Consider the following 230,686-nt stretch of genomic DNA (forward strand, 5'->3'; position numbering starts at 1 on the left):
CACGATGATGCGGGCCCGTGGATCAAGCGCGCGGATCCGCACGATCGCTTCCACGCCGTCCATGCGCGGCATCTGCAGGTCCATCAGCACTACATCCGGTTGCAGCTGTTGGTAGCGGGCGAGTGCCTCTTCGCCGTCGGCGGCCTCACCCAGCAGGCGCAGGTCTGCGTGTGTGCCCAGCAATGCCGCCAGGCCATCGCGCAGCAGGGGGTGGTCATCAACCACCAGCACGCCGATGGGAGGAAGGGGTTCAGTCATGGGTGGGTCTGCTCCAGGGCCACCGCCAGCGCGATGGAGGGCGGTGATACAGGCGACGGGCCGGTACGGACAGCGCAACTTCGGTGCCCAGGCCCGGGCGGGTCCACAACTGCAGTTCCGCGCCGAGCCGCTGTGCGCGCTCGCGCATGCCCTGCATGCCCCAATGACCGCGGCCGGCATCCTCGTCTGCAATGCCGACGCCATCATCTCGTACATGCAGCAGGAAGCAGCGGGTGCCGTAGGACAGCTCCACTTCGATGGCGCTGGCCTGGGCGTGCCGCAGCGCGTTGCGGATGGCCTCGCGTCCGATCAGGAACACTTCTTCAGCGGCATCGGTCCGCAGCGTCGGGGGGCTGCCTTCCATGGTCAGGCGCAGGGGGTTGGTGCCTTGGCCGGCGTATTCGGCGTGCACATCGGCCAGCGCCGAGGCAAGGTCGCGACCGGCAAACGATCCGTCGCGTAGTGCGTTGACCCGTTCCCGGCCTTCGGCAAGATTCCGCTCGGCCAGCTGCATCGCCGCCTCCAGCTGGGTACGCACCGGCTCAGGTGTCTGTATGGACTGGCTGATGGCGTGCAGCCGCAGGATGAGCCCCTGGCTGCCCTGCAGCAGGGTGTCGTGCAGGTCGCGGGCGATGCGTTCGCGTTCGCCGTTGCGCTCCTGCAGGCGCGCGCGGAACAGCATCGCGAGCTGGCTGCTGCGGATGCGGATGGCCAACATCAGCACGGTGAGCACCAGCACTACGCACAACAGCTTGAACCAGACGCTCTGCAGGAACGTGGGCGCGATGCGGAAGGTGCGGCTGGCTGGCGCGCGGCTCCAGATACCGTCTTCATTGGCGGCCTCCACCTCGAAACGGTAATGACCTGGGGCCAGATTGGTGTAGTACGCACGCGTACTGCCACCGGCGTCCTGCCAGCCTTCGTCCACGCCGGACAGGCGGTAGCGGTAGCGGTTGCGCTCAGGCCGCGCCAGCGACAGCGCGACATAGTCGATCTGCAACTGGGAAGTTCCGGCTGGCAAGCGCATTCCCTCCCGCAACGGGACCTGGGTGGTGCCATACAGCACGTCGCCGATGCGCACCCCCGGGGCCATGGTGTCGATGTGCGGCTGCAGAGTGTCCAGCCACGCCAGGCCCTGGTTGGTGGCCAGCCACAGCAGGCCGTCGGCGGCCAGCACGGCGGTCGGGATGGGGCCGCTCTGCAGGGCAATGCCAGGCATGCCATCGACGGCATCGAACAGGCGCGGAGCGATCGGCTGACCGTCGCGCAGCGCACTGCGAAGGGTGGCGATCTCGAGCCGCACCAAGCCGCGGCTGCCGTTGAGCCAGAGCCGCCCCTGGGCATCGGCGACCATGCCGGTAATGCCTTCGAGGATGCCGGTGGTGTTGGTGCGCACGGGCAGGAAGCGGCCGTTGCCGATGCGCGCGGCCAGCCCCGCCTCACCGGCAACAAGCAGTAGATCATCATGCTGCAGCAGCGCGGTTATCGGGCCGACCGACAGGCCCTGTGCCGCGCCGAAGGTGGTGATCGATGCACTATCCAGGCGGCGCAGCGTGCCGTCGGAATAGCCCAGCAGCAGCGCTCCATTGCCGTCGCGCGCCAGCGATGAACAGGCCTGTTCGGGCAGCCGAGTCTCGCGTCGCCAGCGGTCATGCGCATACTGCAGCACCGCCTGCTCACCGGCGCATACCCAGGCCTGGTCGTCACCGGCAAGCAGCAGGGCATGCAGGGGCTGGCCGGTGAAGGGTGCGGGCAGGGGAATGCGCGTGGTGTGGCCGCCGACCGTGCGCGCCAGGTTGATCCAGTCGAACTGCCAGACGGGAGTGGGTGCTCGTTGGGCGGCCGCCTGCAACTGCGCCGCGCTTTCGGCAAGCAGCGGGCGCTGCAGGTCGAACAGCTTCAAGTCTTCGCCATAGCCGTACACGCGGCCGTCGCTGCCGCGTACCAGGGAGCGGTAAGGATCGCTGGGGCCGACGGCAAGTGTCTGCACGCTGCGCGCGCGGAAACGGTTGAGGCCGAGATTGGTGCCGACCCACAGATTGCCTTCGCGGTCGGCGATGACCGGCACCGCCGAGGTCGCGGTGAGGCCCTGTGGGGTGTCGAAGCGTTCGATGCGCACGGCCTGCTGGCTATCGAAGGTGACGCGGGTGACGCCACCGTTAGGGCTCATCGTGGCCCACAGTGCGCCATCGGCGGTGAACTGCAGCCGCGAGGCCACCAGGTCTGGCAAGCGGCGGGCTTCACGGTCGCTGGGGGGCAGCAGCCCCTTCGCGTTGGCCAATGGCGAGGTGCCGCGGATGCGGTCGGCCAGCCATATCTCGCCCTGTGGGCTTTCCGCCAGGGTCGCCATCTGCGAGACCATGATGCCGGTGTTTTCAAAGGCGGTCTTTCCCGCTGGGCGTTTCCAGATATGCAGGTCGGCCAGCACCCAGAAGGTGCCGTGGCTGTCCTGCAGTACCCATTGCACACGACGTTGTGGCACGCCTGCATCGGCCGCCGGAACCTGCCAGCGCTGCCCGTCGAACCAGCGCAGGCCGCCATTGACGGCCGCCCACAGGCGTCCGTTGCGGTCATGCGCAAAGCGTGGGACCACGCCCACCGGTACGCCCTGCGCACGCCCGAAGCTGCGCAGTCGCTGCTCGGAGAACTGGCTGATGCCTGCCTGGAAATAGCCGATCCACAGGTCGTCGTTGTCGCTGTCGAGGCCGAGCGTGACCATGTTGGTGGAGGGGAATCGGGTGCCAGCCGGTGCCGCCTGGCGTTCGAAACGGCGACCGTCGAAGCGGTACAGGCCCGAGCCGGTTGCCAGCCACAGCATGCCCTCACGATCCTGGGCGATGTCCCAGATATCGCCGGGTGCCCCTTGACCCACCCGCCATGCAGTGTGCTGGTAACCGGGCATGCCCTCGCTGATCACCGGGTGCTGCGCAGCTCGCACGGGCAGGGCGATCAGCAACAGCAGGCACGACAGCAGCGCCGGCAGGCGACGCGGGAGAGGGAGGATGTGGCCACGCATGGCGCTCATTCTGGCAGGTGCGGGGCAGGCGCAGGTGACCCGAATGGGGTAGGCGTGATGCAGCCCGGTCGGCTATCACGCCGACATGGAAGATGGAGACCGGCGATGCAGCGCTTGTATGTGATGTTTCCCGATCGCGGCCCGGGCCTGGGATTGTTGTGGCTGAGAGTGTGCGTGGCCAGCGCGCTGTTGCTGCCAACCACTGCGCTAGGTGGGTCGTGGTGGCTGTGCCTGGCGGCAACGGGCTTGCTGCTGCCCGGCCTGTTGACACCGTTGGCGGTCGCGCTGGCGGTGCTGGGACTCTATTGGGATGGCGCGGCACTGCCATGGTCGCTGCTGCCGTTGGCGCTGTTGCTGCTGGGGCCGGGCGCCTATTCGTTGGACGCGCGACTGTTCGGCCGACGACGGTTGCGGCGGCCGCCTCCCCCGATCGGGTGAGTGTTGACCTCGACCGTTGGGGGTAGGGCGTCGGGGATTGGCGCTGCACCATGGGCCACCCCCGCTGCGGCGCCCGAACATGGCTACTGTCCTTTCGCCCGCTCAGCCGATGCCCATGCTGGCGCCCCAGCAGTCGGCCGCCCTGCAGCGTGCGCTGCGCTACATCGATGAGCACCTGTCGCAGCCGCTGCGCGTCACTGAACTGGCCGGGGTCGCCTGCGTGAGCCGTTTCCATCTGGTGCGCCTGTTCCGCAGCGGCACCGGTGCCAGCCCGCTGCGCTACGTACGTCGACGGCGCATTGAACGTGCACGACAGCTGCTGGCGACTCACGGGCAGTCGATGACCTGCCTGGCCCAGCATCTGGGCTTCTTCGACCAGAGCCATTTCGTCCGCAGTTTCCGCGCCGAGACCGGCTGCAGCCCCGGCCAGTATCTGGCCGGCGATGCGGCGCTCGCACGTCCCCTTGTTGTTTCTTCTACTGGAGTCCGCCCATGAGCCTCGCCACCGCCACCCCCGCCAAAGCACTGCTGTCACCCACCGACCACGCGCTGATCCTGATCGACTACCAGTCGCAGATGGCGTTCGCCACCCACACCATCGACATCTCCGCGCTGCGCAACAACGTGTCGCTGATCAGCAAGGGCGCGAAGGGCTTCAACGTACCGGTGCTGTTGACCACGGTGGCCGAGAAGTCGTTCTCCGGCCCGATGTTTCCGGAGCTGCCGGCGATCTTCCCGGGCCAAGCGGTGTTCGATCGCACCTCGATGAACACCTGGGAGGACCAGCCGGTGATCGAAGAGGTGAACCGTATCGGCAAGCGGCGGCTGGTGTTGGCCGGCCTGTGGACCAGCGTCTGCATCGTCGGCCCGGCGCTGTCGGCACTGGAGCAGGGGTTCGAGGTCTACGTGATCACCGATGCCTGCGGCGATGTGAGCGAAGAGGCGCATGAACGCGCGATCACCCGCATGCTGCAGGCCGGTGCAGTGCCGATCACCAGCGTGCAGTACCTGCTGGAACTGCAACGCGACTGGGCGCGTGGTGAAACCTACGACCTGACCACCGGCATCGCCCGCGACCATGCCGGCGGCTATGGCGTCGGCATCCAGTACGCCAAGACCATGTTCGGCGCGCAGGAAGGCGGGCACTGAGCGTGCGCGACGGCCATGGCCTCGACCTGGCCTTGCTGATCCTGCGGGTGGCGACGGGAGGATTCCTGCTGCCGCACGCGCTGGGAAAACTGTTCGGCTGGTTCAACGGGCCGGGCCTGGCGGGTTTTGCTGGCGAACTGCGTGGCTTCGGCCTGCCTGCGGCGGCCCCCCTGCCACTGCTGCTGGCCTTGTTGCAGGTGGCGTCCGGCACCGCGGTGATGCTGGGCTGGCAGACCCGGATCGCCGCGCTTGTCGCTGCGGCGTTCATCGCCTTCACCGCACTGCTGGCGCTCCCCAAAGGGTGGTTCTGGATGCGCGGTGGTGCCGAATATCCGCTGTTGTGGACGCTGGCCTTGCTGGCCATCGCCCTGGCCGGCCCCGGTGCATGGGCGGTGGATGGCCTGGTTCTTTCTGGAGACATCGCATGAGCAACGAACCTCAAGATGCTGGCCGCCGCAACGTGGTGCTGGCCACCGGTGCCGCGCTGGCGCTGGGCCTGGCTGGCGGCTCCGCCGCAGCCATCGAATTCCCTTCCAAGGAGCGTCGCATGAGCACGCTGGTCATCCGCAACGCACGTATCACCACCCTCGACCCGCAGCAGCCGCACGCGCAGGCACTGGCCGTGCAGGAGGGTCGCATCGTCGCCGTCGGCAGCGATGAACAGATCATGCGCGACTGGGGTAACGAAGCCACCCTGATCGATGCGCAGGGACGGCGGCTGGTGCCGGGCCTCAATGACAGTCATACGCACCTGATCCGCGGTGGCTTGAACTACAACCTGGAACTGCGCTGGGACGGTCTGCGATCACTGTCCGATGCGATGGCCATGCTGAAGGCGCAGGTGGACCGCACGCCCGCACCGCAGTGGGTGCGGGTAGTCGGTGGATTCACCGCCACCCAGTTCACCGAGAAGCGCCTGCCGAGCCTGCAGGAGCTCAACGACATCGCCCCGGACACGCCGGTGTTCCTGCTGCACCTGTACGACCGCGCGCTGCTGAACCGCGCCGCCCTGCGTGCCTGCGGCTATACCAAGGAGACGCCGGACCCGCCCGGCGGGCAGATCGTGCGCGATTCGCTGGGCAATCCCACCGGCCTGCTGCTGGCCAAGCCGAACGCACTGATCCTGTATGCGACCCTGGCCAAGGGACCGAAGTTGCCGGTCGAATACCAGGCCAATTCCACCCGCCATTTCATGCGCGAGCTGAACCGCTTGGGCATCACCTCGGTGATCGACGCCGGCGGTGGTTTCCAGAACTACCCCGAGGACTACCAGGTCATCGAGCAGCTGCACCGCGACCAGCAGTTGACCGTGCGCATCGCCTACAACCTGTTCACCCAGAACAAGGGCAGCGAGGTCAGCGATTTCCGCGGCTGGAGCGAGATGCTGCAGCCACGACAAGGTGATGACCTGCTTCGCCACAACGGTGCCGGCGAGATGTTGGTGTTCTCCGCAGCTGACTTCGAACTGTTCAACGAGCCGCGACCGGAGCTGCCGCCCGAGCTGGAGCCGGAACTGCACGATGTGGTGAAGCTGCTGGTGGAGAAGCGCTGGCCGTTCCGCATCCATGCGACCTACGACGAGAGCATCAGCCGCATCCTCGATGTCTACGAGCAGGTCAACCGTGAGGTGCCGTTCGACGGCCTGCACTGGTTCATCGACCACGCCGAGACCATCACCCCGCGCAACATCGAGCGTATCCGCGCACTGAACGGCGGCATCGCCGTGCAGCACCGCATGGCCTACCAGGGCGAGGCGTTCGTGCAGCGCTATGGCGTACAGGCTGCGCGACACACGCCACCGGTGAAGCGGATGCTGGCCGAAGGCGTACCGGTCGGCGCCGGTACCGACGCCACCCGCGTGGCCAGCTACAACCCCTGGGTGGCGCTGTCGTGGCTGGTGACTGGACGCACGGTCGGTGGCCTGGCCCTGTACGGCGATGAGAACCTGCTGGAACGCGAGCAGGCCCTGCGCCTGTGGACCCAGGGCAGCGCCTGGTTCTCCGGCGACGAAGCGGTGAAGGGCACGCTGAAGGCAGGCCAGTTGGCCGACTTCATCCTGTTGTCGGCCGACTTCTTCCGCATTGATGAGGCGCAGATCGCCGACATCACCAGCCTGTTGACCGTGGTCGGCGGGCGCATCGTGCATGGCGACGGCGACTACGCCGGGTTGGCGCCGCAGCTGCCGCCAGCGATGCCGGACTGGTCGCCGGTGAACCGGTTCGGCGGCTACCACGTCGGCGGCGCCGCCACCGGCCTGGCGGCGGCCCATCATCACCATCACGGTGCCGCCTGCAGCACCCATGGGGCGCACGGACATGCGGCCCGCCATGCCGCGCCATCCGATGACCTGACCGCGTTCTGGGGCGCGATGGGGTGTTCGTGCTTCGCGTTCTGACCCTGGCATCGCTGGCATTGCCCTCGTTGGCACTGGCCTGCGATGGCGGCGCCTGTACCACGGTTGGCGATGGCCAGTTGCAGTGGGACGCATCCCTGCGCCTGCGGGGCATGTACTACGACCCGACCCGGTTCGGCGTCGGTGGCGGCGAGGATGGCTTCGGCCTGCTGCGCGCGCTGGCCTCGGCCACCTTCGCCCGCGATGACTGGCAGGCGAAGCTGCAGCTGGGTGCGCATGCCGAGCGCGGCAAGGCTGGTGGTCCAGGTCGTACCGATCGCGGTGCGTTGGACGTACAACAGGCGTACTGGCGCTGGAATGGCGATGGGATGCACGTGCAGCTGGGTCGGCAGGAGGCGGGCTATGGCAGCTCGCGCCTGCTGTCGGTGCGCGATGGGCCGAACATCCGCCTGGCCTTCGATGGTGCACGTGTAGGTTGGCAGGGACGGCTGGGCGCGCTCGATCTGTTGGCGTTGCGTCCGGTCGAGAACCGCCCGGGTGCGTTCGATGACCGCGGTGAGCGCGGTGCCCACCTGATCGGCGTGTATGCCACGACGGCGAAGGGCGCAGGCAGCAGCCAGTGGGATCTCTATCTGCTGGACTATCGTCGCGAGGGCGCGCGCTTCGCCGCGGGCAACGGTACCGAGCGGCGGCAGACCCTGGGCGCGCGCTGGTTCGGCCAGTCCGGTGCGCTGGACTGGAATACCGAACTGGTGATGCAGGGCGGTGAACTGAGGGCCGTGACCGGCGATCTGGATATCCGCGCATGGACCCTCGCCACTGATACCGGCTGGCGCTGGGCCGGGCTGCCGCTGCAACCGCGCCTGGGCCTGAAGGCCGATATCGCCAGCGGCGATGGCGATCTGCGTGATGGTCGGCTCGGTACGTTCAACGCGTTGTTTCCCAAGTCCGCCTATTTCAGCGAGGCCAGCCTGTTGGCACCGGCCAACCTGATGGATCTGCAACCGACACTGGCGCTGCGCCTGCATGACGCGGTGACCACCGAGCTGGGTGTACAGCTGGCCTGGAAGCAGCGGCGCGCCGATGCGGTCTACACCACGCCGGCACCGTTGGCAGCGTTGCCCGGCAGTGCCGGTGGCGCACGCCGCATCGGTACCCAATACAAATCCGAAACCCGCTGGCAGGTCAGTGACCGCTGGCAATGGCAGCTTCAGCTGGCCTGGGTCGACGCGGGCCCTGCACTGAAGCAGGCCGGTGGCCAGGACACGCTGTTCGCCTCAATCGTTGGAGCATGGCAATGGTGAACGCATCCGCGTCACAACACTCCCCACAGGCCGATGGCGCCTGGTCGCCGCTGAAGATCCGCATGTTCCGTTCGATCTGGCTGGCGATCCTGGCCAGCAACATCGGCACCTGGGTCAACGACGTTGCCGCCGCATGGGTGATGGCCGAACGTACCGGCTCGGCATTGATGGTGGCGCTGGTGCAGTCGGCTACCACCGTGCCGATCGTGCTGCTGGCGCTGGCTGCGGGCACGTTGGCCGACATTGTGGACCGCCGGAAATACCTGCTGTTCACCCAGGGCTGGATGCTGCTGGTGGCAGCAGTGATGGCGGTGCTTACGGCGATGGACCTGCTGACGCCACAACTGCTGGTGCTGCTGACCTTCTGCATGGGCTGCGGCGCGGCGATGGCGATGCCGGCACAGGCCGCGATCGTCTCCGAGCTGGTGCCGCAACCGATGCTGGCGTCAGCGGTGGCACTCAATTCCATCGGCATCAACATCGCCCGTTCCATCGGCCCAGCCATCGGCGGCGTGATCGTGGCCCAGCTGGGTGCGGTATGGGCATTCGGGTTCAACGCCATCACCTTTGCGGCAATGCTGTGGGTGGTGTGGGGCTGGAAGCGTGATCCGAAGGCCTCCAGCCTGCCTCCGGAAGAGTTCGGTGCTGGCCTGAAAGCAGGCCTGCGCTACGCCAGCCGTGCCGGACGCCTGCAGGCGGTACTGATCAAGTCGGCCGGCTTCTTCTTCTTTGCCGCAGCGATGAACGCGATGCTGCCGGTGGTGGTGCGCGGACAGATGCAGGGTGGGGCAGGGCAGTACGGCGTATTGCTGGGCTGCATCGGCATCGGTGCGGTGGGCGGTGCACTGCTGCTGCCGAAGCTGCGGGCGAGGCTCGATCGTGACCTGCTGGTGCTGTTGGCTACCTTGTCGCTGGCTGCAAGCCTGGCCGGCCTGGCGCTGACCCGCAACTGGTACGTGTTGCCGCTGGTGATGCTGGTCAACGGCTTTGCCTGGATCACCGTGCTGTCTTCGTTGCAGATCGCAGCACAGACGGCGGTGCCGGCGTGGGTAAGGGCACGTGCGCTGGCCCTGTACATCATGGTGTTTTCTGCCGGCATGGCGGCGGGCGGCCTGAGCTGGGGCGCGCTGGCGCAGCGCACATCGCCGGAGTTGGCATTGCTGGTGGCCGCAGCAGGCGCGGTCATCGGCGGCCTGCTGGTGTGGCGCGTGCGCATTGCTGGCGCCGAGGATCTGAATCTGAGCCCGGCCGGCCACTGGCCAGCGCCGGAGCTGTCGGTGCCGGTCTCGAATGATCGTGGACCGGTGCTGGTAACCATCGAATATCGCATCGACGCCGCCGACCGTGCCGCATTCCAGGCGCAGATGCGAACGCTGGGGACGATCCGCCGGCGCGATGGCGCCGTGGTCTGGGGTGTGGTCGAGGATGTGGCGACCCCGGGCATCCATCTGGAGTACTTCGTCGCGGCGTCGTGGTTGGAACACCTGCGCCAGCACGAGCGCGTCACCGCCGACGACAAGGCGATCCAGGAGGCGCTGCGCGCGCTGCATCGCGGTGAGCGCGCACCGGTGGTTCGTCATTTCGTCGGTGGCCATGATCCGTTGCCGGCGGCGGCGCCGCATCACCACAGCGACATCTGAGGGTGCCGCGGGAGAGCCGGCCGCTGGCCGGCTGATTGCGGTTTCGATCGGGGTTGATCGGGTGGCCGGCCAGCGGCCGGCACTACCGCAGGAGCGGCGGCGCCGGGGCGCCGCCGCGCTACATCACTTACGTGCGAACGCCAGCAGGTCGGCGTTGAACTGATCGGCATGGGTAAGGGTGAGGCCGTGCGGTGCCCCGGCATACACCCTCAATTCGGCGTCCTTGATGATCTGCGAGGACAGCTTGGCCGAGGCGTCGAACGGCACGATCTGGTCGTCATCGCCGTGGACCACCAGGGCCGGTACGTCGATCTTCTTGAGGTCTTCGGTGTAGTCCACTTCCGAGAACTCATGGATGCAGTCGTACTGGCCCTTCACGCCGCCCAGCATGCCCTGCAGCCAGAACGAATCACGCATGCCTTCGCTGACGCTGTTGCCATCACGATTGGCGCCGAAGAACGGCATGGCCAGGTCCTTGAAGAACTGCGAACGATCGCCACCGGTGCCTTTGCGGATGCCGTCGAAGACCTCCAGCGGCGTGCCGGCCGGATTGCTGGCGGTCTTCAGCATCAACGGTGGCACCGCGCCGACCAGCACCACCTTGGCCACGCGCGCGCTGCCATGGCGGCCGATGTAGTGGGCCACTTCGCCGCCGCCGGTGGAATGGCCGACCAGGATCGCGTCCCTCACATCCAGCGCATCCAGAACTGCAGCGAGGTCGTCGGCGTAGGTGTCCATGTTGTTGCCGTCCCAGGTCTGGCTGGAGCGGCCATGGCTGCGGCGATCATGGGCGATCACCCGGTAGCCGTTCTGGCCCATGAACAGCATCTGCGGGTCCCAGGCATCGGACGACAGCGGCCAGCCATGGGCGAATACGACAGGCTGGCCGGTGCCCCAGTCCTTGTAGAAGATGCGGGCGCCATCGTTGACGGTCACGAAATTGCTCATTGCAGGTTCCTTGGCGGAAGGGAGGGAAGACGCCCGCAGGTTGGCGGGCGCCTGTGGCAGTACAGCGCACGATGCGCTGTGTGCATTGCACGGCTGTGGCGGATTGACCGGTTCGTTGCGTTGACGCGACTCGCTCTGGCGGCAGGGCCGTGCTTATGGCAACCATGGCCATCGGACGCGCAAGGGCCAACCATGAAGATGCCGAGGTGGGGAATGCTGCCTGGACTGCTGTGGGCCGCTGCCGCAGCGGCGCAGACCAACGTCTACAAGTGCACCGATGGCGAGCATCCGGTCTACCAGCAGACGCCCTGCCAGGGGCAGGCAGCGTGGCGCTGGGAAGTGCCTGCCGTGGAGTCGAAGGCACGCGGGCCGCTACCCGCAGCCCCATCACCCGCCCGCAGCGGCACCCCGCGGACGTCATGGCGTGGGCGTGCGCAAGGCGCACTGATACCGATCATCGCCGACCCACAAGGTTGCGAGCGGGCGCGCCAGCGGCAGGTGACGGCGCTGGCGAAGCCGCGCAGGCTGGACTACCTGCAGCGCAGACAGTTGGATGATGCGGTACGCGAGGCCTGCCGTTGAACACAACGAAGAACGGCACCCGAAGGTGCCGTTCTGGTCTACAGCCGGGTAAGCCTCAGCGGCCGTCGCTGGCGGCAGCCGGCGCAGCTGCTGCATCCGGCTTGGGCAGGCTCAGCTCCGGGTTGCCCTGTTCGGCCTGCAGGATCTGGATCCGGCGCTGCAATGCATCCAGCTGGCTGTTGGTGCTCTGCACGTCGGTGCTCAGGCTGACCGCTTGCTGCTGGGCCTGCTGCAGCGCTGCGCTGACCTGCGCCGACTGTGCCTGCTGCTGCTCCATTTCCTGCTGCAGGGTGCGCAGGCGTTCTTCGTTGTAGGCCACCAGGCGCTCGGTGTAGCGCTTGCCGGCTTCCAGCCGGGTGGTGTCGATGTAGACCTGCGCCAGCTGTTCGGACTGCTGCGCGAAGGTGCGGTAGACACGCTCGGCGTTGTCGACGGCATCGGTCTTGATCACCCGCCAGAAGTTCTTCTCCTGGAACAGGGCTACGTAGTAGGTCAGGGTGTTGGCGTTGAACAGCAGGCTGGCGCCGTAGTTGCCGTTGTAGGTGGTACGCAGTTCGGTGAGCTGCTGCGCATCCATCAACTGCTTGAGTTCGTCGACGGTGTTGCGTACCACCGGTGCGGCCTTGGCCGGCTCGACGGTGGCAGTGCGATCGCCACGTGCGGCCAGCGCCGACGGCGCCACCACGATCATGGCCACGGCCAGCAGTGCTGCGCCGCGCGGATACCGGGCGAAGACGGTGCCCCCTGAAGTTTCTCGCATGTCTAGACCATCCACGGATGTAGTGTGGGTTGAGTTGAAAGTGGTTCCCCGCCGCGAGTCTAGCATGGGCACGGACGCCGCCAACCCGCGCCCGCGCGGGTCAGAAGACCAGCTGCGCCGAGCTGCACTGGATCGACTGCATGCTGACATCGGTGCGGCCCAGTTCCAGCCCGAGCAGGCTGGCCAGGGTATTGGTCAGCAGGGTGCCGACGCTGTTGAGCACCGGCTTGAGCGCGGCCAGCACCGGCTTCAGCAGCGCACACAGCAGGCCGCTGCAGGTCACGTTGTTGCCCGGGGTAGTTACGCCACCGCCGTTCTGGCCATCGAGGAATCCGGCGGGTGCGGTCTGGATGTATGCCGCCAGGTTGTTGCGGATGCAGCCGTTGTAATTGGCCAGGTTGCCGATGAGGCTGTCGCAGCGGTTGATCAGCAGGCCGCCCAGCAGCGCCCCCAGCGCGCCATCCAGCACCCCCAGCCCCTGCCCGGTGACGGTCACCTTCAGTCCATCCCAGACCGAGCCGTCGCGGTGGCAGGTAACCAGGTTCAACAGGCCGCAGGCATAGGGCACGCCGTTGGTCACCGTCCAGTCGTTCAAGGGGGTGAGCTGTTGGGCAGGGTCGCCGTCACGCAGAAATGGAATGATCTTGTTGATGTCATAGCGTCCACCCGTGGGATAGGCGGCCGCCAGGTAGCGATCGGCAAGTGCCTTGGCCGTGTCGCCCGCGCTCATGCCCTTGGAGGATGGGGTCAGCATGTTCGACAGTACGCGCAGCAGTTCGTTGACCAGATCCGACACGGCGGTGCCGACGGCCAGCGGGTTGATCCAGGTTGAGCCGGTCTGGCCGGCGGCCAGGGTCAGGTTCTGCGTGCTGGTCAGCGCTGGCAGGGTGATCTTGTCGTTGATCAAGGGCTGCCCCAGCAGCTTCAACAATTGCTCGTTCTGCAGGGTCGCGTCACAGACGTTGCTCTTGGAGAAACGATCGGCCGCGTTGACCTTGCCGACACAGGCACGCAGGACCGAGGAATCGACCTGGACGGTGGCCGTAGGCGGGGCCGCGCCGCACTGGATGCTGGTCAAGGTCCCCATCGCATTGGCCACATCCACGTGTAGTGGCAGATGCAGGCGCGTACCGAGCAGGTTCAGCAACGGGCCAATCGCGAACAGGCGGTCGCTGTCGACGTCTACCATCAGCCGCACCTGCGCGTTGTACGCACGTGCACCGACACCGCCGATGGCGATCGACGGCGGTTCCACCACGCCGGCTTTGACGTCGATGCCCAGCAGGTTCAAGCCCTGTACCTGCACGCCATTGCCATCGTTGGCGATGGAGATCGCGGCGGTGACAAGATCCAGCACGTTGACCTTCGATTCCAGCGCGCTGCCGATGGTGCCGTCCGGTGCGATCACCTGCGCGAACAGGCCGCCGCCGCCGCTCTGGCTGCCCAGAAGAATGTTGAGCTGGTTGATGTCCAGCCGCGTGCCGACAAGGTTGGACAGCGCCTGCAGTTGCACGCCGACAGCGGTCTCGCGGCCAACCACCGTGGCTGTGGCATTGACCAGCTGCGCCAGCGAGACGCGGTTGATCGACAGCAGCCGGTTGAAGTCGGCCACGCTGAGGTCAGCGGTGACCGGGATGCCCAGTGCAGCCAGCAACCCCGACGGGGTGATGGTGGCCTGCGCCAGGCCATCGTAGGACAAGACGGTGGCATTGGTGACGTCCAGACCGACCAGGCGGAGGGTCGCCATCAACGGGGAATTGCCATTGGTGCGCAGCAGTTGCGAGCCCACCGCGAACACCGCAGTGGGTTCCGAGCGTTTGGCCACTGCCTGCACGCGCAGGGTGGGCAGGGTGCGGTTCTGGCCGAAGAACGGCAGAACGCCGCGTTCGGCAACGACCCGGACGGCGTTGCGAGGATTGCTGGCGTCCACGCTCGGGCTGAAGTGGTCAGCCGTTCCGCGGCTGGCATTCCAGTTGCCACACTGGATCTGCACCTGTCCGCGGAAGCGGTTCTGCGCGAGTGCGCTCTGCCGGGCAGCACTGTTGTCGGCATTGCTGGCGTTGCACAGGTCCAGCCGTTGTGCGCCTGCCAGCGCGGCCAGGTCGGCCACCTTCTGTGCATCGCGCTGGGCCCAGAACAGGAAGCCGATCTCGACCAGGCCGAGCATGGCCAGCAGCGCGATCATCACCAGCATCATGGTGACCGACATACCGCCGCGCGGGCGATTGAAGCTGATGTGGCGTGCTCGGTTCATGGCAGACCTCAGCGTCCGGATCGGGAGGATCCTGCGGACTTGGCGACGTCGGTTTCAAAGAACTGCGGTATGTCGTACTGGAAGCTCTTCAGGTAACGCGCGTAGCTGGACGTGGCCTGGTCGCCCAGGATCGGCAGGCGGGCGCCGGCCAGCTCGCCGGACGCCTGCAGGCGGAACAGGCTGCGTGTGGTATCGCCGATCTGCGAGGTGTTGGGCCGCAGTTGCTTGCCGCCGAAATCAGGCTTGGCTGCAGGGACTGGCGGAGGTGGTGGAGCCTGTTCCGGCGATACGTCCACGGTGGCCAACGGCTCGTTGTGCAGGGGGGCGGCTGTCGGCGCGGGCGCAGCACCGCCCAGCATCTGTCCGGTCAACGGCTGCTGCGGCGTCTGTGCCTGCGCAACCGCGGCGAAAGACAGGCCGGCAAGCATCGGCAGCAGGCAGCGGATCAGCGGCGTCGAGGTCATGGTGTGTTCCCGGTGGGATGGTCGGTGGTGCCGAAGCGTTCCAGCATCGAGGGCGGCAGTCGTGCTGGCTCGCGCTCGTCACGCCCCTCATGGCGAGGTTCGGACGCCAGGCGCGGGCCTGCGACGGCCGGGCAGGTGGCTACGGAAGCAATCGGTCGCGTCGCTGCCGCCGCTGCAGCACTGGCCGCTGCCTGGCGCTGCTGCAGTCGCGTGCGGATCTGCTGTGCCTGCTGTTCGACGCTGCGGCGCGTTTCCACGCTGAAGCTCGCCTGCTGGGCCAATCGTTCGACAGTGGCCGTGTCGCCACGCAGCAGCGCCCACAGGGCGAGATTGGCGGTGGCCTTGGCGTTGCCCGGCGACAGTTCCAGTGCCTTGGCCAGCGGCTCGCGTGCCTGTTCGAAGCGCCCGGCGCGCAGTCGTGCATAGCCGAGGTCGCCCAGGTAATCGGTGTTCAGGGGGTTCAGCTGGGTGGCACGTGCCAGTGCCTGCTCGCCGCCGTCGTCATCATCGCGCAGGGCAGCAATCAGACCCATGCCATGCGCGGCGGCGGCCGCCTGCGGGCCATTGCCGAGGTCGCGATACAGCGCCAGCGCCGCATCGATCTGGCCGGTCTGGCGTAGTGCATCGGCCTGCAGCAGGCGCAATGCCGGGGTGTCGCCGTAGCGCTGGCGGAAGGCATCCACGTGCGCCAGCGAGGCGTACCAGGCACCCTGCTGCTGCATGCGCTGGATCAGTTCCAGGTAAGCATTGCGGCTGTCCTGCGGGGCCGGCGTCGGCTCTGCGAGGCTCGGCGCACGCAGGTACTTCGGCGTGGTGGAGCTGCAGCCGGCGGCGGTGGCAACCAGGGCGAGCAGCAGGCAGGCAGGGCGCAGGACAGGCATGAAGGTCATCCCATTTTCGACAAGGTGGTGGCCAGCGCGACCAGCGCCGGTCCGGCCAGCACCAGCATCAGTGCAGGCAGCAGGGTCAGCATCATCACCACGGTCATCTTCACCGAGAGTTTGCCGACCTTTTCCTTCAGCGCGTTGCGACGCTGCTCGCGCAGGCGGATGCTGAACTGGCGAAGGGGTTCCTGCACGGCGCCGCCATGGGCATGCACCTGCAGGATCAACTGCACGAGGCTGGACAGGTCGTCGTCACCGTATACATCGCTCAACCGCCGCAGCGACTGCGCGCGGGTGCGTCCGTGGGTGTAGGACACGTTCGCTTCCTGGATTTCCCCGCCCAGCACCGGCAGCGCGTCGCGCAGCTTGTCGCCCAGTGTCTGCAGGCTCTGGTCCATGCTGAAGCCCACGCCCTGCAGCAGGCGCAGCAGGTCGATCAGCAACGGCAGTTCATTGTTCACCGCCCGGCGCCGCCGCTTGACCCAGGCACTGAGCCCGAACTTCGGCAGCAGCAGGCCGGCAGCGAGCGCGCCGATCACCACCATGATCCTGGACAGGCCCGTGGCATCGCTGATCGTCAGCGCAATACCCAGTACCAGCAGCGCCAGCAGCAGGCGCAGGCCGAGGTAGATGGCGGTGCCGCGGCGGGTGTTCCAACCGGCCAGGTCCAGCAGCAGTCGATCTTCACCGGCCAGCAGCGCCGCTTCCAGGCGTCCGCCGCTCAATCCACGACCGAACCGTTCCAGCCACCCCAGTGAATCCTTTCGTGCGTCGACAGCGGCGTCTTCGCTGTCGCGTGGCCGCAACGCCGTTTTCAATGTGGCCGCACTGCGCTCCTCGCGATGGCCGCGCACCCAGTTGCCGAGCCCCAGCAGGGCTACCCCTGCAGCCAGCACCAGCAGCGCTGCCACGAACCAGATGCTCGCGCTCATTGGAGGCCTCCTGCGTGGACGGCAACGTTCATAGCGATTTGGCCAGGCGGTACAGCAGGAAGGCGCCGGTCAGCTCCATGCCCAGCGCGATCAGCAGGATCTTGTGGCCGAGGGGGTCGTGCAGCACGGGCTGGAAGAACTCGGGACTGGAGATGGCCATCAACACGGCGCTGGCCGGTGGCAGCAGGCCCAGCACCCAGGCCGACATGCGGGTTTCAGAGGTGGTTGCAGCCAGCTCCTGCTGCGCCTGTTCCAGGTCACGCATGAAGTCGCCCATGCGCTGCAGGATCTGATCGGCACGTCCGCCAATGCGTATGCTTACGCCCATCACCACGGCCAGCACTTTCAGCACGTCCATGCGGTAGGGCTGTGCGGCCAGGTTGAGTGCGCGGTCCAGGTCCATGCCACCACGTGCATAGCGCACGGTAGTGTCCAGCAGGCCGCGCAGCGGCGCGTTGGTCTGCATCGAGGCGACCTGGAAGGCGGCCTGCAGGCTGTTGCCGAGTGCGGTCAGGCGCACCAGATTGTCGAGGAAGTCCGGAAGCTGGTGCAGCAGTTGCGCCTGCAGCTTGCCGGTGCGGCGCATCAGCCACAGCCAGCAGCCCAGCAGGTACAGCAGCAGGGTCAGCGGGAACATCCAGAAGGTGCCCAGGCGCAGCACCGCGAAAACGGACAGGCCGATGCCCGGCAGCAGCATCAGCAGTGGCAGCTTCCAGCCCTGTGCCAGGCCGGCCCGTTGCAGCAGCCCGTCCCAGGGCAGGGTGCGGCGACCCGGCGCAGGCAGCGGTGCCTGCCGTGCCGCATCGGCAGGTGCGCTGGCAGGGCCGGTGCCACGTGCCAGCTGCTGTTCGGCATGCTGCACGGACGCTTGACGCTGTTCGCGGTTGCTGGCCGTCCCCCACAGCCACACGGCCAGCGCCAACAGCACCGACACGATGCTCAGCACACCCAGCAGCAGGCCGGTACTCATGCTCAGAAGTCTCCGTAAAGGGATTCGCGCAACTGCTGCCGGAACGGTTCCAGCTTGTGCGAATGCGGCTGGAAGCCCAGCCCGATCCAGCGGTCGATCTCCTTGCCGCTGCCATCGATCTGCACTTCGTGGCGGAACATCTCCTGGGTGGTGATCAGGTTGTCGCTGACGCCGGTGATCTCGGTGATCGACACCAGCACGCGACGGCCGCTGCCCAGTCGCGAGATCTGCACGATGAAATCGATCGCGCTGGCGATCTGCCGGCGCAGGCTGTCTTCGCTGCCCTGGAAGCCGGCGAAGCCCGCCAGCATCTCGATGCGGTAGAGGCAGTCGCGCGGCGAATTGGCGTGGATGGTGGCCATCGATCCGTCATGGCCTGTATTCATCGCCTGCAGCATTTCCAGCACCTCGGCGCCACGCACTTCGCCGACCACGATACGATCCGGGCGCATGCGCAGGCTGTTGCGTACCAGGTCGCGGATGCTGACCGCGCCCTGGCCCTCGGCACCGCCGATGCGGCTCTCCAGGCGTACTACGTGCGGGTGGTTGAGCGAGAGCTCGGCAGTGTCTTCCACGGTGATGACGCGTTCGTTGGCCGGTACATAGCTGGCGAGCGCATTGAGCAGCGAGGTCTTGCCGGAACTTGTTCCACCAGACACAAGGATGTTGCAGCGGCCCAGCACCATCGCCTTCAGCAGCGCCTGCATCGGTGCGTCGAAGGTACCCTTGGCCAGCAGTTCGTCGGGGGTGAAGGGATCCTTGCGGAATTTGCGGATGGACACCATCGGTCCATCCACCGCCAACGGCGAAATGATCGCATTGAGGCGGCCACCGTTGGGCAGGCGTGCGTCGACCATCGGATTGGAATCATCCAGGCGGCGGCCGAGCGGGGCGATGATGCGGCGCAGGATGCGCAGCAGGTGGGTGTCGTCGGTGAACCGCTGTGGCGCGCGCTTGAGCTGCCCGCCCTGGGAGACATGCACATCCTTGAAGCCGTTGATCAGGATGTCTTCGATGCTGGGGTCATGCAGCAGGTCATCAAGCGGGCCGAACCCGGTGAGCTCCTTGACCAGGCCCTCGGCCACCACCTGCATTTCTTCCTCGTTGATGGGAATGCGCCATTCCTGGATGAAACTGACCGTCTGCACCTCCACCCAGCGGGCGATGGTGTCGGGGGCCCAGGAATCGATGTCGATGCGCTCGTCTTCGATGCTGTTGAGCAGGTGCTCGTGTGCGGCCGACAGCACCTTCTGGTACTGCTCGGTCTGCGCGAAGGGCAAGCTGCCCGGTGCATGTTCCGGCACCGAGTTGCGGGCGACAACGTGCGGGAACGGGGTCACTTTGTCTTCCATTGCGATCCACCCAGGGCAAGGGCAAGTCTTTCCCGCAGGCCGTGTGCCTGGACCGGGCAGGCGGCCGGATCCAGGCGCTGCACCAGCGGGGCGAGGGCACGCAGGTAGGGGTCGCGCGGCGCATCCTGCAGCAGCAGATGACCGTGGCTGGCGGCCGTGCGTACACGCGGGCGCTCGGGCAGTGTGGCCAGCAGCGGCAGCTCGAAGCGGCGCGCGATCTGTTCGGGGCTCATGCCACTGTTGTCATCGTGGCGGTTGATCAGCAGCTGCAGCCGCTTTTCGCGGTCACGCTGGCCGGAAAGGTGCTTCAGGGCGTGGTCCAGCGACACCAGGGTGGCGATGGAGGCGTCGGCGACCAGCCAGATTTCATCGGCCTGGTCCAGCAGCAACGGCGGCAACTGCCGCAGCGGGCAGCCGCCGGCGTCGCAGAGTACGCTGGCGAACACGCCGCGCAGGCGTTGCAGCAGCGCGCCAGGGTCCGAGGGCGGCAACGCGTCGCTGCCGCTGGCGCGGTCGAGCAGGACCAGGCCGCTGGGATGGCGTGCCATCGCCGTGCGCGCCAGCGTGGCGTCGATGCGGCTGGCGTTGCGCAATGCATCTTCGTAATGGAAGCGGCTGTCCAGGTTGAGGTACAGCGCCAGATCACCGGCTGGCTGCGCCAACTCCATCAGCAGCCCGTCCTGCACGGCCGCATCGCCCTGGGCAAGCGTGTGGGTCTGTTGTGCCAGCACCGACAGATGGGCGGCCAGGGTGCTGGTACCAACACCGGCACGCACGCCCAGCAGCACGATCAGTCGTGCCTTGTGCGCCTGCTGGGCGCTTGCGGCAGGGCGCGGTGACAGTGCGCGGCGCAGGGCGGCCTCGATGCCGGTGTTGTCACTGTCCAGGTCCAGGACATCGCGCAGTCCGGCGCGCAGTGCCATCACCACGCCTTCAACCTGGCCGGGGCTGGTGGCGCCCACCGCCACCAGGGTCAAGTCGGGCTGGGTCTGCTGCAACTGCTGCGCCAACACCGTCGATGCCGATGCGTGCTCGGGCCGGAAGTCGAGCAGTACCAGGCTCTGTGGGCCGCGCTGCAGATCCTGTGCCGAGGTCGGCTCGCCGCTGTCCTGCCAATGCAATGCCGTGGCCGGCGGCAGCTTGGCAGCCAGTCGCGGCAGCAGTTCACGGTCGATCCCGTACAGGACCAGATTCATCGGTGGTCCTTGCGGGTACAGCGGCAGGGCAGTGGCGTAGGGCATGGGCGTGGTACCGGAGACGTCATGTGGGTCAGCGCGAGAAACCGGGCACCGGATCGCGGCTGATCGGGCCAAGCAGCCATGCACCCCATTCGGGCATGTTCGGCTTGGCTTCGCGATCGCCGGGCAGCGGCAGTTCGGTATTGCGGGCAATCGGCTGTACCAACCGCGGCGTGACGATGATCACCAGTTCCTTGTCCTGGCGCTTGTAGTCGAAGTTGCGGAAGAACGTGCCGATGATCGGCAGGTCGCCGAGCAGCGGAATCTTGTTGACCGTGGAAGCCACGGTGGAACTGACCAGACCACCGATGACGAAGCTCTCGCCATCACCAAGCTCGACGGTGGTGTCGGCGCGGCGGGTGGTGATCGAAGGAATCTGCACGCCGTTCAGTGCAATCGAGTTGGTGTAGTCGAGGTCGCTGGCTTCCGGCGCAACCTTCAACGCAATGCGGTTCGGTGAGAGCACGGTGGGCGTGACGGTCAGGCCGATGCCGAAGGGCTTGTAGGTGACCGTGGTCGTGCCAAGTCCCTGTGGCTCCAGGATCGGCAGTTCGCCACCGGCCAGGAAGCTGGCGCTCTGCCCGGAAAGCGCAACGAGGGTGGGCTCGGCCAGCACGCGCGCCATGCCATTGGCCTGCAGCAGGTCGACGTCGGCATTCCACAGGCCCTTGGTCGAGCCAAACACAAGCCGGAACGCCGAAGAGATCGGTGACTCGCTTTCGTTGCTGGACTCGCCTTCCTTCATGCCCGGGAGGATGCCGGTGTTGCCTGGCAGCTGCCCGCCCGGCCGGGCGAAGCCATAGGCGAAGCCACCGTTGCGGTTCTGGAAGTTGATGCCGATCTGCTTCAGTGCGGTCTTGTTGAATTCGACCACCTTGACCTCGACCTGCACTACGCCGCCGCTGCTGATGGTGGAGGCATCGGCCAGGCTGCCGTCCTTGCCCAGTGCCATCACTGCGGTCTTCTGTTCCTGCATGTGCGCCAGCACACTGTCGCTGCTTCCCTGCAGCAGCCCCTGATGGTCCTGCTGGGTGAACACCAGTCCGCTGGCGCCGGCATCGGCAGCGCCCTGCACGGCACTCTGCACGCGTACCTGCACGCGTTGTGGTTCGCTTTGCTTGCGATGCCACAGCAGCAGGGTGGTGGTGCCCGGTGCCTTGCCGACCAGCAGCGCTTGGCGCGCGCCGCGCAGCATTACGATGTCAGCCACGCCGGGATCGGCAATGGCAACCCGCTCCAGATCGGCTGGCAGTGTCCATGGCCGCTGCTCGCGGGTCTGCAGCAGCAGATCGTCGGCAGCCACGCTCGCACCCGGCGCCAGCAGCACCAGCAGCAGGGCCAGCCAGCGCTGGCGGACAGTGGAGCGTAGGCGGTGGCGACGTTCAGTCATGTGCGCTCTCGGCAAGGGTCAAAGGGAGCCACGGGGGGCGGCAGTGTCGCCGCGGATGATCTCGATGCCCGGCGGTCGCGGTGTCGAGCGACGCTGCACCGCTGCGCGCGTGGGTGTTTCGTGTGCGCTGCGCTGCACACTGCTGCCGCGGCCGGCCAATGCGTCGCCATCCAGGCCGGCATAAGCATTGTTCTCCGGTCGCTGCAGGGCCTGTTGCTGTTCGTTGTCCAGGCCGCGCACCGGGTCCAGTACACCGCGCGCCTGCGGGAACAGCGCCAGATCCGGCAGGCCGGTATCGGCCGGATTACGCAGGGCGAGGAACAGCTTGCCCTGCTGCGCACCGAGCAACAGGCGATTGGCGTCGGCCACCGGCACCGCCAGCACTGCAGTGCGTGCCGGTTGCGTGGCATCGCTGCCGTTTCCGCTGCTGTGGGTGCTGCTGGAACCACGGGTGATATCCGCAGCGCGTGAGTCGTTGGGGGCCGGGGCCGGTGCCTCGCCCTGGCCAGTGCTGGGCGTCGCCGCGATGTCCTGCTGGCCATAGCTGAGCACGCGCAGGCGCGACAGCAGCAAGCGGGTCTGTGCGATGTCCTGCTGGCCGTTGTAGGCAGTCGCGGCGCTGCGCAGGTTGAGGAAGACGTCGACGAAATCGCCGGGCAGGATGCGGTTTCCTGCGGCGACAAGCTCATCGACCGGCACTGCCAGTGCCCGTTCACCCGGCCGCAGCTGCAGCGAGAAGCCCTGCGCGAGCAGGCCTGCGCCCACTGCGCTGCCTTCGCTGATGTCCTGCACCGGCACCTTGCCAACCACCGCTGCCAGGTCGGTCAGCGCGCCCGGCACGTCTGTGGTGCGTTGTGTCAGCCGCACGCCATTGGCGCTGATCGGCTCGCCGGCGGGTAGCCGCGCGGTGGCTTCAACGACACTGAAAGTCTGCGCATCGGCCTTCACGATCGTGCTCGGATTGTCCGCCGAAGCCGCCGGCTTGCGACCGATCACGAAGGCGACCACGGCGAGCAGCACGGCAAGCGCGATCAAGGCGATGGCGGCGATACGGGTCAACTTGAGCATGGAAAACGTCTCCTGTACCGATCGTCAGTTGCTGCCAAGGTCCAGCTGGGCAACCGCGACGCTGCGTATGGGGGCCCGCATCACCCAGCCATAGAGCGTGGCGGTGCCTGGCAGGAAGGGATGGGCGGCATAGTCGTAGCTCACGGTTACCGTCATGCATTGCACCGTTGCCAGGCCGGCGCAGGGCGCCTGCGGTGAGACCACGATGGCGCCGGCGCCGCCAGCGCTGCAGTCCGGGTTCTGCCCGGAAAACTGCAACAGCCACTGCATGGAGCGGCGGGCCGCCACGCAGGCTGCGGTGCGCCGTTCGCCGGCGCTGCCAAAGCGCAGCGATGCGCGCGCGCCCTCGGCCGAGGCCGTGGCCAGGGTCTGCTGCGCGGCCATGATCAGCACGCCGGAAAAGGTGAGCAGCAACAGCGGCAGCAGGCCGAGCAGCAGCATCAGCGCGAATTCAATGCTGGCCACGCCGCGCTGGCGGTGACGTGCGAACGCTTTCATGCGACGCCTCCATAGGTGGTTGCCAGTACCCAGCCAATCGCCGCGAAGGCCAGGTAGGCCGCATAGGGGATTCCCTGGCGCCCCTCGCGCGCGGCGTGCAGTTCGCGCAGGGCAGGGTGGCCATTCCAGTGCGTGCTGGCGCGATTGACCTGCATCTGCAGCCGCAGCGGCAGGTGACTGGCCAACTGCCTTCCGACGATCACCACCACGGCATGGGCGCCTGCGGCCAGGCTGGCCAGCACCCATACCGGCAGCAGTGCCTTCCAGCCCAGCAGCAGGCCGAGCACGGCGAAGAACTTCACATCGCCGGCGCCCATCCAGCGCACCGCATAGAACGGCAGCAGCGCCAACAGGCCAAGCGCCGCGCCCAGCAGATGTGGCGCCCATGCCATCCGCGGTGCATTGAACTGGCTGGCGACGATCAGTGAAGCGGCGATCGCGCACGCGGCCAGCAGCCAGGTGTTGGGCACGCGGCGGGCATACAGATCGCTGATCGCGACCCGCAGGCACACTCCCATGGCCAGCAATCCCAGCAGTGTCATCGCACACCCTCGTCGTCCGTCATTGGACAGCTGCATACCCCCTTCATCGGCCACCGCGGTCGCCATCGAAGCGACCGCTGGTGCTGCACCCCGCGCGACGGCTAGGTGGTGGTGGCGTCGGTGGCGATGGCCTGCAGGCGGGTGAACAGCGTGGTGAAGAACGCGGTGATCTGGGTTCTGCCCACCACGATCAGGATGCCGGCGATCACGGCGGCCAGCAGCCCGTATTCGAGCGCGGTCACGCCATCTTCTTCTTTCAGGAACTTGCGGATCGATGCGTTCATGACGGTTGTCTCCCTCTACCTGTCAGTTTCTGCAGGACACCTGCATGGTCGGTGGCCCGGCTCCGCCGGGACCGTCCGTAGGCCCCCACCATCCTGGCGGAGGAGGCACGGCGGGTAATCCCGCTGTGCTCAAGCAGGGTGATCACTCCCAGGTTGGGCAGCGGCCGCGCAACCGCAACCACTCGGCACCAGGCCGGTGGTCGAGTCGGTATGCCGTATGCGCATGGTCATGCTGCTCCCCTGGGTGTGGCCGCTTTTCTGCGTGCCCGATCACCGTGTAATCGACTTTGCCTGAATGGCAGTTCCCTGCAACCGGAACCTATATGCAAATTCGGCAGATTCGCTGAATTCCTGAATATTCCGAGCCGGATCTGTGACGTATATCCGTTCCTGCGCAAAACGATTCATGGTCGTGCAGATAATGTGAGGTCGATCTGTGCGCATGCGAAAACCGTGCCATTCGCGCATACATTTTCTTCACGCGACCGATAATGCAGCGGCGTTGCGCCATGCTGTTTACGGCTGCGGATTATCGGGCATACTCCCATTCAAGGTTTTGCATTTTCAGGGATGGGCGCGCGTGATTCGCAGCGGCCATCACGGCAACGGACGATGCTCTTGGAAACGGCGTGTGCCCTGTCAGGCAGTGGGGGCGGGGCCGTGCAGCAGACCAAACGGGGGGACGACACTGTCATGGTCGGTGGTGGGGTGGAAGACAACGACGAAGGCGATCTCAGGTCGATCGATCTGGCCACGCTGAGCGGCGTGCTCCGCGTGTGCGATGTGGAACTGTTGCTGCTGGATGGCAATGGCCCACGCGCGGCGTTCGCTTCGCGTGTCCATGAGGAAGCGCTGTTCTGCAGCATCAGCTGCGGTTTCCATTGTCGCGGGCGATTCATGCTGCCCCCCGACTGGGCAATGCTCGGTTACCTGCACACCACCGATGATGCATTGAGCTGGTGCCATGGCGTGCCGCTGACGCCGGGAATGGCGCTGGCTGTGATGCCCGAGGGCATCAGTGAATTTACTCTCAGCCCCGGCACGCAGATGACGCTGATGCTGGTGCCGGTCGCACGCGTGCAGCGCAAGCTGACCGAACTGAGCCTGCGCAGTACGCCGCCGGCGGGGCAGGCACTTTCGCTGTTCAATCTTGGCGATGATGCAATGCCCCTGGCTCGCCATTACCAGCAACTGCATGCGCAGCTGGGGCAGGGCGGTGGATTGCAGCCGGAAGAAACCGAGCGCCTGCTGCACGAGCATATCCAGGCACTGCTGGGTGCCGGCCCAGCAGACCGGCCCAACTGCAGCCGTGCCCGTCGCACGCACTACCTGATCGCGCAGCGGGCGGAGAATTTCATGCGCCTCAACCTGCGCCGCAATATCTACATGAATGAAATCTGCGACGCCGCCGGTGTCAGCGAACGTGGCCTGCGCTATGCGTTCGAGGATCTGTTCGGTACGTCGCCCAATCGCTACTTGTCGATGCTGCGGCTGTGTGCGGCCTGCCGCAGCCTGTCGATGGCCGATTCCAACCGGCGCTCGGTCAAGGCCATCGCCCTCAGCTGCGGGCTGTGGGATCTGTCGCGCTTTGCCGACAACTACCGCAAGGTATTTGGCGAACTGCCACGCGACACTCTCATGCGCGCGCCCGCGCAGCTCGGCCAGCCTGCCTGAGGGTGTCGGCCGGGCTGCCGCCCGGCTCCCGCAGAGGCCAAAGCCAAAGCCAAAGCCAAAGCCAAAGCAACAGCCAAAGCCAAAGCCAAAGCAACAGCCGGCTCTGGGTTTTCTGTGGGTTGGCGGGGCGGTGTGGGCTTGCAGGACACGCCGTAAACCCATCCATGGGGGCTCGATGGCGCCATCCATGGCGCCAACGGTCCTGCAAGCCCACACCGCCCCGCCGTTGACAGTTTCCCGGTGACGGTTGGATCTACCGTCGTGCAATCACTGTCTGCATGATCGATCTTTGATTTTCAGTGATTATTTCGATCTAAATGAAAAGCTGATGATCCGACTTTCCCTCAGCCGGGCATGGCCCGGCTCTACAAGAAAGCGTGCAGGAAACTGTAGAAGGCGGGGTGGGTCCGGTTGCGGGGGCGTGAGCGCCATGGATGGCGCGACCGAGCTTACAGGGACGTACTTGCAGCGTCCCCCGCAGCCGGACCCACCCCGCCATCCCTCAGAAACCAAGCTTTTGCAGTTGCTGTTGCCTTTGACCTGGCCTCTGCGGGTGCCGGGCGGCAGCCCGGCCAGCCCTCCCTGCCGGTTTTGCATATGCGGCTGCCGAATCCGGCCGTGGATTTGCCGGAATGCGCGATTGCCCTGCCGGAATGAAGTGCTCAGCCCTCGTTGAAAGGCGCGAAATGTCAGTCACCTGCCTAACGGCAAGTCCACTGACTTTCAAGTTGTCCGCCTACGGGGGAAATGCTCATGAACCGCATCTACCGGCGTGTATGGAACCGCCAGCTCAATGCTCTGGTTGTGGCCTCGGAACTGGCCACCGGCGATAGCGGTGGCACCGCACCGCGTGACCGTCGTGCCAGCCTTCTGGTGCCCAGCACTCTGGCCCTGGCACTGCTGTGTGTGCTGGCCAGCGGACCTGCGGCGGCAACAGAGTCCAACCAGTCACTGCGCGACCTGCAGGCGCTGGCAGCCAAGTACACCCAGCCGATGCCGGTGAAGGTCGATGCCGAGGTGGCGCTGGCGGCGGCCGCGCGACAGGCACAGGCGAACCCGGCGATCAGTGCGAATGCGCGCGTCGGCCTGCAGCTGAGCACGACGTCGCTGCCGATTGTGCGCGATGTGCTGCCGGCGACCGTGCAGGTCAAGCTGGCGGCCGGCGCCACGCCAAATCAGGTACCGGCACCGACCCTTGCTGCCGACGTGCGCGCCAGCGTCGGCGCCGGCAATGCAGCCGCTACCCATGTCGATGCCTCGCTTGCCGCCAACGTCACACCGGCTGCGCAGGCACCGTTGGGCCTGTCTGCCAAGGCGGCAGCGAAGGCCGACGTCGGCATCGCCGGTACACCGGTGACCAGCGTGGATGCCGGTACCCACGTTGGCGCAGCAGTGAGTGCAACCCCGTCCGGGCTGAAAGCGGCCGTTGACGGCAAGGTTGATTCGCAGCTGGCCGTGGCCGGCAAGCACATCGAAGGGCAGGGCCAGGTCGGTGCTACCGCCGGGGTCACGCTGCCCGCCAAGGAAGAGCTGCCGGGCGACACTGATGACCGTGCGGTCACCGCTGCGTTCGATGCCGGTGTCGCGGGCAAGGTGCGCGTGCAGGGCAAGGACGGCGAGGAACTGGTCGCTGATCGCAACCTCAAGCTGGCTGGCACCGCAACGGTCGGCGCGCAGAACAGCGCGCTGGGCCTGGGTGGCCTGCTCAATGGTGTTGGCACTGCACTGAATGGTGTTGGCACTGCGGTGGGCAGCCTGCTCAACGGGGATCTGTCCGGCACCGTCAACAATCTCGGCGGGGCCGTGGGCGGCCTGGTCGGCAATACCCTGGGCAGCCTCGGCCTGACCTCGCCGTCGGCCATTCCGCCGACCAGCCCGAAGGCGCCGGCCGCTTCCGATCCGAATGCAGGCCTGGTGATCGGCACCGGTGGCCTGGTGGGCGGTGTCACCGAACTGCTTGGCCCGACCACCGCCAGCCTGTTCGGCGGTACCGGCTACCTGTCCAACGGCAACCTCAAGCTCAGCACCGCCAACGTCATGCAGACCTATTCCACGGTCAACGTGCTTGGTCTGCCGGTGGTCAACGCCACGCCGGTGGGTACCACGCTCAATGGCCTGGGGGGCGCGGTCACCGGCGGCAGCTCGCACCTGACCCTGATCGGCGGTGTCACCTCCGACAGCTACATCTACAACATCAACAACGGCAATCCCGGTGGCCTGCTGGGCCTGCTGCTGCCCAAGGACTCGCCGGCGTGGGCGGCCAAGTGCCTGGACATCGCGCTGGCCGACATCTCCTGCTGGGCAGTCAACGCCGCACAGGACTACCAGGTGCTGATGGGCGATGGCGCTTATGCCAACGGTTCCAAGGAAGTGGTGATCGGCGCCAATGCCCGCCATGAGCTGCCGAAGGTCGATGCCAATGTGGCCTTCCCTGGCGCAGGCGCCAACGATCCGAGCGATCCGACCGGTGTTCCCACTGCCGACTACGCGGCACGCATGGGGCACTCGGTGGTGGTCGGTGACAGCGCCAGTGGCACCGCCAACGGACAGACCCTGCTCGGTGCGGAGAGCACCTCCAACCAGGCCAATTCGGTGGCGCTGGGCTACCGCTCGGCCGCGCTGCGCGGCGCCCAGGCCAGCTACAGCGCCTATGGCCTGACCACTGCACAGGTGTCGGCGGGTGAAGTGTCGGTAGGCACCGCCGGTGGCGGCGAGCGGCAGATCACCAATCTCGCGGCCGGCAGCGCCAACACCGACGCGGTCAACGTCGCCCAGCTGAAGGGCGCAATCAGCCAGATCGATGCGGTCAGCGCGGCGGCGGTCACCTACGACCTGGACGGTGCAGGCGACCCCAACTATCGCCGTGTCACGCTCGGCGGTGGCACCGGCACCACCACCATCGGCAATCTGGCCGCCGGCGCGGTCAATGCCACCAGCAGCGAAGCGGTCAACGGCGCACAGCTGTTCGCCAGCAACGACACCATGGCGAAGTTCTTTGGCGGACGCGCAGCGTTCGATCCGCTCACCAGCACCTTCACCGCACCGCTGTTCGAGATCAGCACCATCTCCACCGGTGGCGCGGTGGCCTCGGGGCTGTATGACAACGTCACCGACGCCTTCGATGCGGTGGACGGCTCGCTGGTCAACCTCAACACGCAGATCAACGACATCCGCAACACCGGCACCAAGTACCTGCGGGTGAATTCGACCGGTGCCGAAGCCGTAGCCAGCGGCGCCGAATCGATTGCCGTCGGCGCCGGTGCCAGCGCAACCGCCGCCAACAGCATCGCTGTCGGTGCCGGCAGCCTGGCTGATCGGGCCAACAGCGTGTCGATCGGTGCGGCGGGCGCCGAGCGTCAGGTCACCAACGTCGCTGCCGGTACCGCCACCACTGACGCGGTCAACCTGGGTCAGTTGCAGGCCTCGGAAGAAGGCGCATTGCGCTACGACGTCAACGGCGATGGCAGCGTCAACTACGGCAGCGCCACGCTCGGCCAGGCCGGCACGGCCACCACGCTGCGCAACCTCGGCCCGGGCCAGATCAGTGCGGCCAGCAGCGAAGCGATCAACGGCGCGCAGTTGTTCGCGGCCAACCAGACCGTAGCGACCCACCTCGGGGGTGGCGCTGCAGTGGATGCAAATGGCGTGGTCACCGCGCCGACCTACACACTCAACAACGTTGCCGCCAACGGAACGGTCAGCCAGGGCAGCTACAACGACGTCGGCACCGCCTTCGACGCAGTCAGCAATTCGCTGGCCAACGTTGCCGACCAGACCGATGACCTGGACAAGCGCGCCGTGAAGTACGACGTGGATGGGAGTGGCAACGTGGTCGATACCGTGACCCTCAGCGGTACCGGTGGTGCACCGGTGAAAGTCACCAATGTCGCCGCTGGCAGCATCCTGGCGGGCAGCAGTGACGCCATCACCGGCGACCAGCTCTTCAGCACGCATCAGACGGTGGCCAGTTACTTCGGTGGCAGCACCGTGTACAACGGCAGCACCGGGCTGTGGACCGCGCCGACCTTCAACATCTCCACCATCGCCACCGATGGCACAATCACCGGCAACGACTACAGCAATGTCACCGCTGCGTTCTCCGCGGTGGATGGCTCGCTGCGGGTGCTCAACCAGCGCATCACCAATGGCGGCGGCAGCCCCTACCTGGCGGTGAACTCCACTGCTGCGGCGGCCACGGCCACCGGTGCTGAAGCACTGGCGGTCGGCCCTCAGGCAAGCGCAGCGGGTGCGGGCAGCGTGGCAGTCGGCAACGGTGCGAATGCCAGCGCCGGCAACAGTGTTGCGCTGGGCGCGGGTTCGGTGGCCAGCGTTGGCGCGCAGACCGGCTATACCGGTGCCTACGGTGCGGCTGGCGGCAGCAACTCGGCCGGCGAAGTGTCGGTCGGCAGCAGCGGCAGTGAGCGCAAGATCACCCATGTTGCCGATGGTTCCGACGACCACGACGCCACCAACGTCGGCCAGCTGAAGAATGGCGTGAATTACGCCATCGATCAGTCCAAGTCCTACACCGACCAGAAGATCCAGAACATCACCAACGTGGCCGGAAGCTTCCGCGCCAACAACAGCAACAACCTGGCCGATCCGTCCGCCAGTGGCGCCAACTCCGCCGCGGGCGGTGCCGGCTCCACCGCTGCCGGGGCAAACTCGACTGCACTGGGCAATGGATCGAAGGCGCAGGCCGACAACTCGGTGGCGCTGGGTGCAGGCTCGGTCGCCAACCGCGCCAATACGGTGTCGGTGGGAGCCGCTGGTGCCGAGCGCCAGGTGGTCAACGTCGCCGATGGCTCGCAGGCAACCGATGCGGTCAACGTGCGTCAGTTGCAGGCGTCGCAGCAGGGCACGATCCGCTATGACACCACCACCAACGGCACCACCAACTACAACAGCGTGACACTGGGCAGCACCAACAGTGGCCCGACCACGGTGCGCAACGTCGCCGCCGGCACCGCCGGTACTGACGCAGTCAATGTCGACCAGCTGAAGTCGGGCATGGCGCAGACCCTGGACTGGTCCAAGGCCTACACCGATGAGCGCATGGGCGGCTTCGAACGCGACCTGCGCAAGACCGACAACCGTGCCTCGGCCGGTATCGCCTCGGCGATGGCAACGGCCTCGCTGCCGCAGCCCAGTGAAGCCGGTCGCAACATGGCCTCGATCGCCGCCGGCAGCTACAACGGCGAGTCCGGCGTGGCCCTGGGCATCTCCGGTGTGTCCGAGGGCGGGCGCTGGATCTACAAGTTCAGTGGTTCCACCAACAGCCGTGGCGAGGCCGGTGTGGCCGTCGGTGCCGGCATCCAGTGGTGATCGCCCGCGCCGGGTCGCAACGGCGACCCGGCGCAAAGGGCAACGTCTACAGGGGGAATGACATGAAATCGCATTGCATCGCTCGCACCGGCCGCGTCGTCGCCACGCTCGGGCTGATCCTGGCGGCGGGGCTGCTGGTCGCCTGCCGCAGCCACGCACCGGCCGCAGACGGTCCCGCCGGCAGCACTGCCGTCACCTTCCCGGAGGCCAGCAAGGCATCGCTGAAGGAAGGCATCTATCCGGATATCGCCGACCTGCGCCGGTTCGCGCCGGGCATGAGCAAGCGACAGCTCTATACGCTGCTCGGTACCCCGCATTTCAATGAAGGCATGTGGGGCGTGCGCGAGTGGAACTACCTGTTCAACTTCCGCACTGCGCAGGGCGCCGAATACTTCACCTGCCAGTTCCAGGTGCGCTTCGACAACAAGGGCATCGCCCAGGGCGGCTATTGGAAGCCTGAATCCTGCGCAGCAGTCCTCGACCCACCACGTCCGCCACCGCCGCCACCGTCACCGGCGCCGCTGCCGGAGCAGCCGCTGCGACTCGCTGCCGATGCGCTGTTCGGGTTCGACAGTGCTGTGCTCAGTGCCAGCGGCCAGCAGGCAGTGCAGGGCGTGCTGGCGCAGGTGCGCGAGGCCAGCCAGGTGCAGTCGATCCAGGTGGTCGGCTACACCGACCGCATCGGCAGCGCGGCCTACAACCAGACACTGTCGCAGCGGCGCGCCGAGGCCGTGCGCATGGCCCTGGTACAGGGCGGTGTATCAGCGGCGAGCATCAGCGCTGAGGGGCGGGGCGCGGCGGAACCGCTGGTGCAGTGCGACCAGCGCAACCGGCGCGAACTGATCGCCTGCCTGGCGCCCAACCGCCGGGTGCAGATCGCTGGCGTGGCCCGAGCGCACTGAATCCCCGCGCCGGGGCGTGCTCCGGCATCCCGTGTCCCCCCTGTTCTGCCGGCAGGACGTGGAAACGTCTCCCCCGTTTTCCACGCCTGCCGGTGGGCAGGTTTCTCCCCTGGTGCACCTGATGAATGCCCAATTCCTGCCCTTGTCCATGAAGACGGAAGCCACTCTCAGCGTGTACGGCCAGCTTGGCAACCATGCGGTGGTGCGCATTCCCGGGCGCCGACTGCCGGGCCTGATCCTGCAGGCCGATACCGTCGCCGGCTTCCTCACTCAATTGCAGGAAGCGCAGGCTTGTCTGCGTAGCGGCCGCGCACAGCGCGCCGATGCCGAGCTGGACATGCTGGTCGACATGCTCGAGCAGTGGTACGCGTTGATCGAATCGCGCCTGGCCGATGCCGGCGAGGCCTTGTAGAGAAGAGGGGACGGCGGGGATCAAGTCGTTTCCCGCACAGTCGGAGCATGAACGACTTGATCCCCTACGTCCCCATTTCTGGTGCTAGGCGCGGGCGCGGATCATCCAGCAGGCGGTCTCTACCCGCACGCGATCACCTTCGATGAACGGTGCGAACGCGGTCAGTGCCTGTTGCAGCAGCGCATCTGCGCGTTCGGCGGGCAGCGCACGCAGGGCCAGACCCACGGGCCCAAGCTGGCCGACATAGCGGGCCAGTCCGTCACGGGTGAGGAAACAGGTCAGGTCCAGCGGCGATACGTCCACGTCCTGCCATCCGGCACGCTGCAGCAGCTGGCGCACCCGCTCGCCGTCGGCAAAGGCGAACTGTCCTGGTGCACCGGGCGCTCGCACTGGCAGCGTCAGCTGGTCTGCAAGGGCGCGCTCGGCAGTCGTCATGAATGGATTTTCCTGCGCGCTGCGCCAGGCGATGAAGCGCAGGCCTGCGCCCGCTTGGGCGGCACGGTGCAGGTTGGCGAAGGCGGCCGGCGTGTCCTCGAAGAACATTACCCCGAAGCGTGACTGGAGCCAGTTGTAGTGCGCCGTTGCGAAGGCATGGCGCTGCGCGTCGGCAACGATGAAGTCGATGTCGCGCCCGAGGGTGGCGGCACGTTGGCGGGCGAGGGCCAGCATCGGTGCCGAGATGTCCACGCCTGTGCAATGTGCGTCAGGACGCGCCGTGGCGGCGGTCAGGGTGCTGGCGCCGGTGCCACAGCCGATGTCCAGTAGTTCTGTGACAGTAGCCGGCAGTTCGTCGCGCAGGGCATCGGCCATCGGGTGGAACAGGCTGTCCAGCAGCGCCTGCTGCGCGACCCAGTTCTCGCCAGCGGGCCCGTTCCAGAGCGCGTTCTGATCAAGCGGGAGGGAATCGGTCATGGGCTTGCCTTGCGCGGAGAGTGCGACCATGGTGGCGCCTGAAGCCCACTTGAGGTCAAGCACGATGCAGGAACTGGATATCGGTGAGGTGGTGCGCCGCAGTGGCGTGCCGGCCTCGACCCTGCGCTACTACGAGCAGCTCGGCCTGCTGCAGGTGCTGGGGCGGCGCGGCCTGCGCCGGCAGTATCACGAACAGGTGCTGGAACGGCTGGCGCTGATCGGCCTGGGGCAGTCTGCGGGTCTGTCGCTGCAGCAGATCGGCGCCGCGATGCCGCAGGGGGCAGGGCTCGCATTGGACCGCACGGCATTGCTGGCCCAGGCCGATGCGCTGCAGCGGCAGATACGCGGACTGCAGCGGGTGCAGGATCGGCTGCGGCGGGCTGCAGCCTGTCCACACGCAGACGATGCACGGCGCTGCGCCTCTTTCCGCAGATTGCTACGTGCGCAGCAGCGCGTGGCGCGTGCATGAGCAGTAGATCCACGCCCTGCGTGGATGAACCGCCACCCCCCGCTCAATCGCGGGTGCTGACTTCCCAGGTAGCGTGCAGCACGCCCGGCACCTGCTCCATCCGAGCCAGCACCACGTCCAGTTCGTCGGCGCTGACCGCGGTGCTGACCAGCACTGCGATCACATCGGTAGGCGCATCGGCGTGCTCGACCAGCTGTACGTCGCCGACCGGGTACTGCGCTGCTTCCAGCACATCGACCAGACGCTCGCGCACGCGCGGCACCGCGTCAGCGTCCACGCTCAGGCGCACTTCGTAGGTCGCCTCGCTGGTGGCTTCGTTGATCGGAATGCGGTTGATCGCGTTCACCAGCGGGCGCAGCAGGGTATTGCCGGCGATGATCAGTACGGTCAGCAGCACGCCTTCGGCCAGCATGTCGGCGCCGGTGCAGCTGCCCACGGCAGCTGAGCACCACAGCGTCGCCGCAGTGTTCAGGCCGCGCACGTTCATGCCTTCCTTCATGATCACACCAGCGCCGAGGAAGCCGACGCCAGAGACCACATACGAGATCACCCGCACCGCTTCGGCGCTGCCAGCGATACGCATGCCCAGGTCGACGAAGGCGGCGGCGCCCACGGCCACCAGCACGTTGGTGCGCAGGCCGGCGGTGCGCTGCCGATATTGGCGCTCGGCGCCGATCAGGGTACCCAATACGAACGCTGCCAGCAGGCTGACCACGGTGTCGGCGAAGGGGCCAGCCTGGAAGGTTTCAATGAAGCGCATGGCCGCAGTCTACCCGCACAACGTGACAGTAGATCCACGCCATGCGTGGATGGGTGGGGGCGTCGGGAGATCATCCACGCATGGCGTGGATCTACCAGTCGACGCGCGGTCGGGGGCCCGGCTGTGCAGTAGAGCCACGCCATGCGTGGATGGGTGGGGGCGCCGGGACATCATCGACGCATGGCGTAGATCTACCAGTCGACGCGCGGCCGGGGGCCTGGCTGTACAGTAGATCCACGCCATGCGTGGATGGGCGGGGGCGTCGGGAGATCATCCACGCATGGCGTGGATCTACCAGTCGACGCGCGGTCGGGGGGCTGGCTGTACAGTAGATCCACGCCATGCGTGAACGGGCGGAGGCGTCGGGAGATCATCCACGCATGGCGTGGATCTACCAGTCGACGCGCGGTCGGGGGCCTGGCTGTACAGTAGATCCACGCCATGCGTGGATGGGCGCGGGCGCCGGGACATCATCCACGCATGGCGTGGATCTACCAGTCGACGCACGGTCGGGGGCTGGCTGTACAGTAGATCCACGCCATGCGTGGATGGGTGGGGGGCGTCGGGACATCATCCACGCATGGCGTGGATCTACTCGTCGACGCGCTCGCCCATCATTTCGCGCTGGCGCTTGTCCAGCTCCTCCGCATAGCGCTTGCGCACGAATGCTTCAGACACCACGCCCAGTACCTGGCCATCGCCAGCTACCACCGCCAGTTCATCGGCCTGGGTCTGGTCGAACCGCTGCATCACGCTCACCACGTCCGCGCTTGCGGCCAGCGCCACATCGCGGTTCTCGGCGAACGTACCCACCACGTCCTCGGGCTTCACGCCGTCACCGAACAGGCGCGGAATCTGCACGATGCCGGCGTAGTGGCCTTCACTGTCGATCAGGATCACCCGGCTGCCCGAGCCCAGCGGGAAGCGCTGACGGAACGTGGCGGCATCGAGGTCGGCCGGCGCAGTAGCGATACCCTTGCGCATCATCCGCCCGGCGTTGAGGTTGTGTACCCAGCCGATGTCACGCGCGCTCTTGATGGTTTCGCCGCGCAGATGCATGCGCCAGGTCGAGAAGGAATAGCCGAACCATTGCCGTACCAGGGTGCTGGACACCAGTACCGCGCTCATCACCACGCTGGTCAGCAGGAAGTCGTGGGTGCCTTCCAGCACCAGCATGGCCATGGTCATCGGCGCGCCGACCACGGCCGCGGCCAGTGCGGCCATGCCCGCCAGCGCCGCCGAGGTGGCGTCGATCACCGGTACGCCGGTGGCCATCGCCAGAAGTCCGGCAAACAGGGCGCCGACCAGGGTGCCCATGAACAGCGAGGCGAAGAACAGGCCGCCGCGGAAGCCAAAACCGAGCGAGATGCCCGACGCGAGGCATTTGAGGGTCAGCAGTCCGCCGATCCAGATCAACGGCAGGTGCGTGGTCAGGTCCAGGTGCAGCGCTCCGTGGCCGGACGACAGTACCTGCGGACTGGCCAGTGCCAGTGGAATCAGCAGCAGGCCGCCCACCACCGGGCGCCCCCACAGCGGCAACGGACTGCGCTTGACGGTGCCCTCGATGGAGGCGATCAGGCGCATCACCGCGATGCCGACCATCGCACAGCAGCAGCCAAGCAGGCCGTAGATCGCATAATCGGCTGCGCGCACGTCGATGGTGGATGCCGCCGGCAGCAGATAGGCTTCCACGCCGGCCTGGTCGGCAACGAAGGCGCCGGCCAGCGCGGCCACCGCCACCGGTGCCAGTGCGGCCGGCGTATAGGCACCGATGACGATCTCGAAGGCATAGAACGCCCCGGCCAGCGGAGCGCCGAAGGCCGCGGCGATCGCACCGGCCGCACCTGCACCGACCAGGATGCGCACATCGTTGCGGCGCAGGCGCATCACGCGCCCCAGCTGCGAGCCGCTACCCGCGCCCATCTGTGTGTACGACGCTTCCAGTCCGACCGACGCGCCGCAGCCGTTGGAGACAAGGGTCTGGGTCAACACGATCAGGTTGTCGCGCATGGACATGCGACCGCCGTGCAGCGCATTGGCTTCCACGGCATCCAGCAAGGGGCGCTTGAGGCGCGTCGCAGCAAGGCTGACCAGGCCCACCACCAGGCCACCCAGCGGCAGCACCAGCAGCGCGGTCCAGGTCAATGCGGGCAACGAGCTCAGGCGCATGCCCTCGTCCAGGCCATACAGCGCGGCCTGCAGGGTGCGTGCCAGCCCAGCCTGCAACAGGGTCAGGCCACCGGCGATCAGCCCGACCAGCAGGGCCAGGGCTATGAACCACAGGTCGCTGCCGCGCAGGCGCAACTGCAGGCCCTGGAAGGCCAGATGCAGGCGCGATGGCGAAGCGGCGGACGACATGGTGGCGGCATGATACGCCGCCCCCGTGAGCGCCACCGTCACCGCATCAGGCGGTTACTGCACTCAGAAGCGGTAGCGGCCCTGCACGTAGAACGTGCGCGGTGCGGCCACCATGCGCCCGGCGTTGCCATCCACGTTGCGGGTGTACCAGCGCTTGTCGGCCAGGTTGTTCACGCCCACCGCAACTTCGCTGTCGGCCAGCCACGGCAGCTGCCAGGCGGCCTGCGCGTTCCACAGGCGTACGCCCGGCACACGTCCCACGCGCGCATCGGCGGTTTCGTTCCAGGTGTTGGCGGCATCGGAGAACTGGCCGCTCTGGTGGGTGCTGGACACGTTGAAGGTCCAGCCGGCAAGCGCATAACGGGCGCCGATGCTGTCGGTGTCGCGCGAATAGAACGGTACATCCAGGCCGCGGTTGTCGCCGGACTGCTGGATGGCCTTGGTCCAGGTGTAGTTCGCGTACAGCTCCAGCCCGGCCAGCGCGCTGCTCTCGGCGAAGCGGTATTCGATCGCGCTTTCCACGCCCTTGTGGTCCGTGGCGCCGATGTTCTGGAAGGTGGGTGGGGTGATGCCCGGGACCTGCAGGATCTGGTTGTCGAAGCGCATCTTGAACACGGTCACTTCCGCGCGCAGCGCGCCATCCTGCCAGCGCGCGCCCAGTTCGGTGGTCTTGGCGATTTCCGGGTTCAGCGGATTGGTTGCGGTCTGCGAATTCAGCTGGATGTTCTGCACCGGCCCGAACGAGGTGGTGTAGTTGCCGAACACGGTCAGCTGCGGGGTCAGCAGGTAGGCGACGTTGAGCGAGGGCAGGGCCTTGTCGCTGCGGCTGCTGAAGTTGGCGCCGCCACCGGCCTGCTGGCGGTCCATGTCGATCCATTCCATGCGCACGCCGGGCGTGATCCGCCACTTGCCGATGGCGATACGGTCATCCACGTAGAACGCGTGCGCATCGGTGGCGTTGTCGAAGCGGGTGGTCACGCCGGCCGCACCGGTACGGCGGGTCACGGTGTAGCTGCGGTCATTGCCGCGCTCGCGCAGGAAGCGGTAGCCGGCAGTGATGTCGTGCACGCTGCTGCCCCAGTGCAGGCGCTGGGTGTAGCGCGGTTCGATGCCGAGCACTCGGTAATCGCGCGGCTGCACCGTGATCTGCGTGTTGGCGGCGTTGATCAGCGAGCTGGCGCGGTTGCTTTCGTTGTAATAGGCCAGCACCTCGAACTCGCTGTTTTCCGACAGCGTGTTGGTGTAGCCCAGGTCGATGCCGGTGCGATGGCCCTTCCAGAAGTCGGTGGGCCGGGTGTTCTGGAACGGGTCGGTCTCGTATTGCGCGCGGGTCAGGCCGCCCGGCGTCAGCGAGCGAACGTCGTAGTAGGAGAGCTTGGCGCGCAGCGCCTGCTGTTCGTCGATGGCATAGGCGAACTTCAGCGCGAGATCGTTGAAGCGATCATCGCTTCCCTGGCGCCAGCCGCGGCCGTCCTGGCCGGAGTAGAGCAGGGCTGCGCCCAGACCGTTGTCAGCGGTGCCACCGAGGAAGGCGTTGTACTGGGTGCTGTCGCCGCCGCCATGGTCGTAGGCGGTGTAGCGCACGCCGGCTTCGCCGTGCAGGCCGGCTTCGGTGGGAATGGCGCGGGTGCTGAAATTGATGATGCCGCCCACGTTCTGCGGCCCGTAGCGCACCGCGCCGCCACCACGCACCACGTCGATCGACTCGATGTTGGCCAGGCTGGCCGGGGCGAAGGACAGTTGCGGCTGCCCGTACGGTGCAACCGCCAGCGGCACGCCGTCCAGCAGCACGGTCGAGCGCGGCGAGTAGCGACCGGTCAGGCCACGCACGCCGATGTTGAGCGACACTGAGCTGCCAGCAGTGCCGGAGTTGTCGGTGACCTGTACGCCGGGAATGCGGCGCATGGCATCGCCCAGGCTGGCGGCGCCGCTGGCCTCGATGCGCTGGCGGTCAACCACGGTACGCGCGCCGGCAAAGCTTTTGACGCTGTCGTGCAGGCCGGTGCCCAGCCAGCTGCCCGATACCTGGATGCTGTCGAGGGTGGTGGCGCTGTCCTGTGCGAAAGCGTTGGCGGCCGGGATCAGGCACAGGGCGAGGGTGGCGGCCAGGGGCAGGCGGGCCGGTTGCAGGGCAGGGATGGGCATCGGTGCAGGCTGTGGAAGGTTGTAAATGAGAATTATTGCTGATTCCATTCGCCATTGGAATCGGCGCGCGGTTCAGCGCGTTGGCCCGGTGGTAAAGTGGTTGATTGCTCCCTGACCCGCTGAGATCTGCCATGTCCACTGCTGCTTTCTACCCCGTCGGAACCCCTGGCCAGCCGTGGGGCGTGGCGGAACGGGAGCAGTGGCGTGCGCGCCAGCAGCGCCTGCGCCGCTATGACGAGGAGGTGCTGCCGCGCATCGATGCGCTGGCCGAGCGCTTCGACAAGGTGGCCTACGGCCAGCTCGACTATGCAGGCGAGACCTACACCCTGTTCGCCCTGCGCAGCCGCGACTGGAATCCGGCTTTGCCGGCCGCGCTGGTAACCGGCGGTGTGCATGGCTACGAGACCAGTGGCGTGCTGGGCGCGCTGGAGTTCCTCGAAAAGCATGCCGCCCGCTATGCCGGCAAGGCCAACGTTCTGGTCGCGCCGTGCGTGAATCCGTGGGGCTTCGAGCGCATCAACCGTTGGAACTTCGATGCGATCGACCCGAACCGCAATTTCCGCGCCGAAGGTCCGGCACGAGAATCGACCGCCGTCATCGAACTGATCGCGCCGTACAAGGGCCAGTTCGTGCTGCATATCGACCTGCACGAAACCACCGACAGCGACGAGAGCGAGTTCCGTCCCGCACTGGCCGCGCGCGATGGCAAGCCGTTTGAACCGGGCCTTATTCCCGATGGCTTCTACCTGGTGGACGACAGCGAGAATCCGCAGCCGGCGTTCCAGCAGGCCGTGGTCGCCGAAGTGGAGAAGGTGACCCATATCGCACCGGCCGACGACAAGGGCGAGATCATCGGTTCGCCGGTGGTTGCGCATGGCGTGATCGAGTACGCGCTGGTGCCGCTGGGCCTGTGCGCCGGCATCACTGGAGCGAAGTACACCACCACCACCGAGGTCTACCCGGACAGCCCGCGGGCGACGCCGCAGCAGTGCAACGACGCGCAGGTGGCGGCGGTGTGTTCGGCGCTGGATTACGCGCTGGCCAACCCGTGATCTGCTGACGTCCTGTGCATCCACGCATGGCGTGGATCTACTTCAGCGTGCAGTAGATCCACGCCATGCGTGGATTTCAGAGGGCAGTAGATCCACGCCATGCGTGGATGGGGTGCCGCTGAAACTTCACCCCAACGCTTCGGCCCACCACAACGCCGCCGGCCCCGGCGGCGTATCGCGGCGCCATACCAGGTCACTGTGGATGCGGCGCGGCCAGCCGGGCACGCGCAGTTCCTGCAGGCGGCCACGGTCATAGCGCTGCACCAGCGCACGCGGCAGCTCGGCCCAGCCGATGCCGTCCTCGGCCATCTCCATCACCATCAGATAATCCGACGCGGTCCATGCCGGCCCGCTGATCGGCGGTGCGTGGTCGACCTGCGCGCTCAGCCGCACCTGACGGTGCCGGGCCAGTTGTGCCGCTGCGCGCACGCCAGCCTGCGCCAGCGGATGATCGTTGGCCACATACACCGCCAGTTCGCTGTGATGGGCCAGGGGCTGGGCCACCAGCGCATCGGGGTACTGCGCCTGCCGCGGCAGCAGTCCCAGCCCGGCGCGCCCGACATCCACCAGTTCCAGCACGTCCCGCCCTTCGGCATCCAGCCATTCCAGCTCGATCTCGGGAAACGCCTCGGCAAACCGCTGCAGCACGCGTTGCGCCGGATCCAACTGGTACACATCGGAGAACACCACGGTCAGGCGTGGCTCTACCGGCGCTGCGAGGCGTACGCTGAGCTGCTGCAGGCGCGCGTCGGCGGCGAGGATTTCCTGCGCGTGGCCCAACACCTGCCGCCCGGCGTCAGTCAACTGCGGGTAACGGCCGCCGCGGTCGAACAGGACCATGCCCAGGTCCGCCTCCAGATGGGCGATGGCGGTACTGACCGTGGACTGCGTCTTGCGCAGCCGGCGCGCGGCCGCCGAGAACGAGCCCAGCGCCGCGGCTTCCACGAAGGCCTGCAGGGATTCGGGAGAATAGGGCATTAATCCATCGCTCCTGTCGATGGATTCCATTTTGATACCACCGTAAAAGGCGATGATACTGGCCGCCGTCGCCCCTGTCTGCGGGGGTGTTCCGGATTGTCCACGCATGGCGTGGACCTACTGATGGGGGCTGTCCCCATCCCGCAAGGAGTTTCACATGTCCCGTACTGTTCCCGCCCGTGGCGCGCTGGTCGCCTGGGCCTGCCTGACCGTGGCCATCGTTGCCGAAGTGGTCGGCACCTCGTTCATGGCCCAGGCCGCCCGCGATGGCGGCTGGACCGGTTACCTGATCATGGCCGGCGCGCTGGCGTTGTCCTATTACTTCCTGGCGCTGTCGGTGCGCCGTATCGCCGTCGGCGTGGCCTATGCGGTGTGGGAAGGCCTCGGCCTGACCCTGTTGACCGTGGTCGGCCTCACCGTCTTCGGCGAGAGCCTGTCGCTGCAGCAGCTGGCCGGTCTGGTGCTGGCGGTGGTCGGCATCGTCTGTGTCACCCTCGGGGAGGCGCACTGATGAACATGATGGCCCTGTTTTTCGTGATCTGTTCCGCCTTGATCGACGTCGCCGCCAACATGATGGTGGCCAAGTCGGAGGGCTTCCGCCGCTGGCGCTGGGGTGTCGGCGCCATCGTGCTGGTCTGGATCGCCTTCGCCCTGCTGGGCCAGGCCGTGCGCTACATGGACCTGGCCACCGCCTATGCGATGTGGGGTGCGATTGGCGTGATCGGTACCGCCACCTGTGGGCGCCTGCTGTTCGGCAACCGCCTGCGCCCGGTCGGCTGGGTCGGCATCGGTCTGGTCACTGTTGCAGTGCTGCTGCTGAGTACTGCGAAGTAACGCGTTGCTGTGCCAACCAGGGTTTGCACCTGCCAGAGCGTGAGCCGCCGCAAGCAAGCGCCCCGGGGATGATTTCTCCGGGGCGCTGTCACATCCGCGGGGCTTAGAAACGTGCGGTGAAGCTCAGCCGGGTGGTTCGGCCCGGGCCGGGCATCAGGCTCATCGCCAGCGTGTCCATGTAGTAGGTGTTGCGCAGGTTGTTGACCACTAGCTCCACCTCGGCCTTCGGGGTGAACTGCCAGCGCGCATAGAAGTCGTAGATCGCAGTTGGCAGGTAGATGTTCTGCAGGCCGGTCGAACCGGTGGTGTTCCAGGGCTTGTCCAGCTCATGGGTGGGGCCGCTGTTGTAGGTGCGGCGGATGCCGGTATCCAGTCGCTTGTCGAACAGGCGGAATCCGAGCGTGCTGTGGATCGAGTACTTCGGCGGGTTCTGCGCATTGACGAAGGACGTACCGAAGCCGCCGTCCACGCAGTCCTGCGTGGTGTCCAGCTTGCTCCACTTCGCATACGGGTCGTCGCGCAGGCGCTTGGCGGTGGCCGCATCGCAGGTGCGTGCGCGCTGGTAGTAGCTGGCTGACAGGTCCAGGTACACAATGCCGGCGTCATAGCCGGACTGCAGCTCGTAACCGGAGATCGTGTAGTTGTCGACGTTGTCGACATAGAAGGCCCAGTTGCTGGAATCGAAGCGGCGGGTGATTGCGTTGTCGATATCGTTCTTGAACCAGGCCACCTTGAACGCCAGGCGGTCACCGTCGCGCCACAGGTCCTGCTTGAGCAGGCTGAAGCCGATGTCCCAGGAGCGGTTCTTCTCCGGCTTCAGGTCGGCCACCGGTGCCGAGGTGCTGTTGCCCAGTGTCGATTCGAACAGGCTGGGCATCTTCCAGCCCTGTGCGTACTTCACGTAGAAGAACATGTCCTGGTCGAGGTTGAAGCGGGCCTCGGCATACGGCGCGAAGCCATGGCCGGAACGGCGGATCGCCGGCTTGTAGCCCCACGCGGTGGGAATCTGCTTGGTATAGAAGCCGTTGGCGCCGCGCGGGTCGGGAATGAAGCCATCGAAGTCGTAGCTCTGGCCCAGCGTGCTGTCGCCGTACGGCGTGGCCCGCAGCGAGTCGTAGGTGTAGTTGCCCTGTGCGTCCGGATACCACTCCTTGTACCAGCCCGGCAGCAGCTGGCCGCCCTTGCTAAGGCGTGCGAAGGTGTAGCGCAGGTCGCGTGATTCACTGACGAAGGCGACGCGGTTGCGGTCGCGGGTGCGGTAGTCGATGAAACGACCGCCGGCGGTCAGTGACAGCCAGTCCCACGGCTGCCATTGCAGCGACGCGACAGCGCTGGCCTCGCGCCGCGTGCCCGAGCGCAGGTAGCGGTTGTTGTTGTAGTCCACCGGCAGCACCGGCGAGTTCGGCGCCGTGTCCTCGTGCTGGAAGGCGGCACCATAGCGCAGGGTCCAGTCACCCAGGCCGTTGCTGAAGCGGGTGGTATTGCTGCTGTCCACGCCCCAGCGCCGGGTCTTCACGTCCGACTGCAGGCCAGGCCCGTAGGTCTCGCCCAGCGTGTCCGGCATCTGGTCGTTGGGCACGTCCTTGAACAGCGGCGTGTTGGCGATGTTGCTGTTGAACATGCGGCTGGTGGCGGTGGTGAACCACAGCGTGCTGCTCAGGTCCAGCCACGGGTGCGCCTCAGGCCGGTAGCGGTGGCGCAGCGAGGTGGCATTGAGCCGCATCTGCCCGGGCTCGAACTGGAACATGGTGTTGGCCTTGTCCACATAGGTCACCCATTCGTTGGACTCGCCGACACGGCCAATCGCCGACGGCATGATCTCGCCGAAGCTTGAGTTGAAGTAACGGTGGCTCAGCTCAAGCCGCTGGTCGGGGTTGGGTGTCCAAGTGAACTTCAGCAGCGCCGATTCGTTGTCGGTATGCGTGTTCAGTACCTCATCGCCCGGGTGGTACATGTCCGAGACCGCCTGGCTGGACATGCCGGTGCCGCCGCTGGACAGATGCTGGTCGTCGTAGCGGTCTGCGCCGTTGCGGCCTGCGAAGTAGTTGCCCTGGCGTCGCCGTGCGTAGGCCGCCACGAACTGCCAGTCCTCGCCGCGCTGGGCGAAGGCCACGCTGCCATTCCAGTCACGTGGATCGCGCAGGCTGTTGCGGTTGTCGTTGCCGCGCGCCACCTGCTTGAACGAGCGGGTGCGGTCGATGCTGTTGTCGGCCACGCCACCGCGCACGCGCAGGCCCCAGCTCTGGCCATCGTCGAGGATGTCATCGACGTTCAGCGTTTCCATGTAGACCACGCCGCCGATCGCGCTGGCGGCGTTGGCGGCCAGGCTCGGTCCCTTTTCGATGCTGACTGAACTGATCAGGTCAGGGTCGAGGTAGCTGCGCTGCTGCAGGCCAGCATAGCCACGATAGACATCGATGGCCTGCTGACCACCGTCGATGATCACCGGCACCCGGTTCTGGCCCTGCAGGCCGCGGATGTTCACGTCCAGTGCGCCGCCGTTGCGCACATCGCCGGTGTGCACGCCGACCGCGCCGGCCAGCACATCGCCGATGGACTGCCCGCGGAAGCGCTCCAGCTGCTGGTGGTCCAGATGCACGCGCGAGCCGCTGTCACGGTAGACCGCGTCGGCATCGGCCAAGCCCCACGGTGAAGCGCCTTCGCTGGCCTCACCGCCAACACGCAGGGTGCCAATCTGGCGAACGCCGTCATTGTCGCGCGCAGGTGCGGGGTGCAGCACGACACCCTCGGCATCGCGCTGGAAGGTGAGCCCGGTGTCGGCCAGCAGCTGCGACAGTGCCGCGTCCACCGACTCCGGGCGCTGCACGCCCGGGCTGCGCAGGCCACGGGTCAGGCGCGCATCGACGGCCACGTTGAGTCCAGAGTGCTGGCCGAAGGCAGTCAGGGCCTGGTCGAGCGGACCGGCAGCGATGTGCCACTGGTCGGCCGTCGCGGCGGCGTTCTGTGCGTGTGCACTGACGGGCAGGAGGGCTGGCCCGATGATGGCCAGGCAAAGTGCGAGTGCCAGCGGGCGAGGGCAGGGGAGGGGGTGGGGGGACGTCATGGGGCGGTGTTCCGCAAGGGGTTCTTCTGTACTGCCCGGTGAGCGACAGAAAAGGGAACCGTGCGATCAGGCGGGGCGCAGCACGGTCCACCAGGGCCACGGTTGTTCAATGCGGATCGGCAGGGCGCGCGCCAGCAACGGCAGTGCCTGCAGGCTGTCCAGCCGTGGCAGCACCGCCGTCACCTTCAATGCTGCCACGCGTGGATCACAGCCCAGATAGCCGCGATGGTGGCGTGCCAGTTCATCGATCACGCGGACCAAGGGTGTGTCGGTCACCTGCAGGCGGCCGTCGGTCCAATCACCGCGCAACGGATCCAAAGCCACCGGCTGCAGTGCACCCAATGCGCCAATGCGCGCCCCGGTACCCGCAACCACGTCCAGCGCAGCGCCCAGCAGGGGCAGGCAACGTACGGTGCCTTCGAATACATCCAGCCGACTGTCCTGTCCGCAGCGGCCGACCGCAAAGCGTGTACCGATCGGCTGCAGACGGGCGCCAGCAGTGTGTACGGTCAATGGCAGCTGGGCGTAAGCAGGCGCGTGCCCGGTCTGCAGCAGCAGTTCGCCCTGCAGCAGGTACAGCGCACGACGGCCTTCGGCGAAATCGACGACGACTTCGCTGTCGGCGTTGAGCCACAGCTGGCTGCCGTCGCGCAGGGTCCACGCGCCGGTATTTCCTGCCGTCGTGCGCAGCGGCAGTCGTTGTCGCTGCGAGTGCAGGCCCTGCAGGCCGAGCAGCGAGATGGCCCCCAGCCCCAGTACGCCACCGATGCCGCGCAGGGCGCGACGACGACGGCGACCCGCTGCATCCAGGGCCTGTGCGGCAGCATGCGGCGCCAGCGGAGCAAACGAGGTCCAGATGGATTCGACCCGCTGCCACGCCCGGGCGTGCTCGGCATGCTCGCGCAGCCATGCTTCCCAGCGGCACTGATCGTCGCCACTCCAGGTGCCCTGCTGGCGCATTGCGAACCATTCGGCGGCCTGTTCCAGCGCCGGCGAGGCGATGCCGTGGCTCATGCCGGGAGGTCGCCGCAAAGCTGCAGGCAATGCAGCATCGCCTGCGCCATGTACTTCTTGACCATCCGTTCGGAAACGCCCAGCTGCTGGCCGATCTGCGCATAGCCCATGCCGGAGAGGCGTGCCATCAGGAAAGCGCGCCGCGGGCGCTCGGGCAGGCCCTGCAGCATCTCTGCGATGGCATGCAGCAGCTGCAGCGCCTGGGTGCGTTCTTCGGCGGAGGGATGCACCGGCTCCGGTTGTGCCGCCAGCGCCGCCAGATAGGCCCGTTCCAGATCGGCGCGCTGCCAGTGGTTGACCAGCAGCGCGTGGGCGATGGTGGTCAGGTAGGCGCGCGGCAGGCGCAGCTCGGCAGGGTCCACCCGGCGGCTGAGCAGGCGTACGAAGGTGTCCTGGGTCAGGTCGGCTGCGCACTCGGCGTTGTGGGTGCGCCGCCGCAGCCAGCCCAGCAGCCAGCCGTGGTGTTCGCGGTAGAACCCCGCCAGCACGGAGCTGGAGGTGGCGGGCACGGCCATCAGCGTCGGTCGTCAATGAGAATGATTCCCATTATAGTCGCGTGAAGGCGCCCACCACAAACCTGCTGCGGCCGGTGCCGTTGCCGTCGTCGATGCAGTGGCCGACACTTGGGCTTTCCCGCAACGGAGTGCCCGCATGTTCAGTCACGTCACCGTCGGAACCAACGACATGGAGATCTCCCGTCGCTTCTACGATGCCTTGTTCACCGCCGTCGGCGGCCGCGCAGGTGTGTTCGATGACGAGGGCAAGCTGGTCTACATCAAGGATGGACGGATGTTCATGGTCATTCCGCCCATCGATGGCCAGGCGGCGTGCCATGCCAACGGCGGCACCATCGGATTTGCGCTGGCAGACCCGCAGGCGGTGCATGCCTGGCAGGAAGCAGGGGTCGCCCATGGCGGTACTGCAGTGGAAGATCCGGCTGGCGTGCGGCAGAAGGCAGGGCGCCAGTTGTACCTGGCCTACCTGCGTGATCCGGACGGCAACAAGCTGTGCGCCGTGCATGTGATGCAGTAAGGCCGGAGCCTCGCGCGCGCCGTGCAGGCGCGCGAATAACACGGGCGGATGCAGGATCGTGGCTGCGCGATGCCACGACTTCATGCTGTGTCCACTGCGATTCAGCCAGAATCCGCCGGCTTGTTCTTTGATCGATCCGGAGATGGCTGCCCATGGAAGCACTGGAGCCTCAACATCAGCCGGTGCGAACCCTGCGGCCTGTCTTCGCCTTCGCGGCGATCGTCGTCGTTGCCTTCGCACTGTTCGTCAGCCTGTTTCCGCTCGGCGCCGGTCGCCTGCTGGTCAAGGCGCAGGACTGGGCTGCGCTCAACGTCGGCTGGTATTACCTGCTGGCGATGACCCTGTACCTGGTGTTCGTGGTCGGCGTGGCGCTGTCCAAGTACGGCGGCATCAAGCTCGGTGCCGACCATGACGAACCGGAGTTCAGTTACCTCTCCTGGGCCGGCATGCTGTTCGCTGCAGGCATCAGCATCACCCTGTTCTTCTTCTGCGTTTCCGAGCCGCTGACGCATTATCTGCAGCCACCGCAGGGCGATCCTGCCGCGGGTGAGGCGGGCGCGCGCCAGGCCATGCAGCTGCTGTTCCTGCACTGGGGCCTGCATGGCTGGGGCGTGTTCGCGCTGGCGGCGATGGCGATGGCCTATTTCGCCTACCGGCACAATCTGCCATTGGCCTTGCGCTCGGCGCTGTATCCCCTGATCGGCAAGCGCATCAACGGCCCCATTGGTTACACCGTCGATGCCTTGGGCATCGTCGCCACCGTGTTCGGCATCGGTGCGGACATGGGCTTCGGCGTGCTGCACCTCAACGCCGGCTTGGCCCACCTGTTCAACATCCCGCATTCCAACCTGGTGCAGATCCTGCTGGTGGTGGCGATGATGGGCGCGGCCGTCGCGGTGGCCGTGTCCGGGGTGGAGAAGGGCGTGCGCTGGATGGCCAACATCAACATGCTGCTGGCGATCGCGCTGGTGCTGTTCATGCTGTGCGCCGGCCCCACCCAGTACCTGCTCAGCACGCTGATGCAGAACCTCGGCGACTACCTGGGCAGCGTGGTCGGCAAGAGTTTCGACGTGTATGCCTATGGTGGCCGTCCGGAATGGCTGGGCGGCTGGACGGTGTTCTACTGGGCCTGGTGGATCGGCTGGGCGCCGTTCGTCGGTCTGTTCATCGCGCGCATCTCGCGCGGCCGCACCATCCGCGAATTCGTGTTCGGCGTGCTGCTGATCCCGCTGGGTTTCACCCTGGCGTGGCTGTCGATCTTCGGCAACAGCGCGCTGGACCAGGTGCTGCACCATGGCCAGCAGCAGTTGGCACAGCTGGCGGTGGATGATCCACCGACGGTGCTGTATGCGTTGCTGGATGGCTACCCGTGGAGCAAGGCGGTGATCGGCGTGACCGTGCTGGTCAGCTTCATCTTCTTCGTGACGTCCGCCGATTCCGGGGCGGTGGTGCTGTCCACGCTGTCCTCGCATGGTGGTGCGCCGGAGGACGATGGCCCGCGCTGGCTGCGTGTGTTCTGGGGCACGGTGATCGCGGTGCTGACCGCCGGCCTGCTGCTGGCGGGCAGCGTCGATGCGCTGAAATCGGCGGTGGTGCTGGCCTCGTTGCCGTTCTCGGCGGTGCTGCTGTTGATGATGTGGGGCCTGACGCGCGCCTTCAGTGACGAGTCGCACCGCAAGCGCGCGCAGCAGTTCAGGCCATCGCCGCTGATCGGCGATGATCGCCACCACCAGGGCTGGCGCCAGCGCCTGACCCAGGCCATGCACTTCCCGGTACGCGACCAGGTGTACCGCTTCATGGATGACACGGTGAAGCCGGCGATGGAAGCGGTGGCCGAGCAGTTGCGTGAGCAGGGCTGGGACGTGCAGACGCGGTTCGAAGCGGGCGACATGGAACTGTCGGTCAACCACGGCGAGCAGCAGGACTTCCTGTACCGGGTGATCCTCAGTGGCTACCTGACCCCGTCCTTCGCCGCGCAGCAGCTGCGCAACCAGCGCTACTACCGCGCCGAAGTGCATCTGTACGAAGGCAGCCAGGACTACGATCTGGTCGGCTACAGCCGCAAGCAGATCATCAACGACATCATCAGCCAGTACGAGCGGCACCTGCAGTTCCTGCACCTGAGCCGTTGATGCGGTGGGTGCGGACCGTTGGTCCGCACACTCCTGTAGAGCCGAGCCCACGCTCGGCTCCGACGGAAGAGCAGCCGAGCGTGGGCTCGGCTCTACAGCGGTAGTCAGAACCGGTAACGTGCCCCCAGCGAAACGAACTGACCGCGCAGGTTGTACTGGCTGATGTCGAAGCCGCTGGAGCCGCCGGCTGGATCGAACGGCGGATCCTTGTCGGTCAGGTTCAGCACCGACAGCGACAGCGTGGTCTTCGCGATGCCCTCGTAGGCCACGTACAGGTCCAGCTGCTGGTAGGGCTTGACCTTGTCGCGCAGGCCCGGATTGCTGGTGGCCGTCGCCACGCGCTGGTCATAGCCGCTCACGTACTGCAGGCTCAGCGTGCTGCTCCAGTCACCCACTGCCCAGTTCAACGAGGTGGTGCCTCGGGTCCGTGGCAACGCGCCATGGCGATTGTTGCCGGCGCCGTCATACGGGGCCTGGCCGGCCACCAGCGGTTGCTTGAAGCTGAGCAGGTGCGTCCAGCTGCCGGCCACGGTGAAGTTGCCCCAGCCATCGGTGCGGAAGGTGCGGTTGGCTTCCAGGTCGATGCCCGAGGTGGTCAGCTCGCCCTGGTTGGCGTACTGGTTGGTGATGATCTGGATGCGACCCTGTGCATCGCGCTGCACGCGGCCGGGGAACAGGTCCGGGTTGTTGACGATGAACTGCGCGCTGTCCGGCTTGACCAGGTTGTCCTGTTCGATGCGGTACCAGTCCAGGCCGATGCTGGAATCGGCATCCGGCGACCACACTGCGCCGACATTGAGATTGCGCGAGCGTTCGGCCTTCAGGTCCGGATTGCCGGTGCGCAGGTTGGTCACGCCACGGTTGCCGCCGGGCTGCAGCGGATCGAACGGATCGACCACCGAGCCGTAGCTGATGGTCTGCCCCGGTGCGATCTCCGGCAGCGACGGTGCACGGAAGCCGCGCGAGAACGAACCGCGCAGCAGCAGGCTGTCCAGCGGCTGCCAGCGCAGCGCGAACTTCGGCGAGAACGCCTTGCCGAAGTCATCGTAGTGATCACCACGGCCGGCCACCTGCAGTTCCAGGGTGCGATGCAGCGGCACGCTGAACTCGGCATAGGCGGCGCTGACCTGGCGTTCGCCGTTGACCACATTGATGGCCGGGCGCAGTTCGGTGCCCGACAACACCTGCGCGCTGGTGCGCGCGTCCAGCGATTCCTTGCGGAACTCCGCGCCCCAGGCGAAACCGATCGCACCGGCCGGCAGTTCCCACAACGAGGTGGATGCCTTGATGTTGAGCGAGTGCAGCTTGTACCAGCCCGGACGCTTGGTCTGCAGGCGTAGATCGTCCAATGCGCCCGGTGTGCTGGCGGGATTCAGGAAGTTGTAGCTGCCATCGCGCAGGACCTGCTGGAAAGCGTAGCGGTCCACGAAGTTGTCCACGTACTCGCGCTGCGCGCTCTGCGAGGTCAGCGCGGCCACTTCCCAGTCCCAGCGCTCGCCGGTACCGCGCACGCCGGCCAAGGCGCGGTAGAACACCTGGGTGTTGTCCTTCAGGCGCGGGCCGAGATCGAAGAAGGTGTATTCGAACGGCAGCGGCGCGTTGCCCGGATTGTTCGGGTGGCCGACCGGCAGCACGGCGGCGATATCGGTCAACGTGCCGGTGGCGGGATTGTAGGCACGCAGGCCGGGACCGACCGTCAGCGGTGCGCTGAAGATCTGGTCGGCCTTGTTGTGGCTGTACAGCACATCAGCGAAGGCTTCGACGCTGTCATTGAAGCGGTAGGTCGCGCTCAACGACGCCTGCAGGCGCTCGGCGCCGGGCTGCAGGGTCTTGAACGGCTGCGCGTTGAAGGCGCAGGCCTGGCCGGGCAGGGTGCTGCCGAAGTCACTGTAGGGACGCAGCTCGCTGCCATCGGGGCAGGGCGAGAACGGTTGCGGCGCGCGCGGGTTGGTCAGCCAGTTGCCACCGGCCGTGGACCAGCCGGCCAGGCGGCCACCGGGCTTGTCGCGGAAATCGCCGTCGCGGGTGTACGCGCGCTGGTCGGCGTCGAGGCGGTCGCGCTTGAGCAGATCCAGCCCGAACAGCACGTTCCAGCCCTGCTGTTCAAGATCACCGAAACCGGCCAGCAGGTTGGCCTTGCGCTCGTTCAGGCCGCCCTGGGTAGCGGTGCCGAAGCCACCGCCGACCTCCACGCCCTGGAAATCACGGCGCAGGATGATGTTGATGACGCCGGCAATGGCGTCAGAGCCGTACACCGCGGAGGCGCCATCCTTCAGCACTTCGATGCGCTCGACCGCGCTGATCGGCAGCGCGTTGAGATCGACGAAGGTGTCCTGGGTGTTGAGCGCGAAGCCGAAGTTGGCCACGCGGTAGCCGTTGACCAGCACCAGCGTGTTTTTCGGCGACAGGCCGCGCAGGCCGATCGAGGCCGAGCCTGCAGCGAAGCTGCCGGTGTACTGCTCGTCGAAACTGTTGCCGGCGTTGGCCGACAGGTTGCGCAGCACGTCGGTGAGGGTGGAGCGGCCGGTCTGCAGGATCTGCTCGCGGGTGACGATCTGCACCGGGTTGGGGCCGGCGGTGTCGCTGCGCTTGATGTTCGAGCCGGTCACCAGCACGGTGCCGAGGGTGGTGCTGTCCTTGCCGGTGTCGGCGGTTTCAGCGGCGCCGGCAGTGCCGGCGACGAGGGCCAGCGCGACCGCGCTGGAAAGCAGGGTGGTGCGATACATGGAAGCGACTGCGCCAAACGGGGGAGGAGCCGTCAGTACCGCACGCGGGCCAGTGCGCCTTCCAATGACGAAAGCGCATTCAGTTATACATCACAGGTTCTTAACGAAAGTCAGCGCCCTTGGTGGATTCGCCTGTGCTCCGGTAGGTGCGGACCGATCTTTGGTGGGTGTGGACCGTTGGTCCGCACGCCCCTGTAGAGCCGAGCCTACGCTCGGCTCTACACACTGGCCGGAAAGCAGCCGAGCATGGCTCGGCTCTACAGAACGCAATGTCAGACGATCACGGCCGCAGCAGCACCTTGCCATTGCGGCCCGAGCCCGCACCGGCCGTTGCGGCCTGGGCGATGTCGTCCAGGGCGAAGATCCGCTCCACCGGCAAGGTCAGTTCGCCGCCGGCCGCACGCGTCAGCAGCTCGCCAACAAGCCGGCGCTTGTCCTCCACCGCCATCGCCTGGCTGACCTTGCTGCCCCAGAAGCCCTTCACCGTGGCTTCCTTGTAGATCAGGCCACCGGCGGGTATGCGCATCGGCTCGCCGCTCATCACGCCGAACGAGACCAGGGTGCCGTGGTGGCCGAGCAGATCGACCAGGTCGCCGCTGGCTTCGCCACCGATGGAATCGACTGCGGCCGCGGCCTGTGCTTCGCCGGTGGCTTCGCGCACGCGGTCCTTCCAGCCGTCCACCGACGTATCGAACACGTGATCGATGCCCAGCGCCTGCAGCTGAGCCACCGCTTCTGCGTTGCGCACCAGGTTGGCCACGTGCACACCGCGTCCCTTTGCCAGCATCGCCAGCGACTTGCCGACGGCCCCGTTGGCGGTGTTCTGCACGATCCATTGGCCCTGCTCGACGCGCAGGAACTCCAGCAGCATCAGCGCGCTCAACGGCATGGCGATCAGCTGTGCGGCCATCTCGTCGGGGATCGACTCCGGCATCGGGATCGCCATCCGCGCCGGCGCGATGAACGCTTCGGCCCAGGTGCCGTGCACCGAGGCGGCGGCAACACGCTGGCCGATCTGCAGGCCATCAACACCCTCGCCGAGTGCATCGACCACGCCCAGCGCTTCGCTGCCACCAGTCGCCGGCAGCGTCGGCTTGTAGCCGTACAGGCCACGCACGGTCAGCAGGTCGTGGTTGTGGATCGAAGCCAGCACGGTGCGGATGCGCACCTCGCCGGGGCCGGGTTCGGGCAGTGCGGCGTTGGCAACGGCGAGGACGTCGGCCGGGTTGCCGAAGGAGGAGTACTGGGCAGCGCGCATGGGCGGTGTTCCGGAAAAGTTGATGTGGTACCGAACTGGGGACGCATGTGGCACCAACAAGGTGATGGAGGTGCAACACGGCATCCTGCGACCGATGGTCGCGACATGACGTGATTACTGCATCTTGTGTTGACGGACAGGGGTATCCCCACTATGTTGTGGCCGTCACTCCCGGTCAGCCGCCGCCGCCGGACATGCAGCAAACGTCCCGCGGCCCGCCCCTGAAGGCTTGCCGTGTCGACGCGGCCGCCACCGTGCGGACGCAGGTCGCCCCCACGGCCCGGATACCGGCCGCAGGCGCAGGCAGATGCCGACGACCTACGTTCCCGTGCCTTGGCAATCCACCCGTTCGCCCCGTGCGCCGGTATCGCGTGCAGGGCCGCCATGGCATCGATCGCCAACGCGCGTGCGAGCCTGGAGTTTCACCACCATGACCGACAGTACCTTCCGCGTGGCCGATCTGGCCGGCGCCGGCGACGCCATGGGCGCCAGCGGCGAGCGCGTGCCGACCTGGATCACCAAGGAAGCCGGCAATCGTCGCCTGCCGTACGATGCGGCACGCCTGCTGCGAAGTATCGACACCATCCACGCCGAGCTGCCGCAGCTGGATGTGGCCGACTACCGCCGCGTGGTGCTGGCGATGGTCGAGCGCAAGCCCAGCATCAGTGCCGATGACCTTGTGGATCTGCTGATCCGCGAAGCGGAATCGCGCGTCGATCTTGTCGCGCCGGAGTGGGAACAGTTCGCCGCACGCCTGTACCTGCGCCGGCTGTACAAGCGCGCCAGCCGCAACCGCTTCTACGACGTCAGCCTGAAGTACGGCTCGTTCGTTGGCCTGCAGGAAAGCCTGGCCGACCGCGGCGTCTACAGCAACGACATCCTGCGCTGCTATTCGAAGGAAGAGCTGCAGCAGGCCGGAGAGATGATCGACCCCGAGCGCGACCGGCTGTTCGCCTACAACGGCCTGTATCTGCTGGCCACGCGCTATCTCGCCACCGACCGCAGCCGCGAGGTGTATGAGCTGCCGCAGGAGCGCTGGTTGACCATCGCGCTGTACCTGATGCAGAACGAGGGCGGGCCGGGTGAGAGCGGCCGCGTACGCCGCATGCAGCTGGTGGGCGAGGCGTACTGGGCACTGTCCAACCTGTACATGACGGTGGCCACGCCGACCCTGGCCAACGCCGGCAAGGTCGGCGGGCAGCTGTCGAGCTGCTTCATCGACACGGTCGATGACAGCCTGCAGGGCATCTATGACTCCAACACCGATATCGCCCGTGTGTCCAAGCATGGTGGTGGTGTGGGTGCGTACCTGGGGTACGTGCGCAGCAGTGGCGCGCCGATCCGCGGCGTGCCCAACTCGTCCGGCGGCGTCGTGCCGTGGATCAAGCAGCTCAACAACACCGCGGTGTCGGTCGATCAGCTCGGCCAGCGCAAGGGTGCGGTGGCGGTGTACCTGGACATCTGGCATCGCGACATCGAAGCCTTCATGGATCTGCGCCTGAACAACGGCGACCAGCGCCTGCGTGCGCACGATGTGTTCACCGCCATCTGCGTGCCTGATCTGTTCATGGAGGCGGTCGAGCGCCGCGCCGACTGGTACCTGTTCGATCCGCACGAGGTGAAGCAGGCCAAGGGCTGGTACCTGCAGGACTTCTACGACGAGAAGCGCGGGGAGGGCAGCTTCCGCGACCGCTACGCCGAACTGGTCGCCGACGAGCGCATCAGTCGTCGCACGGTGAAGGCGATCGACCTGTTCAAGCGGATCATGCTCAGCCAGCTGGAAACCGGTAACCCGTTCCTGTTCTACCGCGACGAAGTGAACCGCAAGAACCCGAACAAGCACGTGGGCATGGTCTATTCCAGCAATCTGTGCACCGAGATCCTGCAGAACATGAGCCCGACGCGGATGATCCAGGAGATCGTCAGCGGCGACCAGATCGTTACCACCCGCCGTGCCGGTGACTTCGTGGTCTGCAACCTCTCGTCGATCAACCTCGGCCGTGCCATCACCGCCCCCGAGGATCTGCTGGCCAAGGACGTGCTGGAGCGGTTGATTCCGATCCAGGTGCGCATGCTCGACAACGTGATCGACCTCAATGCGCTGCCGGTGCCGCAGGCCACCATCACCAACCGCAAGTACCGCGCCATCGGCCTGGGCACGTTCGGCTGGCACCACCTGCTGGCACAGCAGGCGATCCACTGGGAATCGCCCGAGGCCGAGGAACTGTCCGATCGACTGTTCGAGCGCATCAACTTCCTGACCATCCAGGCCAGCGCGCAATTGGCCAGGGAGAAGGGCAGCTACCCGATGTTCGTTGGCAGCGACTGGCACAACGGCAACTACTTCCGTGACCGCGATTACAGCGGCGCGGCCTGGGACAGTCTTGCGCGCGAGGTGGCGAGCAACGGCCTGCGCAACGGCTGGCTGCTGGCAGTGGCACCGAACATGAGCACCGCACAGATTGCCGGTTCCACCGCGTCGATCGATCCGATCTACAGCGCGTTCTACTACGAGGAAAAGAAGGACTTCCGGCGGCCAGTGGCCGCGCCCGGGCTGTCGCTGGAAACCTGGCCGTACTACGAGAAGGGTGCCTACAAGGTCGACCAGTTCGCCAGCGTGCGGCAGAACGCGCGCCGCCAGCGCCATGTCGACCAGTCGATCAGCTTCAACCTCTACGTGCCGAGCACGATCCGCGCCAGTACGTTGCTGGAGCTGCACCTGAGTGCCTGGCGGGAAGGGCTGAAAACCACCTACTACGTGCGCTCCAACGACATCGACATCAGCGAATGCGAGTGGTGCTCGAGCTGACCACAGGTAGTGCCGGCCGCTGGCCGGCAACACATGACAGATGGTAGTGCCGGCCGCTGGCCGGCAACACGCTGAAAAAGAACGAAGGCAGAAGACCATGGCAACCCCGCTCGACCGCATCAAGATCCTCGAACCGCGCCACCCCAACCGCAGCACCGGCATCATCAACGGGCGCACCAGTGGCATCCTGAACTGGAACGACATTCCCTACCCGTCGTTCTATCGGGCCTACAAGGAACTGTCGACCAACTTCTGGATCCCCGACGAGGTGGACATGAAGGTGGATGCACGCCAGTACGGCGAGCTGAATGCGCGCGAGAAGAACGCCTACGATTCCATCATCGGCCTGCTGGCCACGCTGGATTCGCCGCAGACGCGTTTCATCTACAACGTCGCTGAGTACATCACCGACCCGGCCGCACACGCCAACGCGGCGATCATCGGCCAGCAGGAAGTGATCCACAACGAAAGCTACAGCTACGTGCTGGCCTCGATCACCGACCTGCCGAACCAGAACCGCATCTTCGAGATCGCCCGTACCCACCCGACCATCATCAAGCGCAACGCGCCGATCATGGGCGCCTACGACGATTTCATGCGCGAGAAAACCGCCGAAACCCTGTTGAAGTCGCTGATCCAGTCGTCAATCCTGGAAGGCATCAACTTCTATTCCGGGTTCGCGTACTTCTACAACATGGTGCGGCAGAACCGCATGAACGGCACCGGCAAGATCATCAGCTTCATCAACCGTGACGAACTGGCCCACACCAAGTTCATCAGCGAGCTGATCCGCGCCATCATCGGCGAGAACCCGGAGCTGCAGACCAACGAGCTGACCGCCTATGTGCACCAGTCGTTCGAGCATGCCATCGAACTGGAAACCCAATGGTCGGCGGAGGTGCTGGATGGCATCGACGGCATCGATGTGGATGAGATGGTGCGCTACGTGAAGTACCGCGCCAACAAGATGGCCGGCATGCTCGGCATCGAGCGCCTGTACAGCGACACCACCGACAACGTGATGCCGTGGATCAAGGCCTACGCCGACAACTTCACCGAGACCAAGACCGACTTCTTCGAGATGCGCAATGCAAGCTACAAGAAGACCAACGTCGACAACGGCTTCGACGACCTCTGAGCGCGGCCCGGCGCTGCGCATCCTGATCGTGGTGGCGTCGCTGAGTGGCAACACCCGCGAGCTCGGCCGCCATATCGCCGAGCGATGCCGGGCCGCAGGCCACGCCGTGCACTGGCAGGACGTCGACGACCTGCGCCAGTGCCCGCCGCTGCCGGTGGACGAGGCCGACCTGGTGCTGCTGGGTTGCTGGACCGACAACGCCGGGCGCACGCCGTCGGAGATGAAGGCCTGGGTGGCAGGTATCGCCGAACGCGGCCAGCGGCCGCGCCAGGTGGCGGTGTTCGGGACCGGCGAAACGCAGTGGGGGCAGGAGTACTACTGCGGCGCCGTGCACCGGCTGATCCGCTATTTCCACAGCGGCTACCCGCCGCTGGAGATCGAACAGATGCCCCATGGCCAGCGGCATGCCGCGGCCATCAACCGCTGGACCGACGCGGTCCTGGATCATTACTGGAGTACCATCGATGCAGATCATCGACGCCGCCACGCCTGAGCAGTTCCAGCAGTTGCTGGCCGAACACCCGCGCGCGCTGGTGGACTTCCACAAGGATCAGTGTCCCGGTTGCCGGATGCTGGACATGTCGCTGCAGCGGGTAGCCAGCGGCACGGCGGGGCAGGGCACGACCCTGCTGCGGGTGCAGCTGGAAGTGGTGGGCGAGGCGTTCTTCCGCGAGCTGGGGCTGCGGCAGACGCCCACGCTGTCGCTGTTCCGTGACGGCGACGAATGCATGCGCATGCCGGGCTTCCAGTCGCCGCAGCAGATCGAAGCGGCGATCGCAGAGTTCCTGTAGCGCCGGTCATGCCACATCCACGCATGGCGTGGATCTACTGCAGGTCGCCATTGCCGCATCCACGCATGGCGTGGATCTACTGCAGGTCGCCATTGCCACATCCACGCATGGCGTGGATCTACTGGGGTCAGAGCACCTGCCTGCGGCAAGGAATCCGACCCCGGCATTTGGCATCAACCGCCGGCGAAGGTATCCACCAACAGCTTCACGTTCAGCACCACGATCACCAGCGCGATCACCCAGGCGATGCTGCCCAGCCAGCGCGGCGCCACCAGCGCACCCATCGTCATCTTGTCGGTCACGATCCGTACCAGCGGTATGATCGCGAACGGCAGCTGCATCGACAGCACCACCTGGCTCAGTACCAGCAGCTTCACCGCGCCCTGGTCGCCGAACAGCATGATCACCACCACCACCGGGATGATGGCCAGCGCGCGGGTGATCAAGCGCCGCAGCCACGGCGGCAGTCGCAGGCGCAGGAACCCTTCCATCACGATCTGTCCGGCCAGGGTCGCCGTCACGGTGGAGTTCAGGCCAGATGCCAGGAGTGCCACGGCGAACAAGGTTGAGGCCAGGCCCACGCCCAGCATCGGTGCCAGCAGCTGGTGTGCCTGCTCGATGTCTTCCACATCGAAGCGGCCGTTGGCATGGAATACCGCCGCCGCCAGGATCAGGATGCTGGCGTTGATGAACAGTGCCAGGGTCAAGGCAACGGTGCTGTCGGTGACGGCCCAGCGCAGCGCACTGCGACGGCCTTCGTCGGTGCGTGGATAGGCACGGGTCTGCACGATGGAAGAATGCAGGTACAGGTTGTGCGGCATCACCGTGGCACCGATGATGCCGATGGCGATGTACAGCGCATGCGGATCAGTGACCACCTGCGCGCGCGGAATGAAACCGCCCAGCACCTGCATCACCGGTGGCGCGGCCAGCGCGATCTGCACCATGAAGCAGCCGAAGATCACCAGCAGCAGCGCGATCACGAAGGCTTCCAGCGCGCGGAAACCGCGGTTCATCAGCAGCAGGACAAGCAGTGTATCCAGTGCGGTGATCACCGCGCCCCATAGCAGTGGCAGGTCGAACAACAGTTTCAGGGCGATGGCCGTGCCGATCACTTCGGCCAGGTCGCAGGCGATGATCGCCGCTTCGCACAGCGCCCACAGCGCCAGGTTCACCGGCTTGGGGTAGCGTGCACGGCAGGCCTGCGCCAGGTCCATGCCGGTGGCGATGCCCAGCCGCGCCGACAACGCCTGCAGGATCACCGCCATCAGGTTGGAGATCAGGATGACCGACAGCAGCAGATAGCCGAAGCGCGAGCCGCCGGCCAGATCGGTGGCCCAGTTGCCCGGATCCATGTACCCGACCGACACCATGTAGCCCGGGCCCAGGAAGGCCAGCAGGCGGAACCACCAATGGCCTTTGTCGGGTACGACTATCGAGGCGTTGAGCGCACCCAGGCTGGCCGGAGTGGAGGCGGCAGAATCGGTGGGTGCGACGGTGTTCATGGCTGCCAATATAGCCACTGCTATATCGCATAGCAATGTGAAACAATCGTCTTTACTGCGTCACTGGTCCAGAATTCAGGTTCGCACCCGATGACAACTGCAGGACAGGCACACGCGTGGGCAAGACGGACGAGTCGACATCGCTGAAAAGCACCCCCTTGATCGAGGCCGAGCGCCAGGTCGAGAGCTTCCGGCAAGTGCGCGAAGCACACCGGATGGAACTGGTGGAGGACTATGTCGAGCTGATCTCCGACCTGCTGGCCGACGGCGGCGAGGCCCGCCAGGTCGACATCGCCACCCGCCTGGGCGTGGCCCAGCCGACCGTGGCGAAGATGCTTCGGCGCTTGGCCCGTGATGGCTGGGTAGTGCAGCGCCCGTACCGAGGCGTGTTCCTGACCCCGGAGGGCGAGGCGTTGGCCCACGCCAGCCGCCAGCGCCACCAGACCGTGGAGCGCTTCCTGCTGGCGCTGGGCGTGGACCCGGATACCGCGCGGCGTGATGCTGAAGGTATCGAGCACCATGTCAGTGAACAGACTTTGGCGCTGTTCGAGGAATTCGTGCGCAAGGCCGAGGGCGGGGCGCCGTAGCGGTAGCGCCGGGCCATGCCCGGCGGGCGCATTGCTGCGGCACTCATTTTGCCGGGCATGGCCCGGCGCTACCGGGGTTGAATGCCGTCATCGGGGCAGCGCGCCTGTTCCTGCGCACACGCCCGTTTCGTCCATTCCTTCAATACCGGCTGCAGGCCTCCGTAGCGCCGCCCCTGCCAGCCATTGGCCAGCACAGTGCCCTGCGCATCAATCAGCACCAGGTTGGGCGGGGCCGGGCCCGCCAATGCCTGCAGTGCCGGCATGCGCTTCGCGCGACGCGGGTCCAGCACCGGCCACGGCATCTCCTGCAGCTGCATGTAGCGCCGCAACGCCGCCTCGCTTTCATCCAGGCTGACATACACCACCTCGGTATCGGCGCCGGCCTCGCGCAGCGCGTCGCGCACGCCGCGCAGGGTCGGCACGAAGGCATGGCAGGGTGCGCACCAGTCGGCACCGAAATACAGCGCGATCAGTTTCGGTGGTGGCGACCAGTGCATCGGCCGCAGGGCACGTGGCTCGGGCCGCATCAGCGACGCCGCGACCTGCGCGTGCAGGTCGGCCGCCGCAGCAGGCCATGCCAGTGCCAGCAGCAGTGCGGGCAGCCAGCTAGAACGCATAGCGCAGGTTCACGTACCACGAGCGGGCGAAACGTGGACCATACACGTAGTCGCTGTCTCGCAGCGCGCCCACTTCCAGATCTTTCTGGCGCTGATCGAACACGTTCTTGACGCCCGCGGCCACCGATACTTCCTGCTGTGCCTGCGCGCCGAGGTGGCGGTGCCAGCGCGCACCAAGGTCGGTGACCAGGAACGAACGTGTGCGGTGCAACTCGCCCAGCCGGTTATTCAGCACCGACATCGGTCCGGTATGGCGCAGCGCGACAAAGGTTTCCCACGGCTCGGCGGGCATCCAGCTGAGCTGGGCCAGGCCGGTCCATCGCGGCGTCTTCAGGTAGTCGCGGCTGTCGATCACCTTGTCGCCGCCGTCGCCGGTGTCATCGAAGATGCGTTGCGCCTCGCGGAACTGCGAGCGGTACCACGACGCACCGGTCGTCAGCCGCCATTGCGGAGAGGGCTGCCAGCCGACGTTGGTTTCCATGCCCAGCACGTTCGAGCCGGACGCGTTGTAGCGCAGCTGTGTCAGCTGGCCATCATCGCCGCGCTGGATCTCGCCCAGCGCGAAGGTGTCACGGATGCGTGCGTAGGACGCGGTGGCATCCCAGCTCCACACCGGATTGGCCGGATCCGAACGCCAGTCGAAGCCGAAGAGGGTGGTCAACGCGCGCTCTTCCTTCAGGCCATCGGTGTTGTGCACGCGCACCTGTTCGCCGCCGAGGGTATCGACGTGCACATCCTCGACGAAGATTTCCGGTGCACGGAACCCGGTGGCGATGCCCGCACGCCATTTCAGCCGAGGCGTCGCCTGCCAGGCGAGGGCGACACGTGGTGAGAACACCGCGCTGTCCAGTTCCGAGCTCTTGTCCACGCGCGCACCCAGCACCAGGTCGACGTCATCGCGTACGCTCCATTCGTCCTGCACGAACGCACCGACGTTGTGGAAGGTCGCATCCTCAAGCACGGCCAGGCGCTGGCCCGCGCCATCGCGATTGTCGTCACGCAGGCCCTCGTGCTTGTACTGCACGCCGAACGCAAGCGTGTGTGCACCCAAGCGCCAGTTCAACTGGCTGTCGACGTAGTGCAGCGGGTTGTGGGTGCGCCCGTACTGGCGCCACGAGCGTGACGCCGCGCTGCCGGGTACGTTCGGGTCCAGCTGTGAAGGATCGTAGCCGGGTGCCGATGGATCGGTGACCACGTCACCAAGGCCACCGTAGAAGCTGTCGCGGTCGATGTCGGCGAAGGCATAGGCCAGCCGGAAGTCGACGTTGCTGCTCACTTCCTGGTCCCATGACAGACTGCCGCGACGGTAGTGGGTGTCCAGAGATTCGGCGATGTTGGCCAGGTGTTCGGGCTGGTCGAGGCGATTGCCACCGCGACGGCTCTCATCGGTCACCTGCAGGTCCAGCCGCAGGCGCGTGCCCGGATTCGGCGCATACCAGGCCTGCAGGCCACCCACCTTGAGGTTCTTGCGGGTGATCTCGGTATAGCCGTCGCCGTTGTAGTCGATGCCGCTGTTCCAGTTGCGCTGGGCGATCACCGACAGTCCAGCATCGGCTTCGCTGGCGACCATGTCCAGGCGCACGTCGGCGTTCTTCTGCGGTGTGCCCTTCAGCACATCCACGCCGGCCTGCACATGGCCACCGCTGCGTGCGGGCAGCGGCGGAATCAGATTGATGACACCGGCCACCGCACCCGGCCCGTACAGCGACGAACCACCGCCCTTGACCACTTCGATGCGATCGACGAACCCGGCCGGAATCTGTTCCAGTCCGTACACGCTGCCAAGCGTGGACAGCAGTGGAATGCCATCGAACAGCAACTGGTTGTAGGCACCGGGAAGTCCCAGCAGCTGCACTTCACTGGTGTTGCAGTTCTGGCAGTTGCTTTCCACCCGCAGGCCATTGATCAGCTCCACCGCGCGGGAGAAATCGGTGGCCGCGCGCAGGGCGATGTCTTCCTTGCGCAGCACTTCGGTGCGGATCGGCACGTCCGACAGCAGGCGTTCGCTGCGCGTGGCGGTGCTGACCTTCACCTGCACCCGGTCCAGCTCGGTGGGTGAGGGCGGTGCAGCGACTGCGGCCAGTGGCAGCGCGGCGGCGATACCGGCAGCCAGCGGCAGTTGGCGGAGAAAGGGGGCAGCAATGCGCATGAGGGCGTCGTCCTTGGGGAGGGAGGGCGGCGAGGGCGACCTGGCTGGCGCACATGAAAGCAGAAGGTCATCAATATAGCAATTGCTATATTGTCGCTTCAGCTTGCGGCGGGACCATGGTCTTTACTCGAATTCGAGTGTTATAACATTACACAATGCGCACGGAAGCGTGCCGGTGGTCATGCACCGGAAGGGGTCAGCCGCGACGGAAGGCGGCGGGAGTGCGCGCGCCGACGATGATCATGCGGATCATCGTGGAGATCTGTTCGACCAGTTCCGGGTCGTTCTCCGGAGGCTGGTCCATGGCCGAAGCGCCCATTGCAAACACCAGCCGGGTGATCGCCATCGACACCAGTTCCGGCTTGTACAGCACCGCGCCATCCAGTGCGGCCAGGCGCACCAGGTCGTGCTGCAGCTCTTCTTCGAAGTAGTGCAGTTCGCGTTCGACCGCGTGCTTGAAATCATCCGAGCCGACCGCGCCTTCGCGCAACAGCACGTGCAGCAGCTTGTCGTCGGCGCGCAGCTGTTCCATGAAGGTTTCCACCGACACGCGCACCACGCTGGTGGCGCTGGACGTAGCGCGCTGGCGGGCTTCGCCGATGATGGTGCGCAGTGAGCGCCCAGCCACGTCGATCAGGGCGACGGCCAGTTCGTCCATGTCGCGGAACTGTCGATAGAAGCTGTTGGGTGCGATGCCGGCCTCGCGCGCGACTTCGCGCAGGCTGAGGGTGGACAGGCTGCGATGCGGGCCGATCAGTTTCAACGCGGCGGCCAACAGATCCTCACGGCTCACCGTACGGCGGGCCGGGCTGTTGGCATCTTCAGGCGGAGACAGAACGGTGGCGGCGGCCATGGCACTTCCGGTGGGGCAAGGCTGAATCATACCCAATCCGGTGCAATATACACATGTATACACAGCTGTGTGTGCGGCCGTATAGTGCGCCCATGAGCGCTGTCGTCCGACCTTCCCTGCTTTCTCCGTACCGCTGGCTGTCGCCGTCGCTGTTCGACTTCTGGGCGGGCCAGCTGAATCCGTTGTGGACCCTGCGAGAGCCGATGGCCCGCCTGGTACGTCGCGAGCCGGCCGGCGAGGGCGCCGCGACCCTGGTCCTGCGCTGCAACCGGCACTGGGCCGGGATGCGCGCCGGCCAGCACGTCACCCTCGGCGTTGAGCTTGAGGGGCGTGTATTGCGCCGCAGCTACAGCCCGACCCGCCTGGGCCGCCGCGAGCTGGCCATTACCGTCAAGGCGGTGGAAGGCGGCAAGGTCAGCCAGCATCTGGTCGCACATGCCAAGCCGGGCGACCTGTTCCGGCTGGACGCGGCCTTCGGTGATTTCCACGTGCCTGCCGCAGCGCCGGTATTGCTGCTGGCAGCCGGCAGCGGCATCACGCCCATGCGCAGCCTGCTGCGCGACGCCTGCCAGCGCCCGCTGGCTGCCCCGGTCGACCTGTTCTACTGGGAGCGCAGCACCGCGGCGTTCCAGTTCCGCGATGAACTGCTGGCCCTGGCTGCGGCGCATCCGAACCTGCGCGTGCATTTGCTGACCACCCGCGAAGGCGAGGTGCCGGCCGCGCGTATCGACAGCCACACGTTGACCGTGGCCGGTGACGACACCCCGTTGGCGCAGCGCCATGTACTGGCCTGTGGCCCGGACGGCTTCGTTGCCGCTGCGCGCGCGCGGTTGGCCCAGCAGGTGGCCGGTTTCCAGGCGGAAGCCTTTACCCCACCGGTAGCACTCAGTGATGCCGACAGCCTGGGTGAGGTCGCATTGACCCTGGCCCGCAGTGGCCGGCGGCTGATCGTGCCGCGTGGCCGCTCGCTGCTGGAAAGCCTGGAGGCGCAGGGCATCGCGCCCAAGCACGGCTGCCGCATGGGCATCTGCAACAGCTGCACCTGTGAACGCGTCAGTGGCACCACCCGCCACCTGCGCACCGGCGACACCCAGTCCGAAACGGCCGTGCCGGTGCGGATCTGCGTGAGCGCGCCGACCACCGACCTGACCCTGGATGTCTGAGGACCCCGCCGCCATGACCCGCGCTACCGACCGTGCCCTGAGCCCTGCCGAGATGCAGACGTTTGGTGAGGAACTCGATGCGATCCGCGACCGTGTGATCGGCAGCCTCGGCGCGTCCGATACCCGCTACATCCGCCGTGTCGCCGCGGCTGTGCGCTGGTCCGGCGTGCTCGGCCGCAGCCTGCTGTTCCTGGGTGCGTTCTCGCCGTTGTTCTGGGCGCCGCTGCTGTGGCCGGCCTGCATCGCCGGCACCCTGCTGCTGGCGCTGGCCAAGATCCTGGAAAACATGGAGCTGGGCCACAACGTGATGCATGGCCAGTACGACTGGACCGGCGACCCCAAGCTCAACGGCAACACCTACGAATGGGACATCGTTGCCACCGCCGACAACTGGCGCAAGACCCATAATTTCCGCCACCACACCTACACCAACGTGCGTGGCATGGACGATGACATCGGCTATGGCCTGCTGCGCATCTTCCCGGAACAGCGCTGGAAGCCGTTCTACCTGCTGCAGCCGATCATCGCACCGATCTTCGCGCTGCTGTTCCAGTGGGGCGTGGCTGCGCAGGACTTGCGCCTGGGCCGCTGGTTCAAGGGGCGCATCAGCAGCCGCGCGATGTGGCTGCAGACCCGTCCGGTGGCACGCAAGATGATCCGCCAGGTGCTGAAGGACTATGTGTTCTTCCCGCTGCTGGCCGGTCCGTTCTTCCTGCCGGTGTTGCTGGGCAACATGGTGGCCAACGGCCTGCGCAACATCTGGACCTACGTGATCATCTTCTGTGGTCACTTCACCGCCGAATCGGAAACGTTCCCGAAGGAATGCCTGCGCAATGAATCGCGCGGCCACTGGTACCTGCGCCAGCTGCGCGGTTCGTCCAACATCAGCGGCGGTTTCGTGATCAACGTGCTGTCTGGCAACCTCAGCCACCAGATCGAGCACCACTTCTACCCGGACCTGCCGGCCAACCGCTATGCGGCGATCGCCAAGGAAGTGAAGGACATCTGCCGTCGTTACGGCCAGCACTACAACAACGGCTCGCTGCCGCGGCAGTTCACCCAGGTGGTCTGGCGCATCCTGCGCCACGCATTCCCGAGCAAGCCGCGCCGCCTGCCGATGCCGGACATCATGCCGGCACCGGCATCGGCCAACGCCGGCTGAGTTTCAGCCGGCCTTCGCCAACAGCGCAGGCGACTGGCGGTCGAGCCTGCGCAGGAACACCTGCATCTCCTTGCGGGCCTGCTGGTCGCCTTTGTTGCCGGCCACGCTGAGCCCGCGTTGCCACGCCTCGCGCGCCGCCTGCGGCTGGCCACCGGCCAGCCATGCCTTGCCCAGCAGCTTCCAGGCCGCCGAATAATCGGGGTCCAGCACCACGCAGCGGCCCAGATGGGTGGCTGCACGCACCGGATCGCCTGCGTCCAGCCAGCCCTTGCCCAGGCCAAAGCGCAGCAGCGCGCTGTCCTTGCCGGCGGCGAGCATCCTTTCCAGCGTTTCGATGTCCATCAGCGCACCTCCACCAGGGTTTCCAGCGGCCCCGCCTGGAAGCGACCGCGATGGAACAGCAGCGGTGCGCCGCCTTCCTCCTGCACATCGACGATGCGCCCGGCCAGCAGCAGGTGATCGCCGACCGGCCACTGCGCGTGGCGGGTGCAGGTGAGGTGGACGACGGCACCGGCGATCCGCGGTGGCGCGTCCTCACCATCGTCCAGCAAGAGCACATCGGTGAATCGATGGCGCACCTGCGGGTCGGCGAATCGGCGCGCCAGGGCCTCCTGCCCGGCACCGAGCACGCTGATCGCGAACTGGGTGGCGCGCTGGAACGTGGACAGGCTCTGCGCATGCAGGGCCAGGTTCCACAGCACCAGCGGCGGCTGCAGCGAGATCGGCACGAACGAGTTGATGGTCAGCCCCTGCGGCTTTCCCTGCGCATCACGGGCGCAGACGATCGCCACACCGGTAGGGAAATGGCCGAGCAGCCGCCGCAGGGCACGCGGCGGCAGGCTGGCTGACGGCACCGGCGCCGGAGCGGGGAAGACCCCTGCCCACGGCCCGGCATATGCACCGGTGTCGCCGTTCATGCGGCCCTGGCCTGGCGGTAGCGCCGGCCGACTTCGGCCCAGTTGATGAGGTTGAAGAACGCGCCGATGTAGTCCGGGCGGCGGTTCTGGTAATGCAGGTAGTAGGCGTGTTCCCACACATCCAGAGCCAGGATCGGGGTGTTGCCGGACGCGCCAGCCGCTGCGCCCATCAGCGGGCTGTCCTGGTTGGCGCTGCTTTCGACCTGCAGGCGGCCCTCGTGATCGACGGTCAACCACGCCCAGCCACTGCCGAAGCGGGTCTGTGCGGCCTTGCTGAAGGTTTCCTTGAAGGCGTCATAGCCGCCGAGGTCGCGATCGATGGCGGCCGCAAGCTCGTCATCGGCCGTGCCGCCATTGGCGCTGAGGACGGTCCAGAACAGGCTGTGGTTGGCGTGGCCGCCGCCGTTGTTGCGCACGGCGCCGCGGATCGATTCGGGCAGGGCATCGAGGTCGGCGATCAGGGCTTCCACCGGCTGCGCCGGCAGGCCTGCTTGTTCGAGCGCGGCATTGAGGTTGTTGACGTAGGCCTGATGGTGCTTGCTGTGGTGGATCTCCATCGTGCGCGCATCGAAGTGCGGCTCGAGCGCGTCATAGGCATAGGGGAGGGCGGGAAGCGAGTACGACATCGAGACAGTCTCCGTGGGGAAGGCCAGCGGTGTGGTGTGGCCGTGGGGAGACTGTTATCGCACCTCAACATTGGTTGAGGTCAAGCGGAGTGATTGAAAAGCGGGCGCTGTGGGCGCGTTGACTGTCCCGGGATCGCGTGGGCGGGGAGGCGACGTCAAAGGCGAGAGGAGAAGGGGTAGTGCCGGCCGCTGGCCGGCAGCTGGTGATGGTCGGGGCTGCCGGCCAGCGGCCGGCACTACCGGTATCCGTCGAATCCTGCGTCTGACGTCAGCTCAACCAATCCTTGCAGGCGCTATCAACCTGATCACCACAGGCGGTCTGCATCCGCTGCTGCAACCGTGCCAGCGTCTCCGCACCCTTGTGCTTGGCGCTCCACGCCTGCAGTTGTCCGGCCAGCCGCTCGAAGCGCTGACGCGTGCGCTGGTGGTAGCCGGACGGCTGCTTGTCCAGCTCGGCGATCAACGCCTCGGTGGCCTGCTCGATGCGCGGTGCATCATCGGGCGCCAACCGCAACAGCCCCTCCACGTACAGCACGCCCCACTGCACGCGGGTGGCAGGCCCCTGCGCGCCCTCGTAGGCACGCTTCAACCACTCCAGGGCGCCGGCGGTATCGCCGCGCTGCTCGGCCAGTTCGGCCAGCTCCGGCATATAGTAGTAAGGCTGCTCGCTGCGCTTCAGTTCCGCCAGCAGCAAGGCCTCGGCGCCGGCATCGTCATCGACCTGACGCAGCGCGTAGACGGCACTGCTGATGGTGGCCTGGCGCGCATGCGCGTCCGTGGCGGCGGCATCGGCGGCTGCCACGCGTTGCTTTACCCGTTCAACCAGTGCTGCCGGCAGTGCGCCTTCGGGCTGCTGCTGGCGGGCCAGCGCCAGTTCGGTCAACGCGCGTGACAAGGCATCGTCAGCGCGATCACCACGCGCGGCATCGGCGCGTTCCAGCGCGACCAGCAGCTGCTGACCGAGGGCATTGCTGCTGGCCGGACCGGCACTGGCCTGCTTGACCAGCCCGGCGCCGGCATAGCCCAGCAGCTCGCGGTTGCGACGTACTTCCGCCGGTTGCGCCAGCACGGCCTGCAACAGTTCGCGTACCTGGGTGGGCGCTGTTGCCGGTTTCTCGGCCGTCGCCAACGCAAGCAGCGCGAAGCGACGCTGCAGCGCAGGTTCAGGTGCGGCCCCTGCCAGCTGCTGCAGCACGTCCTGCGTGCTGCGCTTGCCGGCCAGGCGGTTGGCATCGACCTCCCAGCCGTAGTCGCCCAGCACCTGCCAGTCTTCGGCGCCAAGCTTGGCCGGTGTCGCCAGTGCGGTGGCCAAGGTCTCGGCGACGGCGCTGCGCCGGCTGGCGGCGACAGTCAGTGCCCGGGTCAGTTCGGCTGCGTCGTTGCCGCCGGCCACGCGGGTGATTTCGTTGCGCTGCGGATCGAGCACGATCAGGGTCGGATAGCCGCGTACACCGAAGCGTTCGCCCCATGCCTGTGCGCCTTCCTCGTCGCCGTCCAGGTACACCGGCACGAACTTGCCGGTCAGGGCGATGAAGGCCGGATCCTTGAACAAGCCGGCCTTGAGCTGGTTGCACGGTGGGCACCACACCGCGCCCCAGTACAGCAGCACCGGCTTACCACTCTCGGCGGCTTCGTTGAAAGCATCATCCACATCGCCCTGGCGCCAAGCGATGGCGGAGGCCGGGGCGGTGGCTGCGGCCTGCGCCGGCGGCACCGGGGCGGAAGCGGGTGAGCAGGCGCTCAGGGCCGAGGCCAGCAGCAACAGGGAAAGCGCGACGCGCATCGGCAGCATCTCGAAGGACAGGGTGATGGGCCATTGTAGGAACGGCCGGGGTACTGGCTGATGCAGTTTGCTTATGTCGCATGCGCAGCACGGCATGTGGGCTGGACATCAGTGCGGACCAGGGTCTGCACCCACCAGAGCGGGCACCATCAACACCAGCGGCTGGTAGATCAGGCCGTTGAACTCGCCGACGTCACCATCCAGCACGAATCCATAGTGTTCATAGGTGGGCACCGCGTTGAGCGAGGCGCGGACGGTCATCTGCGGGCCACGCGCCTTCGGCAGCACCGCCTGCAGCAGGGCACGACCAATGCCTTGCCCCTGCAGTTCGGGCGCAACGAACAGCATTGCCAGATGCTGGCCGGCCTTCAGTTCCACCACGCCGACCACCCGGCCTGCCTGTTCGGCCACGAGGATGTGGTTGTCGCCCTGCAGCCGCTCGCCGAACGCAGAGGCAGCGGCCACCGTGCCGAAGGTGGCGATGCCCTCGACGGTGAGCATGGGCGCAACGGCTGCAGTGAACGCCGCCATGCACACCGCGCTGATCGCGGGCAGGTCATCGACATGGGCGGGGCGGATCCTGGTCATGTGCTGTACTTCCAGTGGCGGGACGACATCAATGCCCCACGCTAAGCTGGCGGCATGACTGATTTCAATCCCGCCCATGCACGCCTGTTTCCAACGCAGGGCCTCAGCCTTGGCCTCATGACGCCGGTGGCCGCGCGTGGCTTGGCCGATCCGCGTGAGGCACGACGCACCGCGAGGCTGGCCGACGATCTCGGTTTCGCGGCGCTGTGGACCCGGGATGTGCCGTTGATGGTGCCGCAGGGGCCAGACGCGACTGCCAGCGCGCTGGATGATCCGTTCCTGTGGCTGGGAATGCTGGCTGCGGCGACCGAACGCATCGTGATCGGCACGGCGGCCATCGTGCTGCCGTTGCGGCAACCGCTGCAGGTGGCGAAGTCGGCGCTGACGCTGGACCGGATCAGCAGTGGGCGCTTCGTGCTGGGCCTTGGGTCGGGTGATCGACCTGAGGAGTTCGCGGTGTTCGGTGAGGATCTGGAAAGCAGGGCAACGACCTTCCGCGAACGCTGGTCGCTGCTGCGTGCGGCGCTGTCCCCCGAATCCTCAGAGCGTGCATCGGTGCTGCAGGCAACCGGTGGGTACGACGTACTGCCCGCGCCGGCCAGGCGCATTCCGATGCTGGTGGTCGGTACTGCGCGGCAGAGCCTGCAGTGGATCGCGCGCGAAGCCGAAGGCTGGGCGACCTATCACCGCGAAGAGACCGCGCAGGAAGGGCGCATTGGTCTGTGGCAGCAGGCCCTGGCCCAGCGCGGCGGTGCGCCCAAACCGTTCGTGCAGTCGATGCTGCTGGACCTGCAGGCCGACCCGGCTGCGCCGGCAGAGCCACTGCCGCTGGGCCTGAAGGTGGGCCGCGATGGCCTGCGCGACTATCTGTTGCGGGTGCACGCGCAGGGCGTGGCGCATGTGATGTTCAACCTTGTGGACAACGGCCGGCCGCTGGACGACGTACTGCGTGAGATCGGGGAACAGGTCCTGCCGGATACGCTTCGATAGCTGTCCACCTTGGTGGACACAGATCTACGGTTCGCCGGTCATGGCCCGGCGCTACCCTCGGTGTCCGGAACGTTCGCATCTGCGTATCATTCGCGTTTGATCCTGTCGCCGGAGCCGCGCATGACCCAACCCAACCCCATGCACCCGACCGGACGCCTGTTCGCAGTCGTCGCCTTCATCGAGGCCATCACCTGGGCCGGCCTGCTGGTCGGCATGTGGCTCAAGTACGGCCCGCAGGCCAACGTCGCGCTGGTGAAACTGTTCGGGCCGCTGCATGGCGTGGCGTTCATGGTCTACGTGGCGGTCACCCTGTTTGCGGCGCTGCGTCTGCGCTGGCCGTGGTGGGCAACAGGGCTGGCCTTGCTGGCCGCGATTCCGCCGCTGGTGACCCTGCCGCTGGAGTGGTGGTTCAAGCGTCGCGGCCTGCTGTCGGTACGCGCAGGGCAGTGATGCACCCTCGGGTGCATGCCCGTTAAGCGAATGGGTATCAAATGCAAATGCGAGCCGTTATCATTTAAGGATGGCGTCGCCGCCTGACAAAGCGACGTCGCGCGGGGTGCGGAGGCGCCCGGCGTTCCCTCCTTGGTTACGGTTGGTGTTCCATGCATGCACGTCCCGTGGTTCCCGGCTTGCCGGCGCTGGTGTTGGCTGCCCTGATCGGCACCATGGCGATGATGTCCTTCGTCGCCGTCATCGGCCCGGTGGTCCGCCTGCTGGGCCTGTCTGAATGGCATGCCGGTCTATCGGTCACGGCCGCGGGTGTGTTGTGGATGCTGGCCGCTCGCCCCTGGGGCCAGCTCAGCGATCGCATCGGCCGCAAGCGCGTGCTGGTGCTGGCCATGAGCGCCTACACGCTGGTCTACATCGCGTTGGCGGTGTTCATCGATGTCGCGCTGCAGACGATACCGCCGGTGCTGGTGTCGGTGCTGGTGCTGGTAGGCGCGCGTGGGCTGGTGGGCCTGTTCTATGCAGCAGTGCCGCCAACCGCCGCTGCGCTGATCGCAGACCAGGCCCCGCCCGGGCAACGCACCAAATTCCTGGCCCGGCTGGGCAGCGCCAATGCGCTGGGCATGGTGCTGGGCCCGGCTGCCGCCGGCTGGCTGGCCTACAAGAACCTGCCGCTGGCACTGTACGTGGCAGCACTGTTGCCGTTGCTCGCGCTGGGCCTGCTGGCGTGGCGCTTGCCTTCCACGCCACCGATGGCGGCCGCAGAAAGCCGCAGGCGCGTACCACTGTCGCGCCTCGACCCGCGCCTGCGCCTGCCGCAGATGGCGGCCTTCGTGGCGATGGTGTCGGTCACCATCGCCCAAGTCACGGTGGGCTTCTTCGCCATTGACCGCCTCGGTCTGGACGCAGCCGAAGGCGCGCGCATGGCCGGCATCGCCCTGACCGCGGTGGGCGTGGGCCTGATCCTCGCGCAGGGGCTGGTGATGAAGCTGGACGTGCATCCCCGGCGCTGGATCATCCTCGGCGCCCTGATTGCCGGTATCGGCTTCGCGTCGGTGGCCGCTGTGCAGCAGGCCTGGCAATTGCCAGCAGCGTACGCGCTGGCGGCATTCGGCATGGGCTTTGTGTTTCCCTCCTTCCAGGCATTGGCCGCCGATGCGGTGCAGTCGCACGAGCAGGGCGCGGCAGCCGGCACGGTCGCGGCGGCACAGGGCCTGGGCATGGTGGCCGGGCCGATGCTCGGCACCCTGTTGTATCGCGGTGGGGCCAGCCTGCCTTACCTGCTGGTCGGCGTACTGCTGCTGGTGTTGTGTGTGCTGGCCGCAGCGTATCGGATGAAGGAGACCCCATGAACGATTCCCTGATGCAGGGTGCGTGGCCGGAGGCTGCGTCGATGCTGCCGGAACCCACCGCTGAAGCCTCGCTGTTCCTGTTGCGGCAGGCCGATCAGCAGATGCATGCGCGGGGTTGCCGCGCACCGTTGCCGACGGGGGCGCTGGCGACACTGGCCGAGCGCGTGGCCACGTTCTTCGCGCAACAGCGCGGTGGCCCGGGCCTGCTGGTCGGCGCGGTGCCGTTCGAGCCACGCGCCGATGATGCGTTGTACCAGCCCGAACGGTTGCTGCCGGCGTTGCCCGTGCAGTCGCAGGCGGCACCGGCGCTGTCCGGCGCACTGACCGCCGAGCCGTCCGCACAGGACTACGCAGCGGCGGTGGCCGACGCGGTCAGCACCATGCGCGCGCCCAATCCGGCGCTGCACAAGGTGGTGCTGGCGCGCAGTCTGTTGGCGCACACACAGCAGGCGCTGTCGCCGGAAATGCTGCTGGCCCGCCTGGGTACCGATCCTTCGGTGGCGACCTACGCCGTGCCGCTGCCGGTGGACGTCGGCCAGGCACCGGCGTGGCTGGTGGGCGCAACGCCGGAGCTGCTGCTGCGCAAGCGCGGTGCGCAGGTACTGTCGCACCCGCTTGCCGGTTCGGCACGGCGCAGTGCTGATCCGGCGGCCGACGAGCGTGCCGCGCAGGCGTTGCTGGCATCGGCAAAGGATCACGACGAGCACCGCCATGTGGTTGAAGCCATCGTCGATGGCCTGTCGCCCTGGTGCAGCCACGTCGAGGCGCAGCCGCGCCCGGTGCTGCACGCTACCGCCAGCATGTGGCATCTGGGCACGCGCATCCACGCCACGCTGAAGGACGCTGCCACCTCGGCGGCGACACTGCTGGCCGAGCTGCATCCCACCCCGGCCGTCTGCGGTACACCGCGGCTGGACGCACTGCAGCGCATCCGTGCGCTGGAACCGGTACCACGTGGCTTCTACGCCGGCGCCGTGGGCTGGCTGGATGCACAGGGTGACGGCGACTGGTATGTGGCGATCCGTTGCGCGCGCCTGCAGGGCACCCAACTGCGACTGTATGCCGGTGCAGGCATCGTCGCCGACTCGCAGCCCGCCGCCGAGGTCGCCGAGACCGCCGCCAAATTCGCTGCGCTGTTGAACGCGCTGGGCGTGCAGGACCCGCTGCCCCTGATCGAGGTATCCGCATGATCCCGTCCGCCGTTGACTCCCGCCTGCCGCTGCAGCAGCAATGGCCTGAAGCGCTGGTCGCGCGCTATCGGGCTGCAGGTCATTGGCGTGGCGAGACCTTCCCCGGCTTCCTGCGCGAACGCGCCGAGCGCCATGCCGATGACATCGCAGTGGTGGCCGGCGATGTGCGGCTGAGCTATGCGCAGCTCTGGCATGAGGCCGGGCGCATCGGTGCCGGCCTGCTGGCGCTGGGCCTGCAGCCCGGTGAGCGCGTGCTGGTGCAGCTTGGCAACACCGCCAGTTTCATCAGTACCGTCTGCGGGCTGTTCCGCGCCGGGCTGGTGCCGGTATACGCGCTGCCGGCGCACCGCATCACCGAGCTGGCGCACTTTGCCCGCAAGGCCGAGGCCAGTGCCTACATCAGCACCGATGTACATGAGGGCTTCGACCATCGTGGCCTGGCGCGCGCGCTGCAGGATGAAGTGCCGGCGGTACGCCACGTGCTGATCGATGGCGAAGCGGCCGAGTTCGTCGCGCTGGAATCGCTGCAGGGCGACCGCGGCCAGCTGCCAGCCGACCCAGATCCGCAGTCGGTAGCGTTCCTGCAGATATCCGGTGGCAGCACCGGGCTGTCAAAGCTGATTCCGCGCACGCACGACGATTACATCTACTCGTTCCGCGCCAGCAACGAAATCTGTGGCATCGACCGCGACAGCGTGTACCTGGTCGCGCTGCCGGCGGCACACAACTTCCCGATGAGTTCGCCCGGCTTCTTCGGTGCGCTGTACGCCGGTGCCCGCGTGGTGCTCAGCCCGGGCCCGGGCCCGGATGCGGCATTCCCGTTGATCGCGCGCGAGCAGGTGACCTGCTGCGGCCTGGTACCGCCGCTGGCGCTGCTGTGGGCACAGGCGGCGGCGACCAGCAAGCACGATCTGTCCAGCCTGCAGGTCCTGCAGGTCGGTGGCGCGAAGCTGGTGCCGGAAGCCGCACGACGGGTCATCGATGGCCTGGGTTGCACGTTGCAGCAGGTGTTCGGCATGGCCGAAGGTCTGGTCAACTACACCCGGCTGGATGATCCGCAGGAACTGATCGTCGCCTGCCAAGGGCGGCCGATCAGTGCCGATGATGAAGTTCGCGTGGTCGATGACCACGATAATCCCGTTGCAGAAGGCGAGGTCGGCCATCTGCTCACGCGGGGCCCGTATACCATCCGCGGTTACCACAACGATGCGGCGGCGAGTGCACGCTCGTTCACCGACGATGGCTTTTATCGCACCGGTGACCGCGTGCAGCAGCTGCCCGGCGGCTACCTGGTGGTGCAGGGCCGTGCCGGCGACCACATCAACCGAGCGGGCGAGAAGATCTCTGCCGAGGAGATCGAAGACCATCTGCTGGCCCATGGCAGCGTGTTCGATGCCGCCGTGGTCTCCATTCCTGACGACTATCTGGGCGAGCGCAGCTGCGCCTTCGTGATCCAGCAGGGCGAGGTGATCAAGGCGCCGGCGCTGAAGGCCTGGATGCGTGGACGTGGCCTCGCCGCGTTCAAGGTGCCCGATCAGATTGTTTTCGTGGACAGCTTCGATACCACGGCGGTTGGCAAGATCAGCCGCCGCGAACTGCGTGCGCAACTGCGCGCGCGTCATCTGCAACAGACAGGAGGAACGCGCTGATGGCGCTGCCCCGTATTGCCCCGTATTCCCTTCCGACCGCCGCGGAACTGCCGCAGGCGCGCGGTAACTGGCGTCCCCAGCGTGATCGTGTTGTCTTGCTGGTGCACGACATGCAGCGCTACTTCCTCGCCGCCTTCGATGCGGGCAACGCGCCGCTGCGTCCGGCGGTGGACAACATCGCGCGTCTGCTGGGGCATTGCCGTACGCACGGCATTCCGGTGTTCTACACCGCCCAGCACGGTGACCAGGACCGGCGTGACCGCGGCCTGCAGGCAGACCTGTGGGGCCCGGGCATGGGCCGGCGTGCCGACCATGAGCCGATCATCGACGCGCTGGCACCGGCGGCGGGTGAGCATGTGCTGGTCAAGCACCGCTACAGCGCATTCCAGCGCAGCAACCTGGAGACGCTGATGCGCGTGCGTGGCCGCGACCAGCTGCTGATCACCGGCGTCTACGCGCACATCGGATGCACCGCTACGGCGGTCGAAGCGTTCCAGCGCGACATCGAAACCTTCATCGCCGCCGATGCCGTGGCGGACTTCTCGCGTGCCGACCATGATCAGGCACTGCACTGGATCGCCCGCACCTGCGGCGTACCGATGACCACCGACCAGCTGCTGGAAGCATTGTGATGAACGCGACGACCGAAACCTTGACCCTGGAGCGCATGCGTACCGACGTCGCCCGCGTACTGGACTGCCAGGCGGCCGACATCGGCGACGATGACAACCTGATCGATCTGGACCTGGATTCGATGCGCATGCTGGGGCTGGTGCTGGCCTGGGGCAATACCGGGCTGCCACTGGAGTTCTCGCAGCTGGCCGAACACACCACGCTGCGCCAGTGGTGGGCCATGGTGCAGCAGCTGCAGGCCGCGCAGACGGCATGAACGGATCGCCGCTGCCGCTGACCGAGGCGCAGGCCGGGCTGTGGTTTGCCCAGCGGCTGGCCCCCGAAAATCCTGCATTCAACACCGCGCACGCGGTGTGGATCGAGGGTCCGTTGGATGTGGCAGCGTTCACTGCTGCCGCCAACCAGGCCGCCGCCGAGGCCGAAGCGCTGGCACTGCGTTTCGCCGAGACCGAGGACGGCCAGCCCGTGCAATGGCACGAACCCACACGGGTGCCATCACTACAGCTGCGCGATGTCTCCGCGGCGGCCGATCCACAGCAGGCGGCGCGCGCTGCGATGCAGGCTGATCGCTCCAGCGCGGTCGATCCCACCCGCGACCGACTGAGCCAGCAGGTGCTGTTCAACCTGGGTGGCCAGCGCTGGGCCTGGTACCTGCGCGTGCATCACCTGGCTACCGATGGCTACGGCATGGCGTTGTTCAGCGACCGCGTCTGCGCCCTGTACGCGGGCCGCACGGGTAGCGCGTTGCCTGCGCTGGCGGGCGTGCTGGCCGACGATGCCAGCTACCGCAGCGATGCGCGCCGAGACGCCGACAGGCAGTGGTGGCTGCAGGCACTGCAGGGCGCGCCGGCCTCCACCGGCCTTGCCGGCACCGCCGCTGCCAGTGACGATGCCGTGCGCTGGGTACAGCCGGTGGACCCCGCCTTGCGCGAGCGACTGCTGCAGGTTTCGGCGTCGTGGCTGCAGCCGTGGCCGGATGTGCTCGCCGCATTGGCCGCCGAGTATGTGCGCCGCATGAGCGCGTCCGAGGAAGTCGTGCTCGGCATGCCCTACATGGCGCGCCTGGGCAGCGTTGCGGCGCGGGTGCCGGCGATGGTGATGAACGTGCTGCCGCTGCGGGTGGCGGGCGGCGATGAGAGCGTCGAGGAATTCTGCCGGCGCATCGGGCGCCAGCTGAGCCAGGGCCGTAAGCATGGCCGTTACCGTGGCGAGCAGTTGCGTCGTGACCTCGGGCTGGTCGGTGCACAGCATCGCCTGCATGGGCCGTTGATCAACGTGCAACCCTTCTACAAGCCGCTGGCGCTGCCGGGTGTGCAGGCCTCGCTTGAGGTGCTGAGTACCGGTCCGGTCGACGATCTGACACTGGGCTTCCGCGGCGATGGACAGACCCTGCTGGATCTGGAGATTGAAGCGAACCCTGCGCTGTACGGTCTGCACGACGTGAAGGCGCATACCCGGCGGTTGCTGCATTTCGTGTCGGCGGCGCTGCAGGCCGAACACATCGCGGCGGTGCCGCTGGCCACGCCGGAAGAATCGAAGCAGGTCGTGCAGGGCTTCAATGCCACCACGCATCCGCTGCCTGACACCACCCTGGTCGAACTGCTGCAGCAGGGCATGGACCGTGATCCGTCGGCACCGGCGCTGGTGTTCGGCGATACGACGCTGGACCACGCCACGCTGGAGGCGCGCAGCTTCGCCCTGGCCGCGCAGCTGCGCTCGCTGGGCGTTGGTCCCGGCACCGTTGTCGCCGTAGCGATGCCGCGTTCGCTGGAGCTGGTGGTGGCGCTGCTGGCGGTACTGCGCGCAGGCGGCGCGTACCTGCCACTGGACCTTGCCCATCCGGCTGAACGCCTGGCGCGCATCCTGGCATCCGCGCAACCGGTCTGTGTGCTGGCAGAGGCCGGCGTGCAATCCCGGTTGGCAGACGTACCGGTGCTGTCGCCGGATCAATGGACCGATCTGAGCTTCGCCGCACCGTGGCCGGGCCCGATGGGCGACGATGCGGCCTATGTGATCTATACCTCCGGTTCGACAGGCGAGCCCAAGGGCGTGGTGATCGAGCACCGCGCCATCGTCAATCGCCTGCTGTGGATGCGCGAGCACTATGGCATCGGTGCCGACGACCGGATTCTGCAGAAGACCCCGGCGACCTTCGACGTATCGGTCTGGGAGTTCTTCCTGCCGCTGCTGTGCGGCGCGACGCTGGTGCTGGCAGGGCCGGACGCACACCGCGACCCGACCGAGCTGGCGCGATTGATCCGCGAGCATGGCATCACCACCGCTCACTTCGTGCCGTCGATGCTGGACGCGTTCCTGGCGGCACCGGCTTCCCGGGACCTGCAGCTGCGGCGCGTGTTCACCAGTGGCGAGGCGCTGGATGCCGCCCTGCGTGATCGCTTCCACGCGAGAATGCACGCCGAACTGCACAACCTGTACGGGCCGACCGAAGCTGCTGTGGATGTGAGCTGGTGGCCGGCGTCGGCCGATGACCGCTCGCGCCCGGTGCCGATCGGTTTTCCGGTCTGGAACACCCGCCTGTATGTGCTTGACGCACGGATGCAGCCCGTGCCGGTGGGCGTGGCAGGTGACCTTTACCTCGGCGGTGTGCAGTTGGCGCGCGGCTATCTCGGCCGCGACGATCTGACTGCCGAGCGCTTTCTGGCCGATCCGTTCCTGCCGGCGGAGCGCATCTATCGTACTGGCGACGTGGCGCGCTGGCGGGCCGACGGTGCTGTCGAATACCTCGGGCGCAGCGACCACCAGGTGAAGCTGCGCGGCCTGCGCATCGAGCTTGGCGAGATCGAAGCGGCATTGCGCGAGCTGCCTGGCATGGACCGGGTGGAAGTGCTGTTGCGCGATGATCTTCCCGGCGAGGCACGACTGGTCGCCTATGTGCCGTCGACCCAGGACGATGCAGCGCTGCTGCGCAGTCATCTGCTGACGCGTGTGCCGGACTACATGGTGCCGTCTGCGTTCGTGGGCGTGGATCACTGGCCGGTGACGTCCAATGGCAAGCTGGACCGGGCCGCGCTGCCGAAGCCGTCGCAGCAGGAGATCGCTGGGCAGGCACCGCGCACGCCGCTGGAGCAGGAACTGGCCGGCCTGTTCGCGCAGGCGCTGGGGCGGGAATCGCCGGTGGCTGTCGATGTGGATTTCTTCAGTCTCGGTGGCGACTCGCTTTCGGCCGTGCACCTGCTGCTGGCCATCGAGCAGCGCTGGCGTTGCGAGCTGGGCCTCGGCGCGCTGTTCGCGCAGCCGACCGTTGCCGCGCTGGCGGCACGCATCGCCGAGCCGCCCGTACGTGCCGACCACGCGTTGGGGCCGGTGATTGCACTGTCTGCGTCCGACGAGCCAACTGTCGCGCCCTTGTTCGTGCTGCACCCGGCGGGCGGCATTGCATGGAACTATCGCGCGCTTGCGCGGGCGCTGCGGCCAACGCGCGCGGTGTACGGGCTGCAATCACCCGCGCTCGATGCCACGCAACCCCTGCCAGGCAGCATCGAGGCCATGGCCAATGACTATGTGCAGCGGGTGATCACCCTGCAGCCGCAGGGGCCGGTCCATCTGCTTGGCTGGTCGGTGGGCGGCATCCTCGCGCAGGCGATGGCCGTGCGCCTGCACGACATCGGGCGCGAGGTCGGTGAACTGGTGCTGCTCGATGCCTATCCCAGCGAATGCTGGCGTGCCGAACCGGAGCCCGACCCGATCGCGGCGCTCCGGGCGCTGTTGGCCATCGCGGGGCACGATCCTGACGCGCATCCCGAGCTGGACGACCGTGCGCGCATCCTCGCCTTCCTGCGGCGCGGCGGCAGCGCGCTGGGCAGCCTGCCCGAGGTGGTGCTAGACGGCGTGGTGCGGGCGGTGACCGGTACCAATCGACTGATCCGCGAACACCAGCACCGACCCTTCGTGGGAACGCTGGCGCATGTGCGCGCCGGACGTGATCATCAGGCACGGCCGCAGCTGCAGTCCGCGCTGTGGAAGGCCCATGCGTTGCAGGTGGATGCCATCGAGCTGCCGTTCCTGCACGCCGAACTGACCGGTCGCGATGCCGTGGCACAGCTGGCACCGTGGTTGTCGGCGCGCCTGCAGCAATGGGACAGGCAACAGGAGAATGCAACGTGCAGTTGACGGGTTTTGAAGGCAATGTGGCGCTGGTGACCGGCGCAGCGGGAGGTATCGGCGCCGCATTGGTGGGGCAGCTGCTGGACGCAGGGTGCCGTGTGGTGGCAACCGATCGCGAGCGCCCCGCGCTGGTGACCGACGATGGGCGCGTGCAGGCCTTCGCACTGGACGTTACCGACGGCGCGGCTGTGGATGCCCTGGTCGATCATGTGGAAGCCACGGCGGGGCCGATCATGCTGGCGGCCAGCGTGGCCGGTGTGCTGCATGTCGGCGAGGTCGTGGACACCAGCGACGCGGATTGGCGCAGGGTGTTCGCGGTCAATGCCGACGGTGTGTTCCATGTCGGTCGCGCATTGGCGCGGGTGATGTCGCCGCGCAGGCAAGGTGCCATCGTGACTGTCAGCTCCAACGCGGGGGGCGTGCCACGGCACGGCATGGCCGCTTACGCGGCCTCGAAGGCGGCGGCGACGATGTTCACCCGATGCCTGGGGCTGGAGCTTGCGCCGCAGGGCATCCGCTGCAACATCGTTGCACCGGGCTCCACGCTGACCCCGATGCAGACCGGCATGTGGGAAGACGAGCAGGGCGCGGCACGGGTGATTGCCGGCAATCCAGCGACCTACAAGGCGGGCATTCCGTTGCGCAAGCTGGCCACGCCGGAGGACATCGCGCAGGCGGTGATGTTCCTGCTGTCCGAGCAGGCCGGGCACGTGGCGATGAGTGACCTGTACGTGGACGGTGGCGCCACGCTGCGCGGGTAGGAATGCACTATGTAGAGCCGAGCCCATGCTCGGCTTATTACTCAACGCGGGAACATTCCGTGCGGAGCAGCCGAGCATGGGCTCGGCTCTACAGAATCTATCGTGGCCTGATGGGTAGTGGCTACGGCAGGGTGAGCCGATACACCAGCAGCCGGTTGTCGTTGTCGTACGCGCTGTCGCAGTGCTCGCCCTGCATGCGGCAGCTGCGTGCGATGAAGTCGTTGTCGTTGCCGACCAGCAGCAGTACGTCGCTCGGATGCTCTGGATCAAGCGCTGGCAACACGTCCATCGCCTCCCACTTCTCCGACAGCAGCCCCGGGTGCGGGCCACGCCCTGTATCCAGGTCCAGCCCGGCCAAGGCCAGCTGTTGCCGGTCGAGCAGGTTCAGCACCTCTTTGACCTGGGCAGGCACGATGCCGGTTTTCAACATGGCGTCAGCCGGGTCGGCCAGCACCGATGCGGTGCCGGTCTCATACTCGGTCTCAACCAGATTTGCGGCCTGCGCCACGTTCACCAGCAGCACCGATTTGTAGACGATCGGGTCGTTGCCATCCTTGCCCAGACCGTTGCCATCGCGCGCCAGCATCAGGAATCGCTCGTTGTCCAGCGCACGCAGCTCGCTCTGGGCAGCAGTACGGTCGAGCTTGCCCTTGCCGTCATGGGCATAGGCGGGCAGGATCATCACGTGATGGCCGACGGGCTGCGTCGGCGTCGGGTTGCTGGACACGTCGTAGACCAGCACGCGGGTATTGATGCGGCCAGCGGCATTGCCCGCCGCGCTGTCCTGGACCAATGCACTCTGCAGGGCAACAAACAGCCGTGTGCCGTCGGGCGACAGGCTCATGCCTTCCACGCCCTGGTTGTTGCGGCGCCCGGTCTGCGGTGGGGTCAACGATCCAAAAGCAGGCTTGCCATCGCGTTGTGGCTGGATCGCCAGCGGCGGCACGATCACGCCCTGCAGCTGGCCCTGTGCATCGAAGTAGTAGACGTTGGCGGTGTACTCGTCGCCGATGTAGAAGTGGCCATCGGCGGTGAACTGCAGGGATTCGGCATCGAGCGCGACCTTGCCGGCTCCCGCGCCCACGGCGGGCGAGGGCAGCACCACGCCACGCTGGTTGATTGTGTGATCACCCGGGTCGGCACCGGTGAAGGGCTGACCCTTGTAGTCCTTCAGCAGCAGGCCCTTGTCGGGTGTCATCGTCACCACGCCGAAGCCCTTGGACGTTCCCTGCGGCCAGTCGATGCGTAGCTTCATGCGCTCCAGACGGCCGGCATAGTCGTAGAACAGCCCGGCATCCGGGTCGTTGCGGCCGCGGTCCGGCAGGGTCCACAGCACCCCCTCGTAACCCCGCGCGGTGCGCCGCCACGTGCCCGGCTGCACCTCCAACGACGAGAACGAGCCCAGCGTATCGCCGAGGAAGTCCACGGTGCCCGCCGGCAATCGCCCGGCGGCGACCAATCCCTTGTCCACGTAGGTGGAGCTGCCCACGTCCACCGCGCGTGGCGGCACGCCGCGGGCTTCATGCGGTGCGTTGTAGCCGCTGACCGAAAGTGCGGCCAGCAGCAGGGCGGTAGCGGACATGGATGGACTCCTCGGCCGGTGATCAGAAGCGGATGTCGATGGTACCGAACACCTGGCGCGGTGCCGACGCATGGAACACATACAGCTTGCCCGACGGGTCGCTGGGTGCGAACACGCTCGAATCCAGGTTGCTGGCGTAACGCTTGTCGCCCAGGTTGGTCACGTTCAGCGACAGTCGCATGCCCTTGGCGAAGCCGACCTGGCCGAAGTCATAGCCACCGGCCAGATCGAACACGGTGAAGCCGCCGAAGCCCTGGTCGTTGGTATAGGTGTAGAAGCGCTCGCCGGTGTACTTGCCGCGCAGGCTGGCGAACCAGCCGTTGTCGCGCCAGGTGATCTCGGTAGCCAGCAGCTGCTTGGGCGTGTCGGTCTGGATCTTGCCCTTGATCTGCTGCTCGACGCCAGCCTGGACGTAGTTGGAGGCATACGTCGAGCGGTTCAGCGACGCCGAGGTGTACCAGCTGAAGTGCTCGTTCGGTGTCCATAGCACGGTCAGTTCGGCACCGCGGCTGTCGACGCCACCGACGTTGTAGAAGCGGTTGCCGCAGGTCGGTCCGACCGGCTGCCGCGAGTCGCATGGGTTGTACTGCAGCAGACGGTTGTCGAAGCGAACGCTGTATGCAGCAAGCGATGCCTGCAGGGTGTCGGTGACGAAGCGGTAGCCGGCCTCAAGCGAGCGCGACTCTTCCGGCTTCAGGTTGCCCTGCGCATTCCAGGTGGCCTGGCTGACCGCCTGTGGGCCCAGCTTGAACCCGCCCTGGAACATGGCGATGTTCTCGGCGTAGCTTGCGAACACTTCGTGGTGCTCGGCCAGGCGGAAGTTGGCGCCGATGCTGGGCAGGAAGTTCTTGCTGGCCTTCAGCGAACCGGTGGCGAACTGGTTGTTCGAGGTCGGCGAGATCGGCGTCTTCGCGTCACCGGGCAGGGCCTGTGCGTCGGAGGTGGCATGCGGGCTCTTGGCGCCGAACTCCAGGGTCAGGCGATCATCGAGCAGGCGCCAGGTGTCCTTCAGGAAGAACTGATGGGTCTTCCAGCGCGTGCGCTGGGCGAACACGCCAACGTCGGAGGGCAGGCTGTTCATGCCACTCAGGTCGCGCGGGCCATCCACGGCGGTCTGGTAGCGCTCGGCGCTGCTGGTGTTGCGCTCGTACCAGACGCCGCCCTCGATGCGATGCGCGCCCAGTTCCCAGTCGAACGACAGCGTGCCGCCATCGCGGTCGATGGTGTAGATGGTGTTGCGGAAGATGATCGGGATCTCCTGCGCCGTACCTTTGTTCGACCACGCGCCGCTGTTCCAGTTGTGGCCTTCGCCGCGATCATCGTGGTGGTAGGCCAGGGCGCGCAGGCTGAAGCCATCGGCCAGGAAGAAGTCACCGGCCAGGTAGTAGAGGTTGTCGTCGCGCAGGATCTGTCCGGCGGTGAACGCGCCGTCGGCATCCTTGTCCGGGCCACTGTTGTCGCACTTCTTCGCGTTGAAGCTGGCGGTATTGCAGTAGGCCTTGGCCACGGCTTTGTTCCAGTCCGGCGCGTAGCCGCCCCAGTCCCAGCCGAGGCCGCGCGACATCTCGTCCTTGGACAGGTAGAAGTAGTCGGCCTGGGTGGTGCGCGACGTATCGACGAATCCGGTGATCTGGCCACGGCCGAAGTTCCACACGCCCTTGGCATTGAACTGCTTGGTGGTGGATTTGTTGTAGGCGGTCTGGTCGTTCCACAGGTCCGAGACGGCGTTCATGCCCGACACGTAGCCGGAGAATCCGTTGTACTCGCCGCTGTCCACGCGCACGAAGGTGCGGCGGTTGGCATCGCTGCCGAAGGTCTGCACCACGCGGCCACCCAGTTCCTTGGCCGGGCGGTCGGAGGTGTAGGAGATGGTGCCGCCGAGGTTGCTGGTGGACGGCGTGCCGAGGCTGCCGATGCCCACGGCCAGCTCGGCGCCGGCCATGTTCTCGCTGATCAGCGCACGGTTGATGGTCAGGCCGTTGTAGTTGTTGTATGCACCGTCGCCCAGCGGCACGCCGTCCAGCGTGTAACCGAGACGGGTGGAGTTGAAACCACGCAGGCTGAGCGTCATCGACTGCTCGTTGGTGCCCAGCGCATCGGCTGACTGCGCGTTGACACCGGGCAGCAGGTTCAGCGTTTTCTGCAGGCTGGTGCCGGGCGGCAGGATGTCCAGGTTCTCGCGGGTGATGCGCTGCACCTGGCGCGCTTCACCGCTGCCGATGACTGAAACGGCATCGAGGTCGGTGGCGGAAGGCGCCTGCTGCGCCCATGCGGTCGGCGCAAGGGCAAGGGACAACGCAGCAGCCAACACGGTCTTGGTCATGGAGCAGGCACTCAGGCAGGCGCGAGCCGCCGCGTGGACACGGAGCTCAGGCAGGTGAAAGGGGAAACACGCGATGCGATCACGGGCGCCCGAGGCGCCGTTCGATCAACGTGAAAATGGTGCGCTAGACAGATGACTGTCTGGTGACATGTTCAGTTGTTGTGAGGCGCAGACCTGTAGGGCCGAGCCCCTGCTCAGCTGCTTTCGGGTGCAGCCGAGCATGGGCTCGGCTCTACAAGGAGCTTCACGGACGAGGTAGATGCCGACCTTGGTCGGCATGCGCGGCGCCGAATCGTCGATGTGTCGCATTGATGGAGAAGCGCCAACCAAGGTTGGCCTGTACCAGAATCGCCGATCCAGGTCGGCGTCAACGTGCACTCAACCCGCGTTGCGTGGCTTGCGTGTGCGCTTGGGCTTTGCTGCGTCACCGCTGCTGGCTGCACCATCCTGCAATGCCTGCAGCCAGGACAGCGTGTCCACGTAGTCGATGAAATGGCGCAGGTAGCCAGGGCTGGTCGCCTGCATCGTGTCCAGCATGCGCTGTACCAGCACCGCCGAGTTCAGCGGGCCGCCGTCGGCCGGGGCCTCGGTACGCAGCGAGCGGCGCACCTGCAGTTCGCTGCGCAGCTCGGACCACTCGCGGCGCACGTCGTTGAGCATCGGCACCTGCGGGTAGTGCGGCAGCGAACGCGACCCGTCGTCGAGGTCGCGCACCAGCGCACGCAATCCGTCCAGTGGCGAGGGCTCAGCTGCCATTGCCGCTCTTTTCGCCGGGCGCAGCGGCCTTGGGCTTGGGAATCGGCGCGATCTCCACACGACGGTTGCGCGCGCGGCCATCTTCGTTGGCGTTCGAACTGACCGGCTGCTCGCTGCCGAACGCAGCGGCGAACACCGCATCGGCCGGTACGCCATCGGCGATCAGGGTACGGGTCACGGTCAGCGAGCGCTGTGCCGACAATTCCCAGTTGTCGGCGAAGCGGCGGTTGCCTTCGCGTACTGGCGCGTCATCGGTGAAGCCGCTGACCATCAGGATCTCTTCGCGGGTGCCCAGATACGCAGCCAGCGGAGCGGCGAGGCTGCGCAGCAGCTCCTGGCCTTCCGGCTGCAACTGATCCGAGTTCAATGCGAACAGCACGCTACCGCTGATGCCGATGCGACCGTCGACCAGGGTCACACGGCCGGCGGCCAGCGGGCCTGCCAACGCCTGTTCCAGCGTCTGCAGGCGCTTGGCTTCGGCCTGGCGCTGCTTGACCTCCTGGTCCAGCCGCTGCGACAGCTCCAGCTGCACGGCCACCACACCGACCAGGATCAGCACGAACGCACCCAGCAGTACCGACATCAGATCGCCGAAGGCGGCCCAGATCGGGGTATGCGAGCCGCCATCGACCTCCAGCTCGTCGCTCATGCGCTGCCGGCCTTGCCGCGGCGCGTGGCCAGCTGCTGCAGTTCTTCCATCACCTGCTTCTGCGACAGCAGGCTGAGGTCGACCACCTCGCGCGCCTGTGCCACGTAGTACGCCAGCTGCTCATCGCTGCGCGCCAGCGAGGCATCCAATGCACCGCCGATCTGTTCCAGGCGTCCCGACAACTCCGCCGAGGCGGCGCCGAACTGCTCGACCGCGGACCCGAAGGTGCCGGCCAGCTGACCCACCTCGCCGGCACTGCCGTTGAGCAGGGTGGCGATGCCATCGAGCTTGCCGGTCTCGGCGGTGATGTGGTCGGTGAAGCGGTTGCCGACGCGTTCCAGCAGTTCAGCTGAACCCCCGACCAGCGCGTCCACGGCAGTGCGCTGCTCGTGCGAGGCGTGGTTGATCGCCTCCAGCAGGGTCTGCACGGTGGCCAGCAGGTGACCACGCTCTTCCAGCATCGCGTTGTCGCGCACCAGACTTTCGGACAGGGTGCTGCGCAGCTCGTTGATGACCTCGGCGGCGGCCTTCGGCGCCTCGGCCGCGGTCTGCAGCAGGGTGGATACTTCGGCCAGCGTGGCGCTGGCCTGTGCGCGGCCGTTCTCGCCGATCTGCTGTGCGGTCTGCGCCAGCGTGTCGCACACCTGCTGTTGCTGTGTGGACAGGCGTTCGCCATCGGCCTGCAAGCGTTCGGCAAGGTCGGTCGAAATGGCCTGCAAGACGTCGCTCCAGCGCTGCAGGCGCTGTTCGTCGCCTGCCAACAGCTGGGCCTGCAACGCCGCGTGCGCCTGCTGCAGCTCGGTACTTACCGCGTCCCAACGCAGCTGGCGTTGCTGTTCGCGTGCATCCAGGCCCGCCTGCAGGTCGGCATGCGCCGTGGCGGTGGCGGCCTGCGCGGCCTGCCAGCCCTGCACGCGCTGCTGTTCGTGCTCCTGCAGCAACGACTGGCCGGCGGCGTGGCGCTCATCCAGCGCCTGCAGCAGCGTCTGCGCACGTTCGTCCAGATGGCTGCTGGCACGCTGCAGTGCCTGCTGCTGACGCTCGACCAGTTCACTGTTCAACGCATGCTGCTGTTCGGCAGCGGCGCGCCAGGCGTCGGCGTTGCCACTGGCGTCGGCCTGCAAGCGCTCGCCGATGCGCACCACCAGCGCTTCACCCTGCGCACTCTGGCCATCGCTGAACGCCTGCAGATGCTGGCGCAGTTCGGCAACCAGTGCCCGTTGTGCATCGGTCTGTTCGGACACCACTTTGGCCCAGCTGGCCTCGGTGGCCACGCGGCTGCGCTCGAAGCCCTCAGCCAGGCCGTTCAACTGCTGCTGTACGGCCTGTTCGACGCGCGAATGCAGCGCCTGGCCGTGGCTTGCCAGACCCGCCAGAGTGGTTTCTGCCATCGGCTGCAGCGCGCCCCCGATGGCGGCGGCACTGGCTTCGGCACCCTCGCGCAGCGACTGCTGCAGCGAGGTGGCCAGGCGTTCCTGCAATGCCTGGCTCTGCGTCAGGAACTCGGCCTGACCGGCCAGCAGGCGCTCATTGGCGGCCATGCTGTGCTGTTCGAAGCTGCTGGTCATCGCCTGCAGGCGATCGACCAGCGCAGGCAGCGCCGCAGACTGCGACTGCAGCAGGCGCAGCGACTCGGCACGCTGCCATGCCTGTGAATACGGGTGCAGGTCAGTGGCGATGGCACGGTCCAGCTGCTGCACCACCTGCAGGCGGTCGCGGCGCAGCAGCGCCGACAGCAGGCCCAGCATGGCCGAGCTGGCGACACCGGCGATGGACGTGCCGAAGGCGACGGCCAGGCCCTGTACCGGCGAGGCCAGCGAACCGCGGATGGCCGCCATGTCGGTAGCGCTCTGCAGGGCCAGGCCCGTGCCGCGCAGGGTGTCCATCATGCCCAGCAGCGTGCCGAGCATGCCCAGCAGCACCAGCAGGCCCACCAGATAGGGTGTCAGCACCGGCGAGGGCAGGGCGGTGCGCTCGCCTTCCACGCGCAGGCGCACGGCATTGCGCAGGCCCAGCGGCACACGCTCCAGCCACGGTGCCAGGCTGTCCTGGGCCAGCGAAACATCATTCAGCGCCGCACGCAGGCCATTGCTGGCCTGCCGGTAGCGGAACAGCTCCACGCCGCCAGCGATATAGCAGGCCGCAATGATCGCGGCCACGGCGGCACCCAGCGGGTGCACCGAGACATAGCCGACACCGATCCAGCACACGGCCAGCAGGCCAGCAAGGAAAACAAGGACGTGGAAAACAGTTCTGGACATGGTGTTCCGGTCAGTGTGAGCGCAGGGCAGCAAGCAGCCCCTGGATCGGGTGGAAGCGCAGTTGCAGCTCGGCGAGCAGCAGCGTACGCATGTCGTGGCGGAAGGATGCGCGCCAGCCGGGCTGGCCGTGTACGCGTTCGAATCGGGCGCCCAGCACCGCTGGGGCAGTGGCAAGCAGGCTGTGCTCGCGTGGGCTCAAGGTCTGTTCCATCACTGCATCAACCTCGGCCAGTCGCGCCAGCTCCGGCGACGCAAGTGCCAGCTGGTCGCGCAGGCGCCCACGCAGGCGGCCGGCAGCCGTCTGGATGGCCTGTTGCAGCACCCGGTAGCGCTGCCGCAACGAGGCGAAGTTGGGCGCGGCCGCGGCCTCGGCCAGATCCAGCAGGCGCTCGGCCTCGGCATCCTCGCTCAGCGAGGCCAACAGGCTCGCTTCGGCCTGGGCGCAGTCGGCCAGCAGATCATCCAGTGCTTCGGCGGCCTCGGCCGGTTCAGCCAGGCGGCCATCCAGCGCCCCGGCCAGGGCCACGGCACGGCTCCAATCCACCCACTGGCCGAGGCGATCGGTCAGGGCGGGACTGGAGGCCGGCATCGCGCCGTCGCTGAGACGGGCGAGCAGACGGAGGAAGTCCGGTCCACCCAGGACCGGCTGCGCTGCGTTCGCCATCAAGGGGGTGGGGGCCAAAAACCGTTGATTTTACAACCAGATGAGGCAGTCCGTATGAAGGCGGGGCGGATGCCCAGCAAGGATCGGGCCGCAAGGCTTAAAATGGTCGGCTGTACCACCGTACCCCGACTTCTGGAGCTTGAGATGACCGTTGCGCAGTTCTACCCGATCGGCACCCCCGGACAGCCTTGGGGCGACGCCGAACGAGCGCAGTGGCGGGCCCGCCAGCAGCGGCAGCGCAGCTACCACGAGGACGTGGTGACCGCGCTGGAACGGCTGGACGAGCGCTTCGACGTGGTCCAGTACGGCCAGCTTGACTATGCCCCGGACCACTACCCGCTGTTTGCGGTGGTGAACCACGACTGGAACCCGGCCCTGCCGACCGCGCTGGTCACCGGCGGCGTGCATGGCTACGAAACCAGCGGCGTGCATGGCGCCCTGCAGTTCCTGGAACAGCATGCCGAGCGTTACCTGGGCCGCTTCAACCTGATCGTGGCCCCGTGCGTGAGCCCGTGGGGCTACGAGCGCATCCAGCGCTGGAATCCCAATGCCATCGACCCCAACCGCAGCTTCCGTGACGGCGGCTTGATCGAGGAGGCCGCCTCGCTGATGCGCTGGGTGGCCGAACGCAAGGCCAACATCCGGGTCCACCTGGACCTGCACGAAACCACCGACAGTGACCTGCACGAGTTCGACCCGGCCCGTTGCGCCCGCGATGGCAAGCCGTTCGAGCGCGACACCATTCCCGATGGCTTCTATGTGATCGGCAACAGCGAAGACCCGCAGCACGACTTCCAGAAGGCGCTGATCGCCGCCGTGGCCCCGATCACCCACATTGCCCCGGCCGATGCCGAAGGCAATCTGGTGGGCATGCCGCTGCAGTCGCCGGGCGTGGTGTGGGGCGAGTCGCGTTCCATCGGTGCATGTGCCGGCTTCACCGATGCGCTGTATGCCACCACCACCGAGGTGTACCCGGACAGCCCGCGCACCAATCCGCAGGAATGCAGCGACGCCCAGGTGGCAGCGGTGTGTGCGGGGTTGGATTTCGCCCTGGCCAATTGATGGCGTGCTGAACAGCCGGGCCTGCACTCGGCTGCTTCGGCGGGGCCCTGGATCAGCCGATGCCTTCGGCCCGCGCGCGCGAAGGTGGGCGCACCCGACACCCCGTCGGGCAATCTGCGGCAGCGCGTACCCTATCAGGGCAGTGCCATCTGAGGAGGGCTTTTGCGGATTCCTGGCCGGCACGGCTGTTGAGCGGACGGTTGAAGGCCGACGGGCCGGCCAATGCGCGGCACTTGAGGAGACATCACCAGTGGCTTCTGACCAGCCACCGCATGTATTCCGAGGCAGCGACCGGATGGAGCTCATGCCGGACCCGAGCCTCGAAGAATAGGGCGCACAGGCCAGGGAAGGTGGTGGGTACTAGGCGGTAGCTGTCCTGATTGGATATCCATTCGAGAAAGCCACTGGACTCCAGCTCGTTCAAAACGTCATGAACCTCCATTGGTTCCCGGGTATCCACATCTTCGACTTCGGAGAAGTCTTCATCAGCATCTTCTTCCTGGTCTACCGCGAGGAGTTCGGAGTCATGCTCATCGTCATCGTCTGACGAGGCGTGGTCCTCTTCATTCTCCTCTTCAACGTCCTGCACGAAATCTTCAAGAGCTGCGGCAACTTCTTCGCGGGAGATATGTTCTCCGTCGGACAACGCGCTGGCAAGGTGCTTAAGGACGAACAATGACGCTGCGGGGTGCAAGTCCACCACTTCCGTGCGCGCGGCTTTCAGGATTTCGTCGTCTCTGCACAGGAACAGTGTACAAAATGCGTCAACCTCGGCGTCGCTGAGCCCAAGTGCTGCAGCGCAGGCACGCGAATCCAGGACCTTGATGGGCAGCAGCTTCTTTGCCCCGATCAGCTCTGCGCTGATTCCCTGCACCAATGCCTGGTGCTCGGTTTGATCGAAGCAACAAAGGACCCACCATTCATCAACAATCGACGATGCCTCAAAAGCCTGTCGTTTGAGGGTGCCAATCATTGATTCCTGACCTGCTTTCTTCTTCTTGTCGCGTTGGGCTTCCAGCTCTCCCTTGACTTGCAGGCCCAACTTCCAGCTTTTGCCGTGGTGATCATCCGCGCGCAACAGAATGTCAACGCCCTGGTCCCTGATGTGCTGGGTCGCGTGTACATCGAACCCATAGCGCCTGAAGGATTCCAGCATTGCATCGATTCGGCTCGTCCACTCCTCAACCAGCCAGTCGTGCTTGGCTTTCTCATCAACGAAGAACCTTCTGGTGTCGGCAGCGGTCGTGCCGCGACGCCTCACAATCTCGGCAAGCAGGTCAATGGGTGAGTACTGGTCACTGGTTATTCTCACTGTTCTCTCTCGGCATGATTGCTTGCATCGCACTGTCTGGCGCACAGACCGGGCGTGCGGGTGAAGTTCGATATGGAACTGTGCTTCCGCATGTTCGCGCCGCGAAGTTGATGCAAAATGCTTTGCGCAGCAAACATGGCTGGGATTGCGATTTCGGATCTGGGAATGCCGGCAATCAAGGGCCTCAGCGGTAACGTCTGGTCCACATTTGACCAGTCTGCCTTGATCGGTGCGCTTGGAAAACTGCCCAAGCCTTCCGGGGATTCGCTGGAACGGGGAATGCTCCAATCTGCAATCCTTGGGCTCTATCTGGCCTACACCGGGATGAATCAAATGCCCCCCATGATCCATGCAAATGCCCCTCATGATCCATGCAGGCGCGGCTGGCCTCAAGCGATTCCAGGACTCTCTGGGTATCCACGTCAAGCGGGAGCTCCCCTTCGCAGTGGACGTTCTGGATAAGGTCATGTGCAGCGGACACCAGTGCGGCAGCAGAGCGTGCCGCGAAAAAGTGGCCTATCGGGGGATACACCTTGTACTCGATCTGCAGCAGCACCATGGCATCCATGAGTCTTGATTTCGACAATTCTCGCATTTGCCGACATCTATCAGGATGAGTCGAGTTGTCAGCTTCGTTTGGCGCCAATTTGATGTCTACCGATCAAGTCGATTGAGTCCAGCCATCCGCAATCGGACCAAAGAGTGTTTGCATCGTGCACGCCGGCGAGCTTCCATCTCGCCGGCCTTCGACTGCCAGCAACCGGAGTACACCGCGCGAGCCACGCTCAACCGTCCGGCCGCATCCGCGCACTCACCTGTTCGGTCAATGCCAGGCGTGCAGATAGGAATGATCAGATCCGTTCATGGCAAGGCTCCGTGCAACGCAATCGGTAGCCGCCGCACAAGAGGTGGCTGACGGTACGAGGTTCGAACTCCGGGTTGATCTCAAGCCGGCGGGCACAGGGCCCCCACGCACGGCCCGCCATAGCCGGCAGACGGATTGCCGGCCGGTGCCACGAAGGTGACGCCGGCTGGCAAGCGTAAACAACGCATGGAGCATCGTAAGTCGATGGCGGCAGGGAGAGACCTTCGGGACGGACTGGTGCGGACCACGGCCCGCACCCACCACGGTCCAATCTCATCCAGGTCCGCGCCCGTCCAGGTCCCACACTCCCCAAGCGCCGGCCACAGGGGGGGGCGACGCCTGTTGACGTTCCCAGCCACCGAGCGCAGGCTTGCCCAGCACGTTTCCTAAACACAAAGGAGACTTATGACAGCCACCGCGTCACTGCACCCCTCGCCCGAAACCCAAGGCCGTTCACGCCTCTGGAACGTCTTCTGGCTGCAAGGGGTCATTCCCAGCAACATTCTCTGGGCCGTTGCCCTCTGGGCCCTGGCCAACCAGCGCACCACGCTGGTGCTGGCGACGTTCGCCGTGCTGCTGCTCTATACCGGCTGGATCATTCCGGCGGTCTGGCGAGCGGCACCCACCGCGCGCACCCCGAACCTGGGCGTTGCCGCGCGCGGGCTGACCGTGGCCTGGGGCCTGAATACGGTACTGGTGATTTTCTTCCTGACCCTGCAGCTGGTGGCTCAATAGAACTGGATCGGCTCGCCGCTGCGGTCGAAGGCGGCGAAGCGGCCGATCTGGCCATCGTTGATGGCGTTGACCATCAGTCGCAGCGGACGGGTGGCCTCGTCGGTGGTGGGGGCGAAGCCTGCACGTCCATCCATTGCTGCCACGAACACCATGTCCCACTCCACGCCGGTGGTGGTGGACTCGCTGGCCAACGCCTGGAAGCTGGGGACTTCAACGGGCAGCTTGTCCACGCACAACACCGGCGACAGGGTGCCGCCTTCGCGGCGGTCGTGCCGGTCACGCTGGTCGTCGGTGGGCGATTCGGGCAGGTCGGCGCGGGCGAACACGAACAGCAGGCGTTGCGGTTCGGCCTGCTCGCTGGCGGCCTGCAGCAATTGCTGGAAATCGTTCATCATCATGATGGCTGTCACACGCAGATGGCACGGAAAGCCGCATGCTGCCATAACGCCCGCGCAGCGTGGCCGGTGGCGATTGATTTAAGTCATCCCGTTGCCAATGCGTGCCGCGTAGGCTGGCGTCAGTCTCAGCAGGCGAGGGTATCCGGGCCGTTCCGGGCACAGGCAAGACGGTGGAACAACAAGGTGGACCAGCCATGAGCCAACTCACCGACGGATTCGGGCGCAGCTTTCCCTACCTGCGCCTGTCGTTGACCGAGGCCTGCAACTTCCGTTGCAGTTACTGCCTGCCCGATGGCTACCAGGCCGATGGCCGCCCGCGCTTCCTGGCGGTGGACGAGATCGCGCGCCTGGTGCGTGCGTTTGCCATGCTGGGGATGACCAAGATCCGCCTGACCGGTGGTGAGCCCAGCCTGCGCAAGGACCTGGACGAGATCATCGCCACGGTGGCGGCCGTGCCGGGCATCCGCAAGGTGGCCATCACCACCAATGGCACGCTGCTGCCGCGCCGCTTGCCGGGCTGGCACCGCGCCGGCCTGACCGCGCTGAACGTGAGCATGGACAGCCTGCAGCGCGAGCGCTTCAGCACCATCACCGGCCACGACCGCCTGCCGGAAATCCAGCAAGGGCTGGAGATGGCGCAGGCACTGGGCCTGCCGGCCATCAAGCTCAATGCGGTGCTGCTGCGCGGCCTGAACGACGACGAGCTGCCGCAGTGGATGGAGTTCCTGCGTGACCGTCCCTTCAGCGTGCGCTTCATCGAACTGATGCGTACCGGCGACAACGAAGCCTATTTCCAGCGGCACCACCTGCGTGCCGAACACGTGATCGACCAGCTGCATGCCGCTGGTTGGCATGAGCGCCCGCGCGCGGCCGATGCCGGCCCGGCGCGTGAATTCAGCCACCCGCAGCATCGCGGAACGGTGGGCATCATCGCCCCGTATTCGCGTGACTTCTGCAAGGGCTGCAACCGCCTGCGGGTGACCGCCAAGGGCGACCTGCGGCTGTGCCTGTTCGGCGAATTCGGCGTGCCACTGCGCCCGCTGCTGCAGAGCGACGATGACCAGGACGCGCTGCTGGCACGCATCACCACACAGCTTGGCCTGAAAGCGGCCGGGCACGGATTGCACCAGGGCCAGACCGGGCTGACCCCGCACCTGGCATCGATCGGAGGATGAGGAACACGATGAGTGGTGAATTGACTGCGGCCTTCCACATGGCCGATGTGCGCGACAAACGCGTTACCCGCCGCCGCGCCGTGGCGGTGGGCGAGCTGCATGCTGGACCGGTGGCCTACCCGCTGATTGTCGAGCGCCGCCTGCCCAAGGGCGATGCGCTGGTGATGGCCGAGATTGCAGGCCTGCAGGGGGCGAAGATGGCCTCGATGCTGATGCCGCTGTGCCACCCGTTGCCGCTGGAACTGGTGCAGGTGTATTGCGCGCCGGTGCCGGAACGGCAGTCGATCCGCGTGTGGTGCGAATGCGCCAGTGAGGCACGCACCGGTGTGGAAATGGAAGCACTGGCCGGGGTGAACGCCGCACTGCTGACCCTGTACGACCTGAGCAAGCCGGTGGAGCCGGCGCTGCGCATCGAGGGCATCCGCCTGCTGTTCAAGGAAGGCGGCAAGCGTGGCCTGTGGCTGCATCCGGATGGCATGGACGATGGTGAGCGCGAGCGCTTCAGGCCGCGCCCGCCGAAGGGCTTGAACGGTGCTGCCTGCGCGGTGATCACCCTGAGCGATCGCGCGAGCGAGGGCACGTATGCCGACGAGTCCGGGCCGAAGCTGGTGAGCGGGCTGCAGTCGCTCGGTGGCGAGGTGGTGGCTGCCGAGGTACTGCCCGATGGCGTCGAGCCGCTGGCGGGCCGCCTGCGTGCGCTGGCGGGCGAGGGCGTACGCCTGTGCCTGTGTACCGGCGGCACCGGGCTTGGCGCGCGCGACCTGACCCCGGAAGCGCTGCGTTCGTTGAACGCGCGACCGGTGCACGGCCTGGCGCAGATGGTGCGCGCGTTGAGTGCGCAGCACACGCCGATGGCCTGGCTGAGCCGTGCCGAGGTGGTGCAGCTGGATGACATGCTGGTATTTGCACTGCCGGGCAGCCCGCGTGCGGCCGCGCAGTGTCTGGACATTCTGGCACCGGTGCTGGGCCACGCGCTGGCGATGGTCGATGGCGGTGGCCACGCATGATCGCCTACAGCGAAGCGCTGCAGCACTTGATGGAGGCAGCCACACCGCTGCCGGCCGAGCGGCTGGCGCTGCATGAGGCGGGGGGTCGCATCCTGGCCACGGACATCATCAGCGGGCAGTCTTTGCCGCCGTTCGACAATTCGGCGATGGACGGCTTCGCGCTGCGCGCCAACGGCACGCCCTTCGAAAGCGGTACCGGGTTTGCGGTGCAGGGCTGGCAGGCGGCAGGCGATGCCGGTGCCGAGGGCGGCGAAGGTGCCTGGGAAATCATGACCGGCGCGCGCATGCCGGTCGGGCTGGATACGGTGGTGCCGATCGAGAACGTGGAGATCCTCGCCAGCGAGGAGGGCCGACCGACCCGCATCGCGTTGAAGAGCGCGGTGAAGCCTGGCCAGAACGTGCGCCTGCGGGGGCAGGACGTGGAAGAAGGCGAGCGCGTGCTGCAGGCCGGGCAGGCGCTGGACATCAATGCGCGCACCCTGCTGCATGCCATCGGCGTGGCCGAGGTGGCGGTGGTGGCACGGCCGAAGGTCGCTGTCATTGCCACCGGCAAGGAACTGGTGACCGAAGCGGCGCAGGCGCTGGACTCCGGACAGATCCGTGACAGCAACCGGCCCTATCTGATCGGCCGCCTGCAGGCCGCCGGTGCCAAGGTGGTGTGGCAGGGCACGGTGGGCGATGAAGTGGCTGCCTTCGATGCCGTGCTGGATGACACGCTGGCGGCAGGGGCACAGGTGCTGGTGAGTACCGGCGCGGTGTCAGCCGGCCGCTACGACTTCATTCCCGATGCGCTGCGCGCGCGTGGCGCCCGCATCGTGTTCCACAAAGTGGCGATCCGCCCGGGCAAGCCGTTGCTGTTTGCGGTGCTTCCGGGCGGCGCGCTGTATTTCGGTCTGCCGGGCAACCCGGTGTCGGCGGCGGTGGGGCAGCGTTTCTTCGTTGAACCGGTGCTGCGGTGCCTGCTGGGCCTGGCTGCCGAGCCGATGCTGCAGCTGCCGTTGCAGGCCGACGTGCGCAAGCCGCCGGGCCTGCGCTTCCACGCGCGGGCTCGGGTGGAACTGGACGCGCAGGGGCGCTTGAGCGCGCGCGTGCTGGCGGGCCAGGAATCGTTCCGTTTGAAATCCATGCTGCAGGCCAACGCCTGGGTGGTGCTGGAGGGCGAGGGTGACCTGGCCACGGCCGGCACACCGGTGCGCGTGCAGGGCTGGGGCCATCAGGACCCGCTGCAGCTGGCGAACCAGGAGTCATGATGAAACAGGTGAATCTGCAGCTGTTCGGTGCGTTTTCCGATCTGGATGCCAGCCGCGAGATCGCGCTGGAGGTGGCCGGTGGCACCGTGGCCGATCTGCGCCAGGCGTTGCGTGAGCTGTTGCCGGTGCGCTTTCCCGGGTTCCGCGCCGGGTTGCTGGACTATTCGGCCTTTGCCGACCAGCAGCGCGTTCTGCGTGACCACGAGGCGCTGCCCGCCGATGGCAAGGTGGCGATCCTGCCGCCGGTGAGTGGGGGCTGAGCCATGAGCAACGTGACTGCGAAAGTGGTGGACCGCGCGCAGCGCGCCATCGATCCGGCCGAAGGCATCGCGGCGGTGTCCGACCCGGCATTCGGCGGCATCGATGTGTTCATCGGCAAGGTACGCGACTTCAATGTGGGGCGGCCGGTGACCGGCATCACCTACGACCTGTTCGAACCGCTGGTGCTGAACGAGATCCAGCGCTTGGCGGCGGAGATCGAGGCGGCGTTCGGGCCGAAGCTGAAGGTGTACGTGGCACATGCCAAGGGTCGCTTGGGCATTGGCGATGTGGCGGTGGTGGTGGCTGCGGGCAGCCCGCACCGTGATGAAGCGTTCAGGGCGTGCCGGCAGCTGATCGAGGCGGTGAAACACCAATGCCCGATCTGGAAGCAGGAGCACTACGAAGACGGCGACAGCGAATGGAGCGAGGGCTGCACCTTGTGCCACACCGACAGTGAACCGGCACATGAGCACCACCATTGACCCCAGTAGATCCACGCCATGCGTGGATGGCGGTCACCGATGACCATCGCCGGCATCGTGCTGGCCGGTGGCCTGTCCAGCCGGATGGGCCGCGACAAGGCGCTGCTACCCTGGCAAGGGCGCACGCTGCTGGAGCACATGCGCGGCACGTTGCGTCTGGCCGGGGCAGACCGTGTCTGGGTAAGCGGCCGCTACCCGGCCTTCGGCGGCGTGCCCGACCGGATCACACGGTGCGGTCCGCTGGGAGGCCTGTTCAGCGTGGCAATGCAGATGCCCGATGGCCCCGCCTGGGTGGTGCCGGTGGATACGCCGCGGTTGGCCCCGGATCTGCTGCAACAATTGCGTGACGGTCATCGCAGCGCTTGCACGATCTTTGACGGACACCCGCTTCCGATGCTGTTTAATGTGGACAATGAAAGTCGCACGATCCTCGAAAACATGATCCACGATCCCCTTGGCCCGCGTTCCCTGCAGGCCCTGCAACACCGGCTGGACGCACACACGCTGCGCCTGGCCCATGCCGATGAAAGCGCCCTGGTCAACTGCAATACCCCCGCCCAATGGGAGGACGTTGCCTCATGAAGGTGCAGTTGCAAGAACAGACAATGCGCCTGCGCCTGGACGAGGCCGAATTGGCCCAGCTGCTGGCCGGTGAAACGGTGGAAAACCTGACCCGGTTCGGTGGCAGTGGCGGTTGGGGTACGGCCGTGTCACTGCATGGCGGTGAAACGGCGGTGTTGCTCGACAGCGGCACCGATTGCCGCCTGGTGCTGCCACGGTCGCCGGTGGAGGATCTTGCCGGGCGCCTACCGTGCCGCGATGGCCTGGCGTTTGCACTGTACCTGGACGACGGCACCACGCTGCAGCTGCAGTTCGATGTAGACGTGCGCGACAGCGTGCGCCAGCGCGGGGTGACCCGCCGCAGCACCGCTTCATCGGTTTGACATTTGTCAGGGGCAGGGTGGAAACCGGCCCCTGATTGATCCAGATCAACCCCGTCGTCCGTGCAGCACGGCCTAATGGCTGCATGACGACGGGTTACAACTTGAAAGCAGTACCCACGTCATTCCACAGCCTTGGAGCCATGTATGACCGTCGGTAGCGATCCTGTTGTCCGCAGCACTGCCAGTCCCGGTCGCGTCATCAGCGACTGGATGCCGGAAGATCCCGGCTATTGGGAGCGCACCGGCAAGCGGGTCGCCACCCGCAACCTGGTCATTTCCATTCCCTCGCTGCTGCTGGCCTTCTCGGTCTGGGTGCTGTTCTCGGCGGTGTCGATCAGCCTGCCGAAGATCGGCTTCAACTTCAGCACCGACCAGCTGTTCTGGCTGGTGGCGCTGCCCAGCCTGTCCGGCGCGACCCTGCGCATCTTCTATTCGTTCGTGATCCCGATCTTCGGCGGCCGTCGCTGGACCGCGCTGTCGACCGCGTCGCTGCTGGCGCCGACGCTCTGGCTCGGCTTTGCGGTGCAGAACCCGGCCACGCCGTACTGGGTGTTCGTGGCCATCGCGATCCTGTGTGGCTTCGGTGGCGCGAACTTCTCGTCGTCGATGTCCAACATCTCCTTCTTCTACCCCAAGCAGAAGCAGGGCCTGGCGCTGGGCCTGAACGCCGGCCTGGGCAACGTGGGCGTGTCGGTGGCGCAGGCGGTGATTCCGCTGGTCATCACCGTGGGCGTGTTCGGTGCGCTGGGTGGTGCACCGCAGCCCGCGGTGGAGGGTGGGGCACCGCTGTTCCTGCAGAACGCCGGCTTCATCTGGGTGCCGGCCATCGCGCTGTGCGCCATCGCGGCGTGGTTTGGCATGAACGACCTGACCAGCGCCCGGTCGTCCTTCTCCGAGCAGGCGGTGATCTTCCGCCGCAAGCACAACTGGCTGATGTGCTGGTTGTACATCGGCACCTTCGGTTCCTACATCGGTTTCTCGGCCGGCTTCCCGATGCTGGTGAAGAGCCAGTTCCCGGACGTGAACCCGCTGGCCTATGCCTTCATCGGCCCGCTGCTGGGCGCACTGATGCGCTCGGTGGGTGGCAGCATGGCCGACCGCTGGGGCGGCGCACGTCTGACCTTCTGGGTGTTCGCGCTGATGATCGCCGCGGTGTTCGGCGTGCTGCACTTCCTGCCCAGCCATGGCCAGGGCGGCAACTTCTACGGCTTCCTGCTCAGCTTCATGGCGCTGTTCGTGCTCAGTGGCATCGGCAACGGCACCACCTTCCGCATGATCCCGGTGATCTTCCGCACCCTGCATGAGCGCTGGTCGGCCAACGACAACGCCGAAGGCAAGGCCACGGCCGCGCACCAGGCCAGCATCGAGTCGGCCGCGGTGGTCGGCTTCTCCGGTGCGATCGGCGCCTACGGCGGCTTCTTCATTCCCAAGAGCTACGGCTCGTCCATTACGTTGACCGGCAGCCCCGACATGGCGCTGTACGGATTCGTTGTTTTCTATGTCACCTGCCTGGCCGTGACCTGGTGGTGGTACTACCGGCGCGGTGCCGAGACACCCTGCTGACGACATGAAAACGCACCGCAGCCAGATGACACACACAGCCACGATGCCGATGTCCGCAAAGGGAGATCCCCGATGAGTTATTTCCTCGATCGCTTGCAGTTCTTCAAGCGTGACCCCCAGACCTTTGCCGATGGCCATGGATTTGCCAAGAGCGAGGGCCGCGACTGGGAAAACAGTTACCGCGCCCGCTGGCAGTACGACAAGATCGTGCGTTCCACCCATGGCGTGAACTGCACCGGCTCCTGCAGCTGGAAGATCTACGTCAAGAACGGCCTGGTCACCTGGGAAACCCAGCAGACCGACTACCCGCGCACGCGCCCGGACCTGCCCAACCATGAGCCGCGTGGCTGCCCGCGTGGCGCCAGCTATTCCTGGTACCTGTACAGCGCCAACCGGCTGAAGTACCCGCTGATCCGCGGCACGCTGCTGCGCCTGTGGCGCGAAGCCCGCAAGAGCAAGGCCCCGGTCGATGCCTGGGCCAGCATCGTGGAGGACAAGGAGAAGGCGCGCTCGTACAAGACCCGCCGCGGCATGGGTGGTTTCGTGCGCCTGCAGTGGGAAGAGGCCAACGAGATCATCGCTGCCTCCAACCTGTACACGGTGAAGCAGTACGGCCCGGACCGCGTGGTCGGGTTCTCGCCGATTCCGGCGATGTCGATGGTGTCCTACGCCGCCGGCGCGCGTTACCTGTCGCTGCTGGGTGGCGCCTGCCTGTCGTTCTACGACTGGTACTGCGACCTGCCGCCGGCCTCGCCGCAGATCTGGGGCGAGCAGACCGACGTGCCCGAATCGGCTGACTGGTACAACAGCCGCTACATCATCGCCTGGGGCTCGAACGTGCCGCAGACGCGTACGCCCGATGCGCACTTCTTTACCGAGGCGCGCTACAACGGCACCAAGACGGTGGCGATCTGCCCGGACTATTCCGAGCTGGCCAAGCTGACCGACCACTGGCTGCACCCCAAGCAGGGCACCGACGCGGCGCTGGCCTTTGCCTTCGGCCATGTGATCCTGCGCGAGTTCCATGTCGATTCGCCCTCGCAGTATTTCCAGGACTACTGCCGTCAGTACTCGGACATGCCGATGCTGGTGCGCCTGGAGCGTCGTGACGATGGCCGCCTGGTGGCGGGCCGCTTCCTGCGTGCCAGTGAGCTGGGCGGGCTGGGTGAAGCCAACAACCCGGATTGGAAGACCCTGGCCTACGACGAGAACAGCGGCCAGATCGTGGTGCCCAATGGCTCGATCGGCTTCCGCTGGGGTGAGAAGGGCCGCTGGAACATCGAAGAGAAGGCCAGCAATGGCGCCGACACACGCCTGCGCCTGAGCTTGTCCGATGCCAACGACGGCATCGAGGCAGTGAGCTTCCCGTACTTCGGTGGCATTGAAAGCGACGGCTGGACCGCCGCGCCGGCCGAAGAAGTTCTGGATCGCAACATTCCGGTGCGCCGGCTGGCCACGGCCGACGGCGGCGAGACGCTGGTGGCCACGGTTTACGACCTGCTGCTGGCCCAGTACGGCGTGGACCGTGGCTTTGGCGGCGGCAACGTGGCATCGAGCTTCGATGACATGGTGCCGGGCACTCCGGCGTGGCAGGAGCGCATCACCGGCGTGTCGCGCGCCGAGGTGATCGAGATCGCCCGCGAATTCGCGCGTACCGCCGACAAGACCCACGGCCGCTCGATGATCATCGTCGGCGCGGGCATGAACCACTGGTTCCACAACGACATGAACTACCGCGGCCTGATCAACATGCTGATCATGTGCGGTTGCGTGGGCCAGACCGGTGGCGGCTGGGCGCATTACGTGGGCCAGGAAAAGCTGCGCCCGCAGACCGGCTGGCAGCCGCTGGCGTTCGGCCTGGACTGGAGCAAGCCGCCGCGCCACATGAACGGCACCTCGTTCTTCTACTTCAATACCGGGCAGTGGCGCTACGAGAAGCTGCAGGTGGACGAGCTGCTGTCACCGCTGGCCGACGCCAGCAAGTACAGCGGCAGCCTGGCCGACCTGAACCTGCGCGCGGTGCGCATGGGCTGGCTGCCCAGCGCGCCGCAGCTGGACCGCAACCCGCTGCAGCTGGTACGCGAGGCCGAAGCGGCCGGCGTGGCCCCGGCGGACTACGCACTGGGCAAGTTCAAGGATGGCTCGCTGGACTTCGCCTTCGCCGACCCGGACGCCAGCCAGAACCACCCGCGCATGATGTTCATCTGGCGCTCGAACCTGCTGGGTTCCTCGGGCAAGGGCCACGAGTACATGCTGCGGCACCTGCTGGGTACGCGCCACGGGCTGCAGGGCAAGGACCTGGGCGAAATGGGCGCAGTGAAGCCGCAGGAGGTGAAGTGGCGCGACGAGGCGCCGGAAGGCAAGCTGGACCTGCTGGTCACGCTCGACTTCCGCATGTGCACCACCGCGCTGTACTCGGACATCGTGCTGCCGACCGCGACCTGGTACGAGAAGGACGACCTCAACACCTCGGACATGCACCCGTTCATCCACCCGCTGTCGAAGGCGGTGGACCCTGCATGGGAATCGCGCAGCGATTGGGACATCTTCAAGGAGGTGGCCCGCACCGTGAGTGAGATGGCACCGGGCGTGCTGGGTGTGGAGAAGGACCTGGTGCTGGTGCCGACCCTGCACGACACCCCCAACGAGCTGGGCATGCCGTTCGGCGTGGCCGACTGGAAGAAGGGCGAGTGCGAGGCCATTCCGGGCCAGACCATGCCGTCGATGACGGTGGTGGAGCGTGACTACCCGAATCTGTACCGCAAGTTCACCTCGCTCGGCCCACTGCTGGACAAGCAGGGCAACGGCGGCAAGGGCATGAGCTGGGACACGAAGCACGAGGTCGAGTTCCTCGGCAAGTTGAACCACACCGTGCACGAAGAAGGCGTAAGCCAGGGGCGCCCGTCCATCTCGACTGCGATCGACGCAGCCGAGGTGATCCTGCACCTGGCGCCGGAAACCAACGGCCACGTGGCAGTGAAGGCCTGGGAATCGCTGGGTACCTTCACCGGCCGCGAGCATACCCATCTGGCGGTGGGCAAGGAGCACGAGGCGATCCGCTTCCGTGACATCCAGGCGCAGCCACGCAAGATCATCTCCTCGCCCATCTGGTCGGGCCTGGAAGACGACAACGTCAGCTACAACGCCGGCTATACCAACGTGCACGAGCTGATTCCGTGGCGCACGGTGACCGGTCGCCAGCAGTTCTACCAGGACCACGAGTGGATGATCGACTTCGGCGAGGCCTTCATGAGCTACCGGCCGCCGGTCAACACGCGCACGGTGGAGCCGCTGCTGAACCAGCGCCCGAACGGCAACAAGGAGATCGTGCTGAACTGGATCACCCCGCACCAGAAGTGGGGCATCCACAGCACCTACAGCGACAACCTGATCATGCAGACGCTGTCGCGCGGTGGCCCGATCGTGTGGATAAGCGAGGACGACGCGCGCAGTGCCGGCATCGTCGACAACGACTGGATCGAGCTGTTCAACGTCAACGGCGCGATTGCCGCCCGTGCGGTGGTCAGCCAGCGCGTGATGCCGGGCATGGCGATGATGTACCACGCCCAGGAACGCATCATCAACGTGCCGGGCTCGGAGATTTCCGGCACCCGCGGCGGCATCCACAACTCGGTGACCCGCATCGTGCTCAAGCCCACCCACATGATCGGCGGCTACGCGCAGCTGGCCTATGGCTTCAACTACTACGGCACCTGCGGCACCAACCGCGACGAGTTCGTGATCGTCCGCAAGATGGACAAGATCGATTGGCTTGACGATGAACAAGGAAGTTCGAGTGTCGCGGGCGCAGGACGCGCAGGAGCGACGAGCGAGGCCGTACCGGCCGCTGCCAAGGAGGTGGTGTGATGAAGGTCCGTGCACAGATCGCGATGGTGCTGAACCTGGACAAGTGCATCGGCTGCCATACCTGCTCGATCACCTGCAAGAACGTCTGGACCTCGCGCGAGGGCGTCGAGTACGCCTGGTTCAACAACGTGGAAACCAAGCCGGGCATCGGCTACCCGAAGGAATGGGAAAACCAGGACAAGTGGAACGGCGGCTGGGTGCGCACCCGCGCCGGCAAGCTGGTGCCACGCGCGGGTGGCCGCTGGCGCATGCTGGCCAAGATCTTCGCCAACCCGGACCTGCCGCAGATCGACGACTACTACGAGCCGTTCGATTTCGACTACCAGAACCTGCATACCGCCAAGGACAGCCAGCACCAGCCGACCGCGCGCCCGCGTTCGCTGATCAGTGGCGAGCGCATGCAGAAGATCGAGTGGGGCCCGAACTGGGAGGAAATCCTCGGTTCGGAGTTCAGCAAGCGCTCGCGCGACTACAACTTCGACCAGGTGCAGAAGGAGATCTACGGCGCCTTCGAGAAGACCTTCATGATGTACCTGCCGCGCCTGTGCGAGCACTGCCTGAACCCGGCGTGCGTGTCGGCGTGCCCCTCGGGCGCGATCTACAAGCGCGAGGAAGACGGCATCGTGCTGATCGACCAGGACAAGTGCCGCGGCTGGCGCATGTGCGTCTCGGCGTGCCCGTACAAGAAGATCTACTACAACTGGAAGAGCGGCAAGTCGGAGAAGTGCATCTTCTGCTACCCGCGCATCGAGATGGGTGAGCCGACCGTGTGCTCGGAAACCTGCGTGGGCCGCATCCGCTACCTGGGCGTGATGCTGTACGACGCCGACCGCATCGCCGAGGCCGCTTCGGTGGCCGCCGAGAAGGACCTGTACCAGGCCCACCTGGACATCTTCCTGGACCCGAACGATCCGGCGGTGATCGCCGCCGCGCGCAAGGAGGGTATCCCGGACAGCTGGCTGGAGTCTGCCAAGCAGTCGCCGGTGTACAAGCTGGCGATCGACTGGAAGCTGGCGCTGCCGCTGCACCCGGAATACCGCACGTTGCCGATGGTCTGGTACGTGCCGCCGCTGTCGCCGATCCAGTCCGCCGCCGAGCGTGGCCGGGTGGGCATGAGCGGGGAGCTGCCGGACGTGGCGTCGCTGCGCATCCCGATGCGCTACCTGGCCAACCTGCTGACGGCCGGTGACGAGGCACCGGTGGTACGCGCGCTGGAGCGGCTGATGGCCATGCGTGCCTGGCGCCGGGCGAAGAACGTGGACGGCGTGGAAGACACCGCGGTACTGGAGCAGACCGGGCTGAGCATCGCCCAGGTGGAAGAGATGTACCGCTACCTGGCCATCGCCAACTACGAGGACCGTTTCGTGATTCCGACCGGCCACCGCGAGTACGCCAACGATGCCTTCGGCGAGCGCGGCGGCTGCGGCTTCACCTTCGGCAACGGTTGCAATGGTGACAGCCCGGCCGACCTGTTCGGCCAGCGCAAGAGCACCACCTTCGTGGTGGACAAGGGACCGAACCACCGCCGCAAGGAGGTGGTGTGATGAGCGTGCTCAAGCTGGTCGGAGTGTTGCTGGACTACCCCCGTGAAGAACTGTGGGAGCACGGCGAGGAACTGCTCGCCGCCTGTGACGACCCGGCGCTGAACGCCGCCCGCCGCCTGCAGTTGCGCAGCTTCGTGCAGCAGCTGCTGGCCACCGATGCGCTGGATGCGCAGGCGGCGTGGCTGGCCAGTTTCGACCGCGGCCGCTCGATGAGCCTGCTGCTGTTCGAGCACATCCATGGCGAGTCGCGCGACCGTGGCCAGGCCATGGTCGATCTGGTCGAAACCTACCGCCGCAACGGCTTCGAACTGGATGCACGCGAGCTGCCGGATTACCTGCCGCTGCTGCTGGAGTTCCTGGCCCATCGCCCCGGCAGCGAGGCCCGCGAGTGGCTGCATCACATCGGCCATATCGCCGGGATGCTGGCGGCGCGTGCCGCCGAGCGTGAGCTGCCGCACCGGGTACTGTTCGAGATCCTGGTCGAAGCCGGTGACGGCAAGGCCGATCTGCAGGCGCTGCGCCAGCGTGCCAGCGAGGAAGTCCGCGACGATACCGCCGAGGCCATGGACCGTTTGTGGGAGGAGGAGGCAGTGCGCTTCGGTGCCGAAGCCCCCGCCGAAGACTGCAAGCCGCCCGTGCGTTCACCGGCCCGTCCTTCGCATCGAGAGGTCCAGCCATGAGTTACTCCCTGCATCAATTCGCCTTCCAGTACTACCCGTACATCGCCGTGGCGGTGCTGCTGATCGGCAGCTGGGCCCGTTATGACAAGGCCATGTACACCTGGCGGACCGGCTCCAGCCAGATGCTGTCGGACAAGGGCATGCGGATCGGCAGCAACTGCTTCCACATCGGCATCCTGGCCATCCTCGGTGGCCACCTGGTCGGCCTGCTGACCCCGCACGCGGTGTACGAGCATTTCATCACCTCGTCGCAGAAGCAGATGCTGGCGATGGTGATCGGTGGTGTGTTCGGCGCACTGTGCTTCATCGGCATCAGCATCCTGCTGGTACGCCGGCTGTTCAACGCACGCGTGCGGGCCACCGGCAGCTTCGGTGACACCCTGGTACTGGTGCTGCTGTTCGCCCAGCTGTGCCTGGGCCTGTACAGCATCCGCGTCTCGTCCGGCCACCTGGACGGTGGGGTGATGGTGCAGCTGGCCGAATGGGCGCAGCACATCGTGACCTTCCGCGCCGGTGCCGCCGACTATATCGAGGGCGTCAGCTGGGTCTACAAGATGCATATCTTCCTGGGCCTGACCCTGTTCCTGATCGCGCCGTTCACCCGCCTGGTGCACGTATGGAGCATTCCGATCAGCTACCTGTGGAGGCCTTACCAGGTGGTGCGCCGCCGCCAGGCCACGCTGCGCTACGGTCCGCGGGAGTAACGCCATGGGCAGCCTGCCGAAGTTCCTGCCGATCACCGTGATCGACTCCGCCGCACCGGTTCCCGCCGAGGCGCATTCGCACCACCATGACGCGGCAGCGCAGGGGCCGCGTTCGCTCGGGCAGCCGGCACCGTGCCGGCTGTTCGTGGACGAGACCGCGATCAGCGAGGCCGACATCGCCCGCGAGATGCAGCACCACCGGGCGATGCGCCCGGAGCAGTCTCGTGCCGAAGCGGCACGTGCACTGGTGGTGCGCGAGCTGCTGCGCCTGGAAGCGCAGCGGTTGGGTCTGCAGGCGCCGGACGGCAACCGGGTAAGCGACGAGGAAGTGCTGATCCAGCAGCTGCTGGAAGACGCGATCGAAGACCGCGTGCCGACCGATGAAGACTGCCGGCGCTACTTCGAGCAGAACCCGGAGCGCTTCCGCTCCCCCGACCGCGTGCGTCTGCGCCATATCCTGCTGGCCGCGCCGGCCGACGACGTGGCCGGGCGCTTTACCGCACGTACCGAGGGCGAACGGCTGGTCGGGCTGCTGAAGGAGTCGCCGCACCTGTTCGCCGATTTCGCCCTGCGCCATTCGCGTTGCCCATCCAGCAGCGAGGGCGGTGACCTGGGCTGGCTGCAGCGCGGGCAGACCACGCCGGAGTTCGACCGCCAGGTGTTCCGCCTGCGCGAGGGTCTGGCCGGTTTTCCGGTGGAATCACGCTGGGGCTACCACGTGGTCTGCATTGATGCCCGCGAGGAAGGCCAGCCGCAACCGTTCGAGGCGGTGCTGCCGCAGCTGCGTGACTACCTGGAACTGCAGGTGCGCCAGCGTGAAGTGCAGGCCTACCTGCTGCAGCTGCAGGAGCGCTACCCGGTGCGCGGGCTGGATGAGATCGAAGCCGAAGCGGATATCGGCTGAACCCCCTTGAACGAGGAGAATTCATGAACCAGGCCCTTGCCCCCGCCAGTGCCGGGCAGCAGCAACGTGCGCTGTGGCTGAGCACGTTCGCCTTCACCGTGTGCTTCGCCGTGTGGATGATCTTTTCGATCATCGGCATCCAGATCAGTCAACAGCTCGGCTTGAATGACACCCAGTTTGGCCTGTTGATCGCCACGCCGGTGCTGACCGGTTCGGTCAGCCGGGTCTTTCTCGGCATCTGGTCCGACCAGTTCGGTGGCCGCAAGGTGATGGTGCTGGTGATGCTGTGTGGCGCAGTCGCTACCTGGATGCTGACCTATGCACAGACCTACACCCAGTTCCTGATTGCCGCGCTGTGCGTGGGAATCGCCGGCGGCAACTTCTCGGTGGGCGTGGCCTACGTCTCCAAGTGGTTCCCGGCCAGCAAGCAGGGCACCGCGCTGGGCATCTTCGGTGCCGGCAACATCGGTTCGGCGGTGACCAAGCTGCTGGCGCCGCTGGTGATGGTGGCGGCCGGCTGGACCATGGTTGCCAAGGTCTGGGCGGTGGCGCTGGCCGTCACTGCGGTGCTGTTCTTCCTTTTCAGCAAGGAAGACCCATCGCTGGAGCAGCGCCGTCGCGAAGGCGTGAAGCCGGTGCCGTTCGCCGAGCAGATGGCACCGCTGAAGAACCTGCAGGTGTGGCGGTTCTCGCTGTACTACTTCTTCGTGTTCGGCGGCTTCGTGGCGCTGGCGTTGTGGCTGCCGCACTATCTGGTGGGCGCCTATGGCATGGACGTGGGCCACGCCGGCATGCTGGCGGCGTGCTATTCGATCCCGGCCAGCCTGTTCCGCGTGGTCGGTGGCTGGATGTCGGACCGGATGGGCGCGCGCCGGGTGATGTACTGGACCTTTGGCGTGTCGGCCATCTGTACTTTCCTGCTGGCCTACCCGGATACCGAGTATGTGGTGAAGGGCATCCATGGCCCGATCCACTTCCATCTGGCGATCGGCGTGGTGATGTTCACCGTGCTGGTGTTCGTGCTGGGCTTCTTCATGTCGCTGGGCAAGGCCGCTGTCTACAAGCACATTCCGGTGTACTACCCCAAGCACGTGGGTGCGGTGGGCGGCGTGGTCGGCATGATCGGTGGCCTGGGTGGCTTCATCCTGCCGATCGTGTTTGGCGCATTGAACGATGCGGTGGGCATCTGGAGCAGCTGCTTCATGCTGCTGTTCGTGCTGGTGTCGGCTGCACTGGCGTGGATGCACTTTGCGATCCGCCGCATGGAACGCCGCCACTTCCCGCAGATCGACCGCGAGACCGATCTGCCCGAAGCCATCGATGCGGCCGCCGCCGAGCGGGTGCGCGGCGGGTGAAGGGGTAGTGCCGGCCGCTGGCCGGCAGGAACCAACAGATGCGCCGCGCTTGATTTCAATCAGGGCCACGCGAAGAGGAACGCCCGAAGATGTCTGCCATGAGCTTCCACGTTGACGAGAGCGAGGACACTGCGCTGCAGGCGGCATTGCTGCGGCAGCCCCGGCACGTGCTGTTTCCGCCGGCTGACCAGTTCAGTACCGGCTTTGGCGAAAGCGGGTGGCGCGCTGCCGTGCGCGCCAGCAACGAGCACCTGATCCCGCGTGGCCTGACGCTCGGATTCCAGGCCGGTCGTGGTGGACGCGATGCGCCACCGCAGGCATACCTGGACACGCTGCTGCTGGCGCTGCGCCTGCAGGCCGGCGTGCTGGCCGAGGATCGCGAAGTGGTGGCGATGGTGTTGCAGCTGGGGCTTGCCGAGACGCTGCCACCGCCACAGCTGGGCCAGCTGCTGGATGCGGTGCCGCAGCACCTGCGCACCGTGGCAAGGCCCCAAGTGGAGGTGCGGCTGGATGCGGGCAGCGCGTTGGCACCGGCGCAGCTGCGCGCGGTGGGCTGTACCCGTTTGAACGTGATCGATCGTGCCGATGCGCCGGGGCCGACCCTGCTGGCGCAGGCGCGACAGGTGGGCTTCACCGCGCGCTACTACCAGTTGCGGGTGCCTGGCAGCGAGGACACCGGCTTCATCGAACGACTGCATGAGGTACTGGCCGAAGCGCCCGAGCGTATCCTGCTGCCGGCGCCTTGCGCGCTGCCGGAGCATCCCTCGGCGGCACGATGGCTGCAGAGCTGGCGGCTGCTGCGCGCAGCGGGCTATGAACCGATCGGTGGCGATCACTATCAGCGTGGCGATCTGCCGAACCCGCATGGCCCGGGCGATGGCCAGCGCCATTGCGATCTTGCCGGCGTGCCGCGCCGCGACCGCAGTGATTTCATCGGCCTTGGCCTTTCCGCCTGCAGCCAGATCGGTGAGGTGTTCTACCGGCTGGAGGACGAACTGGGCGAATGGCGTGCGCGGCTGCAGGCGGGTCACATGGGCGTGGCTGCCGGGCTGATCCTGTCCGAGGACGAGCGGCTGGTGGCCGAAGTTGCGCAGAGCATCGCCTGCGACCACGCGCTCGATGCGGCCGCCTTCGAATGGCGCAACGATGAGCCGTTCGAGGAATGCTTCGCCGAACAGCTGCCGGCGCTGTCGCCGTTGCTGGCACGTGGCTGGGCGCATTGGGATACGCGCGTGCTGCGCCTGGCCGAAGAAGGGCGCCTGCTGTGGCGTATGATGGCTGCATGCTTCCGGCCGGCGGCCGCCATCGCTTGAGTCTTGCCCCGATGTCTTCGAATCCGCCTTCGCACGGCCGCCTTGGACAGGCCACACCAAACCCCGCCGCCGCCGATGACGGTGACGCGCTTCACTTCTGCAGCACCTGCGCGTTTTCCGACGCGTGCATGTCGCAGGGCTACGACAAGACCGCGCTGGGCGATCTGCACGTGCTGGTCGACCACGTCGGTCCGTTCCATGCGGGTGACTACATCTTCCGCGCCGGTGAATCGTTCGATTCGATTGCTGCGGTGCGCGCCGGCATGGTCAAGACCTTCGTCGATGACAGCCAGGGCAACGAGCAGGTGCTGGGCTTCAGCCTGCCGGGCGAAGTGATCGGCCTGAATGCGATCCACGGTTCGCGCTTCCCCTGCAATGCGGTGGCGCTGGATACGGTGCACCTGTGCCGCATTTCGTTTCCCAAGCTGAGCCTGTTGGCCACGCGCATGCCGGGGCTGCAGGCCAAGCTGTTCAGCCTGCTCAGTGCGGAGATCGGCAAGGTCGCCACGCTGGCCGCCAATCACCGTACCGAAGAGCGCATGGCCGCATTCCTGCTGGACATGTCCGAGCGCTACGCGCGGCGCGGCTTCTCCGCCACGCGCTTCAACCTGACGATGGCGCGTACCGAGATCGCCAACTACCTGCGGATGGCGCCGGAAACCGCCAGCCGCGTGCTGCGCCGCCTGAGCGATGATGGGATCATCGCGGTGAAGCAGCGCGAGATCCTGCTGCTGCAGCCCGAGCGCCTGGCGGCGCTGGCGGTGGCCGACGAATCCGATCCGAACTGAACCTGGCCGGGAGCCGACGATGAAGCGAGCTGGACTGTTGTTGCTGGGACTGCTGGCCACGGTGCCGGCGTGGGCGGCCGACCTGACGGTGTCCGCGGCATCGAGCCTGACCGAGAGCTTCCGCGAACTGGGCACCGCCTATGAGAAGGCACACCCGGGAACCAAGGTCGATTTCAACTTCGCCGCGTCCGGCGTACTGCTGCAGCAGATCAGCCGCGGCGCGCCGGTGGATGTGTTCGCGTCGGCCGATGAAGCCACGATGGACCAGGCCCAGCAGCAGGATCTGCTGGCGGCCGGCACCCGCGAGGTGTTCGCGGTGAACGCGCTGTGGGTGGTGGTGCCGCCGCAGGCCAAGGCTGCGCCGCGAACCTTGAAGGACCTGGCCGGTGCCGGCGTGCAGCGCATCGCATTGGGCAACCCGGACAGCGTGCCGGTCGGACGCTATGCCAAGGGTGCGCTGGAAGCGGCAGGCCTGTGGCCGTCGGTGCAAGGCAAGACCATCACCACGCAGAACGTGCGCCAGTCGCTGGATTACGTGGCGCGCGGTGAAGTGGATGCCGGCTTCGTCTATGCCACCGATGCGCAGGCGATGCCCGACCGTGTGCGCCGTGCCTTCGCAGTACCTGTGTCGGGGCGCATTGCCTATCCGCTGGCGGTGACCAAGGCCAGTGCGCAGCCGGCTGAAGCCAAGCGCTTCACCGCCTTCGTGCGTTCGGCACAGGGCCAGGCGATCCTGGCCAAGCATGGGTTCGGCAAGCCCTGAGGCATGGATCTGGACTGGAGCGCACTGGGGTTGTCGCTGAAGGTGGCCGGCTGGGCCACCGCGATCAATCTGGTGCTGGGCGTGGCGCTGGGCGCGCTGCTGGCGCGTCGGCGATTTCCCGGCCGTGAGCTGCTGGATTCGCTGCTGACCCTGCCGATGGTGCTGCCACCGACGGTGCTGGGGTATTACCTGCTGGTGCTGATCGGTCGCAACGGCCCGATCGGCGCGTGGCTGCAGTCGTGGTTCGGCATCAACCTGGTATTCACCTGGCAGGCTGCAGTGATTGCTGCGGCGGTGGCCTCGCTGCCGCTGGTGTTCAAGCCGGCACGCGCGGCGTTCGAGGAAGTGGACGGTCAGCTGGAGCAGGCCGCACGAACGCTCGGTGTGTCCGAAGCGGCGGTGTTTTTCCGCATCACGCTGCCACTGGCCTGGCGCGGCATCCTCGCTGGCCTGTTGCTGGCGTTTGCACGCGCGATGGGCGAGTTTGGCGCGACGCTGATGGTGGCTGGCAGCATTCCTGGCCGCACGCAGACGCTGTCGATCGCCATCTACGAGGCGGTGCAGGCTGGCCAGGATGGCAAGGCCAATGCGCTGGTGATCCTGACCTCGGTGGTCTGTATCGTGATCCTGTTGCTGGCCGCGCGGCTGGTGGGCGGACGTCGCCGGGAGCTGCGCGATGTGGCTTGACCTGCAGGTGCAGCGCCGCCTGCAGGCGGCCGGCCAGGATTTCGTGTTGGACGTATCGCTGCAGTGCACGCAGCGCCAGGTGGTGCTGTTCGGACCCTCAGGCGCGGGCAAGAGCCTGACCCTGAAGGCGGTGGCCGGGCTGCTGAGACCGGGCCAGGGCCATGTGCGCCTGCAGGGACAGACCCTGTTCGATGCGGCCACCGGCGTGGATCTGCCGCCGCAGCGCCGCCGGTTGGGCTATGTGTTCCAGGATTACGCGTTGTTCCCGCACCTGAGCGTGCGCCAGAACGTGGCCTTCGGGCTGCAGAAGGGCTGGTTGAATCCACGGATCGGCCAGCGCTTCAATGCGGTGGAGCAGTGGTTGCACGCATTCCGCATCGACACGGTGGGCGATCTGTTGCCCTCGCAGGTCTCCGGTGGCCAACGCCAGCGTACCGCCCTCGCGCGCGCCCTGGTGACGCAGCCGCAGGCGTTGCTGCTGGATGAACCGTTCTCCGCGCTGGACCATGATCTTCGCCAGCACCTGCGCCAGGAGCTGGAGAGCGTGCTGGACAAGACCGGCATCCCATTGTTGTTGATCAGCCACGACCCGCAGGATGTGGCCGTGTTTGGCCAGCAGGTGGCGCGCGTGGTGGACGGTCGCATCGTCGGCGGTTGACCGGCGCCTGTAGAGCCGAGCCCATGCTCGGCTGCTCTTCGCGACACCGCCAACAGCAGCCGAGCATGGGCTCGGCTCTACAGGATCAACGGATCAATACAGTTCACAGTGCGTGCGGCCTTCGCCTCGCAGCGCGTCCCAGTGCCCTTCGCCACCGATGGCATCGATGGCCTCGCGCACCGCGCCTTCCAGGTGGCTCTTGTTGCCGCACAGGTACAGATGTCCGCCGCGGGCCAGCACATCACGCACCTCGCTGGCGCGCTGCTGCAGCACATGCTGCACATAGACCTTTTCGGCACCATCGCGCGAGAACGCAGTATGCAGGCCGGCCAGCACGCCACGCGTGTGCCAGTCCTGCAGCTGGTCGCGATACAGGTAGTCATGCTGGCTGTGCTTCTCGCCGAACACCAGGTGCACCTCGCGTTCGCAGGCACTGGCCTGCAGCTCCTGCATCAGGCCCATCAACGGTGCGATGCCGGTGCCGGTGCCGACCAGAAACAGCGGTGCATCGCCGGTATCGGGAAGGTGGAAGCCAGGGTTGGAGCGGCAGTACACGCGGGCATGTTCGCCGCCATGCAGCAGGCTGCCGGTAGCAGTGCCGAAGCGCTCGCGGCCGCGCAGGGTGTAGCGCACTTCGCGCACGCACAGGCTCAGCTGGTCGTCGCACGGATGCGAGGCGATGGAATAGGCGCGCGGCAGTCGCGGTGACAGCAGTTCGCGCAGCCGGACCAGCGGCACGCTGTCCGGCGTGGCGTGGTCCTGCAGCACGTCCAGCAGGTCCAGGCCGTGGAGGTAGGCTTCCAGCTCGCGCTTCTGGCTGACCTTCAAAAGGCCCTTCAGTACCTCGCTGCCGCCCAGCCTGGCCAGTTCGCGCAGCACGCCCTTGCTCAGCAGGCGCAGCTCGCGGTCATGCAGGGCGGCCACGGCGGCGGTGTCGCCGTACCAGGTGGCCAATGCCTGCAGCAGGGCAGGGTCGTTCTCGGGTACTACGTGCAGGGTGTCGCCCGCGCGGTAGGCCATGCCACTGCCGGCAATGTCCAACTGCAGGTGCCAGGCGGCCGGCTCGCTGCTGTTCAAGCGGCGGCGTTCGAGAATGGGGGCGGCAAACGCATTATCTTCGCCATAGGCGGTGACCTGCAGGTGCAGGTCCTGGCCAGCGTCGGGGTCGCCATCCAGCACTTGGCCGAGCACTGGCTGCCATTGCTGGAAGAACTGCTCGTAGCCCAGGTCGGCGTCCACCCGATGCAGCAGCGGCTGCGCCTGGCGCTCGCTCAGCGCAGCATCCAGCGCCTTGGTGAAGCCGCAGAAGCTGGGGTAGCCGGTGTCGCCAAGGCCGAACACCGCATAGCGCAGGCCGCTCAGCGTCGGGGTCTGGCGCAGTGTTTCAAAGAACTGCTCGCCGTTGGCCGGCGGTTCGCCATCGCCGAACGAGCTGGAAATCGCCAGCAGCACATCGCCTTGGCCGAGACTGGCCACGTCGATGTCGTTGAACGGGAGCACCTGCGGCCCGTGCGGCTGCAGCTCCGCGCCCAGGCGCTGGGCCAGGGCGCGGGCATTGCCCGACTCGGACGCGAAACCCACCAGCAGGCGGCTGAAGGGCGTACTGGTCGGGAGGGCGTTCACGCGGCCTCGTAGAAGTCGTCGAATTTTTCCTTGCTGAACTCGACCAGGTCGTAGTTCTGCATCAGGTCGTTCACCACGCGGCGGATGCTGATGTAGGAGGTGATGTTGCCGTCGGCGTCGAACAGCGGCTGCACGGTGGTATCGACCACATAGAGCACACCGCCCTTGCCAAGGTTGGGCACGATGCCGGTCCAGGTCTTGCCGGCCTTGATGGTGTCCCACATGTCCTTGTAGACGGCCTTGGGCACGTCCGGATGGCGGACGATGCTGTGCGGCTGGCCGATCAGTTCCTCGCGTGCGAAGCCGGTGAGCGTGCAGAACAGGTCGTTGGCATAGGTGATGTTGCCCTGCAGGTCGGTGGTGGAGATCACCATCACGTTCTGCATGGCGTTTAGCAGCTGGGCGTTGTCGGGGGTGTAGCTCATCGCAGGGTCCTTGTGGATGCCGGTAACGCCGGCGTGTTCGGGTCCTGCATAGAAATACGCCCGCGCGGCGGCGGGCGGTTTGACATTGATCAAGCGGGTGACGCGATGGCCTGCGACCGGGTGTCGCAGGGGGCATCTCTGTAGAGCCGAGCCCATGCTCGGCTTATGCCGCAAGCGGGATTGCCAGCAGCCGAGCGTGGGCTCGGCTCTACTGAAAAGGCGAGCGCCTCAGCCCATGAGATAACGCAACACCCCGGCCGAGACCACGCCGATCAGCACCGTCGGCAGCATCGACAGCCGCGTGGCGGCCAGCAGGGTGATCGCCAGCGCGGCCAGGTCGGCGGGCTTGTCGGCGACGAAGTCCGGGGCGATCACCGAAATCAGCACGCAGCCTGGCGCGGCTTCCATCACCGTCACTGCGCGTTTGCTCAACGTGCGGTTGCGCAGCGCGAGGAAGCCGACGATGCGGGTCAGGTAGGTGGCGGCGGCCATCAGCACGATGGTCAGCACCGAGGTCCAGTGGATCATTCCATTGAAGATCATGCCGCGTCCTCCGCCAGCAGCCAGGCGGCCGCCAGGCCGGCCAGTGCGCCGCTGGCCACGTACCACGCACCCGGGATCAGCAGATAGGTGGCAGCGGCCACGACCAGGCTGACCAGCCATGGCCGCGCAGCCTTCATGCCCTGCCACATGCCGCGCAGCAGCACCAGGAACACGGCGGGGAAGGCCATGTCGAAGCCGTAGGCGTGGATGTCGCCCAGCATCGGCCCGACGATTGCGCCCAGCGCAGTGCAGGCCACCCAGACCGTATACAGGCCTGCCGAGACGCCCAGGTAATAGGCCAGGCTGAAGCCCAACGCACGGCGGCGCGCATCGGCCACGCCCATCGCCCAGCTTTCGTCGCACATGAAGAACAGAGCCGGCAGCACCCGGCGGCGCGGCAGGTGCTGCAGCAGCGGAGCCAGGCTGGCGCCCATCAGCAGGTGGCGGCTGTTGACCAGTGCGGTGATCGCCACGATCAGCGCGATGTGTGGCGGCGAGGTCCACAGTTCGACGGCGGCGAACTCCGAGCCGCCAGCAAAGTTGAGGCCGGTCATCAGCGGCACTTCCAATGCGCTCAGGCCTTTCTGGGCGGCCTGCGCGCCGAGCACCAGGGCGAAGGGAATGAAGCCGATCATCACTGGCACGGCGGCGCGCAGGCCGCGCAGGAATTCGGCGCGCGGCGCGGTATCGCAGGTGTCGGGCAGGGGGAGGGTGGTACGGGCGTCCATGGAACGGCACAACGAGGTGGGGGTGGCCCATGCTAGCGGTCCGATCACGAAATCGGGTTGCGTTGATGCCACTGGATTCTGGATGATTGATATTTAATGCGGCCAGAAGTGACAAGGGTGGAATCCCATGCAGTATCAGCTCGACAACCTCGATCGACGCATCCTCGACGCCCTGCAGCGCGACGGCCGCCTGCAGAACCTGGAGCTGGCACGTCTGGTCGGGCTCTCGCCGTCGGCCTGCCTGCGCCGGGTGCGGCTACTGGAGGAGGGCGGCTACATCGACCGCTATGTGGCCTTGTTGAACGAGGCCAAGGTGGGCCGTGGCTTCACCGTGTTCGTGCGCGTGTGGCTGCGCGGGCAGGACGAGGACACCACCAACCACTTCATCAACAGCATCAAGTCTTTCCCGGAAGTACTTGAATGCCATCTGATGGCCGGTGACTGCGATTTCCTGCTGCGGGTGGCGGTGGCCGACCTTGATGCCTACCGGCAGTTCCAGATGCAGCACCTGAACCGGATCGCCGGGGTGCAGAACACCAAGACCGAGATTCCGATGCAGCGGATCAAGCAGACGACCCAGCTGCCGCTTTGAGGGATGGGTGGTTGCGGCCGGGTTGCACCCGGCACCCGCAGGTGGTGCCGGCCGCTGGCCGGCAACCTCAGGAGCAACAGCCGAAGCAACAGCCGAAGCAACAGCCGAAGCAACAGCCGAAGCAACAGCCGAAGCAACAGCCGAAGCAACAGCCGAAGCAACAGCCGAAGCAACAGCCGAAGCAACAGCGTGCATTCCGTGGGATGGCGGGGTGGGTCCGGTTGCAGGGGAAGCTGCAAGTACGTCCATGTAAGCTCGGTCGCCGCTTGCTCGTGTGCGCAGTCCTGCGCACACGGCAAGACCTGGGTTGGGCGTCCTGCCCAACCCGCCCGAGGCATGCCTCGGGCCCATGCGGCTCACGCCCCTGCAACCGGACCCACCCCGCCTTCGACAGATTTCCGCGATCTGCCGGAACGGCATGATCTGCTCCTGGTGGGTGTCGACCTTGGTCGACACGTTTGGGTCGGCACGGGCTCCGACCCCGTGCGCAGATGATCATGTCTGCTCGATTCATTGATGCCTGATGGGTGACTGGGTTCACGGAGCCTGGCTCCACGTCGGCTGTGGGCGGCGGTCATCGCAATGACATGTGACCCCGGTACGGTTTGAGCCCGCTTGCTGGTCGCGCGCGGGCCGGGGTTCCGGTGGTGGCGCGCGTCCGCTGCAGCTGCTGTCGCTGCCGAGGGTCATGTGTTCTACGTCAGGGGGCTGAATGGACACCATGCGGTCGGAACTTGGAAGGTGGCCATCGCCGCGTGGCTGCTGCTGTCCTTTGCCGCTGGCGCGCAGGACGGTGTTCATCCCTATGACATCCCTGCGCAGCCGCTGGAACAGGCGGTCGAGCGCTTCAGTGTCATCAGCGGGTGGTCGGTGATGTACCCGGGCGACCTTGCCGCAGGCCGCAGCAGCCATGCGCTGCGCGCCAGCCTGGCGCCGCTGCCTGCCTTGCAGGCGCTGTTGCAGGGCTCCGGTATCGAGGCCGAGGTGATCGGCGAACAGCGTGTGGTGCTGCGCCGGGGCACGTCCTCCGTCGACGAACCCGGTGTCGGCGCCGAACTTCCCGAGGCCGAGCGTCGGCGTCGCTACGGCGGGCTGCAGCAGCGCCTGCGCGCAGTGTTCTGTGACGACCCGGAGATCGCGCCCGGCGGCTATGCCGCGACGCTGCGTTTCCATGTCGACAGCGAAGGCCAGGTGCATGCACCCGAGCTGCTGTCAGGCAGTGGCAGCGCCCGTCGCGATGCACGCCTGCTGCAGGCGATGCAGGGCCTGGTGCTGGCGGCCGAGGCTGGCGCGCTGGCGCAGCCGGTAACGCTGCAGATCCGACCTTCCGGCACCGACCACGACTGTGGCCGGCGCGCGCCCCTTCCATGACTTCAAGGATTCGAACATGAGCAACGGTACGGCTGGGGCAGTTGACCTGATGGACCACCTTCTGGGTGCCTACGATGAGCTGAAGCGCCGGCTGGTGCGCAAGCTGGGCTCGGAAGAGCTGGCCGGCGACGCGCTGCAGGACACCTGGATGCGCCTGAGCGCGCGTCGTGACCGCCTGGACGCCGTGCAGAACCCCGCGGCCTACCTGCTGCGCATGGCGATGAATACCGTGATCGACCGCCAACGTGCGGACCACCGCCTGCTGAGCCTGGAGGAGGTGGATACGCTGATGGACATGGCCGACCCGGCACCCGGCCCGGCGCAGGCGGCCGAACTGGACTTCGCGCTGGAAGACATGGTCGGCCTGCTGCAGCGCATGCCCGAGCGCCGTCGTAGCATCCTGCTGGCAATCCGCGTCGATGGCCTGCAGCAGCGCGACGTGGCCGACCACCTCGGCGTGTCGCTGCGGCTGGTACAGCGTGAGCTGAAGGCGGCCCAGGACTACCTGGCCGAGCGCAGCGGGCAGGGGCGCCAGGTGCGGTTCTGAGCGACGGCATCCGTCTACACTTTGACGCCGAGCAGAACCCCGCAGCGTGCGGGTCCGGCATGAGCCCCCATGGATCCTGACGATCGCCCGCAACGCCCGCTGGATGCCGTTGAGCGTCAGGCCCACGCGTGGGTGGTGCGGCTGACCTCGGGCGAGGCGACCGCCGCCGACGGGCGCAGGTTCCGTGCGTGGTGTGAGGCTGACCCGCGTCATCGCGAAGCGTTTGGCCGTGCGCGCCGGCAATGGGAGCAGGTACGCCTGGCCGGCGAGCAGCTGCCCGCCACCGCGCGCCAGCCGGTAGCGCCGACGCCGGCCCAGCGCTGGAGCCGACGCGCCTTCCTCGGCGCCGCGATTGCCGCGCCGGCCAGCCTGGTAGTGGTGGCGGCCATCCGCCCGCCGCTGGGGCTGTGGCCCTCGGTGACGGCCATGGCAGCCGATTTCCATACTGGCACCGGTGAGCGACTGCAGATCGCGCCCTCGCCGCAGCTGAAGATCGAACTGGATACGCAGAGCAGCCTGCGCCGCCGCGCGGACGCGCAGGGCGAAGGCTTCGAGCTGGTGCAGGGACAGGCTGCGATCGAGACCCTGGACGGCCTGCGCCTGGCGTTGTTCGCGGGCCCGGGCTGCGTGATTGCCGAGGAGGGAGCGGTGCGCCTGGACGTACGCAACACCCATGGCCAGGTGCGGGTGACCTGCCTGCATGGCAGCGCCCGCATCGAGCATCCGCAGGGCCGGCTGCAGCTACAGGCGGGCCAGCAGACCCAGTACGACGAGCGCCTCAGTGGCGTGGTCGCCGCGGCCGTGGCCTCGGAAGTGAGTGCCTGGACCGAGGGCATGCTGGTGTTCCGCCGCGCACCGCTGCGCGAGGTGGTGGAAGAGATCAACCGTTACCGCCGCGGCAAGGTGCTGCTGGGAGAATCGGCGTTGGCGCGTGCTCCGGTCAGCGGCCGCTTCCGCATTGATGATCCGGATGCAGCGCTGGAGCAGCTGCGACTGACGATGTCGCTGGATCTGCGTCGCTTTCCGGGTGGCATTGCCGTCCTTGGATAGATGAAGACGCTGGCCGTGCGCACCGCGCAGGGCTGTTGCAAGCAAGGAGAGGCCAAGGATGCGCAACGAGAACATCGGTGTGCTGGATCTGCGTCGCAATCTGTCGGCGCTGCTGGAAACCACGCAGCGACGGCCGTTGATGGTGCATCGCTATGGCTCGCCATGGGTGTGCGTGGTGTCCGATGCGCAGTGGCAGCGACAGTCGGTGCTGCTGGATTTCGATCCGCAGTCGCACCCGCTGGCGATGCTGCTGCGCCTGCAGCAGCAGGCGCTTCCGCTGTCCGAAGCCGGTGCGTTGTCACCCGCGGTCCTCGCGCGCGCTCTGCTGTTGACGGGAGTTCATGGCATTGACGATCTGGCGCAGCTGCACGAGCAGGTGCTGCATCATCGACTGTGGCACTGGTTCGTGGCGGGTACCCACGGTGTGATGGACAGCTGGCAATTGCCGGCGCTGCGCGCTGCGATGGGGTCATGGTGCGATGACGCGGAGATGACCGATGCACTGGCCGCGTTCGCTGCGCGCAGCGATGTGGCGATACTGGCGCGCCGTTGCGGGGGCGAAGCACCGCGGCTGGAGCGCGAAGCCTGCAGGCAGATGACGCTGCGATGACGTTGTCGATGAAGCGCAACGCAGCGCACATACCTGCATGTGCGCTGTCGCTTCACCTGCCTTGCTGACGTCTTCTCCAGAGTACGGCGCAACACGCGTCGCGGAGCACGGGCGGCGCCGATGGCAGACAGTCGCAGGATCAGCATGCTGGAGCTGGATCGTCACCTGAGCCAGTCACTGGAGCAGGCACGGCATACGCCATTGAACGTGCAGCGCTATGGGCACTCCTGGGTCTGGGTGCTGTCCAGTGACGCTTGGGCAGATGCGGCGCGCTGGGCGGCACTGGATGGTAGTGCGCACCCACTGGTGGCGCTGCGAAAAGCCCTCGACCTGCAGCTGCGGCCCTGGCCCGAAGCGGCCATGAGCCCGCTGCCGCTTGATGCAGGTGATGCGCGGCTGCTGCAACGCGCGGCCCTGCTGGTGGTCGTGCGCGATCTGAACAGTGCCCAGCGCGTGTACGACGACCTGCGCTATCACCAGGCCTATCGGATGTTCATCGGCCTCGATCATGGAACGGCGTGGTCGCCGATGCAGTGCGTGCGGCTGCTGCAGGCCTGTGCGCACCCGTTGCTGCGCGGCTGCATCGACGATGCGCTGGCCAGCGTGCCGCGGTATCTGTTCGAGTCTGCATGTGCGCCGGCTGCACCTGTTGCGCCTGCACAGGCACACGCGCAGCGAATTGCCGGCGGATGTTTATCGTACTGACACATGCACCGCTGACCATGGCGCAGCGGTCTCTTCCAGGATGACGAGGGCGGAACAATGGCAAGGCAGGTTCGTGGTCGCAGGGCTCGGCAGCAGGGTTTCAGCCTGATCGAGATCATGGTGGTGGTGGTGATCATCGGCATCCTCGCCGCATTGATCGTGCCGCGGTTGATGGACCGTCCCGACCAGGCACGCGTGGTGGCGGCGCGCCAGGACATCGCCGCACTGATGCAGGCATTGAAGCTGTTCAAGCTGGACAACGGTCGCTATCCCAGTGCCGAGCAGGGCCTGCAGGCACTGGTGAAGCCACCGCAGGGCGGTGGCGCGATGCCGGTCACGCCCTATCTGGATCGCCTGCCCAATGACCCGTGGGGCCATCCGTACCAGTATCAGATACCAGGTACCCACGGCGACATCGATGTGTTCTCGCTGGGTGCGGACAGCAAACCCGGTGGCGACGCCGGGAACGCGGACATCGGCTCCTGGCAGCTGTGAGGCAGGCCGATGTCAGCCCTGATGCGTTCTGTTTCAAGTGCCCGTCAACGTGGCATGGCGGTGATCGTCGCCCTGCTGGTGGTGGCGCTGGTGGCGGTGATTGCCACGGCACTGCTGACCCGGCAGTCGGCCCAGCTGCGCGCGCTGCGTGGCGACCAGCTACGCGCGCAGGTGCGTATGGCGGTGGACGCAACGCTGGAGCGTGCGGCGCAGCAGCTGCGTGAGGATGTAAAGGAACAGCTGACCACGGTGCGCAGCGGGCGCTGGGCCCGCCCATTGCAGCTGCAGGCGCCGTTGCCGGTGCGGCTGCAGCTCGTCGATGCGCAGTCGATGTTCAACCTGCGGAACCTTCTGGCACATGGCAGGCCGGACCCCGAGGCGCGGCGCGCGTTCATCGCGTTGTGTGCCGGGCAGGGGCTGGGCCAGGGCGCCTGCACATCCGCCGCGGACCACATCCAGGCGCGCCTGCGCGATGGCGACATGCAGGCGCAGGCGCCGCTGCCCCGTGAATCACTGATCGAACAGGCGCTGGCCGGCGCTGACCCGGTAGCGCTGCAGGCGCTTGCACGGCGCACCGTGGTGCTGCCGGCGCAGACCCTGGTCAACGCCAACACCAGCGACCTGCGCGTTCTGCAGGCGGTGACGCCTGCGGTCGAGCCGGCACGGCTGCAGGCGCTGCTCGGTGAGCGCGACGCTGGCCATTGGCTGCTCAATCGCGGCGACATCGCCAACCGACTCCAACTGAGCAACGAACAGATGGCGGTGCTTCCCTTGGGTATCCATAGCGAGTGGTTCCTGGCCGTCGGCCAGGTGCAGGCTGATGGCAGCGCGGTTGATTTTCGCGCGCTGCTCTGGCGCGAGTACCGCGACGATGGCGTGCGTGTGCAACGTGTGTGGACGAGGATCGGCGCATGAACGTGCAGCTTCGCGTGCGCCTGCCGGCGCTTGAGCGTCTGCGCGCCGACAGCGCGGTGGACTGGGCGCAGCTGCACAAGGGCGAGGTGCTGGCTCACGGTCGCGACACACTGGCGGCGCTGGGCCTGCGGCATCCGCAGGCTGCGGTGCATGCCTGCCTCGATCCGAACGACCTGATCCTGCTGGAACTGCAGCTGCCACCGTTGTCGGGGCGCCGCCTGCAGTCGGCGCTGCAGGGTGAGGTGGAGGCGATGCTGCTGGATGACCTGCAGGAAGTCGCGTTGGCCCACGGCGCGCAGGCGACGGACGGCGCGGTTCCTGTGGCCTGGCTGGGCCAGCAGGCGGTCCTGCAGGCGCAGCAGCTGCTGGCTTCGTGTGCACTGCGGCTGCAGGCGCTGTATCCGACGCCGCTGCTGCTGCCCTGGCAGGACGGCCATGCCACGCTGCAGGTCAGCGGCGAGCACCTGCTGGTACGCAGCGGGCGCGATCGGGGTTTCGTTCAATGGTATGGCGGACGTGATGCCTGTGCGGTGATGCAGGCGTTGGTTGTGCGCCTGCAACAGGCCGGCGTGCAGGCCGTGCAGTGGATCGATCGTGTGCCGCCGACGTGGCCGGACAGCCTGCCGGCCACCGCCATTCCGCATGAACGGCAGGCCTCTGGCCCCTTGCCAGGCTGGTCATTGCCGCTGCCCGGCGCGGGCCAGAAGGCGCCGCGGCTTGCGATCGGGCTGGCATTGGCGGCGGTGCTGCTGGCCGCGCTCGGTCTGCAGCTGCAGGTCTCGCGGTGGCGAAGTGAGGGCGAGACCCTGCAACAGGACATGGCGCGCCAGTTCAGCGAACGCTTCCCGGAGATCACCGATGTGGTGGACCCGGTGTTGCAGGCAAGGCGAGCACTGGCCGTGCCACTGCCGGCGCCGCCGTTGCCGCCGCTGCAGCGTCAGGTAGCCGGCACGCTGCAGGCGGTTCCGGAGCTGGCGGGACAGGTGCGCAGCCTGCATTACCAACCCGGGCAACTGGAGATGGAGCTGGATGCCGACGCCCAGGCATTGGCCGATGATCCCCAGCGGCTTGAACACTGGCAGCAGGCAGTGCAGGCGAAGGGCCTGCAGTTGGCGCGCGAAGCCGGTGGGCGCCTGCGGGTGAGCGGAGCTGGACAGTGACGACCCGAACCCTGCGGCTGGGCGAGGGAATGGCGGGCCTGCAGCAGCGCTGGCAACGCCTGCCACCGCGCGACCGGCTGATGCTGTGGGTGATGGTGGTGGCGCTGCTGGTGGCGGGTCTGTGGATGTTGTGGCTGGAGCCGCTGCTGAAGCAGCGCACGCACTGGCAGGCCGAGCTGCCGCGGCTGCAGGCGCAGGCGCGTGTCCTGGCGCCACTGCTGCAGGCGCGCGAGCGTCAGCAGCAGACGCAGGGGCAGCGCCCGACGATGGCCGGGTTGCGTGACGGAATCAAGTCGGCCGGCCTGGCCGACGGACTGCATATCGAAGCGCGCGACGGGCATTGGCACCTGCAGGTGCAGGCGGTGCCCGCTGACGCGCTGTGGAACTGGCTGCTGCCCGTGCTGGCCGATCCGGCCATCGAACTGCAGCAGCTGCAACTGACACGCACAGGGGATGCGAACATGCCGGCGGCACGGATTTCCGGAAACATCGTGATGGCGCTCAACGTGGGTGCCCATCCATGAGGGCGATGCGCAGCCTTGCCTGCAGTACTGCGTTGGCCCTGATCGTGGGCATGGCCCACGTACCGGCACCGGTGCTGGCGCAGGACACCCGCGAAGAGCCGGTTCAGTTGAACCTGGTGGATACCGATATCGGCGGGGTACTGCGCATGGCGGCGCGCTTCACCGGGCGCCAGTTCCTGGTCGATCCGCGGGTGACCGGCAAGATGACGGTGGTTTCCGATGGTCCGGTCAGCCGTACCCAGGCCTACCAGTTGCTGCTGGGCGCACTGCGTATGCGTGGCTTCGCGGTGGTCGAGAACGGCGGCGTCAGCCGGGTGGTGCCGCAGGCCGATGCCAAGCTGTTGGGAGGACGCGTCGGCATCGGTGGTGCCGGCGGTGGCGTGACCACGCGCACCTTCGCGCTGCGCTACGAGAACGCGGCGGCACTGGTGGCGGTGCTGCGGCCGATGATCAGCCCGGACAATCCGATCACAGCCAATCCAGGCAACAACACCCTGGTGATCACCGACTACGCCGACAACCTGGAGCGCATCGCGCGGGTGATCGCCAGCGTCGATACACCGGCTGGCATGGACACCGATGTGGTGAAGCTGCAGCAGGGCATTGCCGTTGACGTCGCGGCGATGGTCGCGCCACTGCTGGATGCGCAGGGCGCCGAGCCCACCCAGAAGGTGGTGGTGATGGCCGACCCGCGCAGCAACAGCGTGCTGCTGCGCTCCAGCAGTCCCGGCCGCACCCGCCTGGCGCGGCAGCTGGTGGAGAAGCTGGACCGTGCCCAGGACGAATCCGGCAACCTGCATGTGGTCTACCTTCGCAATGCCCAGGCCAACCAGCTGGCCGGTGTGCTGCGCGGCGTGGTGGCGGGGCAGAGCGATGCACCGGCGATGGGCAGCAATGAAGGCATCACGCCACTGCCGGGTGACGCCAACCGTTCCACGCCAACGCAGCCGTCGCAGCCGCAGCAGGCCAAGACCGGAGGCAATGCGCTGGAATCGCAGCGCCTGGACCCGAGCCGCCGTGACCCGATCGATGCGGGAAGCACCGGCTTCAGCCAGAACGGCATCTCGGTGCAGGCGGACGTGGCCACCAACACGCTGCTGATCTCGGCGCCGGAGCCGGTGTACCGCAACCTGCGGCGGGTGATCGACCAGCTCGACCAGCGCCGTGCACAGGTGCTGGTCGAGAGCCTGATCGTGGAGGTCAACCAGACCGATGCGGCCGAGCTGGGCGTGCAGTGGATGCTGGGCAATGGACGCACCTTTGGTGGCACCCACTTCGGTGGAGCCACCGGCGGTAGCGGGCTCAACACCGGTGCGCGCACCACGCTGGACGTGCTGCCCAAGGACGGCCTGAAGATCGGCGTGATCGACGGCACCATCAACCTGCCTGGCGTCGGCCAGATCCTCAACATGAAAGCGCTGGCCAACGCGCTGCAGAGCAAGGGCGGCGCCAACATCCTGTCGACGCCGAACCTGATGACGCTGGACAACGAGGCGGCCAGCATCATGGTCGGCCAGACCGTGCCATTCGTCAGCGGCCGCTACGTGACCGACGGTGGCGGTGGCAGCAACAACCCGTTCCAGACCATCGTGCGCGAGGACGTGGGCCTGAAGCTGCGGGTGCGCCCGCAGATTTCCGAGGGCGGCACGGTGAAGCTGGACATCTACCAGGAAGTCAGCAGCATCGACGCGCAGAGTGCCAGCAGCACGGCCGGCATCATCACCAACAAGCGTGCGCTGGATACCAGCGTGCTGCTGGACGATGGCCAGATCATGGTGCTCGGCGGCCTGCTGGAAGACAGCGTCAGCCATGGTCGCGATGCGGTGCCAGGGCTGGGCAGGATCCCGGTGCTGGGCGCGCTGTTCCGCAGTGATACGCGCAAGCGCTCCAAGACCAACCTGATGGTGTTCCTGCGCCCGCACGTGGTGCGTGACCCCGCCGCCGGCCAGCGCCTGACCCGCGACCGCTACGACTACATGCGCAACGCGCAGGCCGGCGCGCAGCCGGTACAGAGCTGGGCATTGCCGGCGCTGTCCGCACCGCAGCTGCCGCCGCAGGACCTGTCTGTACTCGGCCAGGGCAATGCGCGCGATGGCCAGGGCCAGCCGCTGCAGAACACCAGCCTGGCAGCGTTGTATCCGGCCGGCGACGGCGATGCGCAGTTGGTGCAGTTCGCACAGGGGCTGGACCCGGCGCGTGCCAGCCAGGGCGTGGCGCAGGTGCGTGCACTGGGCCTGCAGGCCTATGCCGAAGCGACGCCCGGCGAGAGCGGGCAACGCCTGCGCGTGCGATTGCCGCGCGATCCGGCGACGCTGGACCCGGCGCTGCAGCAGCTGCGCGGGCTGGGCTACACGCCGGAACTGGTGATCGGGCCGTGAGCACCGCCGCACCGCTGCCGTACGCCTGGGTGCGCAGCCATGGCGTGATGCTGTCCGAGGCGGGCGGCGAGCCCGTGTTGCTGGGCACCGCCGAAACTGCGGCGTGGGCTGTGGCTGAACTGCGCCGCCGGCATGGCCCGCTGCCCTTCCAGGCGCTGGACGCTGCGAGCTGGCAGCAGCGGCTGGGTGAGCAATACCGTGACGGCGGCGATGCCGCCGCCGTGGTCGGTGCCGCCGAAAGCGAAGTCGATCTGGACCGGCTGATGCAGGACATGCCGGAGGTCACCGATCTGCTGGATGCGCAGGACGATGCGCCGGTGATCCGCATGATCAATGCGCTGCTGGCACAGGCTGCACGCGATGGCGCCAGCGATCTGCACATCGAGCCGTTCGAGACCCATTCGGTGGTGCGCTACCGCGTGGACGGCACCCTGCGCGACATGGTGCAGCCACGGCGCGCACTGCACGCGGCGCTGGTGTCGCGCATCAAGATCATGGCCCACCTGGATATTGCCGAGAAGCGGCTGCCACAGGACGGGCGCATCGCGATCCGCGTGGGCGGGCGGCCGCTGGATATCCGTGTCTCCACGGTGCCGACCGGGCACGGCGAACGCGCCGTGCTGCGATTGTTGGAAAAGGACGCCGGCCGGCTGCAGCTGCAGCGCCTCGGCATGGCCGATGACACCCTGGCCACGTTCACCGGATTGATTCGGCAGCCGCATGGCATCGTGCTGGTCACCGGGCCGACCGGCAGCGGCAAGACCACCTCGCTGTACGCCGCGCTTGGCCAGCTCGACAGCACCACCAGCAACATCCTCACCGTGGAAGACCCGGTGGAGTACGACTTCGCCGGCATCGGCCAGATCCAGGTCAACGCGCGCATCGGCATGAGCTTCGGCACCGCGCTGCGTGCGATCCTGCGCCAGGATCCGGACACCATCATGATCGGCGAGATCCGCGACCTGGAAACCGCGCAGATCGCCGTGCAGTCGTCGCTGACCGGGCATGGCGTGCTGGCCTCGCTGCACACCAACGATGCGATCTCTGCGGTGACCCGCTTGGCCGACATGGGTGTGGAGCCATTCCTGCTGGCGTCCTCGTTGCGTGGCGTGCTGGCGCAGCGGTTGGTGCGGCGGCTGTGCACGCAGTGCCGGCGCGCCGAGGTGGACGGCGAGGGCCGCACTGTGTGGCGTGCGGTGGGCTGCGCGGCCTGCGCCAACAGTGGCTATCGGGGGCGCACCGGCATCCATGAGTTGTTCGTGGTCGACGAGCGCGTGCGAGCACTGATCCATGAAGGGCAGGGTGAGCCCGCGCTGCGCGAGGCGGCTCGGCGCGCCGGCATGCGGACGTTGCGGCAGGACGGCCAGCGCTGGGTCGACAGCGGGGTGACTACGCTGGAAGAGATCCTGCGCGTCACCGGCGACGATTGAGGCGACCATGGCACTGTTCGATTACCAGGCCGCCAACGCGCAGGGCCGCATCGAGAAGGGCCAGCTGGACGCCGACAGCCCACGCGGTGCTCGGCAGGTGCTGCGCGGGCGCGGGCTGACTCCTGTGCAGGTGAGTGTGGCGCGCAGTGCCGGCAGTGGTTGGGGTGCTCGCCGGTTGTCCGCCAGCGAGCTGGCCTGGGCCACGCGCCAGCTGGCCAGCCTGCTGGCCGCCAGCCTGCCGTTGGAAGGTGCTTTGAGTGCGGTGATCGAGCAGGCCGAGCGCCCGCATGTTGCGCAGGCGCTCACTGCCGTGCGTGCCGATGTACGCGCCGGCCAGCGCCTGACCGTGGCGCTGGCAGCGCGCCCGCGCGATTTTCCACCGATCTATCGGGCGCTGGTGGGGGCAGGCGAAGACTCCGGCGATCTGGCGCGGGTGATGGAGCGCCTGGCTGACTACATCGAAGAGCGCAATGCGCTGCAGGCCAAGGTGCTGACCGCCTTCATCTACCCGGCGGCGATCAGCCTGGTATCGGTGGCGATCGTGATCTTCCTGCTCAGCTACGTGGTACCGCAGGTCGTGACCGCATTCGTGCAGGCGCGGCAGACGCTGCCGATGCTCACGCAGGTGATGCTGGCCGCCAGTGCGTTCGTGCGCAGCTGGGGCATGTGGGTGGGGCTCGGCATCGCTGCGCTGGTGGTGGCCTGGCGGTTGGCCCTGCGCAAGCCGGACCTGCGCCTGCGCTGGGACGCGATGCTGCTGCGGGTGCCGATGGTCGGGCGCTTCGTGCTGGGTGTGAACAGTGCGCGCTTCGCCTCGACACTGGCGATCCTGCTGGATGCCGGCGTGCCGCTGCTGCGCGCGCTGGAAGCTGCCCGGCAGACCCTGGGCAATGCGCTGCTGGCGCGTTGTGCCGATGACGTGTCCGCGCGCGTACGCGAAGGCGCTGCATTGGGCTCTGCGTTGAAAGTGCAGAAGGTGTATCCGCCGATCCTGGTGCATCTGGTGGCCAGTGGCGAAAAGACCGGTTCGCTGGCGCCGTTGCTGGATCGCGCCGCGCAGACGATCTCGCGCGAGATCGAGCGTCGCGCGATGGCACTGACCGCGCTGCTGGAGCCGACCATGATCCTGGTGATGGGCGGGGTGGTGCTGACGATCGTGCTGGCCGTGCTGATGCCGATCATGGAAATGAACCAATTGGTGCAGTAGATCCACGCCATGCGTGGATGCACGTCATATCGCGCACGTCTGGCGATCCATCCACGCGTGGCGTGGATCTACGGGAAGCAGGATTCTCCACACAATCCTCCACACCTTTTTCTGATCTTCCACAGGTTTCTTAAGCGGCCTGTCATCGGCGCGGACCAGCATGGACACGTCGCCGCAGAGTGGGCTGGGAGGCCCTCGGCGGCAGCAGGCGTGTAGTGACCGTTCCTCCCTTGGCGTTTCCCTTCGCAGTAAACCCTTCAGGAGAAGATCATGAACAAGTACAAGACCCTGGCCGCGCTGGTTGCTACCGCGCTGCTCGCCACCGCCGGTGCCGCTTCGGCGCAGCAGTCCCTCGTCAACGGTGGTGGTGCCTCGCTGCCGGCCGACCTGTACAAGGGCCAGGCCGACAGCATCCTGCCGGCGAACTTCAGCTACGCCGTGACCGGTTCGGGCACCGGCAAGAAGGCCTTCCTGGAAAACAAGATCGCGCTGTTCATCCCGACCGGCACCGGCAACGTGCATTTCGCCGGCAGCGACTCGGTGCTGAGCCAGACCGAGATCGACACCTACAACACCACCTACAACAGCGCGAGCTCGACCACCACGTTCGGCCCGCTGCTGCAGCTGCCGTCGGTGGCCACCTCGGTCACCATTCCGTTCAACAAGTCGGGTTCGGCTGTTGACCTGACCGTGGCCCAGGCTTGCGGCATCTTCTCGGGCAAGATCACCGACTGGTCGAGCATCGGCAGCGGCCGCAGCGGCGCGATCCAGGTCGTCTACCGCGGCGAGAGCAGCGGCACCAGCGAACTGCTGACCCGCTTCCTGGCCAATGCCTGCCAGGCGGCCGATGTCTCGGGCACCAGCCTGAAGCTGACCAACGGCGTGCCGGCCTTCTCGGTGCAGTCGACCTTCGCCAACCTGTTCACCACCGTGCCGGCGAACTTCATCGCCGCGCCGGCCACCGGTGGCACCGCGCTGTACAACGCCGTGTACGCTGTTGACGGCCGCATCGGCTATGTCGGCCCGGACGTGATCCCGGACCTGAAGGACGCGACCAAGGTCGCCAAGCTGAAGGGCAACTCGCCGGATGAAGTGAGCGTTGCCGCCACCCTGAACACCATCGCGCCGCCGTCCACCGCTGCCGATATCGCCAACCCGGCCAAGTGGGTCCCGGTGTTCACCAACCCGTCGGCGGGCTACCCGATTGCTGGCTACACCAACTTCGTGTTCGGCCAGTGCTACCGTGTCGCCCTGGCTCGCAACGCGATCCGCGATTTCCTGCAGAGCCACTACAACCTGGGCGCTGCCGGCACCAACGATGCCGCCGTGCGCGCGCATGGTTTCATCCCGCTGACCCAGGCTTGGCGTGAAGCGATTGCCAACAACCTGGTGGCTTCTTCGGCCCCGAACGGCCTGAGCAACGCCAACACCTGCACCACCGGCGTCGGCCGCTGATCCAGCGGTTGCGCTGAATTGGGCGCCGGCCGCGAGGTCGGCGCCTTCTTGCGTGTGAGTCCCCGGTCGAAAAGGAAATGGGAATCCAAAGGAGAGGAAGATGAAACGAAAGCTTCTGGCGGTGCTGTACATAGGCGCGGCGCTCTGTGGAACTGCCAGTGCACAGGTCAAGGTTCTGCCCATCAAGGGCGCAGGATCGGCCGTGCCTGCAAAGCTCTTTGCGGAATCGGCAGACAGGATCCTGCCCGCCAATGTGACCTATCGCGCCGTGGGTGATGAACTCGCACGGCGGGCCTTCCTTGAGAATGTGCCCGAGACTCCCGGTGAGGCCCGGCCGCCGCATTTCATCGCGACCGAATCGGTGCTGACCGGCGCTGAGATCCTGGCGTACAACAAGAATCATGCGAAGCAGTTTGGCGCGCTCATCCAGGTGCCAGTGGCCGGCCTGGCGATTGCGTTGCCGTTCAACAAGCCTGGCGGTGCCCTGGACTTGAGCGTGCCGCAACTGTGCCGCCTGTTCTCGGGCAAGACCGAGTACTGGGGTGACCTCGATCCTGACCGTTCCGGAGTGGTCAGGGTGATCTATCGTGCCGAGAAAAGTGGAACGACCGAACTGCTGACCCGCTTCCTGTCCACGGCGTGCTCATCGTTGGACACCGCCGGTTCCAATTTGGTGGGAGGCTCGTTCAAGACCACCCGCGATTTTGCTTCGCTGTTCTCGGCATTGCCCACCAACTTCGTGGCTGCAACCAGTGAGCAGGCGCAGTATGACCGGGTGATGGCCACCGGTGGTGCGATTGGATACAGCGGCCCGGACATCGCCGCACCGCTGTCCGATCCAACCCGCGTTGCCAAGGTGCGCGGCTACTCGCCCGATGACGCCAGCGTGCGCGCGACGCTGAACTCGATCGCTCCTCCGACCGGTTCTGCGGCGGAGCGACCGGAAAACTGGGTGCCGGCTTTCAGCATCCCGTTTGTGGGCTATCCCATCGTCGGCACCACCAACCTGATTTTCAGCCAGTGCCATGCCGAGCTTTGGGAAGCGATGTCGCTGCGGGTGTTTCTGATTCCGCATTACGCCAGGCGGAATGATGCGGCCGTCACCGCGCATCGGTTCATTCCGCTGCCCTCCGCCTGGGGCGAAGCCATCCGCAGCCGGTTCGCCGTGGCGGGCGTGCCGACGGGCTTGAACAACCCGAGCACCTGCGCGGGCATCGGTCGTCCGTGACGAGGCGGTGTTGGCGCGATGCCATGAACAGGCGCCGGCGCGATTGCCGGCGCCTTTTTCATTGTGGCGAATGCTTTCTTGATGTCGGCTTCACGCCCGCAGCCTCGTCTAACAGGGGCAGGGCACCCATCGCCCCATCCATCAGACAGTGATGCGGCTGCGGCCGCCCAATCAGGTTGACGAGGTCCAGATGTCGCATCCGCTCACGACCGTTTCCCGTCCGTCCATGCTGCGCCGCAGTCACCCCATGGCGTGGGCCGTCGCAGTCGCGCTGGGTACGGTGGTCGCTCCCGCCAGCCAGGCCCAGCAGGCGTTCAGTCCTGGCTGGTTCGCTGATCGCGGTGCGGCCCAGGGCGCGGCAGCGCAGAGCGGACGGATGCCCAACGGGGTACCGATCCAGTTCCAGCTGCCGGCGCAGCAGCAGGACGCCGCACGCCAGAAGCTACAGCAATCCATCGACAACCTCGGCACCGCCGCACAGGCTATTGCATTGCAGCAGCGGCTGCAGGAGCAGGCCCGGCAGGCGCGTCGGGAGGCTGGCTTCATCGTGGCCGACGGGCTGGGCAAGGACGGCCTGAAGGTCGATGAAAACCCGCTCACCCGTGGCTGGTTGAATGCGCGCGAGGCGATCCAGTCACAGGGCAGCGATGGCCGGGTCCAGGTGAGCGTGGAGCAGACGGCGGACAAGGCAATCCTGAACTGGGAAACCTTCAACATCGGCGGCAACACCACGCTGACCTTCCAGCAGAATGCGGACTGGGCGGTGTTGAACCGGGTCAACGACCCCACTGCCCGGCCCAGCCAGATCCTCGGCCAGCTGAAGGCCAATGGCACGGTGTTCGTGGCCAACCGCAATGGCGTGGTGTTCGGCAGCAACAGCCAGGTCAACGTCCGCAACCTGGTTGCCGCTGCCGCACGGATCAGTGATGGGCAGTTCCGCGACAACGGCCTGTTCAGTGCCGACGGCACCACTGCCGCGCTGACCGAGGCCTTCGGCAAGGTGATGGTGGAGCAGGGCGCGCGCATCGCCACCCACGATCCTTCAAGCGCCACCCGCGGCGGCGGCTACGTGCTGCTGGCCGGCAGCAGCGTGGAGAACGCCGGCCAGATCGAGACGCGCAAGGGCCAGGCGCAGCTGGCGGCGGGTGACAGTTTCGTGATCCGTCGCGGCGTCGGCACCGCGCAGAACACCGCGTCGACCACGGCCGGCAACGAGATCGCGCCGCGCTTCGTGCAGGGCAGCAGTGCCGGCGAGGTGCGCAACAGTGGCCTGATCCAGGCGCGCGAGGGCGACATCACCCTGGCCGGGCGCAGGGTCGAGCAGGCCGGCGTTGCCGTCGCTACGACCACGCTGGGCCAGCGCGGCACCATCCATCTGCTCAACGCGATCAGCGACCGCCAGGGCCAGGTGACCCTGCAATCCGGTGCAACCACCGCGGTGCTGATCGAAGACGACGGCAAGAGCGCGGTGCTGGACAGCCAGCGCGACGCGTTGATCAAGGCCTCGGCGGAGCAGGATGTGCTGCGTGCGGCAAGCAGCGCTGGCACGTTCGACAACCTCTCGCGGCTGCAGGACCGTCGTGACCAGTCGCGCGTGGAGATCGTCTCCGGTGGCGACATCAATTTCAAGGATGGCTCGTTGACCGTTGCGACTGGCGGCCAGGTAGTCGGCGACGCAGCGCGCCGCAGCTACGTGGGCAATGCGGCGCAGGTCGATGTCTCCGGCGCAGTCGGTGTGCGCGTGGCGATGGAGAGCAACAACGTGCAGGTGAAGGTGCAGGGCAACGAACTGCGCGATTCGCCGGTCAACCGCGACAATGGCAGGTTGATCAGCAGCGAAGTCTGGATCGATCGTCGTGAACTGCAGCGCGTCGCAGCCGGTACCGGCGGTTATGCCGCCGAGCGCTGGTATGCCGGTGGCGGGCTGCTGGAAGTGGGCGGCTATCTGGACAACCAGCGCCACTCGATCGGCGAATGGGCGGCCCAGGGCGGCACCGTGCAGTTGAGCGGCAGCGAGGTGGTGACCCATGGCGGGTCGAAGATCAACCTGGCCGGTGGCAGCCTGGATGTGCAATCCGGCGTGATCAAGCAGAGCTGGCTGCGCGGCACCGATGGGCAGTTGTACCGCCTGGACGATGCGCCGGCGGAGATGCAGTACGCCGGCCTGTACAAGGGGTTCGAGGTTGATCACCAGCGCTGGGGCGTCAATGAGGCCTTCCGCAATCCGTTGGTGGCGCCGGGCGAGCGGGTCGACAACGGCTATACCGTGGGGCGCGATGCCGGCCGGTTGGTGATCTCCGCGCCGACCGCGGTGCTGCAGGGTGACATCAACACCCAGGTGTTCCAGGGCGCTCAGCAGGCCAAAGCACCGGACCAGGGCAAGGACGGCTACGCGCAGGCACAGACCGCGGTGGCCCGCAACGCCCAGCTGTGGCTGGGGCGCTATGACAACGCAGGGCGCAATGCGGTCTTCGATACCCAGGTGCGGATCGCTGATGGCGCGATGCCCGTGGCTGACTGGACGCTGCAGGCACCGATCCCGGTACCGCAGCGCAACACCCTGTGGCTGGATGCGGGCCGCCTGAGCGAGCAGCAATGGGGACGCCTGGACCTGGCCACTGCCGGCAGCATCGGCATCGATGGGAAGATGCGCCTGCAGGATGGTGGTCAGCTGGTGCTGACCGCCAGTGACATCCGCCTCGACGGTGATATCGGCATTGCGGGTGGCCAGCTGCAGGCCGGCAATCTGCTGGCGGTGGTCGGCAGCCCTCTGGTCCCGCTGCTGCAGGCCGGGCGTGGACGGGTGGAGATCGCCGATGGCGCGCGCATCGACCTTGCCGGCCGCTGGAGCAATCTGCTGCTGGACCCCGGCGCGGCGCAGGGCCAGGCGTGGAGCGATGGCGGTCGCCTGCAGCTGGAGAACAGCCAGGATGTGGTGGTCGGGCGTGGCAGCGAGCTGAGCGTAGACGCCGGCGGCCGTGTCGACAGCGCCGGCAAGGCGCGCATCGGGAAGGGCGGCAGCGTCAGCCTGCAGGCCAACAATCTGGACACCGGCACGGGCGATGTTGGTCGTCTTTCGTTGGCTGAGGATGTACGCATCAGCGCGCTTGGCCAGGGCAGTGGGAGCTTGTCGTTGACGGATGGCGGGCATATCCGCATCGGTGGCGATGGTCAGGTCGACGACGTGCTGACGTTGCGCGGTGCGCTGTTCGGCAGTGGTTTCAGCCAGTACGACATCAATGCGCACAAAGGCCTGGAAGTGGCCGGTGGTGCGCAGGTCGAGGTGGTCATGCCGGGCCTGCACCTGGCCAGCGGCGCGCTGAAGGCCGTCACCCGTGAGGAAGCCGTGCAGGCATGGCTGGCCCCGCTCTACAGCGCCGATCCGTTGAGTGGCCGCGTCAGCCAGCGTGCGGGTGCCGGCCTGGTCCTGCGCTCGCAGTTCGGCAATCGTGGCGGCGACCTGCGCATCGGCACGGGCGCCAGTGTGCAGGTCGATCCGGCGCAGTCCATCGAACTGCGGGGTGGCGGCAACATCACAGTGGAGGGGCGCCTGCATGCGGCGGGCGGGCGGATCCGGCTGGATGACGTACGCTTGCCCACTGATCTGTTTGACAGTCAGCCCAACAGCCGCACTTACCGCATTGCCGATGGCGCCGAGTTGGATGTCAGTGGCGACGCCTTCAGCGTGGAGGATTCAGCGCGGCGGCAGCGCGGACTGGTGCGCAAGGGCGGCAGCATCGAGATCGGGGGCGCGCTGGATTGGGAAGGCGCGGGCGAGATCAGCGATCGTCCGCTGGATGCCTTCATCGTGGTCGAGCGGGGCGCACGGCTGCATGCCGACGGCAGCTCGACGGCGTTGCACATCGATGGCCAGGGCGCGCAGCAGGTGGACAGCGATGGTGGCGAGATCATACTGCGCTCGGCCAATGCACTCTACCTGCAGGGCGATCTGCACGCGGCTGCCGGCGGTGCCGGCGCGCGTGGCGGCACCCTTGGCATTGCCTTCGGTGGCGGCATCTATGCAAAGGGATCCGGCGAGGATGTCAAGGTACCCCGGTACCTCAACCTCAGCCAGAAACGCGACGTGACGTCGATGGTGGCCGCGCCGAAGTATGGCGACGCACGGCTTTCGGTGGAGCAGATCCGCGACGGAGGGTTCGACAATCTGGCAGTGTTCGCTGCGCTTCGCAGCGAGGGAGACATTGATTTGCAAATGGGCCAGAGCCTGCGCCTGGCTGGCTCGATCGGCCTGCTGCCGGGTGCTGCATCAGGCAGCAGCATCTCATTGCACTCGCCCTATCTGAAGTTGACCAACCCGTCCTGGTCTGTAATCAACGGCAACGAACTCGAGATCAGCGCCGAAGCGCCACTGGCGACCGGGGAGCAGCACCGGTTGCAGGCCGACGCGCGATTGATCGATATCCGCGACCGGGTGGCACTGGATGGCTTTGGCGACGTCGCCCTGCATAGCAGCGGTGATGTACGTTTCCTCAAGGGGGCAACCAGCACCGGAGCGTTGGATGCCGATCTACTCGCCGCGCAACGCCTGGAAATCACTGCCGCGCAGCTTTATCCCGTCGCTGGTGCGTCCGCCCGGATAGGCGCTGGTTTCGCAGCAGGCACGCTTTCCAGAGACATGATCTGGAGCGATCCGACCGGTGTTCTGCGCATCAATGGCCTCGGAGAAGCATCGCCTGCAGCTCCGCTCTCGGCGATGGGCAGCCTGATGCTGGCAGCTGCGACCGTCGAGCAGGGCGGCGTGGTCCGCGCGCCGATGGGCAGCATTACCGTGGGTGGCTCCGACAGGAGCAACACGATTGCTTCCAGGGTCTCGTTCCTGCCAGGCAGCCTGACCTCGACCAGCGGTGCGGGGCTGAGCCTGCCTTACGGCGGTACGGTCGATGGCATCCAATGGCGACTTGACGGTGCAATCGTTGTCCCACGCAATGTGGGCGGTGGCGCGTTGCCGGTTGGCATCGGTGTGGTCAGCAGCCAGACCGACGTGGCGCTCGGCGCGGTGCTGGACATGAACGGTGGCGGCGAGCTGACCGGCGCTGCGTTCGTCAGTGGCCGTGGTGGTTCGGTGGACATCCTGCGCCACACCCTTGCCGAAGCCAATCCGCGCTATGGCTTCAGCCAGTCCGGTAGCGAGGTCTATGCGATCCTGCCAGGCTACACCGGCAACGCTGCACCGCAGGGCCTGTCTGACGGTACTGCCGATCCACGCGTGGGCCAGCAGATTGTCGTGCCAGCCGGCGTGCCGGGCCTGGCCGCAGGCACCTACACGCTGTTGCCAGCCAGTTTCGCGCTGCAATCTGGCGCGTTCCGGGTCGAGATGGGGGCGAGCTCTACGACCGGTTCTGCTACGCCGCTGCCCACTGGGACGGGCTCCTGGCGCGTGGCAGGTCACCGCAGCGACGGTCTGGTCGAGGCGGTCTCGCCGCTGCTGACCGACCTGCTGCTGACCCCGGCCGCGACCGTGCGCCGTCATTCCGGATACAACGAAACCAGCTACAACGCGTTCACCGCCACCAACGCGCAGCGCCTCGGCCTGCCGCGTGGCTGGCAGACGGTCGACGCGGGCATGCTGCGCTTTGAGCTGGGCAACGGGGCCGGTCGTCAAGGCACGTCCGCGCTCCGTGTCGAAGGCGAGGCCCGCTTCCAGGCGGCTACCGGAAGCACCGGAACCGGCGGCAGTGTGGAGGTCACGCGCGTCAACCAGCTCGGCTCGCTCGAGATCATTGCCGCGGGCGGCAAGGCCGACTTGCGCCTCGATGGGTCGACGATCGAAGCCGACGCACTCAACGCATTGCAGCCCTCGCGCCTTGTCGTCAACGCGCGGGTGCGTTCGACGGCTCAATCAGTCATTGATGTCGGCGGCGTTGGCCAGGACGTGGTGGTGCGGAGCGGGGCTGTCTTGCGCGCGCCGGAAGTCCTGATCGGCGCGGTGGCCGGCGGCAGCGGCATCGTAGTGGAGGCGGGGGCAGCCATCGACACACTCGGTCTGGGTACGGCCGGTCTGCCCTCTAGTCTCGGCTACGTCTATCAGGTGGGTGGAGCGCTGCTGGCGGTATCCAATGATCGCCCCGAGCTGTTGGGGCTCGCGGTCGGAACCGGCGGCTCGAACGTGAACATCGACATTGGCGGATGCGGTCCGGCTGCGACCTGTGCTGGTCAGGCCCGCCTGGTGTCCGAGGGCAGCATCAATGTGACCACCAATGGCCAGCTGCAGCTGCGTGAGGGGGCCACCTATGGCACGCGCGAGTTGGCGTTGGGGGTGGGCAACATCAACCTGGGCTCGGCCGAAGCGATTGCGCGAGCCGCAGCCATCGCCGCACTGCCGCCGGGCATGACCCTTAACCAGCAGGTGCTGGGCGACCTGCTGCGCGGCAACACGGCTACCGGGGCCCCGGCGCTGGATACGCTGCGCCTGAATGCCAGCGAGGCGATCAATGTATTCGGCAGTGTGGACCTGGACACCCGTGATGCGGCGACCGGCAAGGCCACCCTGCGCAACCTGGTGCTGGGTACGCCCGCAATTCATGGTTATGGTGACAGCAATGACCGGGCGCGCATCTTCGCCGCGGACCTGACCTGGGCAGGGCAGCTGGGCGGTTCGCCGGCACTCGGCAGTACCCAGACGCCGCCGTCGGCGCCGGCCATCACTGGCCGGCTGGGCAGCGGGCAGCTGGACATCATCACCGACACACTGCGCCTCGCACCTTCGGCGCGCTCGCAGCCTCTACCTGAGGTGGTGGCCGGGCGCCAGGTGCTGGGTTTCGCCGGCGTCAATCTGCAGGCGGCGCGTGAACTGGTGTTTGCCGGCAATGGTGCGCTGGATGTCTACCAGCGACAAGGCGACTACATCACCGGCAAGGGCTGGACGTTCAGTGGCGGCAATCTCGACATCCAGGCTCCGTTGATCACTGCTGAGGCCGGCGCGAAGCTTTCGGTGAAGGCTGGAGGTACGCTCGCTGCGCACGGTGCGGGGGCGGGCAGGGCAGCCGACGCGCTGGGTGCCGAACTGGACCTGCGTGCCAGTGATATCGTGCTCGATACGCGTTTCGCTCTGGCTTCCGGCAGGTTGACCGCCAACGCAGATCATTCCGTACGTCTGGGCAGCAAGGCCGAGCTGGATCTTTCCGGGCGCAAGGTCAGCCTGTTCGACGTCGACAACTACAGCTGGGGTGGCGATGTCGAGCTGACGGCTGCCGATGGCAGCGTGCTCGCCGATGCCGCATCGAGGATCGATGTTTCGGCACGCAACAACCGGGCCGGTCGACTGACGGTCACCGCCCTTGGGGCTGGCGATGGACGTGTCGATCTGGCCGGGCAGATCCTCGGCCAGGCCAGCGGCCGCCATGACGTCAGTGGCAGCGTGGTGCCATATGACAACGGCGAACTGCTGGTGCGCGCACAGCAGCTGCAGGACTTCAGTGGTCTGAACCAACGCCTGACCCGCGATGGCGTGACCGGCGCGCGCAGCTTCCAGATCAAACAGGGCGACTTGGTGATCAGCGATGAAGTGAAGGCACGCAAGGTTGACATCAGCGTGGATGGCGGCGCGCTTCGGGTAAACGGCCGCATCGACGCCAGTGGTGAGCAGGTGGGCACCATTCGCCTTGCAGCGCGCGACGACCTGCAGGTGGATGGCACCCTGGACGCGCACGGCACCGCGCTGCGCGTGGACAGCTACGGCAGCATCATCGACAGTCCGAACCGCGCCATCATTGAACTGGAGAGTCGCAGCGGAACGCTGGCATTGGGGCGGACGGCCAGGGTCGATCTGCGCAGCGGTACCGATGTTGCGGTTGGCAGCACTGCGGGTCAGAACGATGGCCGTGCACGCGGCACGCTGGTACTGAACATGCCGCGTACTGGCGGCGGAGATGCATCCATCCGCACCGATGCCGGGTTGCAGGTGCTGGGAGCACGCGATGTCTTCGCCACGGGCGTGCGTCGCTATGACGATGCTCCGTTGGCGACGACGCCTGATGTGAACGGCCATCGTTCGCAGATGGTGACGCAGGCCTGGCTGGACAGCGTCGTCGACCCGGACAGCGTGGCCTGGATGAATGCCGCGCTTGGCAATGGCAATCTGTCCGCGCGCCTGGCGGCATTGGACAGCGTACGCTTGCGGCCGGGCGTGGAAATCGTCGGCATGACATCGGCAGCCAATCCCAGCGGTGACCTGACCGTCAGTGGCGATCTGGACCTGTCCGGCTACCGCTATGGCCCACAGGCCAATCGTACCGATCCGGCACGTCGCGGCTTCGGTGAGGCCGGTGCGCTGCGCCTTCGCGCCGCTGGTGATCTGCATGTCTACGGCAGCATCAACGATGGCTTTGCGCCACCGCCGGTCAGTCCGGACGACGCCGGCTGGCAGCTGTTCGAGGGCAGCGATGCCACCGTGGGGATCACGCCGTTCGGCGCTGACATCGTGGTGCCGGGCGATGGTGTGGTGCTGGATGTCGGCTCGCGCTTCCCGGCTTCGTCAGTGTTGAACTACGCCATCAAGGTGCAAGCTGCGCAGCTTCCGGCAGGCACGACACTGCCGGTGGAGATGACCCTGACCCAGGCCCTGCAGCTGCCGGCTGGCACGGTCCTGTCCGCCGCGATCACCCTGAGCGATGGCCAGTTCCATGCAGCCGGAACCGTGCTTGCACAGGCCCTGACAGTACCGATGGGCGCGCGTCTGGGCGCCGGCTTCCAGCTGCGAAGCGCTGCTGACGTCGCAGCGCACACCTGGCCGGCTGGGGTGCCGTTGCCGACGGAGCTGCGGCTGGCGGCGAGTACGCCGTTGCCGCGTGGTGCGCTCATTCCGTCGATGGCCCTGGTCAAGCTTCCGGGAGGCACGCCGATCAAGCTGCGCCCTTCCGGCAGCGACGGAAGGCAGGGGCGAAACTGGGCGTTGGCACAGATGCTGCCCGAGGGCACCACGTCATGGGATCTCTCCCTGGTCGCAGGTGCAGACACCGAGTCCGCCGATCCGCGCACACGCCGATTTGGCGCCAATGGCGACCTGACGTTGTCCGACACGCATTACGGCGTGATCCGTGACTCACTGAAGCAGAACAAGTTCGTGCGGGAACGGCTGGTGACCCAGGAAGGTGCGCAGCGCCTCGGTGTTGACGGTTCCTGGGTGGGCAGGACCGTAAAGGAGCTGGCCGCTCACCTTGGGCGGGACGAGGATGCCCTGTGTGCGGTGGGTTCAAGCTGCATCACCTCGCCGTACATCTTCACCGAGTTCGGTGCGGAAGAGCTGGCAGGCGACCCATCCCTCGCCGGAACCAGCGTGAGGGAGTTTGGCGAGATGATCGGCATGACCGAGGAGGCGATCTGCGGGCTGCTCAGCGAGGGGTACTGCCTGATGCCCGGCGAGATGCGCGAGATCACGACCATCGGTCCGCCGCAGCATGGAACGCCGATGTGGAGCGTGCTGCGCACCGGCACGGGCGACCTGCAGCTGTCGGCTGCCAGGGACGTGCAGATGCGTTCGGTGTTCGGCGTGTACACGGCGGGTACACCCACCTCCCTTGGCAATGGTCACGATGCTCGTTTCCAGTCCGTGCGCAGCCCGCTGGGCGCAAGTGACATGCTGCTTGGCCTGCAGCAGTCGACCGGCGACTATGATGCCGCGCTGGCGGCTTACCAGGCGTGGTATCCGGACCATGGCGGAAACCTGAGTGTGATTGCGGGCCGTGATGTTACCGGAGCAACCTGGGGCAGTCGTTCTGCTACCGGCGGATCCAACAATGGAGTCGCTGGAACCTTCAGCAGCGCGACCGGGGGCTGGCTGTGGCGGCAGGGTACTGGGACTACCACGGGTGTCGAGCCGGTAGCTACCAGTTGGTGGATCAACTTCGGTACATACGCCGCGTTCAGTCCCACTGAGGTCCGGGACTATCCAAAGATGGTCGGATTCACCGGCCTCGGCACGTTGGGCGGCGGCAATCTTGAGGTTGAGGCAGGCCGTCATGGCGGCGTGACAGCCGCCAAGGGCGAGGCGCTGGGCGTCCTCGGTGGTACCCGCTACTCGACCGCGATCAACGCGGCAGTCGGGGCCACCGGCCGCGTTGATGATGGTCGCCTCGTGCAGACCGGTGGCGGTGATCTGCGCCTGCGGTTTGCCGGCGCGCTGAATCCGCTGCTGGCAGCAACGTCGATGAGCCAGACCGAAAACATCCAGAACCCTCAGCTCAACGGCACACTGGTCAATCTGCGCGGCCATCTCGGCATCGATGCCGCAAGGATTGGCGGTAGCGTTGTGCGTGCCAGTGACTATCAGACCATCAGTAGCGGACTTCGTGCGATGGACCCGTTCCGCGCCAGCACCAGCGCTGCGATGGGTGGCCCGCTGCTGGTGCTGGGCGATGCGGTTGCGGACCTGCAGGCGCGTGGGGACGTCGTCCTTTCCAGTGCCGCGGATGCCGGCCGGGTTCGTCAGTACAATGCGTTCGAGGCCAGGACCGATGATGGTTCACGGTTGCTGGGCGTTGCTGGATTCGCGCTGTGGACCCCTACCACCGCCATCAATCTGTTCTCCGCAGGCGGCGACATCGTGCCTGTCGGGCAGGCGACAACGCAGGAAGAGGCAGATGGTGGAATGGAAGGCGTCGTGGGCGGAGCCACCTATCGGATCTATCCGTCGCGCCTGACGGCCATCGCTGCCAGCGGTGATATCAAGCTTTCGCGTTCCGTTTCCAGAGAGGTGCTGCTGACGGCCCCAGGGACCAACAGCACTCTGCAGCTGCTGGCAGGTAACTCCATCCTGGCTGCAGCCGATGCACCGATGATCAGCAGCTCGGGGGCGGATGCCCGCTTGCCGTCGCCCTTCGACCCTGCCTTCAGCGGATTCGGTGGCAGTAGCCGCAATCAGCTGCTACGCAGCAATCTGTCGCAGGATGGCACGATTGCGCCGCTCAATGTCAGGTTCAATGGCGATTCACCGTTGTTTGCGTTCGGACCGAACCGGCCGATGCTGAGCACGCCGCGTGCCGGCGACGGACAGCCGAACCGCTTCTACGCCGGCAGCGGCGACATCATCGGCCTGCGTACCGGCGGCGAATGGGCCTTGGGCACCAGCGCGGGCATGATCCGAACGGTCGGCATCTGGTATGACGTGTCGGCGCCGGTTCAGCTGCGCGCAGGCATGGACATTCTCGGCAGCTCGGTAATGGCGATGAACAATGGCAGCACCGACATGACTGTTGTCCAGGCTGGCCGTGACATCGTGCACACCAACCTGACCGTGTTTGGCCCAGGAAGCGTCGATGTCAGTGCAGGCCGCCAGCTCCGCCAGGAAGACAGCGGCAGCATCGTCTCGCGCGGTGGGCTGATCCAGGGCGACACGCGCCCGGGTGCGAGCATCGCGGTGGCCGCCGGCAACCAGTACATTGCGTTCGATGCCGTGCGCGCCCGCTACCTGGATCCGGCCAACCTCGCCGATCCTTCGCAGTCGCTGGCATCGCAGCCCGGCAAGGCGGTGAAGATCTACGACAAGGAGCTGAAGCAGTGGCTGCAGCAGCGCTTCGGCCTTGCCGTCGACGGCGCCGAGGCCCTGGCTGTGTTCGACCGGTTGCCGCTGGAACAGCAGCACATCTTCCTGCGCCAGGTCTACTACGCTGAACTGCGCGAGGGCGGCCGCGAGTACAACAATCCGGACGGGCCGCGATTGGGTTCCTACCTGCGTGGTCGCGAAGCCATTGCAACCCTGCTGCCGGACAAGGAAGCAAACGGCAAGACGATTGATCGCAGCGGCGATATCGTGATGTACGGTGGCTCCGGCGTACGCACCGAGGCCGGTGGCAACATCGAGCTGATGGCGCCCGGTGGGCAGATCGTGGTGGGCGTGGTCGGCGAGGCGCCGCCTGCGAGCGCGGGCCTGGTGACCCAGGGACAGGGCGATATCCGCTTGTTCAGCCAGGACAGCGTGCTACTCGGCCTGTCGCGTGTCATGACCGCGTTCGGCGGTGACATCCTGGCCTGGACGGAGCAGGGCGACATCAATGCCGGTCGCGGCTCTCGCACCACGCTGCTGTATACGCCGCCGCGTCGGATCTATGACAACTGGGGCAATGTGTTGCTGTCGCCGCAGGCGCCGGCCAGCGGTGCCGGGTTCGCCACGCTGGCCCCGATTCCCGAAGTGCCGCCGGGCGACGTCGATCTGATCGCGCCGCTGGGCACCATCGATGCGGGTGAGGCGGGTATCCGCGTCTCGGGCAACATCAACCTGGCCGCACTGCAGGTGCTCAATGCAGCCAACATCCAGGTGCAGGGCGAGAGCAAGGGCCTGCCGGTGCTGGCCACGGTGAACGTCAATGCGCTGGCCTCGGCCAGTGCGGCAGCGAACAGCGCCAGCCAGGCCGCGCAGGATGTGATGCGCAAGAGCCAGGACGACGCACGGCGCAACCAGCCGTCGGTGATCAGCGTGCAGATCCTCGGCTTCGGCAGCGGCACCAGCAGCATTGCGCCGCCGGCGCGCGGCACGACCGCCAACAGCGGCTACGACGCCAACAGCGCGTTCCAGTTCCCGCAGGCGAGCAGGGACGAAGGCACGCAGCGACGCTAGGCATCTTGCAACCGTGCCGACCAACGGTCGGCACCCACCGTGGATCCATGCCATGCGTGGATGCAGCTGGACCGCAGGAATGGACAGCATCGGGCCAGCCGCCAGGGAACGGTGGCGGCCCCAGCCAGGACGGCACGGAGGGCAGGGAGCGGCCATCAGCGGTGAGGACCACCGACACAGCGCCGCCGGGTGCAGGAGAGCACCCGGCGGCAGGAGGGTAGTAGAACCACGCCCTGCGTGGATGCGTAGCGGGGATGCGCCCTAAAGCTCCAGCACCCGTCGGTAGCTCAACGGCCCACGTGCATCGCGCAGGCCCAATCGCAGCTCCAGTCCAGTAGCCGGCAGCACCTCGCCGTCGCTGGGCAACATCGCCCACCCGGCGCCCGGCTGCCACGCTCGCACCTCGAACCGCTGCACATCGTGCGCCACCGCGATTCCCTTTGACGGATCCGGTGCGGGCAAAGGGTAGCGATCCGTTGCAGCGCCGCTGGCCCGCCACAGTGTGCTTCCCTGTCGCCACCAGCGAACACGTTGCCAGCGCAACCCGTCGCTGCCCAGACTGCGGGTGATCTCCAACGCGAAGCTTCCATCCGGATGTCGTTCGCTCACCAGTGAAGGGGGCAGCAGGCGCTGCGGACGATCTGCCGGACGTACTGCGCCATTCATCAGTGCATCGTCTGCGCGCATCTCGATATCACGCTGGAACTGTTGCAGCACGCGCAGCGCCGTCGTGGTCTCGGCATCGGCCCGGCGCAGGCGCTGGTCGCTGCTGGCCACGCTGTCCAGTGCACGCCAGCAGATCAGCGCCAGCACGCCCATGATGGTGATCGCGATCATTACCTCGATCAGGGTGAAACCCGCTGCGTCACGCTTCATTGCGCCGCCGTCCATGGCAGCTGAATCCGCGCCAGCGACTGCCGCGGTGCATCTTCGGCAACCACACCAAGTTCCAGTTGCGGCTGCCCGTCACTTCCCGTGCCGATATGCTGCAGTACCAGGAAGCTGCTGCGCCCCTGCACGCAGCGCTGCCGCGCATCCTGCGGTGGCTGCCCGGCCAGGCGCAGCTCCTGCCAGCGATCCTGCGCGCACATCAGTGCCAGGCGACGGTCGCGCAGGCGTGACTGATCGTCGGTGGCCACCGCCACCGAGCGCATCACCGCCGCCAGCGCAATTGAAACAATCGCCAATGCGATCAGCACTTCGATCAGGGTGAACCCGCGCACGTTCCGCTTCACTGCACGACCTGCAACTGTCCGCTGCCATCATCACGCAGACGCAGCTGGCGGCCCTGCAACGACAACGTCAGTTCCCACGCCACGCCGATCCACTCCGGGCTCAGCTCAATCGGCGTGGCAGGTTGTACCGCAATGCCTGCCGGTTGCCATTGCTGCGGGCGCAGCAGGTCATCGCGCTGCACGTCCACCCAGCGGGTGCCTTCGCGGCGGCTGAAGCGGTAGCCGGCGGCATCGGCCTGCCAGCGCAGGGTGCGGCCATCGATGCGGGCCTCGTCGCGCGCCACCTGCAGGCGCTGTGCCAGCCGTTCGGCTTCCTGCTGCAGCTGGCGCGCGGGGTCGAGCAGGCTGCCCAGGCCCAGGCCGATGCCCGCCGTGCAGATGCCGATGATCACCAGCACCACCATCAGTTCCAGCAGGGTGAAACCATGCGGCACGCGCTCCATCGACGTTGCCTCCTGTCCAGGTCGATGCCTGCCAGCGTAGATCGGCATGATGAAACAAAAGCGTCAGCGGCAGCTGCTAGCGTGGGCAGACACGAACGTGGCGATGGTGCGGAACATGGATGGCAGGCGCTGGGATCGCAATCGCATACTGACTCTACTGGCGGCAACGCTGCTGCTGGCGGTGGTCGCCTATTGGGGCGTGACACTGTCTGCGGTGACGCCCATGGCGGCGGCCAGCGAAACCCACGCGGAGGCACCTGTACGTCCGCTGTTCGATGCGGTGGCCAGCCTGCCGCTGGTGCGGTTGCTGTCCCCTGGTGCGGTGCAGACCGAGGTGGTCGTACTGGGCGTGATGGCCGGCGACCACGCGCCGCTGGCACTGCTTTCGGTGGATGGCCGTCCTGCCGAAGCCTACGCGCCGGGCCAGCGGTTGGGACCCTGCACGGTTCTCGCCCGCATCAGTGCCACGGCGGTGGAGCTGAACCAGGCGGGGCAGTCGCGCAGCCTGGTGGTTCCCGAGCTGCCGCCGGTACCGACCGATGGCATCGTGCCGGCCGCACTGTAGGGCCGAGCCTACGCTCGGCTGCGTCTGGAAGAACAGTCGAGCACGGGTCGACTCTACAGAATCCTGCCGAGCGATGGCCCGGCGCTACGGCCGCGCAGGCTCAGCGTGCCGGACGCTGCGGTATCACCGAACGACCAAAGGCATCGCCCATGCGCTGTCGCGTGCCTTCCAGGTTGTACTGCATCAGCTGGTTGCCGGGCTGCCGCATCAGGCGCTCGGCTTCGGGGAGCGTCGGTGACTTCGCCGCTTTCGGTGGCGGCGCCAGCTTGCGTTGCAGGCAGTCCCAGGCCGGAATCCGCTCGCCGTTGACCTGCACTTCAATGCAGGGCGCTGCATCTTCCTGCTTCTTCGCCTCGTCGGCGCGAACCGATGGCAGCAGCAGGGCAAGGGCGAGGGAAGCGCGCAGGCCCATCATCAACGATTCACGCATCCCGAATCTCCTGCAGCAAGCGATGTTCTGCAATGAAGACGTGTGGCGAAGGCAGGGTCCGCCTGCGGGTGTTGCGGCGCTGTCAAAAGATGACAGTGCTGTCACAAAACTGTTGGCGGCTTTGACGCGACGTACACGTCCTGTTGATAGACCCACGCGCCGCTCCCTGGCCACTCCCTTCGATACGCCGCGATGCCTTCGATGAACCCTGTTCCGTGCCGAGCCGTCCGCCTTCCGCTGCGCCTGCATCCGTTGATGCTGGCCCTGGCAGCGCTGCCGCTGCCGCTGTTCGCGCAGGAGGCAGCGCCTGCGCCCAGCGTGAACATCAATGAATACATCGTGCGTGGCAACACCGTGCTCGATCCACGCGACATTGAACGCGCGGTGGAGCCGTTCCTCGGCCCGGGCAAGACCCTGGCCGATGTCGAGAAGGCGCGCGATGCGGTTCACGCGCTGTACCAGCAGGCCGGCTACCAGTCGGTCTATGTCGAGCTTCCCGAGCAGCAGGTCAGTGGCGGCGTGGTGCTGCTGAAGGTGCAGCAGACGCCGATCGGCCAGCTGCGGGTCGTGGGCACGAAGCATGAATCGCCCGAACGCATCCGCGATCGCGTACCGGCACTGGCCGAGGGCAAGGTGCCCGACTTCGACCAGGCACAGAAGGAACTGACTGCGCTGAACGAAGGGGGCCGCCGCCAGGTGATGCCGCTGGTGCGCGAGGGCCAGGTGCCGGGCACCATGGATGTGGATCTGCAGGTGGAAGAGAAATCGCCCTGGCGGGCCAGTGCGGCGCTCAACAACGACCACAGCGCCGATACCGAGAAGCTGCGGCTGAGTGCATCGCTGGCCCATGACAACCTGTGGCGGCGTGGGCACAGCGCGAGCATCGGCGTGTTCATCGCGCCGGAAGACATGGACCAGGCAAAGGTGTTCTCTGCCTCCTACACGGTGCCCTTCGAGGGCACGCCGTGGAGCCTGGAGGCCTCGGGCTACAAATCCGACAGCCGCGTACTCAATGCTGGTGGTCAAGGCGGTGCAGGCACGGGTACCGGCACCAATGTGATCGGTAACGGTCATTCGATCGGCCTCAAGCTCAACTACCGCCTGCCCGGCAGCGGTGCCTGGTGGCGACAGCTCAGCCTCGGCGTGGACTTCAAGGACACCGAAGAAGACACGCAGATGGGCAAGGACAGCCTGAAAACGCCACTGAAGTATGCGCCGATCACGCTGGCCTTCGTCGGCGTGCGCCAGGGCGAGAGCGATCAGCTGAGCATCAACACCCAGCTGGTGGCTGGCACCCGCCGCCTGTTCGGCTACGGCAGCGACGCCATTGCCTTCGACCAGAAGCGCTACTGGGCCGACCCGAGTTTCGTGGCCTTCAAGGCCGATGTGGCCAACACCCACACCTTCGGCAGCGACTGGCAGTGGTACGCACGCGGCTCGCTGCAGGTCACCGATGCGCCCCTGGTGTCGGCCGAGCAGTTCGCCGCCGGTGGCATGTACACCGTGCGTGGCTACCTGTCGGCCGAGGCGATCGGCGACTACGGCGGACTGGCCAACCTCGAATGGCGCACCCCGGCGTGGTCGCTGTGGAGCGGTACCGACCTGCGCCTGTACAGCTTCGCGGACGCGGCCTACCTGCGCCTGCGCCAGCCGCTGCCGGAACAGCGCGACAAGTACAACCTGGCCTCGGTCGGGCTGGGCGCGCAACTGCGCCTGGGCGAACACCTGCAGCTGCGCCTGGACTACGCCTGGCCCTACGCCGACGGCCCGGTCACGCGCAAGGACGACCCGCGCCTGCATTTCAACATCAGCACCAGCTACTGACCCTTCCCTTGAGATGCGTTCTCCGGAGACCCTTTGCATGGACCGTCTGCTTTCCCGAATGTTGCTGCTGCTGGTTGCGCTGATCGCGCTGCCCGCCGCCGCGGCCGATGCCAACTGGTGGCAGGCCGAATGGAAGTACCGCAAGCCGATCACCGTCGACGCCGGCCCACAGGGTGCGGGGTTGGCCGGTAACCCCGGGCGTACACCGCTGCTGCTGCGCCTGCATACCGGCAACTTCGGTTTTGATGGCACCCAGGAGGGCGGCAATGACCTGCGCTTCGTTTCTGCTGACGGACGCACCGTGCTGGCCCATCAGATCGAACAGTTCGACCCGAACCTGGGCCTGGCCCTGGTCTGGGTGGACGTGCCGGCACTGACCGCCAGCGCGCCGCAGACAATCTGGATGTACTACGGCAACCCAAAGGCACCGGCCAGCGGCAATGGCCAGCAGGTGTTCGATCCGGACTACACGCTGGTCTACCACTTTGCCGAAGCCAATGCGCCGGCGCGTGATACCACGGCCTACGGCAACACGGCCGGCGCGGTTGTGACCGCAGCGGAAAGCACGGTGATCGGGCGTGGCGTGCAGCTCGGGACCGGCCCCCTGCCGCTGCCGGCCAGCGCTTCGCTGGCACAGGAAGCGGGCGCGCCGCTCACCGTTTCGGCCTGGATCAAGCCGGGCGCGCTGACCACCGCGCAGGCGATCTATGCCCGGCGTGATGGCAGTGCCGAGCTGGTGGTGGGTATCGACAACCGTGTGCCGTTCGTGCAGCTCAACGGCCAGCGCAGTACGCCGGCACAGCCAATTCCGGAAGGACAGTGGGCGCATCTTGCGCTTACCGCCGAGAAGGGTTCGTTGCAGCTGTACCTGAACGGTCGCGTGGTGGCCCAGCTCAGTGGTGAACTGCCGGCACTGACGACCGCAGCGGTGGTGGGTGCCGACGCACCGGGTGCGACGCAGCCGCTGGCCAACTTCGATGGCGCGCTGGATGAACTGCGGGTCTCACGCGTCGCGCGCCCGGCGGCACTGCTGTTGGCCGATGCCACCGCGCAGGGCGCCGACTCGCGCCTGATCAGCTACGGTGCCGACGAGCAATCGGCGGGGCAGAGCCACTTCGCCTTCATCCTCAAGGCGATGCCATTCGACGCCTGGGTGGTGGTCGCCATCCTTGGCCTGATGATGCTGCTGTCGTGGGCGATCATGATCGCCAAGGGGCGCCACTTCGGTCGAACCAGCAAGGCCAATGCAGTGTTCACCGAGAGCTTCAGCAAGCTTTCCGGCGTGCCGCTGCGCACCTTGTCCGAGATGAACCAGCAGGGGAAGGTGCCGACGGCGATGCACGACGGTTCGCTGTGGCGCATCTACCAGGTCGCCATCGATGAAATGCAGCAGCGCCATCAGCGCGACGGCAACTCCGGCTACCTGAGCGCGGCCACCATCGCGGCCATTCGCGCGTCGATGGACGCGGTGATGGTGCGCGAACAGGAGGCGATGGCGCGGCGCATGAACTGGCTGTCGACCACCATCGAGGGCGCACCGTATGTCGGCCTCTTCGGCACCGTGATCGGCATCATGCTGGTGTTCGTGGTGGCGGCGATGGCCGGTGCGGTGGACATCAACTCGGTGGCCCCGGGCATGGCGGCAGCGCTGCTGTGTACGGCAGCCGGCCTGGGCGTCGCGATTCCGGCGCTGTTCGGCTACAACTGGCTGGGCGCACGCGCCGAAGCGATCGGTGCCGACATGGCGGTGTTCATCGACGAGTTCGCCGCCCGCCTGGCCGAAGAGCAGGACGGGCGCGGCCCGGCCGCGGTCCAGGGCTGAGGGTCGGCCATGGCCTACAAGGCGAAGTTCGGCATCAAGAAGCGCGAGAAGGGCATCAATGTGACGCCCTTCGTCGACGTGCTGCTGGTGGTGCTGGTGATCTTCATTCTTACCAGCAACGCCTCCATTCCCGGCATCGAGGTCAACCTGCCGAAGGCCAGCAACAGCACCGCACTGGAGAAGCCCAAGACCAAGGCCATCACCATCGACCCCAGCGGCCAGGTGTTCCTGGATGCCTACCCGGTGACGATGGCCGAGCTGGAAGACCGCCTGCGTACCGAACGTGCGACCTCACCGGATTTCCCGGTGATCGTGCGAGGTGACGCGCAGGTGCAGTACGCCCGCGTGGTCGAGGTGCTGGACCTGCTGCGGCGGCTGGAGCTGGCCCAGGTCGGCCTCGTTACCGGCAAGGCGCAGGGCTGAAGCATGGCCGGTCATCGACCACCCCTGCAGGAGCCGGGTACGCGCGGACGCCAGCTGCTGGTGACGATCGCGCTGGTGCTGGCGGCGCTGCTGGTACTGGGTATCGCCGTGTGGTGGCTGCTGTTCAAGGACACCGCCAGCACCCGCCGACCGGTGGTACAGCCGCCGATGCTGGCGTTGCCACCACCCCCGCCACCCCCGCCGCCACCGGAAAAGCCGCCCGAGCCGGAGACGCCGCCGGAAGAGACCGTGCCTGAGCCGGAACCGCTGGACCAGCCAACACCGGCGGAGGAACCAACACCGACGCCGGACAACGCCGACCCGGTAACCATGGACGCCGATGCGCAGGCCGGTGGGGACAACTTCGGCATCCAGTCGGGCAGCGGTGGTGGCGCGTCCGGTGTGGGCCGTGGCGGTGCCGACAATGCCAGCTATGGCCGCTACCTGGGCTATCTGATGCAGCAGGCGATTTCGCGCGATGCGCGGGTCAAGCGCCTGGCATTCCAGCTGCAGGTGAATGTGTGGTTGGCGCCGGACGGCCGGCTGGAGAAGGTCGAGCTGGTGCGTGGCAGCGGCAACGAGGAGGCCGATGTGGCCGTGCTCGAAGCGCTGCGGCAGATCGGCAAAGTCGACCAGATGCCACCGGCGTCGCTGGATTTCCCCGCGCGCGTGCTGATCCAGGGGCGTCGCCCCGGCGCCTGACCGATGACTTCCGTGATTTCCCTCTTTTCGATGAGAACCGTGATGAACGACCACGACCGCGCTCGAACCGCATCCCGCCGCCCGCGGCCTGCCCGACGGGCGCTGCTGTGCTGCGCCGTACTGCTCAGCCTGACCGTGCCGGCCACTGTGATGGCTGCCGAAACCACCATGGTCAAGCTCATCAAGGGCCTGATTGCCAGTGGCGCACTGAAGCCCGAAGACGGCCAGGCTCTGCTGGTTCAGGCCGAAGCAGAGGCGGCGGTTGCGCAACACGGCACCGCGGGCGGCACAGCCAGCAGCGGCGGTGTGGCGCTGGAGGCGGGCGACGTGCGTGTGCCCTACGTGCCGCAGAGCGTGCGCGACGGCATTCGTGACGAAGTGCGCCAGGACGTGATGGCGCAGGCCAAGTCCGAGGGCTGGGCGGCACCGAACGAAGTGGCGGAATGGACCAAACGCATCAAGGTCACCGGCGACATGCGTGTGCGCAGCGAATCGCGCTTCTACTCCGAGCGCAACAGCGACATCGAAACCAACTGGGCCTCGGTGAACTCAGGCAGCGGCTTCGATACCAACAACAACACCAACCTGCAGCTGCCGCCGCTGCTCAACACCCGCCAGGACCGCCGCAACCTGTGGCGTATCCGTGCACGGCTGGGCATCGAAGCGATGATCGGCGAGCACACCACTGCGGGCGTGCGCTTGGCCAGCGGCAGCAGCAACGGGCCGGTGTCCACCACCGAGCAGCTTGGCGGCGGCCTGGGCAAGAAGGACGTGTGGCTGGACCAGGCATGGCTGGCCTACAGCCCGGCCGACTGGGTGACGGTGCGCGGCGGACGCTTCGGCAATCCGTTCTGGACCAGCGACACGCTGTTCTCCAACGACCTGAACTTCGACGGCTTGGCCGCAAATCTCAGCTACGACATCGCCGACGACATCGGCCTGTTCGGCACTCTGGCGGTGGTCCCGTTGGAGTACACCTCCGACAGCGCTCCCAGCCAGAGCCGGGTGAAGACGCCCAACGAGAACAAGTGGCTGTCCGGTGCACAGGTGGGGGTGAATTGGCGCTTCAACGATGACAACAGCCTGCGTGCGGCACTGGGCTACTACGATTTCAAGAACATCAGCGGCCGCCTGTCGTCGCCGTGCGCGCTGTACGCAGGTGAGGTCGCTTGCGATACCGACTGGTCGCGGCCGGCGTTCATGCAGAAGGGCAACACCCTGATGCTGATCCGCGACATCGCCCGCAATCCGCTGGATCCGGCCAACACGCCCACGCCGCAGTACGTGGGCCTGGCCTCGGCGTTCCGCCTGGCGACCTTCAACCTGCGCTGGGATACACAGCTTGCGCAGGACATCGGCATGCGCCTGGATGCGGACTACATCCGCAACCTGGCCTATGACAAGCAGGCCATGTTCGCCAGGGCCAACAACGGCATCGTCAACAACTACGGTGCCGGTGGCAGCGCCAGCATCGATACCTTCCGCAGCGGCGACACCGCCTGGATGCTGCAGGCCACCTTCGGTGCCACCGAGCTGAAGGAGAAGGGCCAGTGGCAGGCCCTGCTGGGCTACAAGCGGATCGAGGCCGATGCACTGCCCGATGCCTACAACGATCCGAACTTCCACCTGGGTGGTACCAATGCGCGCGGTTACTACGTGGGCGGCGCCTATGCGCTGGATGCACGCAGCTGGATCAGCGGCAAGTGGATGGCGGCCAAGGAAGTGTCGGGCCCGCCGTTGTCGATCGACGTGTTCCAGCTGGAGTTCAATACCGGTTTCTGATCGGACAGCGTGATCGCAGTCACAGCATGCGTGGCGGAGGCGCGGCGACGCGCCCGTCTAAGGAAAGGAGACCATGCGTTGCACACAGGAGGAGTGGATGAGCCGTCGCAAGCTGTTCGAGAGTTCCGAGCCCACTGCACAGGCACTGGGCATCGGGCCGGCCTATGTGTCGGTGGAGGGGCTGCGCCAGCACCTGGCCGAGTTCCTGCTGTATGCAGGGCGACCGGTGGTCATCATGCGCGGGCGCAGCGAGGTTGGCTATTTCCTGCCGGCACGCTGCTGGCGCCAGCGTGAGGATGACCCGCTGGCTGCCGCCGCGGCCGATCAGCTGCTCGATGCCGCCGGCTTCCAGGCTGACGACATCCAGCAGGTCGAACAGGAGTTCAACGCAATGCGCCAGCGCACCGTGCTGCATTCACGGCGGTAAGGGGGCAGTAGATCCACGCCATGCGTGGATTTCCTCATGCAACCATCCCGCGCTCGCTGGTGATCCGCGCACCCTCGCGCATCACCAGCGTCACCGGGGTCTTTTCCACCACTTCCAGCAGCCGCTGCCACTGTGCATCACTCAGCTCGGCGCTGGCATGCAGCACACGGTGTACGTGGAAGCGTCCGTCCGCATCACGTTCGGAACGCAGCTCGGCGTGGAACTCGCCCAGCTCCCAGCCCTTGCGCTGGGCATACATGCGCAGGGTGATGGCGGTACACGCGGCGAGCGAGGCCAGGTACAGGTCGAACGGCGCAAAACCCTTGCCCTGGCCGCCGAGCGAGGCCGGTTCATCGGCCGCGACATCAAACTGGCCGTTGCTGATGTGGTGCAGGTAGTTGTCGGCGGTCGAAACAATGCGTGCGTAGGCCATGGGAATCCCCGGTTGTCGCGCCGAGCCATGCTCGGCTGCAGGAAAAGGCGGCGCCAGCCGGAGCCGGGGCCGCCACGGAATCACTCCGTACGATCGTACGAGAACTGGATGCCGGCCGTACCACCGGTTTCGATGAAGAGATTCATGAAGGCCGGCACCGTCTCCGCCCGTACCCAGTCGCGCTGCAGTTCGCAGAACAGCTGCGTCACGCTGATCAACTGGCCACCGGCCTGTTCGATGCGGCGCAGCGCGGCGTCATGCGCGGCCAGCGAGGTGCCGCCCACCGCATCGACCACCACGTAGACTTCATAGCCTTCCTTCAGCGCATCCAGGGCGGGGAAGGTGAGGCAGGCCTCGGTCCACAGCGCGGTCATGATCAGTTTCCTGCGGCCGGTCGCTGCCACCGCCTTGCGGAACTCGACGTCTTCCCAGGAATTGATGGTGGTGCGGTCGTAGGTCGGGTAGTCGCCCAGCACCTTGCGCAGCTGCGGGATCGGCGGCTTGTTCAGGCCGGTCTGCACGTTCACGGTCGAATGCACGATCGGCAGGCCGTAGGCGACCGCCGCCTTGGCAGTGCCGACAATGTTGTTGACCAGCAGCTGGCGGTCCATCGAGGCGATGGAGTTCACCTGTACCGGCTGGTAGTCGATGATGATGAAGGCGGAATTCTGCGGCGTCAGCAGGTGGTCGCTGACGGGGTCACGGATCGGTTCACTGGCCATGAGGGTGTCCTGGTCGGGGTTGGCTTGCGGTGGAGCCGGCGGCGTACCGGCAGGAGGAGATCGCCGTGGATGCAGTGGGCTCAGCTACGCTGCGAATCCAGCTGCTCGTGGTGCTTCTGCACGTCCTGCGCCTTCTGGTAGCTCTCGATCAGCAGCTGGTAGTTGGGGAAGATCTGCGTGTAGATCGCAGCCCACTGCTGGGCATCCTCACGGTTCCAGGTGCGCTGGATTTCCGAGGCGACCGCAGCGGTATCCATCGGCACCACGCCGGCCTGCAACACGCGCGCCAGGGTGATTTCCTCGGCCATCTTCGAATAGGTGCCGGAGGCATCGACCACCGCGAACACCTGGTAGCCGTCGGCGACGGCGGCAATGGAAGGGAAGGCCATGCACACGCTGGTGATGGTGCCGGCGATGATCAGCTGCTTGCGGCCGGTGGCCTTCACCGCGGCGACGAACTCGGGGTTGTCCCACGCGTTGATCTCGCCGCGGCGTGCCACGTACTGCGCATGCGGTGCGGCGTCGTGGATCTCCGGGATCAGCGGGCCGTTCGGACCCTGCGGTACCGACGCGGTGGTGATCACCGGCATCTTCGCCAGCGTGGCCATCTTCGCCAGGGCGGTGGCGTGCGCACGTACGGACGTGAACGGCATGTCACCGATGGTCTGGAACAGGCCACTCTGGTGGTCGATCAGCAGCATCGCGGCGTTGTCCGGGTCGATCACCGGGCGGGCGCCGTTGAAGTTGGCGGGGGTACTCATGGTCAGTCTCCTGGGGAGGGGGCGAAGGCCCGGAAGGCGGCGGGCGGTTGCCCGCCGCAATGCAGTGGATCAGTGCGCGATCTGGCCGAAGCGGCCGCCGTTGAAGTCGTTGACGGCCTGGCTGATCTCGGCCTGGGTGTTCATCACGAACGGCCCATAGCCCACCACTGGCTCGTCGATCGGTTCGCCGCTGAGCAGCAGCACGGTGGCGTCGCTGTCGGCATCGATGAACACGTCTTCGCCGCTGCGGTCGAAGGTCACCAGCTGTGCTTCGCCGACTGCCTGGCCGCCGTTGATTCGCACCGTGCCCTTCAACACCACCAGCGCCAGGGTACGGCCGCCGGCCACCGGCAGTTCAGCGTGCTGGCCCTGCAGCAGGCGGATGTCCCACACGTCCATGGGGGTGTGGGTGCGTGCCGGTCCCGCATGGCCATCGAATGCCCCGGCGATGACGCGTACGCGGCCGGCGCCGTCGGGCAAGGCCACCGAGGGAATCTGCGCATCGAGCAGAGTCTGGTAACCCGGCGCACCCATCTTGTCCTTGGCGGGCAGGTTCACCCACAACTGCACCATGTCCAGCGTGCCGCCGCGCTTGCTGAATTCCGGCGTGTGGAATTCCTCATGGAGAATGCCGGAGGCAGCGGTCATCCACTGCACGTCACCCGGGCCGATGGTGCCGCCGGCGCCGGTCGAGTCGCGATGGGCGACTTCACCTTCGTAGACGATGGTGACGGTCTCGAAGCCGCGATGCGGATGCTGACCGACCCCGCGCGGGGTCTCGCTGGGCGGGAAGCTGTACGGCCCGGCGTAGTCCAGCAGCAGGAACGGGCTCAGGTGCTGGCCATGGGTGTTGTAGGAGAACATCGAACGGGCGGGGAAGCCGTCGCCCACCCAGTGCGGGCGGGGGGCGCTGTAGGTACCGGTGACACGCTTCATGGCGATCTCCTGACCGGGGCAACCGGTCGCTGTTTTTCGTTGCGGAGACGATATCGCCGTGACAATGGGCCCGGTAGCCGGCAGAATTTGCCGTCATAGTCCTATTCTATGAACGATGAAGGCCCGGCAAGGGCCGCAGGAGATCGTCCCGTGTTCATCGCCGACATCCGCCGCTGCGACCTCAACGACCTGTTCTATTTCGCCATGGTGGTCGAGCACGGCGGCTTCTCGCAGGCAGGGCGCGCACTGGCCATGCCCAAGTCCAAGCTCAGCCGCCGCATTGCCCTGCTGGAGGAACGGCTGGGTGTCCGCCTGATCCAACGTTCCACCCGCCGCTTTTCGGTCACCGAGATCGGCCAGGACTACTATCGCCATTGCAAGGCGATGCTGGTGGAGGCCGAAGCAGCCGAAGAGGCCATCGCGCTGTCACGCGCCGAGCCGCGTGGCACGATCCGACTGGCATGCCCGATCGCGATCCTGCACGCACGCATTGGCGTCATGCTGGCTGACTTCCTGGCCCTGCATCCGCAGGTGACCCTGCAGCTGGATGCCACCAACCGGCGCGTGGATGTGGTGGGCGAGGGCGTGGATGTGGCCATCCGCGTGCGCCCGCCACCGCTGGAGGACAGCGATCTGGTGGTGCGCGTGCTGGCCCGTCGCATCTGGTGCACCGCCGCCAGCCCGGCGCTGCTGAAGCGGATGGGTATGCCGAGCGTGCCGGCCGATCTGGCGATGATGCCGACCGTGGACCTGGCATCGCCGGCCCAGGTGCATGCCTGGGAGTACGCCGGGCCAGAGGAGGTGACGGCCAGCGTGCACCACCGGCCGCGGTTGGTCAGCGATGACATGATCGCCCTGCGCAGTGCGGCGGTGGCCGGTGTCGGCGTGCTGATGCTGCCGCGGATGATGATCACCGACGAACTGGCCAGCGGCGCGCTGGTGCCGATCCTGCCGCAGTGGCAGCCCAGGCACGGCATCGTGCATGCCGTGTTCCCCTCGCGGCGCGGCCTGCTGCCGGCGGTGCGCGCGTTGATCGACTACCTTGCCGAGCGCTTCGAGGCGCTGCAGGAACCGTAGGCACCACATCCACGCATGGCGTGGATCTACTGGACCTGTCGTCGCCTGGTGGATCCACGCCATGCGTGGATGCTGTGCGGAACTTCGCTTGCCGCGCATCGCCGCGCGGCCCACAATCCACGTCCGGACCGTCGCCATCACGCCCATCATTCCCCGGTCCGGCCTTGGCACTTATGTCTCCCAATGCCCTGGCGCTGATCGAGCTGTTGATCCGCGAGCGCCGTGCGTTGTCCCGCTTCATTGCCCGCTATCTCGACCCGGCCAGTACCGAAGACACCCTGCAGAACCTTTACCTGAAGGCCAGCAGCGTGCCCGGCGACCCGCCCATCCTCGAGCCGCGCGGGTATCTGTACCGCATGGCCTACCACCACGCGCTCAACCGCAGCCAGGCCGACGCACGCGAACGGCGAGCCATGGCCGAGTACGCCAGCGACCTGGCCGATGCCCGCAATGATGGTGAGGCGCAGGCGCTGGACCAGGCCCAGCTGCGCGAGATCAGCCAGACCATCCTGGCGCTGCCGCCACAGGTGCGCGAGTGCTTCGTGCTCAACCGTTACCTGGGCCTGAGCGAGCGCGAGATCGCCGTGCGCCTGGGTATTTCCAAGAGCGTGGTGGGCAAGTACGTGCTGCGTGCGGCGCTGCTCATCCAGCAACACCAGCAGGGAAGCCGTGCATGACATGTATGTGCCGTGGGCAGATGCCGCCCGTCGTTGTCTCAACTGTAAGGCGCACCCGTTGGTGGTGCTGCAGGCCACAATCATGACTACGTCCACACCCTCGCCGCGTCAGGCCAGGCAGGCGTTGCGCTGGGTGATACGGTGCAATGCGGGCCGGTTGCCGGAGCGCCAGCAACGCGCCCTGCAACGCTGGCTGCAGGCCGATCCCCGGCATGTCGATGCCTGGCGCCAGCAGCAGGCCTTCTGGCAGAGCCTGGATGCCGCCGGCCCGGAGGTACTGGCCGCACTTCCGCAACTGACTGCCGAACCGGCGCTTCGGCCGCTGCAACCGCGGCGTCGACTGCCTTGGCTGCTTGCCAGCGCGGCGGTGCTGCTGCTTTCGGTGACAGCGGCGCCGCACGCGTGGCTGCTGGTCCGCAGCGATGTGCGCAGCGGCAACGCGCCGCGCACCGTGCAGCTGCAGGATGGCAGCACCGCCATGCTGGACGCAGGCAGCGCGCTGGCGCTTGATTTCAGCGATGGCCAGCGCCGCCTGCGGTTGCTGCGTGGCAGCGCTTGGTTCCAGGTCGCGCACGAAGCACGACCGTTCGAGGTGGAGGCAGGCGGTGGCGAGATCCGTGACATCGGAACGGCGTTCAGCGTTGCATTGCAGGATGCCGTGGTGACCACCGAGGTCAGCCAAGGCGAAGTCGAGGTCAGGCCGGGGCATGTCGCTGCGCAGCGGCTGCAGGCCGGGCAGGCACGCGCGTTCCGTGATGGCCGCTGGCTGCAGCCGCTGCAGTTGACCGATGTGGATGCCATCGCACCGTGGCGACGCGGCGAGATCGTCATTGATGATCTGCCTGCGCAACAGGCCATCGAGCGTCTTGCCCGCTATCGGCGTGCGCCGGTCTGGGTTCTGCGCGGGCAGGGCGCGCAGGTGGCGGTGAGCGGGTTGTTCCATCTGCAGCAGGCCGATGCGGCCATTGCCGCCGTGGCCCAGCAGGCCGGCCTGCGCAGCCAGCGCCTGCCGGGCGGCGCGTTGTTGTTGTGGTGATCCCGGGCGGGTGGCGGGTGGGTTCATCCACGCATGGCGTGGATCTACTGGTGTGATTCGATGATCTGCCGATCAACCCAAAAAACCGTGGGCAGATCCCATCCCGCGTTGTCTCTAGTGGTATAGCCAGAGCGAAACCGCGTTTCTTCTCAAGCCAACCGAACCGCGTGCACCCGATGTGCGCACGGTCCCGCCACCTTGAGGAGTCACCGTTCATGCCGTTCCCGGCATCTGCCCGTCATCGCCGCGCCACCGTCCTTGCCATGGCCATCGCCACGGCACTGCTTCCCTTCGCATGGGCGCCGACCGCCCGTGCCCAGGCCGATGCCGCCTCCGTGCGCGCGTATGCCATTCCCGAACAGGCCTTGGCCGACGCAGTCCGCAGCTTCGGCCGCCAGTCGCAGGTGCAGGTGGTGTTCCGCAGCGATCTGGTGGAGGGGCGACGCTCGCGTGCGGTGCAGGGCCAGTACGGCCCCGCCGAAGCACTGGAGCAGTTGCTGCAGGGTAGTGGCCTGCGCGCGCAGCAGGAGCCGGGCGGTACCTGGACCCTGCAGGCCACCGCCGATGACGCTGGGGTAGTGGTCACCGACACCCTGAAAGTGGGCGGGCGCCTGCAGGCCGACGGCGGCGAAACACGTGATCGTTGGGGATACGACGATGTGTTCGCGCTCGACCTGAGTACGGCCTATTCCGGTCGCGAACGGGTGGAGCGCTACCGCGGCGCCAACCCCGCCGACGTGGTCAAGGACCTGGTCGGGGTGTTCAGCGGTGACGCCCGCAACAGCGGTGCGCTGGACCTCAACATCCGCGGCATCCAGGGGCCCGGACGGGTGCCGGTCAGCATCGACGGTGGCGAGCAGGCGCTGACCGTATGGCGGGGCTACAACGGCGTCAGCAACCGCAACTACATCGATCCCAACCTGATTGGTGGCATCCAGGTCATCAAGGGGCCAGCGTTGGTGCGCGATGTACACAGCGGCATCGGCGGAGCGATGGTCATCAAGACCCTCGACGTCGATGACATCGTGCCGGCCGGTGAGCGCTTCGGCGGGGAGCTGAAGATCGAAGGCAGCAGCAATGCGGTGTCACCGCGCCTGCCACGGCTGCACACCGGCGAGGACTACCGCACGGTGGATGGCTTCCCGCAGCAGTCGCCGAACTCGCCCTATGCTGACCGCACCCTGGTGGTGCCGGTGAAATCGCGAAGCGGTGACAACCCGTTCGATGGTGATGACCAGGCCTGGCGCCTGGCGCTGGGCTGGCGCGGTGAGCGGGTGGACGTGATGGCGGCGTACGCGTGGCGCAAGCGTGGCAACTATTTCTCGGGTAGCAAGGGCAGTGCCTACTACGACCAGGAGCCACGCGAGCAGTACGAATACCAGGGCATCGACTACATCACCACGCTGGCGCGCTACTTCAAGCCGGGGGATGAAGTGCCCAATACCTCCAGCGAACAGGAATCGTGGCTGTTGAAGGGCACCTGGCAGATCAACGATGACCAGCAGCTCAAGGCTACCTGGCGGCACACCCTCTCGCACTATGGCGAGATCATGCCCTCGCGCATCCTGTCCGCACCGGATTACGGGCGCATCCAGTGGCCGCTCAGCCGGGTCGATTCCGATGCCTGGAACCTGGAGTACCGTTGGCAGCCGGCCGGCAGCCGCTGGCTCGACCTGCGCGCCAACCTGTGGCGGACCGAAACCAACAGCGATACCTATACCGCCGGTGGCTTCCCCAACTTCGCCACGGGCAACCCCGATTGGGATTCCAGCCGCAGCCCGATCCTGCGCAACACCGCCCTGGCCAATGCGCGCAACGACCGTACCGGGCTGACCCTGAGCAACCGCTTCGGCCTGCATTCCACGCTTGACCTGACCGTGGGCGGCAACTGGCAATATGAAAAACTGGGGTCGGCAGACCCGTACTTCGGCGTCAGCGATGGCTGGCGCATGTACCCGCGCGCGGGCCGTCGCCAGGAAGGCGAGGGCTACCTCACGCTGGAGTGGCGCCCGGTCGATTTCCTCACCCTCAATGCCGGCGTGCGCTACAGCCGCTACTGGGCCTTTGATGACTTCCTCGGCGAGCATCCCGAACTGCTGACCCGCGGGGTGGGCGGCAAGCAGGCGACCTACCGGGTCAATGAGTTGCCGGAGCGCCCAGCCAGCGTGCAGGCACAGGTGGATTCGCTCGAGGCCGAGCGCGCCTTCTGGGAGAGCATCGGCATGGGCTGGTTCGTCGACGATGCGATCCGTGGCCTGCTGCAGAGTTACCAGACGCCACAGCCGGTGGAGCACACCATCGCCTGGCTGCCCGATGCCGACGGCAACTACTCCCGTGCCACCAATCCGTGCCTCAATGGCGAAGTGGCCGCCATCCCCGGCGCGCTGCCGGTGTTCCCCGGCAGCGACCTGGTCTGCAGCATCCGCAATACAGTGCAGTCGCGGCCGGTGGATGGACGCAATACCCGCCGTCGCGACCATGCCTGGCTGCCCACGTTCTCGGCAGCGATGAACCTGTCGCCGGCCGCGCGCATCTACCTGCGCTATAGCGAGGCGGTGCGCTTCCCGAGCATGTTCGAGAGCACCATTGCCTTCTCCAGCAGCCTCAATCCGCTGTACGCGCTCAAGCCCGAGCATGCCTACAACTACGAGCTGGGCTATGTGCACAACCTGTCGGCGCTGTTTGGCGGCACGGCCGATGCCGACGTCAAGCTGGCCTACTACGTGCACAAGACGCGCGATGTGATCGAGCGCGATGCCTATTTCCTGTTCGACAACATCGACAAGCAGACCATCCGCGGCATCGAACTGCAGGCGCGCTTCGACAACCGGCGCTTCTTCAGCGACCTGGGTATCGCGCGCACGCTGGAAAACGAGGTGTGCGACGAGAGCAGCGCGGTGCTGCTCGACGCCAACCGCGGGCTGGTGCCGAACTGCGTACAGGACGGCTTCGTGGGTGGTTACCTGCTGACCCAGGCGATTCCCAAGCTGTCGGTGAACCTGTCACTGGGCACGCGCCTGTTCGATGAGCGGCTGGAACTGGGCAGCCGCATCGTGCACTACCGGCGCCATGACAACCCGGACCTGCAGGTCTACCGCGATCGTCTGCTGGCCGGTGGCAGCAGCCTGCTCTGGCAGAACGTGCCGTTCACCTGGGGAAACATCACCACGATGGATGCCTATGCGCGCTGGCGCTTCAACGACCACGCCAGCGTCGAGCTGGTCGGCAGCAATCTTGGCAACCGCTATTACGTCGACCCGGCCACGCGCTCCACGCTGCCGGCGCCCGGTCGCACCCTGAAGCTCGCAGTCACCGCGCGCTTCTGAAGCCTCACCGATTCAAGCGTTGTACCTGTAGTTCCCTCAATCCAAGGAGTTTTTCCATGAAAATGATCTCCCGTTCCCTGCTCACCGTCGCCGCCAGCCTGGCCCTGGCCGGTGCGGCCCACGCTGCCGATATCGTCGGTGCCGCCAGCGCCGTCACCGATCCGCAGTTGAACGTCAATGTCGGCGAATCGCAGGTCAATGGTGGCCCGCACGTCGCTGGCAAGGCCGGTATCGGCGTCGGCACCGTCTCAGGTGGCACGCGTGTGGACTTCCAGGGCCTGAGTGCCTACTCGGCACCCACCGTCATCAACGGCACCACCGTGCGCACCCTCGCCATGCCGATCACCGGTACCCCGGGCAACCATGCCGGCATGGGCCACTTCAACTTCGTCAAGGTCGGTAGCGGCGATGTCTGGTTCGGAGAATGGTCCAAGGATGGCGCGGCCGGCGGCTTCAACAACCGTCAGGTCTACTTCGTCGGTGATCGCACCGGCACCACGTTGCCGGCAGGCGTGGCCACCTACGCCGTCGCAGGTCTCAACAAGTTCAGTGGCAGCAACCTGCTCAGCGGTACCTTCCGCGCTGACTTCGGCACCGGCCGCCTCAATGGCGCGCTGGCCGGCTCGGGCCTGACCGTGGCCGTGGCCGCATCGATCAACAGCGCCAACGCGTCGTTCGCCGGTTCGGCCACGGCCAACGGTACGGTTGCCGGCACCAGTCAGGGCCAGTTCTTCGGCGCCAACGCCGCCACCCTGGCCGGTATCGCCACCTTCGCCGGCAACAGCCAGTACGACACCGCCTTCGGCGGCAGCAAGAACTGATCGCCACGCCCCTGACGGGGCAGAGCAGGGACAAGCCGCGATCCGCCAGTCCCTGCTTCGGCCCGCGATGTTGCTTCAACCGGATCGAGCATGCGCCACCTTCTCTTTCTTTTCGTCCTGTTGCTGGCATGGCCGGCCAACGATGCCCACGCCCAGCAGGATGACCTGCGCCGTGTGCTTGAACAGGGCAGTGAACTGCGTTACCAGCAGCAGGACCTGCAGCGCCTGCGCCAGGCCGAAGGCGAGCGCCCCACGGTGACCATCGACGGCCAGCAGTATCGGGTCGAACGCAACGTCGACGACCTCGGCCAGGCGCTCTACCTGTCGCTGCAGCACCAGCAGTGGCAGGCCGTCGCCGCCTTCCTTGCCGAGTACATCGAACTGCCGGGCCACGACCCGCTGCTACGCCACTATGCGCAGGGCGCACTGGCGCGGGTGGGCGGCCAGCATGGCAAGGCCGCCGCCGAATACGAGGCTGTGCTCGCCGCACAGCCGGACTTCCTGCCGGCGCGGCTGGAGCTGGCGCGTGTCTATGCCGAAGATCAGCGCGACCGCGATGCCATGGCGTTGTTCAGCGCGATCGCCGCCGGCATCGACAGCGATGATGTCGCTACCGCCGGCGTGCGTACGCGGGTGGACAGTTATCTGGAGGCCCTGCGGGCGCGCCAGCACTGGAAAGGTGCAATGGCGCTGGGCCCGGCCTGGAGTGACAACATCAACCGCAGCTCGGCCAGCCGCACCTGCCTGTTCGGCGACGGCACCACCTGCTTCATCGAGCGCACGCTGCCCGATGCGCAGGCTGCGTTCGGCCTGGATTTCGACGGCAGCCTGGAGCGGCGCCTGCCGCTCGCCGGTCACCATGGACTGTATGTGCGGGGTCTCGCCTTCGGCCAGATATGGCGCGACCACCGCCAGTACAACGAACTCAACGCCAGCCTGCAGGCCGGCTACAGCTGGCGCAGCGCCCGCCACACGTTGCTGTTGGCGCCCAGCTATGACTACCAAGCGCAGGGCAATCGCGCCCTGCAGGGCGGCAGTGGCATGCATGGCGAATGGCAGTTCGCGCTGGATGCGCGCAGCCTGCTCAAGCTGGAGGCGGACTGGAAGCGCCAACGCTATCGGCAGCAGGGGTTGGCCAGCAACTACGACGGTGAGCTGGCGGCGATCTATGCCACCTGGTTCCGCGCGCTCAATCCACGCTGGACGTTGTTTGCCGGGGTCGACCTGAGTGACAGCAGCGCCGCCGATCCTGCCAATGGCTATCGCCAGCGTGGCTTGCGCCTGGGCGCAGCACGCCAGTGGAGTGACACCACGGCCACCGTGTTCGTGTCGCTGCGCGAGCGGGACTACGATGCCTGGAGCCCGCTGCTGGAAGCACGGCGACAGGACAGCGAGCAGAACCTGATTGCCATCGTGCGCAGCGAGCGCCTGGCCGTTGCTGGCCTGGTACCCAGCCTGAGCCTGCGCTACGCGCGCATCGACAGCAACGTGGACTGGCTGTACAGCCACGACCGCAGCCTGCTGAGCCTGAAATGGGAACGGGCGTTCTGATCCGCCGGGCGGGGCGGGAGGGGCGGGGCGGAATAGTCCATTTATCCCCAATTTGGCCAAATTGGGTATAGTGGGCCCATACCCCTCCGTTGGAGCCGTGCCATGACCCTCCCGCTCGACCTGCCTGGCCTCGACAAGGCCCCGGCGTCCTCGGTCAAGACCCGCGGCTGGCCCAGCCTGATGCGTACCGTGCGCGAGAAGCAGGCGCTGGTCATCACCAACCACAACCACCCCGAAGCGGTGATCGTGGACATCAGGACCTACCAGGAGCTGCTGGCCAGGGCGAGCGGTGGCGACGCTGACGAGCGCAGCGACGTGCTTTCACGCCTGCGTACCGAGTTCGACCAGGCGCTGGTTGGGCTGCAGCGGGGTGAGGGGCTGGGCAAGGTGATGGGCAAGCCGATCCGCCGCGGCCATAAGGTCGCGCTCGGCCGTCCGCTCTGAATCGTGGGGCGGATACTGGCGTTGGCCGGCGTCAACGGCGCCGGCAAGAGTTCGCTGCTCGGCACCTGGCTGGAGGCCGACGGCCTGGGCTGGTACAACCCGGACAGCTTCACCCGACGCCTGGTGGAGGCGGGCTGGTCATTGCCCGAAGCCAACGCTGAAGCGTGGCAGGAGGGCGCACGACGGCTGCGCAAGGCCATCGCTGACGGCAGCGACTTCGCCTTTGAAACCACCTTGGGCGGCAACACCATTCCACGCCTGTTGCGCGAGGCCTGCAGTCAACACGACGTGGCGATCTGGTTCTGCGGATTGGCTACGGTTGAACTGCATGTGGCCCGTGTGGCGACCCGCGTTGCCGCCGGTGGCCACGACATCCCGCAGGACAAGATCCGCGCCCGCTTCGATTCCGCGCGCGAGAACCTGTTGGCATTGATGCCGCACCTCGCCGAACTGCACGTGTATGACAACAGTGCGCCAGCCGATCGGCATGGGCGTGTTGCCCCCTTGCCGGTGCTGGCGCTGGATCGCCTGGGCCTGCAGTATCCGGTGTCGGTGGTGGAGCTGCTGCATACCCCGGACTGGGCCAAGCCCATCGTCATGCGTGCGATGGAGCTGCATGCGGACGGCACGTCGCTTGCCGGCCCGCCTGTGCGATGATCCGACTCCGCAGATTCATTGATCGAGGAACAGGGATGTACGAGCGGAAGCATTGGCAGGCCATTGGCCTGCGCGCGCTGGTGGCGGCCATGGCATTGACGGTGGCGGCACCGCTGCTGGCACAGGATGCAATGCCGGCCGATGCCAAGGACGAGGCGAAAAACGAGCCGATGAGCTACGACAGGGCACGTCGTGCAGCCGAGGCGTCCCTGCGCCTGCACCCGGGCACCGACAGCCAGTACGACTACCGCCCGCTGTGGGCCGGCAATGCCGACCTCGATGGCGATGGCCGCCCGGAGATCGTCTATCTCTACACCGCGACCCAGACCGGAAGCGCGATGCAGCTCAACGAACTGGTGGTGATGACCCCGCTGGCCGAAGCCGATGCACGGGGCCAGTCCGCGTCACCGGGAAAATCCGCCTATGACGACGAAACCTACACGTTGATCCGCGCGTCCGGTTACGCCGATGACACTGCCGTGCACATTCCCGGTGAAATGGAAACGATCACCTTGGACGGTGACCGCATCCGCGTGACCTTCAACAGCACCCGCAATTCAAAGCTGTGCGTGCGTGGCAAGGTAGCCTGCCCACCGGAAGGACAGCACGCCTGGGTGTATCGCTGGAGCCAGGGCAAGCTGAGCCGCGCCGAGTAATCCGCATCAACGGCAGCGCCGGGCCATGCCCGGCGCATGCAGGGCATCCACCAAGGAGAACACCATGCACGGATCTGCATCGTCCTGTTCCATCCTGCTGCCGGCCGCATTCGCGCTTTACGCGATGGTCGGCTGCGCTCCAGCATCTGCGGCGTCGACCGCATCGCCACCGAGCCTGGTACAGGCGTTCCACGCAGCCGAGGCCTCGCTGCGTCGTATCCCGGGCGATGACATTGAAAGTGATTTCCGCCCTGTGTGGACCGCCGTTGCCGATCTGGACGGTGATGGGCGCGCCGAGGTGGTGTACTTCTACACCTCTACCTATACCGGTGGCTCGTTCGCACAGAGCAATGTGATTGCGGTGATGACGGCACTGGCAGCGGATGATCCACGCGGCAAGGAAAACCCCAAGAGCCTGTCGCGAGTGGAGGCAGAGGACTTCGCCGCCATCCGCGCGTCAGGTTACGGCGATGATGCGGGCGAGCAGATTCCGGGTGCAGTGCACTCCATCAGGATCGAAGGTGACCGCATCATCGTCGCGTTCAAGGTCGTTGCCGGTGCGAGCACCTGCGATGTCATGGACTACAAGCATGTCTGCCCGCCGGATGGCGACTATGTCTGGACCCTGCGCTGGACGCCGGGCAAGCTGACCCGCGTCGACTAGCGTGCACAGCCGGCAGGGCCAGGCACTGCCCGGCCCTGCCGGCCTTGCTCAGGCCGGAGTCACCTGTTCCGGCTCTGCCGCCTCCGGCAACGGCGGCAGGGCGCGGTCAACCGTTACCGGTGCATCGCTCTTCAGCAGCGCGGCTGCCTCCTTGTCGCAGCCCACGGCCGGCGGTGAACCGCGCAGCGGCAGGCCGGCGGTTTCCTTCACGAAGATCATCGTGATCAGGCCGATCACCGCTGCACCCATCAGGTAGTAGGCCGGCACCAGCGGATCACCGGTGCGTTCCACCAGCCATGCGGTGACCAGCGGCGTGGTGCCGCCAAACAGCGACACCGACACGTTGAACGCAATGGACAGCGCGCTGTAGCGTACCGGCGTGTAGAACAATGCCGGCAGCGTGGAGGGCATCGAACTGGTAAAGCACACCAGCGCCAGGCCCAGCAGCATCAACCCAAGGAAGATCAGCCAGTCGTTGCCGCTGCCCACCAGCAGCAGGCTCGGCACCGCCAGCACCAGCAGCGCGATGCAGGCGCCGATGATCATCGGGCGTCGGCCCAGCTTGTCGCTGAAAAGGCCGCCAATGATGTTCAACGGCATCATCACCAGCATCACGATGATGATCAGCAGCAGGCCCTTGCTCTCCGCATAACCCATGGTCACGCTCAGGTAGCTGGGCATGTAGGTCAGCAGCATGTAATCGGTCACATTGAACACCAGCACCAGACCCATGCACACGATCAACTGCCTGCCGTGCACGCGCAGCAGCTCACCCAGGCCCGGACGCTCGTGGTCACGCTTCTCGGCCTCTTCCGCATAGGCGCGGAAGGCCGGTGTTTCCTCCAGCCGCATGCGCATGTACAGGCCCAGCAGGCCGAGTGGGCCGGCCACCAGGAACGGAATGCGCCAGCCCCAGTCCAGCATCTGTCCGCTGCTCAGCAGCATGTGCAGTGCGGTGACCGTACCGGCACCGGCGATGTAGCCGCCCAGCGTACCGAACTCCAGCCAGCTGCCCATCAGGCCGCGGTTGCGGTCGGTGGAGTACTCGGCGATGAACGTTGCTGCGCCGCCATACTCGCCGCCGGTGGAGAAGCCCTGCACCACGCGCGCGAGCAGCAACAGCACCGGCGCCCAGATGCCGATGCGTTCGTAAGAGGGAATCAGGCCGATGGCGAAGGTGCCCAGCGCCATCATGATCATGGTGAAGGCCAGTACCTTCTGGCGCCCATAGCGGTCGCCAAGGGGCCCGAACACCATGCCGCCCAGGGGGCGTACCAGGAAGGCCACGGTGAACGTGGCGAACGCAGCGATTACCTGCGCAGTGGGGTTGCTGGACGGGAAGAACACCTGGCCGATGGTGACGGCAAGATAGCCGTAGACACCGAAGTCGAACCATTCCATCGCATTGCCCAGTGCAGCGGCGCCCACGGCGCGCTTGAGCATGGGTTTGTCGACAACGGTGATCTCGTCGACCTTCAGATGGCGGCGGCGTTTGAACCAGCCGAAATGGGCATGGGCATCGGAGTTGTCCTGCATGGGGACTCCCTTGGAAGAATGGAAATGGAATGCGCGGTACGGATGTCCCGAACGTCGGAAACGGCGATGCAGGCGCAGCAGGCGCAGGGGCATCGAATGGAAGGCCCGGAACGGGGCGGAAGCGGTGCGCGATGAACGCCGTGCACGCGACAAGCATTGCCTGCTGCCAGAATGCAGGACAATCGGATAGGTCCGATTACGTGTCAGTGCACGCGTGGTGGTGACAGGCGCAGTGTGCGGGCGGGGCAGGGCCCGCAGGCGTCATCCGCCGGGATCCAGCGCGAGGCGATGGAAAGGCGAGGGGGAAACAATGATGGAAAGCGAAGCGCCAGTCGGCAGTGCTTCCCGCATGCCAGCAACAGGTGCTGACGCGCAGTGGGTCGTGTCGATCATGCGTTCATGATAACGATTACAGTGTGAGCGTGCCGAGAATCGCGCCAGCACGAACGCAGCGTTCCACGTCGCCTGTTCATGCAGATGACCCGCGCACATCGAATGAACATGTTGTGCTCACCTCGCTCACGCCACGCCTTTTACGGTGGCTACGAACCAACGCAAGGAGTAACGCATGACCCGTCGCATTCCCGAAGGCACTCTGGTTGTCGTCGCCGATGGTGGCTCGGCCCGCGTATTCACCAACGTCGGCAGCGAGCACAAGCTCACCTTGAAGCAGGAGGGCGAGCTGCGCCTGCAGGACATCAGCCAGCAGGGTGTGTCCGGGCAGGGGCCGTCCGGCGCGGTGCCCAAGGACATGTCGATCTCGCAGCTCAACGAAGCGACCTTCGCCAAGCAGGTGGCCGAGCAGCTCAACGAAGATGCGCTCAACAACCGCTACGCGCATCTGGTGCTTATCGCCGATCCCACCACGCTGGGCCGCATCCGTCCGTTGCTGCACAAGGAGACGCAGGCGCGGCTGCTGGTCGATATCGCCAAGGATCTGACCAACGCGCCGCTGGAAGACATCCAGCGCACGCTGCAGGCGTAAGCGGCATGCCCTTCATGCGTGATCATGTCGCCGCCGAACCGGCCCGTGCGGAGGTGGATGCGCAGGCCGGTTGGTTGCTGCTGGAATTCGGCGCGCCCTGGTGCGGTCATTGCCAGGCCGCGCAACCGCCACTGCAGGCCTTCGTGGACGCGCATGACCTGGCGCACTGGAAGATCGAAGACGGCAAGGGCAAGCCGCTGGGCCGCTCGTTCCAGATAAGGCTTTGGCCGACGGTGATCCTGTTGCGTGATGGCAAGGAAGTGGCGCGCGTGGTGCGGCCGGTGGATGCGGCAGACCTTGCAACGCTGCAGAGCGCGCTGCCGGATTGACCGGCTCCTGTAGAGCCGAGCCCATGCTCGGTTTGCTCCGCCAGCAAGCGTAGTGCTCGATCACACCAGAGCCGAGCATGCGCTCGGCTCTACACGCTTCAATGCAGCGTCACCCGCACGTGCTGCTCGCGCAGTTCATGCAGCAACCGCCTGCCATGTTGGCTCAGCGCCATCATCGCCACCGTGATCTTCTGCAGGCTGTAGCCCGGTCGTAGAAGCACCTGTGGATCGGCCGGCTCGTTCTCGCCGATCAGCATCGCCATGCCCTCGGCGATGTTCAGGGCGTGCTCGATGCGGAAGAACAGTGATTCCATTTCCGGGGTCAGGATGGGCGGTTCATGCGACATGCGATGGCTCCTTGAAGGACGTGGCCCCCCGGAAGGGTGGTGGGCGATGCGGGGTTGGAACTTCGGCTGAGCTTTGGGAAAAGCCGAAGGGCCATGCGGCCGCCGCGCACCGCCCGCCGCAGTCAAGGCAAGCAGCTCCCAGGGCTCATTTCGGGGTTCCACACCCGGCAGCGGGTGTGCGCTGCGGTGCCATCGTGCGCAGGTCGCGGGCCGGATTGCCAACCTGTAGAACCCCTGCCGCATTCGCTTGCTCGCCACCGGTAGCGTCGGCCATGGCCTGACTTCATCTGTGTGGCCTCAATCGCGATATGCAGCGTCATCAAAGACCCTCCTGTTGTCGCCAATGATTCGAAAAGGATCTCAGGCGAGCCGCGTGGTTTCCATGCAACGGCTTGTACTTCTGCAAGGCCACATGCGTCAGAGGCATGCCTTGGTCGACGTCCTCCCGGGCACGGGCAGGCCGTGGCGTGATGCGGTATAACGGCGGGGCCGGCGCCGGGGAAGGCGTCGGTATCGAACCCGCAGGACCGTTGTCTGCCGTTGCAACTGCATCGATGGGCGGCTTGCCGCGCCCATTTGTCGATCATTGGACGAACAGGGGGTAACGATGAACAGGTTTCTGAGCAACATGATGATGCTTGCCGCGACGCTCGCAGTCAGCACGGCACACGCCGCCAACGTGGTGTACCCGGACGGAGAGAGGCAGCAGGCGCCCGATGCCATTTTCCTCGACCGCGCCGGCGATCTGTATCCGCCGTTCGGCGTGCCGGTTGATACCGCGGCGATGCTGACCCTCGATCCGGATGTGGGTGCCGTAGCGCCACTGGAAGTGGTGACGCTGCGTGGCATGTACCGATGGCAGGCCAGTACCGGCAAGCCCGGATGGAAGAAGCTGCTTGCGCATGCGCAGGTTGAAGGCAGCAGCGATTTCGACCGTGATTGGGAGGCGGTGCAGGACGCGCTGCGAAGGACGGTAGTCAAGCAGTTGAATGCACAGAAGGGCGCGGACGTGCTGCTGGTGGTGCACGGGTTCAACAACGATTTCCGCGGCGCCAACAAGTGGCTCGTGCCCTTCGAAAAGGCGGTGTTGGAGGCTTATCCGCAAGTACGCAGCACTCGCGTGTATTGGGATGGGCTGCTGGGAAACGACGCCGGCATCGGCATCTGGGGCGAGGCCCAGTACAACGGCCCGCGCGTGGGACAGCAACTGCGCCGTGTGCTGAATCAGCTGGATGCAGACCTGCGGGTGAGGATATTCACCCACAGCTCCGGGGCCTACGTGGTGACCAACGCGTTGGGCGACGGCAGTCACAGCTATCGCGGCTTCGAGGGGTCGGTACAGCTGAAGGAGCGTGCCGGCGCGCTTGATGGCGCCTACGCCGTGCCGAGGAACATCACGGACCTGCGAGTGGCCATGTTGATTCCGGCGCAGCCACTGAGCGCCTTCGACGGCTTCGCCCAGGGCACGAAAGGCGTAGTACCGACGCGCTTGATCCTCGGCACCAGCCCACGTGACAAAGCGGCCACCAAACTGGGTGTGTCATGCGCCATTGGCGGGAACACCTGCATGGCCGTGCGCACCGCCGAAGCATTCCAATGGTCACGCAAGGCGCTCGCACCGCAGGCCGGGCAACTGATGGTGATCGGCTTCCCGGCGCCGGCGACAGGCCACCATGAGCACGGCGTGCAGTGGTACATGGAGGACCGGGAGCAATGGCAGGCACTGCTCGGCCAGTTGTTGGGCGATGCCAGTGGATGCCCGGCGAGCGGCAAGACCTGGTGCCAGGCCAGTGATGGAAAGGAGCTGGCAGCTCGCTGATGATTCCGCCCGCCCTGTCGCCGTATCCCTCGCCCGGCAGGGCGGGTCGTCATGCATGACCGCAGCGCAGCATGCGACACCGCCACCCCGATGCTAGGATCTGGGTACCACCTGAATCGATCCAAATGCCGATGCCCACGCTGGACCGTCGTCTCCTGATCGCTGTCGCCGCCACGGCGATGTTCGCCTCCGGCCTGGCTGCGGCCGCCCCGGCCAAGACCGCTGCCGACAAGGCCTACGCCTCGGTTGATCCGTTCATTGGTACCGGCGGAGAGGGACATACGTACCCCGGTGCGACGGTGCCGTTCGGCATGGTCCAGCTCAGCCCCGACACGCGCATCCAGCCGCGCGAGAAGGCCTACGGCTGGGCGGCGGGCTACCGCTACGACGACACCAGCATCGTCGGTTTCTCGCACACGCATTTCTCCGGCACCGGCCATTCCGACCTGGGCGACATCCTGTTGATGCCGTTCACCGGCAATCCGGGCCTGGAGCGCGGCGACCCGGAAAAGCCGCGTAGTGGTTACGCCTCGCGTTTCCGCCACGATGACGAGAAGGCCGAGCCGGGCTACTACGCGGTCACCCTGGACGATTACAAGGTTCGCGCCGAGCTGACCACCAGCGCCCGCGTAGGCGTGCATCGCTACGCGTTCCCGAAGGGCAGCGAGGCCAAGGTGCTGCTGGACATGCGGACCAGCATGTACGACTACCCGGGCAAGATCCTGTGGTCGCGGGTACGCGTGCGTGGCGATGGCACCATCACTGGCTTCCGTGAGACGCGCGGCTGGGCCGCCGGCCGCCAGCTGTATTTCGCGATGCGCTTCTCGCGGCCGCTGGCCGGGCACGAACTGCACAACACCGAGCAGGACATCGTCTACAAGGGCTTCGCGCCCCCGGGCGAGAAGGATCCGAAACAGCGAGCGCAGATTGAGGGGCGGCAGCTGGTCGGCACCTTCGACTTCGGCAAGCTGGACGCACCGTTGGTGGTGAAGGTGGCGATTTCGCCGGTCAGCGAGGCCGGTGCGATTGCCAACCTGGATGCCGAAGTAGCCGACTTCGATTTCGACCGCGTGCGTGCGCAGGCAAAGCAGGAGTGGACGCAGGCGTTATCGGTGCTGGATATCGATGCGCCGGAGCACGCACGTCGCAGCGCTTACACCGCCCTCTACCACACGCTGCTGGGGCCGACGCTGTTCATGGATGCCGACGGCCAGTACCGCGGCGCTGACAACGCCGTGCACCAGGCCAAGGGCTATACGAACTATTCGACGTTCTCGCTGTGGGATACCTACCGCGCCCTGCATCCGTTGTTGACGCTCGTGCAGCCGGAGAAGCGCAACAGCGATTTCGTCAATTCCATGCTGGCCCATCACGAGCACAGCCCTTACGGCATGCTGCCAGTGTGGTCCTTCCACGGCCTGGAAGACTGGTGCATGATCGGCTACCACGCAGTGCCGGTGATCGCCGATGCCTACGTGAAGGGCATCCGCGGTTTCGACGCGGACAAGGCGCTGAAGGCGATGGTGGAGACTGCCAACTACGGCCCGTACGACGGTATCGCGCAGTACCGCGAGCTGGGGTACGTGCCGATTGATGAAGAAGGCGAGGCAGCCAGCAAGACATTGGAGTACGCCTTCGATGACTGGACCATCGCGCGCATGGCACAGGCGATGGGCAAGGCCGATGTGGCGGCAACCTTCGACAAGCGTGCTGGCAACTGGCGCAATGCCTTCGACAAGGACACCGGTTTCATGCGTGCGCGCAAGCGCGATGGCAGCTTCCGCACGCCGTTCGACCCCAGCGCCAGTGGCTACGGCACCGACTACACCGAAGGCAACGCCTGGCAGTATTCGTGGTACGTGCCGCAGGACGTTGCAGGCCTTGCAGCCGCGCATGGTGGCAGCGACGCGCTGCTGGCGCGCCTGGATGAAGTGTTCAACGCCAAGGTCGATCCGGCCATCTTCGAACACATGGAAGACATCACCGGGCTGATCGGCTGGTATGCGCATGGCAACGAGCCCAGCCACCACGTGGCCTACCTGTACTCGCATGCCGGGCAGCCGTGGCGCACGCAGGCGCGGCTGAAACAGATCATGGACACGCAGTACGCCGACCGCCCCGACGGCCTGGCCGGCAACGATGACGTCGGCCAGATGTCGGCGTGGTACGTGTTCACCGCGCTGGGCTTCTACCCGGTGGCACCGGGCTCGGGCGAGTACATCCTCGGCCGCCCGTTCCTGCCGAAGACCGCGCTGCGCCTGCCCAATGGCAAGACCTTCACCATCGTGGCCGAAGGCCTGGATGACAAGCACACGTATGTGGGCAGCGTGACCCTCAACGGCAAGCCGTTGCAGCGCACCTTCCTGCGCCATGATGAGATCCTCGCCGGTGGCGAACTGCATTTCAGCATGCAGGCCGAACCGAACAGGGATTGGCCGGGGCAGGGTGCGCAGGCGCCGTATTCGATGAGCCGGTGACGCAGCGCCCACCAAGGTGGGCGACTACCGATGTGGCGTGATCTGGTGGATGCCAACCTTGGTTGGCATGCGATCTACACCATCCCACCATTGGCCCGCAGCACCTGGCCATTGATCCAGCCACCATCGGCACCCGCCAGGAACGCCACCGCACCGGCAATGTCTTCCGGCGTTCCCAGTCTCTCCAATGGGTTCATCTTCGCCAGCCGATCAATCAGCTCCGGCGACTTCCCGTCCAGGAACAGAGCGGTGGCGGTCGGCCCCGGTGCCACCGAATTCACGGTGATGCCGCGCCCACGCAGTTCCTTGCTGAGAATGGCTCCCATGGTTTCCACGGCGGCCTTGCTGGCGGAGTAGACGCTGTAGTTTTCCAGCTTGATGCCAACCACGCTGGTCGACAGGGTGACGATGCGGCCACCATCGCGCACGCGCCGCGCGGCCTCGCGCAGCACATTGAAGGCGCCCTTGAGGTTGATGCCGATCACGCGCTCGAACAGTGCATCATCGCTGTCGGCCAGTGCAGCCAACTGCAGCACGCCAGCGCTGTTGACCACCACGTCGATGCCACCGAAGCGTGCTTCGATGGCGCCGAACAGTGCCTGCACGGCCTGCGGGTCTGCGACATCGGCCTGCAGGGCCACGGCGTGGCCTCCATTGGTGGTCAGTTCGGCAGCCAGTGCTTCGGCCTCGTCGCGGCGGCCGGCATAGTTGATCACCACGGCGTGGCCATCGGCGGCCAGACGGCGCGAGATGGCAGCACCGATGCCGCGGGAGCCGCCAGTGACCAGGGCGACAGGAACGGAAGCAGGGGACGTCATGGCAGGTTCCAGAAGGTCGCGCCGGTATGGCGCCGGACTATCTTCGTCTCTCCGCCGTTGCGGATAATCATGGATAATCCGGAAACATCATCCGGCCGGCCGAACAATGGATCGATTCACTGCCCTGCGTGCCTTTGTCCGGATCGTCGAGCGCCGCAGCTTCAGCCGTGCCGCTGAAGACCTGGAGCTGCCGCGGGCCACGGTGACCGACGCGATCAAGGCGCTTGAAGCTCGCCTCGGCGTGCGCCTGCTGCACCGGACCACGCGCGTGGTGGTTCCGACGCTGGAAGGCGAGGCGTTCTATGGCCGCTGCCTGCGCCTGATCGCGGACATGGACGATGCCGAAGCCGCGTTCCGTGACGTGCCACCCCGTGGACCGCTGCGCATCGAAGTGCACGGTACGCTCGGGCGTCACCTGTTGTTTCCGCATCTGCCCGATTTCCTGCAGCGGTACCCGGACATCGAACTGGAGGTCAGCGAGGGCGACCGCTATGTCGACCTGCTGCGCGAGGGCGTGGACGGGGCCATCCGCGTAGGCACCTTGGCTGACAGTGATCTGGCCGCGCGGCGCCTGGCGCTGCTGCGCGAGGTCACGGTGGCGTCGCCTGCCTACGTGCAGTCGCACGGGCAGCCGCAGACAATCGCGTCGCTGGCCGCCGGCCACCAGATGGTCGGCTACCGTTCCAGCGCCACCGGTCAGCTGATTCCACTGGAGTTCCAGCAGGACGGCCAGGTGCGCCATGTGCCACTGCCGGCGCGCGTACGGGTGTCCGGTGCCGACGCGTTCCTTGGTGCCGCGCTGGCCGGGCTGGGCATCATCCAGGCGCCGCGCTACCGGATGGACCCCTATATCGCGCGCGGGCAGTTGTTGGAGCTGTTGCCCGACATGCCCCCCACGCCGAGCCCGGTCAGCCTGGTCTATCCGCGCAACCGCACGCCATCGCCGCGGCTGCGGGTGTTCATCGACTGGGTGGCGGGAGTGTTCGAGCCGGAGCGCGCGCACGGCGGCCCATCCACGCGTGGCGTGGATCTACCGGCGTGGCCACCCTGACGGCAGGATGCCGACAACGCGGCGGAAGGCAGCGCTGAACTTGCTGGGATTGGCATAGCCGCAGGCAAGTGCAACGTCAGTGACGCGCTCGCCCTTGGACAGTGCGCACTGCGCCCAGTGCATGCGGTGCTGGGTCAGGTAGGCATACGGCGGCATGCCGGTGGCGGCGCGCAGTGCGCGGCTGAAGGTGGTCGGTTGCATGCCGAGTACGCCTGCCAGTGCGGCGACATCCAGCGGCTGGAAACGGTGTTCATCGACGAAGTCCTGCAGCTTGCGCAGTTGCCGCGATGAGAGCGGTGCGGCCATCCGCGGCCGGGCCGGCGGATGGCCGGCAAGCTGGGCCAATCGCCGTACCACCACCTCTGCGCCGTACTGCAGGAAGCCGGGCAGGCAGGCGTCAACCTGCGCGCTGGACCACAGCGCGTGCAGTACGGAGGCGATGACCGGGTCGCGGTGCAGGCGCAGGGAAAGGGAGTGGATGTCCGGGAAGCCGCCAGGCGCGTCGCGCCACTGCGCGGTGTCGATGGCCATTCCCAGCAGCTCCACCGCAGGGCTGGCGTAGTGACCATGATCGCCCGGCAGCACCACGTTGAACTGGCCCGGAAGCCACGGCGCCTGCAGCACCCCGGCCGTGGTGCGTTGGTACAGATCGCCGCCACCGGCCAGCAGCAGGCCCAGTCGCAGCTGGTGCGGGTGCCCCATGGCGCCTTCGCTGGCCTGGAAGCCATGGCGCAGCAGAACGACCGAGCCATCCTCGCTGGTCAAGGTTCCCGCCATGGGCTGGGCGGCTTCGCGGTGCAACTGGTCGGCGAGGGCGGGCATGGCGGGTCCCGGAATGGAGCAGCGCTGACTGCAATGGAGTGGCGGCGAGCGCCGAATGTTACAGGATAACAGTTTGCGCCAGCCGGCCCGCCAGGCGCGTTTCCGCTCCTCATGAGGTTCCCCTTGAAAGCCCCTGTTTCCTCCGTTGCCCTCGTCGCAGCGTCGTTGCTCGTTCCTGTCCTTCCCGCCCACGCGCAGTCCGCCGATGCCACAACCCTCGATGGCGTGGTGGTCACCGGCTCCAAGCGCGACACGCCCTACCTGAAGAGTGACCTGTCGGTGACCGTGCTTGACCGGCAGGCGCTGAAAGAAGCCGGTGTCACCGAGTTCCGTGACCTGGACAAGCTGGCCCCCAACGTGAAGTTCAACGTGATGGGCCAGCTGAGCAACATGTTCATTTCCATCCGCGGCATCGAATCCAATCCTTTCCTGGTCAACCGCGCGTCGGTCTACATCGATGGCATTCCGTTCCGCGAGCTGAGCAACGCGGTACTCAACCAGGTTGAATCGGTCGAGGTGCTGCGGGGGCCGCAGGGCACTCTGTACGGCGCCAACAGCGAATCGGGGCTGGTGCTGGTGCGCACGCGTGGCCCTGCCGACTCCCGCGAGGGGGAGGTGAACGTGCGCAGCACTTGGTTCGGCAACGGCAACGGTACGGCCGTGGACGGCTTCCTGGCAGGCCCGCTGAGCAAGGACGGTACGCTGTCGGGCTCGGTGGCGTTCATGGGCTCCGATGAAGATGCCTACCTGAAGAACCTGACCCCGTACGGTGCGCGCGGCGAAGTGAAAGAGGGTTACCTGCAGGGCAAGCTGCGCTGGCGCCCCAGCGACTACGTGACCGTCAATGCCTTGGCCTATCACCTGCGCACGCGCGCACCGGGCATGTTCGAGTACGAGTACCTGCCGCTGGATACCGGCCTGTACAACCGCACCTATGGCGACCGCCTCAATGGTGGCCGCCACGCAGGTGACTTCACCTACATCAACGATGCGCCCAAGCGCACCGAAAAGGACGAGACCGTTGCAGGCCTAGGCGCGCAGTGGCAACTGCAGGCCGGCACCCTGGATGTCGCCGCCTCGTACCGCAGCGAGGAAACCACCTCGGCCGGCTACGACTTCGACATGACCGCCAGCTCGGCGCTGGCCGGTTACATCTACGACAAGAAGAATGCGTGGAATGCCGAGGCGCGCTTCAGCTCGCCCAGCGATCAGGCGTTGACCTGGATGGCAGGTGTGTCGACCTACCGCATCGACAAGGATTCGATCCAGGGCACCTTCGTCGGCGCGGCGCTGCGCGGCCTGGACAGTTACAACCTGGCACCGCGGCAGACCTCCAAGGGTGAGGACTACAGTGTGTTCGCCACCGCCAGCTACACGCTGCCGGCATTGCCGAAGTTGACTGCCAGCCTCGGCATTCGCCACGAGCAGGCCCGTCGTTCAACCGAGCAGCGCGCCGGATTCCTCGACCTGGGCGCGGGGGGGCTGGTGCGCTACCGCGACGCAGCCCTGGCGCATACGTTCTCGGCCACGTTGCCGCGGGTCTCGCTGCGCTACGACGCCAGCGATGATCTGTCGTTCTATGCCGCCTCGGCCAAGGGCTATATCCCCGGCGGCTTCAACCTGGCCGCCGCGCAGAGCGATGTGATCAACGACAAGGTGCTGCGCTACGAATCCGAACGCATGTGGAGCCATGAAGTGGGCTTCAAGATGAACCTGGCGGGCGGCCGTGGCCATATCGGTGGCGCGCTGTTCCATATCAGCTCGGACAACTGGCAGGAAATCCAGGTGGCCACCGATGCCAACGGCCGGCCGATTTCCTCCGACTACGTGGGCTCGGATGCCTCGATACGTTCGCGCGGTGCAGAGCTGGAAGGGGTGTTTGAAGTCGCGCCGGGGTTCACGGTGATGGCCAATGTCGGCTATGTCGATGCGACGTACACCAAGCTGTGGGTCAGCCCGCAGGAGAACCTGCACGGCAAGCGGGTCAAGCTGACGCCGCACTACACCGGCTACCTGGCCGCGCGGTATCAGTTCGATTCCGGTATCTATGCCCGGGTAGAGTCGCAGTTCACCGGCTCCAGCGCGCTGGACGAGCGTAACCGCGCGTTCCAGCCGGCCGTGGCGGTGCTGGGCGTGCAGTTGGGCTACGAGCGTGGGCCGTGGAGCACGCGCGTGTTCGTGCAGAACCTGACCGACAAACGCCGCATCAACGGCCTGATCTTCGACAACCTGGCCTTCGGCCGCGATGGCAACTACTACGGGCCGGTTGACAGCCCGCGCATTGTCGGCGCCGAGGTCGGCTACCGGTTCTGAAGGGTCACCAGCCGGCGGACCGCAGGGCCCGCCGGTTGCGCAGATGTGCGACGGCCAGCATCACCCCACCGCAGGCGGTGGCAGCGCCATGCCATAGCAGCGATTCCTTCAATGGCAGGTACAGCGAGGCAGACAGCAGCAGGATTGCGCCTGCAAGGGCCACGCACAGCGGCAGTGCCCGCTGATGGCGGCGCTGGCCGGCGGCGGTGCTGAGCAGGGCGATCGTCGAGGCCAGCAGCGCGAACAGCCATTCCCAGCGCGACATCACCAGCAGCGCGGTCATCGCCGCGTGGCCAGGGTGCTGGAACGAGCGCAGCGCCATCATCGCCGCGGGCGTGAAGGCCAGCAGCAAGGGCAGCGCCACGCAATGCGCGGCACAGGCCAGCGACAGCCAGGCGCCTGCCAGATCGAAGCGGGGATGCCAGCGTGCCGAAGCTGGCGGCTGGGTGCGGGCCCTTGCGGGCGAGGTCGGGATGTGGTCCATAATGTTACATAGTAACAATACGGAGCTCGCTCATGAAACGTTCTGCCGCCCTTCTACTGCTGCTTGCTGCCCATTCTGCGAACGCCCACGACGTGCGCCATCTCGATGCGCATGTCCATGGCCAGGCCGATGTCGATCTGGCCGTGGACCAGGGAACGCTGGAGCTGGCACTGCGTGCGCCGGGCATCGGCATCCTCGATTTCGAACGACCACCTGCCGACAGCCGCGAACAGGCCGCATTGGCGCGGGCGCGATCGATCCTGCAGAGCGGCAGCTGGGTCACCTTGCCGAGCGCTGCGCGGTGCCGGTTGGACCATGCCGAGGCGACTGCGGAGGGCTTTGCGCCCGTGGCGATGGCGGCGCAGCCGGGCCAGCACAGGCACGCTGGATTCAGCGCAGCACTGCGCTACCGCTGCGCCAACCCGGCGGCGCTGCGTGGGCTGGTGTTGCCGCTGCCCACGCTGTTCCCGGGGCTGCACGAGGTGATCGTCAATAGCGCAACGTCGGCAGGCCAAAGCCGCAACGTGGTGACTGCCGACAACCTGCGGGTGCCGCTGGCGCCATGAACGAAACCGTCATCATCGACCTGCAGGGCGTGCAGTTCGGCTACGCAGACCGAGCAGTGCTGGACATCGCACAGCTGCAGCTGAGCGCGGGCAGCAGCGTGCTGCTGCGCGGCACCAGCGGCTCGGGCAAGAGCACGCTGCTGGGCCTGCTGGCCGGCATCCTGCTGCCGGGCCGCGGCAGTATCCGTGTTGCCGGCCATGCTGTGAATACGCTCGGTGCCGCGGCGCGCGATCGCTTCCGCGCCGACCAGCTGGGCGTGATCTTCCAGCAGTTCAACCTGCTGCCGTTCCTGAGCGTGCGCAACAACATCGCGCTGGGCGTGCGCTTCTCGCCACTGCGAAACGCGCGCATCGAGGGTGGGCTGGACGCCGAGATCGCGCGCCTGCTGCATGCACTGCAACTGGATCCGGCGCTGATGCCGCGTGCGGCGGGTACGCTCAGTGTGGGGCAGCAGCAGCGTGTTGCCGCTGCCCGCGCCTTGATCGGTCGCCCGGCGGTACTGCTGGCCGACGAACCGACTTCGGCGCTGGACCCCGATGCGGCTACGGCCTTCGTGCAGCTGATGGCCGCGCAGTGCCGCGCCGCCGGCACCACCGCGCTGGTGGTCAGCCACGATGACCGCCTGCAGCCATTGTTCGACCAGGTGCTGTCGCTGGGTGATCTGAACCGGGCAGGGGGTGCGCATGTTTGACTTGGCTTGGGCCAGCCTGCGCAGCCGCGCTTTGAGCGTGAGCCTGACCGTGCTGGTCATCATGCTGAGCGTGGTCCTGCTGCTGGGCGTGGAACGCATCCGCACCCAGGCCCACGAAGGTTTTGCCAGCACCGTCTCGGGTACGGATCTGATCGTCGGCGCGCGCTCGGGGCCGGTGAACCTGCTGCTGTACTCGGTGTTCCATATCGGCGATCCGACCAACAACGTGTCCTGGCAGTCCTACCAGGAACTGTCCGCGCTGCCGCAGGTGAAATGGGCAGTGCCGCTGTCATTGGGTGATTCCTGGCGGGGCTATCGGGTGATCGGCACCACTGTCGGCTACTTCGAACACTACCGGCATGGCGCAGGGCATCCGCTGGCATTCGCGCAGGGCCAGCCGTTCGACGACCTGTATGACGCGGTGGTCGGCGCTGAAGTCGCGCAGGCGGCGCACATCGGCCTCGGCGCTGACATCGTGCTGGCCCATGGCACCGGTGGGGTAACCCTGGCCACGCATGCGGACAAGCCGTTCCGTGTGGCCGGCATCCTGCAGCGGACCGGCACGCCGGTGGATTCTTCCGTGCTGGTGTCACTGCCGGCGATCGAGGCGATCCATGTCGACTGGCGCTCCGGCGTGCAGCTTCGCAGCCAGCATGTCAGCGCCGAGCAGGCACGCCAGCTCGACCTGACCCCGACCAGCATCACCGCCTTCATGCTGGGCCTGAACTCGCGCATCGCAACGTTCGGCGTGCAGCGCAGCATCAACGAGTATCCCGACGAAGCGTTGCAGGCGATCCTGCCCGGCGTGACCCTGCAGCAGCTCTGGCAGTCGCTGGGGACCGCCGAGCGCGCGCTGCAGTTGATCAGTGCGATGGTGGTGCTGCTGGGCATGGTTTCGCTGATGGCGCTGCTGGTATCGACGCTGCAGGAGCGTCGTCGAGAGATGGCGGTGCTGCGCGCTACCGGTGCGCGTCCAGCCTATGTGGCCTGCCTGCTGGTCGTGGAAGCCGTGGCCACCGCAGCGATGGCCTGTGTGTTTGCGCTGGCGGTGCTGACCTGTGCCAGCGTGGCCGGGCGCAGCTGGGCACTGGCCAATTTCGGACTGTCGATCACCCACGTCTGGCCGGATGCGCGCGAACTGGCCTGGGTGGGTGGGGTGCTGTTGATCAGTGCGGTTGCAGGCCTGCTGCCTGCGCTGCTGGCCTACCGGCGTACCGTGGCCGATGGCCTGGCGCCTGCGTCATGAGCACGGGTGTGCGATGGCTGCTGCTGGCTGCGGCAATGCTGCTGGTCGCCTGCACGCGGCCGACCGATACGGGTGTGCAGGCACTGCAACCGTCGCCAGTACAGAGCAGTGCTGGTGCTGATAGCGAACAGGAACTGGACTGGCTGCAGATGCTGCCGGGCGATGAGCTGGCAGCAATGGAGCGCGGTGAGGGGCCGGAGGTGCAGCACAGCGGCAACCGGCGCATGGCCCAGTTCGGTACGTTCCGAACGGTGGACACGGTGCTGGATCGCGCGGTGCGGCTGCCGGGCTACGTCGTGCCCCTCGCCAATGCGGCAGACGGTCGATTGATCGAATTCCTGTTCGTGCCGTACTACGGCGCGTGCATCCACGTGCCACCACCGCCACCGAACCAGATCGTGCACGTGGTGCTGCCGCAGCCGATCACCATGCCCGACATGTACTCGCCGTTCTTCCTGGCCGGGGTGCTGCGTGCCGAGCGCGTGGACGATGATCTTGCCGGCTCGGCCTACAGCATGGCCGACGCCGAATTGAGGCCTTATGAACCGTAGCGCGAAGGTGCTTGCCGGTGTGCTTGCCGTTGTTCTGCTGGCGAGTTGTGGCCAGCCCGCCGTGGATGCCCCTCAGCCACAGGCCAGCAGCGCTGCTGCGTCGCCAGCGGTGGCGTCTGCAGTGATCGACCGCTGGGACGCGCTGATGCCAGCGGAGGACAGCTTCCAGCGTCCACCGCCGCAGATCGGGCTGTCGCGCGGCAACGGCATGGATGGGGTGGGCGGCTTGATCGACGACACCGGGTCGGGCGCACTGCCCGGGCAAGCCATCGATCATTCCAGCCCGGTACCCGCACAGCAGTTCGGCTCGTCGGCGGTGGTCGATGGCGTGGATGGACGGGCGCTGGACCTGGATGGCTATGTGGTGCCGCTGGCGATGAACGACGCGGGGCAGGTGGACGAACTGCTGTTCGTGCCGTTCTATGGCGCGTGCATCCACGTACCGCCGCCACCGCCGAACCAGATCATCCATGTGACCCTGGCCACCCCCATCACGATGGGCGCGTTGTGGGACCCCTACCGGCTGTCAGGGCGCCTGCAGGTGAAGCACTTCGAGGCGGACATCGCCAGTGCGTCCTATGACGCCGCCGCCGCGACGCTTTCCGCGATCAGCCGATGATGGGCAGCCGATGAGAAGACTGCGGACACGCAGCGTCGCGCTGCTGATGGTGCTGCTGCTGGCAGGGACCGGCGTGGCGCTGCTGTGGAATGCAACGCACGCGCCCTCGCCACCGGCCGTTGCATTCCCTGCACCGGCGGCGGAAGCGCAGGCATGCATCGAACATCACCTGGCTGCCGACAAGGCCTTTCGTGATGACCTGCTGTTCCTGCTGGTGGCGACGCTGCGCGACCGCTGCGAACCGGCGCAGGCGGGCGTGCTGGCACGCATGGCCAACCGTGCGTCGCTGCCGGTGCTGGCGGCGGTGAGCAGGGTGACTACGCAGGATGCGAGCCTGGACCGCCCGATCTACCAGTACATCCAGCACCGCGCCGATGGCACCGGCTGCGGCCAGCCACTGCGCCTGCCGGCAGGCGATGGCGGCAGCGTCGAGGTGGATATCGAACAGTACGCAAGCACGTTCCCGGACAGCTACTTCGACCCACAGCGCAGCAGTGCGCCGCGTGACTTCGGCGGGCGTCCGCTGGCCGAACGCGCCGGCAACGCCTGCAACAGCGTGGTCTATGCGGTGCTGCCGCTGGGAGGAACGGATTGGCGCTGCAGCACGCTGCGCAGCAACGGCCGTGCGCGGGTGCGTGCGCTGTGCGAAGACGAGATGCAGCGGCAGCACGGCCATCTGCGTGGTGAACTGGATGCTGGAGTGGGACGCGCCATGCAGGACCCGGTGGCACAGGCGGTCGCTGCATTGCCTGCCGAGTGCAGGTAGCCCCGGGGCCGTGGCGAAGTGAGCGTTGCACCTCCTGGAACCTGAATGACTCTCGCTGGAAGCCTCATAACTATACAGGATGTCCTGTATAGTTTGAATCGTACTTTTCCCATCCAGGTTCTCCCATGGCTCTCTCCCAGCCCTTGGACGGCGCTCCGTCCCTGTCGCGCGCCCGGCGCTGGTCGCTGTTGTTCACCGTTGCTGCGGGCCTGCTGTTGGTCACGCTGGACAACTCTGTGCTGTACACCGCGCTGCCGACGCTGACCGAGGAGCTCTCGGCCAGTGCCGGGCAGGCGTTGTGGATCATCAACGCCTATCCGCTGGTGATGGCCGGTCTGCTGCTGGGTGCGGGCACGCTGGGTGACCGCATCGGCCACCGCCGGATGTTCCTGATCGGCTTGGTGGTGTTCGGCATCGCCTCGTTGGCGGCCGCGTTCTCCGCGACCGCCGCGCAGCTGATTGCAGCGCGTGCCTTCCTCGCCGTGGGTGCGGCGGCGATGATGCCGGCCACGCTGGCCTTGATCGGGCTCAGCTTCCACGAAGAGCGCGAGCGCAACATCGCCATCGCGATCTGGGGCTCGGTGGCCATCGTCGGTGCAGCACTGGGGCCGATCATCGGTGGCTGGCTGCTGCAGCACTTCTGGTGGGGCTCGGTGTTCCTGATCAACGTACCGGTGGTGGTGGTCGCCTTCATCGCGACCCTGGTGCTGGCGCCGGAAGGGCAGCGCGACAGCACGCGGCCGTGGGACCTGCTGTCCTCGTTGCTGGCCCTGGCCGCGCTGTCGGGCCTGGTATTGGCGATCAAGTCGCTGATCGCCACCCCGCCTTCGTACGGTGTGGGCGCTGTCTCGCTGCTGCTGGCGCTCATCGCCGGCTTCGCCTTCAGCCGCCGCCAGCAGCAGTTGCCCTATCCGCTGCTGGATTTCGCCATCTTCCGCAACCCGGCGTTCCTTGCCGGCACCCTCTCGGCAGTGTTCACCTTGTTTGCGATGGCCGGGCTGCAGCTGCTCACCACCCAGCGATTCCAGCTGGTGGCCGGCCTCAGCCCGCTGCAGGCGGGCCTGCTGGTATCAGTGGCGGCGCTGGGCAGCCTGCCCAGCGCGTTGCTGGGCGGCAGCGTGCTGCATCGGGTCGGCCTGCGTCCGTTGATCTGTGGCGGCCTTGCGGCTGGCGCGGTAGGTGTCGGCGTGGTGGCGCTGGGCTTCCCGCACGGCCTGGGCTGGGTGGTGGCCGGCATGGCGATCACCGGCTTCGGCATGGGTGCTGCGATCTCGGTGGCGTCCACCGCCATCCTCAACAACGTGCCGCCGCATCGTGCGGGCATGGCTTCGTCGGTGGAAGAGGTGTCCTACGAATTCGGTGGCCTGTTGGCGGTCGCGCTGCTGGGTAGCCTCAGCGCTGCGGCGTATGGCGCTTTCCTGCCCGGGTCGGCCGACATTCCTGCCGCCGCGCGCGAAGGGTTCACGCAGGCGTTGCACCTGGCACGTGACGCGGGGCAAGGTGAGTGGTTCGCATTGGCCACCGCGGCCTACGATCGTGGTTACCAGATCGTGTTGCTGGTGATCAGTGCGGTGCTGGCGGCCGGCGCGGTGATCATCGCGCGCCTGCTGCGTGGACGCGCCGGTGGCCGCGACGGCGCTGCCGATCGCGTAAAATAGCGGCAATGAGAACCAGCAAGCGCGAGCGCATCCTTGACGCCGCCGTCAGCGTGATCAACCGCGACGGCGTGCGTGCGGTCACCTTTGAATCGGTGGCGGCCGAGGCGCAGTTGACCCGTGGCGGCCTGCTGTACCACTTCCCGTCGCGCGAAGCGTTGTTGCGCGGCATCGATGAGCACCTGGTGCAGAGCTGGGAAGCATCGATGGAGGCGCTGCTGGGCAAGTCGGCCGGCGAGGCCACTGCGCTGGAGCGCTACCAGACCTTCGTGAGGGTTTCGGCACAGAGTGCCACCCGTGCCGAGCTGATGTTCATGCTGGACTCGGTGGACCCTGAGTTCCCCAGCGAGCGGCCGTGGGCACCGGTAGTGGGGCGCTGGGCGCCGTCGCCACCGACCGCCGGCAGTGACGACCCTGCGGCGCTGGACAATTTCGTGGCACGGCTGGCCGCCGATGGCCTGTGGATCTACGAGGCCATGTACGAAGGCCAGCTGGACGAGAGCGTGCGTGTGCAGGTGACCGAGCGGATCGGCCGGCTGCTTTCTCCCGAGCAGCCTGCGAAGGACTAGTCGCGCGCTACAGCGCCGCCAGCCACGCGCGGGGCGAGAGCCCCAAACGTTTGCGAAACGCCTTGGACAGTGAAGCGGTGTCGGCAAAGCCGACCTCGGTCGCCACCTGCTTGGCCGCCGCCCCCGCGCGCAGTTGCGTGCAGGCCAGGCTCAAACGCCAATCCAGCAGGTAGCTTGCCGGCGTGGTCTGCATCACGTCCTTGAACACCGCTGCGAAAGCGCTGCGCGACAGGCCGGCGATGGCAGCCATCTTCGGCAGGGTCCAGGCCTGCTGCGGCGCCTGGTGCAGGGCCACCAGCGTGCGTGCCAGGCGCGCATCGGACAGTCCGCGCATCAGCCCGTGGCTGACCCCGGCCGCATCGGGATGATCGATCACCCAACGCAGTACCTGGATCAAGGCAACCTCGAACAGCCGGTTGGTCAGCAGGCGCGAGCCGCAGCGCTGGCGGTCGGCTTCTGCGAACAGCAGGTGCAGGGTGCCGTCCAGTTCACCGATGGCTGACAGCGGCACCACCATCACCGGCGGCAGCGACTGAACGACCGGATTGCGCGCGCCGCCGTCGAAATCGAGCGTGGCACAGGTGAAATCAGGACCGTCCAGCGGTGCATTGAGGAACACATGCCGCAGTGGCCGCGGGTACAGCAGCAGGCTGGGGGCGGTGACCTTCAGCTGGCGCGTGATGCAGTCCGCGTCGGAATGCTGCACCTGCATTTCCCCCTTGCGCAGGATGTGCAGGAAGGCACGCCCTGGCTGCGGTTCGAACACGTGCCGCCCGCACAACGGGCCGGAGTGGAACAGTGCTGCCTGTACCCGGAACCGCTCCAGCAGGGTCGACAGCCGGTCGGGCGCGTCGTCGGACGGTTCGGATGAGGGTGGAGAGGTGATCATGGATGAATGGACAACATATCTGGAGATAAATGCTCTATTCGTCCGGCGAGTCTACCTACGATGCGCCCATCGTCCAATTCCGGGCGCTATCGCAAGGAGTACTCCCATGTCCCGCATTCCCCTGATCGATCCGACCTCGACCGCGCCTGACCGCCAGACCCTGCTGGGTCAGGTCCATGCCGCCTTCGGCGCTACGCCGGCGATGTTCCGTGCCGTGGCCAACTCGCCCGCCGCCCTGCAAAGCATGTGGGGCGCATTCGGCGCGCTGGGTGGCGGCCGTCTGTCACCGCTGCTGGGCGAACAGATCGCGGTGGCCATCGCCAACCGCAATGCGTGCGAGTACTGCCTGGCTGCGCATACCGCGCTGGGCCGCAAGGCCGGTGCCAGCAGCGAGCAGATGGCCGCGGCCCAGATCGGCCAGTCCAGCGATCCGGCGACCGCCGCTGCCTTGGACTTCGCGCTGAAGGTGGTCGAGAACCGCGCACAGATTGCCGACGCTGACGTGCAGGCGATGCGCGCGATCGGTTTCGATGACGAGCAGATCGTCGAGATCCTGGCCCATGTAGCGCTCAACCTGTTCACCAACTACGTCAACGTGGCCTTTGATGTGCCGGTGGACTTCCCGAAGGTGGCGCTGCGCTGAGGTCGCGCGGTCAGGCAGGTGGGTGGCCGTGCTGGCCATCCCCCTGCAACCGATCCGGATGGGTATACACGTTGAAGCCCCCTTCGCGGGCGAAACCCACCAGGCACAGACCGGCACTGCGGGCCAGATCGATGGCCAGCGCGGTGGGTGCCGAGACGGCGGCCAGCACGCTGGCACCGGCGCGTGCCGCCTTGCTGACCATTTCGTAGCTGGCACGGCTGGACACCACCAGCAGGCCGCCATCAATGCTGTGTTCGTTGTGGTGCAGCGCACCGATCAGCTTGTCCAGGGCGTTGTGACGGCCAACGTCTTCGCGCACCCAGCCGATACGGCCACTGGCATCAGCCCAGGCCGCTGCATGGGTCGAACCACTGGCGGCATTCATCGGCTGGTGCGGGGCCAGCCCGGCGAGTGCCCGCTGCAGTGCAATCGTCTGATAGCAGCGGCGGTCCTTTACCGGGGGCAGCGGACGCAGCACGTCCTCCAGCTGGCGTCCGCCGCACAACCCGCAACCGCCGCGACCGGGCAGCAGGCGCCCGTTGTCGGGGTCCAGTGCGGCGCCGAGGGCGTCGGCGGATACGGTCATCTTCAGCTCGATGCCTTCCAGTTGTGGCTGAACGTCGGCAGACAGCAACTGATCGGGGCGTTCGATCAATCCTTCACTGAGCGAGAAGCCCAGCGCGAAATCCTCCAGGTCGCACGGCGTGGCCATCATCACCGCGAAGGCGGCGCCGTTGTAGCGCATCACCACCGGTACTTCTTCGGCGACCGCATCGACCTGCTGCGACTGCCCCGTGCTGCGCCAGCGTTGCAGCGTGCGCAGTGCCGTGCCGGCGGGCGCAGGAGAAGGCAACGTCGATCCGGGCATGCGGCACATCCTGGGCAAAGCAGAAGGGCAGGCTACGCCCGGAGAATAGCGCAGCCATCCAGTGAAGACGCGGCGGTAACCGTTGCCATGGCAGTCTGAGTTACCGCTGCCGGGCCATGGCGCTGCGATTGCCGGCGTGCTTGACTGGCCACGCCAGCTGAGCGCGGGCCCGGCACTGCAGGCAGGCACTCCACCAACGCAGGTTCCCGACCATGTCCGAACAGAAGCCGCCGCGTTACAAGCCCTACAATCAACCGGCAGGTGGCTGGGGGGCCGCCGGTGCGACCGCCAAGGTGCTGCTGCAGCAGAGCGTGATCGGCAAAGGATCGAAGGCACTGCTGGCGATGAACCAGCCGGGTGGCTTCAAGTGCCCAAGCTGCGCGTTCCCCGATGCCGACCACCGCAGGAAGCTGGAATTCTGCGAGAACGGCGCCAAGGCCCTGGCCTGGGAAGCGACCCAGCACCGGATCACCCGCGAGCTGTTCGCCCAGCACACCGTCACCGAGCTGATGGCGCAGACCGATTACTGGCTGGAGCTGCAGGGGCGGCTGACCGAGCCGATGCGCTACGACGCGGCCACCGACCACTATGTACCCTGCGGATGGGATGAGGCGTTCGCGCTGATCGGCCACCATCTGCAGTCGCTGGACAACCCCGACCAGGCCGAGTTCTACACCTCCGGCCGGACGCCCAACGAAGCGGCGTTTCTGTATTCGATCTTCGTGCGCGAGTTCGGCACCAACAACTTCCCGGATTGCTCGAACATGTGCCACGAGCCGACCAGCCGTGGCCTGCCGCCGGTGATCGGCGTGGGCAAGGGCACCATCGTGCTGGACGACTTCGAACACGCCGAGGCGATCTTCGTGATGGGCCAGAACACCGGTACCAATTCGCCGCGGATGATGAGCAACCTGGTGGAAGCGCGCAAGCGCGGCGTGCCGATCGTGGCGGTCAACCCGATGCCCGAGCGTGCGCTGATCCGCTTCACCGAACCGCAGGACGTGGTGCAGATGGCCACGTTCGGTTCCACCGAGATCACCAGCGAGTTCGTGCATGTCCGCATCGGCGGCGACCTGGCGCTGATCAAGGGCATGATGAAGGTGATGTTCGAGCGTGAAGCCCACGGTGAGCAGGTGCTGGATCATGCCTTCCTGGCCGAGCACACCGTTGGCCTGGAGGCCCTGCGCGAGGACGTGCTGGCGCAGGCCTGGGATGAGATCGTGCGCGTGTCGGGCATCGCGCACGAGCAGATCCGGCGCTGCGCGGAGATCTACATCCGCTCGCGCGCGACGGTCATCTGCTATGGGATGGGGCTGACCCAGCACCAGCAGGGGTCGCGCCTGCTGCAGCAGGTGGCCAACCTGCTGTTGCTGCGCGGCAACTTCGGCAGGCCAGGCGCGGGCATTGGCCCGATCCGTGGACATTCCAACGTGCAGGGCGACCGCACGGTCGGCATCGACGAGAAGCCGACGGCACGCTACCTGGATCGCGTGCAGCAGGTGTTCGGGTTCGATCCGCCACGCGAACATGGCCACCACGTGGTCGAGTCGATTGCGGCGATGCTCGATGGCAGCGCCAAGGTCTTCATCGGCATGGGCGGCAACTTCATCCATGCCGTGCCGGATACCGAACGCGCCTACGCAGCCATGCGCAGGCTGGAACTGACCGTGGGCATCGCCACCAAGCTCAATCGAGGTCACCTTGTGCATGGTCGCGACGCGCTGATCCTGCCGGTGGTGGCGCGTTCGGAGTGGATCCGGACACCACTGGGTGAGCAGTTCGTCACCATCGAAGATGCGATGTCCAACGTGACGGCCTCGCGCGGCGTGCTGGAGCCGGCCAGCGAGCACGTGCTGCCGGAGGTGGAGATCGTCTGCCGCATGGCGATGGCAACGTTGCCGGACAGCAAGGTGGACTGGGCCGCCTACATGCACGATTACGGCCCGATCCGCGACCTGATCGCGGCCGTCTATCCGGACATCTATGCCGGCTTCAACGAGCGCATCCAGGCACTGCACGGCTTCCATCTGGATATTCCACCGCGCCGGCGCGTGTGGCCGACCCCGAACGGCAAGGCCAACATCCTCGTCATGCCGGGCCTGGAAGTGAACACGGTGGTTGATGACCCGGAGATGCTGCGGCTGGCTACCGTGCGTTCGCACGACCAGTACAACACCACCATCTACAGCTACAACGACCGCTACCGGGGCGTGTACAACGACCGCATGGTGGTGTTCATGAACATCGAAGACCGTCTGGCACGGGGGCTCGGCAAGGAGGCACTGGTGAGCCTGGAAACGATCAGCGACGATGGCGTGACGCGGCGCATCGAAGGCCTGACCGTGCTGGATTATCCGATGCCACGCGGCGCGCTGGCAGGCTACTACCCCGAGCTCAACCCGCTGTTGCCGCTGGATTACTACGATCGCATCAGTGGTACGCCAGCGGCGAAATCCATTCCCGTGCGGATGCGCGCGCAGGTCGACGTGCCCGCATAGGCCAAACCTTAGGGTTGCTCTTTGTCGCTCAGCACGATGCTGCCATCCAACAGTACCGGCACCATCTGGGTCCAGCCCTTGGCGTTGTAATCGAGGCTGACCAGGTACACCCAGTCGCGCGCTGCGTCCCCGGGGTCGGGCGCAGCGCCGACGGCAAACCGCTGCAGGCTCACCTCGGAGACCACGAAGGCATCGGCAGGGTAGCGCAGGCGTGCGTGCGCCAGCGCTGCCGCCGTGGCCTGATGCACCGACAGTGGCGGCTCGGCGCGTACCGGGTCGAATGCGGGCAGCGCACGCAGGCGCGTCGCGCTCACCTGCCAGCGCTCATGGGTGTCGTCACCATCGCCGCTGGACAGCACGGTCCATTGGCGTTCGCCTGCCATGACCGGAAGGCTCATCAGCACCGACAGCAGGAGGGCGACAGCGGCGCGGCGGACAGACATGGAAAGGCTCCTGTGAACGTCATGCATGATGACACCAGGCAGCGGCGACGGGCGCGTCGTGCGTCGGCTATCATCAGCCCGTGGATATATCCGGCCTGCTGCTGCGACTGATGCTGCTCCTGACCCTGGTGCTGAATGCACCGGCGCTGGCGCTTGCCTCGGGTAGTGTCAACGGTCAGGCCAGTGACGATCATTGCGATGCCTCCCACGAGATGACCGATTGCGCGATCGCTGTCACGCCCGCCTGCTGCGATGAGCGGGACGCTGGCGCGTGCAGCAGCGACGGCTGCGAGTGCGTGCCGGCAAGCCTGGCCATGCTGCCGTCGACGCGAAGCCTTGTGGCATGGCCGCTGCGTGCAGTGCCAGACGAGGCGCTGCGACCGGGTCATCCCGCACCTGCGCTACCGCATCTGATCCGTCCGCCGATCACCTGATCGCGTGCGGGCATTGCGTGCCTGCCGTCCTGCAGTACCCCCTCATCTACCTGACCCGCGCGCATCCGTCGTGTGGGTGGCAGGCGCTCGCGCCTGCGATTGCAAAGGACAACCTGACATATGAACCGCACTCTTTCCCTGAGCCTGTTGCTTACCAGCGTTCTGCTGGGCACCGCCTGCGCGCGCGCCTCCGAAGAGGCGGCGTCCTCGCCCGCAACTGCCATGGCCCCAACTGCAGAGGTGACGGCCGGGGCGACGATCGATCCGGAGCTGCCGCTCGCCATCGTGCACAAGACGGCCAGTTGTGGTTGCTGTGGCGTGTGGGCCGACCACCTGAAGGCCGCAGGCTTCCCGGTGGAGGTACGCGACACCGATGACATGCATCCGGTCAAGCAGCGCCTGGGCGTCCCGGCTGGCAAGGCCTCCTGCCATACCGCCGAGATCGGTGGCTACGTAGTGGAAGGACATGTTCCGGTCAACGACATCAAGCGCCTGCTGAAGCAGCGGCCGACGGCGCGTGGCCTGGTACTTCCGGGCATGCCGGCCGGATCACCGGGCATGGAAATGCCGGATGGCTATGTGCAGCCGTATACCGTTGAGCTGGTGCTGGCCGATGGCAGCACCCAACCCTTCGCACAGCACGGGCAGGGCGGCTGACAGTCAGTGGCGGTGCCGGTCGGTCTGACCGGCACCCTTCCACGTGGCCTGTGTAGAGCCGAGCCACGCTCGGCTGCTTTCGGCCGGCAAGCCGAGCATCGGCTCGGCTCTACAGAATCAGCGTGCCCCGGCCGCTTCCTTGGCCAGCTGCGCGTCGAACTTCTTCTCGGCCTCATCCGCATAGGCCTTGCAGGTCAGGGCCTTGGCGCCGGCCGTGGCACCAGCGCGGTAGTCCCAGCCGCTGGCACCGGGATGCGGCGTCAGCAGGACGTCGCAGGGCAGGGCGCGCACCGTGGCGAAACTCCGACGATAGTCCTGGATCAGTTGCGGGTAGCGCGGGTTGTCCTGCAGCTGATAGCCCGGTGCGCTCAGACTGTCGGCGTAGACGATGCGCACCGGCTTGCCGTCCCGGGTATCGGTCCAGGTCCAGGCGGTGCTGCCCGGGGTGTGGCCGGGGACGAAATGGGCGCTGAAGTCGACGCCTCCGAGCGAGACCACTTCGCCATCCATGATGATCCTGTCCGCCGTTGCCGGCGGATAGGTGATGCCGTCGCCGAAGTGCAGGTCGTGGCTGCCTCCGCGTGCCAGCAGCACCGCCGATTCGGCATTGGCCACGATCTGCGCACCGGTAGTGCGCTTGAGCGCTGCAACCGGGCCGGCGTGGTCGGCGTGGGCGTGGCTGAGCAGGATCAGGCGCAGATCCTGCGGCGCGACACCGCGTGCTTTCATGTTGCGCAGCAAGTGATCGGCCATCTGCGGCATGCCGCCGTCGAGCAGCACCGCACCCTGCGGCGTCTGCACCAGCAGCGCGGTCAGGTCTTCAGTGCCGATCTGCCAGGTGTGGTCGGCAATCCGCAACGGAGCGATCGGTTGCAGCCACGAGGCATCCACGGTGTAGGCACGCAGCTGCGGAAGCGGTGGTTCGGCGGCAGAGGATGCAACGGGAGCCAGGGCAGCGAGCGTGATGGCGAGGGTCTGCAGGCGCATGGGAGCACATCGATGAAGGAGGCCCAGAAACTAGCATGGGCCTCCTTCGTACCGTCACGCATAGAATTCATGGCACCCATAAGGGCGCCATGCCTCAGTAGCGGTACTGCCACCCCAGCGTCAGTACACGCCCGCGCCCTGCAAAATAGCTGGGGTTGGATGGCGTGGTCTGCGAGTAGTAGGTGATGTACTGCTTGTTGGCGAGGTTCTGCACGCCCAGGGTGAAAGTGCTCTTGTCCAGCGTGTAGCGCGCGACCAGATCGAAGGTGGTGTAGCCCTTGAAGCTGGCCACCGGTACGCCGCGCAGGTCGAAGTCGCGATCGAAGGCATGGCTGGCCTGCAGGCGGGTGCTGAGCTGCGAGGTCCAGCGCTGTTCCCAGAACGCGGTCAGCCGGTTCGGGGCGATGTTGACGCCCGCCAGGTCGCTTTCCAGTCGACCATCCAGATCGGCGTCGTAGCGGCCGTTGGCGCGGGCGTAGCCCAGGCCGAGGCGGCTGTCGCCCAGGCGCAGGCGGAGGTTGGTCTCGAAGCCTTCCACCCGCGTAGCCTGACGCTGCACGTTGTAGGCATCGATGCCGGCGTCATAGACCAGTACCGAACCCAGCTTGGATTCGGACGAGTAGTACGCGATATCGCCGCTGAAGCGACCATCGTCATATTCCAGCCCGATCTCGCGGTTGTCCGACACCACGGGCGACAGGTCCACCAGGTTGTCCACGCGCTGGCCATCGCGATTGATCGCGCGCAGCACACGGCCGACATCGGCCACGGTGTAGCCCTCCGAGTACGACGCGTAGGCGTTGAGGCGATCGTTGATGTACCAGACCGCACCAAAATTGGGCAGGGTCTCGCTCATCGTCGGTTTGCCACCGGCCACCTTGCGTGCACCGTAGCGGGGCAGGGTGGTGTAGTCGCCCACATCCAGTTCGCCCTTTTCGTAGCGCAGGCCACCAGACAGCATGATGTGGTCGGTCGGCCACCACTGCAGCTGCAGCAGCGGCGACAGGCTCTGGTAGGTGGTCAGTGGTACCCAGTTCAGGCCACTGGCCAACAATACCTGGTGGGTGCGGTCACGCAGGCCATCCAGGCCCAGGGTCACGTCCAGCGAGGTGTCGCCGATGCGGCGCCAGCTCTGGGTCAGCTTGAAGCCGCGCTTGTCCGATTCATTTTGGGTCTGGTCCCAGGCGGCGTTGGCGCCCGTGTTGCCCCACGGGTCCCACTGGCTGGCGCCGTAGCGCCCTTCGAAATCGACCGCGAAGGCCTGCGCCAGGAACTGGCCGCCGAGCAGATCAGCGTTGCTGTAGTCCAATGTCAGCGAGCTCGAGCGGTTCATCGGCGGATCGAGCGGCGTATCGCCGGGCACCGACGTCGCCGGGCGGCCGGTGCGGAAGTTGCCATCCACGGGCAGGTAGTTGTCCAGACCACGCAGCTCATAGCGGTTGGCCATCAACTGCAGGCGCTGCCCTTCGGCGATGTTCCAGCCAAGCTTGGCGAAGATGTTGGTCGAGGTTGAATCCATCAGCTCGCCCTGGGCATTGGTGCCGATCGCACGGCCGTCGCCGTCGTAGTACAGGCCCTGCCGTTCATGGGCCAGCCCGGCGACCAGGTCGAACTGTTCGCCGCGGATGCCCACCAATGCCGAAGCGCGCTGGCCGTCGTCATCGCGGCGGCCAGGCGAGGCAGCGGTGAGCGAGAGGTTGCTGTCCAGCAGGAAGGCGCCCGGTTCGCTGGGTGCGCTGCGGGTGATGATGTTGACGATGCCGCCGGTGCCACCGATGCCCTGCAGTGCGTTGGCACCGTGGATTACTTCGATGCGTTCGATCATCGCAGGGTCGATGGTGTGCGAATCACGCGAGCCGTCGCGCAACGGCGTTGACTGCGGCACGCCGTCGACCATGTACAGGATGCCGCGCCCACGCATGCTTTCACCGTAGTTGGACATCTTCTCGCGGGCTGGGGCGAAGGCCGGGATCTGCGAGGACAGTACGCGCGACACATCCGAACCCAGAGCCAGCTGCTGCTGGATGTCCTCACGGGTGAGCACGGTGATGGTGTTGGGCATGGCGGTCTCGCCCTGCGGCATGCGCGCGGTGGAGGCCGACACGGTCACTCTGCCGAGCGAGGTCGCGGCTGCCGGCGATGCTGCGGTGCGCGGGCTGTCCGCTCTTGCCGCCGGCGCCGCGGTTGCGACCGCATTGCGGATCACGAACACGCCCGGCGAGCGTTCCTCGACGCTCAGGCCGTGGCCAGCAATCAGCCGTTGCAGTGCGTCGCGCGGGGCATAGCGGCCGTCCAGCGCTGGCGCCTGGCGGCCGGCAACGCTGTCCGCCGCGAACAGCAGCTGGATGCCGCTCTGCCTGGCCACTGCATTGAGTGACTGCTGCAGCGGGGCCGCCGGAAGATGGACGTCCACTGTCGTGGGGGTTGATTGCGCCATCGCCGGAAGGGCGGCACACAGGCTGACGGCGAGCAGGGCAGGCGTCAGCCGGCGCAGGGCGGCGGGCAGGGCAATGCGGGTCATGCGGGGTCCTTCGGAAGAGTTCATGCAACAGCCGGATGAGCAGGGCCACAACCCACCCTCGGTGCGGAATTCAGTGGCGTGCGGTGATGTGCACGCTGCCGTCGTCGCGGGGGTGGACGACGACCGGCAGGATCTCCGGCAGCAGCGCCAGCGCGGTGGCGGCATGGTCGCCATCAAACACGCCCGAAACCTGCAGCGTGGCCAGAGCGGGTTCGTCCAGTACGATCGCGCCCTGGTGATAGCGCTGCAGGGCGCGTACAACCTCGCCCAACGGGGTCTGCGCGAACTGCAGTCGGCCCTCGGTCCATTCCCCGCTGCCGGTGGCGATCGGCTGCGGTTGCTGTGCCGGCCCTGTCCCTGCCAGCAACTGCTGGCCAGGGTGCAGGCGCTGCTCGCCATCGCGACTGGCCACGCGTACGCCAACCTTGCCGCGCCACAGGCGGATCTCGCTGCGGTCACCGCGTCGCTCCACATCGAACACCGTGCCGTAATTGCGCACCTGCACCGGGCCGGCATCGACCTGGAATCGACGCCAGCGCGACGGCGCCACGTCGAAGCGGGCGCGTCCGGAGAGCAGGACGATGCGGCGCGAACGCAGGTGGTTGCGCACCTGCAGATGGCTGTCTGCATCCAGTTGGATACGGCTGCCATCGGCCAACAGCTCGCTGCGACGCTCGCCGATGGCCGTCTGGTAATCGTGCTGTTGCCAGCCGGGATCGAAAGCGTAGAGCCCGCCCAGTCCAGCCAGCAGCAGCAGGCCGAACACGGTCCCGCCGATCGACCGGCTGCGATGAGGGCGATACAGCTGCGCTGGATCGGGCACGGGGAACAGTGCCTTGAGCGTGTCCCGATGCTGTTCCAGCACACGATCAGGCGAGGGCGCGCCGGTCTGGTCCGGGCGTGGCGTGCGCGGGCGGCGGGGTGCTGTCACGTCAGCGCCCGCACATCCAGCGAACGCCGGCAATCGAGCATCGCCAACCGCAGATGCCGCTCGACGGCCTTCAGGCCGATACCCATGCGACGGGCAACCGCAGCCTGCGGAATGTCATGGATCTTGTGCAGGATGAACACCTGGCGGCGCCGGCAGGGCATCGCACGGATGACGTCGACCAGCTGTGCCAGCTCCTGCGCTGCGGCTGCCTGCCTGGCGGGGCCGGCACCGTCGCAGGCAACTTCGGGCAGTCCGGCTCGAGGTTCCACCGACTGGCGGCGCAGGTCCTCGGCACGGCAACGATCAACCGCGGCGTCATGGGCCATCCTCCGCAACAGCGCCGTCGGCTGCCGCACATCGGCCGGTGCGGGGCGCTCCAGCAGCCGTACGCAGACGTCATGTACCACCTCGCGGGCCAGCCCGGGCGAGGCGAAGCGACGGCGCAGGTAATCCACCAGGTCCTCGTAGTGGCGCACCAGCGAGGACACCAGCGGCAGCGCAGGTGGCGGGGTAGGCGGGGGCGTGGACATCCGGGAAAGCGGTGCAGGCGGGAAGGGGCGGGCCACACAAGGCAGCCCTGCGCAGCGCCACGATAGTAATGGGAACTGTTCGCATTTGCCACTGGCGTGCGGTGGCGGGATTGTTCGTGTCCCCCGGAAAGTGAATCCACGATCACCCACTGCAGCGCACACTTGGCCGCAGATAGGCTGCACGGCAGCCATCGGGGAGAGTGACCATGCACGTGCTTCTGGTAATCGTCGGCGGGTTCCTGTTGCTGGGCGTCTTCGCGTTGTTCGGCAAGCTCTGGAGCGCGGGCAGCTCGCAGCTGCCGACGGCGATGTTGGCCTTCACCGGCACGTGGCTGCTGGTGTCGGTCGCCAATCTGTGGGTCGGGGTCAGCCGGGCTGGTTATACGGTGCGCGAGGAGCTGCCGATCCTGCTGCTGGTGTTTGCCGTCCCGGCGCTGGTGGCCGGTGTCATCTTCTGGCGGCTGGGCCGCTGAGCCGAGGATCCGTGATGCCAGCAACGCCGCGTCTTCCTGCCCTGCGTCGCCGCGACGGCCATCATGCGCGGGTGACCTACGAAGAACTGTTCTTCGATCTGGTCTACGTATTCGCTGTCACCCAGCTCAGCCACCACCTGCTGCACCACCTGGGGCTGCAGGGCGTGCTGCAGACGCTGGTGCTGTGGTTCGCGGTCTGGCTGGGCTGGCAGTACGCGTGCTGGGTCAGCAACTGGTTCGACCCGGAAGCGCCGCGCATCCGCGGCCTGCTGTTCGCCACGATGCTGCTGGCGCTGCTGATGTCTTCGTCCATCCCCGAAGCCTTTGCCGGACGCGCATGGATATTCGCCGGCGCCTACGCCACGATGCAGGTGGGCCGTACGCTGTTTGTGCTGCTGGAAGTAGGACGCGCGCACCCGCTGGCCGCCAATTTCAGGCGAATGCTGGCCTGGGTCAGCGTGTCGGCCTGTTTCTGGCTGGCTGGTGCAGCGGTGGAGGGCAATGCGCGGCTGGCGCTGTGGGCGATTGCCGTGGCCTGCGAGTACATCTCGCCGATGTTCGGCTTCGCGTTTCCCGGCCTTGGCCGTTCGCGCACCCGCGAGTGGACCATCGAAGGCGGGCATCTGGCCGAGCGATGCCAGCTGTTCGTGATCGTCGCACTGGGTGAGACGTTGCTGGCCACCGGCGGCGTGCTGAGTGAAGTGGAGCACTGGAGTGGGGAGGTGGTTTCGGCGGTGCTGGCGACCTTTGCCGGTACGATCGCGATGTGGTGGCTGTACTTCGGCATCTCCAGCCGCGACGCCACCGACACCATCACCCGTTCCGACGACCCGGGTCGCATCGGCGCCTATTTCCACTACGTGCACGCGTTGCTGATCGCCGGCATCATCGCCACCGCTGTCGGCAATGACCTGGTGATGGATGAACCGGAGGCGGCAGTGACCCTGCCATATGCCGCGATGCTCGCGGCGGGGCCGTTGATCTACCTGCTGGGCAGCGCACTGTACAAGCGGGCGGTCTACGGCAGCGTGCCACGCTCGCACCTGGCGGGGGCGGCGGCGCTGGTCGTGCTCGGCTTCGTGCTGCCATGGATGCACCTGCTGGCCGCAGGCTGGCTGACCAGCATCGTGCTGCTGGCAGTGGGGCTGGCCGACACGCGGCTGAAACACAGGCGCCTGCTGCGGGACTGACCTTCGACCACAAGGGTGCCAGGCAGGTGGCGGCGGATCGAACTCAGCCGTGTCCTATGGGGAGGGGCGCGGGGCGCCGATAGCCTCATGAACCCATCACCGGCCCTTTCACGAGAGCGCCGCGCCGACGCTGTGCGTCGATGTCGCCTCCCGCTGCTCCCATGCACTGGTTTCCCTCCCTTCCACCGCTATTGCGTGCACGCAGCTCCTTCGACGGTGAGGACTGCGATGTCAGTGCGCTGCGCCGCTACCAGCACCGTGTGCTGCTGTGGGGCGGGTGCCTGCTCAGTTTCGCCGTCGTTGCGGGTGTGGTCGCGCTGGTGCTGCTGCATGCCAGCGGCTTCCAGACACGTCGCCTGGAGGGGCTGCAGCGCACCCATGCCGCTGTCGAGGCGCATCTGGTGGCGGCGGACGCGGCCCACCAGCGCATGTTGAACATGGCCGAGTATGCCTGGCGACATCGCCCGGACAGCGACGCCGCTACCCGACTGGCGGAGCGGCAGCGCTACCTGGCCGGCGGCCAGCGGATGATCGTCAGCGCCGGGCCTGAGAGCGCTCCGCAGATGGTGCTGGGGGTGGGCACCGACACATGGCCCCTTGCCCGTCTGGACCGCTATCTCACCCTGGCGCATTCGCTGTCGGTGATCCGCAGGCTGAGCACGCCCCAAGGGGAACCGGATACGGCGGCCAGCGGCTTCTTCTTCGATCCCAGCCACCAGTTCCTGGTGCTGGGAGACGGTCTGACCGAACAGCGCCTGCTCGCTGCCACCGGCGCCGGCCATCGCGCTGGATTGTTCCAGCACCTGCAACTGCTGTCGTCCTCCTCTGCAGCTGCTGCGCCCGGCGGGGACGGCGCCCTGCAGATCGCATTGGTGCGCCATCCGGTGAGCGCAGCACCTTCGATCGCCGTGCGGCTCTCGGCGCACGACAAGGGCGGCGCGATCGGTACCTTCGTGACCCTGGAGCCCACGGACCGGCTCGTACGGGTGATGACGGCCGCAGATCGTGGCACGTCATTCGTGGTGACGGCTGATGGCAGGGTGGTAGCCGGTACCGCGGATGCGGCGGGATTGCCACTGCCCAGTGCAATGCGTGCGCTGCGCGCTGGCAGGCAGGGCGAGGAGTCCGTAGTGGCGTTCCGGCAAGGGCTCCGCTTCTACCAGGCGCTGCCTGTCGCCGGTACCGACTGGCTGCTGGTGAATACCTATTGCGTCGGCGACATCGCCCATGATGGCAGGCGCCTGTACGTTGTGGCTGCCGTGCTGGGTGGCGGACTGCTGCTGGGCCTCTGGACGTTGCTTGCCTGGCTGCACTGGCGTGTATTCGGCCCGGCGCTGGCACGTGCGGCACGGGTCTACCAGGGGGAGCAGCTCAGCCGGTCCCTCATCCAGTTGTCGCCGGTGGGGCTGTGCCTGATCGACCGCGACGAGGCCCGCCCTGTCCTGCAGAACGAGCTGATGCGCCACTATGCGGCGGCGGCTGAGCGCAGCGGCATACCGCTGTACCTGCAACTGGTACAGCTGGCGTCCGAACACGAGTCAGGGGCCGGCGTGTTCCAGGCGCCGGTGGAGTTCGAGCTGCCTGTTCCCGCCAACGACACATCACCCGCCCGGCAACTGCTGGTCGGCGCTGTGGGTGCCACCTACCAGGGGCGCAGCGTACTGCTGTGCGCGCTGCGCGATCTCAGCGCGCGCGTGGAGCTTGAGCAGCAGCAGGCGCAGGCACGCCAGGCGGCCGAAGCGGCAAGTCGCGCCAAGGGCATCTTCCTGGCGACGATGAGCCACGAAATCCGTACGCCGCTGCACGGCATCCTTGGCCATCTCGAACTGCTTGGTCGGTCCACGCTCGATGAGGATCAACAGGCCCGACTACGCCGCATCAACCAATCGGCCGACTCGCTGCTGCAGATCATCAACGATGTGCTGGATTTCTCCCGTGCCGAAGCGGGTCAGCTGGAGCTGGAGGCCGAAACGTTCGAGCCGATCACCCTGCTGGAACGGGTTGCAGTGCTGTTTTCGCCGCTGGCCGAGGCCAAGGGACTGGTGATGGACCTGTCGGTGGATGCGGCCGTGCCTGCCCAGGTGGAGGGTCCGCAGGCGCGCATCGAGCAGGTACTGCGCAACCTGGTCAGCAATGCGGTGAAGTTCACCCTTTCTGGTCGCATTGCGCTGCGGGTGCGGGTGGAAGTGCAGGACGATGCGCTGTTGCTGCAGATCGAGGTGGCCGACTCGGGCATCGGCCTGAGCCCATTGCAGCTGGAGCGGCTGTTTCAGCCCTATGTGCAGGCGGATGCCAGCATCATCAGCCGCTTCGGCGGATCCGGGTTGGGGCTGTCGTTGTGTCGCGAACTGTGCCTGCGGATGGGTGGGCAGATCCACGCGCGCAGTACGCCCGCCGTGGGCAGCGTGTTCACCTTCGCTGTACCGGTGGAGCGCGTGGCTGGCGCTGCGCCCCGGCCGCTTGCAGGACGCAGCGTCGTACTCGCTTCGGCGGCGGCTGGCTGGAGCGATGAGCTGAACCGACGCCTGCAGGCATGGGGCGCCCACGTGCAGGTGATCGATGATCCCGCGCTGCTGGCCCAGCACGATGTCGATGTGGCCACGCCGCTGGTCCTGTTCGAGCGGGGACCAGCGCGGAAGCTGCCGGCCCTCGCCGAGGACGGACGGTGCGTGGTCCGGGTCAGTGCTGACGGCCCCCTGCGTGCACAGCGGCGGGGTTCCACCTGGCGGGTATCCTGCTATTCCGGCGAGTCGCTGCTGCAGGCGCTGCAGGCACCGGCCCGACCGGGGCAGCGGTTGCTGGCGATCGGGCAGGGCTTGGACTAGATTCAGCGCGGGCGCCACCGCACGACATCATTCAAGGGGAATCACCATGCATCCGGCCGTGCCTGCAGCGCCCATCAACCAGATCGATGCACTGCGCAGGCTGCAGCGACGCCTGCTGTTCGGGGGCGGCGGGCTGATCAGCATCCTGATCGTGCTGACGGCCGTAGCCAGTCTGGTCGGTGGCATCGGTGAGTTCCATTCGCGCGAGCGGCAGACCTTCCAGGAGGCGCAGTCGGCTCTGGACTACTTCCTGTCCCAGCGCGACCGCGCCTATGCCAACAGCATCAATGCCAACGACGCGTTGTGGACCGACCAGCACGACGAGCTGCGACGATTGGGCTCTCCCTTGCTGACACCTTTCCTGGCGCAGGGACAACAGCTGGTAGTGCGTGCCGAAGGACGAGCGTCGGTGCCGTGGCTGGTACTTGGCAATCCCGCGCAGCCGATGCCGACGGGCGAGCTCGAGGCCTACCTGGGCATGCTGCATGAGTATTCGGCTTACACGGCTGCGACCATCACCGCCCTGCAGACGCAGGGTCCGATCATCATGTACGCGTATGAGCCCAAGGGACGGCTGCTGGCCGTAGCTGGTGTGATCGATGAGGCCCAGCTGCTGCAGACGCTGCGGGTGCCGACCCGTGCGCAGGCGTTCGAGAAGCTGATGCAGATGGAAGCCGCGGTGGGCGATCGGGTTCCCGCCCCCGGCCCGGTGGCGGGCGCGGCGCAGGGGCGCCGGCTGGTGTCTTTCCTCGGTGACAATCCACTCAACGGTCAACCTGCGCTGATCGGCGTGATGACGATGGCCCGCGCCGACGTGCCGTATTTCCGGCGCGTGGTGTTCGAATCCATCGACAACCTCAAGGGACGGCTGGAAGCAACCGATCCCGGCAGCTACCTGGTGACCACCGGCGACGGGCGCGTGGTGCTGGCGGGCGGTCCGCTCGCGCAGTCACCCGCAACGTTGGCCGCGGCGTTGTCGGATGCACGTTCAGCCGCCGGGCAGCGCCAGTACCACGATGGATGGTTCCTGGTCAGCGGTTCACTGCGCGGGGTGGATTGGCGCCTTACCCACCTGTACGGCTGGGCAGACCTGTGGCGCGAGCAGCACGCGGCGATCCTGCTGCGGGTGTTCACCGCACTGCTGATCCTGGCGGCACTGTGGATGCTGCTGTGGCGGATGGACCGTCGCGTCTTCGCACCGGCGCTGGCCGATGCCTCGCGGGTGTATGAGAGCGAGGCGCTGAGCCAGGCCATCATCGGTACCGCGCCGGTTGGCCTGGCGCTGCTGCGCCGGCGTGATGGTGCCGCATTGCTGCAGAACCAGGTGGCGCGCGAACTGGTCGGCGAATCCGGCCAGGACGCAGCCGTGCCGGAACTCTATGCGCAGCTGATCGCGCATGCGCGGGGGCTGCCGGCCCGTGGCGGTGAGTTCAACTGGGCGCTCGATGCCGGCACCGACGATGTCCGCCAGTTGCAGGTCGCCCTGGCGGCGGCCAACTACCACGACCAGCCGGTCTGGGTGTGTGCGATGCGCGACGCCACCGCGCAGGTGGAACTCCAGCACACGCTGCAGCAGGCACGGCAGGATTCGGAGCGCGCGCGCGAAGCGGCCGAGGCTGCCAGCCGTGCCAAGACCGCGTTCGTGGCGACGATGAGCCATGAAATACGCACGCCGCTCAATGGCGTGCTGGGGCATCTTGAACTACTGGCTCGCTCGCCGTTGCAGCCGGACCAGCATGAGCGGCTGCAGCGGATTCGACTGTCGGCCGATTCGCTGATGGCGATCATCAGCGACGTGCTGGACTTTTCCAAGATCGAAGCGGGGCAGCTGGATATCGATCCGCTGCCGTTCGCGCTGCGCCCGCTGATCGAACAGGCTGCGCTGCTGTACGCACCGGAAGCGCAGCGCAAGGACGTGAAGCTGTACTTCGCAATCGATCCTTCGCTGGATGAGACGTTCATCGGCGATGTCCACCGTATCCGCCAGATCCTCAACAACCTGCTGAGCAACGCGGTGAAGTTCACTGCCTCCGGTCGCATCACCCTGCGCGCCGAGGATGGTGGTGGAACAGGCGAGGAACGGCAGTTGCGCTTGCAGGTGGTCGATTCGGGCATTGGCCTTTCCGAGGAGCAGGTGACCACGCTGTTCCGCCCCTTCCAGCAGGGCGATGCCAGCGTCTCCCGGCGCTACGGCGGCAGCGGGCTTGGCCTGGCGTTGTGCCAGCAGCTGGCGCAGCTGCTGGGTGGCCGCATCCAGGTGCAGAGCACGCTGGGCGTGGGCAGCGTGTTCACCCTGGACGTCCCCGTTCAGCGTTCAGCGGTTGCGACAGCGTCGGACCAGCCGCTGTCCGGTCGCCGCATTTCCTTGTTGTCGTCGGCGCAGGAGTGGCGGCAGGAGATCGGGCAGTTGCTGCACCGCTGGGGCGCGGATGTGACGGTGATCGAGCGGCCTGCGGATGGCGCTCAGGGAGCTGTGCTGCTGATCTTCGGCGAGCGCCGTGCCTGGACCGATGACGAAGAGCTGGCGGTGCTGCCCAGCTATGCCAGGGTGGTGCGGGCCTATCCCAGGGGGCCGCTGTCGCCCGAGCAGCGTGATGATGCGGTGCACGTCTCCTGCTATGCCAGCCCGGCACTGCTGCAGGCGCTGCGCGGCGAGTGGATGCCTGTGCCGCGGACGCAAGAGGCTGCGCCGCAGTCCGGGGAACGGCGCACGCGGGGGCGCGTTCTGCTGGTGGAAGACAACCCGGTCAATCGCGAGCTGATCCAGCAGCAGCTGGAGGAGCTGGACTGCCAGGTCGATGCGATGGAGAACGGGCAGGTGGCGTTGACCGGCTGGCAATCCGGGGCGTGGGATATCGTGATGACCGACATCAACATGCCGGTCCTCGATGGCTACCAGCTTGCACGGGCGCTACGCGGTCGCGGCGAGACGCTGCCGATCCTGGCCGTGACCGCTACCGCACTGGCCAGCGAGCGTGAACGCTGCCGCGAGGCGGGCATCGACGACCTGCTGCTGAAGCCGCTGGACCTGGCCCGGCTGCTGGCAATGCTGGACCGCTATCTGCAGGTGCTGCCATCGTCGCCACGGTCGCTTTCGCCTGCAGGAAAGGACAAGCCACACAAGCTGCGTGCATTGTTCGTGGAAAGCAGTACCCGCGATCTGGACAGGATGCAGGCCGCGGGCGAGAGCAGCGACGATGCGGCGTTGCTGGAACAGCTGCATGCGCTGAAGGGCGTACTGCTGATGATGGGTGAAAAGCCGCTTGGCGCGCGCTTCGGCGATGCCGAGCGGTTGCTGCGCGAAGGACAGTCGCTGCCGGATCACGAACGCATTGCCCTGCTGTCCGACCTGCGCGACCTGATCGAAGCCTATCGCGATGGCCTGCGGGACGAAGCGTGAGCAGGCTGCCGCTATTCCGTATCCGACCGGGCGGTGCGCAGCCCCAGTTCGCTGGCGAACTTGAACAGATCGGCGTCCTTGTCGATGCCGAGCTTGGCCATTCCTGCGGTCTTCTGGGTACTGATCGTCTGCTTGCGACGGTCCAGTCGGGTTGCGATCTCATTGACGCTCAAGCCCGAGACGAACAACGCCAGCACCTCGTGCTCGCGGGGCGACAGCGCCGCGATGGCGCGCGGTGCCCCGCGTGCGGGGAGCAGCTGGGTAATCGACGGCGACAGGTAGCGACGGTTGGCCCATGCCGCCGCAATCGCCGCCGGCACGTGGCTGGTGTCATCGGCCTTGCTGAGGATGTGGTCGATGCCACTGGCGTGCAGCGCCTGGATCATCACCGGCTGGTCGAGCCCGGTCATCACGATCAGGCGCAGGTCCGGAAAGTGGGTGCGCAGATGGTCCAGCAGCTGCAACCCGTCACCGAAGGCGCCGCCGGGCATTGCGTAGTCGGTCACCACCACATCGCAGGCGGTCTGCTCCAGCAACGCGACCAGCGCAGAGGAATCGCCCACCGCCCCGATGCAGGACAGGGTAGGGATTTCGTCGATGGCGGCTTCGATGCCCATGCGGATGACCGGATGATCGTCGGCGATGGCAACGCGGATGACGGGATGGGACATGGAGGGTCTCTGTTGATCAAACCGACAGAAATTGCCGTAATTTGCGCGGACCACTATAAGGCAGCCGACCGCGCTCTGGCAGGTCGCGCAATGCACCATCACGGGAGGAAGCGAGCATGCCGTTGAACATCGTTGTGGCCGATGACCATCCGGTCCTGTTGGCCGGCATGGAACATCTGCTTCAGGCCGTGCCGGACCTCGCCATTGCCGGACTGGTGCGCGACTCCACCGAACTGGTCGATCTGCTCAGCCGTATACCGGTTGACGTGGCGGTCTGCGATTTCTCGATGCCCAACGGTCGCTACGGGGATGGCGTTACGCTTCTGCGCTTCCTGCAGCGACGCTTTCCGGCCCTGCACCTGGTGGTGCTGACCGGCATGGAAAGCCCCCTGGTCCTGCGCTCGATCCAGCGGGCCGGGGTGTCGTGCATCGTCAGCAAGAGCGACCCCCTTGAACAGCTGGTTCCCGCGGTACACGCCGCCAGCTGCAGGCAGGCCTTCATCTCGGCGGAGATCGCGAGGCTGATCGCCGAGGATGGCACGCAGGGTGACGTGCAGGAGGCTGAGGCCCTGTCGAAGCGGGAATCGGAGGTGCTGCGGATGTTCGCCGAAGGGTTGAGCGTGATGCAGATCGCCGAGCGCGTTGGACGCAGCCGCAAGACCATCAGCACGCAGAAGATCGCAGCGATGCGCAAGCTCGGATTGCAGCGCGATGCGGAGATCTTCGAGTACGCGCTGACGCACGGCCTTGTGCAGGCGTCACAGAACGCGCGCGCGGGTGCAGGCGGGGAAGGATCCGCCGACTGATTGAGGACGGGTCCGATGGACCCGGCGTCGCCCATGCCTAGGCTCGGAGACGTACCCCTTGCTGCGGTGATGATGTGCCCGTTCGAGACGACCCCCGTTTGACTGCCCTGCTGTTGCACTTCACCCGGCTGCCCGCAGCCGCGCAGGCGCGCTTTCTCGAACTGTTGAACCACTACCTGTTTGCCTCGCCGAGGCGCCGCAGCCAGCTGCGCTGTCATTGGCACCTGCACGCGCCCGCCGACGACGAGGGTGATGACGTGTGACCCCCGGCAAGCCGCGCTCAACGCCCACGGCCGAAATCTCGGCCGGGTCCGATGGAGGCCATCGCCTTTGATTCCTAGCATTCCTCCCGTAGGCCAATGAACCGGCCTGCCGGGAAGGACGCTTATTCCCCAGGTGTCCCGCCCGTTCCCGGCCCCGCCGCTCTCCCCGGCGGCGGGGCCTTTCCTCCGCCTCGCGCGGATCACACCTGTGAAGAAGAATCCAACACCATGAAGCTCCTCCCGATTGCTTCCGCTGCAACCCTGCTGCTGGCCGCTGCGGCCGCCAATGCCCAGTCCTACGGCTCGGGCGTCATCGAGTTCACCGGCGAAGTGACCGACCTGACCTGCACGATCTCCGGCGGTGCAGGCGCCATCGGCACCACCAACATCACCGTGCCGATGGACGCGGTCCAGGCCAACCAGCTGGCAGCTGCCGGTGACATCGCCGGCCTGCATCCGTTCCAGCTGGTCATTGGCGGCCCGGGCCAGGGTACCTGCCAGAACGGCAAGATCGCCGAGCTGTACTTCGACCCGACTGCGGGCCAGGTGGACGCCGGCAACGGCAACCTGCGCAACCAGGAAGCCAATGCGCCGGCGGTCAATACCCAGATCCAGATGCTGTACAAGAACGCCGTGGTCGATCTGCGCGATCCGTCCTTCAAGACCGATCCGGTGACCATCGCCAACAACACTGCCGTGATCGACATGGCCAGCCAGTACGTCGCCGTCAATGGCGCTGCTGCGCCCGGCTTCGTGCAGTCGTACGTCAACTACAAGGTTGTCTACAACTGATGCCGCGCGGGGCCGTCGGCGCATGCCGGCGGCCCTGTGGCCGGCCTCATCCATGAGGTGATCCATGCTTTCCTTCAACCGCATGCTCTGTGCCGGCGTCCTCGCCATTGGCACATTGTTCGCCCAGGCTGCCGACGCATCGGTGGTGATCGGTGGCACCCGCGTGGTCTATCCCGCGCAGGACAAGGAAGTCACCCTCAAATTCATGAACGAGGGCGAGCGCGCAGCGCTGGTCCAGGTGTGGCTGGATGATGGCGACGACCAGTCGACGCCCGATACCGCCCGTGCTCCGTTCGCCGTGGCGCCTCCGGTGTTCCGGCTGGACCCGAAGAAGCAGCAGACCGCGCGCATCATGTTCACCGGTGCAGCGCTGGCCGCTGACCGCGAAACGCTGTACTGGCTCAACATGCTGGAGATTCCGCCGAAGACCGGCGGCAACGGCGCCAACATCCTGCAGTTCGCCTTCCGTACCCGCATCAAGGTCTTCTACCGTCCGCCGAACCTGACGGGCGAGCCGGTGCTGGCGCACCAGAAGCTGCGCTGGTCGTTGCAGTCCGGGCCCAAGGGGCTGCTGCTGCGGGCCGATAACCCGACCCCGTACTACGTCAATTTCGCCAGCGTCGGCCTGCTTGCCGCAGGCAAGGAGCTGGGCAGCCAGGGAGGCGGCATGGTCGCACCGTTCGCGCAGGCCGAGTTCCTGCTCGACGGGGTGAGCGGACGTCCGCCGGGTGAACTGAAAGGCGCGGTCACCGTGATCAATGATTTTGGTGCGCTGGTGCCGACCCAGGTGGCCCTGCAGCCCTGAGCGCAACGCGGCGCGGACCCGGTCCGCGCCAGCCCTGATCCCCGGAGAACCTCCTGATGAACGCCCCGAACCGGGCGCCGGGCAACGGCGCCTGCCGCCCGCTGCGTGCCCGGCTGCCGATCCTGGTGGCGGCCATCCTGTTCGCCCGTGCAACGACGTCGTCCGCGTCGACGGCAGACGATGAAGTGTTCTTCGATGCCGCATTCCTGCCGGCCGGCGCTTCGGCGCGGCTGGACCTGGAGCGTTTCACCCAGGCGGACTACGTGGCGCCAGGAGCCTACCGTGGCGACATCCGCCTCAATGGCCAGTGGCAGGCACGCACCGATATCGTCTATCGCGAGCTGGATGGCAGCTCGCGCCTGTGCCTGGACGCCGAACGCCTGCAGGGTTATGGCATCGCACCCTCGCGGCTGCTGGCCGACCCGGCACAGGTACCGCTGCGGCCGTGGCCGCAGGGCGAATTCTGTGACCCGCTGGGCGACCTGATCCCGGGCGCCACGGCGGTATTCGATGCTGGCGCACAGACCCTGGATCTGCAGGTGCCCCAGCTGTACCTGCGCAATGAGGCACGCGGCTATGTCGATCCCAGCCAATGGGATGCGGGCATTCCGGCGCTGGCAGTGGGCTACAACGCCAATGCCTACCACTACAACAACGGCAGCGGTGCGCGCTATTCGGGGTTCGTCGGCCTCAACGCCAGCGGTCGTGTGGCTGGCTGGCAGCTGGTGCACCAGGGTGCGCTGACGCTCGGCGGCAGCCAGCCGCAACGCTACCGCTCCAGTGCCGCCTACCTGCAGCATGACGTCGTGCCGTGGAAGGCGAAGCTGACCGTGGGCGATACCGCGACCCCCGGTGACCTGTTCGAGAGCGTGCGCCTTCGTGGCGCACTGCTGGGCAGCGATGACCGCATGCTGCCGCAGTCGCAGCGCGGCTTCGCGCCGGTGGTGCGCGGTGTGGCCGAAAGCAACGCGCGGGTAATCGTGCGCCAGCGCGGCGCGGTGCTGCACGAGGCCAGCGTGGCGCCGGGCCCCTTCGAACTGACCGATCTGTACCCGACCGGTTACGCCGGCGATCTGGAGGTGGAAGTGCGCGAGGCCGATGGCCGCTCGCGTCGCTTCAACGTGCCGTATTCCGCAGTACCGCAGCTGCTGCGCCCCGGCCAGTCGCGTTGGAGCGCGGGCCTGGGCCAGGTCGATGAGAACGGCCTGAGCGATGCCCCGGGGCTGCTGCAGCTGCAGTACCAGCGAGGCCTCAACAATGCGCTCAGCGCCTACGGCGGCGTGTCGGCCGGCGAAGACTACCGCGCGGCGGTGGCCGGTGCCGCCTTCAATACCGCGTGGGGCGCCCTGGCGGCCGATGTCTCGCTGGCGCGCACCGCCGTGCAGGGCCTGCCGGTGATGTCAGGCAGCAGCTTCCGGCTCGCCTACAACCGTAACGTGGTGCGCACCGGCACCAGCTTCGCCGTGGCCGCCTACCGCTATGCCACCCGCGACTACGTGAGCCTGCGCGACTGGGCCTCGCTGCGCGATGCCCGCGCCCGCGACCAGGACGTCGACAGCGTGGCGCGGCAGCGCAACCGCATGGACCTGAGCATGAACCAGCAGCTGGGCGAGCGCGGCGGACAGCTGTTCGTCATCGGAACCCGTCGCGATTTCTGGAACGCGCCGGGACGGCAGCTGGACCTGAGCATCGGTTACAGCAACCAGTGGAAATCGCTGAGCTACAGCCTGAATTTCCAGCGCACCCGCGATTCGATCGATTTCGGTCGCGGCTACCTGCAGGACCGGGTGCCGGGTGCGGATCTGCCAGTGGCACGTGCGCAGGACGCCCGCGTGGACAATCGACTGATGCTGATGGTGTCGCTGCCGCTGGGCCGCTCGGCACGGGCCCCGCTGGGCAACCTGATGCATACCCGCAGCCGCAACGGTGAACCTGCCACCCAGCTGTCGACCAACGGAATCTCCTCGCTGGATGACCGCTTCAGTTATGGCGCGACCCTGTCGCGTATCGCGGGCAGCAACAGTGTTGATCTCAATACCGGCTATCGCGGCGCACGCGGACAGTGGGCGGCCAGCATCAGCAACGGCAGCAGCTACACGCAGCTGGGCCTGGGCGCCTCCGGCGGCGCGGTGCTGCACGGCGACGGACTGACCCTGTCGCCGCCGCTGGGTGACACGGTGGCGTTGGTACACGCGGCCGGTGCGGCGGGCGCGCGCATCGAGAACGGGGGCGGCGCGCGGCTGGACAAGCGCGGCTATGCGGTGGTGCCGTTCCTGACGCCTTACCAGCTGAACACCATCTCGATCGATCCGAAGGGCACCGGTTTCAGTGTGGAACTGCAGGAGACTGCACGCAGCGTCGCGCCGCGTGCCGGTGCGATGGTGCGGCTGGATTTCAGCACCCGCAGCAGCCACGGCCTGATGGTCGATGCGCGCACCGAGGACGGGCGGCCGCTGCCGTTCGGCGCCGAGGCCACCGATGCGGCCGGCAGCAACGTCGGCGTGGTCGGGCAGGGCAGTCGCCTGCTGCTGAGCGGCCTGCAGGACTCCGGCCCGGTGCAGGTGCAGTGGGGCACCGGTGCGGACCAGCAGTGCGTGCTGCAGGTGCAGATTCCCGCTGCCCGTTCCACCGATGGCTACACCGTGATTGACGGACGCTGCCTGCGACCGACACCCACTGCGAATTCGCACCCCGCTGCGCCGCCACCGCTGGCCGCGCTGGAGAACGCCCCGTGAACGCCTTTCAATTCGTGATCCGCCTGCTGACGGCAGTCCTGGCGCTGGCCTGGGCCAGCAGCCCGGCGTCCGCGCAGAACTGCCGGATGGCCGATGGCAACAGCGCGCTGGTCAACATCGCCAATCTCAACGGCTCGATCACGGTCGGCCCCGACGTGTCGGTGGGGACCGAGATCTTCCGGGCGACCTACTATGCCGGCCCCAGCAATCTGGTCAACTGCACCGCAGGACGGCTTGACCGCATCCGCCAGTACACCTCGCTGCCTTACCGCGCCTCCGGCTATGTGCACCCGCGCTACGGCACGGTGTATGAAACCAACGTGCCGGGTGTGGGCGTGGCTGTGTGGTTCAGCGGCAGCGGCTTTCCCATCGTCACCGAAGGTGACACCCAGGTGCAGCCACCCACGTTCTTCCAGTACTGGCCGGTGCAGTCCTACGACGTGAGCCTGATCAAGATCGGTCCGATCAGTGCGGGCACGGTGACCGGCGCCAGCCTGCCGCAGTTCGAGTACCGCATGACCGGGGTCAACCGCAACGTGCTGCTGTGGAGCGGCCGCGTGCAGGGCAACCTGAGCATCGTCTCGCGCACCTGCTCGACCAGTGACGTGCCGATCGACCTGGGAACGCATCAGATGAGCGAGATTCCCACGGTCGGCAGCGGCACCGGTTGGGTGAATGTGCCCGTGGTGCTGCGCAACTGCCCCGCGTTCTTCGGCCGCTACCGCGGCCACCTGACCACCGGGACCGTGCAGACCGCCAACGGACGGGTCGACAACAGCATCCGCTTCCGCGTCGATCCGGTCACGGCCGTGGCCGACCGCACCCAATCGGTCATGGCGCTGCAGGACGACGGGGTCAACTTGACCGCAACCGGCATCGGCATCCAGATCGGTACGCAGACCCAGGACTCGGTGGGCTTCAATGCCATGCGCGATTCCGGCCTGGCACTGACCGAGGTCAACAACGCGCAGTACACGCTGATGCTGCGGGCACGCTACTACCGGCTGAATGCCGCCGCATCGTCGGGGCAGGCCAACGGTGCTGCCACGATCACCCTGGAGTACAACTGAGATGCGCCTGCTGCTCGCCATCGCGCTGCTGTTGTCCGCGCTCCCGCTGCAGGCGGCGGACCTGACCGTGCGCTTCAGCGGACGCTTCCAGCCGGGCACCTGCCAGTTCAGCGTGGCCGATGTCGACGTGGGCACCTTCGAGGCGCCGTACTTCAGCAGCAACCCCAGCTCGCCCGCGGTCAGCTTCGTACTCAACCGCAGCAGCTGCGCCGCCGACCTGCGGGTGCTGCATGTGCGTCTGGCCGGCAATGCCGACAGCAGTGATGCGCGCTACTTCGCGGTGCCCGCCGGCGGCGGCGTGCGCGGCCTGGCCGTGCATCTGTACACATCGGGGCGGCAGACGCTGGCGCCCAACCAGCCTGGATTCGACTGGTACACCAGCGGCTCGGCGGCCGGTGGCTATCTGCTCTACGCACAGCTGATCCGCACCGGCACGGTAACGGCCGGCACCCTTCGTACCCCGGTGACCGTCCAGGTCACCTACAACTGAGAAACCACCATGCATCGTTCGACCGTTGTGCTGATGCTGGCCCTGGCCACTGCGAACGTGCAGGCACAGGACAGCCAACCCTTTTCCGTCTCCGGCGAGATCCTGCCCGGTGCCTGCCGCGTTTCGTTCCCCGATGTCGATCTGGGCTCGCATTCGGCGACCCTGTTCACCGGCAGCTTTGGCACGCCCTACGTGGATTTCAACGGCACGGTCAGCGATTGCGACCCGCTGGTGATGCGCGTGGCGATGACCTTCGACGGCAGCGCCGACGCCGACAACGCTCAGCTGTTCCAGGGCGTGAAGGGGGTGGGCATCGAGCTGGTGCGTGTGGTTGGCAGCACGCCCGTGCCGATTCCGCCGGGAAGCCGCACGCAGTACGTGACCGCAGCCGGCAGCTATCCGTTCCGTGCGCGCTTCCTGCAGTCTGCCGCCAGCGTGGGGGCGGGCCGGGTGACCCGGCCGATCACCGTCTCGCTGTCCTACAACTGAGGGCCCGCCATGCGTCGTTTCCGCTCCCTGTTGCTGATGTCCGGCCTGTTGCTGTGCGCTGCTGCCGCGCAGGCACAGACCGTCACCACCACCAATTTCAACGTCACCGGCACCATCCTGCCCGGGGTGTGCCGGATCGCCGTGGCCGACGTCGACCTTGGCACCTACCAGTCGACCCAGTTCACCGGTGCGTTCACTACGCCGTTCCAGAACGTCAACGTGGTGGTCAGCCAGTGCGATCCGTTGATCACCCGCGTCGGGCTGCATTTCGACGGCAGTGCCGACGTCAATGATGCGACCCTGTTCCAGGGCGTGGCCGGCATCGGCATTGAACTGCAGCGCACCAGCAGCGGGGCACGCCTGCGGCCGGGAGGATGGACGCAGATGACCACTGCGGCCGGCACCCATGCGTTCCGCGCGCGGTTCGTACAGAGTGCGGCCGCAGTGTCGGCGGGTACGGTCAGCCGGCCGATCACGGTCTCGATGACCTACAACTAGCCCTCCTCATTGCGCTGAACGCCGCCCACGCGTTTGCCACGCCACACCGCAATTAGGCCCGGTCCGATTCGGCCCGGGCCTTGTCTTTCCTACGATTTTCCCCGTGGACGCGGCCCTGGCCGCCTTTCGACCCGTTCGACCAACCAGGCACTTCGCCTACGGAGAATTTCATGAACAGCATCTATCGGATTGTCTGGAATGCGGCCATCGGCAAGTGGGTGGTCGCCTCGGAACTGGCCACGGGCCGCAGCAAGAAGGGCACCAAGGGGGCTGCACGCGCACTTGCTGCGCTGGGCCTGCTGACGCTCGCCGTGCCGCTGTGGGCGGCCGAGGACAACGGCACCACCTGTGTCCTGGCCCAGGGCCAGCCGGGCGTGCTCGATGCGCAGGGCCGCTGCGTCGCGGCCGATGCCGATGCCGATGCCGATGCCGACGCTGGCGCCGGGGTGTCGCCGCAGGCCCGCACCATCGGTGTGCAGGCCGCCGTCGACGACCAGTACGTGAAGGTGAATGGCTCGGGTGCCGCCGCCACGGCCGCAGGTGTGGGCGCGATCGCCATCGGCAACAACGCACGCGCGTTGGCCGATGCGGACGGCAACGCCGACAACGCCATCGCCATGGGCGCCAACGCCAGCACCCAGGGCAACAATGCGGTGGCCATCGGCATGGGCGCCAGCGCCAACAGCCAGAACGCACAGGGCGCGGCAGGCTCGCTGGCCGTGGGCGCCAATGCCAACGCCGGCGGCTGGAACAGCGTGGCCGTCGGCTACAACACCAATGCCAGCGGCTCGGGGGCGGTGGCCGTGGGCCGCGGTGCGCGCGGCAGCGCTTCCGAAGCAGTGGCGATGGGTGACAACAGTTCGGCCAGCGCCGAAGGCGGCGTCGCCCTCGGTGGCTCGTCGCAGGTCACGGCTGCCGGTGCGGTGGCGATCGGCCGTGCGTCGGTCGCCAACCGCGCCAATACGGTGTCGGTCGGCAGCGGCACGCTGCGCCGCCAGGTCGTCAATGTCGCCGCGGGTACGCAGGCCAATGATGCGGTGATCGTGCAGCAGCTGCGCGCGGGCGTGCAGGCGCTGGGCGGCGGCGCCGACGTTGCCGCCAACGGCAGCATCACTGCGCCCAGCTATGTGCTCGGCCATGGCGGCACCCACACCACCGTTGGCAGCGCGCTGGAAGCGCTGGACGATGGCCTGACCACCACCACCACGACCCTGAACCAGTTGAGCACTTCGCTGGACAACGGCACCGTGGGCCTGGTGCAGCAGGCGGCACCGGGTGCCGAGTTGACCGTGGGCGCCAGCACCGACGGTGCGGCGGTGGACTTCAGTGGCACTGCCGGGGCGCGTCGCCTCCGTGGCGTGGCCGATGCCGCCTCGGCCGACGAAGCCGTGACGCTGGCGCAGCTGCAGGCATCCTCGGCGTCGGTGGCCGATGCGCTCGGCGGTGGCAGCGTTGCCGATGCGCAGGGGCGCATCGCTGCACCCACCTACACCGTGGGTGGCAGCAACTACGGCAACGTGGGCGATGCATTGACGGCGCTGGACGGCCGTGTCGGCGGCACCGGCCAGGACCTGGCCGACCTGCGCGACGCACTGGATGCAGGCAGCCGCTACTTCAAGGCGGACGGTTCGGGCGTGGCCGACGAGGCGGCTGCAACGGGTTCGGGCAGCATCGCTGCGGGTGCCAGTGCAGCCGCCAGCGCTGAACACGGCGTGGCCATCGGCTGGGGCGCGCGCGCGAGCAATGGTGACGGTGCGATTGCCCTCGGTGCGAATGCGCGCGCCACGGGTGAGAATTCGGTGGCGCTGGGTGCCGAGGCGGTAGCAGACCGCGACAACGTCGTGTCGGTTGGCTGGGGCATGGGCGGTAACGGCACCCGCCAGGTCATCAACGTGGCCAACGGCACCGACGCGGCGGATGCGGTGAACGTGCAGCAGCTGCGTCCGGTCATCGATGGCCTGGGCGGCGGCGCCGCGCACAACGCGTCGACTGGCACGGTGACCGGCCCGCAGTACAGCGTGCAGGGCCAGACCTTCGACAACGTGGGCGATGCGCTGTCTTCGGTGGATGGTGGCCTGACCGTGATCGACGGCCGCGTGACCCGCAACGAAGGCGATATCACCCAGTTGCGTCAGCAGCTGGTGGAACTGGGCAATGGCGAAGCCGGCCTGGTGCAGCAGGCGGCCGCGGACGCGGCTGTGACGATCGGTGCCGGTACCGGTGGCACCGTGGTGGACCTGCGCGGTACCGACGGCGAACGCCAGCTCAAGGGCGTGGCCGCGGGCACCGACGCCAATGATGCGGTGAACCTGGGCCAGCTGGCCTCGGCCGTCGATGACCTTCGCGCCACCGGCAACCGCTATGTGCGGGTGGATGGTGCAGGCGATGGCAGTGATGATGCGCAGGCCAACGGGCAGGGCGCGATGGCGGTAGGTGCATTGGCCCAGGCCAATGGTGCGGGCAGCGTGGCATTGGGCCAGGGTGCGGTGGCACAGGCTGACAACAGCGTGGCGCTGGGCGCGGGCGCCGTTGCCGATCGCGCCAACAGCGTGTCGGTCGGTGCGGCCGGTGCCGAACGCCAGATCACCCATGTGGCCGATGGCAGCGAGGATACCGATGCGGTGAACCTGCGCCAGCTGAAGGCGGCCGGGCTGGTCGGCGATGGCGGGCAGATGCTGGATGCGGTGACCTACGATGCCGGCAGCCAGCGTGCACAGGTCACCTTCGGCGGCGCCAATGGCACCGTACTGTCCAACGTGGCCGATGGTCGTGTGGGTGCAGGCAGCCGCGAGGCCGTGAACGGTGGCCAGTTGGCCGCGCTGCGCGACCAGCTGCAGGGCCGCATCGGCGATCTGGATGGCCGCGTCGGTGCCCTGGAAGCCGGCGATGCCGGAGGTGGCAGCGGCGGCAATCCGCCGTACTACGGTGCGAATCCGCAGCCCGGCGATCAGGCCGGTGACAACCCGGCCCAGGCCGTCGGCCAGGGCAGCGTGGCGGCGGGTGCCGGTGCAGAGGCCCGAGCTGACAACAGCGTTGCGCTGGGTGCCGGTTCGGTCGCCGACCGCGACAACAGCGTGTCGGTCGGCCGCGAAGGCGGCGAGCGCCAGATCACCCACGTGGCGGCCGGCGTGCAGGCCACCGATGCGGTGAACGTGGGCCAGCTGCAACAGGGTGTGCACGACGCCAAGGCCTATGCCGACGAGCGTGTACAGGATGCCTGGAGCGGCATGGAGCAGCGCCTGGACCAGGTCAACCGCCAGGCCAACCGGGGCATCGCCGCAGCCGCTGCGCTGGCACCGATGACGCCGTACCTGCCGGGCAAGACCACCATCAACGCCAACCTGGCCAATTACCGCAGCGAAACGGCGATGGGCGTGGGCGTGTCGCGCTGGAGCGACAACGGGCGCGTCAATGTCAACGGCGGCGCGTCCATGGCGCGCGGCGACAAGCCGATCTTCCGCATGGGCGTCGGCGTAGTGCTGGGCGACTGAGACCGGCGCGGGGTGCGCCAGTTCAGCGCGCACCCCGTCGCAACCTGCTGAATCACAAACCATTCCACGGGTGTATCCGGGCGCGCTTTAGGCCGCGTCCGATACGCCAGCGGGGGGCGCTTGCCTAGCATCCAGTCATGGCTGCAACGACCTGCTGCCTACCCCCAACGGGCGTCCCGCCCTCGGAGAACGACCATGAACTGCATCTATCGCATTGTCTGGAACGCGGCCACCGGCAAGTGGGTCGTCGCCTCGGAACTGGCCCAGGGCCGTCGCCGTCGCATGAGCGCGGGCATTGCCGCCGTACTGCTCGCGATGATTGCTCCGAACGTGCTGGCCAACGACATCCAGCAGGCACTGTGCAGCGCATCGCACGAGTTGCAGGAGGGCACCTGCGTGGACCCGGCCGCGCTGCGTGGCGTCCTGCCGCTGGCCGCAACCGATGACAGCCTGCTGGTGGTCAACGCCGGCAGCAACGCCACGGCCGCCAGCGTCAACGGTATCAAAATGATTGCCATCGGCAGCAATGCCATTGCACGACCGGCCAGCAATGGCGCCAACAACGGTGCCATCGCACTGGGCAGCAACACGCTGGCCGCCGGCACCAACGCCGTCTCGATCGGCTACGGTGCGACGTCCGACAGCCAGAACGGCTCGGGTACCAGCGGCGCGACCTCGCTGGGCGCCAGCACCCGCACCACCTGGAACGCGACCGCGATCGGCTTCCAGGCCAATGGCGCCGGTACGGTGGTAACCGCATTGGGTTCAGCGGCGGTGGCCACGGGCGAGCGCGGCATCGCTCTCGGCCGTGCAGCGACGGCCACCGGGCAGTATTCCTCCGCGATCGGTGCAGGTGCCCGTGCGACGCACGCCAACAGTGTTGCCATCGGCGCCGGTTCGGTCAGCCGCGGCAACGCCACGGTTGCCCTGGGTTCAACCACGGCACGCCGTGGCATCGAGAACATGGCCGATGGCACCCAGGACAATGACGCGGTCAGCGTGCAGCAGTTGCAGGGACTTCTGCAGGCGACCGGTGGTGCGTTGTCGGCCGACGGCACTGTCATCGCCCCCGGCTTCGATCTCGCCCACGGCGGAACCCATGCCACCATCGGCAGCGCGCTCACCGCGCTGGACGGCGGCCTGTCCAGCGTCGAGGTGTCGGTGAATGATCTGCACACGCGCATCCGCCAGGGCACCATCGGCATGGTCCAGCAGGCCACAGCCGGGGCCGACCTGACCGTCGGCGCGGATCGTGATGGCGCCGCCATTGGCATGGCTGGAACGGCGGGTGGCCGCCGTCTGGGCGGTGTTGCCGATGCGGCCGCCGGCGACGAGGCCATCAACAAGGCGCAGGCCGACGCCGCCGTGGCCAGTGTGGCAACGGCGCTGGGCGCTGGCGCAGGCGTGGCTGCAGATGGCACGTTGCGGGCACCGGACTTCAATGTGCTGGGTACCACCGTGCACAGCACCGGTGACGCGCTGCACGCACTGGACGCGGAAGACCGAGCGCAGCGTGCCGGACTGGTCGATCTGGGCAGCGATATGGTGGTTGCCCAGCGCTACTTCCAGGCCGCAGCCGGTGATGTCGATGCGCCCGCGACCACCGGCGCGACCGGCAGCACGGCGCTGGGCAGTGCGGCCGCAGCGGGCGGTCAACATTCACTGGCCGTGGGTGCCGACGCGCGTGCGGCCGGGCAGGACAGCGTCGCCATCGGTGCCGGCGCGCGCGCCAACGGTGAGAACGCGGTGGCGCTGGGCGCCGGCTCGGTTGCGGATCGCGACCAGGTGCTGTCCCTTGGCGGCGGCACTGTGGGTGCGCGCCAGTTGATCAACGTGGCCAACGGCACTGACGCGACCGATGTGGTCAATCTGCAGCAGTTGCAGGCCACGGTCGCCGCCCTCGGTGGCGGTGCGCAGGTAGACGCGGCCACCGGTATCGTGACAGGCCCGACCTATGTCGTGCAGGGCGGCCGTTTCCACGATGCGGGTTCCGCGCTGGGTGCAGTGGACGGGCAGCTGCAGCTGTTGGACCAGCGGGTCACCCATACCGAAGACGACGTGCTGGACACGCAGCGCCAGATCGATGCGTGGAACGACGGCGACGCAGGCCTGGTACGCCAGGATGCCGCCAGCGGCGACCTTGCCGTGGCGGCCGGCCGTGCCGGTAGCGTGGTCGACCTGACAGGGTCGACGGGTGCGCGGCAGTTGAAGGGTCTGGCCGCTGCCGATGACGCGACCGATGCAGTGACCCTGGCACAGATGCAGGACGGCCTGTCGATGGCGCAGCCAGAGGACAGCCGCTATCTGAAGGTCGATGGCCGTGGTGATGGCAGCGACGATGCCTCGATCAACGGTGTGGGGGCGCTGGCCATCGGTGCGTCAGCGCAGGTCGATGGTGCTGCGGCCATCGCACTGGGGCAGGGGGCACAGGCTTCTGTGGACGGTTCCATCGCACTGGGCGCAGGGTCGGAGGCCGACCGTGCCAACGCCGTATCGATCGGGCGTGATGGTGCCGAGCGCCAGATCATCCATGTGGCCGATGCCGGCGAGGACACCGACGCCATCAATCTGCGCCAGCTGAAGCAGGCGGGGCTGGTGGGCGACAATGGTGATGTCATGGAGACGGTTGGCTATGTGGCGGGCAGCGATCGCAGCCAGGTGATGCTCGGTGGGGCCGCAGGCACCGTGCTGGCCAACGTCGCCGACGGTCGCGTACAGCTGGGCAGCCGCGAGGCGGTCAATGGTGGCCAGTTGTCGGCCATTGGCGAAGGCATCGGCCGCCAGTTGGATGGACTGCAGGAACGTGTCGGGGTGCTGGAAGGCCAACCGGGCGGTGGTGCGGGGGCGGACCTTCCGTACTACGGCGCTACCGGCAACGAGGCGCTGGTGGCCAATGGTGCGCCGGCTGAAGCCACGGGCCAGGGCGCCGTGGCAGCCGGTTCCGGCGCGCAGGCGAGTGCAGACAACAGCGTTGCGCTCGGTTCCGATGCCATCGCCGATCGCGCTGACAGCGTGTCGGTCGGGCACGCCGGGGGCGAGCGCCAGATTGCCCATGTTGCCGCTGGCAGCGCCGATACCGACGCAGTCAACGTGGCGCAGCTGCAGGAGCAGATGGCGTCGGTGAATCGTTACACCGACCAGCGCGTTGAAGCGATGGAGCAGGCCATTGGCGCACAGGCGTCGCATATGTCGCGACAGATCAATCGCGGTATCGCTGCCTCGGCGGCGCTGGTGCAGGTTACGCCCAACCTGCCGGGCAAGGTCACGCTGAATTTCGGTACGGCCAGCTATCGCGGCGAGTCGGCATTGGCCCTGGGGTTGTCACGCTGGAGCCGCGATGGCCGCTACAACGTCAACGGCGGGGTCTCGGTCGCGCGGGGCGACCAGCCGCTGCTGAGCATTGGCTTTGGTATGGCCTTCGATTGAGGGTTGCCCGCTGATTGCGGGGGCTTGGCTGCGCAGGAGGCTCAGTCAAGCTCCGCAGCCATCGCGGCCAGTCGGGTCACGGTGTTGATGTTGCGCGCGGTTCCTTGTGCGGCGAAGGGAATGCGCAGGCGTGAATCCGCCATGCCATCGCCGTAGTGGATGAACAGCTCGCGCTGGCCGAGGGCGAGCTGTTCTTCACCGATACCTGTCACGCCCTGCAGCGGGTCCCTGGGCAGCGGCTCATCCATGAAAAGAGCGACGACACGGTTGCCGGCAGCATCCCTGAAGGGGTTGCGGGCGACCACGGCGGCCATCTCGGCAGCGGTACGCACCAACACGCCTACCGGCTTGCCAGCATAGGCCTGCAGGCATCGCGCCAGCCTGTCGCGCACACCGGCCTCGTCGAGCGGACTGCTGAACACGGCATTGCCGCTGGCGATATAGGTGCGGACATCAGCGAATCCTGCGCGCTGGCACATGTCTACCAGTTCAGCCATCGGCAGCTTACCGGTACCGCCCACATTCACGGCGCGCAGCAGGGCGACATACGCGTTCATCGCAAGCTGCCCTGCAAGCGGTCATACATCCGCACCAGGTCCACCAGCGTGCGCGCGCCCATCTTGCGCATCAACTGCGCGCGGCGCACCTTCACCGTGATCTCGCTGACGCCAAGGTCGGCGGCGATCTGTTTGTTGAGCCGGCCCCGTACCACGCCGGCGACCACCTCGCGCTCACCTGTGTTCAAGGTGTCCCAGCGCTGCTGCAACGCGCCCAGCACGTCACCCTCGCGGCGCCGCTGGCGGTCGATGCCGATGCCCTTGTGGATGGCATCCAGCAGTTCCTGGTCACGGAAGGGCTTGGTCAGGAATTCGATGGCGCCTTCCTTGATTGCATTGACGCCCATGGCGATGTCGCCGTGCCCGGTGATGAACACCACAGGCAGGTGCAGGCCGTGGCTGGCCATGGTGCGATGGAAGTCCAGTCCGCTCTGGCCAGGCATGCGCACGTCCAGCACCAGGCAGGATGGCGCGTCGTCCATCGCATGGGCAAGAAACTCGCCGGTCGAGGCGAAGGCCCGTACCTGCAGGCCCATCGAGGCCAGCAGGTCCTCCAGCGCGGCGCGTACCGAGGCATCGTCGTCGATCACGTAGACGATCGGTGACGGTTCTACAGGCGTTGTCGTGGGCTTACGCATGCGTACCTTCCGTGTGCGTGGGCAGCTCGAAGATGAAACAGGCGCCACCACCGGTTGGGCGCTCGGCGCGGATCTGCCCGCCGTTGGCCTCGATCATCGAGCGGCTCAGGCTGAGACCCAGGCCGAGGCCGTTCGCCTTGGTGGTCCAGAATGCATCGAACACGCGATCAGGCTGCTCTGCGGGCAGGCCGATGCCACGGTCACGCACGCTCAGGCTGACGTGGCCGTGTCCATCATGCGCGGTCAGCAGCGACAGCCGGCGTTCGCCCGGGGACGTTCCGGCCATCGCGTCGACAGCGTTGAGGATCAGGTTGCCGATGACCTGCTGCACCTGCACGCGATCTGCATGGGCGGCGGGCAGATCGTTGCCCAGCAGCAGCGCAACGGTCACGCCATGCTGCTCCAGTTCGCTGCGCGACAACGCCAGCATTTCCTCCACGGCCAGGTTGAGGTCGAAGGCCTGGCGCTCGGGTGCGGCCCCTTGGGTCAGACCGCGGATGCGGGCGATCACGTCACTGGCGCGATGAGCGTCGGCGACGATGCGGGCGATGGTCTGCCGTGCCTTGTCCAGGTTCGGTGGCTCCTGGGCCAACCAGCGCTGGCTGGCTTCGGCGCTGCTGGCGATGGCCGCCAGTGGCTGGTTCACTTCGTGCGCGATGGAGGTGGTCAGCTCGCCCACGGTGGAGGCGCGGGCAACCCGCAGCAGGCGCGCCTGTGCATCCTGCACCGCGGCTTTGGCCGCTTCCATCTTCAATGCCAGATAGGTGGTGATGCCGATCACCAGCATGCCGATCGCTGAATTGACCAGGCCGATGCGGTAGGTACCGAAGCGGGTAAGGAAGAAGCTGAGGCCGGTCAGGACGATGCACAGCGCGGCCAGCGTGATCAGTCCGCGCGGAGCCAGAACCCGCGATGCCGCCAGGATCACTGCGGCGTAGAAGCAGGCTGCTGCAACGGCGTAGTCGGTCAACGTATCGACCAGGAAAATGGCCGCCATCACGATGACCAGAGCCAGCACGACCAGCGGGCGGCGGGGCGACAGCGACGGCATCGGAAGACTCCCTGGCGTGGGTGGGAAGGATAGCAAAGCGCTGTTCCGCAGATGCCGACCTTGGTCGGCGCGCGTTGTCCGCGGTCATGGCGCCCGATGGATTGTGCCGACCAAGGTCGGCACCTACCAAAGCGATAGCGGCGGGCCATGCCCGGCACTACTCCTCCAGGCTGGCGTTCCAGAAGCCCTGCAGCACGCCCGGCGTGGCCGCCAGCGTTGCCAGCACGGCATCCAGTTCAGCGCCATCGACGGTGGTGGCGTACAGCACCGCTTCGATCTCGACATCGCGCTCGCCGAACGGGCGCTGGTCGACCGCGCGCACCGGGTACTGCGCCTGCTCCAGCAACAGCAGCAGCCGGTCCAGCACCTCGGCCTGCTGCTCGCGTTGGCAGACCACATTGATGGCGTACGTCGCTTCGCTGAACGCTTCCGGCAGTGGTTGCCGCTGGATGCGGTTCACCACCGGCCGCAGCAGGGTGTTGGCGGCCAGCACGAACACCGCGGCCAGCACCGCTTCAGGCAGCAGCTTGATGCCGGCACAGGCGCCGACCGCCGCCGAGCCCCACAAGGTGGCTGCGGTGTTCAGGCCCGATACCTGGGCGCCATCCTTCATGATGGCGCCGGCACCCAGAAAACCGACGCCGGAGATCACATAGGCCACCACGTGCAGCGGTGACGGCGGCCCCCCGTACAGGTCATGGAAACGCACGGCCAGGTCGACGAACACGGCAGCACCTACGGCCACCAGTGTATTGGTGCGCAGGCCGGCGGTGCGCTGGCGGAACTGCCGCTCCAGGCCAATCAGCGCGCCCAGCACGAAGGCGACGGACAGGCTGATCAGCGAGCTGAGGGTGGCGCCCGCGTTGAACGCGGGCAGGTGGGGGTTGAGGTCCACGGAGGTTCTCCCTGCGCCGGGCGCGGTCACTGCCAGCCGTAACGGCGGATGTAGAGCTTCTTCAGCGCGGTGGTCAGCACCGCATAGCCGAACAGGATCGCCACCAGGAACGGCCAGTAGCCGGCTGGCAGCGCCTGCAGCTTGAAGTAGCCAGCCAACGGGCTCATCGGCAGGATCACGCCGATCGCCATGATCGCCCCGGTCATCAGTAGTAGCGGCGGCGCGGCGATGCTCTGCAGGAACGGCACCTTGGGCGTGCGGATCATGTGCACGATCAGGGTCTGGGTCAGCAGGCCGACCACGAACCAGCCGGACTGGAACAGGGCCTGGTCGGCCGGCGTGCGTGCATCGAACACGTACCACATCAAGGCGAAGCAGCTGATGTCGAAGATCGAGCTGATCGGCCCGAAGAACACCATGAAGCGGCCGATGTCCGCCGGGTTCCACTTCAGCGGCTTGCGTACCAGCTCCTCATCGACGTTGTCGAACGGAATGGCGATCTGCGAGATGTCATACAGCAGGTTCTGCACCAGCAGCTGGAGCGGCAGCATCGGCAGGAAGGGCAGGAACGCCGAGGCCACCAGGACGGAGAACACGTTGCCGAAGTTGGAGCTGGCGGTCATGCGGATGTACTTGAGCATGTTGCTGAAGGTGCGCCGCCCCTGGATGACGCCTTCCTCCAGCACCATCAGATTCTTCTCCAGGAGGATGATGTCGGCGGCCTCCTTGGCGATGTCCACCGCGCTGTCCACGCTGATGCCGATATCGGCTGCGCGCAGTGCCGGAGCATCGTTGATGCCATCACCAAGAAAGCCGACCACCTTGCCCTGTGCGCGCAGTTCGCGCACCAGCCGTTCCTTGTGCAGCGGCGTGAGGCGGGCGAACACCCGGTGTTCCTGCAGTGCGCGCGCCACCGCCGCATCGTCCAAGCGCTCGATCTGCGGGCCAGTCACGATGGTGTCGGCGTCCAGGCCGACCTGGGCGCAGACCCGGGCGGTGACCAGCTCGTTGTCCCCGGTGAATACCTTGACTTCCACACCGTGCGTGGCCAGTGCCTGCAGCGCCTGCGCGGCGGATTCCTTCGGCGGATCAAGGAAAGCCACATAGCCCACCAGGGCCAGCTCCCGCTCGTCGGCCTGGGAGTAGACGCTCTGGCTGGCTGCGGTCTCCTTCATCGCCACCGCCACCACACGCAGGCCCTGTTCGTTCAGTTCCTCGGTGGTCTGCCGCACGCGGGCCAGTCGCTGCTCATCCAGCGGCATGTCCTGGCCGTTCTCGCGCACGGTGCTGCACACCGCCAGGATTTCCTCCACCGCACCCTTGCAGATCAATTCGTGATGGTCCTCGCGCTCGGATACCACCACCGACATGCGGCGGCGTTCGAAATCGAACGGGATCTCATCGACCTTGCGGTAGTCCTGCGACAGGCGCAGCGAGCTCTGCAGCTCCACGTGCTCCAGGACTGCACGATCCAGCAGGTTGATCAGGCCGGTCTGGAAGTGACTGTTGAGATAGGCGAAGGTCAGCACGTCCTCAGAGTCCTGCCCGAACACATCGGTGTGCCGCTCCAGCGCGATCTTGTCCTGGGTGAGGGTGCCGGTCTTGTCGGTGCACAGCACCTCCATCGCGCCGAAGTTCTGGATCGCGTCCAGGCGCTTGACGATCACCTTGCGCCGTGACAACAGCACCGCACCCTTGGCCAGGGTGGAGGTGACGATCATCGGCAGCATCTCAGGGGTCAGGCCGACCGCCACCGACAGCGCGAACAGGAACGCCTCGGTCCAGTCGCCCTTGGTCCAGCCATTGACCAGCAGCACGAACGGCACCATCACCAGGGCAAAGCGGATCAGCAGCCAGCTGACACTGTTAACGCCGGCCTGGAATGCTGTCGGCGCACGATCGCTGGCGCTGCTGCGCTGGGCGAGGGTGCCGAAGTAGCTGCTGTTGCCGGTCGCCAGCACCAGCGCGGTAGCCGTTCCGGAGACCACGTTGGTCCCCATGAACAAAAGGTTGGCCTGTTCCATCAGGCCGCTCTCGGCATTGCCCGCCTGCACGAACTTTTCCACCGGCAACGATTCGCCGGTCATCGCGGCCTGCGCGACGAACAGGTCCTTGGCCGCGAGCACGCGGCAATCGGCCGGGATCATGTCGCCGGCCGACAGCACGATATGGTCACCCGGCACCAGATCGCGGATCGGCAGATCCAGCAACCGTGCCGGTCGTCGGCTGTGCAGCTGCGCGCCGAAATACTGGTCGGCCACCTCCGCCGCTTCGGTGCCAGCGGCACGGCGCAGCACGCGGGCGGTGTTGCCCACCAGGGCCTTCAGCCGTTCGGCAGCGCGGTTGGAGCGCCCCTCCTGCACGAAGCGGATCAAGGTGGACAACACCACCATCGCGCCGATCACCACGGTCGCCTTGGCGTCTTCGGTCAGCCAGGACACCGCCGCCAGTACCGTCAGCAGCAGGTTGAACGGGTTGCGATAGCACTGCCAAAGATGGCGCCACCACGGCAGCGGCTTCTCATGGTCGACCTCGTTCGGGCCGAAGCGCAGCAGGCGCTCTTCGGCTTCGTGCGGGCTGAGGCCGTCGACGTGTGACTGCAGGGTGGCCAGCGCATCGGCTTCGCTGCCCTGTGCGAGCGCGAGCAGCCCGGCAGTGAGCGTGGCCGGCGCGGCCTGCGTGCTGCCACGGCCGTAACCGGCTTCGGGCATCGCACGACGACCGAACAGGTTGCCCGCGCGACGGCTGCGCAGGAAGGCGTTGAACCAGGCGTTGAGCAGGCTCATGGGAGGGTCCTCTTGGAACGGCGCCGGCGGCGCAGGCGCGTGGAGCGGAAGGGGCGGGGAGTCAGGCGTGGCGCATGGCCAGCACCGATGGCGACCAAGGCTGCATGCGCAGCCGTTGGCTGCCGCCGATGCACAGCGGCTTCATCGCATCGCGCAGCGGGTAGGGCAGATGGCGCAGCACGTTGATGCGCTCGCTGATCGGCAGCAGCGACAGTGCGTCGGCCACCACCCGTGGCGAGCCGAGGGCCAGTGAACGAGCGAACAGGACAGGGCCGTGCTGCAGCAGCAGGCTGCGCAGGACGGAAACATCGCGCTCACCGATCAGGCGGCGGACGGTGATGTAGAGAATCTTGTAGGACATGGGATTCCTCCGGGCAGGCGCCGCCCGGAGCCCCCATCGCTTACACGGACAGGAACCGGCCGTCAGTCGCCAGCAGTAAACAAGTAGACAGGCAAGGGCGCGCGTCGCGCCCGGCAGGGTCGGGATCCATCTGCGTCTCCGCGTGGGGCGGCCAGTCGCTGGCCAGTGGCGCTATTGTCCGCGCTCGTATTCAGCAGGCCTAGAGGCCCGTGGGTTAGCCCCGCTATACCTTGGTATAGAAAAGGGGGCGTTGCGCCCCCTTTGTTCAGCTGCGGTCCGCGAATGCGTCGGTGGCCCGCACCAGCGCATCGGTCGTGGCCGCTTCGTTGGCGCTGTGGCCGGCGATGACCATCTCCAGGCGGGCTTCCGGCCAGGCTTTGGCCAGATCCCAGGCACTGCGTGGTGGGCAGATGATGTCGTAGCGACCCTGCACGATGACACCCGGCAGGTGGCGGATGCGATCGATATCGCGCAACAGCTGGCCGTGTTCCAGGAAGGTGTTGTGGCGGAAGTAGTGAGCCTCGATGCGCGCCTTGGCCAGCGTATCGAGTGGATCCGCAGCGGACGCTGCATCGACGTCATGCACCAGCATGGCGGCATTGTCCTCCCAGCCCAGCCAAGCCTGTGCCGCGGCGATGCGGATGGCTTCGTCGGCGTGATCCAGGCGCTTCCAGTACGCGTCGAGCATGTTGCCGCGCTCTTCCTGCGGGATGTGGGCCTCATAGCGGTCCCAACGCTCCGGGAAGATCCAGCGCGCACCGCCGTTGAGTTCGGCGAACCAGCGGTTCTCTTCTTCGCGCCCAAGGAATACCCCACGCACGATCAGCCCGGTGGCGCGGTCGGGATGCGCCTGCGCATAGGCCAGTGACAGCGTCGAGCCCCAGGAGCCGCCGTACACCAGCCAGCGCTCGATGCCCAGGTGTTCGCGCACCTTCTCGATGTCGGCCACAAGGTGCTGCGTCGTGTTGTCTCGCAGCTCGCCGAACGGCGTCGAGCGGCCGCTGCCGCGCTGGTCGATCAGCACGATGCGGTAGCGCGCCGGATCAAAGAAGCGTCGATGGGTGGGCGAGATGCCAGCGCCGGGGCCGCCATGCAGGTACACCACTGGAATGCCTCCAGGCGTGCCGCATTCCTCGATATGCAGGGTATGCAGCTCGCTCACCGGCAGGGTGTGCTCAAGGTAGGGCTCGATGCTGGGG

General features: G+C 66.8%; 196 protein-coding genes (2 of these 196 only partly in view). 121 read left to right on the forward strand and 75 right to left on the reverse strand.

What is annotated here, in order from left to right; translation table 11 throughout:
- Together HUT07_RS07845 and HUT07_RS07850 are read right to left on the reverse strand one after the other, a co-directional pair.
- Positions 1–258 carry the beginning of a response regulator transcription factor gene (locus HUT07_RS07845; protein WP_176020458.1) on the reverse strand. 396 nt of this gene lie to the left of the window's left edge, so 258 of the gene's 654 nt are visible here — the first part of the coding sequence; its start codon is at positions 256–258; its stop codon lies off the left edge, out of view.
- Positions 251–3,283 (reverse strand): sensor histidine kinase, encoded by a 3,033-nt coding sequence (locus HUT07_RS07850; protein WP_176020459.1) that lies wholly within the window; start codon positions 3,281–3,283, stop codon positions 251–253. Before HUT07_RS07850 ends, HUT07_RS07845 begins: the two co-directional genes overlap by 8 nt.
- A 96-nt stretch (positions 3,284–3,379) precedes the next feature.
- On the opposite strand from HUT07_RS07850, the gene HUT07_RS07855 reads away from it, so the two are divergent.
- The 7 genes from HUT07_RS07855 (at position 3,380) to HUT07_RS07885 (ending at position 10,158) form a co-directional block, all read left to right on the forward strand.
- Positions 3,380–3,712, forward strand: coding sequence for a hypothetical protein (locus HUT07_RS07855; RefSeq protein WP_176020460.1), 333 nt, complete (start codon positions 3,380–3,382; stop codon positions 3,710–3,712).
- Between the two features lie 115 nt (positions 3,713–3,827).
- The gene (locus HUT07_RS07860) at positions 3,828–4,208 is read left to right on the forward strand and encodes an AraC family transcriptional regulator (protein WP_254898820.1); all 381 of its coding nucleotides are present in this window, start codon (positions 3,828–3,830) and stop codon (positions 4,206–4,208) included.
- Positions 4,205–4,861 carry a hydrolase gene (locus tag HUT07_RS07865; RefSeq protein ID WP_176020462.1) on the forward strand — a complete coding sequence of 219 codons (657 nt, stop codon included), beginning with the start codon at positions 4,205–4,207 and terminating at the stop codon, positions 4,859–4,861. Before HUT07_RS07860 ends, HUT07_RS07865 begins: the two co-directional genes overlap by 4 nt.
- Positions 4,862–4,863: 2 nt before the next feature.
- Positions 4,864–5,289: a DoxX family protein gene (locus HUT07_RS07870; protein ID WP_176020463.1), complete on the forward strand. Its 426-nt coding sequence runs from the start codon at positions 4,864–4,866 to the stop codon at positions 5,287–5,289.
- 119 nt (positions 5,290–5,408) lie between these two features.
- On the forward strand, positions 5,409–7,256 hold the full coding sequence (locus tag HUT07_RS07875; protein ID WP_176022502.1) for an amidohydrolase: 1,848 nt from the start codon (positions 5,409–5,411) through the stop codon (positions 7,254–7,256).
- A complete protein-coding gene (locus tag HUT07_RS07880) occupies positions 7,235–8,518 on the forward strand; it encodes an alginate export family protein (protein ID WP_176020464.1) in 1,284 nt (427 codons plus the stop codon). Before HUT07_RS07875 ends, HUT07_RS07880 begins: the two co-directional genes overlap by 22 nt.
- Positions 8,512–10,158, forward strand: coding sequence for an MFS transporter (locus HUT07_RS07885; RefSeq protein ID WP_176020465.1), 1,647 nt, complete (start codon positions 8,512–8,514; stop codon positions 10,156–10,158). Before HUT07_RS07880 ends, HUT07_RS07885 begins: the two co-directional genes overlap by 7 nt.
- A 123-nt stretch (positions 10,159–10,281) precedes the next feature.
- Here the strand turns inward: HUT07_RS07885 and HUT07_RS07890 are convergent, their stop codons facing one another.
- On the reverse strand, positions 10,282–11,106 hold the full coding sequence (locus HUT07_RS07890) for an alpha/beta hydrolase (protein WP_176020466.1): 825 nt from the start codon (positions 11,104–11,106) through the stop codon (positions 10,282–10,284).
- Between the two features lie 213 nt (positions 11,107–11,319).
- Between HUT07_RS07890 and HUT07_RS07895 the strand changes: the two genes are divergently transcribed.
- Positions 11,320–11,688, forward strand: a complete 369-nt coding sequence (locus HUT07_RS07895) for a hypothetical protein (RefSeq protein ID WP_254898822.1) — start codon at positions 11,320–11,322, stop codon at positions 11,686–11,688.
- Between the two features lie 55 nt (positions 11,689–11,743).
- Here the strand turns inward: HUT07_RS07895 and HUT07_RS07900 are convergent, their stop codons facing one another.
- The 13 genes from HUT07_RS07900 to HUT07_RS07960 form a co-directional block, all read right to left on the reverse strand.
- Positions 11,744–12,448 carry a DUF2968 domain-containing protein gene (locus tag HUT07_RS07900; protein WP_088100167.1) on the reverse strand — a complete coding sequence of 235 codons (705 nt, stop codon included), beginning with the start codon at positions 12,446–12,448 and terminating at the stop codon, positions 11,744–11,746.
- A 100-nt stretch (positions 12,449–12,548) separates the two neighbouring features.
- Entirely contained in the window at positions 12,549–14,702 is a 2,154-nt protein-coding gene (locus HUT07_RS07905) for a TadG family pilus assembly protein (protein ID WP_176020468.1), read from the reverse strand.
- An 8-nt stretch (positions 14,703–14,710) separates the two neighbouring features.
- Positions 14,711–15,166: a DUF3613 domain-containing protein gene (locus HUT07_RS07910; RefSeq protein WP_176020469.1), complete on the reverse strand. Its 456-nt coding sequence runs from the start codon at positions 15,164–15,166 to the stop codon at positions 14,711–14,713.
- Positions 15,163–16,047 carry a tetratricopeptide repeat protein gene (locus HUT07_RS07915; RefSeq protein WP_176020470.1) on the reverse strand — a complete coding sequence of 295 codons (885 nt, stop codon included), beginning with the start codon at positions 16,045–16,047 and terminating at the stop codon, positions 15,163–15,165. The genes HUT07_RS07910 and HUT07_RS07915 overlap by 4 nt, the downstream gene beginning before the upstream one ends.
- Positions 16,048–16,052: 5 nt before the next feature.
- On the reverse strand, positions 16,053–16,982 hold the full coding sequence (locus HUT07_RS07920) for a type II secretion system F family protein (RefSeq protein ID WP_176020471.1): 930 nt from the start codon (positions 16,980–16,982) through the stop codon (positions 16,053–16,055).
- A 28-nt stretch (positions 16,983–17,010) separates the two neighbouring features.
- Positions 17,011–17,952 carry a type II secretion system F family protein gene (locus HUT07_RS07925; protein ID WP_176020472.1) on the reverse strand — a complete coding sequence of 314 codons (942 nt, stop codon included), beginning with the start codon at positions 17,950–17,952 and terminating at the stop codon, positions 17,011–17,013.
- Between the two features lie 2 nt (positions 17,953–17,954).
- Entirely contained in the window at positions 17,955–19,304 is a 1,350-nt protein-coding gene (locus HUT07_RS07930) for a CpaF family protein (protein ID WP_176020473.1), read from the reverse strand.
- Positions 19,289–20,545: a fimbrial protein gene (locus HUT07_RS07935; RefSeq protein WP_176020474.1), complete on the reverse strand. Its 1,257-nt coding sequence runs from the start codon at positions 20,543–20,545 to the stop codon at positions 19,289–19,291. The genes HUT07_RS07930 and HUT07_RS07935 overlap by 16 nt, the downstream gene beginning before the upstream one ends.
- A gap of 28 nt (positions 20,546–20,573) precedes the next feature.
- Complete coding sequence (locus HUT07_RS07940; protein ID WP_176020475.1) at positions 20,574–21,932, reverse strand: type II and III secretion system protein family protein; 1,359 nt, start codon at positions 21,930–21,932, stop codon at positions 20,574–20,576.
- 18 nt (positions 21,933–21,950) lie between these two features.
- Entirely contained in the window at positions 21,951–23,000 is a 1,050-nt protein-coding gene (cpaB, locus tag HUT07_RS07945) for a Flp pilus assembly protein CpaB (protein WP_176020476.1), read from the reverse strand.
- A 24-nt stretch (positions 23,001–23,024) separates the two neighbouring features.
- The gene (locus HUT07_RS07950) at positions 23,025–23,498 is read right to left on the reverse strand and encodes a TadE/TadG family type IV pilus assembly protein (protein WP_176020477.1); all 474 of its coding nucleotides are present in this window, start codon (positions 23,496–23,498) and stop codon (positions 23,025–23,027) included.
- The gene (locus HUT07_RS07955; RefSeq protein ID WP_176022503.1) at positions 23,495–24,040 is read right to left on the reverse strand and encodes a prepilin peptidase; all 546 of its coding nucleotides are present in this window, start codon (positions 24,038–24,040) and stop codon (positions 23,495–23,497) included. The genes HUT07_RS07950 and HUT07_RS07955 overlap by 4 nt, the downstream gene beginning before the upstream one ends.
- A 101-nt stretch (positions 24,041–24,141) precedes the next feature.
- Positions 24,142–24,324, reverse strand: a complete 183-nt coding sequence (locus HUT07_RS07960; RefSeq protein ID WP_025878547.1) for a Flp family type IVb pilin — start codon at positions 24,322–24,324, stop codon at positions 24,142–24,144.
- Positions 24,325–25,017: 693 nt separating this feature from the next.
- On the opposite strand from HUT07_RS07960, the gene HUT07_RS07965 reads away from it, so the two are divergent.
- The 4 genes from HUT07_RS07965 to HUT07_RS07980 all read left to right on the forward strand — a co-directional run bounded on the left by HUT07_RS07965 (position 25,018) and on the right by HUT07_RS07980 (position 32,637).
- Positions 25,018–25,998 (forward strand): helix-turn-helix domain-containing protein, encoded by a 981-nt coding sequence (locus tag HUT07_RS07965; RefSeq protein ID WP_176022504.1) that lies wholly within the window; start codon positions 25,018–25,020, stop codon positions 25,996–25,998.
- Between the two features lie 753 nt (positions 25,999–26,751).
- A complete protein-coding gene (locus tag HUT07_RS07970) occupies positions 26,752–31,323 on the forward strand; it encodes a YadA-like family protein (RefSeq protein WP_176020478.1) in 4,572 nt (1,523 codons plus the stop codon).
- A 62-nt stretch (positions 31,324–31,385) separates the two neighbouring features.
- A complete protein-coding gene (locus HUT07_RS07975; RefSeq protein WP_176020479.1) occupies positions 31,386–32,225 on the forward strand; it encodes an OmpA family protein in 840 nt (279 codons plus the stop codon).
- 121 nt (positions 32,226–32,346) lie between these two features.
- The gene (locus HUT07_RS07980) at positions 32,347–32,637 is read left to right on the forward strand and encodes a hypothetical protein (RefSeq protein ID WP_170929478.1); all 291 of its coding nucleotides are present in this window, start codon (positions 32,347–32,349) and stop codon (positions 32,635–32,637) included.
- Positions 32,638–32,721: 84 nt separating this feature from the next.
- Here the strand turns inward: HUT07_RS07980 and HUT07_RS07985 are convergent, their stop codons facing one another.
- On the reverse strand, positions 32,722–33,549 hold the full coding sequence (locus tag HUT07_RS07985) for a class I SAM-dependent methyltransferase (RefSeq protein WP_176020480.1): 828 nt from the start codon (positions 33,547–33,549) through the stop codon (positions 32,722–32,724).
- A gap of 64 nt (positions 33,550–33,613) precedes the next feature.
- Between HUT07_RS07985 and HUT07_RS07990 the strand changes: the two genes are divergently transcribed.
- Positions 33,614–34,018, forward strand: a complete 405-nt coding sequence (locus HUT07_RS07990) for a MerR family transcriptional regulator (RefSeq protein ID WP_176022505.1) — start codon at positions 33,614–33,616, stop codon at positions 34,016–34,018.
- Positions 34,019–34,061: 43 nt separating this feature from the next.
- Here HUT07_RS07990 and HUT07_RS07995 read toward each other — a convergent pair whose 3' ends face one another.
- The 3 genes from HUT07_RS07995 to HUT07_RS08005 form a co-directional block, all read right to left on the reverse strand.
- Positions 34,062–34,778, reverse strand: a complete 717-nt coding sequence (locus HUT07_RS07995; RefSeq protein WP_176020481.1) for an MgtC/SapB family protein — start codon at positions 34,776–34,778, stop codon at positions 34,062–34,064.
- A 591-nt stretch (positions 34,779–35,369) separates the two neighbouring features.
- Entirely contained in the window at positions 35,370–37,136 is a 1,767-nt protein-coding gene (locus tag HUT07_RS08000; protein WP_254898824.1) for a chloride channel protein, read from the reverse strand.
- Positions 37,137–37,199: 63 nt separating this feature from the next.
- Positions 37,200–39,281, reverse strand: a complete 2,082-nt coding sequence (locus HUT07_RS08005; protein WP_176020483.1) for a TonB-dependent siderophore receptor — start codon at positions 39,279–39,281, stop codon at positions 37,200–37,202.
- 131 nt (positions 39,282–39,412) lie between these two features.
- Between HUT07_RS08005 and HUT07_RS08010 the strand changes: the two genes are divergently transcribed.
- Positions 39,413–40,333, forward strand: coding sequence for a M14 family metallocarboxypeptidase (locus HUT07_RS08010; RefSeq protein ID WP_176020484.1), 921 nt, complete (start codon positions 39,413–39,415; stop codon positions 40,331–40,333).
- Between the two features lie 126 nt (positions 40,334–40,459).
- Here the strand turns inward: HUT07_RS08010 and HUT07_RS08015 are convergent, their stop codons facing one another.
- Positions 40,460–41,311 carry a LysR family transcriptional regulator gene (locus HUT07_RS08015; RefSeq protein ID WP_176020485.1) on the reverse strand — a complete coding sequence of 284 codons (852 nt, stop codon included), beginning with the start codon at positions 41,309–41,311 and terminating at the stop codon, positions 40,460–40,462.
- A 157-nt stretch (positions 41,312–41,468) separates the two neighbouring features.
- Between HUT07_RS08015 and HUT07_RS08020 the strand changes: the two genes are divergently transcribed.
- Positions 41,469–41,822 carry an SMR family transporter gene (locus HUT07_RS08020; RefSeq protein WP_176020486.1) on the forward strand — a complete coding sequence of 118 codons (354 nt, stop codon included), beginning with the start codon at positions 41,469–41,471 and terminating at the stop codon, positions 41,820–41,822.
- Entirely contained in the window at positions 41,822–42,145 is a 324-nt protein-coding gene (locus HUT07_RS08025; protein ID WP_176020487.1) for an SMR family transporter, read from the forward strand. Before HUT07_RS08020 ends, HUT07_RS08025 begins: the two co-directional genes overlap by 1 nt.
- A 103-nt stretch (positions 42,146–42,248) precedes the next feature.
- On the opposite strand, the gene HUT07_RS08030 is transcribed toward HUT07_RS08025, so the two are convergent.
- The 3 genes from HUT07_RS08030 to HUT07_RS08040 all read right to left on the reverse strand — a co-directional run bounded on the left by HUT07_RS08030 (position 42,249) and on the right by HUT07_RS08040 (position 46,738).
- Positions 42,249–45,209, reverse strand: coding sequence for a TonB-dependent receptor (locus tag HUT07_RS08030; protein WP_176020488.1), 2,961 nt, complete (start codon positions 45,207–45,209; stop codon positions 42,249–42,251).
- Positions 45,210–45,275: 66 nt separating this feature from the next.
- On the reverse strand, positions 45,276–46,223 hold the full coding sequence (locus HUT07_RS08035; RefSeq protein ID WP_176020489.1) for a FecR domain-containing protein: 948 nt from the start codon (positions 46,221–46,223) through the stop codon (positions 45,276–45,278).
- On the reverse strand, positions 46,220–46,738 hold the full coding sequence (locus HUT07_RS08040) for a sigma-70 family RNA polymerase sigma factor (protein ID WP_176020490.1): 519 nt from the start codon (positions 46,736–46,738) through the stop codon (positions 46,220–46,222). Before HUT07_RS08040 ends, HUT07_RS08035 begins: the two co-directional genes overlap by 4 nt.
- Positions 46,739–46,874: 136 nt before the next feature.
- Between HUT07_RS08040 and HUT07_RS08045 the strand changes: the two genes are divergently transcribed.
- Positions 46,875–47,255, forward strand: a complete 381-nt coding sequence (locus HUT07_RS08045; protein WP_176020491.1) for a VOC family protein — start codon at positions 46,875–46,877, stop codon at positions 47,253–47,255.
- 152 nt (positions 47,256–47,407) lie between these two features.
- A complete protein-coding gene (gene betT / locus HUT07_RS08050) occupies positions 47,408–49,387 on the forward strand; it encodes a choline BCCT transporter BetT (protein WP_176020492.1) in 1,980 nt (659 codons plus the stop codon).
- Positions 49,388–49,491: 104 nt separating this feature from the next.
- Here betT and HUT07_RS08055 read toward each other — a convergent pair whose 3' ends face one another.
- Positions 49,492–52,113, reverse strand: a complete 2,622-nt coding sequence (locus tag HUT07_RS08055) for a TonB-dependent receptor (RefSeq protein ID WP_176020493.1) — start codon at positions 52,111–52,113, stop codon at positions 49,492–49,494.
- A gap of 280 nt (positions 52,114–52,393) precedes the next feature.
- Positions 52,394–53,371: a zinc-binding dehydrogenase gene (locus tag HUT07_RS08060; RefSeq protein WP_176020494.1), complete on the reverse strand. Its 978-nt coding sequence runs from the start codon at positions 53,369–53,371 to the stop codon at positions 52,394–52,396.
- 481 nt (positions 53,372–53,852) lie between these two features.
- Between HUT07_RS08060 and HUT07_RS08065 the strand changes: the two genes are divergently transcribed.
- The 4 genes from HUT07_RS08065 to HUT07_RS08080 all read left to right on the forward strand — a co-directional run bounded on the left by HUT07_RS08065 (position 53,853) and on the right by HUT07_RS08080 (position 58,109).
- Positions 53,853–56,180 (forward strand): ribonucleoside-diphosphate reductase subunit alpha, encoded by a 2,328-nt coding sequence (locus tag HUT07_RS08065; RefSeq protein WP_254898927.1) that lies wholly within the window; start codon positions 53,853–53,855, stop codon positions 56,178–56,180.
- A gap of 97 nt (positions 56,181–56,277) precedes the next feature.
- Positions 56,278–57,318, forward strand: coding sequence for a ribonucleotide-diphosphate reductase subunit beta (locus HUT07_RS08070; protein ID WP_025878567.1), 1,041 nt, complete (start codon positions 56,278–56,280; stop codon positions 57,316–57,318).
- Between the two features lie 25 nt (positions 57,319–57,343).
- Complete coding sequence (locus HUT07_RS08075) at positions 57,344–57,811, forward strand: flavodoxin (protein ID WP_254898928.1); 468 nt, start codon at positions 57,344–57,346, stop codon at positions 57,809–57,811.
- The gene (locus HUT07_RS08080; RefSeq protein WP_176020497.1) at positions 57,783–58,109 is read left to right on the forward strand and encodes a thioredoxin family protein; all 327 of its coding nucleotides are present in this window, start codon (positions 57,783–57,785) and stop codon (positions 58,107–58,109) included. The genes HUT07_RS08075 and HUT07_RS08080 overlap by 29 nt, the downstream gene beginning before the upstream one ends.
- Before the next feature lie 173 nt (positions 58,110–58,282).
- On the opposite strand, the gene HUT07_RS08085 is transcribed toward HUT07_RS08080, so the two are convergent.
- A complete protein-coding gene (locus HUT07_RS08085; protein ID WP_176020498.1) occupies positions 58,283–59,614 on the reverse strand; it encodes an Nramp family divalent metal transporter in 1,332 nt (443 codons plus the stop codon).
- A gap of 116 nt (positions 59,615–59,730) precedes the next feature.
- Here HUT07_RS08085 and mntR point away from each other — a divergent pair, with 116 nt between their 5' ends.
- On the forward strand, positions 59,731–60,201 hold the full coding sequence (gene mntR, locus HUT07_RS08090) for a manganese-binding transcriptional regulator MntR (protein ID WP_176020499.1): 471 nt from the start codon (positions 59,731–59,733) through the stop codon (positions 60,199–60,201).
- 68 nt (positions 60,202–60,269) lie between these two features.
- On the opposite strand, the gene HUT07_RS08095 is transcribed toward mntR, so the two are convergent.
- The 3 genes from HUT07_RS08095 to fabR all read right to left on the reverse strand — a co-directional run bounded on the left by HUT07_RS08095 (position 60,270) and on the right by fabR (position 63,820).
- Positions 60,270–60,818, reverse strand: coding sequence for a thioredoxin-like domain-containing protein (locus tag HUT07_RS08095; RefSeq protein WP_176020500.1), 549 nt, complete (start codon positions 60,816–60,818; stop codon positions 60,270–60,272).
- The gene (locus HUT07_RS08100; RefSeq protein WP_176020501.1) at positions 60,808–62,967 is read right to left on the reverse strand and encodes a TonB-dependent receptor; all 2,160 of its coding nucleotides are present in this window, start codon (positions 62,965–62,967) and stop codon (positions 60,808–60,810) included. Before HUT07_RS08100 ends, HUT07_RS08095 begins: the two co-directional genes overlap by 11 nt.
- A 196-nt stretch (positions 62,968–63,163) precedes the next feature.
- Positions 63,164–63,820, reverse strand: coding sequence for an HTH-type transcriptional repressor FabR (fabR, locus tag HUT07_RS08105; RefSeq protein ID WP_033831321.1), 657 nt, complete (start codon positions 63,818–63,820; stop codon positions 63,164–63,166).
- 53 nt (positions 63,821–63,873) lie between these two features.
- Here fabR and HUT07_RS08110 point away from each other — a divergent pair, with 53 nt between their 5' ends.
- Positions 63,874–64,983, forward strand: coding sequence for a ferredoxin reductase (locus HUT07_RS08110; protein ID WP_176020502.1), 1,110 nt, complete (start codon positions 63,874–63,876; stop codon positions 64,981–64,983).
- A gap of 13 nt (positions 64,984–64,996) precedes the next feature.
- Complete coding sequence (locus tag HUT07_RS08115) at positions 64,997–66,145, forward strand: acyl-CoA desaturase (RefSeq protein ID WP_100552731.1); 1,149 nt, start codon at positions 64,997–64,999, stop codon at positions 66,143–66,145.
- 3 nt (positions 66,146–66,148) lie between these two features.
- On the opposite strand, the gene HUT07_RS08120 is transcribed toward HUT07_RS08115, so the two are convergent.
- From HUT07_RS08120 to HUT07_RS08140, 5 genes are all read right to left on the reverse strand, one after another.
- Positions 66,149–66,487, reverse strand: a complete 339-nt coding sequence (locus HUT07_RS08120; protein ID WP_176020503.1) for a tetratricopeptide repeat protein — start codon at positions 66,485–66,487, stop codon at positions 66,149–66,151.
- The gene (locus tag HUT07_RS08125; protein ID WP_176020504.1) at positions 66,487–67,062 is read right to left on the reverse strand and encodes a flavin reductase family protein; all 576 of its coding nucleotides are present in this window, start codon (positions 67,060–67,062) and stop codon (positions 66,487–66,489) included. Before HUT07_RS08125 ends, HUT07_RS08120 begins: the two co-directional genes overlap by 1 nt.
- Positions 67,059–67,688 carry a superoxide dismutase gene (locus tag HUT07_RS08130; protein WP_176020505.1) on the reverse strand — a complete coding sequence of 210 codons (630 nt, stop codon included), beginning with the start codon at positions 67,686–67,688 and terminating at the stop codon, positions 67,059–67,061. Before HUT07_RS08130 ends, HUT07_RS08125 begins: the two co-directional genes overlap by 4 nt.
- Before the next feature lie 268 nt (positions 67,689–67,956).
- Entirely contained in the window at positions 67,957–69,480 is a 1,524-nt protein-coding gene (locus tag HUT07_RS08135) for a thioredoxin family protein (protein ID WP_176020506.1), read from the reverse strand.
- A 99-nt stretch (positions 69,481–69,579) separates the two neighbouring features.
- A complete protein-coding gene (locus HUT07_RS08140; RefSeq protein ID WP_176020507.1) occupies positions 69,580–70,059 on the reverse strand; it encodes a GNAT family N-acetyltransferase in 480 nt (159 codons plus the stop codon).
- A 54-nt stretch (positions 70,060–70,113) separates the two neighbouring features.
- Between HUT07_RS08140 and HUT07_RS08145 the strand changes: the two genes are divergently transcribed.
- From HUT07_RS08145 to HUT07_RS08185, 9 genes are all read left to right on the forward strand, one after another.
- The gene (locus HUT07_RS08145) at positions 70,114–71,049 is read left to right on the forward strand and encodes a TIGR03571 family LLM class oxidoreductase (RefSeq protein WP_176020508.1); all 936 of its coding nucleotides are present in this window, start codon (positions 70,114–70,116) and stop codon (positions 71,047–71,049) included.
- A 120-nt stretch (positions 71,050–71,169) separates the two neighbouring features.
- On the forward strand, positions 71,170–71,499 hold the full coding sequence (locus tag HUT07_RS08150; RefSeq protein WP_254898826.1) for a DUF3817 domain-containing protein: 330 nt from the start codon (positions 71,170–71,172) through the stop codon (positions 71,497–71,499).
- A 152-nt stretch (positions 71,500–71,651) separates the two neighbouring features.
- Entirely contained in the window at positions 71,652–72,848 is a 1,197-nt protein-coding gene (locus HUT07_RS08155) for an MFS transporter (protein WP_176020509.1), read from the forward strand.
- Positions 72,845–74,038, forward strand: a complete 1,194-nt coding sequence (locus HUT07_RS08160; protein ID WP_176020510.1) for an isochorismate synthase — start codon at positions 72,845–72,847, stop codon at positions 74,036–74,038. Before HUT07_RS08155 ends, HUT07_RS08160 begins: the two co-directional genes overlap by 4 nt.
- The gene (locus HUT07_RS08165; RefSeq protein WP_176020511.1) at positions 74,035–75,687 is read left to right on the forward strand and encodes an AMP-binding protein; all 1,653 of its coding nucleotides are present in this window, start codon (positions 74,035–74,037) and stop codon (positions 75,685–75,687) included. The genes HUT07_RS08160 and HUT07_RS08165 overlap by 4 nt, the downstream gene beginning before the upstream one ends.
- A complete protein-coding gene (locus HUT07_RS08170) occupies positions 75,687–76,319 on the forward strand; it encodes an isochorismatase family protein (protein WP_176020512.1) in 633 nt (210 codons plus the stop codon). The genes HUT07_RS08165 and HUT07_RS08170 overlap by 1 nt, the downstream gene beginning before the upstream one ends.
- On the forward strand, positions 76,319–76,576 hold the full coding sequence (locus tag HUT07_RS08175; protein WP_176020513.1) for a phosphopantetheine-binding protein: 258 nt from the start codon (positions 76,319–76,321) through the stop codon (positions 76,574–76,576). Before HUT07_RS08170 ends, HUT07_RS08175 begins: the two co-directional genes overlap by 1 nt.
- Complete coding sequence (locus tag HUT07_RS08180; protein WP_176020514.1) at positions 76,573–80,451, forward strand: non-ribosomal peptide synthetase; 3,879 nt, start codon at positions 76,573–76,575, stop codon at positions 80,449–80,451. The genes HUT07_RS08175 and HUT07_RS08180 overlap by 4 nt, the downstream gene beginning before the upstream one ends.
- Positions 80,442–81,206 (forward strand): 2,3-dihydro-2,3-dihydroxybenzoate dehydrogenase, encoded by a 765-nt coding sequence (locus HUT07_RS08185; protein ID WP_176020515.1) that lies wholly within the window; start codon positions 80,442–80,444, stop codon positions 81,204–81,206. The genes HUT07_RS08180 and HUT07_RS08185 overlap by 10 nt, the downstream gene beginning before the upstream one ends.
- Before the next feature lie 121 nt (positions 81,207–81,327).
- On the opposite strand, the gene HUT07_RS08190 is transcribed toward HUT07_RS08185, so the two are convergent.
- The 6 genes from HUT07_RS08190 to HUT07_RS08215 form a co-directional block, all read right to left on the reverse strand.
- Positions 81,328–82,788 (reverse strand): esterase-like activity of phytase family protein, encoded by a 1,461-nt coding sequence (locus tag HUT07_RS08190; protein ID WP_176020516.1) that lies wholly within the window; start codon positions 82,786–82,788, stop codon positions 81,328–81,330.
- A 22-nt stretch (positions 82,789–82,810) separates the two neighbouring features.
- Positions 82,811–85,111: a TonB-dependent receptor gene (locus tag HUT07_RS08195; RefSeq protein ID WP_176020517.1), complete on the reverse strand. Its 2,301-nt coding sequence runs from the start codon at positions 85,109–85,111 to the stop codon at positions 82,811–82,813.
- A 378-nt stretch (positions 85,112–85,489) separates the two neighbouring features.
- Positions 85,490–85,867, reverse strand: coding sequence for a DUF2894 domain-containing protein (locus HUT07_RS08200; protein WP_176020518.1), 378 nt, complete (start codon positions 85,865–85,867; stop codon positions 85,490–85,492).
- On the reverse strand, positions 85,857–86,516 hold the full coding sequence (locus HUT07_RS08205) for an OmpA family protein (RefSeq protein ID WP_176020519.1): 660 nt from the start codon (positions 86,514–86,516) through the stop codon (positions 85,857–85,859). Before HUT07_RS08205 ends, HUT07_RS08200 begins: the two co-directional genes overlap by 11 nt.
- Positions 86,513–88,777, reverse strand: coding sequence for a DUF802 domain-containing protein (locus HUT07_RS08210; protein WP_176020520.1), 2,265 nt, complete (start codon positions 88,775–88,777; stop codon positions 86,513–86,515). Before HUT07_RS08210 ends, HUT07_RS08205 begins: the two co-directional genes overlap by 4 nt.
- A gap of 10 nt (positions 88,778–88,787) precedes the next feature.
- Entirely contained in the window at positions 88,788–89,441 is a 654-nt protein-coding gene (locus HUT07_RS08215; protein ID WP_176020521.1) for a DUF3348 family protein, read from the reverse strand.
- Positions 89,442–89,585: 144 nt separating this feature from the next.
- On the opposite strand from HUT07_RS08215, the gene HUT07_RS08220 reads away from it, so the two are divergent.
- Positions 89,586–90,503: a M14 family metallocarboxypeptidase gene (locus HUT07_RS08220; RefSeq protein ID WP_176020522.1), complete on the forward strand. Its 918-nt coding sequence runs from the start codon at positions 89,586–89,588 to the stop codon at positions 90,501–90,503.
- A gap of 244 nt (positions 90,504–90,747) precedes the next feature.
- Here the strand turns inward: HUT07_RS08220 and xopAX are convergent, their stop codons facing one another.
- Positions 90,748–91,815 carry a XopAX family type III secretion system effector gene (gene xopAX, locus HUT07_RS08225; protein ID WP_176020523.1) on the reverse strand — a complete coding sequence of 356 codons (1,068 nt, stop codon included), beginning with the start codon at positions 91,813–91,815 and terminating at the stop codon, positions 90,748–90,750.
- Positions 91,816–93,085: 1,270 nt separating this feature from the next.
- Here xopAX and HUT07_RS08230 point away from each other — a divergent pair.
- Positions 93,086–93,415, forward strand: a complete 330-nt coding sequence (locus tag HUT07_RS08230; protein ID WP_176020524.1) for a hypothetical protein — start codon at positions 93,086–93,088, stop codon at positions 93,413–93,415.
- Here the strand turns inward: HUT07_RS08230 and HUT07_RS08235 are convergent.
- Entirely contained in the window at positions 93,409–93,813 is a 405-nt protein-coding gene (locus tag HUT07_RS08235) for a ribonucleotide reductase subunit alpha (RefSeq protein WP_176020525.1), read from the reverse strand. The genes HUT07_RS08230 and HUT07_RS08235 overlap by 7 nt on opposite strands.
- 194 nt (positions 93,814–94,007) lie before the next feature.
- Here HUT07_RS08235 and moaA point away from each other — a divergent pair, with 194 nt between their 5' ends.
- The 19 genes from moaA (at position 94,008) to HUT07_RS08330 (ending at position 113,758) form a co-directional block, all read left to right on the forward strand.
- A complete protein-coding gene (gene moaA, locus HUT07_RS08240; protein WP_176020526.1) occupies positions 94,008–94,988 on the forward strand; it encodes a GTP 3',8-cyclase MoaA in 981 nt (326 codons plus the stop codon).
- A gap of 8 nt (positions 94,989–94,996) precedes the next feature.
- Positions 94,997–95,995: a bifunctional molybdenum cofactor biosynthesis protein MoaC/MoaB gene (gene moaCB / locus HUT07_RS08245; protein WP_176020527.1), complete on the forward strand. Its 999-nt coding sequence runs from the start codon at positions 94,997–94,999 to the stop codon at positions 95,993–95,995.
- Positions 95,992–97,245: a gephyrin-like molybdotransferase Glp gene (gene glp / locus HUT07_RS08250; RefSeq protein ID WP_176020528.1), complete on the forward strand. Its 1,254-nt coding sequence runs from the start codon at positions 95,992–95,994 to the stop codon at positions 97,243–97,245. The genes moaCB and glp overlap by 4 nt, the downstream gene beginning before the upstream one ends.
- Positions 97,245–97,505, forward strand: coding sequence for a MoaD/ThiS family protein (locus HUT07_RS08255; protein WP_049463966.1), 261 nt, complete (start codon positions 97,245–97,247; stop codon positions 97,503–97,505). Before glp ends, HUT07_RS08255 begins: the two co-directional genes overlap by 1 nt.
- Before the next feature lie 3 nt (positions 97,506–97,508).
- On the forward strand, positions 97,509–97,988 hold the full coding sequence (locus tag HUT07_RS08260) for a molybdenum cofactor biosynthesis protein MoaE (protein ID WP_176020529.1): 480 nt from the start codon (positions 97,509–97,511) through the stop codon (positions 97,986–97,988).
- A gap of 39 nt (positions 97,989–98,027) precedes the next feature.
- Complete coding sequence (locus tag HUT07_RS08265) at positions 98,028–98,570, forward strand: molybdenum cofactor guanylyltransferase (protein ID WP_176020530.1); 543 nt, start codon at positions 98,028–98,030, stop codon at positions 98,568–98,570.
- Positions 98,567–98,932 carry a hypothetical protein gene (locus HUT07_RS08270; protein WP_176020531.1) on the forward strand — a complete coding sequence of 122 codons (366 nt, stop codon included), beginning with the start codon at positions 98,567–98,569 and terminating at the stop codon, positions 98,930–98,932. Before HUT07_RS08265 ends, HUT07_RS08270 begins: the two co-directional genes overlap by 4 nt.
- Before the next feature lie 144 nt (positions 98,933–99,076).
- Entirely contained in the window at positions 99,077–100,495 is a 1,419-nt protein-coding gene (locus HUT07_RS08275) for a NarK family nitrate/nitrite MFS transporter (RefSeq protein WP_176020532.1), read from the forward strand.
- Between the two features lie 72 nt (positions 100,496–100,567).
- The gene (locus HUT07_RS08280) at positions 100,568–104,362 is read left to right on the forward strand and encodes a nitrate reductase subunit alpha (protein WP_176020533.1); all 3,795 of its coding nucleotides are present in this window, start codon (positions 100,568–100,570) and stop codon (positions 104,360–104,362) included.
- A complete protein-coding gene (narH, locus tag HUT07_RS08285) occupies positions 104,362–105,906 on the forward strand; it encodes a nitrate reductase subunit beta (RefSeq protein ID WP_049439033.1) in 1,545 nt (514 codons plus the stop codon). The genes HUT07_RS08280 and narH overlap by 1 nt, the downstream gene beginning before the upstream one ends.
- A complete protein-coding gene (gene narJ / locus HUT07_RS08290; RefSeq protein ID WP_176020534.1) occupies positions 105,906–106,586 on the forward strand; it encodes a nitrate reductase molybdenum cofactor assembly chaperone in 681 nt (226 codons plus the stop codon). Before narH ends, narJ begins: the two co-directional genes overlap by 1 nt.
- A complete protein-coding gene (narI, locus tag HUT07_RS08295; RefSeq protein WP_176020535.1) occupies positions 106,583–107,290 on the forward strand; it encodes a respiratory nitrate reductase subunit gamma in 708 nt (235 codons plus the stop codon). Before narJ ends, narI begins: the two co-directional genes overlap by 4 nt.
- Positions 107,291–107,294: 4 nt before the next feature.
- A complete protein-coding gene (locus HUT07_RS08300; protein WP_176020536.1) occupies positions 107,295–108,194 on the forward strand; it encodes a peptidylprolyl isomerase in 900 nt (299 codons plus the stop codon).
- A gap of 23 nt (positions 108,195–108,217) precedes the next feature.
- Positions 108,218–109,549 (forward strand): nitrate/nitrite transporter, encoded by a 1,332-nt coding sequence (locus tag HUT07_RS08305; RefSeq protein ID WP_176020537.1) that lies wholly within the window; start codon positions 108,218–108,220, stop codon positions 109,547–109,549.
- Between the two features lie 98 nt (positions 109,550–109,647).
- A complete protein-coding gene (locus HUT07_RS08310) occupies positions 109,648–110,862 on the forward strand; it encodes a coproporphyrinogen III oxidase (protein WP_176020538.1) in 1,215 nt (404 codons plus the stop codon).
- A gap of 11 nt (positions 110,863–110,873) precedes the next feature.
- The gene (locus HUT07_RS08315) at positions 110,874–111,650 is read left to right on the forward strand and encodes a helix-turn-helix domain-containing protein (RefSeq protein WP_087922767.1); all 777 of its coding nucleotides are present in this window, start codon (positions 110,874–110,876) and stop codon (positions 111,648–111,650) included.
- Positions 111,651–111,669: 19 nt separating this feature from the next.
- Entirely contained in the window at positions 111,670–112,413 is a 744-nt protein-coding gene (modA, locus tag HUT07_RS08320) for a molybdate ABC transporter substrate-binding protein (protein WP_176020539.1), read from the forward strand.
- Between the two features lie 3 nt (positions 112,414–112,416).
- Complete coding sequence (modB, locus tag HUT07_RS08325; RefSeq protein ID WP_006371078.1) at positions 112,417–113,100, forward strand: molybdate ABC transporter permease subunit; 684 nt, start codon at positions 112,417–112,419, stop codon at positions 113,098–113,100.
- On the forward strand, positions 113,090–113,758 hold the full coding sequence (locus HUT07_RS08330) for an ATP-binding cassette domain-containing protein (protein WP_176020540.1): 669 nt from the start codon (positions 113,090–113,092) through the stop codon (positions 113,756–113,758). Before modB ends, HUT07_RS08330 begins: the two co-directional genes overlap by 11 nt.
- A gap of 93 nt (positions 113,759–113,851) precedes the next feature.
- On the opposite strand, the gene HUT07_RS08335 is transcribed toward HUT07_RS08330, so the two are convergent.
- From HUT07_RS08335 to HUT07_RS08350, 4 genes are all read right to left on the reverse strand, one after another.
- On the reverse strand, positions 113,852–115,381 hold the full coding sequence (locus HUT07_RS08335) for a sulfite reductase flavoprotein subunit alpha (protein ID WP_176020541.1): 1,530 nt from the start codon (positions 115,379–115,381) through the stop codon (positions 113,852–113,854).
- Entirely contained in the window at positions 115,378–115,806 is a 429-nt protein-coding gene (locus HUT07_RS08340) for a PAS sensor domain-containing protein (RefSeq protein WP_005409905.1), read from the reverse strand. The genes HUT07_RS08335 and HUT07_RS08340 overlap by 4 nt, the downstream gene beginning before the upstream one ends.
- A gap of 228 nt (positions 115,807–116,034) precedes the next feature.
- Positions 116,035–116,349 carry an AzlD family protein gene (locus tag HUT07_RS08345; RefSeq protein ID WP_097047835.1) on the reverse strand — a complete coding sequence of 105 codons (315 nt, stop codon included), beginning with the start codon at positions 116,347–116,349 and terminating at the stop codon, positions 116,035–116,037.
- On the reverse strand, positions 116,346–117,077 hold the full coding sequence (locus HUT07_RS08350; protein WP_065177662.1) for an AzlC family ABC transporter permease: 732 nt from the start codon (positions 117,075–117,077) through the stop codon (positions 116,346–116,348). The genes HUT07_RS08345 and HUT07_RS08350 overlap by 4 nt, the downstream gene beginning before the upstream one ends.
- 127 nt (positions 117,078–117,204) lie before the next feature.
- Here HUT07_RS08350 and HUT07_RS08355 point away from each other — a divergent pair, with 127 nt between their 5' ends.
- The 16 genes from HUT07_RS08355 (at position 117,205) to HUT07_RS08430 (ending at position 145,315) form a co-directional block, all read left to right on the forward strand.
- Positions 117,205–117,669 (forward strand): Lrp/AsnC family transcriptional regulator, encoded by a 465-nt coding sequence (locus HUT07_RS08355; RefSeq protein WP_005413654.1) that lies wholly within the window; start codon positions 117,205–117,207, stop codon positions 117,667–117,669.
- Positions 117,670–118,359: 690 nt separating this feature from the next.
- On the forward strand, positions 118,360–119,040 hold the full coding sequence (locus HUT07_RS08360) for an STN domain-containing protein (RefSeq protein WP_176020542.1): 681 nt from the start codon (positions 118,360–118,362) through the stop codon (positions 119,038–119,040).
- Positions 119,041–119,056: 16 nt separating this feature from the next.
- On the forward strand, positions 119,057–119,587 hold the full coding sequence (locus HUT07_RS08365; protein ID WP_176020543.1) for a sigma-70 family RNA polymerase sigma factor: 531 nt from the start codon (positions 119,057–119,059) through the stop codon (positions 119,585–119,587).
- Between the two features lie 69 nt (positions 119,588–119,656).
- Entirely contained in the window at positions 119,657–120,637 is a 981-nt protein-coding gene (locus HUT07_RS08370) for a DUF4880 domain-containing protein (protein WP_176020544.1), read from the forward strand.
- A gap of 58 nt (positions 120,638–120,695) precedes the next feature.
- A complete protein-coding gene (locus tag HUT07_RS08375) occupies positions 120,696–121,247 on the forward strand; it encodes a hypothetical protein (RefSeq protein ID WP_176020545.1) in 552 nt (183 codons plus the stop codon).
- 120 nt (positions 121,248–121,367) lie between these two features.
- On the forward strand, positions 121,368–121,952 hold the full coding sequence (locus HUT07_RS08380) for a hypothetical protein (RefSeq protein WP_176020546.1): 585 nt from the start codon (positions 121,368–121,370) through the stop codon (positions 121,950–121,952).
- Between the two features lie 57 nt (positions 121,953–122,009).
- Positions 122,010–122,447: a type II secretion system major pseudopilin GspG gene (gene gspG / locus HUT07_RS08385; protein ID WP_005409890.1), complete on the forward strand. Its 438-nt coding sequence runs from the start codon at positions 122,010–122,012 to the stop codon at positions 122,445–122,447.
- A 9-nt stretch (positions 122,448–122,456) separates the two neighbouring features.
- Entirely contained in the window at positions 122,457–123,362 is a 906-nt protein-coding gene (gene gspK / locus HUT07_RS08390; RefSeq protein ID WP_176020547.1) for a type II secretion system minor pseudopilin GspK, read from the forward strand.
- Positions 123,359–124,522: a type II secretion system protein GspL gene (gene gspL, locus HUT07_RS08395; protein WP_176020548.1), complete on the forward strand. Its 1,164-nt coding sequence runs from the start codon at positions 123,359–123,361 to the stop codon at positions 124,520–124,522. The genes gspK and gspL overlap by 4 nt, the downstream gene beginning before the upstream one ends.
- Positions 124,519–125,046 carry a type II secretion system protein GspM gene (gene gspM, locus HUT07_RS08400; protein ID WP_176020549.1) on the forward strand — a complete coding sequence of 176 codons (528 nt, stop codon included), beginning with the start codon at positions 124,519–124,521 and terminating at the stop codon, positions 125,044–125,046. Before gspL ends, gspM begins: the two co-directional genes overlap by 4 nt.
- Complete coding sequence (gene gspD / locus HUT07_RS08405; RefSeq protein WP_176020550.1) at positions 125,043–127,424, forward strand: type II secretion system secretin GspD; 2,382 nt, start codon at positions 125,043–125,045, stop codon at positions 127,422–127,424. Before gspM ends, gspD begins: the two co-directional genes overlap by 4 nt.
- The gene (gene gspE / locus HUT07_RS08410) at positions 127,421–128,854 is read left to right on the forward strand and encodes a type II secretion system ATPase GspE (RefSeq protein ID WP_176020551.1); all 1,434 of its coding nucleotides are present in this window, start codon (positions 127,421–127,423) and stop codon (positions 128,852–128,854) included. Before gspD ends, gspE begins: the two co-directional genes overlap by 4 nt.
- A gap of 7 nt (positions 128,855–128,861) precedes the next feature.
- Positions 128,862–130,061, forward strand: a complete 1,200-nt coding sequence (gene gspF / locus HUT07_RS08415; RefSeq protein ID WP_176020552.1) for a type II secretion system inner membrane protein GspF — start codon at positions 128,862–128,864, stop codon at positions 130,059–130,061.
- Between the two features lie 270 nt (positions 130,062–130,331).
- Positions 130,332–131,516 (forward strand): substrate-binding domain-containing protein, encoded by a 1,185-nt coding sequence (locus HUT07_RS08420; RefSeq protein ID WP_176020553.1) that lies wholly within the window; start codon positions 130,332–130,334, stop codon positions 131,514–131,516.
- A 100-nt stretch (positions 131,517–131,616) separates the two neighbouring features.
- Positions 131,617–132,744, forward strand: coding sequence for a substrate-binding domain-containing protein (locus tag HUT07_RS08425; RefSeq protein WP_176020554.1), 1,128 nt, complete (start codon positions 131,617–131,619; stop codon positions 132,742–132,744).
- Between the two features lie 190 nt (positions 132,745–132,934).
- On the forward strand, positions 132,935–145,315 hold the full coding sequence (locus HUT07_RS08430; protein WP_176020555.1) for a filamentous haemagglutinin family protein: 12,381 nt from the start codon (positions 132,935–132,937) through the stop codon (positions 145,313–145,315).
- Positions 145,316–145,576: 261 nt separating this feature from the next.
- Here the strand turns inward: HUT07_RS08430 and HUT07_RS08435 are convergent, their stop codons facing one another.
- From HUT07_RS08435 to gspH, 3 genes are read right to left on the reverse strand one after another with little or no spacing between them, the layout of a single operon-like run.
- Complete coding sequence (locus HUT07_RS08435; RefSeq protein WP_176020556.1) at positions 145,577–146,191, reverse strand: prepilin-type N-terminal cleavage/methylation domain-containing protein; 615 nt, start codon at positions 146,189–146,191, stop codon at positions 145,577–145,579.
- Positions 146,188–146,550 carry a type II secretion system minor pseudopilin GspI gene (gene gspI, locus HUT07_RS08440; RefSeq protein ID WP_176020557.1) on the reverse strand — a complete coding sequence of 121 codons (363 nt, stop codon included), beginning with the start codon at positions 146,548–146,550 and terminating at the stop codon, positions 146,188–146,190. Before gspI ends, HUT07_RS08435 begins: the two co-directional genes overlap by 4 nt.
- Complete coding sequence (gspH, locus tag HUT07_RS08445; protein WP_176020558.1) at positions 146,547–146,993, reverse strand: type II secretion system minor pseudopilin GspH; 447 nt, start codon at positions 146,991–146,993, stop codon at positions 146,547–146,549. Before gspH ends, gspI begins: the two co-directional genes overlap by 4 nt.
- Before the next feature lie 103 nt (positions 146,994–147,096).
- On the opposite strand from gspH, the gene HUT07_RS08450 reads away from it, so the two are divergent.
- Positions 147,097–147,558 (forward strand): general secretion pathway protein, encoded by a 462-nt coding sequence (locus tag HUT07_RS08450; protein ID WP_176020559.1) that lies wholly within the window; start codon positions 147,097–147,099, stop codon positions 147,556–147,558.
- A 100-nt stretch (positions 147,559–147,658) separates the two neighbouring features.
- Here the strand turns inward: HUT07_RS08450 and HUT07_RS08455 are convergent, their stop codons facing one another.
- The gene (locus tag HUT07_RS08455) at positions 147,659–147,988 is read right to left on the reverse strand and encodes a hypothetical protein (RefSeq protein WP_176020560.1); all 330 of its coding nucleotides are present in this window, start codon (positions 147,986–147,988) and stop codon (positions 147,659–147,661) included.
- Positions 147,989–148,189: 201 nt separating this feature from the next.
- Between HUT07_RS08455 and HUT07_RS08460 the strand changes: the two genes are divergently transcribed.
- From HUT07_RS08460 to HUT07_RS08485, 6 genes are all read left to right on the forward strand, one after another.
- Entirely contained in the window at positions 148,190–149,812 is a 1,623-nt protein-coding gene (locus HUT07_RS08460) for a ShlB/FhaC/HecB family hemolysin secretion/activation protein (protein ID WP_176020561.1), read from the forward strand.
- A 37-nt stretch (positions 149,813–149,849) separates the two neighbouring features.
- Positions 149,850–151,634 carry a MotA/TolQ/ExbB proton channel family protein gene (locus HUT07_RS08465; protein ID WP_176020562.1) on the forward strand — a complete coding sequence of 595 codons (1,785 nt, stop codon included), beginning with the start codon at positions 149,850–149,852 and terminating at the stop codon, positions 151,632–151,634.
- 9 nt (positions 151,635–151,643) lie between these two features.
- Positions 151,644–152,057, forward strand: coding sequence for a biopolymer transporter ExbD (locus tag HUT07_RS08470; protein ID WP_089235818.1), 414 nt, complete (start codon positions 151,644–151,646; stop codon positions 152,055–152,057).
- Positions 152,058–152,060: 3 nt separating this feature from the next.
- Complete coding sequence (locus HUT07_RS08475; RefSeq protein WP_176020563.1) at positions 152,061–152,759, forward strand: cell envelope integrity protein TolA; 699 nt, start codon at positions 152,061–152,063, stop codon at positions 152,757–152,759.
- 42 nt (positions 152,760–152,801) lie between these two features.
- Positions 152,802–154,541 carry a putative porin gene (locus HUT07_RS08480; RefSeq protein ID WP_176020564.1) on the forward strand — a complete coding sequence of 580 codons (1,740 nt, stop codon included), beginning with the start codon at positions 152,802–152,804 and terminating at the stop codon, positions 154,539–154,541.
- Between the two features lie 97 nt (positions 154,542–154,638).
- Positions 154,639–154,968 (forward strand): hypothetical protein, encoded by a 330-nt coding sequence (locus HUT07_RS08485; RefSeq protein ID WP_176020565.1) that lies wholly within the window; start codon positions 154,639–154,641, stop codon positions 154,966–154,968.
- Positions 154,969–155,002: 34 nt separating this feature from the next.
- On the opposite strand, the gene HUT07_RS08490 is transcribed toward HUT07_RS08485, so the two are convergent.
- From HUT07_RS08490 to HUT07_RS08505, 4 genes are all read right to left on the reverse strand, one after another.
- On the reverse strand, positions 155,003–155,401 hold the full coding sequence (locus tag HUT07_RS08490; RefSeq protein ID WP_176020566.1) for an OsmC family protein: 399 nt from the start codon (positions 155,399–155,401) through the stop codon (positions 155,003–155,005).
- A gap of 80 nt (positions 155,402–155,481) precedes the next feature.
- Entirely contained in the window at positions 155,482–156,123 is a 642-nt protein-coding gene (locus HUT07_RS08495; RefSeq protein ID WP_100465563.1) for a hydrolase, read from the reverse strand.
- Between the two features lie 80 nt (positions 156,124–156,203).
- Positions 156,204–156,884 (reverse strand): hydrolase, encoded by a 681-nt coding sequence (locus HUT07_RS08500; protein ID WP_176020567.1) that lies wholly within the window; start codon positions 156,882–156,884, stop codon positions 156,204–156,206.
- 69 nt (positions 156,885–156,953) lie between these two features.
- Positions 156,954–157,820 (reverse strand): pirin family protein, encoded by an 867-nt coding sequence (locus tag HUT07_RS08505; protein WP_176020568.1) that lies wholly within the window; start codon positions 157,818–157,820, stop codon positions 156,954–156,956.
- Positions 157,821–157,970: 150 nt separating this feature from the next.
- On the opposite strand from HUT07_RS08505, the gene HUT07_RS08510 reads away from it, so the two are divergent.
- From HUT07_RS08510 to HUT07_RS08555, 10 genes are all read left to right on the forward strand, one after another.
- Positions 157,971–158,897 (forward strand): LysR family transcriptional regulator, encoded by a 927-nt coding sequence (locus tag HUT07_RS08510; RefSeq protein ID WP_176020569.1) that lies wholly within the window; start codon positions 157,971–157,973, stop codon positions 158,895–158,897.
- Positions 158,898–159,070: 173 nt separating this feature from the next.
- On the forward strand, positions 159,071–159,574 hold the full coding sequence (locus HUT07_RS08515) for an RNA polymerase sigma factor (protein ID WP_176020570.1): 504 nt from the start codon (positions 159,071–159,073) through the stop codon (positions 159,572–159,574).
- 82 nt (positions 159,575–159,656) lie between these two features.
- The gene (locus tag HUT07_RS08520; protein ID WP_176020571.1) at positions 159,657–160,610 is read left to right on the forward strand and encodes a FecR domain-containing protein; all 954 of its coding nucleotides are present in this window, start codon (positions 159,657–159,659) and stop codon (positions 160,608–160,610) included.
- 215 nt (positions 160,611–160,825) lie between these two features.
- Entirely contained in the window at positions 160,826–163,936 is a 3,111-nt protein-coding gene (locus HUT07_RS08525) for a TonB-dependent receptor (RefSeq protein ID WP_176020572.1), read from the forward strand.
- A gap of 56 nt (positions 163,937–163,992) precedes the next feature.
- Positions 163,993–164,757, forward strand: coding sequence for a Slam-dependent surface lipoprotein (locus tag HUT07_RS08530; protein WP_176020573.1), 765 nt, complete (start codon positions 163,993–163,995; stop codon positions 164,755–164,757).
- 90 nt (positions 164,758–164,847) lie between these two features.
- The gene (locus HUT07_RS08535; protein ID WP_176020574.1) at positions 164,848–166,308 is read left to right on the forward strand and encodes a porin family protein; all 1,461 of its coding nucleotides are present in this window, start codon (positions 164,848–164,850) and stop codon (positions 166,306–166,308) included.
- A 102-nt stretch (positions 166,309–166,410) separates the two neighbouring features.
- Entirely contained in the window at positions 166,411–166,752 is a 342-nt protein-coding gene (locus HUT07_RS08540; protein WP_176020575.1) for a type II toxin-antitoxin system prevent-host-death family antitoxin, read from the forward strand.
- Between the two features lie 3 nt (positions 166,753–166,755).
- Positions 166,756–167,409: a hypothetical protein gene (locus HUT07_RS08545; protein ID WP_176020576.1), complete on the forward strand. Its 654-nt coding sequence runs from the start codon at positions 166,756–166,758 to the stop codon at positions 167,407–167,409.
- A 35-nt stretch (positions 167,410–167,444) separates the two neighbouring features.
- The gene (locus tag HUT07_RS08550; protein WP_176020577.1) at positions 167,445–168,065 is read left to right on the forward strand and encodes a hypothetical protein; all 621 of its coding nucleotides are present in this window, start codon (positions 167,445–167,447) and stop codon (positions 168,063–168,065) included.
- A 64-nt stretch (positions 168,066–168,129) separates the two neighbouring features.
- Entirely contained in the window at positions 168,130–168,729 is a 600-nt protein-coding gene (locus HUT07_RS08555; protein WP_176020578.1) for a hypothetical protein, read from the forward strand.
- Between the two features lie 48 nt (positions 168,730–168,777).
- Here the strand turns inward: HUT07_RS08555 and proP are convergent, their stop codons facing one another.
- Entirely contained in the window at positions 168,778–170,265 is a 1,488-nt protein-coding gene (proP, locus tag HUT07_RS08560; RefSeq protein WP_176020579.1) for a glycine betaine/L-proline transporter ProP, read from the reverse strand.
- A gap of 568 nt (positions 170,266–170,833) precedes the next feature.
- On the opposite strand from proP, the gene HUT07_RS08565 reads away from it, so the two are divergent.
- The gene (locus tag HUT07_RS08565) at positions 170,834–171,250 is read left to right on the forward strand and encodes a host attachment family protein (protein ID WP_176020580.1); all 417 of its coding nucleotides are present in this window, start codon (positions 170,834–170,836) and stop codon (positions 171,248–171,250) included.
- Positions 171,251–171,255: 5 nt separating this feature from the next.
- Positions 171,256–171,579, forward strand: coding sequence for a thioredoxin family protein (locus tag HUT07_RS08570; RefSeq protein ID WP_176020581.1), 324 nt, complete (start codon positions 171,256–171,258; stop codon positions 171,577–171,579).
- Between the two features lie 98 nt (positions 171,580–171,677).
- Here the strand turns inward: HUT07_RS08570 and HUT07_RS08575 are convergent, their stop codons facing one another.
- The gene (locus HUT07_RS08575) at positions 171,678–171,926 is read right to left on the reverse strand and encodes a hypothetical protein (RefSeq protein WP_176020582.1); all 249 of its coding nucleotides are present in this window, start codon (positions 171,924–171,926) and stop codon (positions 171,678–171,680) included.
- 607 nt (positions 171,927–172,533) lie between these two features.
- On the opposite strand from HUT07_RS08575, the gene HUT07_RS08580 reads away from it, so the two are divergent.
- The gene (locus tag HUT07_RS08580; RefSeq protein ID WP_176020583.1) at positions 172,534–173,745 is read left to right on the forward strand and encodes a hypothetical protein; all 1,212 of its coding nucleotides are present in this window, start codon (positions 172,534–172,536) and stop codon (positions 173,743–173,745) included.
- A 125-nt stretch (positions 173,746–173,870) separates the two neighbouring features.
- Positions 173,871–176,222 (forward strand): GH92 family glycosyl hydrolase, encoded by a 2,352-nt coding sequence (locus HUT07_RS08585; RefSeq protein ID WP_176020584.1) that lies wholly within the window; start codon positions 173,871–173,873, stop codon positions 176,220–176,222.
- A 74-nt stretch (positions 176,223–176,296) separates the two neighbouring features.
- Here the strand turns inward: HUT07_RS08585 and HUT07_RS08590 are convergent, their stop codons facing one another.
- Complete coding sequence (locus HUT07_RS08590; RefSeq protein ID WP_176020585.1) at positions 176,297–177,040, reverse strand: SDR family oxidoreductase; 744 nt, start codon at positions 177,038–177,040, stop codon at positions 176,297–176,299.
- Positions 177,041–177,146: 106 nt separating this feature from the next.
- Between HUT07_RS08590 and HUT07_RS08595 the strand changes: the two genes are divergently transcribed.
- On the forward strand, positions 177,147–178,091 hold the full coding sequence (locus tag HUT07_RS08595; RefSeq protein WP_254898830.1) for a LysR family transcriptional regulator: 945 nt from the start codon (positions 177,147–177,149) through the stop codon (positions 178,089–178,091).
- Here the strand turns inward: HUT07_RS08595 and HUT07_RS08600 are convergent.
- A complete protein-coding gene (locus tag HUT07_RS08600; protein WP_176020586.1) occupies positions 178,071–178,913 on the reverse strand; it encodes an AraC family transcriptional regulator in 843 nt (280 codons plus the stop codon). The genes HUT07_RS08595 and HUT07_RS08600 overlap by 21 nt on opposite strands.
- 165 nt (positions 178,914–179,078) lie before the next feature.
- Here HUT07_RS08600 and HUT07_RS08605 point away from each other — a divergent pair, with 165 nt between their 5' ends.
- Complete coding sequence (locus HUT07_RS08605) at positions 179,079–181,226, forward strand: TonB-dependent receptor (RefSeq protein ID WP_254898831.1); 2,148 nt, start codon at positions 179,079–179,081, stop codon at positions 181,224–181,226.
- A 4-nt stretch (positions 181,227–181,230) separates the two neighbouring features.
- On the opposite strand, the gene HUT07_RS08610 is transcribed toward HUT07_RS08605, so the two are convergent.
- On the reverse strand, positions 181,231–181,710 hold the full coding sequence (locus tag HUT07_RS08610) for a MerC domain-containing protein (RefSeq protein WP_176020588.1): 480 nt from the start codon (positions 181,708–181,710) through the stop codon (positions 181,231–181,233).
- 32 nt (positions 181,711–181,742) lie between these two features.
- Between HUT07_RS08610 and HUT07_RS08615 the strand changes: the two genes are divergently transcribed.
- From HUT07_RS08615 to HUT07_RS08650, 8 genes are all read left to right on the forward strand, one after another.
- Entirely contained in the window at positions 181,743–182,276 is a 534-nt protein-coding gene (locus HUT07_RS08615; protein ID WP_176020589.1) for a DUF2796 domain-containing protein, read from the forward strand.
- Entirely contained in the window at positions 182,273–182,968 is a 696-nt protein-coding gene (locus tag HUT07_RS08620; RefSeq protein ID WP_176020590.1) for an ATP-binding cassette domain-containing protein, read from the forward strand. Before HUT07_RS08615 ends, HUT07_RS08620 begins: the two co-directional genes overlap by 4 nt.
- Complete coding sequence (locus HUT07_RS08625; RefSeq protein WP_176020591.1) at positions 182,961–184,214, forward strand: ABC transporter permease; 1,254 nt, start codon at positions 182,961–182,963, stop codon at positions 184,212–184,214. The genes HUT07_RS08620 and HUT07_RS08625 overlap by 8 nt, the downstream gene beginning before the upstream one ends.
- Before the next feature lie 8 nt (positions 184,215–184,222).
- On the forward strand, positions 184,223–184,765 hold the full coding sequence (locus HUT07_RS08630; RefSeq protein ID WP_176022507.1) for a DUF3299 domain-containing protein: 543 nt from the start codon (positions 184,223–184,225) through the stop codon (positions 184,763–184,765).
- Entirely contained in the window at positions 184,755–185,384 is a 630-nt protein-coding gene (locus HUT07_RS08635) for a DUF3299 domain-containing protein (protein WP_176020592.1), read from the forward strand. The genes HUT07_RS08630 and HUT07_RS08635 overlap by 11 nt, the downstream gene beginning before the upstream one ends.
- Before the next feature lie 46 nt (positions 185,385–185,430).
- Complete coding sequence (locus tag HUT07_RS08640) at positions 185,431–186,150, forward strand: hypothetical protein (RefSeq protein WP_176022508.1); 720 nt, start codon at positions 185,431–185,433, stop codon at positions 186,148–186,150.
- Between the two features lie 125 nt (positions 186,151–186,275).
- Positions 186,276–187,808 carry an MFS transporter gene (locus HUT07_RS08645; protein ID WP_176020593.1) on the forward strand — a complete coding sequence of 511 codons (1,533 nt, stop codon included), beginning with the start codon at positions 186,276–186,278 and terminating at the stop codon, positions 187,806–187,808.
- Positions 187,809–187,813: 5 nt separating this feature from the next.
- Entirely contained in the window at positions 187,814–188,374 is a 561-nt protein-coding gene (locus tag HUT07_RS08650) for a TetR family transcriptional regulator (protein ID WP_176020594.1), read from the forward strand.
- Between the two features lie 7 nt (positions 188,375–188,381).
- Here the strand turns inward: HUT07_RS08650 and HUT07_RS08655 are convergent, their stop codons facing one another.
- A complete protein-coding gene (locus HUT07_RS08655) occupies positions 188,382–189,263 on the reverse strand; it encodes an AraC family transcriptional regulator (protein WP_176020595.1) in 882 nt (293 codons plus the stop codon).
- 106 nt (positions 189,264–189,369) lie between these two features.
- Here HUT07_RS08655 and HUT07_RS08660 point away from each other — a divergent pair, with 106 nt between their 5' ends.
- Positions 189,370–189,906, forward strand: a complete 537-nt coding sequence (locus HUT07_RS08660; protein ID WP_176020596.1) for a carboxymuconolactone decarboxylase family protein — start codon at positions 189,370–189,372, stop codon at positions 189,904–189,906.
- Between the two features lie 10 nt (positions 189,907–189,916).
- Here HUT07_RS08660 and fdhD read toward each other — a convergent pair whose 3' ends face one another.
- Positions 189,917–190,774, reverse strand: a complete 858-nt coding sequence (gene fdhD, locus HUT07_RS08665) for a formate dehydrogenase accessory sulfurtransferase FdhD (RefSeq protein WP_176020597.1) — start codon at positions 190,772–190,774, stop codon at positions 189,917–189,919.
- A 212-nt stretch (positions 190,775–190,986) separates the two neighbouring features.
- On the opposite strand from fdhD, the gene HUT07_RS08670 reads away from it, so the two are divergent.
- Entirely contained in the window at positions 190,987–193,272 is a 2,286-nt protein-coding gene (locus HUT07_RS08670) for an FdhF/YdeP family oxidoreductase (protein ID WP_176020598.1), read from the forward strand.
- A gap of 8 nt (positions 193,273–193,280) precedes the next feature.
- Here the strand turns inward: HUT07_RS08670 and HUT07_RS08675 are convergent, their stop codons facing one another.
- Complete coding sequence (locus HUT07_RS08675) at positions 193,281–193,715, reverse strand: hypothetical protein (RefSeq protein WP_176020599.1); 435 nt, start codon at positions 193,713–193,715, stop codon at positions 193,281–193,283.
- 80 nt (positions 193,716–193,795) lie between these two features.
- Between HUT07_RS08675 and HUT07_RS08680 the strand changes: the two genes are divergently transcribed.
- Positions 193,796–194,149: a CopL family metal-binding regulatory protein gene (locus HUT07_RS08680; protein WP_303246011.1), complete on the forward strand. Its 354-nt coding sequence runs from the start codon at positions 193,796–193,798 to the stop codon at positions 194,147–194,149.
- A 120-nt stretch (positions 194,150–194,269) separates the two neighbouring features.
- A complete protein-coding gene (locus tag HUT07_RS08685) occupies positions 194,270–194,806 on the forward strand; it encodes a DUF411 domain-containing protein (protein WP_176020601.1) in 537 nt (178 codons plus the stop codon).
- A 117-nt stretch (positions 194,807–194,923) separates the two neighbouring features.
- Here HUT07_RS08685 and blaL1 read toward each other — a convergent pair whose 3' ends face one another.
- The 4 genes from blaL1 to HUT07_RS08705 all read right to left on the reverse strand — a co-directional run bounded on the left by blaL1 (position 194,924) and on the right by HUT07_RS08705 (position 199,775).
- Entirely contained in the window at positions 194,924–195,793 is an 870-nt protein-coding gene (gene blaL1 / locus HUT07_RS08690) for a L1 family subclass B3 metallo-beta-lactamase (RefSeq protein ID WP_176020602.1), read from the reverse strand.
- A gap of 94 nt (positions 195,794–195,887) precedes the next feature.
- Positions 195,888–198,314 carry a TonB-dependent receptor gene (locus HUT07_RS08695; RefSeq protein WP_176020603.1) on the reverse strand — a complete coding sequence of 809 codons (2,427 nt, stop codon included), beginning with the start codon at positions 198,312–198,314 and terminating at the stop codon, positions 195,888–195,890.
- Between the two features lie 70 nt (positions 198,315–198,384).
- Complete coding sequence (locus tag HUT07_RS08700) at positions 198,385–199,245, reverse strand: FecR domain-containing protein (protein ID WP_176020604.1); 861 nt, start codon at positions 199,243–199,245, stop codon at positions 198,385–198,387.
- Complete coding sequence (locus HUT07_RS08705; RefSeq protein ID WP_176020605.1) at positions 199,242–199,775, reverse strand: RNA polymerase sigma factor; 534 nt, start codon at positions 199,773–199,775, stop codon at positions 199,242–199,244. Before HUT07_RS08705 ends, HUT07_RS08700 begins: the two co-directional genes overlap by 4 nt.
- Positions 199,776–199,981: 206 nt before the next feature.
- Here HUT07_RS08705 and HUT07_RS08710 point away from each other — a divergent pair, with 206 nt between their 5' ends.
- The 4 genes from HUT07_RS08710 (at position 199,982) to HUT07_RS08725 (ending at position 207,663) form a co-directional block, all read left to right on the forward strand.
- Positions 199,982–200,248, forward strand: coding sequence for a hypothetical protein (locus HUT07_RS08710; RefSeq protein WP_176020606.1), 267 nt, complete (start codon positions 199,982–199,984; stop codon positions 200,246–200,248).
- Positions 200,249–200,262: 14 nt separating this feature from the next.
- Entirely contained in the window at positions 200,263–201,438 is a 1,176-nt protein-coding gene (locus HUT07_RS08715) for a low temperature requirement protein A (protein ID WP_176020607.1), read from the forward strand.
- A gap of 161 nt (positions 201,439–201,599) precedes the next feature.
- Positions 201,600–204,263, forward strand: a complete 2,664-nt coding sequence (locus tag HUT07_RS08720) for an ATP-binding protein (RefSeq protein ID WP_176020608.1) — start codon at positions 201,600–201,602, stop codon at positions 204,261–204,263.
- 58 nt (positions 204,264–204,321) lie between these two features.
- Positions 204,322–207,663 carry a hybrid sensor histidine kinase/response regulator gene (locus tag HUT07_RS08725; protein WP_254898832.1) on the forward strand — a complete coding sequence of 1,114 codons (3,342 nt, stop codon included), beginning with the start codon at positions 204,322–204,324 and terminating at the stop codon, positions 207,661–207,663.
- Positions 207,664–207,674: 11 nt separating this feature from the next.
- On the opposite strand, the gene HUT07_RS08730 is transcribed toward HUT07_RS08725, so the two are convergent.
- Positions 207,675–208,334, reverse strand: coding sequence for a response regulator (locus tag HUT07_RS08730; RefSeq protein WP_176020610.1), 660 nt, complete (start codon positions 208,332–208,334; stop codon positions 207,675–207,677).
- A 116-nt stretch (positions 208,335–208,450) separates the two neighbouring features.
- Between HUT07_RS08730 and HUT07_RS08735 the strand changes: the two genes are divergently transcribed.
- From HUT07_RS08735 to HUT07_RS08785, 11 genes are all read left to right on the forward strand, one after another.
- Entirely contained in the window at positions 208,451–209,140 is a 690-nt protein-coding gene (locus HUT07_RS08735) for a response regulator transcription factor (protein ID WP_176020611.1), read from the forward strand.
- A 98-nt stretch (positions 209,141–209,238) separates the two neighbouring features.
- Positions 209,239–209,403, forward strand: coding sequence for a hypothetical protein (locus HUT07_RS08740; RefSeq protein ID WP_176020612.1), 165 nt, complete (start codon positions 209,239–209,241; stop codon positions 209,401–209,403).
- A 228-nt stretch (positions 209,404–209,631) separates the two neighbouring features.
- Entirely contained in the window at positions 209,632–210,195 is a 564-nt protein-coding gene (locus tag HUT07_RS08745; protein WP_176020613.1) for a fimbrial protein, read from the forward strand.
- 64 nt (positions 210,196–210,259) lie between these two features.
- Positions 210,260–211,000: a fimbria/pilus periplasmic chaperone gene (locus HUT07_RS08750; protein WP_176020614.1), complete on the forward strand. Its 741-nt coding sequence runs from the start codon at positions 210,260–210,262 to the stop codon at positions 210,998–211,000.
- Between the two features lie 56 nt (positions 211,001–211,056).
- Positions 211,057–213,735, forward strand: coding sequence for a fimbria/pilus outer membrane usher protein (locus tag HUT07_RS08755; protein WP_176020615.1), 2,679 nt, complete (start codon positions 211,057–211,059; stop codon positions 213,733–213,735).
- On the forward strand, positions 213,732–214,805 hold the full coding sequence (locus HUT07_RS08760) for a fimbrial protein (RefSeq protein WP_176020616.1): 1,074 nt from the start codon (positions 213,732–213,734) through the stop codon (positions 214,803–214,805). The genes HUT07_RS08755 and HUT07_RS08760 overlap by 4 nt, the downstream gene beginning before the upstream one ends.
- Position 214,806: 1 nt before the next feature.
- Complete coding sequence (locus tag HUT07_RS08765; protein ID WP_176020617.1) at positions 214,807–215,295, forward strand: fimbrial protein; 489 nt, start codon at positions 214,807–214,809, stop codon at positions 215,293–215,295.
- Between the two features lie 9 nt (positions 215,296–215,304).
- A complete protein-coding gene (locus HUT07_RS08770; protein WP_176020618.1) occupies positions 215,305–215,784 on the forward strand; it encodes a fimbrial protein in 480 nt (159 codons plus the stop codon).
- A 9-nt stretch (positions 215,785–215,793) separates the two neighbouring features.
- A complete protein-coding gene (locus tag HUT07_RS08775; RefSeq protein WP_176020619.1) occupies positions 215,794–216,282 on the forward strand; it encodes a type 1 fimbrial protein in 489 nt (162 codons plus the stop codon).
- A 170-nt stretch (positions 216,283–216,452) separates the two neighbouring features.
- Positions 216,453–219,773, forward strand: a complete 3,321-nt coding sequence (locus HUT07_RS08780; RefSeq protein ID WP_176020620.1) for an ESPR-type extended signal peptide-containing protein — start codon at positions 216,453–216,455, stop codon at positions 219,771–219,773.
- Positions 219,774–219,968: 195 nt separating this feature from the next.
- Positions 219,969–223,199 (forward strand): YadA-like family protein, encoded by a 3,231-nt coding sequence (locus HUT07_RS08785; RefSeq protein ID WP_176020621.1) that lies wholly within the window; start codon positions 219,969–219,971, stop codon positions 223,197–223,199.
- 41 nt (positions 223,200–223,240) lie between these two features.
- On the opposite strand, the gene HUT07_RS08790 is transcribed toward HUT07_RS08785, so the two are convergent.
- From HUT07_RS08790 to pip, 7 genes are all read right to left on the reverse strand, one after another.
- Positions 223,241–223,756: a DUF1697 domain-containing protein gene (locus HUT07_RS08790; RefSeq protein WP_176020622.1), complete on the reverse strand. Its 516-nt coding sequence runs from the start codon at positions 223,754–223,756 to the stop codon at positions 223,241–223,243.
- Entirely contained in the window at positions 223,753–224,394 is a 642-nt protein-coding gene (locus HUT07_RS08795) for a response regulator transcription factor (protein WP_176020623.1), read from the reverse strand. Before HUT07_RS08795 ends, HUT07_RS08790 begins: the two co-directional genes overlap by 4 nt.
- Entirely contained in the window at positions 224,387–225,445 is a 1,059-nt protein-coding gene (locus tag HUT07_RS08800) for an ATP-binding protein (protein ID WP_176020624.1), read from the reverse strand. The genes HUT07_RS08795 and HUT07_RS08800 overlap by 8 nt, the downstream gene beginning before the upstream one ends.
- Positions 225,446–225,602: 157 nt before the next feature.
- A complete protein-coding gene (locus HUT07_RS08805) occupies positions 225,603–226,340 on the reverse strand; it encodes an MgtC/SapB family protein (protein ID WP_176020625.1) in 738 nt (245 codons plus the stop codon).
- A gap of 26 nt (positions 226,341–226,366) precedes the next feature.
- On the reverse strand, positions 226,367–229,126 hold the full coding sequence (gene mgtA / locus HUT07_RS08810; protein ID WP_176020626.1) for a magnesium-translocating P-type ATPase: 2,760 nt from the start codon (positions 229,124–229,126) through the stop codon (positions 226,367–226,369).
- A 61-nt stretch (positions 229,127–229,187) separates the two neighbouring features.
- The gene (locus HUT07_RS08815; protein ID WP_176020627.1) at positions 229,188–229,487 is read right to left on the reverse strand and encodes a hypothetical protein; all 300 of its coding nucleotides are present in this window, start codon (positions 229,485–229,487) and stop codon (positions 229,188–229,190) included.
- A gap of 265 nt (positions 229,488–229,752) precedes the next feature.
- Positions 229,753–230,686, reverse strand: the 3' portion of a protein-coding gene (pip, locus tag HUT07_RS08820) for a prolyl aminopeptidase (protein ID WP_176020628.1). It continues 14 nt past the right edge of the window; only the last 934 of its 948 coding nucleotides appear in the window; the start codon falls outside the window, past its right edge — the gene reads right to left on this strand; its stop codon occupies positions 229,753–229,755.

This window comes from Stenotrophomonas sp. NA06056 (assembly GCF_013364355.1).
Lineage (GTDB): Bacteria > Pseudomonadota > Gammaproteobacteria > Xanthomonadales > Xanthomonadaceae > Stenotrophomonas.

Excerpts from the sequence above, each read along its gene's own strand:
- HUT07_RS07960 (WP_025878547.1), bottom strand. The coding sequence starts at position 24,324 with ATGAACGCATCGATCCGCAAGTTCCTGAAAGAAGAAGATGGCGTGACC.
- HUT07_RS08125 (WP_176020504.1), bottom strand. The coding sequence starts at position 67,062 with ATGAACGGCGACACCGGTGCATATGCCGGGCCGTGGGCAGGGGTCTTC.
- HUT07_RS08505 (WP_176020568.1), bottom strand. The coding sequence starts at position 157,820 with ATGAAGCGTGTCACCGGTACCTACAGCGCCCCCCGCCCGCACTGGGTG.
- HUT07_RS08085 (WP_176020498.1), bottom strand. The coding sequence starts at position 59,614 with ATGAACACCGTCGCACCCACCGATTCTGCCGCCTCCACTCCGGCCAGC.
- HUT07_RS08430 (WP_176020555.1), top strand. The coding sequence starts at position 132,935 with ATGTCGCATCCGCTCACGACCGTTTCCCGTCCGTCCATGCTGCGCCGC.
- HUT07_RS08255 (WP_049463966.1), top strand. The coding sequence starts at position 97,245 with ATGAAACAGGTGAATCTGCAGCTGTTCGGTGCGTTTTCCGATCTGGAT.
- HUT07_RS07980 (WP_170929478.1), top strand. The coding sequence starts at position 32,347 with ATGAATGCCCAATTCCTGCCCTTGTCCATGAAGACGGAAGCCACTCTC.
- fdhD (WP_176020597.1), bottom strand. The coding sequence starts at position 190,774 with ATGCCCGGATCGACGTTGCCTTCTCCTGCGCCCGCCGGCACGGCACTG.
- HUT07_RS08750 (WP_176020614.1), top strand. The coding sequence starts at position 210,260 with ATGCTTTCCTTCAACCGCATGCTCTGTGCCGGCGTCCTCGCCATTGGC.
- HUT07_RS08035 (WP_176020489.1), bottom strand. The coding sequence starts at position 46,223 with ATGAGCCACGGCATCGCCTCGCCGGCGCTGGAACAGGCCGCCGAATGG.
- HUT07_RS08745 (WP_176020613.1), top strand. The coding sequence starts at position 209,632 with ATGAAGCTCCTCCCGATTGCTTCCGCTGCAACCCTGCTGCTGGCCGCT.
- HUT07_RS07970 (WP_176020478.1), top strand. The coding sequence starts at position 26,752 with ATGAACCGCATCTACCGGCGTGTATGGAACCGCCAGCTCAATGCTCTG.
- HUT07_RS08365 (WP_176020543.1), top strand. The coding sequence starts at position 119,057 with ATGAGCAACGGTACGGCTGGGGCAGTTGACCTGATGGACCACCTTCTG.
- moaA (WP_176020526.1), top strand. The coding sequence starts at position 94,008 with ATGAGCCAACTCACCGACGGATTCGGGCGCAGCTTTCCCTACCTGCGC.
- HUT07_RS08160 (WP_176020510.1), top strand. The coding sequence starts at position 72,845 with ATGAACGATTCCCTGATGCAGGGTGCGTGGCCGGAGGCTGCGTCGATG.
- HUT07_RS07860 (WP_254898820.1), top strand. The coding sequence starts at position 3,828 with ATGCTGGCGCCCCAGCAGTCGGCCGCCCTGCAGCGTGCGCTGCGCTAC.
- HUT07_RS08775 (WP_176020619.1), top strand. The coding sequence starts at position 215,794 with ATGCGTCGTTTCCGCTCCCTGTTGCTGATGTCCGGCCTGTTGCTGTGC.
- HUT07_RS08015 (WP_176020485.1), bottom strand. The coding sequence starts at position 41,311 with ATGCCCTATTCTCCCGAATCCCTGCAGGCCTTCGTGGAAGCCGCGGCG.
- HUT07_RS07985 (WP_176020480.1), bottom strand. The coding sequence starts at position 33,549 with ATGACCGATTCCCTCCCGCTTGATCAGAACGCGCTCTGGAACGGGCCC.
- mgtA (WP_176020626.1), bottom strand. The coding sequence starts at position 229,126 with ATGAGCCTGCTCAACGCCTGGTTCAACGCCTTCCTGCGCAGCCGTCGC.
- HUT07_RS08150 (WP_254898826.1), top strand. The coding sequence starts at position 71,170 with ATGACCCAACCCAACCCCATGCACCCGACCGGACGCCTGTTCGCAGTC.
- HUT07_RS08670 (WP_176020598.1), top strand. The coding sequence starts at position 190,987 with ATGTCCGAACAGAAGCCGCCGCGTTACAAGCCCTACAATCAACCGGCA.
- HUT07_RS08530 (WP_176020573.1), top strand. The coding sequence starts at position 163,993 with ATGAAAATGATCTCCCGTTCCCTGCTCACCGTCGCCGCCAGCCTGGCC.
- HUT07_RS08425 (WP_176020554.1), top strand. The coding sequence starts at position 131,617 with ATGAAACGAAAGCTTCTGGCGGTGCTGTACATAGGCGCGGCGCTCTGT.
- HUT07_RS08500 (WP_176020567.1), bottom strand. The coding sequence starts at position 156,884 with ATGAGTACCCCCGCCAACTTCAACGGCGCCCGCCCGGTGATCGACCCG.
- HUT07_RS08480 (WP_176020564.1), top strand. The coding sequence starts at position 152,802 with ATGAACGACCACGACCGCGCTCGAACCGCATCCCGCCGCCCGCGGCCT.
- HUT07_RS07920 (WP_176020471.1), bottom strand. The coding sequence starts at position 16,982 with ATGAGCGCGAGCATCTGGTTCGTGGCAGCGCTGCTGGTGCTGGCTGCA.
- HUT07_RS08655 (WP_176020595.1), bottom strand. The coding sequence starts at position 189,263 with ATGATCACCTCTCCACCCTCATCCGAACCGTCCGACGACGCGCCCGAC.
- cpaB (WP_176020476.1), bottom strand. The coding sequence starts at position 23,000 with ATGCTCAAGTTGACCCGTATCGCCGCCATCGCCTTGATCGCGCTTGCC.
- HUT07_RS07955 (WP_176022503.1), bottom strand. The coding sequence starts at position 24,040 with ATGACACTGCTGGGATTGCTGGCCATGGGAGTGTGCCTGCGGGTCGCG.
- HUT07_RS08135 (WP_176020506.1), bottom strand. The coding sequence starts at position 69,480 with ATGCTGCCGATGCGCGTCGCGCTTTCCCTGTTGCTGCTGGCCTCGGCC.
- HUT07_RS08770 (WP_176020618.1), top strand. The coding sequence starts at position 215,305 with ATGCATCGTTCGACCGTTGTGCTGATGCTGGCCCTGGCCACTGCGAAC.
- moaCB (WP_176020527.1), top strand. The coding sequence starts at position 94,997 with ATGAGTGGTGAATTGACTGCGGCCTTCCACATGGCCGATGTGCGCGAC.
- HUT07_RS08005 (WP_176020483.1), bottom strand. The coding sequence starts at position 39,281 with ATGCCCATCCCTGCCCTGCAACCGGCCCGCCTGCCCCTGGCCGCCACC.
- modA (WP_176020539.1), top strand. The coding sequence starts at position 111,670 with ATGAAGCGAGCTGGACTGTTGTTGCTGGGACTGCTGGCCACGGTGCCG.
- HUT07_RS08175 (WP_176020513.1), top strand. The coding sequence starts at position 76,319 with ATGAACGCGACGACCGAAACCTTGACCCTGGAGCGCATGCGTACCGAC.
- HUT07_RS08610 (WP_176020588.1), bottom strand. The coding sequence starts at position 181,710 with ATGGACCACATCCCGACCTCGCCCGCAAGGGCCCGCACCCAGCCGCCA.
- HUT07_RS08095 (WP_176020500.1), bottom strand. The coding sequence starts at position 60,818 with ATGCGTTCTAGCTGGCTGCCCGCACTGCTGCTGGCACTGGCATGGCCT.
- HUT07_RS07925 (WP_176020472.1), bottom strand. The coding sequence starts at position 17,952 with ATGAGTACCGGCCTGCTGCTGGGTGTGCTGAGCATCGTGTCGGTGCTG.
- HUT07_RS08675 (WP_176020599.1), bottom strand. The coding sequence starts at position 193,715 with ATGTCTGTCCGCCGCGCCGCTGTCGCCCTCCTGCTGTCGGTGCTGATG.
- gspL (WP_176020548.1), top strand. The coding sequence starts at position 123,359 with ATGAACGTGCAGCTTCGCGTGCGCCTGCCGGCGCTTGAGCGTCTGCGC.
- HUT07_RS08110 (WP_176020502.1), top strand. The coding sequence starts at position 63,874 with ATGTATACACAGCTGTGTGTGCGGCCGTATAGTGCGCCCATGAGCGCT.
- fabR (WP_033831321.1), bottom strand. The coding sequence starts at position 63,820 with ATGGCCGCCGCCACCGTTCTGTCTCCGCCTGAAGATGCCAACAGCCCG.
- HUT07_RS07865 (WP_176020462.1), top strand. The coding sequence starts at position 4,205 with ATGAGCCTCGCCACCGCCACCCCCGCCAAAGCACTGCTGTCACCCACC.
- HUT07_RS08345 (WP_097047835.1), bottom strand. The coding sequence starts at position 116,349 with ATGATCTTCAATGGAATGATCCACTGGACCTCGGTGCTGACCATCGTG.
- gspF (WP_176020552.1), top strand. The coding sequence starts at position 128,862 with ATGGCACTGTTCGATTACCAGGCCGCCAACGCGCAGGGCCGCATCGAG.
- HUT07_RS08310 (WP_176020538.1), top strand. The coding sequence starts at position 109,648 with ATGAGCTTCCACGTTGACGAGAGCGAGGACACTGCGCTGCAGGCGGCA.
- HUT07_RS08795 (WP_176020623.1), bottom strand. The coding sequence starts at position 224,394 with ATGCGTAAGCCCACGACAACGCCTGTAGAACCGTCACCGATCGTCTAC.
- HUT07_RS08070 (WP_025878567.1), top strand. The coding sequence starts at position 56,278 with ATGGCAACCCCGCTCGACCGCATCAAGATCCTCGAACCGCGCCACCCC.
- HUT07_RS08570 (WP_176020581.1), top strand. The coding sequence starts at position 171,256 with ATGCCCTTCATGCGTGATCATGTCGCCGCCGAACCGGCCCGTGCGGAG.
- HUT07_RS08615 (WP_176020589.1), top strand. The coding sequence starts at position 181,743 with ATGAAACGTTCTGCCGCCCTTCTACTGCTGCTTGCTGCCCATTCTGCG.
- HUT07_RS08195 (WP_176020517.1), bottom strand. The coding sequence starts at position 85,111 with ATGACCAAGACCGTGTTGGCTGCTGCGTTGTCCCTTGCCCTTGCGCCG.
- narJ (WP_176020534.1), top strand. The coding sequence starts at position 105,906 with ATGAGCGTGCTCAAGCTGGTCGGAGTGTTGCTGGACTACCCCCGTGAA.
- HUT07_RS07885 (WP_176020465.1), top strand. The coding sequence starts at position 8,512 with ATGGTGAACGCATCCGCGTCACAACACTCCCCACAGGCCGATGGCGCC.
- HUT07_RS08210 (WP_176020520.1), bottom strand. The coding sequence starts at position 88,777 with ATGTCCAGAACTGTTTTCCACGTCCTTGTTTTCCTTGCTGGCCTGCTG.
- HUT07_RS08650 (WP_176020594.1), top strand. The coding sequence starts at position 187,814 with ATGAGAACCAGCAAGCGCGAGCGCATCCTTGACGCCGCCGTCAGCGTG.
- HUT07_RS08025 (WP_176020487.1), top strand. The coding sequence starts at position 41,822 with ATGAACATGATGGCCCTGTTTTTCGTGATCTGTTCCGCCTTGATCGAC.
- HUT07_RS08200 (WP_176020518.1), bottom strand. The coding sequence starts at position 85,867 with ATGGCAGCTGAGCCCTCGCCACTGGACGGATTGCGTGCGCTGGTGCGC.
- HUT07_RS08120 (WP_176020503.1), bottom strand. The coding sequence starts at position 66,487 with ATGGACATCGAAACGCTGGAAAGGATGCTCGCCGCCGGCAAGGACAGC.
- gspH (WP_176020558.1), bottom strand. The coding sequence starts at position 146,993 with ATGGAGCGCGTGCCGCATGGTTTCACCCTGCTGGAACTGATGGTGGTG.
- HUT07_RS08265 (WP_176020530.1), top strand. The coding sequence starts at position 98,028 with ATGACCATCGCCGGCATCGTGCTGGCCGGTGGCCTGTCCAGCCGGATG.
- HUT07_RS08000 (WP_254898824.1), bottom strand. The coding sequence starts at position 37,136 with ATGTCGTCCGCCGCTTCGCCATCGCGCCTGCATCTGGCCTTCCAGGGC.
- HUT07_RS08785 (WP_176020621.1), top strand. The coding sequence starts at position 219,969 with ATGAACTGCATCTATCGCATTGTCTGGAACGCGGCCACCGGCAAGTGG.
- HUT07_RS07995 (WP_176020481.1), bottom strand. The coding sequence starts at position 34,778 with ATGCGCTTCATTGAAACCTTCCAGGCTGGCCCCTTCGCCGACACCGTG.
- HUT07_RS08270 (WP_176020531.1), top strand. The coding sequence starts at position 98,567 with ATGAAGGTGCAGTTGCAAGAACAGACAATGCGCCTGCGCCTGGACGAG.
- HUT07_RS07900 (WP_088100167.1), bottom strand. The coding sequence starts at position 12,448 with ATGCGAGAAACTTCAGGGGGCACCGTCTTCGCCCGGTATCCGCGCGGC.
- HUT07_RS08055 (WP_176020493.1), bottom strand. The coding sequence starts at position 52,113 with ATGTATCGCACCACCCTGCTTTCCAGCGCGGTCGCGCTGGCCCTCGTC.
- betT (WP_176020492.1), top strand. The coding sequence starts at position 47,408 with ATGGAAGCACTGGAGCCTCAACATCAGCCGGTGCGAACCCTGCGGCCT.
- HUT07_RS08515 (WP_176020570.1), top strand. The coding sequence starts at position 159,071 with ATGTCTCCCAATGCCCTGGCGCTGATCGAGCTGTTGATCCGCGAGCGC.
- HUT07_RS07950 (WP_176020477.1), bottom strand. The coding sequence starts at position 23,498 with ATGAAAGCGTTCGCACGTCACCGCCAGCGCGGCGTGGCCAGCATTGAA.
- HUT07_RS08375 (WP_176020545.1), top strand. The coding sequence starts at position 120,696 with ATGCGCAACGAGAACATCGGTGTGCTGGATCTGCGTCGCAATCTGTCG.
- HUT07_RS08485 (WP_176020565.1), top strand. The coding sequence starts at position 154,639 with ATGAGCCGTCGCAAGCTGTTCGAGAGTTCCGAGCCCACTGCACAGGCA.
- HUT07_RS08565 (WP_176020580.1), top strand. The coding sequence starts at position 170,834 with ATGACCCGTCGCATTCCCGAAGGCACTCTGGTTGTCGTCGCCGATGGT.
- HUT07_RS08190 (WP_176020516.1), bottom strand. The coding sequence starts at position 82,788 with ATGTCCGCTACCGCCCTGCTGCTGGCCGCACTTTCGGTCAGCGGCTAC.
- HUT07_RS08215 (WP_176020521.1), bottom strand. The coding sequence starts at position 89,441 with ATGGCGAACGCAGCGCAGCCGGTCCTGGGTGGACCGGACTTCCTCCGT.
- HUT07_RS08465 (WP_176020562.1), top strand. The coding sequence starts at position 149,850 with ATGGACCGTCTGCTTTCCCGAATGTTGCTGCTGCTGGTTGCGCTGATC.
- HUT07_RS07975 (WP_176020479.1), top strand. The coding sequence starts at position 31,386 with ATGAAATCGCATTGCATCGCTCGCACCGGCCGCGTCGTCGCCACGCTC.
- HUT07_RS08535 (WP_176020574.1), top strand. The coding sequence starts at position 164,848 with ATGCGCCACCTTCTCTTTCTTTTCGTCCTGTTGCTGGCATGGCCGGCC.
- HUT07_RS08170 (WP_176020512.1), top strand. The coding sequence starts at position 75,687 with ATGGCGCTGCCCCGTATTGCCCCGTATTCCCTTCCGACCGCCGCGGAA.
- HUT07_RS08045 (WP_176020491.1), top strand. The coding sequence starts at position 46,875 with ATGTTCAGTCACGTCACCGTCGGAACCAACGACATGGAGATCTCCCGT.
- HUT07_RS08355 (WP_005413654.1), top strand. The coding sequence starts at position 117,205 with ATGCAGTATCAGCTCGACAACCTCGATCGACGCATCCTCGACGCCCTG.
- HUT07_RS08370 (WP_176020544.1), top strand. The coding sequence starts at position 119,657 with ATGGATCCTGACGATCGCCCGCAACGCCCGCTGGATGCCGTTGAGCGT.
- HUT07_RS07875 (WP_176022502.1), top strand. The coding sequence starts at position 5,409 with ATGAGCACGCTGGTCATCCGCAACGCACGTATCACCACCCTCGACCCG.
- glp (WP_176020528.1), top strand. The coding sequence starts at position 95,992 with ATGATCGCCTACAGCGAAGCGCTGCAGCACTTGATGGAGGCAGCCACA.
- narI (WP_176020535.1), top strand. The coding sequence starts at position 106,583 with ATGAGTTACTCCCTGCATCAATTCGCCTTCCAGTACTACCCGTACATC.
- HUT07_RS08280 (WP_176020533.1), top strand. The coding sequence starts at position 100,568 with ATGAGTTATTTCCTCGATCGCTTGCAGTTCTTCAAGCGTGACCCCCAG.
- HUT07_RS07990 (WP_176022505.1), top strand. The coding sequence starts at position 33,614 with ATGCAGGAACTGGATATCGGTGAGGTGGTGCGCCGCAGTGGCGTGCCG.
- HUT07_RS08525 (WP_176020572.1), top strand. The coding sequence starts at position 160,826 with ATGCCGTTCCCGGCATCTGCCCGTCATCGCCGCGCCACCGTCCTTGCC.
- HUT07_RS08040 (WP_176020490.1), bottom strand. The coding sequence starts at position 46,738 with ATGGCCGTGCCCGCCACCTCCAGCTCCGTGCTGGCGGGGTTCTACCGC.
- HUT07_RS08685 (WP_176020601.1), top strand. The coding sequence starts at position 194,270 with ATGAACCGCACTCTTTCCCTGAGCCTGTTGCTTACCAGCGTTCTGCTG.
- HUT07_RS08595 (WP_254898830.1), top strand. The coding sequence starts at position 177,147 with ATGGATCGATTCACTGCCCTGCGTGCCTTTGTCCGGATCGTCGAGCGC.
- HUT07_RS08010 (WP_176020484.1), top strand. The coding sequence starts at position 39,413 with ATGTCCACTGCTGCTTTCTACCCCGTCGGAACCCCTGGCCAGCCGTGG.
- HUT07_RS08260 (WP_176020529.1), top strand. The coding sequence starts at position 97,509 with ATGAGCAACGTGACTGCGAAAGTGGTGGACCGCGCGCAGCGCGCCATC.
- HUT07_RS08455 (WP_176020560.1), bottom strand. The coding sequence starts at position 147,988 with ATGCGTGAATCGTTGATGATGGGCCTGCGCGCTTCCCTCGCCCTTGCC.
- HUT07_RS08780 (WP_176020620.1), top strand. The coding sequence starts at position 216,453 with ATGAACAGCATCTATCGGATTGTCTGGAATGCGGCCATCGGCAAGTGG.
- HUT07_RS08140 (WP_176020507.1), bottom strand. The coding sequence starts at position 70,059 with ATGACCAGGATCCGCCCCGCCCATGTCGATGACCTGCCCGCGATCAGC.
- HUT07_RS07890 (WP_176020466.1), bottom strand. The coding sequence starts at position 11,106 with ATGAGCAATTTCGTGACCGTCAACGATGGCGCCCGCATCTTCTACAAG.
- HUT07_RS08640 (WP_176022508.1), top strand. The coding sequence starts at position 185,431 with ATGGTGCTGCTGCTGGCAGGGACCGGCGTGGCGCTGCTGTGGAATGCA.
- HUT07_RS08625 (WP_176020591.1), top strand. The coding sequence starts at position 182,961 with ATGTTTGACTTGGCTTGGGCCAGCCTGCGCAGCCGCGCTTTGAGCGTG.
- HUT07_RS08540 (WP_176020575.1), top strand. The coding sequence starts at position 166,411 with ATGACCCTCCCGCTCGACCTGCCTGGCCTCGACAAGGCCCCGGCGTCC.
- HUT07_RS08550 (WP_176020577.1), top strand. The coding sequence starts at position 167,445 with ATGTACGAGCGGAAGCATTGGCAGGCCATTGGCCTGCGCGCGCTGGTG.
- HUT07_RS08315 (WP_087922767.1), top strand. The coding sequence starts at position 110,874 with ATGTCTTCGAATCCGCCTTCGCACGGCCGCCTTGGACAGGCCACACCA.
- HUT07_RS08115 (WP_100552731.1), top strand. The coding sequence starts at position 64,997 with ATGACCCGCGCTACCGACCGTGCCCTGAGCCCTGCCGAGATGCAGACG.
- HUT07_RS08080 (WP_176020497.1), top strand. The coding sequence starts at position 57,783 with ATGCAGATCATCGACGCCGCCACGCCTGAGCAGTTCCAGCAGTTGCTG.
- HUT07_RS08300 (WP_176020536.1), top strand. The coding sequence starts at position 107,295 with ATGGGCAGCCTGCCGAAGTTCCTGCCGATCACCGTGATCGACTCCGCC.
- gspG (WP_005409890.1), top strand. The coding sequence starts at position 122,010 with ATGGCAAGGCAGGTTCGTGGTCGCAGGGCTCGGCAGCAGGGTTTCAGC.
- HUT07_RS08380 (WP_176020546.1), top strand. The coding sequence starts at position 121,368 with ATGGCAGACAGTCGCAGGATCAGCATGCTGGAGCTGGATCGTCACCTG.
- HUT07_RS07850 (WP_176020459.1), bottom strand. The coding sequence starts at position 3,283 with ATGAGCGCCATGCGTGGCCACATCCTCCCTCTCCCGCGTCGCCTGCCG.
- HUT07_RS08520 (WP_176020571.1), top strand. The coding sequence starts at position 159,657 with ATGACTACGTCCACACCCTCGCCGCGTCAGGCCAGGCAGGCGTTGCGC.
- HUT07_RS08635 (WP_176020592.1), top strand. The coding sequence starts at position 184,755 with ATGAACCGTAGCGCGAAGGTGCTTGCCGGTGTGCTTGCCGTTGTTCTG.
- HUT07_RS07935 (WP_176020474.1), bottom strand. The coding sequence starts at position 20,545 with ATGCCCTACGCCACTGCCCTGCCGCTGTACCCGCAAGGACCACCGATG.
- HUT07_RS08340 (WP_005409905.1), bottom strand. The coding sequence starts at position 115,806 with ATGAGCTACACCCCCGACAACGCCCAGCTGCTAAACGCCATGCAGAAC.
- HUT07_RS08710 (WP_176020606.1), top strand. The coding sequence starts at position 199,982 with ATGCACGTGCTTCTGGTAATCGTCGGCGGGTTCCTGTTGCTGGGCGTC.
- HUT07_RS08600 (WP_176020586.1), bottom strand. The coding sequence starts at position 178,913 with ATGCCCGCCCTCGCCGACCAGTTGCACCGCGAAGCCGCCCAGCCCATG.
- HUT07_RS07905 (WP_176020468.1), bottom strand. The coding sequence starts at position 14,702 with ATGAACCGAGCACGCCACATCAGCTTCAATCGCCCGCGCGGCGGTATG.
- HUT07_RS08165 (WP_176020511.1), top strand. The coding sequence starts at position 74,035 with ATGATCCCGTCCGCCGTTGACTCCCGCCTGCCGCTGCAGCAGCAATGG.
- HUT07_RS08065 (WP_254898927.1), top strand. The coding sequence starts at position 53,853 with ATGGGCGCCAGCGGCGAGCGCGTGCCGACCTGGATCACCAAGGAAGCC.
- HUT07_RS08100 (WP_176020501.1), bottom strand. The coding sequence starts at position 62,967 with ATGCGCATTGCTGCCCCCTTTCTCCGCCAACTGCCGCTGGCTGCCGGT.
- HUT07_RS07940 (WP_176020475.1), bottom strand. The coding sequence starts at position 21,932 with ATGACTGAACGTCGCCACCGCCTACGCTCCACTGTCCGCCAGCGCTGG.
- HUT07_RS08350 (WP_065177662.1), bottom strand. The coding sequence starts at position 117,077 with ATGGACGCCCGTACCACCCTCCCCCTGCCCGACACCTGCGATACCGCG.
- HUT07_RS08450 (WP_176020559.1), top strand. The coding sequence starts at position 147,097 with ATGGTGCGGAACATGGATGGCAGGCGCTGGGATCGCAATCGCATACTG.
- HUT07_RS08790 (WP_176020622.1), bottom strand. The coding sequence starts at position 223,756 with ATGAACGCGTATGTCGCCCTGCTGCGCGCCGTGAATGTGGGCGGTACC.
- HUT07_RS08715 (WP_176020607.1), top strand. The coding sequence starts at position 200,263 with ATGCCAGCAACGCCGCGTCTTCCTGCCCTGCGTCGCCGCGACGGCCAT.
- gspD (WP_176020550.1), top strand. The coding sequence starts at position 125,043 with ATGAGGGCGATGCGCAGCCTTGCCTGCAGTACTGCGTTGGCCCTGATC.
- HUT07_RS08705 (WP_176020605.1), bottom strand. The coding sequence starts at position 199,775 with ATGTCCACGCCCCCGCCTACCCCGCCACCTGCGCTGCCGCTGGTGTCC.
- HUT07_RS08470 (WP_089235818.1), top strand. The coding sequence starts at position 151,644 with ATGGCCTACAAGGCGAAGTTCGGCATCAAGAAGCGCGAGAAGGGCATC.
- HUT07_RS08495 (WP_100465563.1), bottom strand. The coding sequence starts at position 156,123 with ATGGCCAGTGAACCGATCCGTGACCCCGTCAGCGACCACCTGCTGACG.
- HUT07_RS08490 (WP_176020566.1), bottom strand. The coding sequence starts at position 155,401 with ATGGCCTACGCACGCATTGTTTCGACCGCCGACAACTACCTGCACCAC.
- HUT07_RS08730 (WP_176020610.1), bottom strand. The coding sequence starts at position 208,334 with ATGTCCCATCCCGTCATCCGCGTTGCCATCGCCGACGATCATCCGGTC.
- gspK (WP_176020547.1), top strand. The coding sequence starts at position 122,457 with ATGTCAGCCCTGATGCGTTCTGTTTCAAGTGCCCGTCAACGTGGCATG.
- HUT07_RS08580 (WP_176020583.1), top strand. The coding sequence starts at position 172,534 with ATGAACAGGTTTCTGAGCAACATGATGATGCTTGCCGCGACGCTCGCA.
- HUT07_RS08660 (WP_176020596.1), top strand. The coding sequence starts at position 189,370 with ATGTCCCGCATTCCCCTGATCGATCCGACCTCGACCGCGCCTGACCGC.
- HUT07_RS08030 (WP_176020488.1), bottom strand. The coding sequence starts at position 45,209 with ATGACGTCCCCCCACCCCCTCCCCTGCCCTCGCCCGCTGGCACTCGCA.
- HUT07_RS08155 (WP_176020509.1), top strand. The coding sequence starts at position 71,652 with ATGCATGCACGTCCCGTGGTTCCCGGCTTGCCGGCGCTGGTGTTGGCT.
- HUT07_RS07910 (WP_176020469.1), bottom strand. The coding sequence starts at position 15,166 with ATGACCTCGACGCCGCTGATCCGCTGCCTGCTGCCGATGCTTGCCGGC.
- narH (WP_049439033.1), top strand. The coding sequence starts at position 104,362 with ATGAAGGTCCGTGCACAGATCGCGATGGTGCTGAACCTGGACAAGTGC.
- HUT07_RS08420 (WP_176020553.1), top strand. The coding sequence starts at position 130,332 with ATGAACAAGTACAAGACCCTGGCCGCGCTGGTTGCTACCGCGCTGCTC.
- blaL1 (WP_176020602.1), bottom strand. The coding sequence starts at position 195,793 with ATGCGCCTGCAGACCCTCGCCATCACGCTCGCTGCCCTGGCTCCCGTT.
- HUT07_RS08020 (WP_176020486.1), top strand. The coding sequence starts at position 41,469 with ATGTCCCGTACTGTTCCCGCCCGTGGCGCGCTGGTCGCCTGGGCCTGC.
- HUT07_RS08755 (WP_176020615.1), top strand. The coding sequence starts at position 211,057 with ATGAACGCCCCGAACCGGGCGCCGGGCAACGGCGCCTGCCGCCCGCTG.
- HUT07_RS07895 (WP_254898822.1), top strand. The coding sequence starts at position 11,320 with ATGCTGCCTGGACTGCTGTGGGCCGCTGCCGCAGCGGCGCAGACCAAC.
- HUT07_RS07915 (WP_176020470.1), bottom strand. The coding sequence starts at position 16,047 with ATGCCTGTCCTGCGCCCTGCCTGCCTGCTGCTCGCCCTGGTTGCCACC.
- HUT07_RS08180 (WP_176020514.1), top strand. The coding sequence starts at position 76,573 with ATGAACGGATCGCCGCTGCCGCTGACCGAGGCGCAGGCCGGGCTGTGG.
- HUT07_RS08695 (WP_176020603.1), bottom strand. The coding sequence starts at position 198,314 with ATGACCCGCATTGCCCTGCCCGCCGCCCTGCGCCGGCTGACGCCTGCC.
- HUT07_RS08230 (WP_176020524.1), top strand. The coding sequence starts at position 93,086 with ATGACAGCCACCGCGTCACTGCACCCCTCGCCCGAAACCCAAGGCCGT.
- HUT07_RS08620 (WP_176020590.1), top strand. The coding sequence starts at position 182,273 with ATGAACGAAACCGTCATCATCGACCTGCAGGGCGTGCAGTTCGGCTAC.
- HUT07_RS08460 (WP_176020561.1), top strand. The coding sequence starts at position 148,190 with ATGAACCCTGTTCCGTGCCGAGCCGTCCGCCTTCCGCTGCGCCTGCAT.
- proP (WP_176020579.1), bottom strand. The coding sequence starts at position 170,265 with ATGCAGGACAACTCCGATGCCCATGCCCATTTCGGCTGGTTCAAACGC.
- HUT07_RS08475 (WP_176020563.1), top strand. The coding sequence starts at position 152,061 with ATGGCCGGTCATCGACCACCCCTGCAGGAGCCGGGTACGCGCGGACGC.
- HUT07_RS07965 (WP_176022504.1), top strand. The coding sequence starts at position 25,018 with ATGGTCGGTGGTGGGGTGGAAGACAACGACGAAGGCGATCTCAGGTCG.
- HUT07_RS08720 (WP_176020608.1), top strand. The coding sequence starts at position 201,600 with ATGCACTGGTTTCCCTCCCTTCCACCGCTATTGCGTGCACGCAGCTCC.
- HUT07_RS08575 (WP_176020582.1), bottom strand. The coding sequence starts at position 171,926 with ATGTCGCATGAACCGCCCATCCTGACCCCGGAAATGGAATCACTGTTC.
- modB (WP_006371078.1), top strand. The coding sequence starts at position 112,417 with ATGGATCTGGACTGGAGCGCACTGGGGTTGTCGCTGAAGGTGGCCGGC.
- HUT07_RS07930 (WP_176020473.1), bottom strand. The coding sequence starts at position 19,304 with ATGGAAGACAAAGTGACCCCGTTCCCGCACGTTGTCGCCCGCAACTCG.
- HUT07_RS07855 (WP_176020460.1), top strand. The coding sequence starts at position 3,380 with ATGCAGCGCTTGTATGTGATGTTTCCCGATCGCGGCCCGGGCCTGGGA.
- HUT07_RS08220 (WP_176020522.1), top strand. The coding sequence starts at position 89,586 with ATGACCGTTGCGCAGTTCTACCCGATCGGCACCCCCGGACAGCCTTGG.
- HUT07_RS08305 (WP_176020537.1), top strand. The coding sequence starts at position 108,218 with ATGAACCAGGCCCTTGCCCCCGCCAGTGCCGGGCAGCAGCAACGTGCG.
- HUT07_RS08555 (WP_176020578.1), top strand. The coding sequence starts at position 168,130 with ATGCACGGATCTGCATCGTCCTGTTCCATCCTGCTGCCGGCCGCATTC.
- HUT07_RS08435 (WP_176020556.1), bottom strand. The coding sequence starts at position 146,191 with ATGAAGCGTGACGCAGCGGGTTTCACCCTGATCGAGGTAATGATCGCG.
- HUT07_RS08800 (WP_176020624.1), bottom strand. The coding sequence starts at position 225,445 with ATGCCGTCGCTGTCGCCCCGCCGCCCGCTGGTCGTGCTGGCTCTGGTC.
- HUT07_RS08585 (WP_176020584.1), top strand. The coding sequence starts at position 173,871 with ATGCCGATGCCCACGCTGGACCGTCGTCTCCTGATCGCTGTCGCCGCC.
- HUT07_RS08060 (WP_176020494.1), bottom strand. The coding sequence starts at position 53,371 with ATGCGCGCTGCCCAGTACTCCTCCTTCGGCAACCCGGCCGACGTCCTC.
- HUT07_RS08235 (WP_176020525.1), bottom strand. The coding sequence starts at position 93,813 with ATGATGATGAACGATTTCCAGCAATTGCTGCAGGCCGCCAGCGAGCAG.
- HUT07_RS08645 (WP_176020593.1), top strand. The coding sequence starts at position 186,276 with ATGGCTCTCTCCCAGCCCTTGGACGGCGCTCCGTCCCTGTCGCGCGCC.
- HUT07_RS08590 (WP_176020585.1), bottom strand. The coding sequence starts at position 177,040 with ATGACGTCCCCTGCTTCCGTTCCTGTCGCCCTGGTCACTGGCGGCTCC.
- HUT07_RS08145 (WP_176020508.1), top strand. The coding sequence starts at position 70,114 with ATGACTGATTTCAATCCCGCCCATGCACGCCTGTTTCCAACGCAGGGC.
- HUT07_RS08330 (WP_176020540.1), top strand. The coding sequence starts at position 113,090 with ATGTGGCTTGACCTGCAGGTGCAGCGCCGCCTGCAGGCGGCCGGCCAG.
- HUT07_RS08275 (WP_176020532.1), top strand. The coding sequence starts at position 99,077 with ATGACCGTCGGTAGCGATCCTGTTGTCCGCAGCACTGCCAGTCCCGGT.
- HUT07_RS08130 (WP_176020505.1), bottom strand. The coding sequence starts at position 67,688 with ATGTCGTACTCGCTTCCCGCCCTCCCCTATGCCTATGACGCGCTCGAG.
- HUT07_RS08205 (WP_176020519.1), bottom strand. The coding sequence starts at position 86,516 with ATGAGCGACGAGCTGGAGGTCGATGGCGGCTCGCATACCCCGATCTGG.
- HUT07_RS08815 (WP_176020627.1), bottom strand. The coding sequence starts at position 229,487 with ATGTCCTACAAGATTCTCTACATCACCGTCCGCCGCCTGATCGGTGAG.
- HUT07_RS08765 (WP_176020617.1), top strand. The coding sequence starts at position 214,807 with ATGCGCCTGCTGCTCGCCATCGCGCTGCTGTTGTCCGCGCTCCCGCTG.
- HUT07_RS08735 (WP_176020611.1), top strand. The coding sequence starts at position 208,451 with ATGCCGTTGAACATCGTTGTGGCCGATGACCATCCGGTCCTGTTGGCC.